We start from the raw sequence: 230,686 nt of genomic DNA on the forward strand, positions 1-230,686 counted from the left end.
GGCCAGAAGAACGGTGCGGAGTGTCCGGAGGGAGCAGGATCGGGCGTCAGCCCTTGACCGAGCCCGCCGTCAGGCCGCCCACGATGTAGCGCTGCAGCGCGAGGAAGAGCAGCAGCACCGGCGTCGCGGCGATGATGGTGCCCGCGGCGAAGATGCCCCAGCGGGCGGACAGCTGGTCCGAGACCCATTGGTACATGCCCACCGCGAGAGTCCAGTTGTCCTCGGACACCAGCACGATCCTCGCGAGGATGAAGTCGCCGAACGAGGCGATGAACGCGAGCAGGCCGACCACCGCGAGGATGGGCGTCACCAGCGGCATGATGAGCTTCCAGAAGATCTGGGCGTGGGTGGCGCCGTCGATCTTCGCGGCCTCGTCCATGTCCGCCGGGATCGAGTTGAAGAAGCCGTACATGAGGAAGGTGTTCGCGCCCAGCGCCGTGCCCAGGTACACGCAGATCAGCGCGATCTTCGAGTTGATGCCCAGCGCCGGGACCACGTTGCCCAGCGACAGCAGGAGCAGGAACACGGCGACGAACGCGATGGTCTGCGGGAACATCTGGATGATGAGCAGGCTCGTGAGCGAGAAGCGCCGGCCCTGGAAGCGGAAGCGCGAGAACGCGTAGGCCGCACAGGCGCCCATGAGGACCGCGCCGAAGGCGGACACGCCGCCGATGAACAGGGTGTTGCCCACCCAGGTCCAGAAGCTCGTGTTGTTGAGGTTGGCGAAGTTGTCGAAGCTGATCGTCGCGAACAGGCTCGAGGCGCTGGACAGGCTGCCGCGCTCGTCGAGCGCCGCGGACAGCACGAAGACGAGGGGGAAGGTCGCGTAGAAGATGATCAGCGCCGCGACGGGGTACTTCCACCCCACCTCGCCCCACCAGCGGCGGCGGCGCGACGGGCTGCGTCGGACGGGAGTCGTGGTGGTGGACATCACTGGATCTCCTCGAGCTTGCGGGTCTGCCGGAACGCGATCGCGGAGACGATTCCGACCACGACGAACACGACGATGGACAGCGCGGCCGCGAGGCCGTAGTCGGCACGACCGCCCGCCACGCCCGAGATCTGGTAGATCGCGGAGATGAGGATGTCGGTGGAGCCGATGGGCACGCTCGTGTCGGTGAACCGTGGCCCGCCGTTGGTGAGCATGTAGATGATGGTGAAGTTGTTGAAGTTGAAGGCGAACGATGCGATGGCCAGGGGCGCGGTCGACACCATCAGCAGGGGGAAGGTGATCGAGCGGAACTGCCGCCACTTGCTCGCGCCGTCGATCTGGGCCGCCTCCATGGTCTCGGACGGCAGCGCCTGGAGCGCGCCGGTGCAGACGAGGAACCAGTACGGATAGCTGAGCCACAGGTTCACCGCGAGGATCGACAGCTTCGCGAGCCACGGGTCGCCCAGCCAGTTGATGTTCTGGCCGAAGAAGAACCAGTCATTGATGACGCCGAACTCGGCGTTGAGCATGCCGCGCCACAGCAGCGCGGACAGGAACGCCGGGAACGCGTACGGGAGGATGAAGAGGGTGCGCAGGATCTTGCGCCCCTTGATGCGGTCGTCGTTGAAGACGAGCGCGAAGAACAGTCCCAGCAGGAAGCTCGTCGCCACGGTGAGGATCGCGAACGCGAAGGTCCACAGGGTCACCCGCAGCAGCGGCTGCTGGTACTCGGAGCTGGTGACGGCCTTGGTGAAGTTCTCGAAGCCCACGTTGACGTACCAGCCGGCGGGCAGGCTCGAGCCGTCGTCGCCCACGAAGGTGCCGTACTCGTTGCCGGTGTAGACCACGCCGGTGTCGACATTGGTGAGGGTCTCCGCCTCCTCGTCCCAGTGCAGGGAGGAGCGGTAGACGCGGGCCGTCGAGCCCTCGCGGGTGCGCAGCGAGCCCTCGTCGGCGTCGTCGGAGACGGGCACGCGCAGGTCGACGACCTCCTGCGCGAGCTCCTGGTCGGTGAGCAGGGTCGCGCGCGGGATGACCTCCCAGCCCGGCACCTCGGCGGGCCGGCCGTTGTCGTCGAGCACCGCATCGGCCACCTCGACGAGCGGCTCCTCCTCGGTGCCCACGAGGATCACGCCGTCCTCGTTGACCGCGAAGCCCAGCGTCTCGCCGTCGCGCACGACGGACAGCGGGTAGGTGGCGGAGCCCTCGACCTCGCGCTCGGCCTGGATGAGCGCGGCGTCGACGGCCTGCTGCTGCGACCCGTTGTGGCCGGAGCCGTAGTTGGTGGTCGCGATGTACGCGGTGTACCCCATGGTGAACACCTGGAACACCAGCAGGAACACCAGGCCGGGGTAGATGTACTTGAGCGGCAGCATCCGCTTGGAGAAGTACACCCAGTCGGCGACGAGGAGCAGGACCACCATCGCGCCGAGGATCACCCAGGCCTCGGCGGCGTACGCGGAGAGGATCGCCGACAGGCCGACCGCGTTGACCAGCATCATGAGCACGAGCTTCACGAGGAAGCCCGCCCCGAGCCCCCGGAACTGCCGGGCGTGGGACTCGCGCGGGGCCTTGGGAGGCGCGGCCTCCACCGTGCCGCCGGGACCTGTCGACATCATTTCTCCTTATTTACCAGCGCCGATGCGAGGGCTGCGTCGCGCTCGGCGTGGGCTCGACGCGTGCGTGGGGCGGGGCCTCACGGCCCCGCCCCACGGTGGGTTCAGCTGATCGCGGCGGTGAGGTCCTCGATCATCTTGGTCCAGGTCGCCTCGGGGTCGGCGCCCTTGATGATGGCGGACTCAGCAGCGTTCCAGAAGTCCCAGACCGAGCCCATCTCGGGGATGCTCGGCATCGGGACGCCGTCCTCGGCCGAGGCCTGGAAGCCCGCGACGTACTCGCCGCCGGCCGCGGTGTCGACGCCGTCGAACGCGGGCAGGCGCGGGTCGGCGTCGAAGAGCGCCTGCATGGCGTCCGGGGTCGCGATGTAGTTGGTGAGGAACTCGTTCGCGAGCAGCGTGTTGGCGGACTGCGACGAGACGTAGAAGCCCTGGACACCCACGAACGGGGCGGCGGTCTCGCCACCGGCCGACGGCACGGGGTTGACCGTGAAGTTCACGTCGCCGAACTCGCCCAGCGCCCAGGGGCCCTGGATGGTGAAGGCGCACTCGCCCGAGTTGAAGAGCTCGTTGTTGATCGCGTAGTCGACGGTGGTCGAGATGTAGCCGTTGCCGGCCTCGCCGTTCTCCGCGAGGAAGTTGGCGAATGCCAGGCCGGCCTCGCCGCCCATGCCCACCTCGGAGGTGTAGGAGCCGTCCTCCTGGACGAACACGGGGGCGCCGAACGAGGTCTGCAGCGGGTACATGGTGTAGCCGTCGCCGGTCTCGCCCGCGGTGTTGATGCAGAACGGGCGCTCCGCGCCGGCGTCGATGCCCGCCTGGATCATGTCGTCCCACGTCGCGGGGGCCTCGGCGCCCACGAGGTCGACGTTCTGGACGAGCGCGATGGCCTCGAGCGCGTACGGCATGCCGTACTGCTGGCCGTCGTAGCTCATGGCGTCCAGACCCACCTGCGCGAACGAGTCCGCGTTGGCACCCAGGTCGACGGTGTTGACCACGCCGGCCTCGACGAGCGCGCCCAGCCAGTCGTGCGCACCCACGGTGATGTCGGGGCCCTCGCCCGTCGGCACCTGCGAGATGAAGTCCGCGCGGATGTCCTCGAAGTTCTTCTGGACGAGCGTCACGGTCGCGCCGGTCTCGGCCTCGAACGTCGCGGCGGCGGCCTCGACGGCGCCCTCGCGGTTCTCGTCGACCCACACGACCAGCTCGGCGGTGCTCTCGGGCGCCGTGGTCTCCTCGGCGGCGGTGGTCTCCTCCGCGGTGGGCTCGGCGGCGACGTCGGCGGCGGTGTCCTCGGCGGACCCGCCGCAGGCGGCGAGCAGCGCGACGGAGGTGAGCAGCGCTGCTCCCATCCCGATCTTCTTGTGCATGGTTTTCCTTCCAGAGTTGTGTCGCGGGGAGCGCCTCTGGCGAGTTCGCTCCATCGCGACGTTTGGGGTTTCGCATCCCCCGGAGGGGATCGACGAAGTCAAGTGTAAGCGCTTGCACTGGGTGGTCATGACCACGGTGCGCGGCGCCCGCACGCGGATTCAGGCGATGGCGCCTCCGGGCCGACGCACCACGGCCACGCCGCCCGCGGGGATCTCCAGGTCGCCGTCGGCGACCGCGCCCGTCAGCAGGTCCGTGCCAGCGAGCGGGAGCCGGGCCGGGGCGTCGGCGTGGTTGACCGCGACCACGAAGTCCTCGCCGTCGCCGTGCCGGGTGACCACCTCGAGGTCCTCGGGCAGCCGGTCCGGGACGATGCCCGCGTCCGCGTAGGCGGCCTCGAACACGGGCGCGAGCGAGCGCACGTCCAGGCGCGTGCCCACATACCAGCCCACACCCGCGCCGCGCTCGTGGCGCGTGACGGCGGGCTTGCCGGCGCCCGGCCCGGAGATGTGCTCCGCGACCACCTCGGCACCGTGCAGCTGGATGTCCTCCTGCCACACGTCGGCGGGCAGCAGCGTCTCCTCGCCGCGCGCCCACCGGACCGAGGCCCCCTCGCCCTCGCGCAGCGGCAGGAACTCCTCGACCGTGACGCCCAGCGCGTCCTTGAGCGGCGCGAGGAAGCCGCCCGCGTGCACCGCCTCGTTCTCATCGACGATGCCGGAGAAGAAGTTCACCAGCAGCGTGCCGCCGCCCTCGACGTAGCGCGTGAGGTTCTCCGCGCCGTCCTTGGTGAGCAGGTACGACGCGGGGGCCACCACCAGCTTGTACGCGGACAGGTCGTGGGTCGGGAGGGCGAAGTCGACGGTGACGTTGTCGCGCCACAGCCGCTCGTAGAAGGCGCGCATGCGCTCGCGGAACTGGACGTCGTCCGAGGGGCGCCACTCGAGGTCCTGCGCCCAGAGCGACTCCCAGTCGTACAGGACCGCGGCCTCGGCCCGGACCTCCGAGCCCTTCACGGGCGCGAGGTCCGCGAGGTGCCCGCCCAGCTCGACGACCTCGCGGAAGACGCGGGACCGCGGGCCGGCGTGCGGCACCATCGCGGAGTGGAACTTCTCCGCGCCGGAGCGCGAGGCGCGCCACTGGAAGAACATGATCGCGTCGGCGCCGCGGCCCAGGTGGGTGAGCGCGTTGCGACGCATCTCCCCCGGACGCTTGGCCACGTTGCGGCCCTGCCAGTTGACCGCGGAGGTCGAGTGCTCCATGAGGATCCACGGGCGGCCGCGGGCGACGGACCGGGTCAGGTCCGCGGACAGCGCCAGCGCCACGTGCGCCTCGGGGTCCGGCGCCCACAGGTAGTGGTCGTCGGCGACCACGTCGACGAGCTCCGCCCACTTCCACAGGTCGCAGTTCCACGACTGGTGCGCCATGAAGTTGGTGGTGACGGGCTGGGTCGCGAACTCGCGGATCGCGGCCTTCTCGCGCGAGAAGCAGGCCCGCAGCTGGTCGTCGGTGAAGCGCATGAAGTCGAGCTGCTGCGCGGGGTTGCCGGTGGTGGCGGTCTTGGCGGGGGCGCCCACGTGCTCCCACTCGCCGTAGACCTGGCCCCAGAACATGGTGCCCCAGGCCTGGTTGAGTCCGTCGAGCGAGCCGTAGCGGGCCTTGAGCCATTCCCGCCATGCGGCGACCGCGGCCGGCGAGTAGTCCTCGCCCACCGGCACGCCGTACTCGTTGTGGACGTGCCACATCACCACGGCCGGGTGGTCGGCGTAGCGCTCGGCCAGCCTGCGCGAGATGCGGACGCACGCCTCCTGGTAGGCGGGGTGGCTGTGCGAGGCCATGCCGCGCGAGCCGGGACCCACCACGAGGCCGTCCTTGTCGATGACGCGCGCGTCGGGGTGGTTGGCGTAGAACCACGCGGGCGGGGCGACCGTGGGCGTGGCGAGGTCCGCCGCGATGCCGTGCTCGTGGAGCAGGTCGAGCAGCTCGTCCATCCAGGAGAAGTCGTACTCGCCCTCGCGCGGCTCGAGCATGGCCCACGAGAAGATGCCGACGGAGACCAGGTTGACGCCGGCCTCGCGCATGAGCGCCACGTCCTCGCGCCACGTCTCGCGCGGCCACTGCTCCGGGTTGTAGTCGCCTCCGTAGGCGAGCCCGTCGACCTGCGGCCAGCTGAAGTTCGTCACGTCGCTCCTCGCGTGCGGGTCGAGGCCGCGCGGCGGCGCCCTCGTTGGCGGTCTCTCCTCACCGGACCCGAGGTCCGGCCGGCGGCCCCGGCTGGGACCGTGCACAGTTGTACCCCGGGATCCCGGCCGGATGCAAACCGGCCGCCCCCGCGCATCGTCCCCCGCCTGGGCTACCCTCGGGCGCATGCCCACCCCCGCCGACGCCCGCCGCAAGCCGACCATCCGCGACGTCGCGGCGGTCGCGGGAGTCTCCCGCGGCACCGTCTCGCGCGTGCTCAACGGCGGCCGGTGGGTGTCCCCCGAGGCGCAGGCGGCCGTCGAGAAGGCGATCGAGACCACCGGATACCAGGCCAACCACCACGCCCGCTCGCTGGCGACCGGGCGCGCGAACTCCGTGGCCTTCCTGCTCACCGAGCCGCACCACCTGCTGTTCGAGGACCCGACCTTCTCGCGCCTGCTGCGCGGCGCCCTCGACGAGCTCGCGCGGCGGTCGATGACCCTGGTCCTGCTCGTCGCGGGCACCGCGGACGAGCGCGCCCGGATCGCCACCTACGTGACCGGCGGGCACGTCGACGGCGTCATGCTCATCTCCGCGCACGAGTCCGACCCGCTGCTCGACGGCCTCATCGCGGCGGGCGTCCCCACCGTCACCTGCGGCGCTCCCCTGGGTCACCTCGCGGACGTCGCGAGCGTCGCGATCGACGAGGTCGAGGCGGCCCGCACCCTCACCCGCCACCTGATCTCCCAGGGGCATCGCCGCATCGGCATGATCACCGGCCCGCCGGACACGCCGGGCGGCCGCTACCGCCTGGCCGGCTTCCGCGAGGAGCTGGGCGAGCGGTTCACCCCCGCGCTCGTCGCGCCCGGCGACTACTCGCGGGAGTCGGGCCGCGCCGCGATGCGGGCGCTGCTCGCCGCCCCCGAGCGCCCGGACGCCGTCTTCGCCGCATCGGACCTCATGGCCCTGGGCGCGCTCGAGACGCTGCGCGAGGCGGGACTGCGGACGCCCGAGGACGTCGCCGTCGCGGGGTTCGACGATGCGCGCGAGGCCGCCACCGCGAACCCGCCCCTCACCACCGTCCACCAGCCGTTCGAGGACATCGCGGCGCAGATGGTCGACCTGCTCGTGGGCATCATCGACGGCGGCGAGGTCGCCGCGCGCACCCTGCCCGGGTCGCTCGTGGTGCGCGACTCCGCCTGACCCGCCGCCCTCCCCGCACCGTCGCCCGACCCTCGCCGCGACCCCTCGCCCGCCCCCGCCCCGGGGCTCACACATGACAACGGTATGCAGGTAGGTTCGACCCATGGCACCGTCGCGTGAAGACCTGTCCGTCGGCCGTATCCCCATCGTCGCAGTCAGCCCCTCCTTGGAGGAGGGACGCTGGCCCGCGCGGGCTGTGGTGGGAGAGGCGGTCCCCATCACCGCCACGATCTTCCGCGAGGGGCACGATCGCGAGGGCGCGAACGTGGTGATCACCCGTGCGCGCGGCAAGAGCGAGGTCATCCCCATGCCGCTCGACGACTTCGGCACCAGCCGCTACCGGGCCGTGTGGATCCCCACGAAGCCGGGCCGGTACTCCTTCCGCGTCGAGGCGTGGTCGGACCCCGTCGCCACCTGGGCGCACGCCGCCGAGGTGAAGATCCACGCCGGCGTCGACGTGCAGCTCATGCTCGACGAGGGCGTCGAGGTCCTCACCCGCGCCCGCACCGAGGTCAAGCGCCCGGCCGCGAAGCAGGCGCTGATCGCCGACGCGATCGCCGCGCTGCAGGACGAGTCGCTCGAGCCCGCGCAGCGCCTCACGGTCGCCCTCGCGCCCGCCGTGCGCGAGGTGCTCCGCACGATGCCGCTGCGCGACTGGGTGACCAGGTCCCGCAGGTACCCCCTCGAGATCCAGCGCGAGCGCGCGCTGGTGTCCTCCTGGTACGAGATCTTCCCGCGCTCGGAGGGCGCCGTGCAGGACCCCGAGACCGGCGAGTGGACGTCCGGCACGTTCGAGACGGCCGCCAAGCGCCTGCCCGCCATCAAGGAGATGGGCTTCGACGTCGTCTACCTCACGCCCATCCACCCGATCGGGACCACGCACCGCAAGGGCAGGAACAACACGCTGACCACGGAGCCCGGCGACCCGGGCAGCCCGTACGCGATCGGCGCGGCCGAGGGCGGCCACGACGCGATCCACCCCGAGCTCGGGACCATGAAGTCGTTCAAGTCGTTCGTGCGCTCCGCCCACAAGCAGGGCCTCGAGGTCGCGCTCGACATCGCGCTGCAGTGCTCGCCCGACCACCCGTGGGTCAAGAAGCACCCGGAGTGGTTCACCACGCGTCTCGACGGCACGATCGCCTACGCGGAGAACCCGCCCAAGAAGTACCAGGACATCTACCCCCTGAACTTCGACAACGACCCCCAGGGCATCTACACCGCGATCCGCGACATGTTGCTCGTGTGGATCGACGCGGGCGTCACGCTGTTCCGCGTCGACAACCCGCACACCAAGCCGCTGAGCTTCTGGGAGCGCCTGCTGGGCGAGATCGCGGCGGACCACCCCGAGGTGATCTTCCTGTCCGAGGCGTTCACGCGCCCCGCGATGATGCACACGCTCGCGAAGATCGGCTTCCACCAGAGCTACACCTACTTCACGTGGCGCCAGAACGCCGAGGAGATGGCCGAGTACCTCGAGGAGATCTCCGGCGACGCGTCCTTCTACATGCGGCCCAACTTCTGGCCCACGACGCACGACATCCTCACGCCCGACATGCAGGACGGCGGCGCGCCGCTGTACCGGATGCGCGCGGTGCTCGCCGCGACGGGCGCGCCCTCCTACGGGATCTACACCGGCTACGAGTTCGTCGAAAACGTGCCGCGCCCCGGGGTCGAAGAGCAGATCGACAACGAGAAGTACGAGTTCAAGGCCCGCGACTGGGACGACGCGGACCGCTACGGCATCCGCTCCCTGCTCACCCGGCTGAACGAGACGCGCGCGCGCCACGTCGCGCTGCGCCGCCTGCGCGGGCTCCAGGTCCACCCGACCACCAACCCCCAGCTGCTGTGCTTCAGCCGCCATGTCCCCGCCGACGAGTCCCCCACCGGCGAGGCGGACACGGTGATCGTCGTCGTCAGCTTCGACCCGCACCACGCCCAGGCGGGCACCGTCACGCTCGACCTGGCGTCGCTGGGCCTGCGGGACGATGCACGGGTCACCGTGGACGACGAGCTCACTGGTGCGGTGTATACCTGGGGCAAGGAGTTCTACGTCAGGCTCGACCCCGCAGGCGCGATGGCGCACGTGGCGGCCGTCCGGCCCGAATGACGCATCCACACGAAACCAAGGCGGTTATCCATGGCTAAGCAGGTCGACACGGCGGTTCTGGCGGACATCGCGGGGGGCGTGCACCACGATCCCCACGCTGTCCTGGGACCCCACCAGGGCCCGTCGGGCTTCACGGTGCGGGTCTACCGCCCCATGGCGGACTCCGTCGAGATCGAGACGATCGACGGCCGGTACGCGGCCGAGCACGAGCAGGACGGCCTGTGGCGCGCCGTGGTCCCCACCGCGGAGGTCCCCGACTACCGCATCCGCGCCGTGTACGGCACCGACGAGTGGGTCGCGGACGACCCGTACCGCTTCCTGCCGCTGCTGGGCGAGCTCGACCTCCACCTCATCCGTGAGGGTCGCCACGAGCGCCTGTGGGACGTCCTCGGCGCGCACGTGCGCCGGTTCGACTCCGTGCTGGGCCAGGTCGAGGGCACCGGCTTCGCGGTGTGGGCCCCCAACGCCCGCGCCGTCCGCGTCGTGGGCGACTTCAACCACTGGCAGGGCGCCGGTCACGCGATGCGCTCGCTGGGCTCGTCGGGCGTGTGGGAGCTGTTCATCCCGGGCATCGGCGCCGGCACCGCCTACAAGTTCGAGATCCTCGACCGCAACGGCAACTGGCTGCAGAAGGCCGACCCGCTCGCGCGTCGCGCCGAGCACCCGCCGCGCACCGCATCGGTCGTCGAGGAGAGCCACTACACGTGGGGCGACTCCGCCTGGCTGGGCGAGCGCGCGGACGCGCAGGCGCACCGCAGCCCAATGAGCGTCTACGAGGTCCACCTGGGCTCGTGGCGCATGGGCCTGGGCTACCGCCAGCTCGCCGACGAGCTCGTCGAGTACGTCCAGCGGCTGGGCTTCACCCACGTCGAGTTCCTGCCCGTCATGGAGCACCCGTTCGGCGGCTCGTGGGGCTACCAGGTGTCGGGCTACTACGCCCCCACCTCCCGATTCGGCAGCCCGGATGAGCTGCGCCACCTCATCGACCGCCTGCACCAGGCCGGGATCGGCGTCATCCTCGACTGGGTCCCCGGCCACTTCCCCAAGGACGAGTGGGCGCTGGGCCGCTTCGACGGCACGCCGCTGTACGAGCACGCCGACCCGATGCGCGGCGAGCAGCCCGACTGGGGCACGTTCATCTTCGACTTCGGCCGCACCGAGGTGCGCAACTTCCTCGTCGCGAACGCGCTGTACTGGCTGCAGGAGTTCCACGTGGACGGCCTGCGCGTCGACGCCGTGGCCTCGATGCTCTACCTCGACTATTCGCGCGAGGAGGGCCAGTGGCGGCCCAACGAGCACGGCGGGCGCGAGAACCTCGACGCCATCGCCTTCCTCCAGGAGGTCACCGCGACGGCGTACCGCACCTCCCCCGGCGTGACCATGATCGCCGAGGAGTCCACCGCGTGGCCGGGCGTCACCCAGCCCACCAACCACGGCGGCCTGGGCTTCGGCCTCAAGTGGAACATGGGGTGGATGAACGACACCCTGCGGTTCATGGGCGAGGAGCCCATCCACCGCTCCTACCACCACCACTCGGTCACGTTCTCGCTGATGTACGCCTTCTCCGAGCAGTTCATGCTGCCGCTGTCGCACGACGAGGTGGTCCACGGCAAGGGCTCGCTGGTGGACCGGCTGCCCGGCGACCACTGGCAGAAGATGGCGGGCCTGCGCTCGCTGCTCGCCTACCAGTGGACCCACCCCGGCAAGCAGCTGCTGTTCATGGGCTGCGAGTTCGGCCAGTACGGGGAGTGGAGCGAGAGCCGCTCGCTCGACTGGTGGCACCTGGACGATGCGCTGCACTCGGGCGTCCAGCGCATGGTGGGCGACCTCAACCGCCTCTACCGTGAGACGCCCGCGCTGTACGAGCGCGACTCGGAGCCGGGCGGCTTCCAGTGGATCGACGCCGACGACTCGGACCACAACGTGCTGTCCTACCTGCGCTTCGACTCGCAGGGCGGCATGGTCGCGGTGGTCGTGAACTTCGCCGGCATCCCGCACGAGGACTACGAGCTCGCGCTGCCCCAGGCGGGCGGCTGGAGCGAGGTCTTCAACTCGGACTCCGACCTGTACGGCGGGTCCGGCGTGGGCAACGGCGGCTACGTGCACGCGACGGACACGCCGCGCCACGGCTTCCCGGCCTCGGCGAAGCTCCGCGTGCCTCCGTTCGGCGCGCTGGTGCTGCGCCCGGCTCAGGGCTGACGCCGGCCGCCTCACCCACCCGCGTCACTGCTCCACACACGCGCGTCACTGCTCCACACACGGGAATCACTGCTCCACACACGCGCGTCACTGCTCCACACAGCGAGTCGCCTGGCTCGCCGTGTGGAGCAGTGACATGCCTGCTAGATCAACGGAAGCGCCCCTTGGCCGGACCATGAGGTCCGGCCAAGGGGCGCTTCTGTGTGGAGAGGTGACCTGCCTGTGTGGAGAGGTGACCTGCCTGTGTGGAGGGGGGACGCCCCGCTCAGTACAGCGCGGACGCGAGCTTCTGGCGCGCCTGGAGCACCCGCGGGTCCGCGGGGTCGGAGACGTCGAAGAGTTCGATGAGGCGGGCGCGCACGCGCTCGCGCTCGTCGCCCGCGGTCACGCGCACCACGTCGATCAGGCGGCCGAACGCGTCCTCGACCTGACCGCCCAGGACGTCGAGGTCCGCGACCGCCAGCTGGGCGTCCACGTCCGCGGGGTCGGCGGCCGCGGCCGCGCGCACCGCATTGAGGTCCGCCATCCGCGAGCGCGCCATGAGGCGCACCTGCGCCCGGCCGCCCCGCGCATCGGCGTCCTTGGGGTTCTCCTTGAGCGCCTGGTCGTAGGACGCCTCCGCGGCGTCGAGGTCGCCGCGCTCGATCGCGTCGTAGGCCGCCTGGTGGAGCGGGGGCAGCGGCTCGGGTGCCGGCTCGGCGGGCGCGCCGGCGCCCGCTCCCCCGCCGGGCGCGCCCTGCGCGCCGGCGGCACCGGGCAGCCCCGCCTGCTGAGCGAGCTGCAGCAGCTGGCCCAGCACATCCCGGAGCTGCTCGGGCGAGGCGGAGCCCTGGAACAGCGGCACGGGCCGCGCCCCGACGAGCGCCACCGCGGCCGGCACCGCGTTGACCTGGAACGCCTGCGCGATCGCGGGCTGAGCGTCGACGTCGCACACTGCGGAGATCAGCGCGCCCTGGCTCTGGGCCACCGCGGTCTCGAGGTCGCGCGCCAGCTGGTCGCTCGCGCTCGACACGGAGGACACGAACGCGATCACCACGGGCGTGGTCATCGAGGTCTGGGCGAGCTCCTGGAGCTGCGCCTCGTCGATCGTCTCGAGGCCGGACTCGGCCCGCTTGTTCTGCGCCGCGAGCGCGGCGAGGTCGACGGCTCCGCGCAGCTGGCCGTTGATGTCGGTCATGACGCTCCTAGTCGGCCGAGGTGGCCCTCGTGAGGTTATGGTCCGCTGCGACGAGCGCAGGCTTGCCGTCGGCGCCCTCTGCGGGAATGTGGATGACGAGCAGATCGTAGTACTCGTAGGTGATCTTGCTCTTGTTGTCGCTCCCGCCCGCGAGGACCGGCACCTGGCTCTCGGGGATCGTGATACTTGCGCCGTCGGTCACCGAAAGAACGGACCTCACGTAGACAGGGGCGAACAGGAGCGCCGAACCGTCTGCCGCCTGGAGCGCGAACGTGCTTTGCAGATTCCCCTGGAAGGTCTCGACGAACTCGCCGCTGCCCTCCTCGGCCGTGGCCGAGTACTCCGACCGCTGCGACCAGATCTGCGAGCGATACGAGTCCTCCGCGAAGTCGTCGTTGAGATCGGAGTCTTCGCCCTGGCGGACCAGTTCAAGGTAGTCGGCGATCGCGGCCTCGGGGGTCTTCTGCAGGCCGCCCGCGTCAAGCTCGAGTTCGACCGCGCCGGCCGCCACGCCCGGCATGGCCGGCAGGGTCGCCCCCGGGATCATGTGCGCATATCGGATGAGGTGGTAATCGGAGTCCACGTCCTCCTGGAGCCACATCATCACGACGGGGGTCTGGTCGTCGTCCGGCTGCGCGGTGACGGCCGCCATGAGGCGCGGCCAGTCCTCGGACCGGGACACGTACACGGCCTGCATCTCGGAAGGGATGTCGTCGACGTCCGCGACCTCGGCTGCCGCCTTGGAGTACTCGGCGGAGCGCACCAGCTTCGCATCGGAAGCGATGCGGACTCCCAACAGCGATGCATCACGCGCCTCGTCGGCGGCGTCGAGCTCCACGAAGGTCGACTCGAGGATCCGGTCCACCTGCGGCTGCAGGAGCGCGGAGGTCTGCGGGTCCTCGGGCGCGGTCACCGGCTGCGGCACGGAGGGCGTGCAGGCGGCCAGCAGGCCGAGCGTGAGGGCGGCGGCAGCCGCCTGGGCGGTCCTTCTCATGCGCGCTCCTCCTTGTCGTCGTCGGCGTCGAGGTCGTCCGCGACGCCCTCCGGCGCATCGTCGGCCTCCGGCGCATCGTCGGTATCAGGCGCATCGTCGGCCTCCGGCGCATCGTCGGCCTCGGCCACTGGCGCCTCTTCCTTGTCCTCGGCGTCCGAAGCATCGATGAGCGATCGCCGCTCGGGCGCATCGGTCTCGGGAGCTTCGGCCTCAGTCGCGACCCCGTCAGCCGCGCCCTCACCCTCGGCGACCGGTGCATCGTCTCCGATCACCATCGGGATGCCACCGGTGACGGTGCCCAGTCCCGCCTCGCGGGCCGCGCGGCGTCCACCCGGGTTCGCCTGCTCCTTGGGACGACGCTCTGCGACCGCCTCCTCACGACGTGCGCGTGCGGAGCGCAGATCGACCAGCAGGAAGATCAGCGCGATGAGGCCGGCCGCGGCCAGCGCGGCGCCCCACCACTTGAGCGGCGTGATCCACGCGTCGTCGATCACGCGGTCGATGCGCATCTGCACCGCGGTCAGCGGCTCGCCGTCGACGGACTCGGCCACGAAGGTCACGCCCACCGGGATCTGGTCGACGGACAGTTCGAGCGTGCCGTCGGACTCCCAGGACTCGCGCCAGATGTCGTCGATCGCGGCCTCGGGCTCCGGCTCGGCGGAGGCGGACGGGGACGCGCTGGGCGACGCCTCCGGAGACGCCTCCGGAGACGCCTCCGGAGACGCCTCGGGCGAGGCGGACGGCGAGGCCGACGGGGATGCGGAGGCCGATGCGCTGGGCGAGGGCGACGGCGAGGCCGCCTGCGCCTCGTAGGACTCGGTCGAGAGCTCCTCCCACAGCGGCACGCCGGTGACCTCGGTGGCCTCGCGCGTGGCGAGCCATGCATCGGCGTCGACGGCGCGACCCACGTACGCGACGATCGGGCCGTCGCCCTCGATGGTCAGGGTGCCGCCCGGGGCGATCGCGAGCATGTCCGCGCCGAGCACCACGACGGGGGTGTCCAGGTCCGCGCGGGGCGTGCCGTACTCGTCGGGACGCATCGCGTCGGCGATGAGCCCGCCGATGAGCAGCAGCAGCCCGAGGGCGCCGGCGATGAGCGCCGTTGTGCGCAAAGTCACAGGTGTTCTCCGTTCGTTCGCCTCTCACTCTACGAGACAGGCAACGAACGATGCTCGCCGCGGCTTTGTTCCGGCAGCCGCGGGCACATTACCCTGGGTGGCGGATTCCGCGACCGGCGACACCGCCGGCGCGAACAAGGAGTGTCATGGCAGACGAAAACCTTCCGTTCCCGGTGGCGATGCGCGGCTACGACCGCGAGGCCGTCGCGGCGCACATCGCGCGGCTCGAGGACCGGATCAAGGACAGCGTGGACGCGGCCGAGGCGGCCCGACGCGAGGCGCAGCAGACGCGCTCCTCCCTCGAGGAGGCGCAGAAGTCGCTGCGCGAGGCCGAGGCACCCACCTACAAGGGGCTGGGCGCCCGCGTCGAGCAGCTGCTGCGCTCGGCCGAGGAGCAGTCCTCCGACGTGGTGGCGCGCGCGAACACGCACGCCCAGGACACGGTGGCCCGTGCCACGGTCTCGGCCCAGCAGCTCCGCGCGCGTGCGGACAACGAGGTCGCCGAGATCCTCGCGCAGAGCCGCCGCGAGGCCGACGAGATCAAGACCCAGGCCGAGCAGGCCGCCGCGTCCGTGCGCGAGTCCGCCGACCGTCAGGCCGGCGAGGTGGTCGAGCGCGCCCGTCGTGACGCCGAGCGCGTGAAGTCCGCCGCCGAGGCCGAGGCCGCCGAGGCCCGCGCCAAGGGCGAGCGCGACGCGCACGGGCTCAAGGCCGCCGCCGAGCGCGAGGCCGCCGAGCTGCGGGTGAGCAGCCAGCGCGAGGCCTCCGACGTGCTCGACGCCGCGCGCGCCGACTCCGAGACCAAGCTCGCGCACGCGCACCAGGAGTCCGCGCGTCTGCGCGACGAGGCCGCGACGTTCCTGGCCACGACCCAGGCGGAGGCCGACGAGCTCGCCGAGACCACCCGCATCGAGACCGAGCGCCTCACCGCCGAGGCGGCCCAGAAGGCCGCCGACGCCCGCGACGAGGCGGCGGCGCTGCGCTCGGCCGCCGCCGCCGAGGCCGAGCAGCTCCGCGGCGACGCCGAGCGCGAGGCCGCCAGCGTGCGCGCCGTCGCGGAGGCCGAGGCCTCCGACATGCGCATCAGCGCCGAGTCCGACGCGGCCTCGCTCCGCACCGAGGCCGAGGCCGCGCGCGCCGCGGCCCAGGAAAAGGCGGCCGAGCTGGTCGCCGCCGCCGAGGCCGAGGTGGCCGACCTGCGCAAGCGTGCCGACGAGGAGACCGCCGCCCTGCGCTCCCTCGCGGAGCGCGAGACCGGCCAGCAGCGCCGCGACGTGGATGCGTACGCCGCCGACCTCCGCCACACGGTCGGCGAGGAGGTGGCCGCCCTGCGCCACACCGCGGGCCAGGAGGCAGCCGACCTGCGCGCCGCCGCCGAGCGCGAGGCCACCGAGCTGCGCGGCCGCGTCAACGCCGAGGCCGCCGAGCTGCGCGAGTCCGCCGAGGCCTACGCCGCCGGGCTGCGCCAGGAGACCGAGACCTGGGCCGCCGCCACCCGTCAGGAGGCGGACGCCTACGCGACCGCCGAGCGCGGCGAGGCCGACGCGTACGCGACCCAGATCCGCCGCGATGCCGACGCGGACGTCGCGCGACTCACCAAGGAGACCGAGGCCTGGGTGGGCGAGGAGCGCCGGGCCGCCGAGTCCTACGCGACCGAGACCCGTCGCGAGGCCGACGCCTACGCCGTGCAGACCAAGGACGAGGCGAACGCGCAGGCCGACGAGGCCCGCCGCGAGGCCGACGCGTACGCCTCCGAGACCCGTCGCGAGGCGGACGTCTACGCGGAGCAGACCAAGGACGAGGCCAACGCCCACGCCGGCGAGGTGCGCCGCGAGGTCGACTCGTACGCGGCCCAGACCCGCCGCACGGCCGACGCCTACGCCGTGCAGACCAAGGACGAGGCGACCGCCCGCGCCGACGAGGCCCGCCGCGAGGCCGACGCCTACGCCTCCGAGACCCGCCGGGCGGCCGACGCGTACGCCGAGCAGCAGCGCCGCGACGCCGACGCCTACGCGGAGCAGGTGCGCGAGGAGGCGAACGCCTACGCGGCCGACACCCACCGCGAGGCAGACGCCTACGCCTCCGAGATCCACCGCGACGCCGACACCTACGCGGGCCAGACCAAGGACGAGGCGAACGCCTACGCGTCCGCGGCCCGCCGAGAGGTGGACGCGTTCGCCGGCGAGACCCGCCGCGAGGCCGACGCCTACGCCGAGCAGGTGCGCGAGGACGCGAACCAGCGCGCCGCGGACACGCACCGCGAGGCCGACGCGTACGCCTCGGAGACCCGCCGCCAGGCCGAGGACGAGTCCGTGGCGAAGATCGCCGAGACCGAGGCCTGGATCGCCGGGCAGCGCCACGAGACCGAGGACTGGGCCCAGGGCCTGCGCGACGCCACCGAGGCGTGGGTCGCGCAGCAGCGCCAGGAGGGCGAGAACTACGCCGGCCAGCAGCGTCGCGAGGCCGACGGCTACGCGGCCGAGCAGCGCCGCGAGGCCGACGCCTACGTCGCGGAGCAGCACCGCCAGGCCGATGCGTTCGTCGCCAAGGAGCGCAACGAGGCCGAGGAGTACGCGGCCGAGCAGCACCGCTCAGCCGACGCCTACGCGGCCCAGCAGCGCCGCGACGCGGACGCGTACGCCGCCCAGCAGCGCCGCGAGGCCGAGACCTTCGCGACCGCCACGCGCGAGGCCGCCGAGGCGGAGGCCGCGCAGCTGCGCGACGCCGTCGACGCCGAGCTGACCGAGCTGAGGGCGGCCGCCGAGGACGAGGCCGCCACGCTGCGCGCCGAGGCCGAGGCCCACCACAAGGACGTGCGCCGCCAGGCCGCCGAGGCCCGCCGCGTCGCCGATGAGGAGGTCGCGGGCCTGCGCGCGGCGGCCACCACCGAGACGCTCCAGCTGCGCCAGGGCGCCGAGGCCGAGGCCGCGGACCTGCGCTCGACGGTCCGCGCCGAGATCGCCGAGCTGCGCTCCGCGGCGGAGGCCGAGACCACGCGCATGAACCGTGAGGCCGAGTCCGCGCTGGCCCGCGCCCGCCAGGAGGCCTCGGACCTCCAGGCCGCCTCGCAGCGCGACGCCAAGGACACGATCGCCAACGCCACGGCGGAGGCCGAGCGCCTGCGCACCACGGCCGAGACGGACACGTCCCGCCTGCGCGAGGAGGCCCAGCAGGAGGCGGAGGCCGCCCGCGAGGAGGCCCGCCGCACCCGCGAGGACCTCGAGCTCGAGGTCGCGACCAGCCGCGACCAGGCCGAGCAGGAGCTCTCGCGCCGCCACGACGAGGCGACCGCGGAGACGACCGCGATGGTCGACGACGCGCGACGCCGCGTCGAGGAGGCCGAGGACAAGCTCAGCCAGACCCTCGAGCGCGCCGAGTCGGTGCGCCGCGAGTCCGAGTCCCACGCGCAGACCCTGCTGTCGAACGCGCGCCACAACGCGGACGAGATCGTCTCCGAGGCGCGCGAGCACGCCGAGTCGATCATCTCCGAGGCCGTGGCGGACGCCGAGCGCGAGCGCACCAGCGCGCAGCGCGAGGTGGACGAGCTCAACCGCCAGCGCGAGTCGATCACCACGTACCTCGACGACCTGCGCGGGCTGCTCTCCGCGGACCCGGTGGGCAACCTCGCGAAGGCGAGCCGCCTGCAGGCCGCGCACGACGCGGACGAGGTCGGCGTGGACGCCGGCGACCGCTGACGGGCACGCGATGACCGAGGACCGCCGCCGGGCCGACGACGACCGCCACGACGCCCTGCGCATGGCGGACGCGCTCGACCGGCGGCGGGCGCTCGAGGCGCGGCAGGCGGGCGAGTTGTGCGCCCGCTTCGCCCAGGACGCCGTCGCGGCCGGCATCGCGCCGGAGCCGCTCACGGCGCGCGCGTACTCGGGCCGGGGCCGCTACCGCACCCCGCTGCACGGGTGGTACCTCAAGCGCGACCGGTCCGTCGCCGTCGGCACGGACGGGATGTTCTACGTGATGCAGTGCGCCGGCGGCCTCGCGGAGCGTCTGAGGGGCGCGACCGTGCCGCCCGCCGATGCGCCGCTCGAGCTGGGCCGCGGCGCCCGCGACGGCGAATCGCTCCCGCTCACCGAGGCGCTCGCCAACCGCCTCGCGGCCGGCAACTCCTGGGGCTGAGCGGCCCTACACCCGCGCCCTACACCCGAGCGCCCTACACCCGCGCAAGCAGGTCGGCGACCAGCGGCGCCACGGCCTCCGGCGCCTCGAACGCGGCCAGGTGTCCCGCCCCCGGGATCACCGTGGGCGTGACGCCGAGCGCCCGGGCCATCACCGCGGCGGCATCGGGCCCCGTGAAGCCGTCGTGCTCCCCCACCGCGACGAACGCCGGCACATCGAGCCCGGCGAGCACCGCGGTGCGGTCGGGCCGCGCGGCCATCGCGCGCTGCCCCCAGGCGATCCCGTCGCCACGGTGACGGCCGATGTTCGCGGCGACCGCCTCCACGAGCGCCTCGCGGCCCTCGCCGACCGTCCCGAGCAGGGGCTCCGCGGCCGCCCGCGGGTCCGGGTGCCCGGGCGCGTCCTCGAGCGACTCGGCCAGCGCCAGCCGCCCCTCCCGCGCCTCGTCGGTGTCCGCGGTGGACTTGGTGCCGATCAGCCCCAGGCCCGCGACGGCCTCCGGGTGGCGCTCGGCCACCGCCATCGCGACGTAGCCGCCCATCGAGCAGCCCACCCACGCGGCGCGCTCCTTGCCGGTGACCTCGCGCATCGCGAGCACCGCGGCGTCCGCGATGAGCTCGAGCGAGGGCTCGTCGTCGGGCAGCGGCATGTCGCCGATCCCGGGCACGTCGAACGTGATGATGTCGCCCGGTACCGCGTCGAGCGCCGCGAGCAGCGGCTCCCACTGCGCGCGGTCGACGGGGAAGGCGTTGAGGAGGACGAGGGGCGTGCCGTCTGGGACGAGGCTCACGGGTTTCTCCTAAGGTCGCGTCGCCCTCATTCCACCATGGACGCGGGGACCTCGGTGGGAAGCGGCGCACGCTCGGGGACCACGCGCGCCACGATCGCGTCGTGGACGATGCGCACGAATCTCTCCCCCACCCACAGGTGCTTCGCCTCGGGCACGTCGACGAGCTCGAGCTGGGTGAGCGGCGCGAAGCGCTCGCGCGCCTCGGCGGGCTGGAGGAAGTCGTCGTGCTCCGGCACCAGCGCGGTGACGGGCCTGCCCGTCGCGGCCCAGGCCTCGAGGTCCCGTTCCCCGGCACGATGCAGCGGCGGGGAGAGCAAGATCGCCCCCTCCACGTCGAGTCCCGAGCCGTGCTTGAGCGCCAGCTCGGTGCCGAAGCTCCAGCCCACGAGCCACCGATTCGGCAGGTCGTGGGCGATCGCGTAGTCGACCGCGGCGCGCACGTCCGCGCCCTCGGCCTCTCCCCCGTCGAAGGCGCCCTCGGAGGTGCCGCGCGGCGACGACGTGCCGCGGGTGTTGAAGCGCAGCACCGCGAGCCCCGCGAGCGCCGGCAGCCGCCACGCCGCCTTGCGGTACACGTGGGAGTCCATGAACCCGCCGTGCGTGGGCAGCGGGTGCAGCGTGATGAGCGTGCCCAGCACCGGCCCCTCCGCGGGCAGCGCGAGCTCGCCCACGAGCGTGAGCCCGTCCTCGGTGCGCAGCTCGATGTCCTGCCGGTCCGCCGGCAGCACGGTCATCGACCGCAGCTCGACCCGCTCCGCCGTGCCCGGCTCTGCCATACCGGCAGCGATTCCCTCGGCCATCTCTCTCCTTCGCGACCTGCTCGGCGTCGACGCCCGGGGCAACTCACCGGCGCCCGAAACTGTTCCAGCACCCCGTGTGCCAGTGCCGGCGGTCCCCAGCCGCGGCATCGGCCCCGAAGAGGCCGTCCGCGGGCCAGGCGACGATGTGCTGGACCTCCCCGCTGATCTCTCCCTGGCACGCGGGGCACACGTAGGTGCGGTCCGTGGGGCGCGGGATGGCGACGTAGTAGTCCTCGCCGCGTGGGCCGGGCTGGAGGCGGGCGCGGTTGCCCCACACGCGGTCGACGTCGAGCTCCTCGTGGGGCCGCCCGTAGGGGCGCTTGGAGGAGCGACGACCGGACGGCATGCGCCCCAGTCTAAGGAATCCGCGCCCCCGCCGATCCGCCCGGGCCGCGCTCAGTACGAGCGCGGCGGCGTCTCGACGCACGCCTCCAGCTCCCCCAGCGGCACGACCGCGCGACGGGCGACGCACTCCCGGTAGAAGTACGCCGAGTCCTTCCAGGTCCGCACCAGGGTGTCGTAGTCCACCCGGACGATCCCGAACCGCTTCGCATATCCCTGCGCCCACTCGAAGTTGTCCATGAGGCTCCAGGCCATGTACCCGCGCACGTCCGCGCCCTGGGCCACCGCGTCGAGCACGGCGAGCAGGTGGTCGTGCGCGTACCTCACCCGGTCGAGGTCGCGGATGCGGCCGTCGGGGTCCACCGCATCGTCCCAGGCCGAGCCGTTCTCCGTGACGTACAGCGGCAGCCCGTAGTCGCGCTGGAGGCGCAGCAGGTGCGCGGTGAACGCACCCGGGTCCACGTTCCACCCCATGGCGGTGTGCGGCCCGGGCAGCGGCATGAACTCGATCTCCTGGTCGGCGGGCCAGCACGTGCCCTCGGCCACCGGATGGCCGTCGGCCAGGGTGGCCACGGACGATGCATGGGCCGGCTTGGCCGCGTTGTGCCGCACCAGGTGGGAGGCGTAGTAGTTCACGCCGAACCAGTCGACCGTCCCCCGCATCTGCTCGAGGTCGCCGGGGTGCACGAACGACCAATCGGTGACGTGCGCGGTGTTGTCGAGCAGGACCTGGGGGTAGGCGCCGCGGGTGAAGGGCTCGTGGAACATGCGGTTGCCCAGCGCGTCGATGTGCGCGGAGGCCGCGAGGTCCCGGTCGTGCGACGGGTCCCACGGGCGCGGGGTGTGGGCGTTGTTGACGATGCCCACCCGGAGGTCGGGGCGGACCGCCTTGATCGCGCGGGCGGCCCGGCCGTGGGCGAGCAGCAGGTGATGCGCGGCGGTGAGCGACTCGGCCTCGTCGGCCGTGCCCGGGGCGTGCGCGCCCGAGCCGTAGCCCACGAACGCGCTCACCCACGGCTCGTTGAAGGTGGCCCAGATGCCGATGCGGTCGCCCAGCTCCTCGACCATCCGGACCGCGTAGGTGACGAACGCGTCGGCGGTGTCGCGGCTGAGCCAGCCGCCCGCGTCCTGGAGCTCCTGCGGCAGGTCCCAGTGGTACAGCGTCGCCATGGGCCGGATGCCCTTGGCGACGAGCCGGTCGACCAGGCGAGAGTAGAAGGCGATGCCCTCCCCGTTGAAGGCGCCGGCGCCGCCGGGCTGGACCCGGGGCCAGGCGATCGAGAACCGGTACGCCTCCAGTCCCAGGTCCGCCATCATGTCGACGTCGCGCTCCCACCGATGGAAGTGGTCGCACGCCACGTCGCCCGTGTCCCCGCCCACGATGGCGCCCGGGGTGTGGGAGAAGGTGTCCCAGATGGATGGACCGCGGCCGCCCTCGGCGACGCCCCCCTCGATCTGGTAGGACGCCGTCGCGGCGCCGAGCAGGAATCCAGGAGGGAACGTCGTCGTCATGCGGCCAGCGTATCCACGGGCACCGACACGCGCGCGGGGTCGGTCAGAACAGCCGGTCGGACAGGTCCTCGGCCCCGCGCATCGCCTCGTAGTCGAGGAGCACGCAGCGGATGCCGCGATCCTCGGCGAGCACGCGCGCCTGCGGCTTGATCTCCTGCGCCGCGAAGACGCCGGACACGGGAGCCAGCAGCGGGTCGCGGTTCATGAGCTCGAGGTAGCGGGTGAGCTGCTCGACGCCGTCGATCTCGCCCCGGCGCTTGATCTCCACGGCCACGGAGGCGCCGGCCGCGTCGCGCGCGAGGATGTCGACCGGGCCGATGGCCGTCATGTACTCCCGGCGCACCAGCGTGTGGCCGTCGCCCAGCAGCGCGATCTGCGCGGCCAGCAGCTCCTGCAGGTGCGCCTCGACGCCGTCCTTGATGAGCCCGGGGTCCACCCCGAGCTCGTGCGACGTGTCGGACAGCACCTCGTGCAGTTCGATCTCGAGGCGGTCGTCCGCCTTCTCGTGCTGGACCACCCAGAGCTCGACCACGCCGCGCTCGGCGGCCTCGTCGGGCACGTCCACCGAGCGGGTGGTGCACGGCGGGCTCATCCAGTTGAGCGGCTTGTACGAGCCGCCGTCGGAGTGCAGCAGCACCGACCCGTCGGCCTTGACCATGATGGCCCGGGTGGCCAGGGGAAGATGGGCGCTGAGCCGCCCGGAGTACCGGGCGGCGCAGCGCGCGATCACCACGCGCATGTCACTCCGCCGAAGCGGGCTCCTCGGCGTCGGCGGTCGGGGCGGGCTCCTCGACCGGCTCGGGCCGGGGCTCGACCACGATCGTGATCACGTCGTGGTCGAACGACACGAAGCCGCCGGAGATCTCGAACTCCGCGTCGCCGTCGGAGCCGCCGCGCACGCGCACGACGCCCTCCTTGAGGACGGACAGGATCGGCTCGTGCCCCGTGAGCAGGCCGATCTCGCCCTCGACCGTGGGCGCGATGACGCGTTCCGCCGACCCCGACCAGAGGACCTGGTCGGGGGCGACGACGTCGATGGTGAGAGGACCGGCCATGGTCAGCCGATCTCCTTCTGGATGCGGGCCCAGTTGCGCTCGAGGTCCTCGAGGCCACCGATGTTGAAGAACGCCTGCTCGGCGATGTGGTCGAACTTGCCGTTGACCAGGCCGTTGAAGGCCTCGACGGTCTCGCTGAGCGCCACGGTCGAGCCCTCGACGCCGGTGAACTGCGTCGCCATGTAGGTGTTCTGCGACAGGAACTGCTGGATCTTGCGCGCGCGGGCGACGATGATCTTGTCCTCCTCGGACAGCTCGTCGACACCCAGGATCGCGATGATGTCCTGCAGCTCCTTGTTGCGCTGGAGGATCGACTTCACGGCGTTCGCGGTCTCGTAGTGGTCGCGGCCCACGTAGCGCGGGTCCAGGATGCGCGACGTCGAGGCGAGCGGGTCCACCGCGGGGTACAGGCCGCGCGAGGCGATCTCGCGCGACAGCTCCGTGGTCGCGTCGAGGTGCGCGAACGTGGTGGCCGGCGCCGGGTCGGTGTAGTCGTCCGCCGGCACGTAGATCGCCTGCAGCGAGGTGATCGAGTGGCCACGGGTCGAGGTGATGCGCTCCTGGAGCTGACCCATCTCGTCCGCCAGGTTGGGCTGGTAGCCCACCGCGGAGGGCATGCGGCCCAGCAGCGTCGACACCTCGGAGCCCGCCTGCGTGAAGCGGAAGATGTTGTCGATGAACAGGAGCACGTCCTGCTTCTGCACGTCGCGGAAGTACTCCGCCATCGTCAGCGCGGACAGGGCGACGCGCAGGCGGGTGCCCGGCGGCTCGTCCATCTGGCCGAACACCAGGGCCGTCTGCTTGATGACGCCCGACTCGGTCATCTCCTCGATGAGGTCGTTGCCCTCGCGGGTGCGCTCGCCCACGCCGGCGAACACGGAGACGCCGTTGTGGTTGTTGGCGACGCGGTAGATCATCTCCTGGATGAGGACGGTCTTGCCGACGCCCGCACCGCCGAAGAGGCCGATCTTTCCACCCTGCACGTACGGGGTGAGGAGGTCGATGACCTTGATGCCCGTCTCGAACATCTGGGTCTTGGACTCGAGCTGGTCGAAGGCCGGGGGCTTGCGGTGGATGGGCCAGCGCTCGTTGATCTCGATCTGCTCGCCCTCCTGGGCGTTGAGCACGTCGCCGATGACGTTGAAGACGTGGCCCTTGGTCACGTCGCCCACGGGCACCGAGATGGGTGCGCCGGTGTCCACCACCTGGGCGCCGCGCACCAGGCCGTCGGTGGGCTTGAGCGCGACCGCGCGCACCATGTTGTCGCCCAGGTGCTGCGCGACCTCGAGGGTCATGTGGAGGATGCCCTCGTCCTCGCCCTGCGCCGTGAGGTCGATGTCGACCTTGAGCGCGTGGTAGATGTCCGGGATCGCGTCGGCCGGGAATTCGATGTCGACGACCGGGCCGATCACGCGGGCGACGCGGCCGATGGCGGGCTCGTCGGCCGCGGGGGCCGAGGCGTTCTCTGCGGTGATGGTCATGGATCTCTCGCTTCCGGTCACGAGGCCGCGAGCGCATCGGCGCCCGAGACGATCTCGCTGATTTCCTGGGTGATCTCGGACTGACGCGCCTGGTTGGCCAGCCGGGTGTAGTTGCGGATGATGTCCTCGGCGTTGGACGTCGCGGTGTTCATGGCGCGCTGGCGGTTGGCGAGCTCGGAGGCCGCCGAGTGCAGCAGCGCCGCGTAGATGCGGGACTCGATGTACCGCGGCAGGAGCGCGTCGAGCACCTCGTCGGGCGACGGCTCGAACTCGTACAGGGGCGGGACCTCGCCCTCCTCCACCTCGGTCACGCCCTCGACGATCTCGAGGGGCAGCAGGCGGATGACGCGCGGCTCCTGCGTGACCATCGACTTGAAGCGCGTGTAGACCAGGTGGATCTCCGACACGCCGCCCTCGTCGGCCTCCGCGGCGAACCGCGCGAACAGCGCGTTCGCGATCTCCGTCGCGGTCTCCCGCGCCGGCGAGTCGGACTCGCCGGTCCACTGCCCCGCGAGCTCACGGCGGCGGAAGGTGAAGTAGGAGACGGCGCGGCGGCCTGCGGCGAACTGCACCACCTCCTTGCCCTCCCCCTCGAGACGGCCGCGCAGACGCTCGGACTCACGGATGACGTTCGCCGAGTAGGCGCCCGCCATGCCGCGGTCCGCGCTGATGACCAGCAGCGCGACCTTGTTGGTGTCGTCGCGCTCGCTCGTGAGCGGGTGCTCGACGTCCGAGTGCAGAGCCGCCGCGGAGATGGCGCGGGTGATCGCCTGCGCGTACGGGGTCGCCGAGGCGACGCGGGCCCGGGCCTTCCCGATGCGCGAGGCAGCGATGAGCTCCATCGCGCGGAAGATCTTCTTCAGCGACTGTGTCGCCCGGATCCGCTGCCGGTAGACGCGCTGCTGTCCAGCCATCGCCCTACTTCTTCTTCGCCGTGACGATCTTCTCCTGCTCGACCTCGACGGCCTCGCCGTCGTCGACCGTGGAGTCGGTGGTCAGGGTGGTGTCGGACTCGAGGAAGGTCGAGACGTAGTCGTCGACGTGCCTCTCGAGCTCCGCCGCGACCTCGTCGGACAGCTGGCCCGACTCGCCGATCGACTTCAGCACCGTGGTGTTCGCGCGCAGGTGGTCGAGCAGCTCGCGCTCGAAGCGCAGCACGTCGCCGAGGGCGATCTTGTCGAGCTTGCCCTTGGTGCCGGCCCAGATGGACACGACCTGCTCCTCGACCGGGTACGGCGAGTACTGGGGCTGCTTGAGCAGCTCCATCAGGCGCGAGCCGCGGGTGAGCTGCTGGCGCGACGCCGCGTCGAGGTCGGACGCGAACATCGCGAACGCCTCGAGCGAGCGGTACTGGGCGAGGTCGATCTTCAGGGTTCCGGAGACCTTCTTCATCGCCTTGACCTGCGCCGAGCCGCCGACGCGGGACACCGAGATGCCGACGTCGATCGCGGGACGCTGGTTCGCGTTGAACAGGTCGGACTGGAGGAAGATCTGCCCGTCCGTGATGGAGATGACGTTGGTGGGGATGTAGGCGGACACGTCGTTCGCCTTGGTCTCGATGACCGGAAGGCCCGTCATGGAGCCCGCGCCCATCTCGTCCGACAGCTTCGCGCAGCGCTCGAGCAGGCGGGAGTGCAGGTAGAACACGTCGCCGGGGTAGGCCTCGCGGCCCGGCGGGCGGCGCAGCAGGAGGGACACGGCGCGGTAGGCCTCGGCCTGCTTGGACAGGTCGTCGAAGATGATGAGGACGTGCTTGCCCTCGTACATCCAGTGCTGGCCGATCGCGGAGCCGGTGTACGGCGCGAGGTACTTGAAGCCCGCGGGGTCCGACGCGGGGGCGGCGACGATCGTCGTGTACTCGAGCGCGCCGGCGTCCTCGAGGGCGCCGCGGACCGACGCGATGGTCGAGCCCTTCTGGCCGATCGCGACGTAGATGCAGCGCACCTGCTTGGTCGGGTCGCCGGTCTCCCAGTTCGCCTTCTGGTTGATGATCGTGTCGATCGCGATGGCGGTCTTGCCGGTCTGGCGGTCGCCGATGATGAGCTGGCGCTGGCCGCGGCCGATCGGGATCATCGCGTCGATGGCCTTGAGTCCGGTCTGCAGCGGCTCGTGCACCGACTTGCGGACCATGACGCCCGGGGCCTGGAGCTCGAGGGCGCGACGGCCCACGGTGGCGACCTCGCCGAGGCCGTCGATGGGCTTGCCCAGCGGGTCGACCACGCGGCCCAGGTACCCGTCGCCCACCTCGACCGAGAGCACCTCGCCGGTGCGCTGGACCGTCTGGCCCTCCTCGATGCCGGTGAATTCGCCGAGCACCACGACGCCGATCTCGCGGACGTCGAGGTTGAGCGCGAGGCCGAGCGTGCCGTCCTCGAAGCGCAGCAGCTCGTTGGCCATGCACCCGGGCAGGCCTTCGACCTGCGCGATGCCGTCGCCCGCGAGCGTGACGCGACCGACCTCCTCGACTCCGGCGCCCTTGGGCTCGTACGACTTCACGTAGCTGTCGAGTGCAGCCCGGATCTCGTCGGGGCTGATCGTCAACTCTGCCATGCCATCTCTCCTGTCAGTGCCGCGGTGGGCGTGTGCGCCGGCGCCTAGCCGACGAGTCGTCGTCGTGCCTCATCGAGTCGGGACAGGACCGTGCCGTCCGCCACCTCCGACCCGACCTGGACTCGGATGCCGCCGATGACCTCGGGGTCCACGGCGACGTTGATCGTGATCTCTCGACCGTACGCCTCGGCCAGCATCGCGGCCAGGCGCGTGCGCTGCTCGGCGGACAGCTCGACCGCGGCCGTCACGTGCGCGATGACCTTGTCGCGGTGCTCCGCCGCGGCGTCGAGCATCGCGTCGATCGCCGGCAGCAGGCGGCGTCCGCGCGGCGTGCCCACGATGCGCTCGAGGAGCGCCTGGGTGGTGGGCAGCAGCTTGCCGCCCAGCACGTCGTTGAGGAGGCCGATGCGGTCCTGCTTGGTGCGCGACCGGTCGCCCAGGGCGGCGAGCAGCTCGCGGTTCGCGACCAGCTCGCGCTGGACGCGGAACAGCTGCTCCTCGACACGTCCCAGGGTGCCCACCGACGCCGAGTAGGCGAAGATCGCCCGCTCCCCCGCATCGTCGATGGCCTCGGCCATGTCGTCCTCCGCGGACCACCGCGACGTCACGAAGTTCGTGAGGACGTCGCGGACCCGCGGGTCGAAGGCGCCGAAGAGCGTCTGCACCAGCGCGGTCTTGTCGCCCGCCGGCCGGGCCGGGTCGGTCAGGGCACGGCGGAGCGAGCCCGACGCGTCGAGCGCGTCCACGGCGGCGAACAGCTGCTCGGACAGGCGGATGCCCTCCTCGCCGCTGGCGGTCACCACCGGTTCGAACTCGCGCAACACGTTGTCGCGCGAGACCTGGCTCGTTCCTCGCATGCCTAGCCCTCCGCCTTGACCGTCGCCTCGAGGTCGTCGAGGAAGGTGTTGATGACGCGCTGCTGGCGGGCGTCGTCGGCGAGCGACTCGCCCACGATCTTCTCCGCGAGCTCGGTCGCGAGCGAGCCGACCTCGCCGCGCAGCGACACGATCGCCTGCTTGCGCTCGGCGTCGATCTGGCGCTGCGCCGTGTCGACGATGCGGTCCGCATCCTTACCCGCACGCTTGCGCGCCTGCGACAGGATCGTGGCCGCCTCGACGCGCGCGTCCTCACGGATGCGCGCCGCCTCGGCACGGGCCGCGGTGAGCTGCGCCGTGTACTCCTCGAGCGCCTCGGCGGCCTCGGCCTGGGCCTTCTCCGCCTTCTCGATGCCGCCCTGGATCAGCTCGGCGCGCTCGTCGAGCACCGCCTGCAGCTTGGGCATGAGGAACTTCGTGAACACCACGATGATGATCGTGAAGATCACGAACGACCACAGCAGGTCGTACGGCGCGGGGAGGATCAGATCGGCTCCTGACACCTCTGACTCGCCGTGCTCCTCCGCCGCGGCGAGCAGCGTCTGGGCGATCATCACGTGAAGAGGAAGCCGGTGACCAGACCGAGGAGCGCGAGCACCTCGACGAACGCGACACCGATGAACATGGTCGCGCGGAGCTGGCCGGCGACCTCGGGCTGGCGGGCCATGCCCTCGACGGTCTTGCCGATGAGGATGCCGAGGCCGATGCCGGGGCCGAGCGTCGCGAGGCCGTAGCCGATGGTGGCGACGTTGCCCGAAAGCTCGGCAAGGGTGGTGGTGTCCACTGTGTTTCCTTCCGTTGCAGCGGGGCCGATGCCGCCCCGCACGTTGTGGGGGGTTTAGTGCTCTTCCTCGATCGCCATGTTGAGGTAGACGGTCGACAGCATGACGAAGACGTAGGCCTGCAGCAGCGCGACGAAGATCTCGAAGAGCATGAACGCGGCGCCGGCCGCGAAGGTCACGGCGCCCATGCCCTTGAGCGCGCCGGAGGCGGCGAAGAAGAAGTACTGGGTGGCGCCGAAGCACAGCACCAGCAGCAGGTGGCCCGAGATCATGTTGGCCGCGAGTCGCAGCGCCAGCGTGGCCGGGCGCAGGATGAACACCTGCAGGAACTCGATGGGCGTGAGCAGGATGTACACGAACTTGGGCACGCCCGGCGGGAACAGGTTGTTCTTGAGGTACCCGCCCAGGCCGAACTTCTTGATGCCCTGGCCCAGGTACAGCACGTACACCCACACCGCCATGAAGATCGGCAGGCCGATCAGCGAGGTGCTCGCGATGTTGAGGAAGGGGATCACGCCGGTGATGTTGAAGAACACGATCGCGAGGAACAGCGTCGTGAGGAACGGCAGGTACTTCTTGCCGTGGTCCCCCATGACGGGCTCGACGATCTGATCCTTGACGAAGTCGAGCATGAACTCGACCACCGACTGGAACCGGCCGGGCACCACCTTCGCGCGGGCCGCGACGAACCAGAAGACGCCGATGAGAGCCGCCGCCGCGATCACGCGGATGAGCATGATCCGGTTGAACTCGAAGATGGTCCCCTCCCACAGGAGGGCCGGCGGGAAGAACTCGTCGATCGACGGGGCGTGGAAGCCATCCGAGGAGAACAGCCGCTCGAGGTAGCTCTTGGTCTGCTCTCCGGCAGCCTCGGCCCGAACGGCCACAGCCAGTAGGTTCCCCACGAAATCTCCCGTGTTCTACGTGTCGCGGCCGTCTCCGGCCTCGTGACTTCCTGAAGAGTAACGCATCACACTCAGGACTTTGTACCCGGGTCGACGTAGGGGACGCGTGCCTTCCGGATCGACATTATGTCGAATACAAGTGAGAGCACTATTCCTACCATGACAACCGTCGCGAAAGCGACTTTGTGGAAGCCCTCGAGGTCGATCAGCACGATCATGGCGATGACGATCACGAACATCTTGGCCAGCCAGGCCCCCAGCACTATCGCTGCCAGCGAACTGGGGCTCCGGGTGTGTCCCACCAGCATCGCGCCCTGGGTGGGCAGGGCGGCGAGCGCCGCGACCAGCGCGCCCACGGCGGCCCCGACGGCCGCGCTCGGGCCGTCCCACCACCACGCCACGGCGGCGCCGACGACGCCGAGCGCCCCCAGCGCGATGGCGGTGCGCACCAGCGCGCCCCGGTAGGCCTGTGCCTCGGCACTCATGCATCCTCCTTGGATCGTCCCTCGCCGGGGGACGATGCGCCGCCCCCGGCCACCGCATCGTCCCCGGGCTCCTCCCCGGCGGCGGCGAGCGCCTGCGCCTCCCACCGCTCGCGCCGCCCCTCGGGCGTGGCGCGTTGGAAGGCGAACACCAGGTGTCCCAGGCGCCGCCACCAGCGGCTGATCGCGCGGCTGAAGGCCGGCGACGCCGTGATGATCGTGGCGATGGTGATCCCGATCGTGAGGATCACGGCCGCGCCGGGCACGCCGACGAACACGAGCGAGACGGTGCCGAAGCTCAGCACCGCGGTCCACATCCACAGCACCGAGACGGACCACCGGTGAGAGTGGCCGTGGCGCAGCAGCCGGTGGTGGAGATGGTGCTTGTCGGGCGCGAAGGGCGACTCCCCGCGCGCCGTGCGTCTGATGACCGCCAGCGCCATGTCCGCCAGCGGCACCGCGATCACCATGAGCGGCAGCACGATGGGGATGAAGGCGGGGATGCGGTCGCGCTCGGTGATGATCTGCGGGTCGATCTGCCCGGTGACGATGATCGCGGCGGCGGCGAGCACCAGCCCCAGCACCATCGAGCCCGAGTCGCCCATGAAGATGCGCGCCGGGTGCACGTTGTGCGGGAGGAAGCCCAGGCACGCGCCCACCAGCACCGCGACCACGATGGTCGCGAGCGACGAGTAGTCCCCCGGCGACGCCGACCGGGCCAGCATGTACGTGTACGCGAAGAACGCGAGGCCGCCGATCGCCACCGTGCCGGCGGCGAGCCCGTCGAGGCCGTCGACGAAGTTCACCGCGTTCATCGCGACCACCACCACGAGGACGGTCGCGATAAGAGAGGTGTAGGAGGAGCCGATGGTGACGCCGAAGATGGGCACCGTCACCAGCTGGACGCCGCCCCACGCGAGCGTGAGGCCGGCGAGCACCTGGCCCGCGAGCTTCGCCATCCAGTCGAGGTCCCAGATGTCGTCGGCCATGCCCAGCGCGCACACGATCGCGGCGGCGCCCAGCACGGCCCACGGTTGGCGCCCGCTCTCGTAGACGGGATGGAGGAACGGGATCGCGGAGGCGAGGACGCCCGCGACGGACAGCCCCAGGAAGATCGCGATGCCGCCCAGGCGCGGGATGGGCGTCGTATGGACGTCGCGCGCGCGGACGGCGGTGATGGCGCCCATCCGGAACGCGAGGCGCCGGATGCCGGGCGTCGTCACGTACGTGACGAGCGCCGCGATGGCCATGAGGGTGAGGTAGACCTTCACCCGTCGTCACCTGCGAGGGCGTCCTCCCCCACGATCACGGCCAGCTCCGCCCGGGCGATGCCGCCCTCGCGGACGATGCGCAGGCGCTCCCCCGTCGCATCGACGATGGTCGAGGCGACGCCCAGCGGGCTGTCGCCCGCGTCGAGGTAGACGGCGACCGCGTCGCCCAATTGACTCTGGGCGGCCGATGCGGTGGTGGCCGCCGGCTCGCCCGTCCGGTTCGCGCTGGTGACCGCGAGCGGTCCGGTGCGGCGCAGCAGGGCGAGCGCCGCATCGTGCGACGGGACCCTCAACGCGACGGTGCCGCCGGTTTCGCCCAGGTCCCAGGCGAGGGACGGCTGGGCGTTGACGATCACGGTGAGCGCGCCCGGCCAGCAGGCCTCCATGAGGGCGCGGGCAGGCGCGGGCACGTCGCGGGCGAGGCCGTCGACGGTGCGGACGTCCGGGATGAGCACGGGCGGGGGCATCTGCCGGCCGCGGCCCTTGGCCGCGAGCACCGCGGCCACCGCGGCGGGGTTGAACGCGTCCGCGCCCACGCCGTAGACGGTGTCCGTGGGCAGCACGACGACGGCGCCGCGGCTCACCGCGTCCACGGCGGCATCGATCGAGGGCCCCCACTGCTGGGGGTCCGTGCAGGGCAGAATCACGCCGCCCAGTCTCTCAGACGCCCGTGCGGGTGGCGACGAGCATGCGGTCGCGTCCCGTGAGGTCCGTGAGCGTGTGAACGTCGCCCCACCACTCCGAGGACTCGGCGTAGGCGCGCAGCGCGGGACCCTGCTCGTCGCCGTGCTCCATGACCAGGGTGCCGCCCACGCGCAGCAGGCGCTGGGCCTCGTCGATGATCGCGCGCGGCACCTCGAGGCCGTCGTCGCCCAGGCCGTAGAGCGCCTGCGGCGGGTCGTGCAGCGCCACCTCGGGGTCGCGCGGCACGGCGTCGAGCGGCACATACGGCGGGTTGCACACCACCACGTCCGCGCAGGCGTCGAACCGGCGCAGGCAGTTGCGCGCGTCGCCGTACACGGTGCGCAGGCGGGCGCGCACCTCCGCGGGCTGGGCGCGGGCGTTGAGCCGGAGGTAGACCAGGGCCTCCTCGGAGGCCTCGACGAGCGAGACCTGCGCGTCCGGCACCTCGGCCGCGACGGAGATGCCGATCGCGCCCGAGCCGGCGCACAGGTCCGTGACCCGGCCGGTGCCGCGGGTCGCGAGGGAGGCGCGGGCGGCGTCGATCGCGACGCCGGCCACCACCTCGGTCTCCGGGCGCGGCACGAACACGCCGGGGCCCACCTGCAGCTCGACCGAGCGGAAGTAGGCCGTGCCGGTGATGTGCTGGAGCGGCTCGCGGTCGATGCGCCGCGTGACGCGGGTCTCGAGGCGGTCGAGGTCCGCGCCGTCGGGCCACTCGTCGTCCCGGACGGCGGCGAGGCGCACGTGGCTGGGCTCGAGCCCCAGCGTGTGGGCGATGAGGACGATCGCGTCGTGCTCGGGCGAGGGCACGCCGGCCTCACGGAGGCGGGCGATGGTGGCGCGCAGGCGCGCTCCGACGGTGGGCACGTCGGGGAGTCTAGGGCTACTGATCGGCGGTCGCGAGGCGGGCCGCCTCGTCCGCGTCGATGGCCGACTGGATCACGGGCTGCAGGTCCCCGCCCAGCACGTGGTCGAGGTTGTAGGCCTTGTACCCCGTCCGGTGGTCCGCGATGCGGTTCTCCGGGAAGTTATAGGTGCGGATGCGCTCCGAGCGGTCGACCGTGCGGACCTGCGACTTGCGCATGTCCGAGGCCTCCGCCTCCGCGGCCTCCTTCTGCGCCGCGAGCAGGCGCGCGCGCAGGATGCGCATGGCCGACTCCTTGTTCTGGAGCTGGCTCTTCTCGTTCTGGCAGCTCACCACGATGCCCGTGGGCAGGTGGGTGATGCGCACCGCCGAGTCCGTGGTGTTGACGGACTGGCCGCCGGGCCCGGACGAGCGGTAGACGTCGATGCGGAGATCGTTGGCGTCGATCTCGACCTCCGTGACCGCCTCGGCCTCCGGGAAGACGAGCACGCCGGCCGCCGAGGTGTGGATGCGGCCCTGCGACTCGGTCGCGGGCACGCGCTGGACGCGGTGGACGCCGCCCTCGTACTTGAGGTGGGCCCACACGCCGTCCTCGGGCGCCACGTTGCCGGGCGCCTTGATGGCGACGGACACGTCCTTGTAGCCGCCCATGTCCGTCGCGGTGGCCTCGATGACCTCGGCCTTCCAGCCACGGGACTCGGCGTACTTGACGTACATCTTGAGGAGGTCGCCGGCGAACAGCGCGGACTCCTCGCCGCCCTCGCCGGACTTGATCTCCATGATCACGTCGCGGGCGTCGTCGGGGTCGCGCGGGATGAGGATCCGGCGCAGGTGCTCGGTCGCCTCCTCGGCGGCCTGCTCGAGTCCGGGGACCTCCTCGGCGAGCTCGGGGTCGAGCTCCGCCATCTCGCGGGCCGCCTCGAGGTCGTCGTGCGCGGTCTGCCACGCACGATGCGCCGCGACGACGCGGCCGAGCTCCGCATACCGCCGCCCGAGCGTGCGCGCGCGACCGCCGTCCGCATGAACGGAGGGGTCGGCGAGCTGACGCTCGATGTCGGCGTGCTCGTCCAGCATGGGCTGGACGGCGGCGAAGGCCTCGGCCACGTCGTCGGCGGGCTTGGTCTGGTTACTTCTTGGTGCCGTAGCGCTTCTGGAAGCGCGCGACGCGGCCACCGGTGTCCATGATCTTCTGCTTGCCCGTGTAGAACGGGTGGCAGGCCGAGCAGACCTCGACGCTGATCTCGCCGGCCTTCACGGTCGACTTGGTCTCGAACACGGAGCCGCAGGTGCACGTGACAGTGGTGGCCACGTACTCGGGGTGGATGTCCTTCTTCATGATCTCCCTTTAAGTTGCCGCCGGGTCCTTGCGCGTCTCTCGCGGTCGGTGAACCGGCTGGCCAGCGGTCTATTCTGCCACGCCTGTCAAGGGCCCGCGACCCGGGCGCTTCCCTGGCACGCGCATCGGCCCGCGCCCTGCCCGGCCGCCCCGCGCATCGGCCGCCGTCCCGCCCGGCCGACCCGCGCATCGGCCGCCGTCCCGCCCGGCCGACCCGCGCATCGTCCGCCGTCCCGCCGCTCCGGCCCACTCCAGCGCGCCAGGAGGTGCTCATTGCCCAAAATGCCTGCTTTTGGGCACTGAGCACCTCGGGGGGCGCAGATGCGGCGCGCACTCGCAGCGCGCAGATGCGGCGCGGGCGACGGCGCAGGCGACCTCGCGGCGCACGACTGCAGCGCGCGACACGCACGGCCACACGCCAAGGGCCGGGCCCGCCGTGCGGCGGACCCGGCCCCGGGACCGGTCGAGCGGCGGACCGCTACTTGGCCTCGTCTCCCGGCGTGGTCTTCGCGACCTGCATGAGGAACTCGGCGTTGGTCTTGTTCTCCTTGAGCTTCTGCATCAGCAGCTCGATGGCCTGCTGCTGCTCGAGCGCGGTGAGCACGCGGCGCAGCTTCCACATCACCTTGAGCTCCTCGGGGCTCATGAGGATCTCCTCGCGGCGCGTGCCCGACGCGTTGACGTCGACGGCCGGGAAGATGCGGCGGTCCGCGAGCTGGCGCGAGAGCTTGAGCTCCATGTTGCCGGTGCCCTTGAACTCCTCGAAGATGACCTCGTCCGCCTTCGAGCCGGTCTCCACCAGCGCGGTGGCGAGGATGGTCAGCGAGCCGCCGTTCTCGATGTTGCGCGCGGCGCCGAAGAAGCGCTTGGGCGGGTAGAGCGCCGACGAGTCGACGCCGCCGGACAGGATGCGGCCCGAGGCCGGCGCGGAGATGTTGTACGCGCGGCCCAGGCGGGTGATCGAGTCGAGCAGCACGACCACGTCGTGGCCCATCTCGACCAGGCGCTTGGCGCGCTCGATCGCGAGCTCGGCGACCGTGGTGTGGTCGTCGGCCGGGCGGTCGAAGGTCGAGGCGATGACCTCGCCCTTGACCGTGCGCTGCATGTCCGTGACCTCCTCGGGGCGCTCGTCGACGAGCACGACCATGAGGTGGACCTCGGGGTTGTTCGTGGTGATCGCATTCGCGAGCGACTGCAGCACCAGCGTCTTGCCGGCCTTGGGCGGCGACACGATGAGGCCGCGCTGACCCTTGCCGATCGGGGCGACCAGGTCGATCACACGGTTGGTGAAGTTGCGCGGCTCGGTCTCGAGGTGCAGGCGCTGCTGCGGGTACAGCGGCGTGAGGTCGCCGAACACCGCGCGGCCGCGGGCCTCCTCCGGCGTCTGGCCGTTGATCCGGTCGACGGCGGCGAGCGCGTTGAACTTCTGACGCTGGCCGCGCTCGCCCGGGCGGGGCGGACGGACGGTGCCGGTGATGGCGTCGCCCTTGCGCAGGCCGTACTTCTTGATCTGGTTCATCGACACGTACACGTCCGACTTGCCGGGCAGGTAGCCCGTGGTGCGGATGAACGCGTAGTTGTCGAGGATGTCGACGATGCCGCCCACCGGGGTGAGCTCCTCGTCGTCGCGGACGTCGTCCTCATCGGTCAGCGAGACCTGGCTGGGCTGCGCGGCCTGACCCGGCTGCACATCGTCGCGCTCGCGTCCGCGGTTGCGGCCGCGACCACGGCCACGACGGCGGCGGCCGCCGCGCTCGTCGTCGTCCTGGCGCTGCTGCTGACCCTGGCGGCGGTCGCCGTCGCGACCGTCGTCGTCCGAGTCCTCGGAGTCCTGCTGCGTCCCGCCCTGCGGCAGGGACAGCGCGACGGCCTCCTTGGCGCGGCGGGCGCGCTCGTCCGGCGTCTCCTCGGCGCGGGCCTCCGCGCCGGCCTCGGTCCCGGCGGCCGGGACCTCGACGGGCAGTGCGAGCGCCTCGCGGGCGGCGGCCTTGGCCTCCGCGGCGCGCTCGGCGGCGTTGCGGGTGTCGGGACGCTCCGCGGCGCGGGCCTCGCCGCGCGAGTCGGCCGGGGCGGACTGGCGCACGGAAGCACGCTCGGCCGAGCGCTCGGCCGGAGCCTGCTGCGGCGACTGCGCGCGGCCACGCGAGCGGGTGGTCTTCCGAGCGGGGGCGGCCGGGGCGTCGGCGGACGCGGCCGGGGCCTGCGAGGCCTCGGCGGCCGGCGCATCGGCCGGAGTGTCCTTCTTCTTGGGCGCGGCCTTCTTCTGGACCACGCCGCCGTTCTTGATGGCCTCGATCAGATCGGCCTTGCGCATGCGCGCGGTGCCCGAGACGCCCAGCTCGGCGGCGAGCGCCTGCAGCTGCGGCAGCTTCATGGCGGTGAGAGTGGCGGTCTGATCGGGTGCCACGGTCGTGTCGGTCACGTAGATTCCTTCCCTCGCACGAGCCCCTGTGGCTCCAGAAGTGCGAGATGTGCCCACGCAGGTACGCCTGGCCGGACATCATCATTCGGCAGAATCAGCGGCAAGCGCCTTGAACGTGGATTGCTGTGGTCCGGGGCGATGGATGCCGTCCGGAGGAAGCGGAGCCAGGCTATCACCGCAGGCTCACGCGGCACAATCGCCCCTGGCAGGGCGTGTCGAGGGCCGATGCACGGGTCGCCTCCACAACGACGTCCTCCCACCTGTTGCCCCGGGTGGGGAGCGGTTCTAGCCTTCGAGGAGAGGGCGCCGACGACGGCGCCCGGGGCCCGCGGCGCCGCGCCGCGGGGCCGCGCACCGACGAGGGGGCGACGATGCTGGGACGGGTCCGCTGATGTCCGCGACTGCGGAGCCGCGCGAGAGCCGCTGGGGCGCGAGGCTCAACTCGGTCGACTACATGCGCACGGCCGTCTTCTTCGACGGCGATCGGGTGCGCGCGCAGCACACGCGCTTCTGGCTGCTGCTCGTCCTCGCCTCCGTCATCGCGAGCGCGGGCGTGGTCGCGAACTCGACCGCGACGGTGATCGGCGCGATGATCGTCGCCCCGCTCATGCGCCCCATTCAGGGCACCATGCTCGCGACCGTCCTAGGCGACCACCGCAACCTCACCCGCTCGATCACCCTCATGGTCGGGGGCGCGGCCGCGTCGATCGGCGTCGGGTTCGTCGTCGGCCTCCTCATCGTCCAGCCGGTCGTGGCCGAGACCAGCGACCAGGTCGCGGGCCGCGTCTCCCCCGGACTGATCGATCTGCTCGCCGCCCTCGCCACGGGGCTCGTCGGCTCGATCGCACTGCTACGCTCCGACATCTCGGACACGCTGCCGGGCGTCGCCATCGCGATCTCGCTGGTGCCGCCGCTGTGCGTCGTGGGCCTCACGCTCGAGGCGGGCGCATACGCGCAGGCCCTCGGGGCGCTGCTGCTGTTCGTCACGAACGTCGCGGCGATCCTCGCGACCGGGTCCATCACGATGGCGGTCTACGGATTCGCCCGCGTGCGGATCGAGATGGCCCAGGACAAGGAGGCCGAGCGCCGTCGCCGCGCCCGCGCCTATCTCACCACCAGCGTGATGCTGCTGCTGGTCGCCGTGCCGCTGACGTACTCGTCGATGAAGACGCTCGAGGACTCGTCGCGGATCGGGCGGATCACCTCCTACATCGAGGACATCACCGAGGGCACGCGCTGGGAGATGGTCTCCATCACCCTGCGCGAGTCCGACCGCCTCCACGTGCTGGTCAAGGGTCGGCCCCCGCTGCCCGACATGGCCGCGCTCTACGCGGACATGGAGGCGAACGGCCTCGACACGTCGCTCATCACCGTCGAGCTGGTCCCGGTGTACGCCTTCGACGCGGACCACCTGGAGGTGCCGGAGGGCTGAGCCGCGGCGCCTCCCGGCGGACACTCCGCACTCCACTCCGGACACTCCGCACGGATTCGGTCGCGACACGCGGATCGCGAGGGCCGATGCGGTGGCCGGCCACGGCGTGTCGCCCGCCGGTCCGTGCGGAGTGTCCGGGAGGAGGGGTCAGGAGCGCTCGACGTCCGGGTCGTCCAGCTCCTCGCCGCGGTGCGGCGGCGCCGCGGGCTCGGGGACGATGCCGGGGGCGTCGAACGTGGTGGGTGCCTCCCCCGCGCTCGGGTCGACCGGGTCGATGGGCGGCTCGACCTCGTCGATGGGTGCCGCGAACTGCGCCTCGTAGAGGCGGGCGTACGCGCCCTTGGCCTCGAGGAGCTGGGCATGGTTGCCCTGCTCGACGATGCTGCCGTGCTCCATCACCAGGATGAGGTCCGCGTCGCGGATGGTGGACAGCCGGTGCGCGATGACGAACGCGGTGCGGTCCCGTCGGAGCTTCGCCATGGCCCGCTGGACCAGCAGCTCGGTGCGGGTGTCCACCGAGGAGGTCGCCTCGTCGAGGATGAGCACCTGCGGCTGGGCCACGAACGCGCGGGCGATGGTGATGAGCTGGCGCTCGCCGGCGGAGATGTTGGTCGCGTCGTCGTCCAGCACCGTGTCGTAGCCGTCGGGCAGCGAGTGGACGAAGCGGTCGACGTACGCGGCCTTCGCCGCGGCGAGGATCTCCTCCTCCGTCGCGTCCGTGCGCCCGTACGCGATGTTGTCGCGGATGGTGCCGCCGAACAGCCACGTGTCCTGGAGCACCATGCCGGTGCGCGAGCGCAGGTCCCGGCGGGTCATCGAGGCGATGTCCGTGCCGTCGAGGGTAATGCGGCCGGAGTTGAGCTCGTAGAACCGCATGATGAGGTTGACCAGCGTGGTCTTGCCCGCGCCCGTGGGGCCGACGATCGCGACCGTGCGGCCGGGCTCGACGGTGAGGTCGAGGTGGTCGATGAGCGGCTTGTCCTCGACGTAGCGGAAGGACACGTCCTCGAACACCAGGCGCCCGTGGTCGTCGTCCGGGGTGGCGGCCGGCTCGGGGTCGGCGCCCTGCTCGTCCGCGTCGAGCAGCTCGAACACGCGCTCCGCGGAGGCGACGCCCGACTGCAGCAGGTTGGCCATCGAGCCCAGCTGGCTGATGGGCTGCTGGAACTGGCGCGAGTACTGGATGAACGCCTGCACGTCGCCCAGGGTCATGGTGCCGGAGGCCACCTTGAGCCCGCCGACCACCGCGATGGCGACGTAGACCAGGTTCCCGATGAACATGGCCGACGGCATGATGATGCCGGAGATGAACTGGGCGCGGAAGCTGGCCTCGAAGAGCTCCTCGTTCTTGCGCGCGAAGACGGCCTTGGACTCCTGCTGGCGTCCGAACACCTTGACCAGCGCGTGGCCGGTGTAGCCCTCCTCGATCTGCGAGTTGAGGTCGCCGGTGTGCTTCCACTGCTTGACGAACTCGGGCTGCGAGCGCTTCGCGATCTGCGCGACGATCACCGCGGTGAGCGGAATGGACACGAGCGCGATGAGCGCGAGCTGCCACGAGATCGAGAACATCATGCCCAGGATGCCCAGCACGGTGAGGATCGAGATGAACAGCTGGCTCAGCGTCTGCTGGAGCGTCTGCGAGATGTTGTCGATGTCGTTGGTGACGCGGCTGAGCAGGTCGCCGCGCTGGTGCGTGTCGAAGTAGGACAGCGGCAGGCGGTGGATCTTGTCCTCGACGCTCTGGCGCAGCCGGTACACGGTGCGCTGCGTGACCTCGTTGAGGATGTAGCCCTGCGCGAGGCCCAGGAGCGCCGAGCCGATGTAGATGAGGATCACCCAGAACAGGATCCGGTGGAGCCGCTCGAAGTCGACGCCGCCGGCGAGGAAGCCCTCGAAGATGACGGTGGTCGCGTTGCCCAGGATCTTGGGGCCGGCGACGGACAGCGCCACGGAGCCGGCGCCCAGGACGATGACCACCCACACGAGCACGATCTCGGGGCTGAGCAGCTTCGCGAGGCGGAGGCCGGAGGCCTTGAAGTTCATGGCCTTCTCGGTCGGGGCGCCCATGCCGGGGCCGCCGGGGCCGGGCCCGTGCTGACGCTGGGGCGGACGGGGCGTGGCCTGCTTGGTCTCGCTCATGCGGACGCCTCCTCGGCTCGGAGCTGGGTACTGACGATCTCCTGGTAGGTCGGCGAGGTCTCGAGGAGCTGGGCGTGGGTGCCGCGGTCGACGATGCGGCCGTCCTCCATGACGAGGATCTGGTCGGCGTCGACGATGCTGGAGACGCGCTGGGCGACCACGATCACCGTCGCGTCGTGCACCTCGCGGGCGAGCGCGGCGCGCAGGCGCGCGTCGGTCGCGGTGTCGAGGGCGCTGAACGAGTCGTCGAACACGAGCACGTCGGGGCGGCGCACCAGGGCGCGCGCGATGGACAGGCGCTGGCGCTGGCCGCCCGAGACGGTGGTGCCGCCCTGGGCGATGGGCGCCTCGAGCTGCTCCGGCATGGCGCGGACGAAGTCCTCGCCCTGCGCGATCGCGAGCGCGTCCCACAGGTCCTGCTCCGTGGCGTCCTCGCGGCCGTAGCGCAGGTTGGACGCGACGGTCCCGGCGAACAGGTACGGGCGCTGCGGCACCACGCCGATGCGGGTCCACAGCGACTCCTGACCCGCGTCGCGCACGTCGACGCCGCCCACGCGGACGGTGCCGCTCGTGATGTCGTAGAGGCGCGGGATGAGGTTGACCAGGGTGGTCTTGCCGGCTCCGGTCGAGCCGATGATCGCGGTCGTCGTGCCGCGGCGCGCCGTGAAGGAGATGTCCGCGAGGACCGGCTGCTCGGCGCCGGGGTACGTGAACGTCACGTTGTCGAAGACCACCTCGCCGGTCGAGGGGACCTCGACCGGCGCATCGGCCTCCTTGACGGTGGAGCGGGTGGCGAGCACCTCGCCGATGCGGTCCGCCGACACTGCGGCGCGCGGCACCAGGACGAAGAGGAACGTCGCCATCAGCACCGAGAAGAGAATCTGGATGAGGTAGCTGAGGAACGCGGTGAGCGCGCCCACCTGCATCTGGCCGGCGTCGATGCGGTTGCCGCCGAGCCAGATGACCGCGGCGGAGCCGAGGTTCACGACGAGCAGGACCAGCGGGAACATCGCGGCCATGAGGCGGCCGGCCTTGACCGCGGACTCGGTGACCAGGGCGTTCGCCTCGCCGAAGCGGGCGTGCTCGACGTCCTCGCGGACGAACGCCCGCACGACGCGGATGCCGGTGAGCTGCTCGCGCAGCACGCGGTTGATGCCGTCGATGCGCACCTGCATGCGGCGGAAGTGCGGGACCATGCGCCACACGATGAGCGACACGATGACCAGCAGCACCGGGATCGCGACGGCCATGATCCACGACATCTCGAGGTCCTGCTCGAGCGCGAGGATGACGCCGCCGATGATGGTGAACGGCGTCACCATGAGCATCGTGCAGGTCATGAGGACCAGCATCTGGACCTGCTGGACGTCGTTGGTGGTGCGGGTGATGAGCGACGGGGCGCCGAAGCGCTGCACCTCCGCCTCGGAGAACGTCGCGACGCGGCCGAAGATGTCCGCGCGCAGGTCGCGGCCCACGCGCATCGCGATCTTGGCGCCGAAGTAGACGGCGGTGATGGTGCACGCGATGCCGACGAACGACAGGCCGAGCATCCAGCCGCCGAGGCGCCAGATCTCGCCGGTGTCGCCGGTGGCGACGCCCTTGTCGATGATGTCCGCGTTGAGCGTGGGCAGGTACAGGTTGACCATGGCCTGCGCGAACTGGAACACGACCACTCCGAGGAGCAGCCTCCAGTACGGCTTGACCGAGCTGACGAGCAGCTTCCACAGCATGGGTCAGTCCCCTTCCTTGGCGATGCCGTTGAGGATGAAGTCGGCGAGCTGGGCGGGGTCGGAGGCCTCGCCGCTCGAGATGAAGGGCATCGCGGTGCCGAACACCAGGATGCGCAGATAGTCGACCGCCGTGCCGACGGGGACGCGGAGGCGGTGGGCGTCGGGCGCGAGGAGCTCCTCGACCACCCCGGAGACCTCCCCGAGCGGCGGCCTGCGGTGATCGTGCCCCTTGCGGCGGCGCTCGTGGTCGCGCGGTCCCAGGGCGGTCATGAAGCGGACCACCTCGCCCACGCGGCCGTGGAGGCGGGTCACCACCTGCTGGACCTTGGCCTCGAGGGGCTGGGCGGGGTCGATGCCCGCGACGACCGCGAGCGTGTCCTCGGGGTCCATGACGCGCTCGATGCAGGCGTCGATGAGCTCGCCCTTGTCCGCGAAGGCGCGGAAGACGGTGCCCTCGGCGATGCCGGCGGCATCCGCGATCTGGCGCGTGGTGACCTCGGCACCGTGCTCGAGGATGAGCGGGACCGTGGCCTCGACGATATGGGCGCGGCGGTCCTCGGGGGACATGCGCGGCGCGCGGGTGGGTGAAGTCACCCGGCCCACTTTAATGAGTGAGCACTCACTCCGCTAGGCGGAAGGTCCCGATGACCCCGATGCCAGGGCGGATTCCGGGCCGGCATCCAGGTCGTACGCGACCAGCGCGCCCGCCTTCACCACCACCCCGATCCGCCGCCCGTCGGCGGTGACGCCCTCGACCGCGGCCGCGTCGACCGCGGCCCGCGACCAGGGGCCGGCGACGTCCGCGCCGGCCGCGTCGCACAGCCGGAACACGTGCCCGGAGAGGATCGGGTCGTCGGCGCCGTAGATCTCCGCGAAGGCGGCGTCCTGGGTGAACAGCGGCTCGCGGCAGGCGAGCGAGCCGCCCTGGAACGCCGTGAAGACTCCGGTGGCCGGGTCGATCACTCCCGCGGTCCCCTGCTCCGCGACCAGCCAGGCGTCGCCGGCGCCGCCGAACCCCGTGGCCGATGCGCTGGTCGGGGCGAGCGCCAGGCCCGCCGCGGTGCGCCGCCACCGGGTGGCGCCGGTGCGCGCGTCGACGCCCTCGAGCGCCACGTCCGCCACCTCGTACTCCCAGTCCCCCGGCCCCGTCTCGACGAGCGCGAGCCCCTCCGCGCACAGGACCTCGAACCGGCACCACGCGGCCCCGTCCCGTCGTACCAGCACCTCGCCCGTGGACAGGTCGAGCGACGCCGCGGCCAGATCCTTCGCGGCGACGCGGTCGACGCCGCCGGAGACGAGCCCCGGGGTGGCCGTGAGCCACAGCACGTCGCCGTCCGGGTGCTCGCGCACGCTCGCGGCGATCAGCCCATCGAAGACCGCTCCGCCGAAGACGTGGTCGACGTCCACGCGCCAGGCGACCTCCCCGTCCTCGCGGCGCACCAGCTGCTCGACCCCGTCCGGGCCCACCTCGACGCGGACGCCGCCGGCCAGCGCCCGGGCGTCGTCCACGCCGGGCTCGATCGCCTCGGGCTCGTAGTCCGACCACTCGAGCGTCGCGGGGTCGACGCGGCGGGTCTCCCAGTCGTCGGCCCCGTCCGCGGACCCGCTCAGGCACAGCCCGCCGCCCACCGCGCACTCCCACGAGCTCGCCGTCCACCGCTCCTCGGGCTCGGCCAGCAGCTCGCCGGTCTCCGGATCCACCAGCTCGACCTCGTGATGCGCGCGATCCCCGACCCAGGTCACCGGGGAGAGGTTGAGCAGCACCGGCTCCCCGGCCGTGGTCTCGAAGCTCCACGCGTCCCGGAAGCCCTCGGGGACGATGCCCCCGCGACTCGACTCACGGGACCACAGCACCGCGCCCGTGGCCAGGTCGAGGCCGCGCAGCACGTCGGGGCTGGGGCCGTAGTCGCGGGCGACGACCACGTCGCCGTGGATCTCGATGGGCCCGCCGTAGTCCCCGAACGCCGACCACAGCCGCGCCGCCTCGTCGACTGCCGCGGCCGCGAGCGCCGCGCCGGGATCCACGGGCGACCCTGTCTCCTCGGTCGAGTCGGCGCCCTCGGGTCTCACCCCGGCGTCGCCGCCCCCGCCGTCCTCGGCGACGGCGGCGGCCACCGCCCCACCCTCACCGCCCGCGTCGGACGGCGACCCGGCCGTCGAGCATCCCGCCACCACCAGCACCGCCGCCATCACCGCGATCGCCCTCATCGAGCCCCCCTCGTCCCTGCTTCAGGACGGTACGGAGGAGGCGCGCGCCCGCGAAAGGCGGAGCCCGAATCTGTGGAGAACGATCTGTAGAGAACTCAGGCCAGCCGGCGCGCGAAGGTCACCGTCGCATCGTCCCATCCCACGGCCCGGAAGCCCACGCGCGGGTAGAAGGCCTGGGCGCCGGCGTTGGCGCGCTCGGCGACCAGGTGGACGCCCGGCACCCCGCGCTCGCCGAGCAGCGCGCACGCGGCCTCGATGAGCGCGCGGCCCGCGCCGCGGCCCTGCGCCTCGGGGAGCAGGTCGATGTGCAGGTGCGCGGGATAGTCGGCGAGCTGCGGGATCAGGGTGCGGCCCGGATCCGCGGCCTGCGCGATCAGCTCCCGTCCCGCCGTGTTGCGAGCCACGTGACCGGGGCCGATGCGCGGCCACCAGTCCGCGACGAACCAGCCTTGGAAGGCGGCCGTGTCGGACGTGCCGAGGACGTACCCGAGCGCCTCGCCGCCCCGCTCCCAGACCAGGGCGAACCCGCCGGGACCGGCGAGGTAGGGAAGCGCGTAGACGTCCGCGAGCAGGGCATCGTCCCCGTGGACGCCGGTCGCGTCCGCTCCCCGGTCGCCCGTGAGCAGGCAGATGCGGGCGATCGCGGCGTGGTCGGCGGGCGCGGCCGGGCGGATCACGCGCGCTCCTCGATCCGCTCGAGGCGCGCCAGCCCCAGGGCGAGCAGGACTGCCAGCGCGACGCCGGCGAGGGTGAGGCCGATGCGCTGGGCGGCCGCCTCCCACGCCCCCGCCGTCGACGTCACTCCCGCGAGCAGGACCAGGGTGGCGGCGGTGAAGGCGGCGCCCCGGATCTGGTCGCGCGCGACGGACCACGCCACGCCGCCGACCGCGGCGGCGACGGCGAGTGCCGCGGCGGCCCATCCGGGAATGAGCGAGGCGACCACCGCGCCGACGAGCGTGCCGGCGACGGTGCCGAGGACGCGGCGGCGGGCGCGCGCCGAGGTCTCGCCCCGCACCGGGAGCAGCACGGCGCTGAGGGCGACCACGGCCCAGAGCGCGTGTGCCAGGTCGAGCGCGCGTGCGACGGTGATCGCGACACCGGTGCCGGCCGCGAGCGCGGCGAGGTAGGCCCACGTGGTGCGGGGCGGCAGCGGCGACGGGTCGGCGCGCGCGAGGCCCAGCGCCGCCAGGGCCGCCGGCACCGCGACGGCGCCGAGCACCACCCCCGCGAGCGCCCCGCCCGGGCCGATGCTCGCGGCATCCGTGCCCGCCGCCGCGACCACGACCGGCGCGATCCCGGCGACCGGCCCGTAGCGCAGCACGACCGGCGCGCTCGCCCCGACCGAGGCGGCCGTCAACGCACCCAGGGCGAGCGGCGCATCGGCCAGCGTGGTCGCGAGCGCCGCCAGGACGCCCACGGCGACGCCGAGCGCGAGCGGATGCCACAGCGGGCCGCGCTGCAGCGCGAGCACCGTGACCATGAGGCCGCCGAGCGCGGCGCCGACGCCCGCGCCGAGTCCCAGCGTGATTCCCACGGTGGCGGCCACGGCGAGCAGCACCCCGACGACCACCGCGGCCACACGAACGGCCGGGCCGGAAGGCAGCAACGCCGCCGGGGCGAGGGGCATGCCCCGAGGGTAGCCGCCCGCCGTACCCTCGGGGAGTGACCATCACGCCGGACCTGCTCGAGCTCCCCATCTACGTCAACCTCATCGCGGTATTCGTGGGCGCGCTGGGCGGCGCCATCCGCGCGGGAGAGGACGAGCACACCGACCTCGTGGGCGTGCTGACGCTGTCCGCGGCGATGGGATTCGGCGGCGGAATCATCCGCGACGTGCTGCTGGGCAACCTCCCGCCGGCGGCGATCCGCACGCCCGAGTACCTGCTCACGGCGGCGGTCGCGGCTGCGATCGGCATGGGATTCGTCTACTACCTGCGCAAGCTGGGCAGGTTCCTGTGGTGGCTGGACTCGATGATCGTCGGCCTGTTCGCGTGCGTGGGCGTCAACACGGCGCTGCTCAAGGAGGTGAACGTGCTGCCCGCGGTGATCATCGGCACGATCGCCTCCGTGGGCGGGCTGATGCTGTGCGACATGCTCCAGGGGCGGGCGTCCTCGATCATGTACGTGGGGCCGCCCAACGCGATCGCCGGGCTCGCGGGCGCCGCGACATACGCGATCCTCGCCTCCTTCACGGATCCGGTGGTGACCACCGCGATCGCGACCGCGGTGACCGTGCTGGTGCGGCTCAGCGGGCCGCTGTTGCACGTCACCGTGCCGCAGCCGCGCAAGCATGCGTACGAGCTGCGGCTGAGGAAGGCCTTCTCGCGCGCCCGCGAGGAGGGCACGCTGCCCGAGGGCGTCGCGGATCTCGCGCCGGGCACCGGCTCGCTCGCGGCCGTCACGGTCGCGACGTCGCCCGACCCGGAGCCGCTCGACGACGAGGACGACGCCCCCACCGAGGTGCTCATCCTCGACGAGTACTCCCCCGGCCTGGGCCACGCCTCGCCCTCCGAGGAGTGGATCGCGAGCGTCGAGGAGGACGGGACCGAGCGGGAGTAGGCCTGCCGCATCCGCCGACCGGCCAGTCCGGCTCGGCCTCGAGCGAATCGTGTCGCTCGGAGCGCCTTCTCGCGTCCTGCAGAGCGAATGGTGTCGCTTCCCTTCTGAGCCCGCCCATGTCCACACGTCACGAATCGCTCCCTGAGACGCATCGGCCTGCCGAGAACGACACGATCCTCTCGAGCGGGCGCCGGCCGGGCGATCAGGCGAGCAGGCGCGCAACCAGGCGCGCCGGCGTGACTACAGCCGCGTGGCGGTCGCTCCCACGACCCGGCCCACGGTGTGGATGCAGTGCCACGCCTCGCCGCCGATGCCCTGCGCCCAGTCCGGCTTGCCGGTCTCGAGCCCGGCGGCCGCGAGCCCCGCGCCCAGCACGAGCACGGAGGGACCGGCGCCGGACACGACCGCGGCCAGGCCCCGCTCGCGCAGCGCGCGCACCATGGGCGTCGCCGGGCCGAGCACGTCCGCCCGGTAGGTCTGGTGCAGCTTGTCCTGCGTCGCGTCGAAGAGGTCCTCGGGGCGGCCGGCGAGCGCATTCACCAGCAGCGCCGCGCGACCCACGTTGAAGGCCGCGTCCACGTGGGGCACGGCCGCGGGCAGCACCGCGCGCGCCTCCTTGGTGGGCAGCGTCGAGCCGGGCACCAGCACGGCGGTCTCGATCTCGTCGGCCACCAGGAGCGGCCGCGCGTGGGCGCCGTCGGCGTCCTTCCACGCGACGGTCGCGCCGCCGTAGATGGCGGGCGCCGCGTTGTCGGGGTGGCCCTCGAAGGCGTTGGCGAGGCGGAGCACCTCGGACGCGGGCAGCGCGTCGGCGTCGGCCAGCAGCGCGCGGGCGGCCACGATGCCCGCCACCACGGCCGCGGCGGACGATCCCAGCCCACGGCCGTGCGGGATGCGGTTGGTCGCGCGGATCTCGAGCCCGGTCTGGGACGCGCCCACGTGGTCGAGGGCCGCGCGCAGCGCCTGCACCACCAGGTGGGACTCGTCGCGGGCGAGCGTGGCGGCCCCCTCGCCCTCGATCTCGATCGACACGGAGGACGAGGCGACGGCGCGCACCTCCACGTCGTCGACCAGGCCCAGGGCCATGCCGAGCGCGTCGAAGCCGGGGCCCAGGTTGCCCGCGGTCGCGGGCACGGAGACGCGGACGTGGTCCGCGGCGAGCCGCATCGCCATTACAGCCCCAGGACCTGCGCGGCGGCCTCGACGTCCACCGGGATGACGGTCGGGTCGAGCTCGCGCCCGCCCAGCGCGGTCGCGGTGTCCTTGAGCCCGTTGCCGGTGACGGTGCATGTGATGGTCGCGCCCTGGGGCACCTCGCCCAGCGCCGCCGCGGCCAGGAGGCCGGCGATCGGCGCCGCGGAGGCGGGCTCGACGAAGACGCCCACGTCGGCCGCGAGGCGCGCCTGGGCGTTGAGGATCTGCTGGTCGGAGACGGCGCGGATCCAGCCGCCGGACTCGTCGCGCGCGGCGACGGCGAGGTCCCACGAGGCGGGCTTGCCGATGCGGATCGCGGTCGCGATGGTCTCCGGGTCCTTGATGGGGTGGCCGGCGACGAACGGCGCGGCGCCCGCGGCCTGCACGCCCCAGATCTTGGGACGGCGCGTGGCGTCTCCGGCCTCGAGCGCCTCCTTGAAGCCCATCCAGTAGGCGGAGATGTTGCCGGCGTTGCCCACGGGCAGCATGTGGATGTCCGGGGCGTCGCCCAGCTGGTCGACGATCTCGAAGGCCGCGGTCTTCTGGCCCTGGAGGCGGTACGGGTTGACCGAGTTCACCAGGGCGATGGGGTACTCCTCCGACAGCGTGCGCACGATGTCGAGGCACTCGTCGAAGTTGCCGTCCACCTGGACCAGGTCCGCGCCGTGGACGATCGCCTGAGCCATCTTGCCCGCGGCGATCTTGCCCTGCGGGATCATGACGACGCAGCGCAGGCCCGCGTGGGCCGCGTACGCTGCGGCGGAGGCGGACGTGTTGCCGGTCGACGCGCACACCACGGTGTGGTCGCCGTCCTTGACCACCTGGGTCACGGCGGACGTCATGCCGCGGTCCTTGAAGGACCCGGTGGGGTTCATGCCCTCGACCTTGACGAACACGTCCGCGCCCACCTCGGCGGAGATGGACGGCGCGGGCACCAGCGGCGTGCCGCCCTCGCCCAGCGTGATGATCCGGTCCGACTCCTCGAACGGCAGGCGGTCCAGGTACTCCCGGACGATGCCCCTCCACACGTGCGCCATTACTCTCCCTCGATCCTCAGCACGGACTTGATCTCCGCGACCGCGGCGGAGGCGCGCAGGTCCTCGACCGTCGCACGCAGGTCGCCCTCGGGCGCGCGGTACGTCGACAGGATCAGGCCGGCGTGGCTCTGGCCCGGCACCTGGCGGACCAGCTCGATGCCCACGCGGTGGCGGGCGAACACCTCGGCGACGGAGGACAGCACGCCCGGGCGGTCCTCGACGGCCATCCGCACGCAGTAGCGCGTGTCCGCCTTGTCCATGGGCAGCACCTCGTGCTCGGCGTAGTTCGACTCGAGCGGGCCCTTGCTGCCGAGCGCCTTGTGACGCGCCACCGAGACCAGGTCGCCCAGGACGGCCGATGCGGTGGGCGTCCCGCCCGCGCCCTGACCGTAGAACATGAGGCCGCCGGCGGCCTCCGCCTCGATGAAGACCGCGTTGAACGCGCCGTGGACGCCGGCGAGCGGGTGCGTGCCGGGCACGAGCGCCGGGTGGACGCGGACGGCCACGCCCTCGGGCGTGCGCTCGGCGATCGCGAGCAGCTTGACCACCTGGCCGGTCTCGCGCGCGGCGATCACGTCGTCCGCGGTGATCGCGGAGATGCCCTCGCAGAACACGTCCTCGAGCGCCACCCGCTGGTGGAACGCGAGGGAGGCCAGGATCGCGGCCTTGGCCGCCGCATCGTGCCCCTCGACGTCCGCCGTGGGGTCGGCCTCGGCGTAGCCGAGCTCCTGCGCCTGCTTGAGCGCGACCTCGTAGTCGAGGCCGTTGGTGGTCATCTCGTCGAGGATGTAGTTGGTGGTGCCGTTGACGATGCCCAGGATGCGGGTGATGTGGTCGCCCGCGAGCGACTCGCGCACCGGGCGCACCAGAGGGATCGCGCCGGCGACGGCGGCCTCGAAGTAGAGGTCCACGTTGGCGGCGTCCGCCGCCTCGTAGAGCTCCGGGCCGTGCGCGGCGAGCAGCGCCTTGTTCGCGGTCACCACGGAGGCGCCCGAGGCGATCGCCTCGAGGATCAGGGTGCGCGCCGGCTCGATCCCGCCCATGAGCTCGACCACGACGTCGGAGCGGGCGATGAGGCCCGAGGCGTCGTCGGTGAGCAGCTCACGCGGGATGTGGGGGCCGCGGTCCTTCGAGGTGTCGCGGACGTAGATGCCGCTGATCTCGAGGGGCGCGCCCACGCGCGCGGCAAGGTCCTCGCCCGGCCGGGTGAGGAGGCGCACCACCTCCGCTCCCACGGTTCCGGGGCCGAGCACGGCGATCTTCACGGGCTTCACGGCGTCAGACACGCCGCCCAGCCTATCCGTTCGGGGTCCCGCCTCCGCGTCCGGGCGGCGCCCGGGGACGATGCGGGTCGCGGCTACTCGGCCTTGCGCGGGATGACGACCTCGGCCGGGATGTCGACCGGCGAGCCGGCCTCGCCCGGGTCGTCGTCGACCTCGTCCTCGTAGCCCTCGCCGGGGTCGGGGGTGTGATTCCAGATGCTGGGCTTGTCCTGCGGCTGCTCGGGCATGGGGTCTCCGTCCGGTGCGTGGGCCGGCGACCATGCCGCCCGGGATCCAGTCAACCCCCGGATCGGGCACCTTGCCACCGGAACGGCCCGGCAGGACGATGCGCGGTGCCGGTCAGCGCGCGAGCTCCGAGAAGAGCCCCGGGCTCCCCGTCCACTCGGCCGAGCCGCCTCGCCGGGCCAGGACATCCCAGCCTCCAGAGACCTCGCCCACGACGTCCCAGGCCTGGCCGTCGGGGGAGTGCAGCACCTTGAGCGGGTCGCTCGGACCGCGGGTCGGATCGATCAGGTAGAAGCCGTCGCCCGCACCGATAGCCTGCAGAATCGTCCCGTGGTCACCGGTCATCGGACTCCAATCCACGCCGTCGTCGGAGAACCACGTGCCGCCATCGGTGTACGCGACCACACCGGGCGCTCCGACGAGCACGATCCAGACCTGGGAATCGAAGTCCGTCGAAACAGCCTCGCCCTCCCTGAGCACGGTCACCGCGTGCTCGCCCTCGGCCCACGCAGCCGTGTCGCCCCACACGCCCGCGCAGCCCGTCCGATCCCACCCGAGCCCGTTGACCACGGTGCCGCCCACGTCGGTCACCTGCCACGCGGCCCCGTCCGCCGACCAGGCGTACCAGTAGCCGCGCGGGCCGCCCTCTCCGCACGCGAGGTATTTTCGGCCCTGCACCTCGAGACCTTGCACCACTCCACCGGCGGCCCGCTGCATCGCCTGGATGTCGAGTCCGCCTCGTGACGTCAGCACGCCTTCCTCACGCGTCGCTGGATCGACGGTCCCGCCGGATGGCTCGCTCACCGGAGGGGGCGTCGATACCGCACCGCCCGGCGCGGATTCGATCCGCCAGAGCGCCAGCCGGCCTGGCTGAGGGGCCTCGTCCGCCCCTGTCAGGACCAGGTACGTGCCATCGTGGGCGGCGCCACTCACCGCGACGGTGGCGCCGCCCAGCTGCACCGCCCGTCCGGGCTCGCCGTAGCGCGCCAGGCCGACCTGGATGGCGCGGCCGGCGGCAGGGTCCGCGACCAACGCTCCCGCGCTTCCGATCGCGACCCTGTGCGGGGCGTCCGGCGCCTCGTCTCGGTCGACCCTCGATCCGGGCAGAGGCGCCGACGCGAGGACGCCGTCCGGCGTGAGCAGGGAGTACGACGGCGATCCCGAGTCCCCGGTCCACACCGCACGCCCGTCGCGTCGCACGAGCGTTCCGCCGTGCCCCTCCACCGAGCCGAGGACGGTCCATCCCGCACCGTCGCCGCTGAACCTCACCATGAAGGGATCGTCGGAACCGCCCGTCGGCTCAACGGTGTAGTAGCCGTCCTCCGTGCCGATCACGTCGACGATGGATCGGTGGTCCGCATCGCCAAGGCGCAACCAGTGGAGGCCGCTGCCGCCTTCGCTCACGAGCCAATGTGCATCACCCGCGAGGACCAGCGCCCCCGGCCCGCCGACCGCTACGGCGCCGACGCCGTCCGCGAACTCACGGGTCGAGGTCTCGCTCCCGTGCCGCACGGTCAATACGTGGGTCTCGCTCCTCGGATCGAGAGACACTGCCGTGTCGCCCCAGACTCCAGGACAGCCGAACCCCGCGGGACTCTGCACCGTCCAGGGAACGTCCACGCGTTCCCAGCTCGCTGCGTCCTCCGAGGTTGCGTACCAGAAACCGTCGATGTCACCTCCGCACATCACGTATTGGCCGGCCGCGTGCTCGAGACCGACGAGGTTCTCGCGGATGCGACCTTCCTCATCCTCCTCGACGACGATCCAGTCGGGCACCGCGAGCTCCGCCGTCGACTCGATGACGCCGTCGTGCTGCGGCCAGTACTCCTCGGCTCCGACGTCCCCGACGGGGTCCGGCACGAGGTCGTCCACAGCGGGCTCGGGCGGCGCTTGCGAGACGCGCAGCAGCACGAGCGCGGCCACCGCTACGAGCACCGCGCTCACCGCTGCGACCAGCGCGGGCATCAGTCGCCCGCGCCGAGCCCGCGGCGTCTCGACCGTCGCCTCCGCCCGAGCGGCGCGCGCGACCGCCTCGTCGACCGACACGGGCGCCACGGCCGCTTCGGCGTGCCGTGCGTAGGCCCGAACCTGCTCCTCGAGCGACATCATGACTCCACCCCCAGCCTCCGACGCAGCGCCTCGAGCCCACGTCTCACATGCGTCTCGACCGTCGAGGGCGATACGTCGAGCAGCTCCCCCACCTCGCGGTACGTCCATCCGAGCCCTGTCGCGAGCACCACGCACATCCGCTGCCGTTCGGGCAGGCGCGACAGGGCGGCAGGCAGCCCCGGCTCTACCTCAGGCAGCCCCTCGGGCGGCAACGCGGCCATCACCGGCGTCCGCCGGCGGATCCGTCGGGTCTTCGACTCCCCGACCCGGAACAGGTACCCGACAGGGTTGTCCATGGCGCGCACGCGGTCCCAGTGCTCCCACGCATATGCGAGCGCCTCGGCCGTCGCGTCGCGGCCGTCGACATCGCCGTACCGCGCCCCGAAGGCGACGCGAAGCCGGGGTTCCGCGACGGCGTGGAAGTCCCCGAACGTCAGCCTCTCGACCTCGAGCATCTCGCCACCCCCTCACCCCCTAGACCCGCGGGCGACCCGGATCACCCACAGGAGACCGGTCAGGAACGGTGCGCGACGACGGCTACGGCGCGACGTCCCAGGAGAGCAGGTCCTCGAGGGTGTCGCGGCGGATGTGGACGTCCGCCTCGCCGTCGCGCACCGACACGACCGCGGGCCGCAGCAGCGCGTTGTAGTTGTTGGACATGGTCCGCCCGTAGGCGCCCGTCGCGGGCACCGCGAGCAGGTCGCCGCGCGAGGTGTCGCTCGGGAGCTCCACGTCCTTGACGACGATGTCCCCGCTCTCGCAGTGCTTGCCCACCACGCGCGAGCGCGCCGGCTCTGCCTCGGAGACCCGCGACGCCACGGTCGCCGTGTAGGAGGCGCCGTAGGTGATGGTCCGCATGTGGTCGCTCATGCCGCCGTCGACGGCCACGTACTGGCGCGCGCCGCCGTCCTCGAGCGCGACGTGCTTGACCACGCCCACCCGGTACAGGGTCATCCCGGCGGGGCCGGCGATCGCGCGGCCGGGCTCGATCGAGAACCGGGGCCACGGGCCCCCGACCTTGTCGACCGCGGCGGCCACCGCATCGGCCACCCCGGCGGCGGCCCGGTGCGGGGCGAGCTCCTCGTCGTCCGGCGTGTACCGGATCGCGAAGCCGCCGCCCAGGTCCACCTCGTCGAGCCAGATGCCCGTGTCCGCGGCGAAGGCGGCGCGCAGGCCCAGCATGCGCTCGGCGCTCTCCTGGAACGCGTCGAGCGAGAGGATCTGCGACCCGATGTGAGTGTGGATGCCGTTGAGGCGCAGGCCCGCGGCGTCGTGGCACTCGAGCAGCGCCTCGAACGCGGCGCCGGAGGCGAGCGAGAGGCCGAACTTCTGGTCCTCGTGCGCCGTGGCGATGTACTCGTGGCCGCCCGCGTGGACGCCCGTGGTGATGCGCACCATGACCGGCGCGACCAGGTCCAGCTCGAGCGCGATCGCGTTGAGGGTCTCGATCTCCGTCATGGAGTCGACGATGATCCGGCCCACGCCCGCCTCGAGCGCGCGGCGCAGCTCCGCATCGGACTTGTTGTTGCCGTGCAGGCCGATCCGCTCGGGCGGCATCCCGCCGCGCAGCGCGATCTCGAGCTCGCCGCCGGAGGCGACGTCCATGCACATGTCGTCCTCGAACATCCACCGGGCGATCTTGGAACTCAGCAGCGCCTTGGACGCGTAGTAGACGTCGACCTCCGCGCCGTACCGCCCGAAGGCGGCGCCGAAGCCCTCGCGGAAGGCCCGCGCGCGGCCGCGCAGGTCCTCCTCGTCGACGATGTAGAGCGGCGTTCCGTACGCGCCGGCCAGGTCGCGCACGTCGCAGCCGCCCACGGAGAGCGCGCCGTCGGCCACGCGACGGACGGTCGTCGAGAACACCTCGCCCATGGTCACATCCTCTCGGGAGCGGAGACCCCCAGCAGGTGGAGGCCGTTGCGCAGCACCTGGCCCGCGGCGTCGTTGAGCCACAGGCGGGTGCGGTGCAGGTCCGTGATCTCCTCGTCGCCCTGCGGGGTGACGCGGGTGCGGTCGTACCACTGGTTGAACGCCGCGGCCACGTCCTCGAGGTAGCGGGCGACGCGGTGCTGCTCGCGGAACTCGACGGCCTGGGTGACGATGCGCGGGAACTCGCCCAGGATGCCCAGCAGGGCCGCCTCGGTGTCGTGCTCGAGCTGCGCGGGATCGAAGCCGTCCTCGCGGCGGATGCCGTACTCGGCCGCGTTGCGGGCGACGCCGGCGGAGCGGGCGTGCGCGTACTGGACGTAGAAGACGGGGTTCGCGTTGGTCGCGGAGGCGAGCAGGTCGAGGTCGATGTCGATGGTCGAGTCCGCCGACGAGCGCGCCAGCGCGTAGCGGGCGGCGTCGACGCCCACCGCGTCCACCAGGTCCTCCATGGTCACCACGGTGCCCGCGCGCTTCGACATCCGGACGGGCTGGCCGTCCTTCACCAGGCTCACCAGCTGCCCGATGATCACCTCGACCGAGTCGGGGTCGTAGCCCAGCGCCGCCGCGGCGGCCTTGAGGCGCGCGATGTAGCCGTGGTGGTCCGCGCCCAGCAGGTAGATGCACAGGTCCGCGCCGCGCTCGTGCTTGTCGCGGATGTACGCGATGTCGCCCGCGATGTACGCGGCGTTGCCGTCCGACTTCACCACGACGCGGTCCTTCTCGTCGCCCTGGTCGGTCGAGCGCAGCCACCAGGCGCCCTCGGACTCGTACAGCGCGCCGGAGGCCTTGAGCTCCTCGAGCGCCTTCTCGACCTTGCCCGACCGGTGCAGCGACTCCTCGTGGAAGTACACGTCGAAGTCGACGCCGAACTGGTGCAGCGACTCCTTCACCTGGTCGAACATGAGGTGGACGCCGCGCTTGCGGAAGAACTCCTGGGCCTCCTCCTCGGGCAGCTCGAGCGGGTCCTTCTCCCCCGCCTCCATCGCCTGGATGAGCACCTGGTTGGCGATCTCCTGGATGTAGTCGCCGCCGTAGCCGTTCTCCGGGGTGTCCTCGCCGCGGATGGCCGCGAGCAGCGAGCGCGCGAAGTTGTCGATCTGCGAGCCGTGGTCGTTGAAGTAGTACTCGCGGATCACGGTGGCGCCGTGGAACTCGAGCAGCCGCGCGAGCGAGTCGCCCACGGCCGCCCAGCGCGCGCCGCCCAGGTGGACCGGGCCGGTGGGGTTCGCGGACACGAACTCGAGGTTCACGGTGGTGCCGGTCAGCGACTCGCCGCGGCCGTAGTCCTTGCCGTAGTCGACGATGCCGCGCGCGAGCTCGCCCGCCACGCCCTTGGCCAGGCGGATGTTGATGAAGCCGGGCCCGGCGACCTCGGCCGCCTCGATGCCCGGGTCCTCGAGCAGGCGCTCGACCAGCGTCGTGGCGAACTCGCGCGGGTTGGAGCCGGCCTTCTTGGCCAGCTGCATCGCGACGTTGGTCGCCCAGTCGCCGTGGTCCTTCTGCCTGGGGCGCTCGACGCGCACCTCCGGGACGTCGAACGGGGACAGCTGGAAGTCGCTGTCGTCGATTCCCGCCAGCAGGGCCGAGCGGATGGTCGCGGAGAGTTCTTCAGGTGTCACCCCGACAGTGTATGCGGGCGGTCGAGGGACGATGCGGCGGTCGCCCGGGAGCGGCTACTCCCCGTCGACCACCAGGCGTGCGAGCACGCCGCCGCACTGGACGGGGAAGGACTCGGCGCACTCCTCGGTCCAGATCTCGATGCGGTCGCCCACCGCGAGGTCCGCGCCCGTGAGCGCCTCCCCCTCGGAGTCGACCAGCCCGCCGGCCGTGGCCAGCGTGAGCCGCGCGCCGTCGTAGTACTCGCCGCCGGCGTCGGGCGCGAAGGTGATCACCACCGGGTCCGCCCGGTCCACCACCTCCACCACCGTGCCGGTGGCGTCGGCCGCCCGGGCCTCGCGCGCATCGTCCCCTCCCCCGCCGCACGCGGCGAGAAGGACGGCGATGGCGACGGAAAGGACCAGGGTCCGGGGCCTCATGCGCCCAGCATGCCACCGCACGGGTCAGTCCCGGTGCGGGCTGTCGTGGCGGGTCGCGCCGTCGAGCGGGACGCCGTCGCCGCGGTAGTCGGGCTCGCCGACGTACTCGTAGTGCCACGGCTCGGCCATGTCCGTGCCCCACTCCGCCCACGCGGGACGCTCCCAGTCGAACTCGGCCCAGTGGTTCATGAGCCACACGAACTGGTCGCCGTCGTAGCCGCCGGGCATCCGGGAGCCGGGGACGTCGATCGCGAGGCCGAAGCCATGATTCGACAGGCCCGGGGTCGCGGCCGTGGGGCCCAGCTCGAGGGCGAGCTCCTCCTGGAACTCGAACGTCCGGTAGGTCTCGCCGACGAGGATGTCCGTGCCGAACTCGGCGCGGAACGCCTCGTTCATGCGCTCGAGCGACTCGGCGGCGGCGCAGTCGAGCAGCTCCTCCGCGTCCCACGACAGCGGGCACAGCTTGTCGACGTCCAGGTGACCGGACTCCACGGTGCCGTCGTCCATCGTGTAGAACACCGGCGGCGGCGACGCCGAGGCCGTGACCTGGGGCGTGGCGGGCTCCTCCTCCGCGGGGCCGCCGGCGAGGCCGGTGACGCCGGCCGCGGGGCTGCCGCCGCTCAGCAGGGTCGCCGCGGCGACCACCGTTCCGCCCACCACGAACGCCGCGCCCAGCAGGGTCGCGCCCAGGACGGCGTGCCGGAGCCACGAGGCGCGCCGCGGGCGGGCGGCGCGGGGCTGGACGCGGGCGTCGGCGCGGACGGGACGGGAAGGGGTCACGAGGCTCTCCTGGCGGGTCGAGGGACGCCCTGAGGGCGCCCCTCCAGGCTAGGAATCAGCCCGCCGGGTGGGCGTCCCGCCAGGGTCGTGACCTGGGACGATGCGCATCATCCCCCGGTCTGACGGACCTAGGTCCCGGTGGGGTCGACGAGCCCGCCGCGGTACGCGGCGACGACCGCCTGGACGCGGTCGCGGGAGCCGGTCTTGGCGAGCACGCGGCCCACGTGCGTCTTCACCGTGGCCTCCGCGACCACGAGCGCGTCCGCGATCTCCGTGTTGGACAGCCCTCGCGCCATGAGCACGAGCACCTCCCGCTCGCGGTCGGTGAGGCCCTCGATCAGCCGGGCCGTGAGGTCGTCCTCGGGGCGCTGCGCGGGCTCGCTCGTCACGAGCTTCTCGAGCAGGCGGCGCGTCGCGGACGGCGCGATGACGGCGTCGCCGGCGTGGACGGTGCGGATCGCGGCGAGCAGCGCCTCGGGGTCCGCGTCCTTGAGGAGGAACCCGCTCGCTCCGGCGCGCACCGCGGCCATGACGTACTCGTCGAGGTCGAAGGTGGTGAGCACGATCACCCGCGGCGGCCGGGTGGACCCGGGCGCGAGGCGCGCGTCGGGGGCGGTGAGCGCCTCCGTCGCGGCGATGCCGTCCAGGCGCGGCATGCGCACGTCCATGAGCACCACGTCGACCGCGTAGGAGCCGAGCAGGCGCAGGGCCTGCTCGCCGTCCCCGGCCTCGACCACCACCTCGAGGTCCTCCTGCGAGTCGATCACCATGCGGAAGCCGGCGCGCACCAGCTGCTGGTCGTCGACGAGCGCGACGCGGATGGTCATGCCGGGGTCCCTCCCAGGGGAAGTGTCAGGAGCACGCGGAAGCCGCCGTCGGGCGTGGGGCCGTGCTCGAGCGTCCCGCCCAGCGAGGCCGCCCGCTCGGCCATGCCGGCGAGGCCCAGGCCGGAGCCCGCGGTGGCGAGGGTCCGCGAGGGGCCGGTGCCGGCGGAGATGCCGGCGTTCGCGCGACTGGCGGGGCCGTTGACCGCCTCGAGGGTCACCCGGTCGGGCTCCCACACGAGCGCCAGCCGGGCCGGGGCGTGGACGCCCGCGTGCCGGAGGACGTTGGTGATGCACTCCTGCGCGGCCCGGTAGAGCGCGAGCGAGACGGGGCCGGGGACGTCCGCCGCGTCGCCGCGCTCCTCGAACACGATGTCGAGCCCGCTCGACCGGGCCTGCGTCAGCAGGTCCGCGAGCCCGTCGACGCCCGCCTGCGGCGCGAGCGGGGCCTCCCCGCCCTGCGGATCGCGCAGCACGCCCAGCATGGACCGCGTGTCCGCGAGCGCGCGGCGGGCCGCGTCGCCGATCGCGGCGAGCGCGCCGCGGGCGGCGGCGGGGTCGCGCTCGGCCACGTAGCGGCCGCCGTCGGCCTGCGCGACGATCACGGTGAGCGAGTGCGCGATGACGTCGTGCATCTCGCGGGCGATGCGCTCGCGCTCGGCGGCGGCGCCCAGCGCGGCCTGCTGTGCGGCCTCGATCTCGAGCCGGCGCGTGCGGTCCTCGAGCGCGGCGACGGCGGCCTGGCGCTGCCGGGCCGCGAGCCCGAACGCCCAGCCGGCCGCCACGAGCAGCATCGAGTACCACCCCAGACCCACCGCGAGCACCGAGAAGCCCTGCTGGCCGAGCCCGTTGGTGGCCCCCAGGGCCATCGCGACGACCGCGGCCCCCGCGTGCCACCAGCCGCGCCGGTAGGCGGTGATCGAGAACACCCCCACCGCGACCGGCACGTACGCGTCGAGGGCGACGGTGCCCACGCCGGTGAGGGCGGCCAACAGCGCGAGCTGCGCGGCCATGCACACGAGCGGCGCGACGCGCCGGACCGCGAGCGCCGCGTACAGCCCGGCGACCAGCGCGAGCACGTAGCGGTACTCGTGCGCGTCGACGAACTGCGCCTGGAGCCCGTCCGAGACCATGAGCGCGCCGAGCGCGGCCGCGAGCAGCGCATCGGCCACCCACGGGAGGCGACGATCGAACGCGCGCCACCTCTCGAACCGCCTCATGGCCCCGAGGCTACGCGGTGGGGCCGCGCGGGCACGCACCCTGGTACCCTGGTGCGTCGCGGGCCGGTCCCGCGAGGCCCCCGTAGCTCAGCGGATAGAGCGCCGGTTTCCGGTACCGTAGGTCGCAGGTTCGACTCCTGTCGGGGGCACGCAGCCACGCAGGGCCCCTCCTCGGAGGGGCCTTCGTCGCGTCAGTCGGCCGCCTCGCCCGCCGGCACGAGCCGCGCGAGGGTGACCGTCGCATCGTCCGCCGCATCGGCCTCCACCTCGACCGCGCACGTCCAGTGCTCGCCGTTCTCGAGCAGCCACACGACCTCGATGGTGTCGCGACCCGCCGCGGCGAGGCCCTCGGCGCGCGCCTCGGCGGCCGCCGCCTCCTCGTCCGTGGGCGCCTCGGCCAGGTACCCGTGGCCCTGCAGCAGCGCCCACCGGTCGCGCCACTCGCCCGCCGCGAACACGTCGCCGCCCACGATCGCGGCGAGCGGCGTGCCGGACTCCGCCTGGGAGGCGTAGGCGGCCTCGCAGGCGCGCACCGCATCGGCCTTCGCGGCGGGAAGCCCCGAGCGCAGCGCGTTCGCGACGAACGCGCCGACGACCACCAGCGCGGCGATGCCGAGCGCGAGCGCGAGCGGCATCCACGTGCGGCGCGGCGTCGCGCCGTCGTCGGGTGGGGTCACGGGGCCAGCCTACGAGGGGCGTCAGTCGATGACCTGGCCCCAGTACTCCTGGTAGTAGTCGCCCGTGCCGGACTTGAACTCCCAGTGCCAGGGCTCGTACTTGGAGCCCTTGGCCCAGTCGGGGTTCCAGTAGCCGTAGAGGCCGGCGTTGTCGCTCAGCCACGAGTAGTAGACGCCGCGGGCGTGCGCGCCGCACAGGTCGATCGCGAGCCCCATGCCGTGCATCGAGGTGCCGGGGGTGGCCGCGAGGTATCCGCGCAGCGCCTTGATCCGGTACTGCTCGGACAGCGAGCGGTAGGTGTCCGCGATGCAGATGTCGACGCCGAAGTGCGCGCGGAAGCGCTCGTTGAGCTCGGCGAGGGCGATGGCGGCGTCGTTGCGCAGCATCTCCCCCTCCTGCCACAGGTCGCACAGCTGGTCCTCGGTGAGCCGGCCGTTCGAGGTGGCGGGCTCGAACTCCGGGTCGCAGTCGGGAAGCGCGGCGGACACGATGGGCAGCTCGTTCGAGGTCAGGACGGTGCCGGCGCGCTCGTCGACCGTGGGCAGGGGCAGGTCCGAGCTCTCGAACTCGGGTGCGGCTCCCAGGATCGCGGTCGCGGTGGACGCGGCGGCGGAGATCACGGGGGCCTGCGCGGCCTCGACCTGCTCCGCGGCGTTCGCGTAGGGGCTGACCGTGCCCATCACCGGGTAGACGACCATCGCGGCGACGAAGCCGAGCATCACGCCCAGCCGGGTGAGGGCCGCACGGCGCCGATGCGACACGCGCGCCTGGACCTGCTGCGTGTGGTGCTGGCGGCGGGAGCGGCGGGAACGGCCGGGGCGTGCGGGGTGCGGCGTCGCACTCGTGGTCACCCTGGCCTCCTCGCTCGCGGTTCAGTTCCGACATGCCGAACCGCGGCGACTCGAGGGACGCGCGCGGTCAAGAAAAGATTACTGATTGGTAACGGTGAAGGGAAATCCTGTGGATGTCTCGTTGCTCACACCGGACGAACCGGACCTTCGCCCTCCTCGAGGGCCTCGCGCCGCGCGAGCGAGTCGCGCACCTCGCCCACGAGCTCCTCGAGGATGTCCTCGAGGAACACGATCCCGACGGTCGTGCCGCCGTCCCGGACGGCCGCGACGTGCGCACCCGAGCGGCGCATCCGGGCGAGCGCCTCCTCCACCTGCATCCCCGGGGCCACGACGGGGAGGTCGCGGATGCGCCACGCCTGGATGGGTTCCTCGCGCTCCACGGGACGCGCATAGAGGGCGTCCTTGACGTGGAGGTAGCCGATGCACTCCTCACCGTCGGCGACCAGGAACCGGGAGTAGCCGGTCTCGGTGGCGACGTGTTCGAGCTCCTCGACGGTGACGGTGCCGGGCACGGTGCGCACGTGCTCGCGCGGCACCATCACCTCCTCGACGGAGCGCTCGGAGAACTCGATCGCGCCGGTGAGCAGCCCGGTGGGGTCGGAGATGGTGCCCTCCGCGCTCGAGCGCTCGACGATGCTGTGGACCTCGTCCGCCGTGAAGGCGCTCGTGACCTCGTCCTTGGGCTCGAAGCCCAGCGCGCGGACCACCCCGTTGGCCACCCAGTTCAGCGCGACGATGATGGGGTTGACGGCGCGCGCGATGAACACGAGCGGCGGGCCGAACACCATGGCCGCACGGTCGGGGCTGGAGACGGCGGCGTTCTTGGGGACCATCTCCCCCACCACCACGTGCAGTCCCACGATGACGGTGAGCGCGATCGCGACCGCGACCGCGTGCGCGGCGCCGGCGGGGAGCCCCAGTGCCTCGAGGCCCGGCTCGAGCGCGTGCGCGAGCGCGGGCTCCGCCACTACGCCGAGCGCGACCGAGCACACCGTGATGCCCAGCTGCGCCGTCGCGAGCATGAGGGACACGTGCTCCATCGCCCACAGCACCGTGCCCGCGGCGCGCGACCCCGCGGCGGCGCGCGGCTCGATCGAGCTGCGGCGCGCGGAGATGATCGCGAACTCCGCGCCCACGAAGAAGGCGTTGGCGAGCAGCAGGCCCACGACGGCGAGGATCATCGAGCCGCTCATGACGGCTCCTCGCCCACGGGGGTGAGGCGGACCCGGTCGATCCGCCGGCCGTCCATGCGCTCGACGCGCAGCAGCAGCCCGTCGGACTCGACCTCGTCGCCCACGGCGCCCACGCGGCCGAGCACCGCCATGACGTAGCCGCCCACGGTCTCGTACGCGGGCGATTCGGGCACGACGAGCCGGGTGCGCTCGTGGACCTCGTCCGGGCGCAGCTCGCCGGGCACGATCCAGGCGCCTCCGGGCGCGCGGTGCACGGGCGCGCGGCGCCGGTCGTGCTCGTCCGCGACCTCTCCCACGAGCTCCTCGACCACGTCCTCGAGGGTGACGATGCCCGCGGTGCCGCCGTACTCGTCGACCACGATCGCGCACTGGTAGCCCAGACCCCGCAGCTCGACCAGCAGCGGCCCCATCTGCATGGTCTCGGGGATGCGCGGCGCGTCCGCCATGAGCTCGCGCACCGTCCGGGCCTCCCGGTCGGCGGCGGGCACCGCGATGGCGGCGCGCAGGTGCACCAGGCCCAGCACATCGTCGGGCCCCTCGCCCAGCACGGGGAAGCGGCTGTGGCCCGTCGCGCGCGAGGCGCGCAGGACGTCCGCGGCGGTCGCGTCCGCGGACAGCGTGCGCATCCGCGTGCGGTCCGTCATGACGTCGATGGCCGCGAGGTCGTCGAGCTCGATCGAGTTCTTGAGCAGCAGCGCGGTCGAGGGTGCGAGGGTGCCCGCCTCGGCCGAGCGCCGCACGAGCGCCGCGAGCTCCTGCCGGGAGCGGCCGCCGGAGAGCTCCTCCTTGGGCTCGATGCCCAGCGCCCGGAGGATCCCGTTCGCGGCGCCGTTGAGGGTCGCGATGACGGGCCGCAGCGCGGCCGTGAACGCCATGTTGAGCGGCGCGGCCACCGAGGCGGCGCGCATCGGGTCCGCGAGCGCCATGTTCTTGGGGACCAGCTCGCCCACGATCATCGAGAAGGCGTTCACCACGATGAGCGACAGCGCACCCGCGATGCCCGCGACGGCCGTGCGCGACAGAGGCTGGGTCGACAGCGGCACCTCGAACAGCTCGACGAGCGCGGGCTGCGCCGTGTAGCCGAGCAGGATGGTGGTGAGCGTGATGCCCACCTGGGCGCCGGACAGCTGGGTGGACAGGCGCTTGAGCGCGCGGCGCACGCGGCCGGCCCGACGCCCCTCGACGTGGGCGGGGTCGAGCGCAACCAGGGAGAACTCTGCGGCCACGAACACCGCGGTGCCCAGCGTGAGAAGCACGCCGACGCCGACGAGGATCCACGCGCTCACGGGCGGCAACTGTCAGGGTCCATGGTGCGAACAGGATATCCCGGGCGGCAGAAGCCCCTGGGATAACGATTGTCCCAAAACCGGGATGAGTGCTGTGCACCTGTACGTTGAGGCACGATGATAGGCACCACCGAACCTCCATCGACGCTGATGCGCCAAGAAAGCGAGCGGCCAGAACGTGTCCTCTGACACCACCGCGACCGACACCCGGATGTCCATCGCGCGCCCCGCCGACGCACGTTCCGTCGCCTCCCTCGTTCTCGGGGGCGGACGGACCGAGCCCGAGGCCGAGTCCCCCACGCCCCCTCGCCCCTCCGCGCCGAGTGAGGCGCCTGACTCGGCCGCGTCGTCGGCGCCTGCGCCGGTGATGCCTGCCGCGACCCCGGCCGTGACGGCGCCCCCGCCGCCGCCGGGCGCCGCCGTGCCGCCGCCTCCCCCGCCGCCGCGCCGCGAGACCCCGGCGCGTGCATCGTCCCCGGCCGCTCCTGCGGCGCCTGCGCCTGCGCCGACCCCGGCCCCAGCCCCGGCGCCCACGACCAGGGACGATGCCGCGGCAGCCCCCGCCGCCTCGTCACCCACGCCCGCCGCCGCCTCGCCCGCGGCCGCCGAGGAGGTCGAGGACGCGGCGCCGATCGCGACCGCCCAGGCGCCCACCGCGTCCTATCTCCAGCGCCCCGAGCACGAGCCGCTGTCCGCCAAGGACGTCCAGCAGGGCGTGTCCCGCCTGCGCGGGCCCGCGGCGCGCGTGGTCGAGAACATGGAGGCCAGCCTCGAGGTCCCGACCGCGACGTCGGTGCGGACCATCCCGGCGAAGCTGCTCATGGACAACCGCGTGGTGATCAACAACCACCTCGCGCGCACGCGCGGCGGCAAGGTGAGCTTCACCCACCTCATCGGCTTCGCGATCGTCGAGTCGCTCGCCGAGTTCCCGTCGATGAACGTGGCCTACACGGAGGACGGCGGCAAGCCGGCGCTGCGCACGCCCGCGGAGGTCAACCTGGGCCTCGCGATCGACCTCGCCCGTCCCGATGGCAGCCGCCAGCTGCTCGTGCCCTCGATCAAGGGCGCGGACCACATGGACTTCGCCGCGTTCTGGGGCGCCTACGAGGACATGGTGCGCCGCGCCCGCGCGGGCACGCTCCAGGCCGCGGACTTCCAGGGGACGACGATCACGCTCACCAATCCCGGCACGCTCGGCACCGTCCACTCGGTGCCGCGGCTGATGTCCGGCCAGGGCGCGATCATCGGCGCCGGCGCGATGGACTACCCGGCCGAGTACCAGGGCACCTCCGAGGAGACCGTCGCGCAGATGGGCGTGTCGAAGGTCCTCACGCTCACCTCGACGTACGACCACCGCGTGATCCAGGGCGCCCAGTCGGGCGAGTTCCTGGGCATCGTGCACCGCAAGCTGCTGGGCCTCGACGGGTTCTACGACCGGGTGTTCGCGTCCGTGCGCGTGCCGTACGAGCCCGTGCGCTGGGTGCAGGACGCCACCACCGACGGGGACACGGAGGCCGCCAAGCCCGCGCGCATCGCCGAGCTCATCCACGCCTACCGCTCGCGCGGCCACCTCATGGCCGACGTCAACCCGCTCAGCCACCGCCCGCGCAAGCACCCCGACCTCGACGTGCAGACCCACGGCCTCACCCTGTGGGATCTGGACCGCACGTACCAGACGGGCGGCTTCGCCGGGCAGCAGAAGTGGAAGATGCGCACGGTGCTCAGCCGCCTGCGCGACGCCTACTGCCGCACCATCGGGCTCGAGTACATGCACATCGCGGACCGCGAGCAGCGCTCGTGGTTCCAGGACCGCCTCGAGCACGGCTACACCAAGCCCACGCGCGAGGAGCACCTGCGGATCCTGCACCGGCTCAACGCCGCGGAGGCGTTCGAGGCATTCCTGCAGACCAAGTACGTGGGCCAGAAGCGGTTCTCGCTCGAGGGCGGCGAGTCGCTCATCCCGCTGCTCGACGAGGTGATGAGCGCCGCGGCCGAGTCGGGCGTGGACGAGGTGTGCATCGGCATGGCCCACCGCGGCCGCCTCAACGTGCTCGCGAACCTCGCGGGCAAGCGCTACAGCCAGATCTTCTCCGAGTTCGAGGGCACCGCCGTGCCCGGCTCCGTCCAGGGCTCCGGCGACGTCAAGTACCACCTGGGCACGGAGGGCACGTTCACCGCCGAGTCCGGCGCGACCACGCGCGTGTACCTGGCCGCGAACCCGTCCCACCTCGAGGCGGTGGACTCGGTGCTCGAGGGCATCGTCCGCGCCAAGCTCGACGCGATGGGCGCGGACCCCGAGTCCGACGGCTACCCCGTGCTGCCCATCCTGGTCCACGGCGACGCGGCGTTCTCGGGCCAGGGCGTGGTCCAGGAGACGCTCAACATGGCGCGCCTCAAGGGCTACGCGACCGGCGGCACCGTCCACGTCATCATCAACAACCAGGTGGGCTTCACCACCGGACCCGAGAACTCGCGGTCGACGCGCTACTGCACGGACATCGCCAAGGGCTTCCAGGTGCCCATCTTCCACGTCAACGGCGACGACCCCGAGGCGTGCGTGCGCGCGGCCCGGCTCGCGTTCGAGTACCGCGAGCGGTTCGGGCGCGACGTCATCATCGACATGGTCTGCTACCGCCGCCGCGGCCACAACGAGGGCGACGACCCGTCGATGACGCAGCCGCGCATGTACGACCTCATCGAGGCCAAGCGCTCGGTGCGCCACCTCTACACGGAGTCGCTCATCCGGCGCGGGGACATCACGACCGAGGAGGCGGAGTCGGTCTCGAAGGACTACCTCGCGCAGCTCGAGCGGGTGTTCGTCGAGACGCGCGAGGGCTTCAAGCCCGGCTCCGACAAGGATTCGTTCTCCGGGCTCGAACTGCCGGCGTCGCAGTCGCCCGACGCGGGTGTCATGGTGGGTTGGCGGACCTCCGTCGCGCCCAGCCAGGTCGAGCGCATCGGCCACGCCCACGTCCGCCCGCCCGAGGGCTTCACCGTCCACCCCAAGCTCGCCAAGCTCCTCGAGCGCCGCGAGCAGATGACCCGCGAGGGCGGCATCGACTGGGGCTTCGGCGAGGTGCTCGCGTTCGGCACCCTGCTCCAGGAGGGCGTGCCCGTCCGCCTCGCGGGTCAGGACAGCCGCCGCGGCACGTTCGTCCAGCGCCACGCGGTCTACCACGACCGCTCCACCGGCGCCGAGTGGACGCCGCTGCTGTACCTGGCCTCCGACCAGGCGCGACTGCACATCTTCGACTCCCCGCTGTCCGAGTACGCGGCGCTGGGCTTCGAGTACGGCTACTCCGTCGAGCGGCCCGATGCGCTGGTGCTGTGGGAAGCGCAGTTCGGCGACTTCGTCAACGGCGCGCAGACCATCATCGACGAGTTCATCTCCTCGGCCGAGCAGAAGTGGGGCCAGTCGTCCTCCGTCACGCTGCTGCTCCCCCACGGCTACGAGGGCCAGGGGCCGGACCACTCGTCCGCGCGTGTCGAGCGCTTCCTGCAGCTGTGCGCGGAGAACAACATGATCGCGGCGATGCCGTCCACGCCGGCCAGCCACTTCCACTTGCTGCGCCGCCAGGCCTACGACCGCCCGCGCCGGCCGCTCATCGTCTTCACGCCGAAGTCGATGCTGCGCCTGCGGGCCGCCCAGTCCGCGGTGGAGGACTTCACCACGGGCTCGTTCCAGGAGGTCATCCCGGACACCACGGTCGACCCGGCCGGCGTCGACCGCGTGCTCATCTGCGCGGGGAAGGTCTACTACGACCTGGTCGCCCAGCGGGACAAGACCGAGGACACGGCGACCGCGATCGTCCGCCTCGAGCAGCTCTACCCGCTGAACCGGGAGTCGCTGCACGCGGCGCTCGCGCCGTTCGACGGCGCCGAGGTGCTGTGGGTCCAAGAGGAGCCCCTCAACCAGGGCGCCTGGTCCAAGATCTCGCTCAGCCTGCCGCAGCTCATCGGGCAGACTGTGTCCGTGATCTCCCGACCCGCCTCCGCCTCGCCCGCCTCCGGACTCGCCTCGCGCCACGCGCGCGAGCAGGCCGACCTCGTGGAGCGGGCCTTCGCCCGATGAGGAACGTCTTCCTGGTCGGCGACGAGCTGGTCGCCGGCCACGGCGACCCGAAGGCGCTCGGATGGTCGGGCCGCGTCGCCGCGCGCACGCTGCCGGTCGCGCCCGATCTCGCGTTCCACACGCTCGCGGTGCCCCACGAGACCACCGGTGAGCTGTCGGCCCGGTGGGACGACGAGGCGATGCGCCGCGTCGCCCGCACCGAGCCGGAGGCGAACTTCGCGCTCTTCGCGATCGGTCGCCACGATGTCTACCGCGGCGTGAGCTCCACCATGACGCGGCTCAACCTGGCGAACACGCTGGACCGCGCGCACGCGCTGGGCTTCCAGACCATGCTCGCCGGCCCCCCGCCGGGCCAGGACGAGGACAACCGTCGCATCGCCGAGTTCGCCGCCGTGTGCGAGGACGCCGCCTCCCGCCGCGGCGTCGCGTACATCGACATGTTCGGCCCGCTGGTCCGGCACGAGCAGTGGACCGCGGACATGGCCACCGGCCACGACTCGCTCCCGTTGCAGGCGGGCTACGGGCTCATGGCGTGGCTGGTGCTCCACTCCCGCTGGCACTCCTGGCTGGGCATCGAGCCGCCCGCGGCCTGAGGCCCGGCGCGGGGTGCCCGGGGCTCGGTGCTCGGCGTGCGGCGCCAATCGCGCGGCGTGCAACTTGCAGCGCCACGCACCCGCCCGATGCGCCGCGCGACCCGGGGCGCGCCGGGCACCCGCCCGATGTGCCGCGCACCCGCCCGATGTGCCGCGCGACCGGCCCGGTGCGCCCCGCGAGGTGCTCAGTGACCAGAATCAGTCATTTTGGGCAGTGAGCCCCTCCCAGCGCGCGTTGCTGCCGCGGCGGGCACTCAGCACCTCACGGGGCGCCTGCGGCGGGCACGGGCGGCGGGCGCAGGCGCCTGCGGCGGGCGCGGGGGGCGACCCAGCGCGCGCTGCCTCCGCGTTGCCGCCGCAGCGGGCACTCAGCACCTGACACGGCGCCGCGTGCCCGCCGGCGAGGGGCGCCTACTCGATGACGCCGGCCCCGCGCAGCTCCACGGACAGGTCGTGCGGCTTCGACGCGATCGCGAGCGCGTCGTCGAGCGCCACCACGCCGTCGCGCACCAGCTGGAACAGGTGCTGGTCGAACGTCTGCATCTTGTAGTACTCGCCCTCGGCGATGAGGTCGAGGATGGGCGGCTGGCTCGACGGGTCCACGATCGCCTCCGCGGTGCGGCCGGTGTTGACCATCACCTCCGCGACCAGGGTGCGGCCGGTGCCGTCGCCGCGGCGCACCAGGCGCTGGGAGACGATGCCGCGCAGCGTCTGCGACAGGGTCGCGCGGATCTGGGTCTGCTCGTGCGGCGTGAAGAAGTCGATGATGCGGTTGATGGTGTCCTGCGCGTCCACCGTGTGGAGCGTCGCGAGCACCAGGTGACCCGTCTCGGCCGCGGACAGCGCCGCGCGGACGGTCTCGATGTCGCGCATCTCGCCGACCATGATGACGTCGGGATCCTGACGCATCGCGGCGCGCAGCGCGGCCGTGAAGTCCAGCGTGTCCGAGCGCACCTCGCGCTGCGAGATGATCGCCTTCTTGTCCGAGTGCAGCACCTCGATCGGGTCCTCGATCGTGATGATGTTGACCTCGCGGTAGGTGTTGACCAGGTCGACCATCGAGGCGAGCGTGGTGGTCTTTCCGGAGCCGGTGGGGCCCGTGACCAGCACGAGGCCGCGGGGCTCGAGAGCCAGGTCCGCGACCACGGAGGGCACGCCCAGGTCCTCGAAGGACTGCGCCCCCACCGCGACGCGGCGGAACACCAGCGACTCCGTCCCGCGGGACACGTAGGCGTTCACACGGAAGCGCCCCACGCCGGACAGCGAGAACGCGAAGTCCGCCTCGTGCGTGTCGCGGAACGTCGCCACCAGGTCCTCCGGGAGCACCTGCGACACCATGTGGCGCGTGTCCTCGGAGGTCAGCGGCGGCACCTGCAGCTTGCGCAGACGCCCATCGACGCGCACGCGCGGGCTGGAGCCCACCTTGATGTGGAGGTCGGACCCCCCGGTCGAGGCCAGGGCGTGCAGGAACGGGATGACGGAGACAGGCTGATCGCTCACGTGCCCATCATCGGCACGCTCCCCCACCTACTTGAGCCCAAAGTCCTACGGCTGTCACCGCGCACCGCGTACGTGTGGGAAGATGGATGGTCGATCCGGCTGTCCAGAAAGGGGGACGCGATGAGCAAGCGAGGCCGCAAGCGCAAGACCCGCGCGAAGTCGGGCGCCAACCACGGCAAGCGCCCCAACGCCTGAGCGCGTACACGTACGACTGAAGCCGCACTGGTCATGGACCGGTGCGGCTTCCGTCTTTCCCGGGGACGATGCGCCGGCCGGGAGGGACGATGCGCCGGCCGGGAGGGACGATGCGCCGGCCGGGGGCGATGCCCGGGCCCGGGGGCGCGCCGCCCCACCGGGGGGCGGGCCCGGTGGCCGTCAGTGGTCCGCGTGGGATGCGCGGATGGTGGCGAGCACGCGCTCGCGCAGGTCGTCCGGCGCGACCTCGGACCCCGCGGCGTTGACCAGCCGCTTGATCTTCTCGTTGATCTTGTGCTCCGTCTCGCACGGCGGGCACGACTTGAGGTGCTGCCCGATCCGCTGCACCTCGTCCTCGGGCAGCTCGTGATCGATGTACTCGAAGAGCCGGTCCAGCGCCTCCTCGCAATCAGCCTTGCCCATGGCGCCCACCTCCGTCCTGCTGTTCCTTCTTCTTCACCCGCGGCTTCTCCTCGATGCCGCGCTCGGCGGCGTAGTCGCGCAGCTTCTCCCGCAGCAGCTTGCGCCCGCGGTGCAGGCGCGACATCACCGTGCCCACGGGGGTGTCCATGATCGAGGCGATCTCCTTGTAGGCGAAGCCCTCGACGTCGGACAGGTAGACCGCCATGCGGAAGTCGTCGGAGAGCTCCGCGAGCGCACGGCGCACCTCGTCGTCGCCGATCGAGTCGAGCGCCTGCTCCTCCGCCGAGGCGAGCCCCGACGACGTGTGCTCGGCCGCCGCCGCGAGCTGCCAGTCCTCGACCGTCTCCGCGTCGGACCGCTTGGGCTCGCGCTGCTTCTTGCGATACGTGTTGATGAACGCGTTGGTCTGGATCCGGTACAGCCACGCCTTGAGGTTGGTGCCCGGGGTGAACTTGTCCTGTGCCGCGAAGGCCTTGGCGTACGTCTCCTGGACCAGGTCCTCGGCGTCGGCGCCGTGGCGGGTCATCCGCAACGCCGCGGCGTAGAGCTGGTCCATGTACGAGAGCGCCTCGGCCTCGAAGTCGAAATCGTCGGTAGTCATCGCCTGCGAGCCTAGTGGGCCGCCACCGGGGGACGACGGACGCATCGCTGCGCGGGGTCCGGCCACGGTGGTCATGACCCGGGCAACGCCCGAGGCGACCGGGTGCATTCCCGCAACCGCCGCATCGTCCCCGGAAAAGGGGCCGCAAGAGGCCCCCGCCCCGCTGACGCGCGGGCCGTCAATTGGTAGCGTAGGTGGCATGTTGCGCGCACTCGCCCGGCCCCTGCTCGCGTCGTGGTTCGTCTACGGGGGTGTCCAGACCGCCCTCGAACCCGAGAGGCAGGTGGACCGCGCCGCCCCATACGTGGACCCCGTCCTCAAGGAGGCCGGCCTCGACTCGGTCACCACCGCGGACGTGGTGAAGGCGCACGGCATCGCGTCCGTCGCGCTCGCCTCGATGCTCGCGCTGTCGCGCAGCCCGCGCGCCGCCGCGCTGGGCCTCGCGGGTCTCGCGACCGCCACCGCGGTCGTGGCCCACCCCTTCTGGAAGGAGGAGGACGAGGCCAAGCGCGAGGCGGAGCTCGACCTGTTCCTCAAGAACGTCTCGCTCGTGGGCGGCGTGCTCGTCGCCGCCACGGCCGGCCACTCCGAGCGTCACAAGGCGCGCAAGGCCAAGCACAAGGAGAAGGCCAAGGCCCGCGCCCTCGCGGAGAAGGAGAAGGCCCTCGAGGCCAAGGCCGCCAAGGCGAAGGCCAAGAAGCGCACGTGACCGCCACGCCTGAACCGGGCACCGGCCCCGGCCAGGTGTGGGACGCCCCGCTCGCGCACGGCCCGCTCGACGCCACCGTCGACGTGCCCGGCTCGAAGTCGCTCACCAACCGCTTCCTGGTGCTCGCCGCGCTCGCGGACGCCCCCGTCGCCGTGCGCGGCGGCCTGCGCTCGCGCGATTCCGCGCTCATGATCGACGCCCTGCGCGCCCTGGGCGTCGCGGTGGACGATGCGGGCCCCGAGTGGCGCGTCACGCCCGCCCCGCTGCGGGGCGGGGTTCACCTCGACTGCGGTCTTGCCGGCACGGTGATGCGCTTCGTGCCGCCGATGGTGCTCCTGGCCGACGGCCCCGTGTCCTTCGACGGCGACGAGGGCGCGCGCGTGCGCCCCATGGGCCCGCTGCTCGACGCGCTGCGCCGCCTGGGCGCGATCGTCGAGGACGACGGCCGCGGCACGCTCCCGTTCACCGTCACCCCGCCCGCGGAGATCCCCGCGGAGGTCGAGGTGGACGCGTCGTCGTCCTCCCAGTTCGTCACCGGGCTGCTGCTGACCGCGCCGCGCCTGCCCCACGGGCTGACCGTGCGGCACACCGGCGAGCGGCTGCCGTCGCTGCCGCACATCGACATGACGTGCGAGACGCTGCGCGACGCCGGCATCCGTGTGGACCAGCCCGACGAGCGCACCTGGGTGGTCCACCCCGGACCCATCGCCCTGGGCGACGTGCGCGTGGAGCCCGACCTGTCCAACGCGGGCCCCTTCATGGCCGCCGCGCTGGTCGCCGGCGGCACCGTCCGCATCCCGGGCTGGCCCGCGACCACCACGCAGCCCGGCGCCTACTACCCCGAGCTGCTCACCCGCATGGGTGCGACGTGCACCCTCGACGGCGACGTCATGACGGTCGCCTCGGACGGCACCATCCGCGGCATCGACGCGGACCTCTCCCCCGCCGGAGAGATCACCCCCACGATCGCGGCGCTGTGCGCGCTGGCGGACGGGCCGTCGCGGCTCACGGGCATCGGCCACCTGCGCGGGCACGAGACCGACCGGCTCGCGGCGCTGGCCGCGGAGGTCGCGCGCCTGGGCGGGGCGTGCACGGCCACCGAGGATGCGCTCGAGTTCGGCGGCCGCACCCCGGGCCTCGCGGGCGCCGACATGGAGACCTATCACGACCACCGGATGGCCACCTTCGCCGCCATCGTCGGGCTCGCCGTGCCCGGCACGCGCGTGGTCAACGTGGGCACCACGTCCAAGACGATGCCCGACTTCCCGCAGATGTGGACCGGCATGCTGGGCCGGGACGGCTGAATGCCGGCTCGCGAATACGACGAGTCCGACGCCCGGGTCCGCCCCAGTCGCCGCGGCTCGCGCCCGCGCACCAAGATCCGCCCCGCCCACGACCAGGCGCTCCCCGGCACCGTGGTCGCGGTGGACCGCGGCCGCTACACGGTTGAGATGGACGATGCGACGGTCACCGCGGTGAAGGCCCGCGAGCTGGGCCGGCGCGGGCTGGTGATCGGCGACGCCGTGGGCGTCGTGGGCGACACGTCCGGCCGCCCGGACACGCTCGCGCGCATCGTCCGCCGCGAGGAGCGGCGCACGGCACTGCGCCGCACCGCCGACGACACCGACGCCACCGAGCGGGTGGTGGTCGCCAACGCGGACCAGCTCGCGATCGTCACGGCCCTCGCCGACCCCGAGCCCAACCCCCGCATGATCGACCGGTGCCTGGTCGCGGCGTTCGACGCGGGCATGACCGCGCTCCTGGTCCTCACCAAGGCGGACCTCGCGAGCGCCGATGCGCTGCGCGCCGCGTACGAACCCCTGGGCGTCGCGGTGATCGAGACGTCCGTGAAGCGCGAGGGCGGGCCGGAGGCGGACCCGGGGTTCGCGCGCTTCCGCGGCGCGCTCGACGGTCTCACCACGGTGCTGGTGGGCTACTCGGGCGTGGGCAAGTCGACGCTGGTGAACGCCCTGGTCCCCGACGCGGACCGCGCCGTGGGCGGGGTCAACGACGTGACCGGGCGCGGGCGGCACACGTCCACGTCTGCCATCCGGTACGCGGTGCCGGACGGCGGGTGGATCGTCGACACTCCGGGCGTGCGCTCGTTCGGGCTCGCGCACGTTGACCTCGAGCACTTCATCCTGGCCTTCCCCGACGTCGCCGAGGCGGCGCTCGAGCGGTGCCCGCGCGGGTGCCTGCACGAGTCCGCCGCGGCCGGCTGCGAGCTCGATGCGTGGGCCGGCGAGGACGCCGCCCGGCACGCCCGGGTCGACTCGATCCGGAGGCTGCTCGCGTCGCGCGCCGCGGGCGAGACGTATTGAGCTTCCGCTCCCGCCCCACCCGACCCCGCCCCCATGTGGAATGGGTAGACCATGGTCGCAATCCGGCGATATCTGCGCGCCAGGGGTAGACCTTTGTCGCGCGGCCCCCGCGACACGCGCCGGTAGCCTAACGCCATGACCGCGCCCTACGCCGACGACCTGCTGCTCGCCCTCGCCATCGCGGACGAGGTCGACGCGCTCACGCTCGCGAACTTCGCCACCGGGGACCTCACGGTCGAGCTCAAGCCCGACGACACGCCCGTGACGGCGGTCGACCGCGCGGCCGAGCAGACCATCCGCCGGCTCATCGCCCAGCACCGCCCCGACGACGCGTTCGAGGGCGAGGAGTTCGGCACCACGGGCGAATCCGCGCGCCGCTGGGTGGTCGACCCCATCGACGGCACCAAGAACTTCATCCGCGACGTGCCCGTGTGGGCCACGCTCATCGCGCTGCTCGACGGCGACGACGTGGTCGTGGGCGTGGTGAGCGCCCCCGCGCTCGGGCGCCGCTGGTTCGCCGCGCGCGGCCAGGGCGCCTGGGCCGGGGCCTCCGAGGCGACCGCGCGGCGGCTCTCGGTCTCGAACGTCGCGACGCTCGCCGAGGCGTCGATCTCCTACGCCTCCCCCTTCGGCTGGGAGGCGCTGGGCCGCCTCGACGCGTTCATGGGAGTGCTGCGCGACGCCTGGCGCACGCGCGCCTACGGCGACTTCTGGAGCTACATGCTCGTCGCGGAGGGCGCGGTGGACGCCGCCGCCGAGCCCGAGCTCGCGCTCTACGACATGGCCGCGCTCGTGCCCATCGTCGAGGAGGCCGGCGGCCGCTTCACCGGGCTCGACGGGACGCCCGGGCCCCACGGTGGCAACGCGCTCGCCACGAACGGCCTGCTGCACGACGAGCTGCGCGCGCGGCTGGGCTGAACGGGAACGGGCTGAACGCAGCCCGGAACGGGGACGTCTCCGGACCTCACACGTCGAGGTGGGCGAGCTCCGAGGCGTCGAACCACAGCAGGTCGCGCTCCTCGAGCCGGTCGAGCGCCTCGGCGTCGCCGGCCACCGCGGCCGTCACGTCGTCCGTGGCCTCCGGCTCGTCCAGGAACGCGCACGCGACGGCGTCGGGCATGACCGCCTCCGTGAGCCGCACGGCGGCGGGATGGAGATCCGGAGCCTCCTCGGCCTCGGCGCGGGCGAGATCCGCGACGATCACCACGCGCCGGGGCGATCCCCCGTCGATGACCGAGGCCGTCGCGGCGACGTCGCGGGCCATCTCCGCCACCTCGTCCGGGTCCTCGCTCGCCGCGATCTCGAGCAGCAGCTCCGTGACGGCGTAGCCCAGCTGGGGCCGCCACGCACCCGCGGTGCAGGCGGCGAGGTCCTCGAGCGTGGCCGGAATGTAGACGCGCATGGGCTCAGTCTGTCACCGCGGGGACCGGGACGCGGCCCTCACGCGCCGCACCGTCCGCCCGACCCCGCGCCGCCTGCGCCACCGCCGGCGCGAGGCTCTGGAGCGCGCGCCGCAGGGGCGAGCGCGGCGCCGCCTCCACGAGGGTGCGCCCGTCGCGCAGGGCCGCGTCGGTGGCGCGCGGGTCCCACGGCAGCGGCCACACCTCGGCGACGTCGGCATGGCGGCCCAGCACGTCCGCAATCGCGTCCTCGGGCCGCGCGCCGGCGATCGAGGCGCGCACCCTGTTGACCACCACCGTGGGCTCGCGGAGTCCGGCCTCCAGCAACGCCTCGACCAGCCGCACCAGCAGGTGGGGCTCGGCCCCGCCCACGACGACCACCGCATCGGCCTCCTCGAGCGCCGCGATCGTGGCGGCGTTGCGGGGAGTGTCGGCCGCGTGCGCGCCAGCGTGCTGCTCGAGGGGCGCCGCGAGGTCGACGACCGTGACCTCCGCGCTCGCGCGCAAGGCCGGCCACAGCTCCGCGAGCGCGGTCGCGGACAGCTCCGGCCAGCGCGACGCGCGCGCGAGCCCGGTGAGCACGCTGAGGTGCGGGGCGAGGCGGACCGCGTGCCGGCTCACCAGTGCGGGCACGTCCTCCCCGCGCACGGCGCCGCGGGCCACCGCGGCGACGCCGGGGGACTCGTCCGTGAGCCCCAGCGCGAGGCTCACCGACGCCGCGTGGGTATCGAGGTCGACCAGCAGCGCGGGGGTGCCTGCTGCCGCGAGTTCCGCGGCGAGCCCGATCGCCACGGTGGTCCGTCCCGGCGCGCCGGGACAGCCCCAGACGGCGACGATGCGTCCGTCCCGGCTCGGCTCGCTCGTCGCGGCGGGCCCGACGCCGTCGTCCCCGGACGCGACCGCGCCGGGTCCTGCCGAACCCGGCCCCGCGGCGCCGGGAGGGGAGGCGCTCGCCCGCACCACCGCATCGGCCACCCGGGCCAGGTCCTCGACGACGGCGACCCCGGCCGCGACCAGGACGGACTCTCCCCCGGCCGCCGAGGCGACCCCGACCGGCGCGACCCCGGCGGCGACGATGTCGCGCACCACCTCGCGGTCCAGGCGGGGATGCTCCGAGAGGACCAGCACGGAGCCGAGGCCCGCGCGGGCGACCGCCACCGCCTCCGCCAGGTCGGCGCACCGTCGCACCACCGTGAGGTCGCGGTGCGCCTCGACCTGCGCGACCACCTGCGTCTCGTGCTCGCCGCGCACCGCGACGATCACCCCGACGCGAGGCATCAGGCGCCGCCCACCACGGTGACCTGGGCGCCGGCGACCGCGTCGAGGAAGGCCCCCACCTCGTCCGCGTCGATCACCACCCAGACCGTGTCGCCGCCCGCCCCGAAGGCTCCGTCGGCGGTGTCGATCGCCGAGACGACCACGTTCCGGGCGACGCGCCGCGTCGTGGGCGCGTCCGCATCGTCCCGCGTGGCCCACACGTCCACCACGCTGCCGGGGCGCACGTCCTCCGCGAGCGGCAGCTCCGCCGTCACGGGCACGGGACGCCCGTCGAAGTCCTGCGCGTCGACGAGCGCGGCGGCGGGCAGCAGCTCCCCCGCCTCGACCGTGCGGGCGACGACGCCCTCCACCGCCGCCCCGGCCCTCACATACGCGTCGCCCACGCGGACGTGCGCGATCGCGAGCATGCCCTCGTCGACCGCCATGCCCGGCACGAGCGTCACGCGCGCGGCGTAGACGGGCTCGGTGCGGTCCGCGTCGCGCAGCATGACCACCACGCCCGCGACCGCGATCGCCACGAGCAGCGCGCCCACGATGAGCCGCGGATCCCGCCACGACGGCCGCCTCAGCCTCGCCGCCGTCGGTCGCACCTGAGTCACCGGCCCTCACCCCCTGTCAGCCGATGCGCCCATCATGCCTGGTCAGCGCCGCGCGGGGAAGGCCTGGGGAGAAGCCCGGGAGCGGGGCCCGCGCGTGGCACACTGGCGCCATGGCCCCGCGCTTCCTCAAGCTCAGCGACGTGCAGGAGATCCTCAACATCTCCTCCCCGCAGGCCTATGCGCTGGTGCGCTCGGGCGACCTGCCCGCCATCCAGGTGGGCGGGCGCGGCCAGTGGCGCGTCGAGGAGGCCGAGCTCGAGGCGTACATCCAGCGCCAGTACGCGGCCACGCGCGAGCAGGTGCGGGCCCGGGACGACGCGCTGTAGCGGGCCCGCGGAGGGGCGGCGGCTCAGCGGTCGGCGACCACCGCGACGATCGAGCCGATCGTCAGGGTCACGCGGCCGCCGACGGTGTCGAGGTCGAGGTGGTCCGCGCCGACGGCCTCGATGACCCCGTCCCAGCGGCCGCCGTCGGTCTCGACGCGGGCGTGCGCGCCCGCATCGGCCAGGGCCCGGAGCGCGGTGCCGATCCTCATCCGCCTCTCCACCGCCGTGAGGGCCGCGGCCCGCTGCTCGAGCCCGTGCACCGCGGCGATCGCGGCGATGGGCACCAGCGTCTCGTTGCGGTGAGACGCGAGCAGGACCCAGTCCTGCGCCACCTCGGTCAGGGTGCCCGACACGAGCCGGCCGGCGCGCGTGGTGAACGTGGTCTGCTGGCCCACCATGGCGGCGAGCCGCGATGCCAGCTCGAGGCTCGCGCGTTCGGCCTGGGCGCGCTCGGCGACCTCCGCGGCGAAGTCGCGCCGCTCCTCCGCCTCGAGGGAGCCCTCGAGGTCCGCGAACAGCCTCTCCCAGCGCATACCGCCACGCTACCGCCGTCCACAGGGCCGAGCCAGGGGGTAGACGAGCGCACATCGCCGATGTACACCTAGAGATATCAAAGTGCATCAAACAGCATCAAAGGGGGCGGCGATGAGGGATCCGAGATCCGAGGTCTCGGCCGTGGGAGCGGCGGCTCGCGCGCAGGCGCGCGGACGGGCGTTCGGGTGGGCGACGGCCGCGGCCGTGCCGCTGCTGGGCGTGGGTGCCGGGTGGCTGGCGTGGCGGGCCTCGCTCGGGTTCGACGCGCACGCCTGGGAGCCGGCGGACGCGCTGGCCGTCGCGGCCCCGGCGCTCGCGGCCGCGTGGGCCGCGCGGTTCTGCCTCGGGGTGGCGGCGGCGGTCGCGGCGGCGCGCCGCGGGCGTCCGGCGCCCCGGTGGGCCGGCGCGGCGGCGAGGGCGGTCGCCGCCTCGATCGCGGCCGCGGCGCTCGGCACCGGCGCCCAAGCGTCGGAGGCCCCGCCCTCGGCCGGATGGCTGGAGACCGAGCCGGCCGTCGCATCGTCCCCCGTGGAAACGGACACCACCGACGGGAACCCCGCGGACCCCACGACCGCCACCTCCACGGCGGGCGGCTCGTACGTGGTCGCGCCGGGAGACTCGCTCTGGCGCATTACGGAGGAGCTCCTGGGCACGTCCGCGACGGACGCGCGCGTCGCCGCGGCGTGGCCCGCGCTCTACGAGGCCAATCGGGAGGCCGTGGGCGAGGATCCCCACCTCATCCATCCGGGCGACGTGCTGTCGCTTCCGGGCCACCTGGCCGGAGCCACGGCGGACGCCACGGACCCGGACGAGGCCGGACGATGAGCGCCGAGCCGCTGGGCGCGCCCGGACCCGAGGCCCCCGTCGCGGTGCCGCGCAGCGGCGCCCACCCGGACGTCTACGGCCGGTCCCGCGGCGCGCTCGGCGACCCCTCGCCCCTCGCGTGCACCGTCGCGATGGCGGCCATGACGATCGTGGACGGCGGGGCCGGGCTCGACGGCATCCAGCGGTGGCTCACTCCCGATGTTCGAGAGCTCCTCGCGCGCCAGCACTCGCTCGCGCGAAGGGCCGGGCGGGCCGGCTCGGCGCCCCGGGTGCTGCGGGCCCGGACGTGCCGGGTCTCGCGCGACGCGGCCGAGGTGAGCGTGGTGGCGCAGGTGGGCGGTCACGCCCACGCGATCGCGATGCGCCTCGAGGACTGGTCGGGCCGGTGGATCGTGACGGTGCTCGAGATCGGCTGAACGGCGGGCCCGGGTGGTCCCCCACCCTGGCCCGCCGCGTCGCCGGTCAGCGCAGGGTGCCGCGGAACGCGGTCCACGACTCCGGGGCCAGGCGCAGCGTGACCGCGCCGTCGGCGTGCTCGACGGGGAGGGCGTCGACCATGCCGTAGGCCTCGGCGGCCTGCTTGCCCTCGCGGGGGCCGATGGTGTCCGCGAGGACCGCGGCGCCGCCCGCGATGGTCGCGGCGGCGCCCGGGGTGCGGAGCGTGACGGTCTGCTCCTCGCCCGTGCGGTTGGTGACGAACAGCGCGAGCGCGCCGGTCTCCGGGTCCACCGTCGCGGCCGCCGTGACCGCGGGCACGTCGCCGTGCGCGGCGGTCGCGATCGCGTCCGTGGCGACCTTCACCTGGAGCGACTCGCCCCGGGCCAGGCGCGCCGCGGTGGCGAAGGGGTGGAAGGTGGTCTGCTTCCAGGACTCGCCGCCCGGCTCGGTCATGATCGGGGCGATGACGTTGACCAGCTGCGCGAGGCAGCCGATCGCGACGCGGTCCGCGTGGGAGAGCAGCGTGTTGATGAGGTCGCCCACCACCACGGCGTCGAGCGCCGAGTAGACGTCCTCGATGATGCGCGGCGCGTCCCGCTGGATCGGCAGGTTCTTCTCCCCCACGAAGCGGGACTTGAGGTACCAGACGTTCCACTCGTCGAAGCTGATGGTGATGCGCTTGTCGGAGCGGCGCTCGGCCCCGATCGCATCGGCGGACGCGGCCACCCGCTCGATGAAGCGCGACATGGCCGTACCGGAGCCCAGGAACGAGGCGCGGTCGCCGTCCAGCTCCTCGTAGTACGCGTGCATCGAGATGTGATCGACGATGTCGTACGTGTACGAGAGCACGGTGCGCTCCCACTCGCCGAAGGTGTCCATCGTCATCGAGCTCGACCCGCAGGCCACCAGCTCGATGCTCGGGTCGGTCAGGCGCATGGCCTTGCCCGCCTCGGCGGCGAGCTTGCCGTACTCGTGCGCGTCCTTGTGGCCGATCTGCCACGGGCCGTCCATCTCGTTGCCCAGGCACCACAGCTTCACGCCGTAGGGCTTCTCGCGGCCGTTGGCGATGCGCATGTCCGCCCACTTGGTGCCGGCCTCGCCGTTGCAGTACTCGAGCAGCGCGACCGCCTCGGCCACGCCCCGGGTGCCCAGGTTCACGGCCATCATCGGCTCGATCCCCTCCCGCTCGCAGTACTGCAGGAACTCGTCGGTGCCCACCAGGTTGGGCTCCACGGTGCGCCACGCGAGGTCGAGGAACGGCTTGCGGTCCTCGACGGGGCCCACTCCGTCCTCCCACACGTAGTTGGAGACGAAGTTGCCGCCCGGGTAGCGCAGCACCGTCGCGCCGAGCTCCTTGGTGAGGTCCGCGACGTCGCGGCGGAAGCCGTGCTCATCCGCGGTGGGGTGCCCGGGCTCGTAGATGCCCGTGTAGACGCAGCGGCCCAGGTGCTCGACGAACGAGCCGAACACGCGGCGGTCGACGGGACCCACCCGGAAGTCAGGGTGCAGGGTGATGGTGGTCATGTCTCCTCCTCGGTTACTTGCCGAGCCTGATGACGTTCCAGGACACGGGGGGAAGCTCCGCGGCGAACCTGCCGGCGTCGACGGTGGCCGTGGTGTTCGGCACGGGAGTGACGGTGCTGTCGTCGTCGGCGGTGGCGGTCCAGGTGTGGTCGGGGTTGGACAGGGTGGTGGCGTCGAGGAGGCGCAGGCCGGGGAAGGCGGCGAGGTTGACGTCGAGGGTGAGCTGCTCGGTGGTGGAGCGGTTGACGGCGAAGATGACGACCTCGCCGGTGTCGGGGTCGTGGGTGGCGACGGCGTCGAGGACGGGGACGTTGCCGAACTTCTTGGTCTCGTAGTCCGGGCCGTCGATCGCAACGTTGAGGACGTCGCCCTTGGCGAGGGTGGAGGCCTGGGCGAAGGGGTGGAAGGTGGTCTGGCGCCAGGAGCGGCCGCCAGGCTCGGTCATGATCGGCGCGATGACGTTGACCAGCTGGGCGAGGGAGGCGGCGTGGACGCGGTCGGTGTGGCGCAGCAGGGAGATGAGGAGGTTGCCCACGACGACCGCGTCGGCGACGTTGTAGTGGTCCTCGAGCAGGACGGGGGCGACGGGCCAGTCGTCGCCGCTCGGGGGGCGGGATTCGGCGCGGCGCTGGTACCAGACGTTCCATTCGTCGAAGCTGATGTGGATGCGCTTGTCGGTCTTCTTGGCGGCGCGGACCTGGTCCGCGGCTGCGGCGACGGAGTCGATGAAGTGGTCCATGTCGACCGCGGAGGCCAGGAACGAGTCGAGGTCGCCGTCGGTCTCGTAGTAGTAGGCGTGGGCGGAGATGTAGTCCACGTGCTCGTAGGTGTGGGTCAGGACGGTGCGCTCCCACTCGCCGAACGTGGGCATGTGCGACGCGGACGACCCGCACGCCACCAGCTCGATCTCCGGATCCAGGCGACGCATCGCCGCCGCCGTCCTCGCCGCCAGCCGGCCGTATTCCTCGGCGGTGGAGGCGCCGACCTGCCAGGGGCCGTCCATCTCGTTGCCCAGGCACCACATCTTGATCCGGTACGGGTCTTCGGCGCCGTTGGCGCGGCGCAGGTCGGACCAGTAGGTGCCGCCGGGCACGTTGCAGTACTCGAGGAGGTCGAGGGCGGACTCGATGCCGCGGGTGCCCAGGTTGATGGCCATCATGGCCTCGGTGCCGGACTTCACGGTCCACTTCATGAACTCGTCGACGCCGATGGTGTTGGGCTCGGTGGAGTGCCAGGCCAGGTCCAGGCGGCGGGGACGGTCGTCGACGGGGCCGATGCCGTCCTCCCACCGGTAGCCGGAGACGAAGTTGCCGCCCGGGTAGCGGACCGTGGAGATGCCCAGGGCGCGGGTGTGGTCGATGACGTCGGTGCGGAAGCCGTCCTCGTCCGCGCAGTCGGCGGCGGGGTCGTGGATACCGGTGTAGACGCACCGGCCCAGGTGCTCGACGAACGAGCCGAACGTACGGCGGCGGACGGGGCCGACCACGAATGCCGGGTCGACGGTGACAGAGGCGTGAAGCATGAGATTCCTTGCGAAGACGGCCGGATCAGGCCTGGTCGAGGGCGACCCAGGCGACGCCGTGGGCGGGGATGGTGGCGGTGAGGACCTGGTCGCCGGTGATGGCGGGGGCCTGGGTGGGCCACAGGTCGGTGACGGTGGCGGTGTCGTGGCCAGTTCCCAGGATGGATGCCAGGCGCACGCTGGCCTCGTGTGCTTCCTCGCCGGTCCAGAAGATCGCGGCGTAGGTGCGGCCGGGCGCGCGGGTCGAGCGGGCCGACCACACGATGAGCTCGCCGCCGGCCATGGGCTCACGCAGCAGTTCCCGGTTGGCCTCGGTGTGGCCCAGGACCTCCGCCAGGTGGGGGTTGGACAGGCGGGTCATGGTGTCCTCGTTGGTGGTGGGCAGGTCGCCACCGAGCATGAACGGGGACCGGCCCATGGCCCACAGGGTCAGCAGCGTGCACTGCTCGTCCGCGCTCAGGCGCGAGTCGCGCGGCTCGCCGCGCTCGGCACGGATGCCGATGCGGCCCAGGGGCAGCATGTCCGCATCGGCCCACCCGCCGGGCTGCTGGAACGGCGCCCACCGGGCCAGGCGCGCGAACTGCGCGTGGACGTCCTCCCACCGGTCCCACAGGTCATCGCTGATGCGCCACATCTGCGCGTTGGCGCGCAGGTGGTCGAGGTGCGCGGTCGACAGCAGCGTGCCCGGCGACAGCGACAGCACCATCTCCCGGCCCGTCTTCGCGATCGCGTCGGCGTAGGCGGAGATTTCCCGCTCGTAGTACGGGGCCTGCATGTCGTCGACCTTGAGGAAGTCCACCCCCCACGCGGCGAACTGCGCCACCTGCGCGTCGTACCAGGCCTGCGCGCCCGGGTGGTCGTGGTTGAGGCCGTAGTTGTCCGGGTTCCACTCGCACACGTGGTCCAGGTCCGCGACGTCCTTCGCCGTGTACTCCGTGCCGAACACGGGAAGGTCCTGCTCCACCGCGAGCTTGGGGATGCCCCGCATCACGTGGATGCCGAACTTCAACCCCAGCGCGTGGACCGCATCGGCCAACGGCGCGAAGCCCGCACCCTCGACCGCGGAGGGGAAGCGGTTGACCGCCGGCAGCTGGCGGCCGTACGCGTCGAGCACGAGCGGCGCACCCTCGTTGTAGCCATGCGAACGGGCCGTCGGGTCGTACCAGGCGATGTCGACCACCACCGTGTCCCACCCCGCCGGCAGCAGACGCTCCGCCATCACCCGAGCATTGGCCAGCACCTCCTCCTCCGTCACGGTGGTGCCAAAGCAATCCCAGCTGTTCCAGCCCATCGGGGGGGTCAGGGCCAGGGTGGGCTGCGCGTTCTGAGTCATGGTGATGGTGTCCTCTCCTGGGGTGATGCGGGTGGCTGCGCGGGACGGGGCGGGGGCGCGCTCGGCGCCCCCGCCCCTACCGGGTCAGTCGAACAGGGCGTTGATCTTGTCGTTGACCGCGGTCAGCGACGAGGCGTCGGCCTGTCGGTTGTAGATGGCCTCCATCGCCATCTCGAGCTGGTCGCCGATCGCGGCGGAGTTCTCGGAGATGGGCGGCAGGAAGGTGATGCCGTCGGTCAGGTAGTGCATGTAGCCGGACACGTCGCGGCCGGACTCCTGCATGAGCTCGAGCTTCAGGTCCATCGAGGTCTCGATGGCCGGGAACGCGGTGCCCTTCTCGGCGAAGATGTCCTGGCACTCGGCGGTGCCCATGAAGGAGATCCACGCCCAGGCGCCCTCGGGGTTCGAGGCGCCCGCGGGGATCGAGTCCGCGACGCCGTTGAACATCGAGGCGGCCTGGCCCGACGGGCCCACCGGCGAGTGGGTCAGGCCGATGTTGACGCCCTCGTCACGCAGCGAGAACATGCCGTTGGCCGACCACGAGCCCACGAGGCCCGCCGTCGAGATGCCGGCGCCGATCTGGTTGGTGCCGGACGCGACCACTCCGTACGCGGGCATGTAGCCCTTGTCGACCAGGCCGAAGTACCAGTCGATGGTCTCCTGGAACGTCGGGTCGTCGTAGTTGTACTCGGTGCCCCACGGGTTCTCGTCCATGTGGGTCCAGCCGGTGGAACCGGCGAAGTTCGCCCAGGTCGACTGGCCGGCGTCGCGACCGCCGCCGCCGCCGCGGCTGAGGCCGTAGACCTCGACGTTCGAGGCGTCGAAGCCCTCCTCGTCGCCGCGGACGCCGTTCTTGTCGATGGTCATGCGGGCGAGGAACGTCTCGAAGCTGCCGCCGTCCTGCGGGTTCCAGTCGAGGTTCTCGAGGTCCTCGGCCGTGTAGCCGCCGGCCTCGACCTTGTCGAGGTCGTAGAACAGGCCGATGGTGTCCCAGTCCTTCGGGATGCCGTACTGGAGGCCGTCCTGCGCGACCCACGGGTCGGCCAGGCCGTCGATGAAGACCGACATGTCGAACGAGTCCGCCGCGATGTACTCGTCGAGGGGCGCGATCTGGCCGCCCTCGAGGAACTGGCCGTACTTGTTGAGGTGGTCGATGAAGGCGTCCGGCGGGTTGCCCGCGACCAGCGAGGCCGTGAGCTTGGTCCAGTAGTCGTCCCAGTTGTACTGCTCGATCTTGACGGTGGTGCCGGGGTTCTGCTCCTCGAACACGTCGGCGCAGGCCTGGTAGCCGGGGACCTGCTCGGCGACCCACATCCAGTAGTTGATGTCGCCGTAACCCGCGGTGCCCGCCTCGGAGGTGCTGCCGGCCGCGCCGGCGGCGCTTCCGCCGTCGTCCGCGCTGCCGCCGGCGCAGGCCGCGACGAGCGTGAGGCCGACGACGGCCGAGGCCGCGCCGATGATCCGCTTGATCTTCATGGGGGTGTTTCCTTTCGGTTCGGCCCTGTCAGCGTCGACAGGGCCTGGTGGGGGGATGGCCGGCGTCCTCAGCGAGGCCGGCCGGGAGAATCGGGCGCCGCGGCGCCGCATCACTTGATGCCGTTGAACCCGATGTTGTTGACGATGCGCTTGGCGAAGACCAGGAACAGCAGCAGCATGGGCAGCGCCGCGATGAGGGTCGCGGCCATGAGGCCCGCCCAGTCCATCGTTCCGTCGGTGGCCTGCGACCGGAACACTCCAAGCGCCACGGTGAGCACGCGGGAGCTCTCCGAGTTGCTCACCATGAGCGGCCACAGGTAGTCGTTCCACGCGGCGATGTAGGTGATGATCGCCAGCGTGATGAGGGCCGGCGCGGCCTGAGGCAGGATCACCTGGAACATGCGCCGCAGGCGGCCCGCGCCGTCGATCTGCGCGGCCTCCTCGATCTCCACGGAGATGCCCATGAAGAACTGGCGGAGGAAGAACACCGCGAACGGCGAGATGAACAGGGTGGGCAGCGCGATGCCCGCGAGGGTGTCGATCAGGCCCAGCTCGCGCATCAGCACGAAGTTGGGGATCAGCGTGAAGATCAGCGGGACCATGAGGCCCACGATGAAGATCTTGAACAGCGTGTCCCGGCCGCGCCACTGGAGCCGGGTGAAGGCGTAGGCCGCCATCGCCGAGGCCAGGGTCTGGACCACGGTGACCGTCGTGGCGACGATCACGGAGTTGATCAGGTTCTGCACCAGGTTGAGGGAGGCTCCCGAGCCGCCATCCGCGAGGGACTCCTCGACGGTGGCGAGGCCGAGCGCGCGCCGGAAGCCCTCCCAGCTGAAGCCCACGGGCCCCAGCGAGCTGGTGTCGGTGAACAGCGCCGCATTGGTCGACAGCGCGGTGCGCAGCATCCAGTAGAACGGGAAGATCGTGACCACGATGAGGGAGATCAGGACCGCCCAGCCGGCGATCTTGCCCAGGGACGGCCGGCGACGGCGACGCACGTCCTTGACCTGCGCCTCGGGCGCGGGGGTGGTGAGGGTTGCCATGTCGATGCTCCTAGGCGAGGTCGCTCGAGCCTGCACGGCTCAGTCGGTACTGGAGGAAGGTGATGACGAGCAGCACGAGCATGAGCGCCACCGACATCGCGGACGCGTAGCCGAACTCGAAGCGCCCGAACGCCGCCTTGTAGATCTCCATCTGGATCACCTGAGAGGCGTTGACGGGGCCTCCGCCCGTGGTGACGGACACGAGGTCGAACACCTGGAAGGACCCGATGATCGACAGGATCACCACCATCGCGAGGTACGGCCGCAGCAGCGGCAGGGTGATCGAGCGGAACATGCGCCCCTCGCTCGCGCCGTCGAGGCGGCCGGCCTCGTACAGCTGCTCCGGGATGGTCTGGAGACCCGCGAAGATGAGCAGCGCGGTGTAGCCCAGGAACTTCCAGACCGTGATGAGGGCCAGGGTCGGGATGACCAGCTTGTCGTCGCCCCAGAAGAACACGCGGCCGATGCCGATCCACTCGAGGAACTTGTTGCCGATGCCCAGCTGGTAGTCGAGGATCCACAGCCACACGAGGCCGACGACCACGTTCGACACCAGGAAGGGCGTCAGCATGACCGAGCGGACGAACACCGAGCGGGTGAGGCGGTGCATGAGGACCGCGAGCAGCACCGCGAGCACCGTCTGGACGCCGATGTTCACCAGCACGTACTGCACGGTGACCCACATGGAGTGCCAGAACTCCGGGTCCTGGACCATGCGGACGTAGTTGTCCAGGCCCACCCACTGCGCCGGCGTGAAGACGTTGTAGTCGGTGAAGCTGAAGTAGATGCCGCGCAGCGTGGGCCACACCAGGAACACCGCGAGTCCCAGCGTGGCGGGGGCCACGAAGAACAGCGCCGCGATCAGGTCGCCGCGCCGGTGGGACAGGTGCGGGAGCCGGAATCGGCGGGGCGACGCCCCCTCGTCCTCGACTGCGGCACGCCGCGCCGGCGCCTCCATGGTGTCAGTCATCGCGTCCCCCAGCAGGGGTCATCGTGCGAGTCATCCTCACGACCTCCTTGTCGCGTATTTCATTTAGCGGCAATTACTGCCAACTATTGGTATCTATTCTCCGCAGACGGTCCGGCCGAGTCAAACTCGAAAGGCCCCAGAACGGTCATTTGGGCGTAGAACGCCCCGCCTGCTGTACATATGGCACGCAGTCCCGGGACTTCGGTCCCCTGCGTTGAACCACCTATTCCACTAGGTGGAATCTAGTGAGAGTCGCGCCCGACGCCGTCGCCGCTCGAGCCCACCAGGAAGTCCATGTCGACGCCCTGATCCGCCTGCTGGACGTGGTCGACGTAGAGCTTCTCCCAGCCGCGGCTCGGGTCCGCGTACGCCGCCGCTGCGGCCTCGCTGGGCGCGCGCGCGGCGAGCTCCTCCGCCGGGACGTCGAGCGTGACGCTGCGGCCCGGGACGTCGAGCTCGATCCAGTCGCCGTCGCGCACGAGCGACAGGGGTCCGTCCGCGGCCGCCTCGGGCGCCACGTGGAGGACCACCGTGCCGAACGCGGTGCCGCTCATGCGCCCGTCGCACACGCGCACCACGTCGCGCACGCCGGCGGCCAGGAGCTTCTTGGGCAGCGGCATGTTCGCCACCTCCGGCATGCCCGGGTACCCCTTGGGGCCGCACCCGCGCAGCACCATGACGGAGTCCGCGTCGACGTCGAGGTCCGGATCGTCGACGCGCGCGTGGAAGTCCTCGATGCTGTCGAAGACGACCGCGCGTCCGCGGTGCTGCAGCAGGTGGGGCGACGCGGCCGCGGGCTTGATCACCGCGCCCTGGGGGGCGAGGTTGCCCGAGAGGACCGCGATGCCGGCCTCGGCGATCAGCGGCTCCTCGCGGGCGCGGATGACCTCCCGGTCCCAGGTGTCCGCGTCGTCGAGGTAGGAGACGAGCGTGCGACCGGTGACCGTGATCGCGGTCGGGTCGAGCAGGTCCCGGACCTCCTTGAGCACCGCGAGCAGCCCGCCCGCGCGGAACAGGTCGTCCATGAGGAACCGGCCCGCCGGCTGCAGGTCCACCAGAAGGGGGACGCTGGAGCCGATGCGGTCGAAGTCGTCGAGAGTGAGCTCGACGCCCACGCGGCCTGCGAGTGCCAGGAGGTGGACCACGGCGTTGGTGGACCCGCCGATGGCCGCGAGCGCGACGATCGCGTTGTGGAACGCGGCGGGCGTGAGCACCTCGCTGGGACGGCGCGCGGCCGCCACCATCGTGACCGCGAGCGCGCCGGCGTGGTGGGACTCCTCGAGCAGGCGGGAGTCCGGCGCGGGGGTGCCCGCGGTGCCCGGCACGGTCATGCCGAGCGCCTCGGCGACCAGCGCCATGGTCGACGCGGTGCCCATCGTGTTGCAGTGGCCCGCGCTGCGGATCATGGAGCTCTCCGACTTCCGGAACTCCTCCTGCGTCAGGGTGCCGGCGCGCACGTCCTCCGACAGCTTCCACACATCCGTGCCGCACCCGAGCGCCTTGCCGCGGAACGTTCCCGTGAGCATCGGCCCGCCGGGGATCACCAGCGCGGGCATGTCGACGCTCGCGGCGGCCATGAGCAGCGCGGGGATGGTCTTGTCGCACCCGCCCAGCAGCACCGCCCCGTCGATGGGGTTGGCGCGGAACATCTCCTCCGCCGCCATCGCGGCCATGTTGCGCCACAGCATCGCGGTGGGGCGCACCTGGGTCTCGCCCAGGGACACGACCGGCAGGTCGAGCGGGATCCCGCCGGCCTCGTAGACGCCGTTCTTCACGGACTGGGAGACCGTGTTGAGGTGGGCGTTGCACGGGGTGAGGTCCGATGCGGTGTTGGCGATCGCGATCTGCGGGCGGCCCTCGAAGGCGGAGCCAGGGACGCCGCGGCGCATCCACGCACGGTGGAGGTAGGAGCCGCGGTCGTCGCCCGCGTACCAGGCGGAGGAGCGGAGAGTGGTCATGGGTCGGTCCTGTTCTGCTCGGCGTCGCGGACGGCGGTGGCTCGCGGCGGTGACTGATGGGGAGGTGCGGCGCTAGCGCCGGACCTCGTCGGCGAGGATGGTCCGGATGCGGTCCACCTCACGCTCGAGGATGGAGACGGGGGTGCGGTACTTGAGTGCCGCGATGGAGACGGCGCCCTCGACGCCCAGCTCCGGGGGCAGCGGCGCGGGCACCGCGATGCAGTTGATCCCGATCTCGCTCTCCTCCTCCTCGAGCGCGTAGCCGCGCTCGCGGGTGAGGGAGAGCTCGTCGGCGAAGGCGTAGGGGTCGACGATCGAATGGGGCGTGCGCGCCGCGAGCTGGTGCTCGCGGGCGAAGCGCTGCGCGGCCGCATCGTCCTCCAGCCGCTGCGACAGCAGCAGCTTGCCGATCGCGGTGCAATGCGCCGGGTTGCGCCCGCCGATGGTGGAGGTGAGCCGCACGGCGCCGGCGGAGGGCTCGACCTTGGCGCGGTAGACCACCTCGACGCCGTCGAGCACGCCGTAATGCGCGGTCTCGCCGAACGTGTCGGCGAGGGCGCGTAGCGCGGGCTGCACGCGGGCCTGCTCGGGCCGCGCGTCGTGATTCGCGAACGCGAGACGCAGGAACTCGTCGCCCAGGATGTAGTGGCCGGCGGACTCCTTGGCGGCGAGTCGGGCCCGCACCAGTGAGGCCAGCGCCCGATGCACCGTGGACTTGGGGCTCGCCACGGCGGCCGAGAGCTCGTCGAGCGTGGCGCCCTCGGGCCGCCCCGCGAGCGCGATCAGCACCGCAAGCACCCGGTCGGAGCCGACGAGCCTCTTCTCGCCCGCGTCCGCCTCGCCCGTCGTCACGTCAATCGTGTCCGTCATGTCAGTCCCCTTGCGTGGTGTTGGGTCAGTACGCGCGCACCGGCGCGCTCACGCCTCGCGGCGTGTCGCTCAGCTCCGCGGCTACGGCGTCGAGCGCGCCGCGCAGCACGGCCGCATCGTGGCACGCGCTGAGCATGGTCGCGCCGCGGCCCGCCCAGTCGCGGGCCATCTCGACGTCGGAGCAGTAGAGGCCGGCCACCTTGCCGCGGGCGGTGGCGAGGTCCACGAGCCCCTGGATGAGCTCGGCCACCTCGTCGGAGTCGCGGTAGGTGGCGCGGCCGTAGCCGCAGTCGAGCGCCAGGTCGTTCGGGCCGATGAACACGCCGTCGACGCCGTCCAGGTCGAGGATCTCCTGGGCGTTCGCCACGCCGTCCGCGGTCTCGATCATGACCAGGCAGAGCGCCTCACGGTTCTGCTGCTCGACGGGCGGCACCGGCTCGTTGCGAATGGGCCCCCACATGGGCCCCCAGCTCCGGCCGCCCTCGGGCGGGAAGCGGAAGGCCGCGGCCGCGGCCTCGGCCTCGGCGACTGCGTTGACCATCGGGACGATCACGGCGGCGGCGCCGGTGTCCAGCGCACGCATGATCGACACCGCGTCGTTCCACGGGACCCGCACCACCGGCGCCCGGCCCGCCGCGCGCATCGCCTGCACGATCGCGGGCAGCTCCGAGAAGGTCGCGAGTCCGTGCTGCAGGTCCACGCACACGAAGCCCAGCGCGCTCGACGCGAGCAGCTCCGCCACCGCGGGATCGGCCAGCCCGCTCCACACTCCGAAGGTGGGCGCGGCGGTCACGCCCCCGGCGCGGAGGGCCTCCGCGTGGGCGCCCGCCACTGTCATCGAGGCTTCCATCAGCTCTCCTGTTCCCCAGGATGCGTCCTCGTCGACGCATCGGCTACTGAGAACAGGCTACAACAGAAATGGAAAGGCATTCCGCGAAATGGCAGTGTTTTGGGCGTGAGGTGGCTCACAACCACCCAAACCGCCCACAAACGGCCGAGCGCTTCCGGAAATCCTCCCACACGAGCGGAACGGGCCCGGCTCCCCTGGTGGGGAGCCGGGCCCGTCGGGACGCCCGAGGCTAGAGCTCGGCGCCCTCCTCGTTCTTGCCGTGGCACATCTTGTACTTGCGGCCGGATCCGCACGGGCACGGCGAGTTCTTGCCCGACCCGGGGAAGGTGCGGCCGTCGTCCCAGGGCTTGGGCGCGTCGTCCTGCTTGCTCACCTGTGCGGTGCCGGAACCGTCCTGCGACGGGCCCGAGTAGGTCAGCGCGCCCATCGCCGCACGGACGGGGCCGCCGGCGGTGCCGGTGCCGCGGCCCACGGGGATGCGCTGCGCGCCGCCCGCGCCCTGCGCCGCGGGAGCGGCCGGGGCGCCCGGCTGGCCGGCGGGTGCGCCCGCCTGTGCCGCGCCCGCGGGCTGCTGCTCGCGCTTCTCCACCCGGAACAGGATGGAGACCGACTGCTCCTTGATCGCATCGGTCATCGCGGCGAAGAGCTGGTGACCCTCGCGCTGGTACTCGATGAGCGGGTCGCGCTGACCCATCGCGCGCAGGCCGATGCCCTCCTTGAGATAGTCCATCTCGTAGAGGTGCTCGCGCCACTTGAAGTCGAGCACCTGGAGCAGCACCTGGCGCTCGACCTGGCGCATGACGTCCGCGCCCAGGCGCTCCTCGACGGCCTCGTACTGCACCTTCGCGTCGGCGACCAGCTCGCGCTCGAGGAACGCGGTCGACAGGCCCGACAGGTCGCCGGCCTCCTCGATGAGCTCCTCGCGGGTGAGGCTCACGGGGTAGACGGTGTGGAGGTCCTTCCACAGGGCCTCGAGGTCCCAGTCGTCGGGCGAGCCGACGAGGGTGGAGGACTTCACGTAGCCGCTCACCACGTCCTCGACGAAGCCGACCATCTGCTCGCGCATGTCCTCCCCGTCGAGCACGCGCCGGCGCTCGCCGAAGATGATGTGACGCTGCGAGTTGAGCACGTCGTCGTACTTGAGGATGTTCTTGCGGATCTCGTGGTTGCGGCCCTCGATCTGCGCCTGGGCGCTGCGCACGCCGCGCGTGAGCACCTTCGACTCGATGGGCATGTCGTCGGGCAGCGCCGCCGAGTTCATGACGGACGAGGCGAGGCCCTGCTGGAACATCCGCATCAGGTCGTCCTCGAGCGAGAGGTAGAAGCGGCTCTCGCCCACGTCGCCCTGACGGCCGGAACGGCCGCGCAGCTGGTTGTCGATGCGGCGCGACTCGTGGCGCTCGGTGCCCAGCACGTAGAGGCCGCCGGCCTCGAGCACCTCCTCGCGCTCGGCCGCGGTCGCCTCCTGCTCCGTGGCGAAGACGTCCTTCCAGGCCGCCTCGTACTCCTCCGGCTGCTCGTTGGGGTCCAGGCCCCGCTCGTGCATCTTCGCGACGGCGCGCACCTCGGGGTTGCCGCCCAGCATGATGTCCGTACCGCGGCCGGCCATGTTGGTCGCGACGGTGACGGCGCCCTTGCGGCCCGCCTCGGCGACCACGGCGGCCTCGCGCTCGTGCTGCTTGGCGTTGAGCACCTCGTGGCGGATGCCGCGCTTGCGCAGTTCCTTGGACAGGCGCTCCGACTTCTCGACGGAGACCGTGCCCACGAGCACCGGCTGGCCCTTGGCGTTGCGCTCGAGGATGTCGTCGATGACGGCGTTGAACTTGGCCTGCTCGGACTTGTACAGCAGGTCCTGCTTGTCCTGGCGGATCATCGGCTTGTTGGTCGGGATGGGGATGACGCCCATGCCGTACGTCGAGTGGAGCTCCGCGGCCTCGGTCTGGGCCGTGCCGGTCATGCCGGCGAGCTTGCCGTAGAGGCGGAAGTAGTTCTGCAGGGTGATCGAGGCGTAGGTCTGGTTCTCCGCCTTGATCGCCACCCCCTCCTTGGCCTCGATCGCCTGGTGCAGGCCCTCGGAGTAGCGCCGGCCCTTGAGCAGGCGGCCGGTGTGCTCGTCGACGATGTCGACCTCGCCGCCCTGGACCACGTACTCGCGGTCGCGGTGGAACAACTCCTTGGCCTTGATCGCGTTGTTGAGGAAGCCGATCAGCGGGGTGTTCGCGGGGTCGTACAGGTTCGTGATGCCCAGCGCCTGCTCGACCTTGTCGATGCCGGGCTCGAGCACGCCCACGGCGCGCTTCTTCTCCTCGACCTCGTAGTCGACGTCCTTCTCCATGGTTCCGACCAGGCGCGCGAACTCGGCGTACCAGCGGTTGTTGTCGCCGGAGGCGGGCCCGGAGATGATGAGCGGCGTGCGCGCCTCGTCGATGAGGATCGAGTCGACCTCGTCGACGATCGCGAAGTGGTAGCCGCGGTGGACGAGCTGCGCGGGCTGGAGCGCCATGTTGTCGCGCAGGTGGTCGAACCCGAACTCGTTGTTGGTGCCGTACGTGACGTCCGCGGCGTACATCTGGCGGCGGATCTCGGGCGACTGGCCGGAGAGGATGCAGCCGGTGGTCATGCCCAGGAAGCGGAACACGCGGCCCATGAGGTCGGACTGGTAGCTCGCGAGGTAGTCGTTGACGGTGACGACGTGCACGCCCTTGCCGTCGAGGGCGTTGAGGTACGCGGGCAGGGTCGCGACGAGGGTCTTGCCCTCACCGGTCTTCATCTCCGCGATGTTGCCGTGGTGGAGGGCGCCGCCACCCATGATCTGCACGTCGAAGTGGCGCATGCCCAGCGTGCGGCGGGACGCCTCGCGCACCGCGGCGAACGCCTCCGGCATGAGCGACTCGAGGCTCTCGCCGTTGGCGCGGCGCTCCTTGAACTCGGTGGTGAGCTCGCGGATCTCCTCGTCGGTGAACTCCTGGTAGGACTCCTCGAGGGCATTGGTGAGCGTCACCACCTTCTGGAGCCGGCGGAGTTCGCGCCCCTCGCCCATTCGGATGATGCGATCGATCAATGCCACAGCGTGCTCCTCGAGTGCCTGGAATACCCCGACCATCGTAGGCGCTCACACACGGGACACCGACTCGTCTCGCTGTGGGCGCAACAGCACCACGGCGGCGGCCAGCGCGGCGGCTCCGGCGAGCGCCCACCGTCCGAGGCTCTCCCCCAGGAGCGCGACGCCGAGCACCGCCGCGACGAGCGGCTCGAGCAGCGACACCACGGTGGCCACGAACGGCGGCACGGTGGCGAGCCCGTCGAGGTAGGCGACGTACGCGAGCGCGGTCGCGCCCACGCCGAGCCCGAGCGCCGCGGCCCACCCGTCGACCCCGGCCGGCATGCCCCACCCGCCCACGAGCGCGACCGGCGCCAGCATCACGCCGCCCGCGGCGAAGGCCAGGGCGGTGAGGCGGGTGGATCCCAGCCCCGCGACGGGCGCGCGGTTGACCACCGTCACCCCCGCGAACACCGCTCCCGTGGCGAGGGCGACGGCCACCCCGGCCGGAGCATCGTCCCCCGTCCCGAGCGACGTGCCCAGGAGCACCGCGAGCCCGCCCAGGGCGAGCGCCAGGGCGACGAGGGCCCGCCGCGCGGGCCGCACCCGGAGCCGGGCCCCGTCCCACAGCGCCACCCACACCGGCGCGGAGCCGATGGTGACGAGCGTCGCGAGCCCGACGCCCGCGAGCGCGATGCCGGAGAAGTAGCCCACCTCGAAGATCCCGACGAGGGCGCCCGTGGCGACGATGCGCCGGGCCTGGGGCGCGGTCAGCGCGCCCAGGCGCAGGTCGCCGCGCGCGGCCAGGTAGGCGACGAGCGCGACGCCGGCGATGAGCATGCGCCACATCGCGACCGAGGCGGGCGGGACGTCGCTCGTGCGGGCGAGCACGGCGCCGAGGACGCCCCCGGTCCCCCACAGCACGGCGGCGAGGACGACGGAGACGAAGTGGCGGGGCCGCACCCCGGCACTGTAGCCAGGGCGGGCCCCGCCGCGACAGGGGTCAGGCGCGCTGGAGCGCGGCCTCCTCGGCGGACGCGGCGTCCGCGCCCGGCTCCGCGTGGTCGAGGTGGATCACGCCGTACGTCCACCCGCGGCGCCGGTACACTGCGGACGCGAGACCGGACTCGGCGTCGTGGAACAGGAAGAAGTCGTGGCCCACGAGCTCCATCTGGTCGATCGCCTCGCCGACGGTCATGGGCGCGGCGGCGTGGGTCTTGGAGCGGATGACGATGGGCGTGCCGTCCACGGGGATCTCGCGGTGCGCGTCGTCGGGCGCTCCCTCCCAGGCCTCGACGCTGCCGGGGCCGTCGGCGGGCTCCTTGGCGGGCTCGGGCAGCACGGGCTCGGGCGCGATCGCGGCGAGCGACGGCTTGTTCTGGTGGCGGTGCGCCTTGCGCTCGTGGAGCTTGCGCAGCTGCTCGATCAGCTTGTTCATCGCGCCCTCGAGGGCGACGTGGCGGTCCTCGGCGGAGGCCTCGGCGCGGACGACGCGGCGGCCGCGGATGGTGATCTCGACCCGCTCCCGGTCCCCCGCCTGCCTGGGGTTGCGCTCATGGACCACGTGGACGTCGGCGCGCGTCGCGCGCGGGGCGAGCGCCTCGACCTTCTCCATCTTCTCGAAGATCTTCTGACGGGTCTCCTCGGAGACCTTGGTGTGGCGTCCCACGATGGCGATGTCCATGACGAATGCTCCTTCACTTTCGCGGTGGCCCGACGCGGGCCAGGGCAAGGGGGATACGGGCGCCTTTCGCGCCTCGGGCATCACCTCCTGTACCGGGAAGGTGTCCGACGATCGTCGTCCTGAATAACTCACCTTAGCGCGGCGCAGACCCCTCCGTGTACCCGGGCGCGGAGGCGAGGACGAGGGCCGCGACGGGGGTCAGCCCGACCCCCGTCAGGGCGCGCGCGGAGCGCGCCAGGGTGGCCCCCGTGGTGATCACATCGTCGACCAGGAGCGCCGGCCGCGGGGCCGCGAGCGGGAGTCGCGCGGGCCGCGCGCGCGGCGTCCCGGACCTCCACCGGGCGCGGTCCCCCGCACCCCGTGACCCGTGGCCGCCCGCCGCCGCGATGAGCGCCCGCTCCGGGTCCGCCGCCACCCCCGCCTCCCGCAGCCCGGCGGCCGCGGCCCGCGCCAGCATGCCGGGCAGGTCCGCGCCGCGGCGCCGGGTGTGGGCCGCGCGGGCGGGGCACGGCACGACCGCGATCGACGCCGCGGGCCCGTCCCTCGCGCACGCCGCGAGCACCGGGGCGAGCGTCCCGCACGCGCGCGCCACCGCGGCGCACATCCCCGCGTCCAGGTCGCGCCGGTCCCGGTCCTTCCATGCCGCGACCGTGCCGTGGACGCGGCCGTCGAGCTCCGCGCAGGACCAGACGGGCAGCCACGCGTCCCCGTCGAGGCGCGGGGCGCCGGACTCGCACCGCAGCGGCTCCTCCCACCACGGCGCCCTGCACTCCTCGCACCACGGCTCGTCCGGGCGCCCGCAGCCCGCGCACTCGACGGGGACGAGGACGCGGGCCAGGTCGCGGAGCATGGGTCCAGCATGGCGACGGAACGGGACCGGGGACGATGCGCGGGCCGGGTTCCCTGGACCGCGCCCCGGGCGCGGGGCCTGGGGACATCGGCCGGGTGGAGGCGCCGGGCCGGCGCGCGGGCCGGCGGGCGTGCCGGCGGGCGGGCCGGCGGGCGTGCCGGGTGGCGAGGCCGACCCGGGCGAGCGCGTCAGCCCGCGTAGGCGAGGTCGTCGATGCCGGACGCGATGCCGGACCAGCCGGTGCCCGCCCGCTCGCGCACCGAGCCGTCCGCGGAGACCAGGGTGATCGACCGGTCGCCGTGACGGGCGGCGAGGCTCACCGCGTCCGGAACCGCGGCATCGTCGATGGTGCGGCCGCCCACGGTCACGAGCCACAGCGGGGTGGCATCCTCGCCGTTGGCGACGCCCAGCAGCGCGACCGTGGAGTCGTCGACCCAGCTCGCGTCGACCACCGCGCCCAGGTTCGCGCCGATCACCAGCGGCTCCCCGACGCTCACCGGAGTGCCGTCCGCGGTGCGCACGATCTCCGCGACCTCGACCACGGTCTGCGCGCCGGACTGCGACACCACCAGCAGCCGTGCCGCGTCGCGCGACGGCACGAGCGCGGGCCGAGTGCGGCCCGCGAGCCAGCGGGCGTCGAGCACCACGCTCTCGCCGTCGGGGTCGATCGCGAGCACCTCGGACGGGCCGTCGCTCTCCGCGGTCCACAGCCAGCCCTCGCGGTCGAAGCTGGGCGGGGTCAGCGACTCGCCCTGGGCCAGCACCCGGGTCTCGAGCACGCCCTCGGGCGCGGGCGCGGTGGGGTCGTGCGCGACCAGCGAGTCCACCCCGCCCGCGAGCGCGTCGGACTCGACGATGGTCCGCCCGTCGACGCGGAACGCCACCCGGTTGGCGTCGTACGAGACGGCCAGCGCATCGGCCCCGTCCGGCAGGCCGCCCGCATCGTCCGGCGTCACCCACAGGTCCGCGCCGTCCCACAGGCCCAGCCGGCCGCCCGCGAACGCGGCGGCGATCGACTCTGGCACCGGCTGGCGCGCGAGCGTGAGGTCGCCGGCGTCGACGGGCAGGCCGCCCGAGGTCACGTCGACCTCGCGGATGCCCGCGAGCGCCGTGAGGGTGAGGGTGAGCTGCTCGGCCGCGAGCGCGCGGTCCTCCGGGGTGGCGATGGCCTGCGACGCGAGGACCACGCGCGCCACGCCGTCGGTGACCACCACCGAATCGAGCGCGAGCGTCGCGCCGGGGGCGAATCCCGTGGCGACCGCGTTGGCCAGCCACGGCGAGGGGCCCGCGATGAGTTCCTGGGTCGCGTACGTCGCGACGTTGCTCGAGGGCAGCCAGCGCAGCTCCGGGACGGCGGTGGCGCGGTCGACGGTCGCGAAGACGAGCGAGACGGGCACGAAGACCCGGTTGAAGGTCGCCTCCGCGAGCAGCGTGCCGTCCGCGAGGCCGTCGATGCGCCACTGGCCGGCCTCGTTCTGGACCACGTCGAAGCGCAGCTGGGTCTGCGACCCGGAGTCGGCCTCGGTCAGGCGTCCCGCGCCATCGACGGTGGCCGCGACGGGCACCGTGTAGGTGACGGTGCCGGCGGACTCGTCGACGTCCGGGGTGAGGGCGCCGGAGTCGAAGACCGTCACCTGGCCGGTGGGATCCCACTCCGCGCTGGCCTCCTCGGTGAGGTACTGGCGCGCGACCGTGAAGTCGGAGGCGAAGCCCGCGGCGACGGCCCGGATGAAGCCGTCAACGATGCCCGTGATCGTGTCGCCCTTGCGCGGGCCCTCCGCGAAGGGCACGAACGGCTCGGCACCCTCGATCTCGACGCCGCCCTCCGTCACGGGGCCCTCGGTGGGGATGGCGGCGCACGCGCCGAGCGCGAGCGCCACGAGCGCGGCCAGGGCCGCCAGTCGCGTCCTCATACCGTCTCCCTGTCGTCGCCGAGCGCCACCCGCGTCGCCATCGTCTCGAGGTCCGCCGCGGGGATGACGAGCGGCAGCGGCGGGTGCTGACCCAGCCCCTGCGAGGTGCGCGGCAGCAGCAGCCTGAAGCTCGCGCCCTTGCCCGGAAGACCCCACGCCTCGAGCCGGCCGCCATGCAGCTGCGCGTCCTCGCGCGCGATCGACAGGCCCAGCCCGGTGCCGCCCATCGTGCGGGCGCGCGCCGCGTCGGCGCGCCAGAAGCGGTCGAACACGCGCTCCGCCTGCTGCGGCGAGAAGCCGATCCCGTAGTCGCGGACCACCACGGCCACGGCACGCGCGTTCGAGGCCACCACCACGTCGACGGGGCCGCCCTGCGCGTGCTCGATCGCGTTGGACAGGAGGTTGCGGACGATGCGCGCCACACGCGGGCGGTCGATCGACGCGACGTGGTCGCCCTCGCCGACCCACAGCCGCAGGGGCACGCCCGCGCCGCGCGCCGGCTCCGCCATGGCCTCGAGCTGGTCGCGCGCGACCTCCTGGAGCGACATGTCCTCGAACTCGAGCTGCGCGGCCCCGGCGTCGATGCGGGAGATCTCGAGCAGGTCCGCGAGCAGCGACTCGAAGCGGTCGATCTGCGTGTTGAGCAGCTCCGCCGACCGCGAGACGGCGGGCGGGAAGTCGCCGCGCGCGTCGTGCAGCACGTCGGAGGCCATGCGGATGGTGGTGAGCGGGGTGCGCAGCTCGTGGGAGACGTCGGAGACGAAGCGGCGCTGCAGGCGCGACAGGTCCTCCATGCGGGTGATCTGGCGCTGCAGCGACTCCGCCATCTCGTTGAACGTGCGGGCCAGGGTGGCCATCTCGTCCTGCCCGCGCACCGTCATGCGCTCGGACAGGATGCCCTCCGCCAGGCGCGAGGCGACGCGCGCGGCCTGGCGCACCGGCCGCACGGTCTGGCGCGTCACCTGCAGAGTGAGCAGCACGATGAGCACCATGAGCGCCACCGCGCCCAGGGCCAGCACGCGCTGGATGAGGCTGAGGGTCTCCTGCTCGTCCGCCAGGGAGTACACGAAGTACAGCTCGTACTCCCCCGCCACGCGGATGGTGAAGCTCGAGCCGACCACCACGCCCGGCTCGCCGGCCTCCGGCATCTCCACGAACTGCCACGGCTGCTGGACGCCCGACCGCACGGCCTCGCGCATGTCGGACGTGATGACGGTGACGAGCTCGGCCGACGTCACGGGCGTCGACAGCAGCACCCCGGAGGTGTTCGACGGGTCGCGCAGCAGCACCAGGCCGCGGGTGTTCCCGCCGAGCGTGCCCAGCCCGTCGAGCAGGTCGTACACGAGCTGCTGGAGGTCGCCGGGGGTCTCCGCGGTGGAGGCGTCGATGTTCTGCTGCGCGGTGGCCGCGTCACGCGCGGTCTCGCTCAGGATGCGATCGACGCGCGTCTGGACCAGGCCGTCACGGATGCCGTTGGTCACCACGGCGCCCAGCAGCGCGATGGCGACCACGCCCATGGTGAGCGTGGTGACCGACACCCGCAGGAGGATGGACCCGCGGAAGCCGCGCCACAGGCGCCGGGGCCGCGTCGCGACGTACCGCCAGACGGAGCGGGCGGAGGCCGTCACGACCCGGCGCCACCCGCCTTGTACCCCACGCCGCGGACGGTGACGATGATCTCCGGGTTCTCCGGGTCCTTCTCGACCTTCGCGCGCAGGCGCTGGATGTGCACGTTGACCAGCCGCGTGTCCGCGGCGTGGCGGTAGCCCCACACGTCCTCGAGCAGCACCTCGCGGCTGAACACCTGGCCCGGCGCGCGGGCGAGGGTGACGAGCACGTCGAACTCGAGCGGGGTGAGCGGGATGACCTCGCCGTTGCGCGTGACGCGGTGGCCGGTGACGTCGATCTCGATGTCCGCGACCCGCACCACCGCGGGCGTCGCGTTGTCGTTGCGGCGCAGGCGGGCCCGCACGCGCGCGATGAGCTCGCGCGGCTTGAACGGCTTGGGGATGTAGTCGTCGGCACCGGACTCGAGTCCCAGCACCACGTCGACCGTGTCCGACTTCGCGGTGAGCATGATGATGGGCACGCCCGACTCCGCGCGGATCTCCCGGCAGATGTCGATCCCGGAACGCCCGGGCAGCATGAGGTCGAGCAGGATCACGTCCGGCTGGGAGGAGCGGAACGCCGCCGCCGCCTCGTCGCCGTGATCGCAGAACACCGTCTCGAATCCGTCCCCGCGCAGCACGATGCCGAGCATCTCCGCCACCGCCGGGTCATCGTCGACCACCAGGATCTTCGCTGTCATGCCCCCAATTTACTTGTCTCGCCCGCTCACCCCGGACAGGCTCTCTGGCAGGATGGGGCGCGTCTGAGGGGAGGGCTTCGATGACGGAGCGCGACGACACCGCATGGGCGGCGCCAGGCGGCGCCCCGACACCCCCGTCCGGGGCCGTGTGGGGCCCCGTGCCAGGGACGTCATGGAGCCCCGCACCCGGCCCCGAGGCCCCGGGTCCCTCTCCCGCGGGCCCGGCCCCCGCATCGTCCCCCGGGCCGATGCACGGCGCGCCCCCGCCCGCCCCCTCCTTCGCGTCGTGGCAGCCGGGCATCCTGCCGTTGCGGCCGCTCACGTTCGGCGACTACCTCGCCGCGCCGTTCAAGGCGATGCGCGCGAACCGGTCGGTGGTGCTCGGCGGGCCGCTGCTGCTCACGCTCGTGTCCGTCATCGCGACGACCGGCGCGATGTGGCTGCTGTTCACCGAGCCGTCGCTCGGGCTCGTCGATCCGGCCTCGCAGGCCACCTCGATCCGCGCGGAGACGGTCCTCGTCGCGATCGTCGCCGTCGTGTCGTGGCTGCTCGCGGACGTGTTCTCCTCCGCGATCGTCGCCCCCGGGGTGGGGCGTGCGGTGCTGGGCGAGCGCATCACGCTCGGCGACGCGTGGCGCGCGGTGCGCCCGCGCATCGGCGCCCTGCTGCTGCTCTACGTGCTGGTCGCGCTGGCCGCGGCGGCGCTCGTCGCGGTGGTCCTGGCCCCCCTGCTGCTGGCCTTCGCGGGAGACGATGCGGCGGCCGGCCTGGGCCTGAGCCTCACCGTCGTGCTCGCGATCGGCTCCGTGATCCCCGCGCTGGCCGTGAGCGTGGTCGCGGGACTCGCGCGGCCGGTGATCGTGCTCGAGCGGCGCGGCGCGGTCGCGGCGCTGCGGCGCGCGACCTCGCTCATCCGCGGCCGCTTCTGGTTCTCCGTGCTGGTGCTGGTCGTGGCGGGCCTCATCATCGGGCTCGTGTCCGGCGTGCTCCAGCAGGTGGGCTCGCTGGTCGCCTTCGCCGCGATGTTCGCCCTGCCCGAGGCGGTGTGGCTGCAGGGGATCCTGTTCGCGCTCGGCATCGGGCTCAGCCTGGTGATCTCCTACGTGCTCACGTACTCCTACATGGGCGGCATCTTCGCGCTCATGATGATCGACATGCGCATCCGGCATGAGGGCTTCGACCTCGAGCTGGCGCGCACGGCCGAGGCGCGGCGCGCGCGGTGATCGCGTCCGTCCCGGTGACTCCCGACGCGGACACCGCGCGCGAGTGGGCCGAGCGCGAGCTGAGCGACTCCGCGTACACCGAGGCCGGGCGGTCGTGGCTGCTGCAGATCCTCGACTGGGTGGGGCGGCTGTTCGACTCGCTCGCGGGCGGGGTGCGCGACGCGACCGGGACCGCGGGTGCCCTCGTGGTGGCGCTCGTCGTGGCGGGGGCCGTGATCGTGATCGTCGTGCTGACGCTGCGGACCGTGCGCCGGTCTCGGCGGGCGGCGGGTGCGGGCGCGGTGCTCGACGACGTGCGCTCCGTGCGCGACCTCGAGGCCGCGGCGGACGCGGCGGCGGCGCGCGGCGACTGGCGCGCCGCCACCTTGGATCGCTTCCGCGCGCTGGTGCGCCGCCTGGCCGAGGCGGGCGCGCTGGACCTCACGCCCGGCATGACCGCGCACGAGGCGGCCGCGCGGGCGGGGGCCGCCCGGCCCGGGCTCGCCGCGCGGCTGGCGACCGACGCGGACGCGTTCGACGGGCTGCGCTACGGCCACCGCGAGGCGCGCGAGGCCGACCACGCGCATGTGGCGCGGACGCTCGCCGAGGCGTTCGGGGTGCGGGTGCGATGACGGCCGTCACGGAGGGCTTCACGACCGCGCCCCGCGCGGCGTCCGCGCGTGCGGCCGCGCGCCGGGGGCGCTGGGGCATCGTGGTCATCGTGCTGATCGCGGTGCTCGTCGCCGTGGTCGTCGCGACCACCCGGGCACCGGACTCCACCCCCATGTCCACCACGGGCACCACGCCCGCGGGCGCGCGCGCCGTCGCCCAGGTCCTGCGCGACCAGGGCGTGGACGTGCGCCAGGTCGCGTGGCTCGCGGACGCACGCATCGCGTCGCCGGAGACCACCACGCTCGTGCTCGTCGACCCGTCGACGCTGGGCCCGGCACAGGTCGCCTCGATCGCGCGCTACCCGGGCGACGTGGTGCTGCTGGGGTCCGTCGGCTCCGTGGCCCCGGCCCTGGGCCTCGCGGTCGAGGACGTGCCCGTGCCGGTGGCCGGGCTCGCGCGCCCGGCCTGCGCGGACCCCGACGCCCAGGCCGCCGGGCAGGTGAGGGTCCAGGGCTGGGGCCTGCGCGCGGTGGACGATGCGGCGGTGGACGATGCGCCGCTCACCTGCTTCGCGCTCGCCGACGGGGCGGCGGCGTTCGCCCGTGCCGAGGCCGACGGCCGCACCGTCACCGCGATCGCGTCCGCGGACCTGGTCACCAACGGCGAGCTCGACCAGCTGGGCCACGCCGCGCTCGCGCTCAGGACCCTGGGCCGGCACCCGCAGGTGGTCTGGTACCTGGGCGACATCTTCGACGACACGACGCTCACCACCGGCGACTCCGGCGCGGCGGCCATCGAGGCCCGGCCCGACTTCCTGCCGCCCGGCACCGGCTCCGCGCTCTACGCGCTCGCCCTCGCCGTGGGCGTGGTCGCGCTGTGGCGCGGGCGCCGCTTCGGCGCCCTCGTGCGCGAGCCGCTGCCGGTCGTGGTGCGCGCGTCCGAGGCGACGCGCGGCCGCGCCCGCCTGTACCGGAGCATCGGCGCCCGCGGCCGCGCCACCGCGGCCCTGCGCGGGACCGCCGCCCTGCGGATGGGACGCCGCCTGGGCGTCGCCCGCGGCTCCGGTCGGGACGCGCTCGTCGCCGCCATCCACCGCGCGACCGGCCGGCCCGCCGGCGAGGTCGCGGCCCTGCTGTACGGTCCCGTCCCGCCGACGGATGCCCAGATGATGACGCTCGTCGCCCAGATCGACGCGCTGGAGAAGGAGGTCCACCGACCGTGACCGAGCACGACGCCGCCACCGAGGCCACCCCCACGCCCGCTCCCCTGCCCGACGACCCCGCCCCCCGCGACGACGAGGCCGCCGCGCCCGAAGGCGGGGCCGTCACGCCCGAAGGCGGGGCCGTCGCGCCCGACCCGGCCGGCGCATCGTCCCCCGAGGCCGGGTCCGACGCGCCTGAGGCCCCGCCCTCCTCCCCCGGCGCCGACGCGCGCGCCGCGCTGGGCCGGCTGCGTACCGAGGTGGGCAAGGCCGTCGTGGGCCAGGATCAGATCGTCACCGGACTGGTGATCGCGCTCGTGTGCCGCGGGCACGTGCTGCTCGAGGGCGTGCCCGGCGTCGCCAAGACGCTCCTGGTGCGCGCGCTCGCCCAGAGCCTCGCGCTCGACACCAAGCGCGTGCAGTTCACGCCCGACCTCATGCCCGGCGACGTCACCGGCTCGCTCGTGTACGACGCGGGCGCGGGCCGCTTCGAGTTCCGCGAGGGACCCGCGTTCACCAACCTGCTGCTCGCCGACGAGATCAACCGCACGCCGCCCAAGACCCAGTCGGCGCTGCTCGAGGCGATGGAGGAGCGGCAGGTGACCGTGGACGGCACCGCGCGCGCCCTGCCGGACCCGTTCCTGGTGGTCGCGACCCAGAACCCGGTCGAGTACGAGGGCACGTATCCCCTGCCGGAGGCGCAGCTCGACCGCTTCATGCTCAAGCTGCCGGTCGCGCTGCCGGACCGGGCCGCGGAGGCGCGGGTGCTGCGCCTGCACGCGAGCGGCTTCGACCCGCGCGACCTGACCGCGGCCGGCGTGGGCCCGGTGGCGACCGTCGAGGACCTCGAGCGGGCGCGTGAGGCGGCCGCCGCCGTGGAGATCTCCGACGACGTGGTGGGCTACATCGTGGACCTGTGCCGCGCCACGCGGGAGGCGCCGTCGGTGTCCCTGGGGGTGTCGCCGCGTGGCGCCACCGCGCTGATGGCGACCGCACGGGCGTGGGCGTGGATGCGCGGGCGGACGTTCGTGTCCCCCGACGACGTCAAGGCGCTCGCCGCGTGGACGCTGGGCCACCGCATCCGCGTCCGGGCCGAGGCGGAGCTCGAGGGCGTCACCGCCGAGTCCGTGCTCGCCTCCGTGCTGGCCACCGTGCCCGTGCCGCGCTGACATGTACCTCACCGGCTGGACCGCGCTGCTCGCCGCTCTCGGGGCCGTCCCCGCGGCGGCGCTCGAGTCGCGCGCGGCCGCGTGGCTGTGGGTGCTCGGGACGCTCGCGCTGGCCGGGCTGGACGCGTGGATGGCGCCGTCCGTGCGGTCGCTCGGGGTGCGGCGCGAGCCGCCGGAGTCGGTGCGGCTGGGCGAGTCCGCCGCGAGCACGCTCGTGGCCGCCAATCTGGGACGCCGGACGCTGCGCGGGGCGGTGCGGGACGCGTGGCCGCCGTCCGTGGGCGCGACCCAGGCGCGGCACCCCGTGGCGCTCGGGCCGGGCGAGTCCGTGCGACTGCGGACCGCGCTGCGCCCCACCCGTCGCGGCGACCTGACGGCCGGGGCCGTGACCGTGCGGCTGGCCGGTCCGTTGCGGCTCGCGGGGCGCCAGCGCTCCTTCGCGGTGCCGGCGCGCGTGCGGGTGCTGCCGGAGTTCGCGTCGCGTCGCCACCTGCCGGCGCGGCTCGCGCGGTTGCGGGAGCTCGATGGGCGGTCCTCGGTGCTGCTCAAGGGCGCCGGGTCCGAGTTCGACTCGATGCGCGAGTACGTGCCCGGCGACGACGTGCGGACCATCGACTGGCGCTCGACCGCGCGCCGGGGCGACGTGATCGTGCGCACCTATCGGCCCGAGCGGGACCGGCGGATCGTCGTGGTGGTCGACACCTCGCGGCTGTCGGCGACGCGCGTGGCGGACGCCCCGCGGCTCGACGCGTCGATCGAGGCGGCGCTGCTGCTGTCGGCACTGGCCGCGCATGCCGGCGACCGGGTGCAGGCGACCGCGTGGGACCGGGTGGAGCGCGCGCGGGCGGCCGCGCCCGGCACCCGGATCGTCCACCAGCTGGCCGATGCGGTGGCCGCCGTCGAGCCGTCGCTGCTGGAGCCGGACTGGCCGGGGCTGGTCCGACTGCTGCAGGGCCGGGTGTCCCAGCGGTCGCTGGTGGTGCTGCTCACCACGGTGGACACGGGCGCGGCGGACTCCGGGCTCATCGACGCGGTGGGCGCGCTCGCGGCCCGGCACCTCGTGCTGGTCGCGTCCGTGGAGGATCCGGAGCTCGCCTCGCTCGAGCGCGGCCGGGCGGACGCGGACGCGCACTACGAGGCCGGCGCCGCCGCCCGCGCGTCGCTCGAGCGCGAGGCGGTCGCCGGGATGCTGCGGAGGCTGGGCGCGGAGGTGGTGCTCGCGGGCCCCGACGAGCTCGCGCCCGCCGTCGCCGACCGGTACCTGGCGCTCAAGACGGCCGGGCGGCTGTAGCGCGGCCGAGGCGCAGCGCGGGCGCACCTCACCCCCGGCCAAAGTGCATGAATTCGGCTAGCGCGCCGCCACCACACCCGGTGCCCGGCGGGCCGAAGCGACAAAGGTCTACCCCTCACGCGCAGCCACCTCGAGAAAGCGACCACGATCTACCCATTCCGTGAGTGGCGGCGGGGCGCGGGGCCGGGCGGGGCCGGACAGTGCGGGGGCTACGCCGCGACGGCCTCCACGTCCGTGGCGAAGTCCTCGACATCGCCCGCCGTCGAGCCGCGCCCCAGCCCGAACAGCGCGATCCAGAACGCGGCGCACGCGAGCGCGCCGATGACGATCTTGAGCCACCACCACATGGACGAGCCGGTGATGTAGCCCTCGATGAGGCCGGAGGCGAACAGCACGCCCGCGAGGCCCAGGGCGACGCCGATCGCGGCCCGCGCCTCCTCGGCGAGCGCGCGGCCTCGCGGCCGCGGTCCCGGCACCAGCAGCGTCCAGCACAGCCGCAGGCCGGTGCCGGCGGCCACGAACACCGCCGACAGCTCGAGCAGCCCGTGCGGGGTGATGAGCTGGAAGAAGACGTCGAGCGCGTCGTGCTCGGCCATCACCGCGCCCGCCACGCCCAGCTGCAGCACGGTGTTGTACATGAGGAACAGCGGATACAGCCCGGTGATCCCGAACACGATGCATTGCGCCGCGATCCACGCGTTGTTGGTCCACACCAGCGCCGCGAAGGAGGTCGACTCGTACTCGGTGTAGTAGCGCGCGAACTCCTCGTCCGCGAGCGCCTGACGCTCCTCGGGGGTGCCGATCAGCGCGAGCGCCTCGGGGTGCGTCGCGGTCCACCAGCCGGAGATCGCGGCGAGCACCAGCACCGCGATCGTCACGCCGAGTCCCCACCACCGCACGCGGTGCAGCGCCGCGGGCAGCCCGACGCGCAGGTAGCGCCCGAACGACCGAGTCGACGACACGCGGGCGCCGGTGAGCCACACCCTCCCGTCCGCGAGCAGCACCGACAGCCGCGACACCAGCGTGGGCTCGGGGGCCGCGGAGCGGACGGCCGCCAGGTCCGCGGCGGTGGCCTGGTAGAGCCGGGCGAGCTCGTCGGCCTCCGCCCCGGTGAGGCGGCGCGACCGCGTCAACTGCCGCAGGCGCTCCCATCGGCCCTGCCGTGCGGCACTGAAGGCGTCGATGTCCACGCCGCTACGATGCCACAGACGGGGTCGTACGAGGGAGGTGGCCATGACCGACGAGGACGACATCCTCATCGGCGAGGGCGTGGTGCTCGACTCCTCCGCCGCGCCGGTGACCCTCCGGGTGCTCTCCGGCGCCATCGACATGCTCGCGCTGCTGGCCGTCTTCGTCGTCGGGGTGTGGGCCTTCGGCGACCTGGCCAATGCGCTCACCGACGCGTGGGCGCGCGCCATCGGCACCGCCTGGCTGGTGCTCGCGCTCGTGGTCGCGCCCGCCACCCTCGAGACCTTCACCCGCGGCCGCTCGCTGGGCCGGCTGGCCGTGGGGCTGCGCATCGTCCGCGACGACGGCGGCCCGGTGGGCGCCCGGCACGCGTTCCTGCGCGCGATGGCGGGAGTGCTCGAGATCTTCGCGACGTTCGGCATGCTCGCGGCGACCGTGTCGACGCTGGGCGCCCGCGGCAAGCGCATCGGCGATCACCTGGCCGGCACCTACGCGATGCGCGTGCGCGGCGCGCGCCGCACCCTGCCGCCGGTGGCGATGCCGCCCGAACTCGCGTCCTGGGCGCGCACGGTGGACGTCACCCGCCTGCCGGACGGGCTCGCGCTCACGGCCCGCATGTTCCTCGCGCGGGCCCCGCACATGCACGCGCCGTCGCGCGCGCGGGTGGGCACGAGCCTCGACGCGCGGCTGCGCACGCACGTCTCGCCCGCGCCGCCCGAGGGGACGCACCCGGAGGCCTTCATCGCCGCGGTGCTCGCCGAGCGAGGCTCCCGCGAGACGCGCCTCGAGACCGCGCGGGTCGAGCGCGCCTATCGCGAGTCGGCGCGCCTGCGGGCGCTCCCCTACGGCGTCCCGGACGCCGAGAACTGACGGCGCCCGCGCCGGCCGCCACGGGCCGGTGCCCGCGGCGCCACCCCGCCCGGCGCATCGTCCCCGGTCAGTACCGGTAGTGCTCCGGCTTGTAGGGGCCGGCGACGTCCACGCCGATGTAGTCGGCCTGGGCCGGCGACATCTCCGTGAGCCGCACGCCCAGGGCGTCGAGGTGGAGGCGCGCGACCTTCTCGTCGAGCACCTTGGGCAGGCGGTGCACGCCCAGCGGGTAGGCGTCGCGGTTGATCCACAGCTCGATCTGCGCGATGACCTGGTTGGTGAAGGACGCGCTCATGACGAACGACGGGTGGCCGGTCGCGTTGCCCAGGTTCATGAGGCGGCCCTCGGACAGCACGATGATGCTGTGCCCGTCGGGGAACACCCACTCGTCGACCTGCGGCTTGATGGGCGTGAGCTTCGCGCCCGAGCGGGCCAGGCCCGCCATGTCGATCTCGTTGTCGAAGTGGCCCACGTTCGCGACGATCGCCTTGTCCTTCATCGCGGCCATGTGCTCGACGCGGACGATGTCCTTGTTGCCCGTGGTGGTGATGAAGAAGTCGGCGCGGTCCACGTAGTCCTCGACCCGCGCGACCTCGTAGCCGTCCATCGCGGCCTGGAGCGCGCAGATGGGGTCCACCTCGGACACGACCACGCGCGCGCCCTGCCCGCGCAGCGCCTCGGCCGCCCCCTTGCCCACGTCGCCGTAGCCGCACACGAACGCGACCTTGCCGCCCATGAGCACGTCGGTCGCGCGGTTGATGCCGTCCGGCAGCGAGTGGCGGATGCCGTACTTGTTGTCGAACTTGGACTTGGTCACCGAGTCGTTGACGTTGATGGCCGGGAAGAGCAGCTCGCCGCGCTTGAACATCGCCTCGAGACGATGCACGCCGGTGGTGGTCTCCTCGCTCACGCCGACGATGCCGGCGGCCATGCGCGTGAAGCGGGTGGGGTCCGCGGCGAGGGAGCGGCGCAGCACGGCGCGCATCGCCTCGACCTCGACGTTGTACTCGGGGTCCTCCTCCTCGAGCGGCGCGGGCACCTCGCCGGCGGCCTCGCAGCGCACGCCCTCGTGGACCAGCAGGGTGGCGTCGCCGCCGTCGTCGAGGATGATCGTGGGGCCGTCGTGGCCGTCCCAAGTGAGGATGCGGTCCGTGTACTCCCAGTACTCGCGGATGGTCTCGCCCTTGACCGCGAAGACCGGCACGCCGTCCGGCGACGAGTAGGTGCCGCGGCCCACGGCGATGGCCGCGGCCGCCTCGTCCTGCGTGGAGAAGATGTTGCACGACGCCCAGCGCACGTCCGCGCCCAGCGCGGTGAGGGTCTCGATGAGCACCGCCGTCTGCACGGTCATGTGCAGCGAGCCGGCGATGCGGGCGCCCGCGAGCGGCTGCGCCTCGCCGTACTCCGCGCGCAGCGACATGAGGCCGGGCATCTCCTGCTCGGCGAGCCGGATCTGGTGGCGGCCGGCCTCGGCCAGCGACAGGTCGGCGACGATGTGGTCCGTCATGGGTTCCTCCGATGCTCCGCCCGGGCCCCGGGCACGGTCGATCATTGTGTCACCGTCGAGGGCGTCGCGCCCCGGACCCCGCCCCGAGTGCCTGGACACTCCGCACGGATTCCCGGGCGACGCGCCGACGGTTCAGGCCGATGCGGTGCTCCCGCCCGGCGTGTCGGGCCCCGTTCCGTGCGGAGTGTCCGCGGGGAGGGGGCCGGTGCGGCGCACGTCCGGCTCGATGAAGATGAGCCGGACGGCGGGAACGGCGGCGCGGATGCGCGCCTCCGCGTCATTGGTGCGCGCGGAGACGGCGGCGAGGGTCTCGTGGGCGCCGGCGCCGACCTTGGCCGTCACGAGGATGTCCTCGGGGCCCAGGTGGACGGTGCGCAGGTGGATGACGTCGGGGTAGCCGGCCTCCGCGAGCGCGCCGCGGATCGCGGCCACGTCCTCCTCGGTGGCGGACTCGCCCAGCAGCATCTCGCGGGTCTCGCGGGCGAGCACGAGCGCGATGCACACGAGCAGGACGCCGATCATCGCGGTGCCGGCCGCGTCCCAGCGGCCGTCGCCGGTCGCGAGCGTCATCGAGACGCCGAACAGCGCGAACGTGAGGCCGATCAGCGCGCCGAAGTCCTCGAGCAGCACGACCGGCAGCTCGGGCGAGCGCGACCGCCGGATGAACGTGGGCCACGACTGGGTGCCGCGGATCTTGTTCGACTCGCGCACCGCGGTGCGGAACGACGCGCCCTCGAGGCCCATCGCGATGAGCAGCACCACGACGGGGACCCAGTGCCACGACTCGATGGGCTCGGGGTGCATGAACTTGTGCCACGCCTCGTACAGCGCGAACAGGCCGCCGAGGGTGAAGAGGATGACCGCGACGAGGAACGCGAAGTAGTACCGGTACCGCGAGTACCCGAACGGGTGGTCCGGGGTGGCCTCCTTGCGCGCCTTGCGGGCGCCCACGAGCAGCAGGATCTGATTGCCCGAGTCCGCGACGGAGTGGATGGCCTCCGCGAGCATCGACGAGGCGCCGGTGAGCGCCCACGCGCCGAACTTCGTGACGCCGATGCCCAGGTTGGCCGCGAGCGCCGCGACGACGGCCTTGGTCGAGCCCTCGGTCGACACGTCAGCCCTCGCGGATGACCGCGAGGACCCGGTCCCGCACGCGCTCCATCAGCTCGACGCCGTCCGCCTCCGCGTTGAGACGCAGCAGCGGCTCGGTGTTGGAGGGGCGGACGTTGAACCACCAGCGCTCGCCCTCGCCGGGCGCGGGCCAGTGCTCGACGGTGAGGCCGTCGAACTCGTCGGCCTCGACCTCGGCGGTCACGAACGCGGCGCGCACGCGGGCGAGCGCGTCGGGCACCGAGTCGACCTTGGAGTTGATCTCGCCGGACGCCGTGTAGGGGTGGTAGCTCTCGAGCATCTCCGACAGCGCGCGGTCCTGCGTGCCCAGCGCCGCGAGCACGTGCATCGCGGCGAGCATGCCCGAGTCCGCGTAGAAGAAGTCGCGGAAGTAGAAGTGCGCCGAGTGCTCGCCACCGAACACGGCGTTGAGGCGCGCCATCTCCGCCTTGATGAACGAGTGGCCCACGCGCGCACGGACGGGCGTCGCCCCGGCCTCCGCGAGCTGCTCGCGCACCGCGCGGGAGGAGATGAGGTTGTGGATCACGGTGGGCTGGTTGCCCTCGGCGAGCTCGCGCACGGTCTCGCGCAGGCCCACGAGGCACGTGATGGTCGAGGGGGTGACCACCTCGCCGCGCTCGTCGACCACGAAGCAGCGGTCGGCGTCCCCGTCGAAGGCGAGGCCGATGTCCGCGCCGTTCTCCTTGACCGCGGCCTGCAGGTCGCGCAGGTTCTCGGTCTCGAGCGGGTTGGCCTCGTGGTTGGGGAAGGTGCCGTCGAGCTCGAAGTACAGCGGGATGATCTCGAGGGGCAGGGCCGGCAGGCCCGCCTCCGTGCCGAGGACGGCGGGGACCGTGTAGCCGGCCATCGCGTTCGCGGCGTCGACCACGACCTTGAGCGGGCGGATGCCCTCGAGCGGCACGAGCGAGCGCAGGAAGGCGCCGTACTCGCCCACCATGTCGCGCTCGGTGACCTCGCCGGCGCGCTCGGCGGCGGCGGGCTCCTCGACCAGGTAGTCGGCGGCGCGCTCGCGCACGTCCGCGAGGCCCGAGTTCTCGCCCACGGCGCGGGCGCGCGAGCGGCACAGCTTCATGCCGTTGTAGGCGGCCGGGTTGTGGCTGGCGGTGATCATCACGCCGGGCACGTCGAGCTCGCCCGACGCGTGGTAGAGCCCGTCGGTCGAGCACAGGCCGATGCGCACGACGTCGACGCCGCGGCGGGTCAGGCCCTCCGTGACGGCGTCCGCGAGGCCGGGGCCCGAGTCGCGCATGTCGTGGCCGATCGCGACCGTGCTCTCCCCCTCGGGAAGGACGATGGTGTCCGCGAACGCGCCGCCGATGGCGCGCGCCACGTCGAGGGTGAGGTCCTCGCCCACGATGCCGCGGACGTCGTAGGACTTGATGAGGCTGCTGAGATCCGGTCGCGTAGTCACGTGCGCCAGACTAGCCGCGCACCCCTGGGCGGGCCAGGACCTTTTCGGACGTCAGCCCTGGTCGGCGATGACGCGCAGGTGGCCGCGGCGCGGCTCGGACGCGACGGGGGCCGGCGGCGTGAAGGCGGGGGCGGGCTCGGGGCGCGGGCGGCCGGCCTCGCGCACCGCGCGGGCGAGCGCCTCGAGGTCGTCGGTCGACGGCTCGGGCTCGACGTACTCCGTCTGGATGTGCACCACGTCCCAGCCGCGCGGCGCCGTGAAGCGGTCGGCGTGGTGCGCGCACAGGTCGTAGCTGTGCGGCTCGGCGGCGGCGGACAGCTGTCCCACCACCACGGTCGAGTCGGTGTACACGTACGTCAGCGTCGCCGCGGCCGCTCGGGCACACGACGTCCGCGAGCATTGCCGGGTCGCCATCACGAGAACCGACGGTACCCGCGGGCGGCGCTCCCGGGCCCGAGCCACGCCGGGGGTAGCCTCGCACCATGTCCCGCCGCGATCGCCATGGCCACGGCCTGCGTCGGCCGCTGCTGCCCTTCGGCGCTCCCGCCTACCGCACCCGCGCCGAGCGTTTCGACGATGCGGTCGCGGACGCGGTGCACCGCCTCGAGCCCCGCTGGGGGAGCGTCTGGGGACGCATCGAGTTCGGCACCGAGGACGTGCCGCCCTCGGACCCGGCGCCGTGGGAGGAGGGCGTGCCGCTCGGGCGCCTGTTCCCCGCGGACCTGGGGCAGCCGGCGCGCGTGGTGCTCTACCGCCGGCCGCTCGAGCAGCGCGCCGAGTGGCCGCATCTGCATGCCCTCGTGCGCGACGTGGTCGCGGAGAACGTCGCCCACCTGCTGGGCCGCGCGCCCGACGAGGTCGACCCGGACTACGGCACGTAGGAGCCCTCCGGGCTACGGCACGTAGGGGCCCTCGAGCGCGGTGACGTCCCGGGGCTCGACGACCGTCACGCGCGGCGCCAGGATCGTCAGATAGCCGGGCGAGGTCTGCACCCGCAGGCCCCACACGAACGGGCCCTCCGCGGCGACGACCGTCCCGCGGTCCAGGTCGAGCGGCTCGACCACGGTCTGTCCGGCCGCGAGCGCGATCACCCGCAGCTCCTCCCCGTCCTCGTCGACCAGGACGAAGTCGCCGGCCTCGACGGCATGCACCACCAGTTGTGCCCCCGGGTCCGGGACGACGGCGGCCCTCTCCCCGACGTCGTCGGCCGCCACCGCCGCGCTCCACGCGAGGTCGGCCGCGACCGCGTCGCGGGGGCCGTCCTCGACCTCGCGCTCGACGCGCGTCATCGCGCCCGCGACCACCGGCGCATCGGCCTCGATCGTGATCGCGCCGGCGGCGACCGCGGGCACCGCGACCTCGGTCACCACGCCCGGCTCGAGCGCGAGGGGGCTGACGCCTCCCCAGGCCACGGCGCCGTCGGGCGAATCGAGGGCGAGGTCCACGGACGCGCCCTCCGGCGCCAGGAGGCGCAGCGTGGTCGCGGCGGCGCCGCTCGCCCCGACGACCGGCACCAGCAGGCTCGTGGACGGGCCGGCGCCGGGCACCACCCAGTCCGTGCCCAGCGGCTGGAACCCGTCGAGGCGGGAGTCCTGCAGCGCGGCGGCCACCCCCGCGCCGGTGGCCGCGACGTGGACCACGAGGGCGGGCAGCTCCGGCGCGATGGCCTCCAGGAGGAGGTCCGCCTGGCCGCCGGGGCCCACCGAGACGACGGTGCGCTCCTCGATCGCGCCGAGCGCCCCGTACACCTCGACCGTGACCTCCGTCGAGGCGGCGGTCGGATTCGTGAGCACCAGGCGCGCGCTCGATCCCAGGCGGGTCGTGCCGCCCACCAGCCACTGGTCGGCCAACGCGTCGCCGCAGCTCGCGGTGGACAGCCCCTCGACATCGCCCGAGCCCACGCGCTCGATGGTGGCGCCGGCGAGGCCGGGGGTCGTGAAGCCCGCTCCCGCGCCGTCGATGTCGTCGGCGAAGACGATGTACGTGACGTCGTCGGAGCCGGGGTCGACGTCCTCGCCGCCGGCGTCGATGTCACCCACCGGCACCTCGACCCGGCCCGGGCAGGCGAGCGGCTGAGCCTCGGGCTCGACCGACACGTGGAGGGCCTCGACGGCGGGGGGCTCGGCGTGCGGAAGCTGTTCTGCGACGACCACGGCACCCACGAGCAGCAGGGCCGATGCGCCGGAGACGAGGCGGCCGATCATGCGCGCACCACCCGGTAGCGGCGGTCGTGGAGCGGGATCATGCCGACGATCGCCCATCCCATGACCGCGGCGCCGGCCCACCACCACCCGGCGTAGGTGTCGTCGCGGTACTCGTAGACGACCTCGCTCGCGCCGTCCGGCACCGCGAAGGCGGCCCGGCCCAGCGCATCGTCCACCGGCTCGAGCGCGACCCCGTCCGCCCAGGCCGACCACGCGGGGTCGGCAGGGACGGCGACGACGAGGGTGCCGGCGGGGAGCGCGCCCTCGGCGCGTCCCGAGCGGGAGTCGGAGTCGAGGGTCACGAGCCGTGACCCGGACTCGATCCAGGCGCGCGACACCGGCGTGGAGCCGTCCGCGCGCGTGACCCGGAAGGTGGTGCCCAGGTCCGAGGCGCCGATGAGCCGCAGCCCCGGAATCTGCCCCAGCGAGCCGGCGATGCGCGGCGAGTCGGGCGCGGCGACGATGACGCCGACGCCCCACGCGGCCAGGTCCTCCTGGGCGCCCGCGCCGGCGCCGGTGAGCTGTGCGACCGCGTCGGCGAGGGTGTCGACCGTCGCCGGCGTCGCGTCCGGGCGCGCGAACGGCGAGCCGTCCGCGTCGAGACCCGCGCGGCCGTGGAGCACCTGGGTGCCGTCCCACTCGAGGACGGAGTACGTCACGCCCTCGTCGGCCGCGTCCTCGAGCACGAGCACGCGCTGACGGGTGGCCACCTGCTGCTCGAGCGCGGCGACCAGGGGCAGCACCGTGGAGTCGGCCGGGTGCACGTCGCCACGCTCGGCGCGGCTCGGCCACGCCTCCAGCACGACCGTCGATGCCAGCACGCCGGCCGCCAGCGTGAGGGAGACCGCCGCGGTGAGGCGGACGGCGGAGCGGCGCCGCCCGTGCGACCACCACCAGCCTCCCGCCGAGGCGGCGGCCGCGGCGGTCAGCAGCCCGGCGAGCGCGAGCGAGGTGCCGGGGCCCGCGAAGCCGTTGGCGGCGGCGCCGGGCTCGTGCACGCCGACCACGACGGTCCGCTCGGCGGCGACCGCGACGGCCACGCCGAGGGCGGCGGTCGCGAGGCCCGCGGACACCGCGCGCGAGGCCCTGCCCGAGGCCACGGCGGCGAGCGCGGCCAGCACGGCGATCGCCCCGACGCCCGCCACCGTGACGGTCGCCGGCACGTCCAGTCCCGGGACGGGACGGGGCTCGGCGCCGACGCCCAGCAGCAGGCGCCAGGGCTCGGCGATCGCGGACGCCAGCGCGGGACCGTTCTCGCGCGCGAGGATCGCCCACGCGGACTCGACGGAGCCGGTGGTCCACGCGGCGACGAGCGCGGGGCCGGAGACCACGAGCCCGGGGACCGCGGCGGACCAGACGCGCCAGCGATGCCGGCCGGCGAAGACGCCGGCGATCAGGACGATGACGACGAGCGGCGCGAGCATGACCGGCGCCGCAACGGCGATCACGGCGAGGGAGAACGCCGCGCCCATCGCGGCGCTCGGCGACGCCTGCTGGCGGGCGGGGAAGGACTCGCCCTCGCCCACGGTCTCCCCACGGTGCCAGCCGGCGGCGCGGGCGAGCCCGAGCGCGAACCAGGGCAGCATCACATGCGCCAGCACCGCGCCCACCCGGCCGTCCGAGATCGCCTGCAGGTGCATCGGCCACAGCCCGTAGGCGAAGGCGACGCACGCGCGCACGGCGACCGAGCGCGTCGCCGCGCCGCTGGCGAACCATGCCGCCATGACGCCGAGCGCCACGCCCAGGGCGAGCAGCATCCCGATCCAGAAGCGCACCCCGCCCGGCAGCACGGCCACGGGCAGCAGCAGCGCCGCGAAGGCGCCGTCGAGCGCCGGGGCGCCGAGCCCCGCGGCCGCCCAGCCCGACCACGTGCGCTCCCACAGGGACGGCAGGTCGAGGTCCGTGGTGCCGAGCGCGTCGCCCACGAGCATCCGGCCGGACAGGAGCGCGGTGAGCCACGTGCCGTGGAGGACCACGGACGCGCCGAGCGCGCCGAGCGTCACCAGGCCGGCGCCCACCCGCCGCCGCGTCGCCGCCGCGTCGAGCTCCTCGCGCACCACGTCCGACGGCGCGTGCAGGGCGCGCCAGCGTTCGTGCGAGCGCATCTCGCGGGAGCGCACGAACGACGCGGCCGCGCGCGGGCCGACGAGCAGCGGGCGCACGATGGTGCGTCCGCGCCGCGACCCGTGCCGGATGCGCGCGCGCACGCCCGGCAGGAAGCGCAGCCGTGCGAGGACCCGCCAGGGCACCGCGAGATCCGCGAGCGCGGTGCGGGGCTCGTTCTGCGCGATCCGCAGGATCACGCGCCCCAGGGCCGAGGCCACGAGCCACACGAGCAGCAGCGGCGTCCAGCCGAGCGGGGACCAGGCCAGCGAGTGGAACCACTCCCCCGCGCGGCGGCTGCCGTAGGTCGCGCGCTCCCCGCGCGCGCTCCCGGCGCGCAGGCCGCGCAGTCCGTCCTGGGCGTGCCGGATCCGGGCGCGGGGCACCACGACCACGTCGTGGCCGGCCCGCCAGGCGCGCCGGCACAGGTGAAGGCTGTCGCCGAAGCCGCGGTAGGCCGGCTCGAGGCCGCCCAGCTCCTCCCACACGTCGCGGCGCACCAGGGCGCCGGCGAGCGACGCGCCCAGCACGTCGTCACGATCGTCGTACTGGCCCTGGTTGATGTCGTCCTGGTCCACCAGGTCGATGCGGCGGGCGCCCACGCGCGTCGTGGTGGTGCCGATGGACACCAGGCGCGACGGGTCGTCCCACTGGACCTGCGCCGCACCGATGACGCCGGCGGCCGTGCGCTTGCGGGCCGTGGCGACCAGCCGGGCGAGGGCGCCCTCAAGGGGCGCCGAGTCGTCATGGAGGAGCCACAGGTACTCCTGCGGCAGCGCGGGGTGCGCCGCGAGCACGGCGTCGATCGACGCGGAGAGGTCGCGGCCGAGCCCCTCGATCCAGTCGACCGGGAAGCCGTCGGGCACCACCGGACGGTCGACGCCATCCGCAAGCACCACGTGCACCACGTCGGGGCGCGGGTCCTGGGCCGCGACGGCGGCGAGGGTGGCGGGAAGGTGGGACGAGCGGCCGTCGGCGACCACGATCGCGCGCACCAGAAGGCGCGCCGCGCTCACCTCGGACCCACGCGGGCGCGCCTAGACGGCGCGACGCTTGAGCTTGCGCCGCTCGCGCTCCGAGAGTCCTCCCCAGATCCCGAACCGCTCGTCGTTCGCCAACGCATAGTCCAGGCACTCGGCGCGCACGTCGCAAGACGCACACACCTTCTTGGCCTCACGCGTCGATCCGCCCTTCTCAGGGAAGAACGCCTCGGGATCGGTCTGCGCGCACAGCGCACGGTCCTGCCACGCGAGCGGACCGTCGTCCTCGACTTCGGAGAAGATGTCGACCACGGACGCGAGCGTCGGGGTCGGCGTGCTTGCGTCGGAGTGCGCCGAGCCTTCGTAGATATTCCACATGGCCCCACCTCCGATCAGGACAGCGACAACCGCCGCCGCCTGCATGAATTACACCCGTGTCACTCGGCCCGCGTCAAGTCCGAGACAGTGCTATCCCAAGAACTTCCCGCATCACGCGCCCGGGCGTGTCGGATGTCATACGGCGGGTTCCGCGACCCGCGCGGGACCTCCCGCGGGCGGCCCGACGCGCGGGCGTGGAACCATAGGGGCCAATGGACCCCCTCGAACCTCACGACCGGGACGCGCCCGCCACCCCGGCGCGCCATGCCCGGCCGCGCCGGGCGGGGGTGGCCGCATGGGTGGTCGCGATGGTCGCGGTCGGCGCGCTCGCGTTCTCGGCCGCGTACGCGGGCACGGTGGTGGAGAGGCTCGACTCGACGCTGGGCGCCAACGCCCAGGACGTCACCGAGATCGTCGGCACCGCGCGCCCCGTCGTCTCGCACGACCCCGAGGACCCGGACGCGGGCAAGGCCCTGAACATCCTCCTGATGGGCTCGGACACGCGCGCCGGGGACGACAACCAGGCGCTCGGCGGCGGCGACGTGGCCGGCATGCGCAACGACACCACGATCCTGGTGCACATCGCGGGCGACCGCAGCCGCATCGACGCGGTGTCGATCCCCCGCGACGCCCAGGTCGAGATCCCCGAGTGCCGGCTCCTCGACGGGTCGACCGTCCCGGCGGCGTCGGGCGACTTCAACATCGCGTTCGCCAACGGCGGCCAGCGCGGCAACGCCGGCGAGGCCGCCGCGTGCACCATCCGCGCCGTCGAGGAGCTCACCGGCGTCTTCATCCACCACTGGATGGTGGTCGACTTCGCGGGATTCATCGGCATGGTCGACGCGCTCGGCGGCGTCCCCATGTGCATCCCCGAGCGGATCGTGTCCGAGAAGGCGCACCTCGACCTCGAGCCGGGGCCCCAGGTGCTCGACGGGGAGACCGCCCTGGGATTCGCGCGGCTGCGCACCGCGGAGGTGGGCGACGTGTCCGGCTCCGACCTCCAGCGCATCACCCGCCAGCAGCTGCTGCTGTCGCAGGTGGCCCGCACGGTCGTGTCGAAGAACCTCCTCACCGACACCGGAGAGCTCACGCGCTTCGTCCGCGCCGCCGCGGAGTCCGTCGCGATGGACACGGAGCTCGCGGACGTCCCCTTCCTCGTGGGCCTCGCCTTCGCGCTGCGCGGGATCGACCCCGACGCGATCGAGTTCACCACCGCGCCGTGGGCGTATACGGAGGACCGCCTCAACGTCGAGCTCACCGACGACGCCGCGCAGGTGTGGGACGATATGCGCAGCGACCGACCGCTGTCCGTGACCGCGGAGGGCGACGCGAGCTCGGAGTGGGACGACGGCCGGACGGCCTCGACCGCCACCGCGGATGCGGAGGATGCGGACGCCTCGACCGCCACCGAGGGCGCGCGTCCGTCCCCGTCGAGCCCGGCGTCGTCACCGACGCCGCACGTCACGTCCCCGGTCGAGGAGCTGCTCAACGAGTGCCGATAGGGTGCGCGTCGGAACGTGAGCCGACGCGCGCGCGTTAGGCCAGCACGCCCGCGCCTCGGCGCACCGACCTTGGAGACCATGTGACCGTCGAGGTGACCCCGACTTCTCGCCGCCTGCGCCACGCCACGCGCGTGCCGGCCCACCGGACGCTCGGCGCGATCCTCGCCGTGCTCGCCGCGGTGACGGGATTCGGGCTCGTGTTCGTCGAGACCAGCCTGGACCGCATCGACGACGGCTTCACCACGCACGACATCAGCGCGCTGCTGCCGGCCGTCACCGAGGACCCGGACGCGGAGCCCGTCGACCCGTCGAGCGGCGAGTCGATCGACATCCTCCTGCTCGGCTCCGACACCCGCATCGGCGACGACAACCAGGCCCTGGGCGGCGGCGACGTGGACGGCATGCGCAACGACACGACGATCATCGCCCACATCTCGGCCGACCGGCAGCGCATCGAGCTGGTCTCCATCCCGCGCGACTCGCGCGTCCGGATCTCCGAGTGCCGCATGCTCGACGGCTCGCTCACCTCCGCCACGACGGGCAAGTTCAACATCGCCTTCGCCAACGGCGGCCAGAACGGCAACGTGGGCGAGGCGGCCGCGTGCGTCGCGTCGACCATCTACGACCTCACGGGCATCCGCATCGACCACTACGCGGTGGTCGACTTCGCCGGCTTCATCGGCATGGTCGACGCGCTCGACGGCGTGCCCATGTGCATCCCCAACGACGTCTACTCCGTCAAGGCGAACCTGGACCTCAAGGCGGGCGCGCAGGTGCTCGACGGCGAGACCGCGCTGGCGTGGGCACGCGCCCGCACCGGCGAGGGCCTGGGCGACGGCACGGACCTCATGCGCATCGAGCGCCAGCAGGAGCTGCTGACCAACATGGCGCGCAAGGCGCTGGGCCTCAACATGCTCACGGACGCGACCAAGGGCACCGCCTTCGTCAACGCGCTCGCCCAGTCGCTGACCATGGACCCCGAGCTGGGCGACTCGCACTACCTGCTCGGGCTCGCCTGGAGCCTGCGCAACTTCGACACGAAGAACCTGTACATGACGACGACGCCGTGGCACTACCCCACGGACAACAACGGCGACGTCGTGTGGACCGAGCCCGACGCGACCGAGCTGTGGGCCCGGCTGCTCGCCGACGAGCCGATCGACCCCGACTACGACGACGGCTCGGCGCCCGAGCCCTCGGCCACGGAGGCCACCGGGTCCGCCGACGCGGACGGCGCCGCCACCCCGAGCGAGACGACCGACGCCACCGAGGACACCACCGAGGAGGCCACCGCGGAGGCGACGGACGAGCCCGCCGACGAGCCCTCGGAGACCGCCGACCCGGAGCCCTCCGCCACCGAGTCGACCTCCACGCCGACCGTGTCGAGCACGCCCGAGCGCGAGACCGAGCAGGACATCCTCAACAGCTGCGGCTGAGCCGTGCGCCGTCCCGCGAGGGACGATGCACGGGCCGGCTCACGCCTCGCGCAGCGCCGCCCCCTTGGCGTACGCGAGGTCGCGCAGGTCCTCCTGGAAGCGCGCCATGCGCGCGCGCAGGCGGTCCGCCTCGGCGCCCTCGCCCGCGCTCAGAATGCGAGCCGCCAGCAGCCCCGCGTTGCGGGCGCCGCCGATCGACACCGTGGCGACGGGGACGCCCGCGGGCATCTGCACGATCGACAGGAGCGAGTCCATGCCGTCGAGGTGCTTGAGGGGCACGGGGACCCCGATCACGGGCAGCGTGGTCACGGACGCCAGCATGCCCGGCAGGTGGGCGGCGCCGCCCGCGCCCGCGATGATGACGCGCAGCCCGCGCGCGGCCGCCTCGTGGCCGTACGCGATCATCTGCTCCGGCATGCGGTGCGCGGACACCACGTCCTTCTCGTAGGACACGCCGAACTCGTCGAGCGCCTCCCCCGCGGCCCGCATCACCGGCCAGTCCGAGTCGGACCCCATCACGATTCCCACGGTCACGCTCATGCCGCACCTCCGTCCCTCACGATAGCGGCGGCCGCGACGGCCCTCGCATAGGCCTCCTCGGCCGTCGCGGCGGACACGTTCACGTGGCCCACCTTGCGGCCGGGGCGCACCGTCTTGCCGTACAGTTGGACCCGGGCCGTCGCATCGTCCACCGCCGCGAGCGCGTCCGTGAGCGTCGCGCGGGACCCGCCCAGCACGTTCGCCATCACGGTCGCGGGCGCGAGCGGCGTGGCGGCGCCCAGCGGGAGGTCGAGGACCGCGCGCAGGTGCTGCTCGAACTGGCTGGTGACGGCGCCGTCGAGGGTCCAGTGGCCGGAGTTGTGCGGGCGCATCGCGAGCTCGTTGACCAGCACGCGGTCCCCCGCGAGGAACAGCTCCACGGCGAGCACGCCGGTGACGTCCAGCCCCTCCGCGACGGTGCGGCCGATCGCGGCGGCCTGCTCCGCGAGCGCCGGGTCGAGGTGCTGCGCGGGCGCGATCACCTCGGAACACACGCCGCGGCGCTGGATCGACTCGACCACGGGCCAGGCCTCGATCGCCCCGGAGGGCCGGCGCGCCACGAGCGCGGCCAGCTCCCGGTCGAAGGGCACCTTCTCCTCGACGAGCACCCGCGGCCCGCCCTGGGACGATGCGCGGAGCCAGTCAGTCGCCTCGCTTGCGTCCGAGATGACGCGCACGCCCTTCCCGTCGTAGCCGCCGCGGGCGGTCTTGAGCACCGCCTCGCCGCCGTGGGCCGCGAGGAAGGCCTCGACGTCCGCGAGGGACTCGACGTGCGCCCACGCGGGCCCGGGCAGGCCCAGCGCATCCATGCGGGTGCGCATCTCGATCTTGTCCTGGGCGAACAGGAGCGCGTGCGGGCCGGGCCTGGCGGGCACGCCCGCGTCGGCCGCCGCCTCGAACACCTCGGCGGGGATGTGCTCGTGCTCCCAGGTGAGCGCCGCGGGACGCGGGTGCGCGAGCAGCCGCGCGACGGCGTCGGGGTCCGTGGGCAGGCCCACGACGGTCTCGTGGGCGGGCAGGGCGGCGGCTGCCTCGCGCGACTCGACGAGCACGCGGAGGGTGATGCCCAGCGCCGTGGCGGGGGCCGCCATCATGCGCGCGAGCTGGCCGCCGCCGACGACGGCGACGATCGGATGCATGGGGACAACCTACCGGCGCTAGCCTTGATCCCCATGACACTCCTGACCTGGCTGCGCGGGAAGGCGGGCGAACTCGCCCGCTTCTCCGTGGTCGGCGTCGCCGGAATCTTCGTGAACCTGGGCACCTTCAACCTCCTGCGGCTGGGCCCGCTCCACCCGGACGTCTCGCTCGCCGGCAACGACGACCGGGTCGTCACCGCGAAGATCATCGCGACCCTCGTGTCGATCGTGTTCGCCTGGGCGGCCCACCGCCACTGGACGTTCCGCGGCGGCTCGCGTCACCATCCCGTGCGGGAGCTCGCGCTGTTCGGCCTGGTCAACGGCGCGGCCATCGCGGTCGAGGCGACGGCGGTCGCGATCAGCCACCACGGCCTGGGCTTCACGAGCCTGCTCGCGGACAACGTCGCCTCGCTCGTCGGCATCGGGATGGGCACCGTCACGCGGTACGCCGGCTACTCGAGGTTCGTCTTCGCCGCGGCGGGGGACGATGCGCGGGCAGGGGACGATGCCCAGGCCCAGGCCGGCGCGGGGTCCGGCGGCGACCGGGCCCAGGCGCCCTTCCGCTCCTAGCCTCGGCGGCGGGGCCGCACCCGGCGGCCGTGGGGCACGATCTCCTCGATCTCGACCATCGTGGGCACGCCCTGGAGGAAGACCGCGAAGGTGGCCGGCGCGCGCTGCGCGAGCTCGAGGCGGCCGCCGTCGGCGGTGACCAGGTCGCGGGCCAGGGCGAGGCCCAGGCCCGTGCCCTTGCCGCTGGTGACCTCGCGCTCGAAGATGCGCCCGGCGAGGTCCTCGGGCACACCCTCGCCCTCGTCGCGCACCTCGATGACCACGGCGTGGTTGGGGCCCGAGTCGCGGGCGGTCACGCGCGTGGTGCCGCCGCCGTGCTTGAGCGAGTTCTCGATGAGGGTCGCGAGCACCTGGGCGAGGCCGCCGGGGGTGGCGAACACGGTCGCGTCGGTGGACACGACCACGAGCCGCCGGCCCGCGTTGAGGAAGGCCGGCCCCCACTCGGCGCGCTGCTGCTCGAACACCTCGTCGAGCTGGACCAGTTCCGTGCCCGAGCCGAGCGCGCGGCGCGAGCGCCCCAGCAGCTCGTCGACCACGCCCACGAGGCGCTCGACCTGCTCGAGCGACTTCTCGGCCTCCTCGCGCACCTCCGGCTGGTCCGAGAGCACGGAGATCTCCTCGAGCCGCATCGACAGCGCGGTGAGGGGCGTGCGCAGCTGATGCGACGCATCGGCCGCGAACTGGCGCTCGGTCGCCAGGCGCGCCGCCATCCGGTCGGCCGAACGCGACAGCTCCTCCGCCACCAGGTCGATCTCCTCGATGCCCGTCTTCTCGAGGCGCGGGCGCACCTGTCCGGATCCCAGCTGCTCGGCGCTGGCCGCGAGGTACACGAGCGGCGCGGAGAGCCTGTTGGCCTGCCATGTGCCCATGGCGACGCCCGCCATGATCGCGACCACGCCGGACACCACGACGAGCGCGACCAGGCGCGCCGCCTCCCAGAACACGTCCCAGCGGGACATGTACGCGAGCACGACGATGCCGGACTCGGTCGACTCGCTCTGCGTGTAGCTGGGCGAGGGCCGCTCCCCCGCGGTGAGCTCGGTGCCGTCGGGCAGGCGCACGTAGATGTACGAGGGCGAACCCTGGCGGGTCGAGACGTAGGACGCGACGTTCGCCTCGGTGACCGTCTCCCCCGACTGGTACCGGGCGTCGAGGGCGCGCGCGGCGAGGCCCGCGCGCAGGTCGAGGTCGCGCAGCGCGTCCTCGCGGACGATCTGCATGGCGGCGATCGCGAGCGGGACGCCCAGCATGATGACCGCCACGGCGAGGGCCGAGACGGTCGCGACGAGGACGCGACGCCTCACGGGCCGTTACGCGCCGTTCTCGAAGCGGAAGCCCATCCCTCGCACCGTGGTGATGAACTGCGGACGGGTCGCGTCGTCGCCCAGCTTGCGCCGCAGCCACGACACGTGCATGTCGAGCGTCTTCGACGGGGCACCCGCCTCGGCGGCCCACACCTCGCGCATGAGGGTGTCGCGCGACACGACCGAGCCCGCGTTCTGGACCAGCACGTGCAGGAGGTCGAACTCCTTGCCGCTCAGCTGCAGCTCGTCGCCGTCCAGGTACGCGCGGTGGCCCGCGACGTCGACCCGCACGCCGCCCACCTCGATCTCCCCGGACGCCTCCGCACCGGTGCGTCGGCGCAGCAGGGCGCGGACGCGGGCGAGCAGCTCGGCGAGCCGGAACGGCTTGGTCACGTAGTCGTCGGCACCGGCGTCGAGGCCGACCACCAGGTCCACCTCGTCGGCGCGCGCGGTCAGCATGAGAATCGGGACCTGCAGGCCCTGGTCGCGGATGCGTCGCGCGACGTCGACGCCGTCGATGTCCGGCAGGCCGAGGTCGAGGATGACGAGGTCGGCCTCGCCGGCCCCCCCGACCCCGCCCACGCCCGTGCCGTGCCACTCGACGTCGTACCCCTCACGACCCAAAGCACGGGTCAAAGGTTCTGAAATGGTCGGGTCATCTTCGACCAAAACAATACGAGTCATGGAAGCACACTACCGGGCGCGCGGCACTTTGCAATGACGCGCCCCCGCGCGTTCCGCGGGCGGAGCCCTCACACTACGCTGGGGCCGCGTGACGGAAGCACCCCTGGCACCCGCGCCGCGTCGCGCCCGGCTCGTGGCGCTGCCCGAGCGCCTCGTGCACCTGCTGGTCTGCCTCGCGCTGGCTGCGGGCGCGTGGGTGAGCGTCGGCCTCCATCTCCCCTGGACCGTGCTGCCCACCGCCGGCCTGCTCGCCGCGGCGACCTGGCGCATCGTCCCCCGCCCCGTCCGGGCGACCGCCGCCCAGGCGCGGGGAGCGCTGGTCGCGACCGCGGGCGCCGCGCTGTGGGCCGTCGCCAACGGCATCATGTCCGCGGAGTACCTCATCGTGGTCCGCGATCCCGGCTTCCTCACCCTGTCGGGCATGTGGCTCGTGGACCACCCGCACACCGACATCCCCGCGCTGGGCGCGCCCGAGGCCGCGGCCGTGTCCGGCACCGTGCTCCCCGACGCGTCGCAGGCATGGAACCTGCTGGGCGACGCGGTGCAGCCGCAGGGCGCCAAGATGCTGCCCGCGCTCATCGCGGTGGGCGGCTGGGTGGGCGGCGACCGGGGCGTGCTCGTCGCGAACGCGGTGGTGGGCGCCGTGGGCGTGCTCGTGGTGTACGTGCTCGCCCGGCGCCTGCTGGGCCCCATGGCCGCGCTCGCACCCGCGGCCGCCGTGGCGCTGTCCGTGGGACACATCGGCCTGTCGCGTCCGGCCTACACCGAGCCGCTCACGCTCGTGCTCGCGCTCGCCTCCGTCGTGTGGCTGTGGCGCGGGGTCGCGGACCGGCGCCTGTCCCCCGTGCTGCTGGGCGCGGCGACCTCCGGCGCGATCGCGTTCATCCGGATCGACGGCGCGGCCCTCGCGGTCGGGATCCTCGCCGGCGCGGTCCTCGCGCTCGCGCTCGCCGACGGTCCCCGCACGCGCCGGGCCGGCCACGCGCTCGCGGTGACGGCGACCCAGGCGGCCGTCCTCGCGGCGGGCTACGCGTCCGCGTGGCGCTGGAGCGAGGCCTACGTCGAGCGGCTGGGCGACCAGACGCGGCTGCTCATGCTGGGCTACGGCGCCGTGACCGCGGCGATCGCGCTGTGGATCCTGCTGTGGCTCGCGGGCGCGGACCGGCTCGCGACCGGCGCGCGCCGCGTGCTGGGCCGGCGCGGCGCCATCGCGGTGGGCGGCACGCTCATCGCCGGGCTCGCCGTGCTCGCGTCGCGGCCGCTGTGGTGGGTGTCGCACCGCGGCACCGAGTCGAGCGTGGACCGCTTCACCAACACCGTGGTCGAGTCCTTCCAGCGCGCGCAGGGCCTCGAGGTGGACCCCACCCGCACCTATGCCGAGCACACGGTCGCATGGCTCAGCTACTACCTCACCTGGCCGCTCGTGATCCTGGGGATCCTGGGTCTGGGCCTGGGCGCGTACCGCGCCGTGCGGCGCGAGGGCGAGTGGGCGATCCTCCTCGGAGCCGTCCTGCCCACGTCGCTGCTGTACTTCTGGAATCCGGAGGTGGTGCCGGACCAGCTGTGGGCCTTCCGGCGCTTCGAGGCGGTGACCCTGCCCGGCCTCGCGATCGGCGCCGCGGTGGCGGCGTGGTGGATCGCGGCCCGCCTGGGCGATCGGCCGGGACCACGGCCGGGCGAGCGCGAGCGCACGGCCCGCCGCGTCGCCGCGGCCTCCTTCGTCGTGCTGCCGCTCAGCACCTGGGTGGCGGTCAACCCGGGCGAGGCGCACCCGATCTCCGCGGCGACGCCCGTGTTCGTGCGGGAGATGGGCGGCGCGCGCGACCAGCTCGCCGACCTGTGCGCGGTCGCTCCCGACCGGCCCATCATCCTCGCGGGCACGTCGAGCCACTTCGGCTCGCTGCGCGTGATGTGCGACCAGCCCACCGTGCTCGCGCTCGCCTCGCTCTCCCCAGCCCAGGTCGCCCAGATCGCGTCCGCGTGGGACACCGCGCCGGTGCTGCTGACGCGCAACGCCGACTGGTTCGAGTGGACCGCGGAGCCCCCGGTGATCCAGCGCTCCACGGTGCGCCAGGCGAGCTACACGCTCCAGGCCATCCCCCACACGTACTTCGATCGCGACTACGCGTGGGTCGCGGGCATCGTGGGCGACGACGGACGGCTGGTCCCGGTCACGCCCGCGGCGCTCGGCGGCGCGGGCGACGCCGCAGGCGACGCGGCGGTCGATGTCCCCAACCCCTGACGGGGACCGCCCGTCCACAGGACGGGCCGGGCGCGCCACCCCACCCGGGGACGATGCGCTGGCATGGTCGTCGTGCGCGTCACCGTGGAGGGGGTCGGAGACCTCGAGGCCAGGCCGGGGGCGACGCTCGCGCGGATTCTCGCCGCCGCGGGCGCCCCGGCCGCGGTGTGGTGCGGCGCGCGCCGCCTCGACCCCGACCATCCGGCAGGCGTCCACCCGCTGCTCGAGGGCGCACTGCTCACCGCGGGCCCCGGCGGGGAGAGCGCACCACCGCCCGGTCCCGCGCTGACCTGCGTCGCCGGCCCCGACGCGGGAGGGCTCCTCGCGCTGCCGACCGCCACGACGACGCTCGGCCGGGCGGGCCCGCACGCGATCGCCGATCCGCTGCTCAGCCGCGCCCACCTGCGCCTCGACCCCCGCGGCCGGGTCCGCGACGCGGGCTCCCGCAATGGCACCCTGCTGGTGCGCGCGGGACGGGCGCGACGGCTCGGGAGGCGCTGGGTCGCACTGGAGCACGGCGACCGGCTGCACGCGGGAGGCTCCGTGCTGGCGTGGAGCACCGATGACCCGCACGACCACCCGGGATCCCGCCCCACGGACCTCGTCGCGGACCTCCCCGCGGTTCCCCGCACGGGTCAGCTGACGGGTCGCCTGCCGGCCCTTGCCGCGAGCCTGGGCGCGGGGGTGACGCTCGCGGTCGCGCTGGGGCGCTGGTGGCTCGCCCTGGTGGCCCTCGCCCCGCTACTCGCGACGGCCGCACTGCCGCGGGGACGGCGGCACCGCCCGGCACCGCCGCCCTCGGGCCTCGACGGGCTCGCAGGCCTGGAGCACCCGATCGCGATCGTCGGCCCCGGAGGCGCCGAGGTCGCCCGCGCGCTCGCGCTCGCGACCGGCCGCGCCTCCCACGCCTGCCCCGAGACCTGGACCCGGTGGCTCGACGAAAGCGACGACCGCGGCATTCCCGCCGTCACCGTGGTGCCGGTGGGCGGCGCGCCGCCCACCGGCGCGCGGACCGTCCTGCGCACCGACGATCGCACCGTCATCCGCGCGGGCCGGTCCGTCCCGTGGACGCCGGCGCTCGTCTCGCCCGGGCGCGCGGACCTGGCGGCGCGCAGGATCGCGGGAGCGCGCAGCCCGGGCCTGCCCCGGCAGATCGCCTGGGCGGACCTTCCTCACGGCGAGACCGCCGGGACCGGGCGCGGTGCCGCCCGCGCGATGACCGTGCCGCTGGGGTTCTCCGACCAGGGGCCGGTGACGCTCGACCTCGACCGCGACGGCCCCCACGTCCTGGTCGCCGGCACCACCGGGGCGGGGAAGTCGGCGCTGCTCGAGACCCTCGTCGGCGCGCTCGCCGCCGCCCACGGCCCCGCCGACGCGACGGTCGCGCTGCTCGACTTCAAGGGCGGGGCGGGCCTCGCGGCGTGCGCGCGGCTGCCCCACGTCGCCGGCCTGCTCACGGACCTCGACGGCGGGCAGTGGCGGCGGGCGCTGCTGGGCCTGCGGCACGAGCTCGAGGGGCGCAAACGCGCGCTCGCGGGCGCCGGTCACTCGGGCTGGCACGCCTGGGAGGCCGCGGGCGCGCCGCCGCGCCTCGTCGTGGTCGTCGACGAGTTCCAGGAGCTCGCCGCGCGCGAACCGGCCTTCCTCCCGGAGCTCACCCGCCTGGCCGCGCAGGGGCGCTCGCTCGGCATGCACCTGATCCTCGCGACGCAGCGTCCCGCCGGGGCCGTCACTCCCGCCATCCGGGCCAACGTCGCCACCGTCATCGCGCTGCGGTGCGCCTCGGACGCGGAGTCCCGCGACCTCGTCGGGGACGCGGCGGCCGCGGCGCTGCCCGCCGACTGCCCGGGGCGCGCGATCGCCGTCGCGCCGGGCTGGCGGCGCACCTTCCAGGCGGCGCTCCCCCTCGCGACGCCCACGCCGGCGGCGGTCCGACTCGACGGCGAGCCGCCGGCGGCAGCACCGCTCACCACGCTCGCGCGCGAGGACGGCACGCGCGCCACGCCCCTGTGGCTGCCGCCGCTGCCGAGCACCGTCGATCCCGGCCCGGGCGCGATCGGCCTCGCCGACCTCACGGCCAGCCGCGAGCGCCGTGCCGTGTCGTGGGACCGCGCCGCCGGGCCGTGCGTGGTGGTCGGTCCCCGCGGGCCGGAGCGCGCGCGGGCGCTGAGGGCGGTGCTCGCCGCGACCCCGGGCGCCTGGATGCTCCCCGAGGACCCCCGGGAGGCGGCGCGCACGGCGCACCTGGCGCTCGAGGCTCGCCCCCCGGCGCTCGTGGTGGACGACGCCGCGGTCGCCTGCGAGCGCCTCGACGCCGCGGGGTTGGGCCCAGGCGAGGCGACGCTCGAGGCCCTCTCCCGTACCGTGCCCGTGGCGCTCGTCGCGGGGCCCGGCTGGAGCCCCCGGTGGGCGGCGCGCGCGGGACTGGTGGTCCTGCTCGCCGGCCTCGATGCGACCGAGGCGATCCTGTGGGGCGCGCCACCGGAACTCGCCGCCACGCCGGCCGGCCCCGGCGCCGCCGTGGCCCGCCTGGAGACCGGGTGGGCGGAGCTGCGCCTCACGGATCCCGCACCGGTCGCGCCCCCGTCGCCGTGCCGCCCGCTCGTGGTGCACGGCCCCCTGGGACCCGAGGCGATCGGCGTCGCGGGCGACCGGGCACGGCCCGCGATCCTCGACGCGGACCGGGTCACGGTGGTCGGGGACCCCTCACCCGAGCGCGACCACGCGGCCGCGGTGTTGGGCGCGGCGGGGGCCCGGGTGGAGTGCGCCGTCAGCCCGCTCGGGCACGCGGGTCTGCTGGCGATCGTGGGACCCACGCCCCGCCGCCTGCGCGCCTGGGGGATCGACGTCGAGCCCGGGCTCGCGGACCCTCGGCCGGTCGCGGGACGGATCCTGCTCGCGCGCGACGGGCGCGCGAGCCTGGTTCAGCTGCGCCCGGACGTCTCCTCGCGGTCCCGGATCGCGCGGATCACGGGCACGCACGCCACCGCGCCCAGGACTCCCAGTCCCACCGCGGCCCACCCCAGCAGCGGCATGCCGTCGATCACCGAGGCCCCCACCGCGGCCTGAAGCGCCTGCCACGTCAGCAGCGCGGTCACGGCCCAGCCCGCGCCCCGCACCACCGCCCAGGCGAGGCCGCCCAGCGCCGCCGCGGTGAGCACCCCCGCGGCCGCCAGCCCCCAGGCGAGGTCGCCGCCACCGGCGACCGGTGCATCGTCCCCGGTCACGGCGGCGATCGCCGTGGCGACGGCCATCGCCGCCAGCCCCGCGCCCTCGACAGCCGCGACGGCCGCCGCACACGCGCGCCAGGCCCTTTCCCGGGACCTCGGTCCGTTGTGGAGACGGCTCGCGGCCGTTGATTCATCGCTTGTGAAATGTCGCACAGGAAACACCTCTTGAAACCTGTTCGTTACCTATGCGAGCCTGGATCCAGTTCAAGTGACACCGGCGCCTCGACCCCCATACCACCCCCGCGGGGTTCGACGCGCCATGCTACCCCTAGGAGAGCCCATGGATTGGCGCAACAACGCGGCCTGCCTCGAAGTCGACGACCCGGAGCTGTTCTTCCCGGTCGGCAACACGGGCCCCGCGCTCGTGCAGATCGAGAAGGCCAAGGCCGTCTGCGGCGGCTGCGACGTGCGCGACACCTGCCTCCAGTGGGCCATGGAGCACAACCAGGACTCCGGCGTCTGGGGCGGCCTGTCCGAGGACGAGCGCCGCTCGCTCAAGCGCCGGGCCGCGCGCGCCCGCCGCGCCGCCAAGTAGGCCAAGCAGACCAGGGCCCGGCCCGCGCTCACCGCGCGGGCCGGGCCCTGTCGTCTGTCCCGGGGGCCGCGCCGGTGCGCCCCCGACAGCGGCGCACCGCGCCGGCTGCCGTCACAGGCGCGGGTCGGACGCCCGCTCCTCGACGCGCGCCCGCACGTCGACCACCGAGCCGACCTCCGCGGCGCGCCACTCGATCGAGCCGGACAGCTCGTTCTGCACGAGCGTGCGGACGATCTGCGAGCCGAGCCCGGACGGATCCGTGCTGATGCCCACGCCGTCGTCGATGATCTCGACCGTGAGCGCGTCGCCGTCGCGCAGCGCGTTGACGGTGATGGTGCCGCGCTCGCGGCCCTCGAAGCCGTGCTCGACGGCGTTGGTCACCAGCTCGGTGATGACGAGCGCGAGCGAGGACGCGTACTGCGCGGGGATGAGCCCGAACTCGCCCTTGTTCAGGATGCGCACCTGCGTGTCCGGCGACGCGACCTCCGCCGCCATGCGGATCGAGCGCGACACGAGCTCGTCGAAGTTCACCAGCTCGTCGAGGGTGCCCGACAGCGTCTCGTGCACCAGCGCGATCGTGGACACGCGCCGCATCGCCTCCGCGAGGGCCTCCTTGGCCTCCTCGGCCTTGACCCGGCGCGACTGCAGCCGCAGCAGCGCCGCGACCGTCTGCAGGTTGTTCTTGACCCGGTGGTGGATCTCGCGGATGGTCGCGTCCTTGGTGATCAGCTCGCGCTCGCGGCGGCGCAGGTCCGACACGTCGCGGCACAGCAGCACCGCGCCCACCCGGTTGCCGTGGTCGGACACCGGGATCGCGCGCAGGGACAGGCAGGCGCCGTTCGCCTCGAGGTCGGTGCGCCAGGCCGCGCGACCGGCCACCACCAGTGCGAGGGTCTCGTCGACGAAGCCCACGTCCTCGAGCAGTTCGCTGGTCACGCGCGGCAGCGATTTGTTCATCAGCGAGCCGTGGACGCCCAGGCGGTGGAAGCACGACAGCGCGTTGGGACTCGCGTAGGTGACGTGACCCACCGCGTCGAGGCGCAGCACGCCGTCGCCCACGCGCGGCGCGCCGCGACGCGGGCCCGTGGTGGTCGTGTGGACCGGGAACTCGCCCCGCGTCACCATCCGCAGCAGGTCGTCGGCCGCGCCCTTGTAGTTGAGCTCGAGACGGCTGGACGAGCGCGACACCGCCTGCGACACCTCGCGGGTGATGAGCGCGACGGCGCGGCCGTCCATCATCACCGGCAGCGCATCCTCGCGGACCGCGTAGGTCTCGTCCCAGCGAGGCTCGCGCGAGGCGACGATCCCGCCCTCCTCGAGCGCCCGGCGCAGGTGCGCGACCCGGCCCGCGGAGGCGGGCTGGCCCACCACGTCGTCCAGGTGGACGGTGGGGCCCGTGGACGGACGGCACTGGGCGACGGCGACGAACGAGTCCCCGTGCTGGCGCCACAGCACCAGGTCCGCGAAGCTCAGGTCCGCGATGATCTGCCAGTCGGAGACCAGCAGCGCGAGCCAGTCGGCCTCCGCATCGGTCACGGGGGTGAAGGTCTCGATCGTCTCGCGCAGGGTGGCCACGGCAGTAGCCTAGGACGCCCACGCCGTCGCGATAGCCTGAGGGCCGGGGGTTCCACTCGTGAAGATCACACACCAGCATCGGTTCGCCGCGAGCATCGACCAGGTGGTCGCCATGCTCCAGGACCAGGATTTCCAGCGCGCCCGCGCCGAGTCGACCGGCGCGGTGTCCGTCGACGCCGACGTCGACGTGCGCTCGAACGGCGCCTTCACGGCCGTCGCCCGCCGCCTGGTGCCCACCGGCTCGATCCCCGCCGAGATGCGCTCGTTCCTGGGCAAGGAGCTCACGATCACCTACACGGAGGCCTGGGAGGCCCCGGACGGCGACGAGCGCGTGGGCACCTTCGCCGTCGACGTGGCAGGCGCGCCCGGGCACGTCGCGGGGGCCGTGAGCCTGCGTCCCGCCGGCGACGGCACCGAGTTCCTGGCCACGGGCGACGCGGTCGCCAACGTGCCCTTCGTCGGGGCGATGATCGAGCAGGCCGTCGCGCGCACGGTGGAGCGCGCCTTCGTGGCCGAGCTCGCGGCCGCGGACGCCTGGCTCGCTCGGTGAGTCGCGCGGGCGACCTCGCACTCGTCCTGATCGGCGGCGCCCTGGGCGGCGCCGCCCGCATCGGCCTCCAGGAGCTCCTCCCCGCCGACCCGTCCCCGTTCCCCTGGGACCTGCTCGCGATCAACGTGGTCGGCTCGACGCTGCTCGCGGCCGTGGTCGCGCGCACGCAGGCGCGCGGCCCGTGGGCCGGCTTCCCCGCGATCGGCCCCGGGTTCTTCGGCGGCTTCACCACGTTCTCCTCGCTCGCGGTGCTGCAGTGGTCGGCCGGGGTCCCCGGCTGGGCCGCCGCGGCCGCGCTCGCGGGCACCATCGCGGCGTGCGTGGGCGGCGCCCTGGTCGGCTGGGCCCTGGGCGACCGGCCGCGCACTCCCGTCGACGTGCGCGAGGTGCTCGAGGAGGAGAACGAGTGAGCGGCTGGGCCTACGTCGCCGCGATCCTGGGCTGCGGCCTGGGCGCGTGCGCGCGCTTCGCGCTCGGCTGGCTCGACGCGCGCCGCACCTTCCCGTGGCCTACCGTCGCGGCCAACGCGCTCGGCGCGGCGCTCCTGGGGGCCGTGGTCGCGGCGGGGGACGATGCGCTGCTCTCCCCCGCGTGGACGTTCGCCCTGGGCACGGGGGTCGCGGGCGGCCTGTCGACCTTCTCCTCGCTCGCGGTGGACGTGGTGGTGCTCGCCAAGGCGGGCCGCCGCGGCGCGGTCGCCGCGTACGTGGGCGCGACCCTCGCCGTGGGCCTCGCCGCGGCCTGGGCCGGCTACGCGCTGGTCCGCGCCCTCGCCTGAATCAGCGCGCGCACCGCGAGCCCCACGACGAGCACGCCCGCGGCCGCCGCGATCGCGACCGGGGGCAGCCACGCCATCAGCCCCACGCACAGCGCGAGTCCCAGCGCGCTGAGCGGCCGCGCCATCCGCCACCCGGCCACGTGCCCGGCGCCCGCCGCGCGGAACGCGGCCGCGTTCGCGACGGCGTAGTACAGCAGCACCGCGAACGAGGACATCGCGATCGCGAGGGTCAGATCGCCCCACCACGCGAGGCCCACCGCGGCGAGCGCGGAGGCGCCCTCGGCCAGCGCGGGCACGCCGCGCGAATTCTGCCGGGCGAGCCTGCGCGGCAGGTCGCCCGCGCGGGCCATCGCCATCGCGGTGCGGCCCACGCCCGCGGTGAGCGCCAGCAGGGATCCCGCGGCGGCGACCGCCGCGGCCGCCGTGATCAGGGGAACCGGCAGCCAGGACCCGGCCACCGCATCGGCCACCGGCGCCGTCGATCCGGCGAGGTCGTCTCCCAGGGCCCGCGGCAGCACGAGCGCGAGCATGAGGTACACCGTGAGGACCAGCGTGAGCGCGCCGCCGATCGCGCGGGGGATCACCCGCGCGGGGTCGCGGACCTCCTCCCCGAGCGTCGCGATGCGCGCGTAGCCGGCGAAGGCGAAGAACAGCAGCGGCGCGGCGGCGAGCACGCCGGTCCAGCCGGGGCCCGAGCCGACCGAGGCGCCCGGCGCCTGCTCCGCCGCGGCCGGCACCAGCAGCAGCACCGCGATGACGAAGCCGGCGATCGCGATGGACGCGCCCGCGGTGCGGGTGATGCCGCGCGAGTTGAGTGCCCACGAGGCGGCGATCGCGACGGTCGCGACGAGCGCGGGCCGCTCGGGCCACACGTACACCCCGATCGCGAGCCCGATCGCCGCGACGGACGCGGTCTTGCCGAGCACGAAGCCCAGGCCCGCGAGGAATCCGGGCCACTCCCCCAGTTCCGCGCGGCCGAACGCGTACGCCCCGCCGGCGACCGGGTGGACCGCGGCGAGCTGCGCGGTCGAGCCGGCGTTGAGAACCGCGACGAGGCCCGCAAGCGCGACCGCCCACGGGAGGAGGCCTCCGGCGGCGGCGGCCGCGGGACCCCAGACGACGAAGACTCCGGCGCCGAGCATGGAGCCCAGCCCGATGGCAGTGGCCCCGGCGAGGCCCACGCGGCGTGCGGTCACGCGCCCAGGCTAGCCACGGGCGCCGCCGCGGGGAATGGGCTACGGCGGGTGGAGCGGGGTCAGCCCTGGGGGTTGCCCTCGAGCTCGTCGTGGACCAGCTCGTCGACCTGGGTCTCGCCGGCCTCGGACTCGGCCACCGCGTTGGCGGCGCCGCGCGGGCGGCCCGCACGCACCCAGGCCCAGTACAGGCCGCCGGCGACGATGAAGGTCGCGGCGAGCGAGCCGAGCGCCGCGGGGCGCATGACGTTGGCGACCAGGGTGAAGCCCACCGCGAGCGCGGCGACGGCGTTGATGGTCACCCAGAACGGCCGGCGCTCGCGCCATGCGAAGGTCGCCATGGCGATGAGGCCCATGAGGAAGCTGACGAAGACCGCGACGGCGTAGAACAGGACCAGCTTCTGCTCCTCGGCGCCCGCGGCGGTCACCACGATGGCGGAGGTCACCAGAAACACGAGCACGCCCACGATGGGCACGTGGTGGGTGTTGGTGCGGCCCAGCACGGCGGGCAGCACGCCGTGGCGCGAGGCGCCGTGCTCGGAGCGGGCGAGGGCCTTGAGCAGGCCGGGTCCGGCCTGGAAGGAGGACGATGCGGCGGACAGCAGCAGCAGCGCCGTCGCCCCCTGGAAGGCGGCGAAGATCGCGGGGGACGATGCTGCGCGCGCCAGCTCCGCGACGAGCGTCGAGTCCTCGCCCGGGAGCTGGACGTTGAGCCACACGACGGCCGCGGTCATGGACAGGGTGAGCGTGCCGACGATGCCGAGCGTGAGCCACAGGGCCCAGCGGCCGAAGGACTTGCGGCCGTCGTCGTCGAGCTGGGCGAGCTGCGCGATCGCGGAGGACGGCGCCTCGATGCCGGTCGCGAGCGCCATGGCGACGGGGAACGCGAGCGCGACCGTGAGCGGCGCGCCGTGGAGCAGGCCGGTGTAGGGCTCCGCGGGCACCTGCGAGGTGCCCAGCACGGGGACCAGCACGGACACCGCGGCGGCGATGAAGAGCATGGTGAGCAGCGCGAAGACCGCGCGGCCCATGTGGCCGAACCACATGAGGCCGGCGACCACGACGAGCAGGCCCAGCGCGAGCGGCAGGCGCCACGGCGCGAGCGCGGGCAGGTAGGACACGATCGCGGCCGAGCCCGCCGCGACGGAGATCGCGATGGTGAGCACGAAGTCGACGACGAGCGCGCCCATGGGGATGAAGGAGAAGCCCTCGCCGAAGGCGCGGCCCGTCGCCGCGGCGGAGCCTCCGCCCTCCGGGAAGCGGGCGACCAGCTGGTGGTAGCTGGTGACCACCAGCGCGACCACGAAGACCACGGCGGACATCGCCGGCAGGAGGAGCCCGAGGTTGCCGTCGAGCGCGCGCAGCGCCGCCTCGATCGCGTAGGCGACGGAGGAGACGGGGTCCGCCATCACGGAGAAGGCGAAGGCGATCAGCAGCGCGGTGCGTCCGTGGAGCCAGCGGACGCCGGCTCGAGGTGCGGTGGTCGGGTGGCTCACAGGGGCCCCTTCATCGGTCGACGAGCGGGACCACGGGTGCGCGGTCCGACGAAGAGCGTAAGCACACCAATGTCCGAATCGCGAGACTTGTGTCCCGGGCGGGGCGTGGCGGACGCCGGCGCGAGGACCGGCTCCGTCCCTGGTGCGAGCGTCGCGAGCGCCTCGTCAGCGGCGGGGCGGGCCGCCCCAGGCGTCGAACGCGGCGCGCGCCTCCTCGCGCCCCACCCCGATCATCTCGGTGGCGCGGTGGAAGTCGAGCGTGCCGCACGAGTCGGACGGGATCTCGATCATGACGTCCGGCGGGTAGCCGGCGAGCCGGTAGCGCTGGAGCGAGTTCTGGATGGTCTGGAGCGCCCGGTCGAACACGTCGAGGGTGGTGACGTCGAAGGGCTGGGTCGCACCGTCTCCGGCCTCCGGGGACGATGCGCCGGGCGGCCCGGGCATGGAGGCGGGCTCGTCCGCGGGCGCCACCGCGCGCTCGGTGTCGTCCTGTGCCCCCTCGCCCTGACTCCCCCCACCCTGACCCCCGTCACCCCGTGGCCAGAAGCGGTCGCCGATCATCCCCAGCAGCCGCGGCTCCGCGATGTGGACGGTGGGCAGGCGCAGCCGGGGAAGCCTGGCGAGCGGCCCCGAGTCCGCGTTCACCGGCGGTTTGGCCGCGTTGCCCCCCACGAAGGTGCCGGCCAGGTTGACGCCCACCGTCGCATCGGCCCGTACCGAGGCGAGCGGGATCACCGGGACCGGGTTGAGGATGCCGCCGTCCGCGAGAAGCCGGCCGTCCCGCTGGACCGGCGTGATCACCGTGGGGATCGCGATCGACGCGCGGATCGCGTCGACCAGCGAGCCCGAGGTGAACCAGACCTCGGACTGCGACAGCAGGTCCGTCGCGACCGCGGTGTACGGGATCGGGAGGTCCTCGATGCGGGTGTCGCCCAGGATGTCGCTGATGCGGCGCATGATCTTGTCCGCCCGCATGGCTCCCGCGCCCTTGAAGGCGGGGTCCATCATCCACAGCACGTCGCGACGCGACATCGACTCGACCCACTCGCGGTAGGCGCCAAGGCCGCCGGCCGCCCACAGCCCGCCGACGAGCGCGCCCATGGAGGAGCCGGCGACGCCGACGACCTCCCAGCCGCGCGCCTCGATCTCCTCGAGGACGCCGATGTGCGCGTAGCCGCGCGCCCCGCCGCTGCCGAGCGAGAGGGCGATGGTCGGTCGGGAGTCGGTCACTGGCTCAGGCTAACCGCCGGGACCGACCCCCGGACCACGCCTAGTGGATGGCCTCCGTCGCGGCGCGCTCGATCGCGAGGCCCGCCTCGTACTGGGCGAGCCACGCGCGGTAGCCCTCCACGTCCGCCGCGACGGGCTCGGCGACGTCGAGCGCCGCGCCCGCGAACACCTGGTCGGACAGGTACGCGCTCAGGTCCGCGGTCGCGCCCGTGCGGACGAACTCCGCGAGCACCGCGATGCCCCACGCGCCGCCCTCGGAGGCGGTGTCGCCCACCGTGACGGGCGCCTCGATCGCGGCGGCGAGCAGCCGCTGCGCCACGCCCGCGGTGCGGAACATGCCGCCGTGCGCGAACATCGAGTCGAGCTTCACGCCCTCGCCGTGGAGGACGTTCATGCCCAGGCTGAGCGTGCCGAAGGCGCCGTAGAGCTGGGTGCGCATGAAGTTCGCGAGCGTGAGGCGGCTGCCGGGCGTGCGCACGAACAGCGGGCGGCCCTCCGCGAGGCCCGTGATGGGCTCGCCGGACAGGTAGTTGTAGGCGAGCAGGCCGCCACCGTCAGCCTCGCCCTCGAGCGCGGCGCCGAAGAGCGCGGCGAACACGGCGTCCGAGCCGCCCTCGACGCCCATCGCGGCCGCGAACTCCGTGAAGACGCCGGCCCAGGTGCCCAGCTCCGAGGCGCCGTTGTTGCAGTGCACCATCGCGACCAGGTCGCCGGCCGGGGTGGTGACGATGTCGAGCTCCTCGTGCACGCTCTCCAGCGGCTTCTCGAGCACGACCATGGCGAAGATCGAAGTGCCGGCGCTGATGTTGCCGGTGCGCGGCGCGACCGCGTTCGTCGCGATCATGCCGGTGCCGGCGTCGCCCTCGGGCGGGCACACGGCGGCGCCTGCCTGGAGGCCGCCGGTCGGGTCGAGCAGCTCCGCGCCCTCGAGCGTGAGCGCGCCGGCATCCTGCCCGGCCACGAGCACCTCGGGGAGGATCGCACGGACGTCGAGACCGGGCTGGCGGGCGTCGACCAGGCCCTGGAAGCGACCCAGCATGTCCGCGTCGTAGTCGCGCGTGGCCGGGTCGATGGGGAACATGCCCGAGGCGTCGCCGACGCCCAGCACCTTGCGGCCGGTGAGGCGCCAGTGCACGTAGCCCGCGAGCGTGGTGAAGAAGGCGACGTCCGGGACGTGCGCCTCCTGGTCCAGGATCGCCTGGTAGAGGTGCGACGCCGACCAGCGCAGTGGGAAGTTGAAGCCGAGCACCTCGGTGAGCTCCGACGCGGCGGCCTCCGTGGTGGTGTTGCGCCACGTGCGGAACGGGACCAGCAGCTCGTCCTGGGCGTCGAACGCGAGGTAGCCGTGCATCATCGCGGACACGCCGAGCGCGCCCACGGAGGTCAGGCGAACGCCGTGCTCGCGCTCCACGTTGGCCACGAGGTCCGCGAAGGCCGCCTGGAGGCCCTCCCACACGGACTCGAGCGGGTAGGTCCACACGCGGTCGACGAACTGGTTCTCCCACGCGTGGCTGCCGGTCGCGATCACCGCGTGGTCCGGACCGATCAGGCACGCCTTGATGCGGGTCGAGCCGAGCTCGATCCCCAGCGCCGTGCTTCCCTCGCGAATCGCCTCGACCACGTCGACCTGCTGCTGCGCCATCGCCGCCACCCCTCGATCTGTTGATGGGCGCCCCTCGCCGGGCGCCGATGTGAACGTTGTCCAAAAGGGTACGGCCCCGAGAGGGGCCGTTGAACCTCACGGTCCCGTGCATCGTCCCCTGAACCGGGCGATCCCGCCACCGTGCGGGCCGTTCCGGGGACGATGCGCCGGCCCGGAGAACGAGAAAGGCCCGGACCAGATGGTCCGGGCCTTTCTCGATTCGTAGCGGGGACAGGATTTGAACCTGCGACCTCCGGGTTATGAGCCCGGCGAGCTACCGAACTGCTCCACCCCGCGTCGGCGAGTTGCAACTGTACACCACCCGCGGGGCTGGGTCCAAATCGCGTCCGGCTCGCTAGGGTCGAGGCATGAGCGACAGCACTCCCGATCCCTCCGCCCCGCGCGATCCCTTCGAGCCGCCGACCACCCCGCCGGGCATGATTCCGGGGGCCTCGGCGCCCGGCATGATCCCCGGTGCCGCGGCCCCCGCCGGCTACGGCGCCTACCAGGCGGGCGCACCCCAGTCGGGCGCGCCCCAGGGCCCGCTGCTCGATCGCAACGGCCAGCTCGTCGAGCCGCCCGTCACCCTGGCCAAGGCGTTCTTGATCGTCACCGGCGCGGTCGCCGCGCTCACCGTGATCGGCGCGGTGCTTGTCCCGGGCGAGGTGGACGCGATTCGCGACACTCTCGAGACCGGCGAGCTCAACGTGACGGCCGGGGTGTTCCTCCAGACGCTCACCCCGCTGCTCATGGTCGCCTCCCTGGTGACCTACGGGCTCTGGGCGAGCCGCATCCGCCGCAACGTCGAGGCGGCCGGTCGCCCCGCCGGAGGGCCGCGATCGGTCGAGTGGTGGGGATGGTTCGTGCCTCTCGGCAACATGGTCCTGCCCGTGTGGGGCGCGCGGGCCATCTCCCGCGGCGCGGTCGGCTGGGGCGTCCTGCTCGGTTGGTGGCTGCCGTGGCTCGCCAGCCAGGGCGCTCAGGGTGCCGCGGGCGCCGCGCAGTTCATGGCGATCGACATCACGAGCGGGGAGCTCACGAACCCCGAGGCACTCGACCAGATCGTGCCCCTCACGTGGATCTCCGCGGTCGCGATCGTGATCTCGTGGGTGTTCCTCCGCGCCTACGTCGCAGGCACCACCGCGCGCCACCTCGAGGCAGCGCGCGCGCAGGCATAGGGCGGGGGCGCGGGTGCCTGCCCGCGGGTGCCTGCTCGCGGGTGCCTGTCCGCGGGTGCCTGCTCGCGCGGGTGCCGCTCCGCGGGTCCGGGACAGTGGGGACCGCTGCAACGGCGGTTCTGCATCCTGCGGGACAGCGAGGACCGGTGCGCTCCGAGGGCCGCGGTCCCCGCTGTCCCGCAGGACGCACGCGGACCGGATTGGCGGTCCTGAGTGTCCCGGACCGCAGGGGCGGCGCACAGGGCAAGGCGTAGGGAATGCCGCAGGGCAAGCCGCAGGGGGGGACCGCTGGGTGCTCCGCGGCTCGCACCAGCACCCGGCCGCGCCCGGTCCCACCCCACAACGACGGCGGCCCCTCACCCGATCGGGTGAGGGGCCGCCGTCGCGTTCAGTGCATCACGCGGAGGTGATGTCATCCTCCGGGGTCTGGGTGACCTCGGGGGCCGTCGTCTCGCCGGAGTCGGTCGAGCCGTCCGTCGAGCCGTCCGTCGAGCCATCGGTCGACCCATCCGAGTCGCCCGCGGTCGCGTCCTCCGACTCGCTGACAACCGGCTCCCCGCTGATCTCCGCCTCGGCGGCCAGCGCATCGGCGATCGCGGCCGCGAGGCGGTCCTGCGCCTCGCCGTACGCCGCGAAGTCGCCCTCCGCGAGCGCCGCCTCCCCGTCGAGGATCGCCTGGTTGGCGCGGTCGAGCGCGTCGCGGAGCGCCTCCTCGGCGGCCACGTCGCCGGAGCCGGAGCCGGTGCCGTCATCGGTCGAGCCCGACCCGGTGCCGTCGTCGGTGGCCCCGTCGTCGGCGCCCGCACCCGGGTCCTCCACGGGCTCTTCGGTGCCCTCGGACGCACCCTCGCCGAACACCTGGTCGAGCGCCTCGCCGAGCGTGTCGGCGAAGCCCACCTGCTCGCCGAAGGACACGAAGACCTTGCGCAGCAGCGGCACGCGCGTGCCCTGGCTGGCCTGAACGTACACGGGCTGGACGTACACCAGCCCGCCGCCCAGCGGCAGCGTGAGCAGGTTGCCGTTGATGACCGTGGTCTCGCCCTGACGCAGCAGGTTCAGCGTGGTCTGCGCCTCGGAGTCCGAGTTGAAGTTGTTCTGCACCTGGCCGGGGCCGGGGATGGTGGTGTCACGCGGGAGCTCGAGCAGCCGCAGCGTGCCGTAGTCCTCCGCGACCTCGCCGTCGGCGTTGCCGGTCTCCGAGTTCACCGCCAGGTATCCGGTGAGGATGTTGCGCGGGTTGTTGCCGCCCTGGATGAAGTTGGTGGTGAGGGAGAACGACGGCTCGTCCTGTTCCGGCATCTGCAGGGTCAGGTAGTACGACGGCTGACGCTGCGTCGAGTCGTTGGGGTCCGCCGGCACCTGCCAGAAGTCCTGACCGGAGTAGAACGACGCCGCGTCCTCCACGTGGTAGTTCTGCAGCTGGTAGCGCTGGATGGTGAAGAGCTCCTCCGGGTAGCGCAGGTGGCTCATGAGGTCGCCCGAGATCTCGGACATGGGCTTCATCGAGGCCGGGAAGATGCCCTGCCAGGTCTGCAGGAGCGGGTCCTCCTCGTCCCAGACGTAGAGGTTCACCGAGCCGTCGTACGCGTCCACGGTCGCCTTGACCGAGTTGCGCACGTAGTTGAGCGTGGTGCCCAGCGGCGAGGTCGACTCCGGCGCGAACAGCGAGGACGACTGGATGGGCGCCGAGTACGGGAACTGGTCGGTGGTCGTGTAGCCGTCGACCACCCACACCACGCGACCGTCGACCACCGCGGGGTACGTGGTGGAGTCGAGCTGGAGGTACGGGGCCACGCGCGCGACGCGCTCGAGCGGGTCGCGGTGGTACAGGATCTGCGACTCCGACGTGACGCGGTCGGAGAAGAGGATCTGCTCCTCGCCCAGGCGGATCGCGTACATCAGCTTCTCGAACAGGTTGCCGATCGACGGGCCACCGTCGCCGGCGTAGGTGGTGTTCACCTGACCGGTCGCGGAGTCGTCGTCCGGGTAGTCGAGCTCCCACGGCGTGGTGCCCTCGGGGGCGCCCACAATCGAGTAGTCCGGCAGGGTGCGGCCGAAGTAGATGCGCGGCTCGTACTCGCCCAGCAGCCCGGTCGAGGGGATGCCGCCCTCGTAGAAGCGCGGCTGACCGTCCACGGTGGTCTGGTTGCCGTACGCGGCGACCACGCCGAAGCCGTGGGTGAACACCGTGTGGTCGTTGACCCAGTTGCGGTTCTCGTCCGACAGGCCGTCAAGGTTGAGCTCGCGCACCGCGATGACGGTGTCCTGGTGTTCGCCGTCCAGCTCGTAGCGGTCGACGTTCAGGACGGAGTCGAAGTTGTAGTACTGCTTGTTCTGCTGCAGCTGCTGGAACGCCGGGGCGACGATGTTCGGGTCGAGCAGGCGGATCTGCGCGGTGGTCTCCGCGTCGCCGCGCAGCGCGTCCGCGTCGGCGTCCACGCTGGCCCGGTACGGCGTGACCTCGTAGTCGTCGAGGCCGTACGCGAACAGCGTCGAGTCGATGTTGCGCTGGATGAACGGCTCCTCGAACTCCTGCTCGTTGGGCGACACCTGGAAGCGCTGGACGATCGCGGGGTAGATCGAGCCGATCGCCACGGCGGACAGCACCATGAGGCCGATGCCCACGGCGGGGATCCGCCAGTCTCCGCGCCAGATGACCACGAGGAAGACGAGCGCGACGAGGATCGCGATGCCGGCCAGGATCGAGCGCGACGGCATGATCGCGTTGACGTCCGTGTAGGAGGCGCCGAAGAACTTCTCACCGCTCGACGTGAGCAGCCCGAAGCGGTCGAACCAGTAATTCGCGGCCACGGCGAGCATGACGATCGCGCCCAGGATCGCGAGCTGGATGCGCGCGCCCTTCGACGCGACGAAGGACCGGCCCGAGCCGGAGATGCCGCCGTACAGCAGGTGCACGAACGCCGCGATGACCGTGCACAGGATCGCGAGCGACATCACCAGCGTGATGAGCAGGTTGATGACGGGCAGGGTGAAGACGTAGAACGACGCATCGAGGTCGAACTGCGGGTCCGTGACGCCGAACGGCTGCTGGTTGAGCCAGGCGAGCACGGTCTCCCACTGTGCGGACAGCGCGAGGCCCACGATGATCGCGACGACCACCGGGAGCACCAGCATCGCGGCGCGCTCCAGTGGCGCGATCTGCTCGCGCAGCTGGTCGAGCTGGGTGCGTCCGCCCGTGCGCGCGGGGCGCACCCGCTTGGCGATCCACAGGTTGAGCCACACCGCGGCACCGGCGATGGCCGCGCCCGCGAGGAACAGCGCGATGCGCGCGATCCACTGCGTGCGCCACACCTCGGTGAAGCCCAGGTGGTCGTACCAGACGATCTCCGTCCAGAGGTTGGCGGTGGCGATGGCGGCGAGCACCAGCACACCGACCACCACGGCGGTGATCGCGAGCGGGGAGCGCCGCCTGGGCACCGGGGCCGGTCGCACCGGGCGGGCGAAACGGTCGTCGTCGAACGTCACAGAAGGTCCTTCTCTTGCGTCAAGGGAACTGGGTCAAGCCTGCCACAGTCAGCAGGACGGGAAGCCGGTGGTCTCGCCGACGCCGATGCGCGTGATGGCGTCGTACGCCTCGTCGAGCGTGTCGACGGCGACCACGGTGAGGCCGTCGGGCACGTTGCCCGTCACCTCGGAGCAGTTGGAGGCGGGCGCGAGGAACCATTCGGCCCCGGCGTCGACCGCCCCCCACAGCTTCATGCGGACGCCGCCGATGGCGCCCACGTCGCCGGCCTCGTTGATGGTGCCGGTGCCGGCGACCAGGGCGCCCGCGAGCTCGTCCTCGGGGGTGAGCCGGTCGATGATCCCGAGCGCGAACATGAGCCCGCCGCTGGGCCCGCTCACGTCGTCGATCGCGACCGTGAGGTCGATCGGGAGTTCGTAGTCGGGGGTGATGACGATGCCCATGAGGGGCACGCCGTTGCCGCCGTCGATCGTGGCGAACGTCTCGGTGACGCGCTCGCCGTCGCGGTCGACGGTCACCTCGATGTCGTCGCCCGGCGCGCGGTCGCGCACGGCCTCGGTGAGGCCGGGCAGGGTCGTGATGTCCACGCCGTCGATCGCGACCAGGACGTCGTCCTCCTCCAGCAGGCCCTCCGCGTTGGAGTCGGAGGAGACCTGCACCACCGTGATGGTGGCGGGCACGTCGATGCCGAGCGTGTCGAGCGCCGCCACGGTCGCCTGGTCCTGCGAGGAGATCCACGCCTGCGCGGCCTGCTCCTCGACCAGCGCCTCCTCCTCCGGGGTGCCGAAGACCTCCTCCTGCGGCACCACGTAGTTGCGCTCCGAGGCCCAGCCCACGAGCACGCGGCCGAGCGTGAACGGCTGGCGGCCCGCGGCGGACACCGAGACGGTGGTGAGGCGCAGCTCGCCGGACGCGTCGTACGTCGGGGCGCCCTCGATCGCGACGATCGGCTCCCCGTCGACCTCGCCGAGCGTGTCGAAGGTGGGGCCCGCGCCGCCGATCGCGTACGGGGCGGGCAGCACCGTGAGCCCGGCGATGAGCACGCTGGCACCCAGCCCGGTGAAGGACATCACGGCCGCGCGGCGGGACGATGCACCGCGCGTGTCGGGCGCGGTCGGCGAGGCATCGGTGGTGGTCACCGGGCCATTGTCCCGCACTCGCGGGCGGTCAAGGCGCGGCATTGCTGGTAGCGAAAGGGGGGATGCCCCGGCCGCGTCCTTCGTTACCGTGGTGGGGTGCACGCACTCCGCGTGCGTGCGTGCGAGGAGAGAACGTGACCGACGAGTCGACGCCCTGGATGAGGCTGCTGCGTGAGTTGTTCGGGGACGATGCGGAGGCCGCCCTCGAGGAGATGAAGCGGATGGGCGTGGATCCCGACCAGCTCGCCGCCACCTCGGGCCTCGCCGCCAACCCCGCGATGATGGACCACGTCCTGCGCCAGATGCGCGCGCTCGTCACGCAGTCCGACGGCGAGGACGTCAACTGGAAGCTGGCCCACGACGTGGCCCGCGGCGTGGCCGCGCAGGGTGGCGATCCGACCGTGACCGCCGCGCAGGCGAACGCCCACCGCGCCGCCGTGTCCCGCGCGGAGCTGTGGCTCGACGCGGTGACGTCGTTCGACCCCGCCCGCCTCCAGCCGCGCGTGTGGAGCCGTGCGGAGTGGGTCGAGGCGACGCTGCCCACGTGGAAGACGCTCGCCGGCCCGGTCGCCGTCTCGGTGTCGAAGGCCCTGAGCGGCATCCTGGGCGACGCTCCCCTGCCCGACGATCTTCCCGGCGATCTGCCGGGCGGCCTGCCCGAGGGCCTCGACGCCCCCGGCGGATTCGACCCCCGCGCCCTGCTGCGCACCGTCAGCCCCACCGTGTGCGGCATGCACATGGGCCAGGCGGCGGGCGAGATGGCGCGTCAGGCGTTCGGCGGCACGGATCTGGGCATCCCGCTGCTGTCGGAGCCGCGGGTCGCGCTGCTGCCGCGGGCGGTCGCCGAGTTCGCGGAGGGCCTCGAGATCGACGAGGACGACGTGCGCTCGTACCTCGCGCTGCGCGAGGCGGCCCACGTGCGCCTATTCGGCGCGGCACCCTGGCTGCCCGGGCAGCTGCACGCGCTCATCGGCCGCTACGCCTCGGGCATCACCATCGACCTCGAGGCGCTCGAGGAGGCCGTGCGCGACGCGGGCTTCGGCGACCCGGAGAAGCTCCAGCAGGCGCTCAACCGCGGCATCTTCGCCTCGCACCACACCGACGAGCAGAAGGAGACCCTCGAGCGCATCGAGACGCTGCTCGCCCTCATCGAGGGCTGGGTCGACGACGTCACGGTGCGCGCGGCCGCCCCCCACCTGCCGCAGATCGGCCCCATGCGGGAGATGATGCGGCGGCGCCGTGCGGCCGGCGGCCCCGCCGAGGACACGTTCGCCAACCTGCTCGACCTCGAGCTGCGGCCGCGCCGCATGCGCGACGCGAGCGCGCTGTGGGCCGCCCTCGCCGCCCAGGCCGGCCCCGAGGACCGCGACGCGGTGTGGTCGCACCCCGACCTGCTGCCCACGTCGCAGGACCTCGACGACTGGCGCGGCTGGGTCGACCGCCGGGTCGCGGGAGAGCCCGCGGACGACGTCGATCGGGAGCTCGAGCGGCTCCTGAGGGGCGACGCGCCCGACGAGTCCTGACACGCGGGGCGCCCGCGTGCGCACGAACGGCCCGGTTTTCCGCTTACGCTGAGTCACGACGGCCCCGCCGGGGCTCGAAGTACGTGCGGCGCGCCCCCTTGCGCGCCGATGAGCAAAGGAGAGCCGAATGGCCGACAAGTACCAGGGCGAGTTCTACTGCGTGAAGTGCAAGACCAAGCGTGAGGCCGAGGGCGACGTGGTCGTCTCGGAGAACGGCCGCCGCATGGCGAAGGCCACCTGCCCCGAGTGCGGCACCAAGCTGAACCGCATCCTCGGCAAGGCGTAACACCCCCCGACCTCCAAGGGCCGGCACCCGCACGGGTGCCGGCCCTTGTCGTACCTGGTGGTGCCCGGCACCGGCGCCGCCACCCGGCCACCCGGCCCGCAGGTGTCCCGCCCGCCTGTGGACAGCCGGGGCCGGGGCCGATGCCCGTGCCACCGTGGGTGGATGCGGCCACGCGCGGGTGTCCCCGTCCTGTGGCGCGGCGACGGGACCGCGCAGGTGGGGCTCGCGCGCCCGGTGACGGTCCCCCTCGCCGCGGCGGCGCGGCTCGCGGACCGCGGGGCCCCCGTGGATCGCGCCCTGGCCGCCCGGCTGCGACGCTCGGGCCTGGTCGAGACGGCAGGGGACGATGCGCGGGCCGGCCTGGCCGACGCCCGCGTGCGCGTGCGGGGCCTCACCGAGGCGGGGTCGCTGGCCGCGCTCGCCCTCGCCCGCGCCGGGGTGGGCACGCTGAGCCTCGTCGACACGCCGTGGCGCGTGGGCGGACCGACGGGCACGAACGGCGCGCCGCGCCCCACCGACCCGCCGTCGCCCTCCCCCGGCGCGCGCGTCGCCGAGGCCGCCCGGCTCCTCGCCGCCCTGGCGCCCGCGACCCACGTCGAGCTCGACGACTCCCGCGAGGTGGACGCCGAGCTCGTCGTCGCGATGGCCGCGGTCGCCCCGGAGCACGTGCATGCCCTCGACGTGACCCGCACGCCCCACGTCGCGCTCCTCACCGACGAGGCAGGCGCGCACGTGGTCCCCGTGCGGCCCGGCCGGGACCCGTGCCTGCACTGCCGGGACCTCGCGCTCACGGACGAGGACCCGGCGTGGCCCGTGCTGGCGCGCCAATGCCTGTTCCGCCGCCCCCGGGTGGACGCCGCGACGGCGGCCACCGCATCGTCCCTCGCCGCCGCGTCGCTCGTGGCGCTGCTCGCCGGCGGCCCGGCGCCGGCGTGGCGCGTCGAGCGCGGCCTTCCCGCGCCGCACGCGACGCGCCTGCATCCGCGGTGCCGGTGCACGGCGGGGTAGGCCCGCGCGCAGGGCCCGCTGCCCGACTCAGTGCGCGGCGACGATCTCCAGGATGTCGAGCCCGTACTTGTCGAGCTTCGAGGCGCCCACGCCGCCCACCTGGGCGAGGTCGCCCAGCGTGCCGGGCCGACGCTGCGCGATCTCGACGAGCGACGAGTCGACGAGGACGGTGAAGGCGGGCTTGGAGGTCTCCTGCGCGATCGCGAGGCGCCACTTCTTGAGCGACTCGAACAACCGCAGCTCCTCGGGCCCCAGGTCCGCGAGCTGCGAGGACGCGGACCGGCGCTGCTGGCGCGCGGGCCGCGCGTCGGGCCACTGGCGCTCGAGGAAGCGGGTGCGCTTGCGGGTGCCGCGGCCGCCGGCCTTGCGCGAGCGGGCGAAGCTGAGCGTGAGGTGCTCGCGGGCGCGCGTGATCGCCACGTAGAGCAGGCGCTTCTCCTCCTCGACGGCCTCGGGGGTCTCCGCGTGGGTGATGGGCAGCAGCCCCTCCGAGCAGCCGATGATGAACACCGCGTCCCACTCGAGGCCCTTCGCCGCGTGCATCGACGTGAGCGTGACGCCCTCGACGGCCGGGGCGTGCTGCGCCTGCGCGCGCTCGGCCAGGTGCTCGACGAACTCGCGCAGGGTCGCGCCCGCCCCGACGTCCGTGGCGAGGTCGTCGGCCAGGTTCACGAGCGCCTGGAGCGCGTCCCAGCGCTCGCGGACGGCGCCGCGCGCGGCGGGGGGCTCCTCGGACCAGCCCAGGTCCATGAGCGTCTCGCGCACCCGCTCGCCCAGCGGGCGGTCGTCGGCGGCGACGGCGGCGCCGCGCAGCAGCACCACCGCGCGCTTGACCTCGTCGCGGTCGAAGAACCGCTGCCCGCCGCGCACCAGGTAGCCGATGCCGTGCTCGGCCAGCGCCTCCTCGACCGCCTCGGACTGGCTGTTCATGCGGTACAGCACCGCGATCTCCGAGGCGGGCACGCCCGCCGCCATGAGCCGCGCGATGCCGGCGGCGACGCCCTGGGCCTCCGCCGCATCGTCCTCGAAGGCCTTGTAGTCGGGGGCTGGGCCCGACGGGCGCTGGGCTTGCAGCTCGACGCCCGTGGACGCCGCGCCGCGAACGTGCATGAGCTCGTTCGCGAGGCGCACCACCTGCGGGGTCGAGCGGTAGTCGCGCACCAGGCGGACCTGGGTCGCGTCCGGATAGGTGCGGCCGAAGCCCAGCAGGTGGCTGGGGGTCGCGCCGGCGAAGGAGTAGATGGTCTGCGCCGGGTCGCCCACCACGCAGAGCTCCCGCCGCCCGCCCAGCCAGCGGGTGAGCAGCTCCTGCTGCAGCGGCGAGACGTCCTGGTACTCGTCCACCACGAAGTGGCGGTACTGGCGGCGGATCTGGTCGCCCACCTCCGGGAAGCGGGTGAGGATGTCGACGAGCAGCAGCAGGATGTCCTCGAAGTCGAGCGCCACCGCGTCCGTCTTCGCGTCCTCGTACGCGCGCATGACATCGACGACCTGCGCCGGCGCGAGGCCGGCCGGGGCGGGCCGGCCCAGCCGGGCGATCTCCGCGGCGTAGTCGGACGGGCTCACCAGCGACACCTTCGACCACTCGATCTCGGAGGCGAGGTCGCGCACGGCCATGCGGTCGGGGTTGACGCCCACCGCGTGCGCCGCCCGGCCCACCAGCTGCGCCTTGTGCTCGAGCAGGCGCGGCATCTGGCCGCCCACGGCCTCGGGCCAGAAGTAGCTGAGCTGGCGCAGCGCGGCGGCGTGGAAGGTGCGCGCCTGCACGCCGGCGACGCCCAGGCCGCGCAGGCGCTGGCGCATCTCCCCCGCCGCGCGGGCGGTGAAGGTGACGGCGAGCACCGACTGCGGAGCGTAGGCGCTCACCCGCACGCCGTAGGCGATGCGGTGCGTGATCGCACGGGTCTTGCCCGTGCCCGCGCCGGCGAGCACGCACACGGGCCCGTGCAGGGCGGTGGCGACCTCCCGCTGTTCGGGGTCGAGGGCGTCGAGGATCTGGTCTGCGGACATCCCCGCCATTGTCTCAGGGGCCGCCGACACTCCCGCCGGTCATCCCCCGTCGCGCCCGTCGCATCTGGGCGCGGAGCGCCCGGGGACGATGCGCGGTCGGGTCAGACGTCGACCGGACCGTCCGCGCGGGGCTCGGGCAGCGGGCCGCCGTACCAGTCCTCGAGCATGCGCCGGGCGACCGAGCCCTTGGGCGCGAGCACGATCTGGCCGTCGCCCACGAGCCCGGGCACGTCCTCGCGCGCGACGAAGCGCGCCTCGGAGATCTCGATCCCGTCGACCGTGACGTCGGCGGAGGCGGCGCGCGCCCGGAACGCGACCATCACCGAGGCGGGGAATGGCCACGGCTGCGAGCCCAGGTACTCGAGGTCGGTGAGGTCCAGCGACGCCTCCTCGGAGACCTCGCGGTGGACGGCCTGCTCGAAGGTCTCCCCCGGCTCGACGTATCCGGCGAGGTGGGAGAAGCGCCGCGGCGACCAGTGCGAGGCGTGGGCCAGGAGCAGGCGGTCGTCGGGATCGGTGATCGCGACGATGATCGCGGGGTCCGTGCGCGGGTAGTGGTCGCGGCCGCACGGCTCGCAGCGGCGCACCCAGCCGCCCTGCGACGGCTCGGTGGGGACGCCGCACAGCGAGCAGCGCGGGTGGGTCGCGTGCCACGCGGCGATCGCGACGGCCGTGGTCGCGAGCTCGTGGTCCCGCGCGCCCTCCACGCCGCGGTCCCAGAAGCCGGCGAGCAGGTCGCGCAGGCCGCGCATGCGGTCCCCGCCGATGCCGTCGTAGTCGGAGCCGAACGAGGCGTCGACCGGCACGAGCCCGACGAGCGGACGGTCCCGCTCCCGCCCCAGGTAGATGCGCAGCGAGGCCTCGGGCTGGTCCGCCGGGGCCAGCTCGACGAGCCTTCCGTCGGCGGCGAGCACGCGACCGTCGCGGACGACGATCGCGTCGCAGGCGTCGAGGTCGACCGCCTCGCGGCCGGCCGCATCGCGGTCGATGATCATGGGGACGTCGAGCGGCCACGGATTCCTCACCCTTGCACCGTACCGCCGGGGGCGCGGGCGCGGCACGCAGGCCGTACGGCGTGGAGCGTGGCGTCCGGGACCATTGGGCTCTACGGTGAGCCTGTGCCACGTTCACCGCTCGCGCTCGCCGCTCTGGCGTCCGTCGCCGTGCCCGGGCTCGACGTCTACGACGTCCTGCGCAGCCCCCACGCGGACGCGGACTTCGACGTGGTGGTCGTCAAGGACGCCACCGGCACCCGGTGGATCGTGCGCGCCCCCAAGCGCGCCGCCGCGGGCGCCGCGCTCGAGGCGGAGAAGGGCCTGCTGTCCGCCCTGGGCCGCGCCAAGGAGGCGGGGCTGGTCACGTTCGACGTGCCGCATCCCGTGGGCGCCGCCGAGGTCTCGGGCGACGAGGGCCGCGCGATCGTCTACACCGAGGTGCGCGGCGCGCAGCTGATGCTGCCCGCGCTCGAGCCGGGCCCCGGCCTGGCCGCCGCGCTCGGACGCACGCTCGCGCAGATCCACGAGCTTCCCATCGCGCTGGTCGAGGACCAGGGACTGCCCTCGTACACGGCCGACGACTACCGTCAGCGCCGCCTCGCCGAGCTCGACGCCGGCATCCAGACCGGGAAGGTGCCGCCGCGACTCGCGGACCGCTGGGAGCACCAGCTGGAGAACGTCTCCTGGTGGCGCTTCGACCCGACCGTGGTCCACGGCGACATGGGCGAACACCAGATCTTCATCGCCGACGGCGACGTCGTGGGCATCGTCGACTGGATGGACGCGCGCGTCGCGGATCCCGCGGACGACCTCGCGTGGCTGGTCGCCGCCGCGCCCGAGGACGTGGTCGACTCCGTCCTCGAGGCGTACACCATGGCCCGACGCGAACTGCGCGACCCGCACCTGCTCGACCGCGCGCGCCTCGCGTCGGAGATGGCGCTCATGCGCTGGATGATGTTCGGCGTGCGCACGGACAACCCGGACGTGGTCGCCGACGGCGAGGGCATGCTCGCCGACCTCGAGGCGCTGCTCTTCGAGGACTGACCCCCAGGGCGAGGACTGACCTCCAGGGCGAGGACTGACCCCCGGGGCGGCTGCCCGCCGTCAGCCCGCCGCTCCTCCCCGCACGAGCTCCTCGATCTCCTCGCGCGTCGCCAGCCGCTCCGGGCTCGCGGTGACCCCCGCGCCCACGTAGTGGAAGGCGGCGTCCACCTCGTCGACGTCCACGCCGGTCCACTCCGCCCACGCGAGCCGGTAGACGGCCAGCTGCACCTCCCGCGCGGCCCGCTCCTCGGGGTCGCGCGGCGGCCGCCCGGACTTCCAGTCGACCACCGTCACGCGCTCGAGCCCGCCCCCCGGCGGGAACACCGCGTCGATGCGCGAGCGGACGGTGACGCCCGCGACGGGCACCTCGACGTCGACCTCCACGTGCGAGGGCGTGCGTCCCGCCCAGGGGCTCGCCTCGAACGCCTCCTTGAGCGCCTCGAGGTCGGCGTCGTCCTCGCCCGGGCCCAGGTCGTCGAGCTCGAGCAGCGGCACGTGGCCGTACCTCGACTCGATCCACGCGTGCAGGCGGCTGCCTCGCTGCGCCGCCGGGGTGGGCTCCGACGGCAGCGGCCGTCGCAGCTGCGCGATGAACGCGGCACGGTCGCGCCGGAGCGCGACCAGCGCGGAGGTGCTGAGGTGCGCGGGCGTGTCGACCTGGCCCACGGCGGCGGCGCGCTCCGCTCGCTCGGCGAGCATCGCCGCGATCCGCGGTCCGTGCGGCAGGGAGTCCCAGCCCTCCCCGTCCGCGGGGGACGCGGCGAGCTCGTCACGGACCTGTGCCGCGAGCTCCCGGCGCGCGAGCTGTGCGGGCGTGGGCGCCGCGGGCCAGTCCGCCTCCCGCACGTGCGCGTCGACCGTGGCGCCCTCCTCGGGACGCGGCGCCCAGTCCGCGTCCGACACGAGGCCCCGCTCGACCAGTTCGCGCAGGTAGATGGACGGCTCCCGGGCGGTCTTCCCGCCCGCGTACCAGGAGCCCGACAGCAGCACGTGGGAGCGGGCGCGGGTCACCGCGACGTAGAACAGCCGCCTCTCCTCGTCGACGCGGTGCTCGCCGCACTCGCGCTCGAAGTCCCCGATGGTGGCGCTCAGCCCGGCGTGATCCGCCGCCTCGCGCCAGCACCACTCGGGCAGGTCCGCGCGGTCGAGCCGCAGCTCGTACGGCAGCTCGATGCCGCCGCGCCAGCCGGGATCCGTGTAGTAGTCACGGTTCTTGGTGGGCGCGTTGACCTTGGGGAAGTGTCCGTCCACCAGGCCGGGCACGGCCACGACGTCCCATTCGAGGCCCTTCGCGGCGTGGACGGTGAGGATCTGCACCGCGCCGGGCTCGGGATCCTTGACGGGCATCTCGAGCCCGCCCTCCTCGTCGCGCGCGGCCTCGAGCCACGCGAGGAAGGCACCGAGGGTCGCCCGGTCCGCGCCGGCGGCGAACTGCCGGGCCGCGTCGACGAACGCGTCGACGTTGCGGGCCGCGCGTCCGTCGGGGCGGGCGACGGCGGCCTCGATGTCGAGGCCCCAGGCGCGCTCGGCCGCGAGTACCAGCTCGGGCAGGCTCAGATAGGTGCGCGTGCGGATCGCCTCGACCGCCGTCTGCAGCCGCGCGAGCCGCTCCCGGGCGGCCTGGGTGAGGGAGCGGCCGTCCCGCGAGCACCAGCCCGCCGGCGGCGGGGACGCGAGCGCGTCGACCAGGCTCGCGTCGTCCTCGCGCTGGTCGCGCGGGCCGGCGAGTTCGCGCGCCCAGTCGTACAGGGCGGCGAGGTCGCGGATGCCCAGCGCGAGCCGCTCGGAGGTGAGCAGCCGCATCGCGGCGTCGCCGCGCGACGGGTCGTGGGCGACCTCGAGGAGCGCGACCAGGTCCGACACCTCCGGGGTGTCCACGAGACCGCCGAGGCCGACCACCTCGTAGTCGATCCCGGCCTCCGCGAGCGCCTCCACGATGGGCCCGAACTGGACGCGTCGGCGGCACAGGACCGCGGCCTCGTACGGCTTCTCGCGTGCCGGAAGCTCGGCGAGGCGCGCGCGCAGGTAGGCGACCACCGCGTCGGCCTCCGCGACGTGATCCGCGGCCATGAGCGCCTCGACGCCCGGCGCGGCGCGGACCGGCTCCGGGGTCCCCAGGTACTCCGACCGGGACCGCAGCGGCAGCACCTCGACCCGGGAGCCCTCGCGCAGCGGCGCCGCCGCCGCGTTGGCGGCGGCCAGGACCGGGCCCTCGTTGCGCCACGACACGGACAGCGTGGCCTGCACGACGTCGCGGCCGTGCGCGAACTCGTCGACGAACATGGGCAGCGCCGACTCGGAGGCGCCGCGGAAGCCGTAGATCGCCTGGTTGGGGTCGCCGACGGCCATGACGTGGCGCTCCGCGCCGAACAGCTCCGCGAAGAGCCGCAACTGGCCGGGCGACGTGTCCTGGAACTCGTCGAGCAGGATGGCGCGGTAGCGGCCGCGCTCGGTGGCGCGGACCGCGTCGAGGCGCGCGAGCTCGGCGGCGTAGGCCACCTGGTCCGCGAAGTCGAGCTGCGACGCGTCGCGCTTGCGGCGCTGGAACTCCTCTGCCAGCTGGGACACGGCCGCCAGGGTGCGCAGCTTCGCGATGTTCTTGGCGTGCCCGTTGGGGGTGCCGTTGCGGGTCTCGAGCGGGCCGGGCCGGTCGTCGTCGGCCTTCTTGGGCAGCGCGGCGAGGGCCTGGTACGACTGCTCGGCCCAGCGCCGCAGCCGCGTCGGCGTGCACGCGTGGTCGCGCAGCTGTCCCGCGAGCTTCGTCACCGCCTTCGTCACGGTGCTGACGGCCGCGTCCGTGTCGAGCGGACCGCTCCACGTGCGCGCCACGTCGTCCGCGAGCTGCCACAGGGCGGCCGCGGTGAGCGTGGTCGCGTCGGGGTCGATGCCCAGGCGCAGCCCGTGCTCGGCGACCAGCTGGGCCGAGTAGCCGTTGTACGTGGACACGGACGCGGGCGGCCGCGCGGGGTCCTCGCCGAACACGGCGGCGATCCGCTCCTCCGCGCGCTCCGCGATCTCCGCCGCGGCCTTGCGGGTGAACGTGAGACACAGGATCTCGTCCGGCGTGATGGGCGTGCCGAAGACCTCCTCCGCGTGGTCGAGGAGGTACACGATCCGCATGGACAGGGTCTCGGTCTTTCCGGAGCCCGCGCCGGCCACCACGAGCATGGGGTCGAGCCCGGCACCGATGACCCGCGCCTGCTCCGGGGTGGGCGGCCGGCCGGGCGTGAGGATCTCCGCGAGTTCCTCGATCGGGCGTGCCCGGCCGGGCACCAGCCCGTCGTCGAGCGCCTGGGCGGTCATCCGTCCGTCACCTGCCTTCCGCTGGGCCACGCCGGGCACGATCGCCGCACCGGGCACGAGCCGCAGCGCTCGTTCGTCTGGGCGCGGAACGTGGCCCGCGCCATCTGGTCGACCGCGTCCGCGAGGCGCACGGTCTCCTTCTCCACGTCGATGGGGTCCTGGTCGCGCGGCGAGGCGCCCTGCGTCGCACCGCCCACGTACACGAGGGAGGCGCCCGACGCGCCGTCGACGCCGCGGAAGGCTCCGTGGGCGGCCGCCAGCTGGTACATCGCGAGCTGCGCGTGCTCCTGCGCGGCATCCTTGGACACCGCGGTACCGGTCTTGAGGTCGACGATGCGCGCCTCGCCGCCCGCGATCTCCACGCGGTCGGCGCTGCCGGAGATGTACGCGCGCCCCACCTCGACGCCGAACCCCTCCTCCACCCGCACCTCGTCGCAATGCACGGATGCGACATAGCCGGCGAGTCGGCGGATCATCCCGTCCGCGCGCTCGCGCAGCAGCAGGTCGGGCCAGGTGCCGCCGCCGCCCATCTCGGACCAGCGTGCGTCGAGCGCCGCCGCGAGCTGGTCGTGCGTACCGGCCGGGAGCTCCGCCGCGATCTCGTGGACGAGCGTGCCCAGGGACTGCTTCTCGCTGCTCGCGGCCTGTCCTCCGACGGACTCGAGGGCCCAGCGCAGCGGGCACGTCTCCAGCGACTCGAGCCGCGAGGGCGAGACCCGGATGCGCATGTCCTCGTCCCACATCCCCACCTCCGTGGAGGGTCCGGGGACGCCGTGCCAGTCGTCGGGGTCCGCGCCCGCGATCTCGAGCCGGGTGAGCCGCGCGAGCAGGCGCGCGTGTCCGTCGCGGTCCGCCGCCGGGAGCGCGGCCGCCTCGGCCCGCACCGCCGCGACCGCCGCGCGCAGGTCCGCCACCGGCGGGGCGGCGTCGGCCCGCTCGGCCGACACCTGGGCCGCCGCGCCGGCCCACGCGAGAAAGCGCGAGGGGCGCTCGTCGTCCCCGTCCACGCACGTGAGGATCAGGCGGCGCCGGGCGCGCGAGGCGGCCACCGCGAAGGCGCGGGTCTCGTCGTCCAGCACCGCGCGGCGCGCGGAACGCGCCGCCGCGGCGCGGCCCGCCTCCGGGATGGGCGCGCGCTCGGCGCGGCCGGCGAGCACGTCGGCCAGGTGCTGGGCCCCGAGGACGCTGTCGCGCAGGCGCAGGTCGGGCCACACGCCCTCCTCGAGGCCGGCGACCACGACGACGTCCCACTCCCGGCCCGCGGCGCCGGCGGGGGTCGCGAAGCTCACGGTGTCGAGGGCCCGGGCGCGCGCGCCGAGCGAGTCGACGGCGAACTCCTGACCCTCGAGGTGCTCGATGAAGGACGTCACCGAGGAGCCGGGCATGCGCTCGGCGTAGAACTGGGCGGCCTTGAGCAGCGCGATGACCGCGTCGAGGTCGGCGTCGTCCCGCGCGGAGCCCGCGAGCGCCGCCGCGCGCCAGGCCTCGGCGACCCCGAGCGCCTCCCACACCGCCCAGCCGATGGCGCCGGGGGTGGCGTCCGGGAGCGCCGCCGCGGCCGCGCCGGCCGCGATCGCCCGGGTGGCCCGGGCGGCGGCCCTGGCCTCGGGGGTGGCGAGCCCGGCCCACAGCGTCGCGTCGTCGAGGGCGGCGGTGAGCAGCTCTCCCGAGGAGCGGTGGCCCTCCTCGAGACGCTCCTGGCGCACGAGGGCCCGGCGCAGGCGCCGCAGCGCGACCGGGTCGAGCCCGATGAGCCGCGATCCCAGGAGTTCCGCCGCCGCGTCCTCCTCCCAGGGCTCGGCCTCGCCGCGGGCCACCGCCGCGGCTCGCCGCATCATGGTCAGCAGCGGCGCGATGGCGGGCTCGCGGTGCAGCGCGGTGCCCTCCCCGAGGGTCTCGCACGGGATGTCCATGGCCGCGAGGTCGGCGCGCAGCTCGCGCAGCCGTCCGGTCGAGCGGGCGATGACGGCCATGCTCCCCCACGGGGTCTGCGGCCCCGTCCCGTCGCCGTGCCGGGCCGCGCGCAGCTCCGCGGCGACCGCCCGCGAGTGGGCGTGGCGATGGGCGGCGGTGAGGATCCGCACCTCGCCCGCGGCGGGCACCGGTTCGACGGCCGTGCGCGCGGACCCCTCGCCCAGCACGCCGATCCGACCCACCGTGGCCGCGGTCACGGACGCGAGCGCGCCGGACTGACGGTGCCCCGGCCCGAGCCGGACCAGCGTCGCGCCGAGCCACCCGGGCCCCACCGCATCGGCCAGGATCGTGGGCATGGCGCCCCGGTATCCCTGCACCGACTGGTCGGCATTGCCCAGCAGCACCAGGCGCGCGCCACGCGCCGCGAGGGCCTCGAGCAGGCTCCTGCCCGCCGCGGTGAGGTCCTGCGCATCGTCCACGATCACCAGGTCCCACGGCGGCGCGGGCGCGTCGCCCGCCCGCAGCGCGGCGGCCGCCTGCGCCACCACCACCGCGGGGTCGTAGCGCGCACCCTGGTCGGGGGTGAGCGCGCGCCACAGCAGCTGCTCGTCGTACTCGGCCATGACGACCGCGGCGGCGGCCCACTCGGGCCGGCCCACGTCGCGCCCGAGCGCCGCGAGGTCGTCGGGCGCCAGCCCGGCCTCGCTGGCGCGCATGAGCAGGTCGCGCAGCTCCGCCCGGAAGCCGGGCAGCCGCGTCGCGTCCTCCGGGATCACGCCCGCCCAGTCCGGGCGCGCGCCGATCCCCCGGGCGTGACCCGCGAGCAGCTCGCGCAGGATCTGGTCCTGCTCCGCGCCCGTGACCAGCACCGGCGGCGGGTCGCCGGCGGCCGCGGCCCGCGCGGCGAGGACCGCGTGCGCCGCGGAGGCGGCCGTGCGCACCACGGGGGCGCCCACGGGGCGGTCGAGCAGGAGCGACACGCGGTCGCGCAGCCGCGCGGCCGCGTCGCGCGTGGCCGCGAGCACCAGGAGCCGCGACACGTCCGTGCCCCGCCGCGCCGCCTCGACCGCGACGGCGGCGGCCACCGTGGTGCGGCCGGAGCCGGCGGGACCCACGATCACGACGTGGCCCGCGTGGCCGGGCGAGCCGGGGCGCAGCGCGGCCTCGACGGCGGCGTGCTGGTGCGCGTCGAGGGTGGGGACGGCGTCGGCGCCGCGCGGCGGTCGCAGGGTGAGCCCGGTCATGGGTCCATCCCACCAGACCCCTCCGACATCGCGGCTCAGGCGGCGGGGGACGCCTCGGGCGAGGCGGAGTCCGCGTCGGCGGCCGGCGACGGCTCGGGCGACGCGCCCTCGACGGGCGCCGGCTCGGCCGCGTCGGGGAAGGGCCACGGGTTCGGCTCGCAGGCCTCCGGCAGCGCGCGCTGGTCCGCCATCACGTCCGCACGCCCGGACTCGCACGCCACCGCATCGTGCCCCAGCGTGAATCCCACGCCGTGCCCGAGCAGGTAGCGGCGCGCGCCGTCGCGGTCCTCGCCGTAGCCGTCGAGGCCGCGCGCCCAGTCCTCGACGCTCACGGGCACGACGCCGCGCTCGGCGCAGCCCAGGGTGGCGCTCGGGGAGGCGGCCGGCTCCGCCGACGGCGAGGCGGCCGGCGAGGGCTCCACATCCAGGGACGATGCGCCGATCGCGCCCTCGTCGGGGCACAGGATGGCCGCGGCGACGGGGCTCGCGAGGACGATGCGCACGTCCGGAACGCCGTCGGTCAGCACGAACTGCTGGCGCCCCTCTGCGCCCCAGCCGCGGTGGTCGTTGAGGGTGTCGAGCACGTACTGCGCGAGCACCTCGGGGTTGATCGCGAGCCCGTCCTCGACGTCGACGCGCACGAACTTCACCGGCCCGGCGCCCTCGCGCTCCTCGGAGTCGACCAGCGCCGCGGTGAACGTGCCCTCGCCCGCCTCGGGCACCGTGAGCGAGCGCAGGCCGGCGGCGCGGTCCGCATCGTCCAGCGTCCGCTCGATGGGCTCGATCGGGTCGATCGACACGTCCGGCGTGGGGCGCGGCTCGGGCGTCGGCGACGCGGACGCCTCCGGCTCGGCGGTCCACGCGTGATAGAGGTCGGGGACGAACCCGGTCGCCCAGCCCGCGCCGATCCCCGCGGCGAAGGCCGCGACGACCACGAGTGCGGAGATCCACAGCGGCGGCAGGGCGATTCCCCTGCCCGCGAACACACCGGTGGACCTCTGACGCACCGCCATAGGATAGTGCCGACGAACAGGCATCGAACGCCAGGGAGGCGACCATGGAAGTCCGGATCGGCGTGCAGCACGTGTCTCGGGAGATCTCGATCGACACGGACATGACCTCCGATGAGGTCGCCGCCGCGGTCGCCAAGGCCGCCGCCGACCAGGGCGGCACGCTCGAGCTCACCGACGCCAAGGGCCGCCGCGTCATCATCCCGGCGGCGTCGCTCGGCTACGTGGACATCGGCGAGGAGGCGCGTCACCGCGTCGGCTTCGGGGCCTGACCCCGGCCACCCCTCCCCCGGGACGATGCATCGGCCAGGGGCCCCTTTCGCGCGCCACCGTTGCGCCGGTACAATGGGCTCCGACCTGGGCTGACCGGTCGTCATGTGAGAGCCTCCGGCGGACGCCGCCGGGGACGCGGCCGGGGCCGCGCTACGGATGATTCGCGATCGGCTGCCCGCCGCATCGGCGCCGGACGCGCCCCCACAGCTCGGAGCACCATGACCGACACGCACGCCACTGTGCAGGCCCAAGACACCACCTTCGCGGACTACGACGTCGACCACCGCATCGTCGACGCCCTCGCCGAGAAGGGCATCGTCTCCCCCTTCCCCATCCAGGCCATGACCCTGCCGGTCGCCCTGTCCGGCCACGACATCATCGGCCAGGCCAAGACCGGCACCGGCAAGACGCTGGGCTTCGGCATCCCGGCGCTGCAGCGCACCGCCGCCCCCGGCGAGGACGCCTACGAGACGCTCGGCGACGCGAAGGGCAAGCCGCAGGCGCTCATCGTCGCGCCGACCCGCGAGCTCGCGGTCCAGGTGGCCGGCGACCTCGAGACCGCGTCGCGCAAGCGCTCCGTGCGCATCGTCCAGATCTACGGCGGCCGCGCGTACGAGCCCCAGATCGAGGCCCTGCAGAAGGGCGTCGACGTGGTCGTGGGCACCCCCGGCCGCATGATCGACCTGCTCAACCAGGGCCACCTGGACCTGCGCTTCATCAAGACCGTGGTGCTCGACGAGGCCGACGAGATGCTCGACCTGGGCTTCCTCCCCGACGTCGAGAAGCTGCTCGCCGCGACCCCCGCGTCGCGCCACACCATGCTGTTCTCCGCGACCATGCCGGGCGCCGTCGTGGCGCTCGCGCGTCGCTACATGACGCAGCCCACCCACATCCGCGCCGCGGACCCGGACGACGACGGCGCCACCGTCAAGGCCATCAAGCAGGTGGTCTACCGGGCGCACGCGCTCGACAAGGTCGAGGTCCTCGCCCGCATGATGCAGGCCAACGGCCGCGGCCTCACCGTGGTGTTCGCGCGCACCAAGCGCACGGCCGCCAAGGTGTCGGACGAGCTGCGCGAGCGCGGCTTCGCCGCCGGCGCGATCCACGGCGACCTGGGCCAGGGCGCGCGCGAGCAGGCGCTGCGCGCGTTCCGCTCGGGCAAGATCGACATCCTGGTGGCGACCGACGTCGCGGCCCGCGGCATCGACGTCGACGACGTCACCCACGTGGTCAACTACCAGTGCCCCGAGGACGAGAAGACGTACCTCCACCGCATCGGCCGCACGGGCCGCGCGGGCAAGACCGGCACCGCCGTGACGTTCGTCGACTGGGACGACATTCCGCGCTGGTCGCTCATCGACAAGGCGCTGGACCTGGGCTACCCCGAGCCGCAGGAGACCTACTCGACGTCGCCGCACCTGTACGACGACCTCGACATCCCCGAGGGCACCAAGGGCCGCCTGCCCCGGGACAAGCGCACCCGCGCGGGCCTCGAGGCGGAGACCGTCGAGGACCTGGGCGAGACCGGCAAGCGCGCCGGCGGCGCGGGCGGCTCGCGTGACGGCGGCCGCGGCGAGGGCCGCGGCGGTCGTGGCGGCCGTTCGGGCGGCCGGGGCGGTCGCTCCGGTGGTCGCGACGGTGGCCGGGATGGTGGGCGTGAGGGTGGCCGTGACGGCCGTCCCGAGGGCGAGCGCCGCTCGGACGCCGGGTCCGGCGAGGGCTCGGGCTCGGGCGAGGGCCGGTCCGGCCGGTCGCGCAACCGCCGCCGTCGCGGCGGTGCGGGCTCCGGCGAGGGTGCGGGCGAAACGCGCACCGAGAGCGCGCGCGCCGCGGTGACCGATGCGCTGGCCGGCGAGGGCTCCGGCCCCGCCGACGCGGGCGCTCCCCGCGCCGAGGGCGAGTCCAAGCCGCGCCGCAACCGCAGCCGTCGCCGCCGTCGTGGCGGGTCCGGCCAGGGCGAGGGTGCCGGCTCCACCGAGGCCGCGGCTCCGCAGGCGGCTCCCGCGGCCGAGTAGCCGCAACCGCATCAGCAGTCGCCAAGGGGCGGCGAGGGAGACCTCGCCGCCCCTTGGCATGTGTGCAGAGCCTCTCCACGCGTGCCGGCCCCGCTCTCGCCTCCCCACGCGTGCCGGACCCGTTTCACGTCCCCACGCCTGTCCGGGACACTGAGGACCGCTCATTGGGCGCCGCTGCTCGCTGCGGGACACTCAGGACCGGTGGCGCGGCGACGCGGCGGTCCTCACGGTCCCGCAGCAACCACACAGCCCGATTCAGCGGTCCCTACTGTCCCGGACCGCAGGGGCGGGGCGGCCGAGCAGGTGCGCCCGCCCAGACGCGCAACCCAGCGCGGCTACCCCCGCTGGCGCTCGAGCTCCTCGAAGGCCTCCGTCGTCGTGAGGTTCTCCCCCAGCCGGTTCGGCTTGCCCGTGCCGTGGTAGTCCGAGGAGCCGGTCGCCACCATCCCGTGCCTCTCCACCAGCGCCCGCAGCCGCGCGCGAGTGGCCTCGTCGTGGTCGCGGTGGTCCACCTCGAGCCCGGCGAGCCCGACCTCGGCGAGCGCGTCGATCACCGAGTCGGGCACCACGCGCCCGCGCCCCTCCGCGCCCGGATGCGCGAACACGGGCACGCCCCCGGCGGCGCGGATCGCCCGCACCGCCTCGCGGACGTCGGGCGCGTAGTGATGGACAAAGTAGGGCGAGCGCGAGTGGAGCACGTCGTCGAATGCCGCCGATCGGTGAGGGAAGTGCCCCCGGGCGACCAGCGCATCGGCAATGTGCGGGCGCCCCACCGTCGACGCCGACCCTGCATGCTCGAGCACGTCCTCCCACTCCACGGGGAAGTCGGCGGCGATGCGCTCGACCATCGCGCGCGCCCGCTCCACGCGGTCGCGGCGGGTGCGCTCCATGATCGCGGCGAGCTCCGGCGCGTCCATGCGCGGCCAGTACGCGAGCATGTGCAGCGACACCCAGCGGTCCTTGGCGGAGACCTCGATGCCCGGCACGAACCGCAGTCCCAGGCGCGCGGCCTCCGCGGCGGCCTCGTCCCAGCCGTCGACCGAGTCGTGGTCGGTCAGCGCGACCACGTCCAGGCCCGCCTCCGCGGCCTCCCTCATCACCTGGGCGGGCGCGCCGTGGCCGTCCGAGACCGTCGAGTGGGTGTGCAGGTCGATGCGCATCGCCCCAGTATCGCGCGCGGATCCCGCCCGGGGCACGGGCCGGGTGCGCGCGACACCGTGCAGGTGCGCCGCGGCACCGTCCGTGAGAGCCTGCCATCCGGGGGAGGTGGCGCGATGGACGCGATCGAGGTGGTGGCCTGGGCGACGGCGGCGGGGCTCGCGGTGGTGGCTCTGTTCCAGGTGGCGCTCGCCGCCGGCGCCCCCTGGGGCGACTTCGCGTGGTCGGGGCGCCAGCCCGGCCGGCTGCCCGCCACGCTGCGCGTCGCGAGCGCCGTCTCCGCGCCGGTGCTGCTGGGCATGGCGGCGGTGGTGCTCCTGCGCGCCGGGGTCTGGGGCGAGGGGGACTCGACCTGGGTGACGGTCGTGGCCTGGGTGGTCGCCGCGATGCTGACCCTGTCCGCGCTCGGCAACCTCGCGAGCCGCAGCCCGCGGGAGCGCGCCGTCTTCGGCCCGCTGTCGCTCCTCATCGCGATCGGCGCGATCGTCGTCGCGATCGCCGGCCCCGCCTGAGCCTCGTCCGAGCCCCGCCTGAGCCCCGCCTGCGCCTCGTCCGAGCCGCACCGCACCGCTCACGCACCGCGGTCCGCTCGCCCGTCGCACCCCGTGGGAGAATTCAGCGCGTGAACGACAAGGACGACACCAACAAGGCACGCACCACCCGACCGGGCTCGCAGGAGTTCAAGGACTTCATCGCCGGGCACTGGGCCGAGCGCGAGGACCTCCACACCACCCGCATCGCCGCGGCTCCCTACGCCGCCGACCGCCGCGCCCGCCTCAGCGCGCGCTTCCCGGGCGAGCGCATCGTCGTCCCGGCCGGCGACCTCAAGGTCCGCTCGAACGACACGGACTACCGCTTCCGTCCGTCGACGGACTTCACCTACCTCACCGGCCTGGGCATCGACCACGAGCCCGGCGCGATCCTCGTCATGGAGCCGCGCGAGGGCGAGGGCCACGACGCGACGCTCTACCTGGTCCCCCCGGCCACCGCGGGCGACGAGGGCTTCTACGCCGATGCGCGGTCCGGCGAGTTCTGGATCGGTCGCCGTCCCGGCCTGGCCGACTTCGAGGCCATGACCGGCATCGCGACCCGGCCCCTGGCCGAGCTGCCCGAGATCCGCCTCGCGGCGCACCCCCGCAAGAAGGTGCGCGTCGCGCTGGCGGAGATGCGCTTCGTCAAGGACGAGTACGAGATCCAGCAGCTGCGCGACGCGGTCGACGCCACCATCGACGGGTTCGAGCGCGTCATCGGCGAGCTGCCCCGCGCCGTCGCCCACAAGCGCGGCGAGCGAGTCGTCGAGGCCACCTTCGACGGCCACGCCCGCGAGGAGGGCAACGCGGTGGGCTACGAGACCATCGCCGCCTCGGGCGCCCACGCCACCACGCTGCACTGGATCCGCAACACCGGCCAGGTCCGCGAGGGCGACCTCATGCTGCTCGACGCGGGCGTCGAGGTGGAGAGCCTCTACACCGCGGACATCACCCGCACCTTCCCCATCAACGGCGAGTACTCCCCCGTCCAGCGCAAGGTCTACGACGTGGTGCTCGAGGCCGCCGACGCCGCGTTCGCCGTCGCGAAGCCCGGCGTGCGCTTCATCGACATCCACCTCGCCGCCATGGAGGTCATCGAGAAGCGCCTCACCGAGTGGGGCATCGTCCCCGAGGCCCAGGACCCCGAGTCGAAGCTCTACCGGCGCTGGATGGTCCACTCGACCTCGCACCACCTGGGCCTCGACGTCCACGACTGCGCCGAGGCCAAGCGCGAGCTCTACCTCGAGGGCGAGCTCAAGCCGGGCATGGTCTTCACCATCGAGCCGGGCCTGTACTTCCAGGAGGGCGACCTGGCCGCCCCGGAGGAGCTGCGGGGCATCGGCATCCGCATCGAGGACGATGTGCTGGTCACCGAGGACGGCGTCGAGAACCTCTCCGCGCGCCTGCCGCGGGAGGCCGACGCGATCGAGGAGTGGATGGCGCGCCTGCGCGGCTGACCCCGCTCCCCGCTGCGGACACTCCGCACGGATTCGAGGTCGACGCGCCGGGCACGGACCCGGTTTCGCGCCGGATCTCCGGCGTGTCTCATGCCATTCCGTGCGGAGTGTCCGGAATCCGAGGGTGGTGCATCCCACACCCCCCTCGGGACCTTCGGCCCCCCTGCCTTGAACGGGGCGAACCCTACGGTGAGGCGGGCCACTGCCGACCTGGAGGCCCCCGAAGCCGAGGAGCCCCCATGTCCCCCGTCGCGCACCTGCGCCGCCTGCTCGCGGTCCTCTGCGCGGCGGCCGCCGCGCTGCTCCTCGCGGGCGCTCCCGTCGCCGCCGCGGCCGGCCCCGTGGCCACCGCCGCCACCGCCGTCGCCACGACCGGGCTGGAGGACGGCGCGGTCCCGGCCGGCCCCGTGGCCACCGCCACGTCGGCCACCGACCTCCCCGCCGACCAGCTCGTCATCTTCTGGGGCGACGGCTGCCCCAACTGCGCCGCGCAGAACGTGTGGCTGGGCGACTACGCGACCGACCACCCCGACCTCGACGTCGCCAAGTACGAGGTGTGGAACGACGCCGCGAACCGCGACCTGTTCGCCGCGACCGGCGAGGAGCTGGGCTTCCAGGCCAGCGCCGTGCCCACCACGGTGCTGGGCGAGCGCGTGTGGATCGGCTGGAACGCCGCGGTCCAGGCGGACATGGAGGGCGCCCTCGCGACCGTCATGGCGGGCGGCACGGCCCACCCGGGCGTGTTCGGCACGGAGGGCGCCGGCACGTGCACCGGCGAGGACGGCATGTGCTCCGGCGAGGGCGGCGGCAGCACCATCTCCCTCCCGTGGATCGGCGAGGTCGCGCTCGCGGAGCAGTCGCTGCTGGTCTCCACGGTCATCATCGGCTTCGTCGACGGCGTCAACCCCTGCTCGCTGTGGGTCATCTCCGTGCTGCTCACCATCGTGCTGCGCACCAAGGACCGCCGCCGCGTCATCGCGATCGGCTCGACGTTCCTGCTGGTCACGGCCGCGATGTACGCGCTGTACATGGCGGCGTTCTACTCGGCGCTCACGCTCATCGGCGCGATCGGCTGGATCCAGGCGGGCATCGCGGTGGCCGCCGCCGTCGTGGGCGCGGTGAGCGTCAAGGACTACTTCGCGTTCAAGAAGGGCCTGTCGTTCACCATCGCGGACTCGTCCAAGCCCGGCATCTACAAGCGCGTCCGCGAGGCCGCGGCGCAGAAGTCGATCGTCGCCGCCATCGGCGCGACCATCATCCTCGCGGTCGCCGTGTCGCTGCTCGAGGCGCCCTGCACCGCGGGCTTCCCCATGATGTGGACCGGCCTGCTGCACGCCAACGGCGTGGGCCCCGCGGAGACCGCCGGCCTGTTCGTGGCGTACATGGTGCCGTACCTCATCGACGAGTTCGTGGTCTTCGGCATCGCGCTGGTGACCATGCGTGCGACCAAGCTCCAGGACCGTCACGGCGAGCTGCTCAAGCTGTTCGCGGGCGTGACCATGCTCGCGCTCGCGGGCGTCATGGTGATCGACCCCACGGTCATGGAGCAGCCGCTGCTCGCGCTCGCCCTGTTCATGGCGGCGTTCGGGCTCGCGTTCCTCATCCACGTGGTCACCACGCAGGTGCGCCGCCTGCGTGCGGCGCGCGCGGAGCTCGAGGAGCTCGCCGCGCAGGACCTGCCCGAGGACGATGCGGTGGGCACCGGCCGGTAGCCCCCCGGTCCGGGGTCGGGCCCGTCAGGCCGGGTCGGGCCCGTCAGGCCGGGTCGGGCCCGTCAGGCCGGGTCGGGGCCGTCAGGCGACGACGCCCGGTCCGGCGCGTCAGCCGACGGGCGCGGGCTCCCCCGCGTGCAGGCGCCGCGCCAGCTCCAGGAGCGTGTCCGCGGAGGCGTCCCACGAGTAGCGGCCGGCGACCGCGCGTCCGGCCGCCGAGCGCGCGCGGCAGTTCTCCGGGTCCGCCAGCTCGCGGACGCGCGAGGCGAGGCCCTGCGCATCGTTCACCGGGAAGAAGCCCACCGCGTCGCCGCCGATCTCCCGGAAGATCGGGATGTCCGACGCGACCACGGGCACGCCGCGCCCCATCGCCTCGACCACCGGGATGCCGAAGCCCTCGTCGCGCGAGGCGGTGACCAGCGCGGTGCAGCGGTCGAGCAGCCGGTGGTATTCCGCGTCGCTCACGCCGTCGTGGAAGATCAGGCGCGCGCCGGCGGGGGCCTCGCGCTCGAGCGCCGCACGCCGCTCGGGCGTGATCCGCGACAGCAGGTGGAGCTCGTGGTCGGGCAGCAGGCCCGCGGCCCGCACGAGCGTCTCGACGTTCTTGTAGGGCATGAACGAGCCCATGTAGAGCAGGGTCCGGTCGCGCTCGCCGGGGCCGGTGTAGGTCGCGGCCGCGGGGTACGACGAGGGCGCGTTGGGCAGGACCGCGACCGGTCGCCGCGTGAGGCGGTGCTCCTCCATGAGGGCGCGCGTGGTCGCGGAGATGGTGGCGACGGCGTCGGCGCGGTCGAGCATGAGCCGCTGCGGCCAGTACGCGGAGTGGTACGCCCGCCACGCGGCGCGCACCACCGCGGGCTGGTCGCGCGGCGGCAGCGGGTGGCGGTAGTAGATCAGGTCGTGCAGCGTGAGGATCAGCCGGTAGCGCCGCCCCCAGGAGCCCATCACCTGCATGGGCGAGAACACCACGTCCGCGCCGAGCGCGTTGAGGCGGCGTGCGATGAACGGCTCCGCCGGGTGCGTGGGCGCGGTGACGCGGACGTAGTCCGCGTCGGGCGTGAGCATCTCGCGCTGGCGGTCGTCGTGGATGAGCGCGGTCACCTCGGTGCGCGCGGCGAGCGCCTCGAGCAGGGAGGCGCCGAAGCGGGAGATGCCGTCGTGGTAGCCGATGCGCGTGAACCGGGCGTCGATGACCAGCCTCATGCGGGGGTCCCCTCGCGGTCGGTCGCGCCACTCTCGTGCGCCGCGAGCAGTCCGCGCTCGGCCAGGAAGTCGCGGGCGTGCTCGGCGACGGCGGCCGGCTCCTCGTAGTGCAGCAGGTGGCCGCTGCCGGCGATGACGACCAGGCGGGCGTCCGGCGCGGCGGCGGCGAGAGCCTCCTGCGCCGCGACGGGCGAGACGTCGTCGCGGGCCCCCGCGATCAGGAGCGTGGGCACCGCGAGCGCGTGCGCGTCCTCGGCGGCGTGGTGACGGGTGGCGGCGCGGTAGCTGTCGAGCAGGCTGCGGCGATCGGCGAAGCCCGCGAAGCGCGCGCGGTGCTCCGCCCGGATGAAGTCGCGCACCTGCGCGGACCGGGTGCAGGTCATGGCGCTCGAGACCAGGTCGACCACGGCACGGGAGCGCAGCAGCGGCTCGCCCACGGCCCGCGGCAGCGCCGCTCCGGCGACGTAGTACGCCTCGGTCGCCCACGACAGGGCGGCGCGCGGGCCGCGCAGCGCCGGAGAGGAGACGGGGTTCACCAGGACCAGGGCGCGCAGCCGCTCCGGATGGCGCCGCGCGAACGCCGCGGCGACGATCGACCCGAACGAGTGGCCCAGCATCGCGAGGCCGCCGGATGCCTCAGGACCGCTCCCGCCGTCGAGCCCCAGCGCGGTGACGAGCCGGTCGAGGAAGGACACGTACGCGTCGAGGTCGTGGGCTCCGGGGAGCACCTCGCTGACGCCGTGACCGGGCAGGTCCGGGACCACGATGCGCGCGCCGGGCAGGCACCGCGCGATGAGGTCGAGACCGTGCCGGTCGCCCCGAAGTCCGTGGACGGCGAGCACGGTGGGCGCATCCGCGAGCGGCGCACCGGAGGCGTCGAGCGGCTCGACGAGGCGGTAGCCGGCCACACGATCCCGGCCGCCGGGGGTCGCCAGCCGGACGGTGCGCTCCGACCACCGCTGGGGCGCCTCGGGCAGCGCCAGCGGGTAGCGCGGCTCGCGCGCGGTCATCGTCCGGCCTCGCCGGCGGGGCCCCCCTCGCCCGGGCGGGCCGGGGCGCCGGGCCCGGCCACCGCATCGGCGCCGGTCCCGGCGAGCGCCTGGGCCTCGCCCCGGGCCTCGGCCTCGTGGACCAGCGACTCCGCCTCGTCGACCACGGCCGCGGCCTGCGACGCGAGCGCGTCGCCCACGACCTGGTCGGACAGGGTCCGGTAGATGTCCTCGAACTCGTCGAGCGTGCCGCCCAGGTCGTGGCGCGCGACGATGCGCCGGGACGCCTCGCCCATCCGGGCGCGGGCGCCCGGGTCGCCGGCCAGGCGGCCCAGGGCGGCGGCCAGCGCGTCGACGTCACGGGGCTCGAACAGCTCGCCGTTGGTGCCGTGGTGGACCAGGTGCGGCAGGGCCACGGCGTCCGCCGCGATGACGGGCAGGCCCGCGGCCATGGCCTCCATGGTGGCGATCGACTGGAGCTCCGCGGTGGAGGGCATGACGAAGATGTCCGCACGGCGGTAGGCGTCGATCAGCTCCTCCTCGGTGACGAAGCCGGGCAGGTCGACGCGGTCGGCGATGCCCAGCTGCTGGGCGAGGGCCGTGAGCTCGGCGTCGCAGGCGCCGGTGCCGACGATCCGCAGCCGCACGCCGTTGAGGCGCGCGACGGCCTGGACCACGTCCTCGATGTGCTTCTCCTTGTCGAGGCGGCCCACGAAGAGCGCCTCGACGCCGTCGCCGGCGCGCGCCCGGCGGCGCTCGGCGTCGGTGCCGAACTTGGTGAGGTCGATGCCGCACGAGACGGGGTGGGTGGGACGGTCGAAGCCCGCGTCGGTGAGGAACTGGACGGCACGCGGAGTGGGCGCGGTGACCAGGTGGGCCTCGGAGTAGACCGCGAGCAGGTCCGCCCAGATGCGGTTCGCGGACCAGGCGCGCGCGAAGGCGGGCATGCCGTGCTGGGCGACCAGGTTCTGCGGCATGGTGTGGTTCGTCGCGACCACGGGCAGCCCCCGGCGGCGGCCGTGGCGGATCGCGAAGCGTCCGATGACGAAGTGCGACTGGACGTGGATGACGTCGGGGCGCACGGCGTCGATGACGTCGCGGACGGTGGAGTCGGTGCCCCACGGCCAGCAGTAGCGGAAGTCCCGGCGGACCCCGGCGGGCACGGAGGCGACGCGGTGGACGGTGAGCGCGCCCATGGTCTCGACGGAGGTGTGCGTGGTCTCCGCGGGGCACACGACGTGGACGTCGTGGCCGCGGGCGGCGAAGCCGTCGGCCAGCCGGCGCGCGAAGTAGGCGGCGCCGTTGACGTGCGGGGGGAAGGTGTCCGCGGCGATGAGGATGCGCAGGCGCTCGCCCGGGGCGGAGGGCTCCCACGCGTGGGCCGCGGTGCGCTCGGCGATCTCGCCGCGCCGGACGATGCGCGCGAGCGACGCGGTGCCGATCATCGCGATGATCGCGCCCACCGCGGCGAGCGGGATGGACCACGCGCCGGTGATGCGGGCCTCGCCGAAGAGCAGGGTGCCGGCGACGACGGCGACCACGGGGTCCACCACCGTCGTGGTGCCGAGCACCACCGAGGCGGGCCCGGAGGCGAAGGCCTGCTGGACGATCCACCCGGCCAGGGCGGTCGCCGCGAGCACGACCACCGCGAGCACCACGATGTCGAGGTCGATGCCGCCCAGGTGGTGGATGCGCTGCTCGACGGCGCGCACGAAGGCGGACACGAGCCCGGCGAGCGCGGCGGCCGTGAAGGTCAGGATGGAGAAACGGGGGCGGCCCTCGAGCCGCATCGCCGCGACGGCCGCGGCCAGCACCACCGCGGTGAGCGCAATCGCGGGCCAGATCGACGTCGCCTGCATGGGCACGTGCGGCTGACGGGCGACGACCGTGACGAACAGGCCGATGCCCACGCACGTGGTCGCCACCGCGCTCCACAGGCGCACGCGGCCGGCGAAGTGACGGTGATCCCACAGCACGATGGTGACGAGCGCGAGCGCGCCCAGCGGCTGCACCACGGTCAGCGGCGCCATCGCGAGCGCGGCGACGTGCAGGGCGGTGGCGCCGGCCTGCAGCAGCACGCCGCCCGTCCAGCGCGGGGAGCGCAGCAGGGTGGGCAGGGTGCTGAGGGCGACGCGGCGGTCGGTGGCCACGTCGCGCACCGCGCTCTGCTCGAGATGGGCGGCGGCTCCGAACGCGACGGCGGCTGCCACCGCGCACGCAACGGCGAGGAAGAGCATCGAGTGAACCTCGGGATCGGGGGCGATGGTCGGTGCGCACAAACACTTCGCGCAGGCCAATTGTCCCCGATGCAGGTCCCATACACCGTTACCGCGCGCCGCGCCGGGTCGCGGCCGCGCTCTCACCCCAGCGATGCCAGGCTGCGGATGGCGCCCCTCAGCCGCTCCGGCGCGTCCTGGCAGGAGATCCGCACGTGGCCCGCGCCCGCGCCCTCGCGCGCCTCGAACAGCTCCCCCGCCGCGAGCGGCAGGCCCGCGGCCTCGGCCCGCGCGGCGAACCGCGTGGCGTCGAGCCCGCCCAGGTCGACCCAGACGCCGGGCCCGCCCGCGGGCCGTTCCGCCGCCCACCGCGGCGCCGCGCGGGCCAGCTCGTCCAGCACGGCGTCGACGGACGCCCGCAGCGTCTCGCGGCGCCACCGCACCGTCGCGTCGAAGTGCTCCGCGAGCAGCGCGGCCGCGAGCCGCTGCTGCAGCGGCGAGGAGCCGAAGTCGAGCGCCACCCGGCGCCGCCGCAGGTGCGCCGCGAGCGTCAGATTGGTGTGGATCCACCCGATTCGCAGCCCGCCCCAGAACACCTTGGTCATCGACCCGATGGTCGCCACCGGACCCGCCTCCGACAGCGAGGCGAGCGGCGCCGGCGGGTCGCCGTCGAGCGCGAGGTCGGCCGCGCAGCGGTTCTCGACGAGCACCGTGCCCGCGTCGTGCGCCGCGGCGACGAGCGGCGCCGCCTCGTCCGGCTCGAGCCGCGCGCCCGTGGGGTGCTGGAAGGTGGTGACGATCGCGAGCGCGGGCCGCGCGGCGCGGATCACCAGGGCCGCGGCGGCGGCGTCGAGCCTCCCGTCGCGCATCGGCAGCGCGATCACCGGGGCGTGCACGCGGCTCACCGCGTCGAAGATGCCCGGGAACGTGAGCTCCTCCACCGCGATGGGGCGCGATCGGGACACGAGCGCGCCCACGAGCAGCGCGTGCGCGTGCTGACCGCCGCTCGTCACGACCACGCGCTCGGGGCTCGCGGCCGCGTGGCCGTCCGCGCGCAGGCGCACCGCGACGGCGTCGAGCAGCGCGGGATGCCCCTCGGGCGAGTAGCCCGTGCCGTGCAGCCGGATGGGCCCCACCATGGCCTCCGGGTCGCGCAGCGCCCGCTCGACCACCGGCGCCGGCGCGGGCGCCGTGCACAGCAGGTCCGTGCCGTGGTCCTCCTCGCGGTAGTACTCGGCGAGCCACAGCGCCGAGTGCGCGTTCGCGTGCTGGCGCCCGCGGCTCGGATGGTGCAGGCGCGGCGCCGCCCCGGGCCGGACCTCGAGCCAGCCCTTCTCCCGCAGCAGCCGGTAGGCGGCCTTCACCGTGTTGCGGGAGACGTGCAGCCGCTCGGCGAGGTCTCGCTCGGACGGCAGCTGCACGCCGTACTCGAGCGCGCCCACCCGGGCGAGCGACTCCACCCCGGCCGCCACCTGGCGATAGAGCGGCCCCGCGCTCGCCGGCTGCTCGGCGAGCGCATCGGCGAGCTGGTCGGCGATGGACCGCATGGGCCCAGTCTGCGCCCGGCTGGACCCCCGAAACAAGGCCCAGTGGGCCGGCAGGTGGTACTTGTCGGGGGACGATGCGCGGGCCCACCCTGGTGTGACAGGCAGGTCGGGAGGGGGACCGCGCGCGCCCTGCGGGCGCACCGAAGGAAGGAAACCCCATGCTGATGAACGATCCCGAGGGGATGCTGCGTCATCATCACGTCGAGCACGAGCAGCACATGGACGTCGCTCACGCCCGGCGCTCGCACCACCCGATGCACCGCTTCTCCGGCACGCACGAGAGCCGGATGCACCATGTGGCGCGGTGGTGGTCCGTGGTGACCTACCACTACGCGAGCCACATGCGCCGCGCCCTGCGGCATGCGGGGGCGGTCGTCATGCACCCGGCGGCGGCGCGGGTCGGGGCCCACTGACGCCACCGGCCCGCCGGGCAAGGGACCCCCTGCTACGAGCCCCGACGGAGGGTCCGGCTACGCTGACCCCATGAGCACCGGAGTCGAGCGGGTCTACGTCGCACGCCTCGCGGGCACCACCGTCTTCGACCCCATCGGCGACGCGGTGGGCCGCGTCCGCGATGTGGTCGTGGTCGTGCGCAGCACGGGCATGTCCGCGCCCACCGCCGTCGGCCTCGTGGTCGAGGTGCCCGGACGGCGGCGCGTGTTCATGCCGCTCACGCGCGTCACGGCGATCAACCCGGGACAGGTCATCTGCACCGGCGTGGTGAACCTGCGCCGCTTCAAGGCGCGCTCCGGCGAGTCGCTATGCGTCGCCGAGCTGTTCGAGCGCCAGGTGCGCCTCAAGGAGGACCGCTCCGCCGCGTACATCGAGGACATGGCGATCGAGCAGGACAAGCTCAAGACGTGGCACGTGTCCAAGCTGGCGGTGCGCCGCGCCGACCGCCGCCGCGGCATGCTCGGGTTCTCGCGCCGCGGCGAGTCGCTCGTCGTGGACGTCGACCAGGTGCTGGGCCTGTCCCCCCGCGAGAGGGACCAGGGCGCGTCGCTGGTCATCGAGGCGTTCGAGAACCACCGCCCCGCGGACCTCGCGGCGGCGCTCATGGAGATGACCCCGTCGCGCTCCGCGGAGATCGCGGCCGCGCTCGACGACGAGCGGCTGGCCGACGTGCTCGAGGAGCTGCCCGAGGAGGACCAGATCAAGCTCCTGTCGACGCTGCAGTCCGAGCGTGCGGCGGACGTCCTCGAGGCGATGGACCCGGACGACGCGGCCGACCTGCTGGGAGACCTGCCCGACGCCCAGGCGGCGGCGCTGCTGCAGCTCATGGAGCCCGAGGACGCCCGCAACGTGGGCCAGCTGCTGGGCTACGAGGACGACTCGGCCGGCGGCCTGATGACCACCGAGCCGGTCATCGTCGGCCCCGAGACCTCCGTGGCCACCTGCCTCGCCCTGGTGCGCAAGCAGGAGCTCGCCCCCGCGCTGGCCTCGTCCGTGTTCGTCGTGCGCCCGCCGCTCGAGACGCCCACCGGCCGGTACGTGGGGATGGTGCACATCCAGCGCCTGCTGCGCGAGCCCCCGCACGACGCGATCGGCAACTTCGTCGACCCCGCGCTCGCACCGCTGCACCCCGACGAGCACCTGTCCGTGGTCGCACGCCGCATGGCCGCGTACGACATCCTCGCGCTGCCGGTGGTGAACGACGAGCACCGGCTCGTCGGGGCGATCTCGATCGACGACGTGCTCGACCACCTGCTGCCGCCCGACTGGCGCGAGCACATGGACGAGGACGAGACCACGACGACGGCGGGAGAGGTCAGTGCCTGAGCGTCTCGACCGTCCCAAGGGTCAGGAGCGTTCGTTCCTGCCGCGCCGACGCAACCCCAACTCCGACCGCGTGGGCATCGTGTCCGAGGCGATCGCGCGCTACCTGGGCACGCCCGTCTTCCTCGTCTGGCTCACGATCTTCTGCGTCGTGTGGCTCGCGTGGAACACCTACGCGCCCGAGTCGCTGCGCTTCGACTCCGCCGAGTTCGGGTACACGCTGCTCACGCTCATGCTCTCGCTGCAGGCGTCCTATGCCGCGCCGCTGATCCTGCTCGCACAGAACCGCCAGGACGACCGCGACCGCGTGGCCGCCGAGCAGGATCGCCAGCGCGCCGAGCGGGCCCTCGCGGACACGGAGTACCTCGCACGCGAGGTGGCGGCCCTGCGCCACGCCGTCAACGAGACCGCGACCCGGGACTTCGTCCGCTCCGAGCTGCGCGCGCTGCTCGAGGAGCTCCGCGAGGACGAGGAGAACGCCGCGGCGGAGGCCCGCCGGCGCGCCAAGAAGGCCGCCAAGCGCGCCCGGCAGTCGAACGCCTTCCCGGACTGACGCGCCGCCCGGGCGCGCCCTCCGCGGCCGCCCGGCCCTCGCATCGTCCCCTTCCCCGCACGTCCTACGATGGTCCCCATGCCTACCGCCGATCTGATCCGCGACGCCCTGGCCACGGTCATCGACCCGGAGATCCGCCGCCCCATCACGGAGATCGGGATGGTGCGCTCCGTGGACCTCGACGGCGCCGTCGCCGTCATCGGGATCGACCTCACCACCCAGGGCTGCCCCATGCGGGACCGCATCACGGGCGACGTCGAGGCCGCCGCGCGCCGCGTCGAGGGCGTGGCCGAGGTGCGCATCGAGCTGGGCGTCATGAGCGACGAGCAGCGCCAGGGCCTGCGCGCGCAGCTGCGCGGCGGCAAGCCCGAGCCCGTCATCCAGTTCACCCAGCCCGGCAGCATGACGCGCGTGTACGCGATCGCGTCCGGCAAGGGCGGCGTGGGCAAGTCCACGGTGACCGCCAACCTGGCGGCGGCGATGGCCGCGGACGGCCTCAAGGTGGGCGTGCTCGACGCGGACATCTTCGGGTTCTCGATCCCCGGCATGCTCGGGGTGACCGGCCAGCCCACGCGCATCGACGACATGCTGCTGCCGCCCCTCGCGCACGACGTGAAGGCCGTGTCGATCGGCATGTTCGTCCCCGAGGGCCAGCCGGTCGTGTGGCGCGGGCCCATGCTCCACCGCGCGATCGAGCAGTTCCTCGCGGACGTCTTCTGGGGCGACCTCGACGTGCTGCTCCTGGACCTGCCCCCCGGCACGGGCGACATCGCGATCTCGACGGCTCAGCTGCTGCCGCACGCGGAGATCGTCGTGGTCACGACGCCGCAGTCGGCCGCCGCGGGGGTCGCGGAGCGCGCCGGCGCGATCGCCACGCAGACGTCCCAGAACGTCGTGGGCGTCGTCGAGAACATGGCCTGGCTCGAGCAGCCGGACGGCTCGCGCCTGCCCCTGTTCGGCGAGGGCGGCGGCGCGACCGTGGCGTCGCGGCTGTCCTCGGTGCTGGGCACCGACGTCCCGCTCCTGGGCCAGATCCCCCTCGACATCCGCGCGCGCGAGGCGGGCGACGCCGGCACCCCCGTGGTGCTCGCGGAGCCCGGCTCCCCCGCCGCGGAGGCGATGCGCGAGATCGCGCGGGCGCTGGGCGCCCGCCGCCGCGGCCTCGCAGGCCGCTCGCTCGGGGTGACGCCCGTGCGGCGCTGAGCGCTCCGCTCGCTACGCCCGCGGCGTCCCCGACCCCGGTCGCCACCAGGGCATGGGCGCGTCGTGGACGGGGTGCGCGTCGTCCGGCGCGCGGGGCAGCGCGTCGCCGTCGCCGCGGATGCAGAACCATGTGAGCGGCCCGGGGCTGTCCGGGACGCAGCGCCACGTGCGCATCACGCCCTGACCCACGCGGATCGCGGTGCCCGGGCCCACGTCGACCACGTCGTCGTCGAGGCCCATCTGGCCGCGGCCCGTGAGGAAGACGTAGAGCTCCTCGTCGGAGCTGTGCGCGTGCCAGTAGCCCGCCTCCTCGCCCGGCAGCATCGAGTTGGCGGTGATGCCGATGAACTGCATGGGCAGCTCGTGGTCGATCACGCGCCGGCCGTCGCGCGAGCGGTCGGGCGCGAAGCCGCCGTACACGGCGCGCCAGTCCTCGGTGGGCCCGATCTCAATGCGCTGGTAATCGCTCATGCCGCCCAGTGTGGCAGAGGGTCCGGCGCCGGCACAGTGCCCCTAGAGGAGCGGCTCTCCCGGGTCCCGGCGGCCCCAGCCGGCGACGATCGCGGCCACCAGTCCCGCGAGCACTCCGCCGGCGGACACCGCGGGCGTCGCGAGCGCCGCGAGCAGGGCGTCGTCGTAGCCCGGCCCGCTCAGCCCGACCCGCTCGAGCAGCCCCGCCGGGCCGAGCCCGTCGATCGCTCCCGTGACGGCCAGGACGTGGACGCCCACCACGGTCGCGACGAAGGCGGTCGCCTGCGCGAGGAGTCCCCGCGAGCGGGAGGTCACCCTCACCGTGAAGCCGACCGCCGCCGTCAGCAGCAGCCCGAGCAGCACCGAGGCGAACAGATTCGGCTCGTCCGGCACCAGCACCGCGAGCAGCAGGGCCACCGCGAGCGCGACGAACAGCGCGGCCGCGAGCGCCCCCATGCGGTTCTCACGGACGCGCTCGAGGACCGACGGCGAGGGCGCCACGTGCGTGGCGACGGGGGACGATGCGGGGGCCGGGGAATGCTCGATCGGCGCCATCTCCTCGGTCGGCTGGGCCGTGGGCGCGGCGCCGGGCTCCGCGCCGGGCTCCGGGCTCGGCTCGCGGCCGGGCCCGGCGGGCCGGCCGTCCGGCTCGGGCGTGCTCGTCGACATGGCGACCTCCTCGGCTCGTGTGCGCCCATCTCGTCTGCGCCTCTGTGGTCAGCGCTGATCTCGGCTGTGCCCATCCTCCCACCTCTGGCAGGCGCCGCGCCCCCGCGTGGTACACAATGGCGGTGTGACGGACCTCGGCGTCTTGGCTCCCTCCTGGGTCGAGCCCTGCAGCCCGGACGAGGGCGCGGCGCGCGCCACCGCCCTGTTCGAGCGGTCCTTCGGCGGACCGCCCGCGTGCGTCGCGTCCGCACCCGGCCGGGTGACCCTGATCGGCGAGCACACCGACTACGCCGCCGGGTTATCGGTCGCGACGGTCACCACCCACGGCACGTTCGTCGCGGCGCGCGTGCGAGACGACGACGCCGTGCGCATCGTCTCCGGCGAGGGCGACGACGTTCCGGGCCCCGGGCCTCGCTGGGAGGGATCGCTGCCCGCACTCGAGCCGGGCTCGGTGACGGGATGGCCCGCGTACGCGGCCGGCGTCCTGTGGGCCTTCGAGGAGCGCGGCTATCCGGTGCGGGGCGTGGACCTCGCGGTGGAGACCACCCTGCCGCCGGGCGCGGGGCTCGCGGCGAGCGCCTCGTTCACCATCGCGGTCGCCCGCGCGGTGGCCGAGGCCTGCGGGATCGCGCTGGCCGGGCCCCGCGGGGAGCGCGAACTCGCGGAGGCGTGCTGGGAGGCGGAGCGCCGCTTCGTCGGCCGACCGGTGGGCCGTCTGGACCCGTACGCGATCGTCCAGTGCCGGGAGGACGAGTCGGTGCTGCTGGACTTCGCCCAGCGCCCGCCCGTCGTGCAGGCCGGCCCTCTCTACCTCCACGACTACGGGCTGCGGCTGCTCGTCATCGACACCCGCCACCGGACGCCGGACTGGGCCGACTCGTACGCGAACCGGCGGAAGGACGCCGAGCGGGCCGCGGCCGCGCTGGGCGTGCCCAACCTCCGCGCGATCGCGGACATGCACCATCCCGAGCGCAAGATCACCCGGCTCGAGGACGAGCGTCTCGCCCGCCACGCGCTGCACGTGGTCACGGAGATCGGCCGCGTGCGCGCGGTCGCCGCGCTGCTCAACGGGCTCGCGCCCGCGGAGGACCGCTTCACGGAGATCGGCGACCTCCTGCTCGCCACGCACGCCTCGCTGCGCGACGACTACCACGTGTCGACGGACGCCCTGGATCTCGCGGTGCGGGTCGCGGTGCGCGAGGGCGCCCTGGGAGGGCGCCTCATCGGCGCGGGCTGGGGCGGTGCCGCGATGGCGCTGGTGCGCGCGGTCGACGCCCGGCGCATCGGCGAGGCCGTCGACCGCGAGTTCGCCGAGGTGGGCAAGGACCGCCCCCGGCTCCTGCTCGCGTAGCCCCCGGAGGACTACCGGAGGCCCGCCCCGGCGGCCGACCCGTGCACTCGGTCCGTGCGCTCGGCCGCTACAGCGCGTAGTCGACCACGAGCGGCGCGTGGTCGGTCCAGCGCGTGTCCCACGACGCCTGGCGCGCCACGCTCGCGGCCGTCGCCGCGCCCGCGAGCGCGGGAGAGGCGAAGTGGTAGTCGATCCGCCAGCCGGCGTCGTTGTCGAACGCCTGGCCGCGCATCGACCACCACGTGTACGGCCCGGCCACGTCGCCCGCGAGCTCGCGCGCCACGTCGACCCAGCCGGCCTCGATCCACCGCGACAGGTAGGCGCGCTCCTCCGGCAGGAAGCCCGCGGACTTGAGGTTGCCCTTCCAGTTCTTGATGTCGCGCTCGTCGCGGGCGATGTTGATGTCTCCCATGAGCACCACCCGCTCGTACTGCTCCCGCAGGACCGCCAGACGCGCGGTGACGGCGTCGAGCATCGCGTACTTGTCGTCCATCGACGGCGTGCCCGCGGTGCCGGAGTGCATGTAGTTGCTGATCAGGCGCACGGGCCCCGCCGGGCTGTCCACGGTGCCCTCGATCCACCGGCCCGTGTGCACCGGCTCGTCCATGGCCCCGCCGAGCGCGTCGACCCCGGCGATCACGTCCGTGATCTCCGTGCGCGCCGCGAGCGCGACGCCCGCGCGGCCCTTGATCTCGCACGCCTGCTCGACCACGTGCCAGCCCTCGCCCAGCAGCGGCGCGGTGATCTCCAGGGGGGCGCGGACCTCCTGGAGGGCCACCGCATCGGCCCCTGCCGTGGCGAGCCACTCGCCCATCCCCTTGCGCGCGGCGGCGCGGACGCCGTTGACGTTGACGGTCGCGATCCTCATGGCCAGGGACCCTATCGGCTCAGGCGAGGCCCGCGTGACGCTCGGCGGACTCGACCACGTTGGCCAGCAGCATGGCCCGCGTCATCGGCCCCACGCCGCCCGGATTGGGCGAGTACCAGGAGGCCTTGTCCCGTGCATCGGCCGCGATGTCGCCGGCCACGCGCGACCGGCCGGTCTCCGGGTCCGTCACCCGTGAGACGCCCACGTCGATGAGCACCGCGCCGTCCTTGACCATGTCCGCCGTGACGATGCCGGGGACTCCCGCGGCGGCGACCACCACATCGGCCTGCCTGGTGTGCGAGGCGAGGTCCGCCGTGCCGGTGTGGCACAGCGTCACCGTGGCGTTGACGGCCTTGCGGGTGAGCAGGAGGCCGATGCTCCGGCCCACCGTGGTCCCCCGGCCCACCACCACGACCTCCTTGCCGCGCAGGTCGATGCCGTGGCGCGTCATGAGCTCGATGATGCCCTTGGGGGTGCACGGCAGGCTCGAGGTGACGTCCTCGGCCACGCGCAGCACCAGGCGGCCCAGGTTCGTGGGGTGGAGCCCATCGGCGTCCTTGTCCGGGTCGATGAGCTCGAGCACACGGTTGGTGTCGGTGCCCGCCGGCAGCGGCAGCTGCACGATGAAGCCCGTGCAGTCGGGGTTGGCGTTGAGGCGCGCGACGGCCTCCTCGATCTGCTCCTGCGTCGCGGTCGCGGGCAGGTCCTCGCGGATCGAGGCGATGCCCACCTCGGCGCAGTCGGCGTGCTTGCCGTTGACGTACCAGGTGGAGCCCGGGTCCTCGCCCACCAGGAGCGTGCCCAGGCCGGGGACCGCGCCGCGCTCGCGCAGCGCGGCCACCCGGTCCGCGAGCTCCGCCTTGATGGCGGCCGCGGTGGCCTTGCCGTCGAGGCGGCGGGCGACGCGGGCGTCCGAGCCGGCCGGGGCGCCCGTCGCGGGAACCTCCCCCATTACTGCTGGAGGCCCTCGTAGAGCGGGAAGTCGTCCGCGAGGCGCGTGACGCGGGCGCGCAGCGCCTCGACGTCGGCGCCGCCCTTGAGCGCGGTGGCGATCACGTCGGCGACCTCGGTGAACTCCTCGGCGCCGAAGCCGCGGGACGCGAGCGCCGCGGTGCCGATGCGCACGCCGGAGGTGACCATCGGCGGGCGCGGGTCGAACGGGACGGCGTTGCGGTTGACGGTGATGCCCACCTCGTGGAGGAGGTCCTCGGCCTGCTGGCCGTCGAGCGGCGAGTTGCGCAGGTCCGCGAGGACCAGGTGCACGTCGGTGCCGCCGGTGACCACGTTGACGCCGGCCTCGATCGCGTCGGGGGCGACCAGGCGGTCCGCGATGATGCGGGCGCCCTCGAGGACGCGGGCCTGGCGCTCCTTGAACTCCTCGCCCGCGGCGGCCTTGAGCGCGACCGCCTTGGCGGCGATGACGTGCATGAGCGGGCCGCCCTGCTGGCCGGGGAACACGGCCGAGTTGAGCTTCTTCGCGAGCACGGTGTCGCGCGCGACGATCATGCCCGAGCGGGGGCCGCCGATGGTCTTGTGGATCGTGGTCGACACGACGTCCGAGTGCGGCACGGGGCTGGGGTGCAGGCCCGCGGCGACGAGGCCGGCGAAGTGGGCCATGTCCGTCCACAGCTTGGCGCCCACCTCGTCCGCGATCGCGCGGAACGCGGCGAAGTCGAGGTGGCGGGGGTAGGCCGACCAGCCCGCGATGATGACGTCGGGGCGCTCGGCGAGCGCCTGCTCGCGGACGCGCTCCATCTCGATGCGGTGGGTGGTCTCGTCGAGGCCGTACGCGGCGACGTTGTAGAGCTTGCCCGAGAAGTTGAGCTTCATGCCGTGCGTGAGGTGGCCGCCGTGCGCGAGCGAGAGGCCCATGATCGTGTCGCCCGGGTTGATGAGGGCGTGCAGCACGGCCGCGTTGGCGGTGGCGCCGGAGTGGGGCTGGACGTTCGCGTACTCGGCGCCGAACAGCGCCTTGGCGCGCTCGATCGCGATGTTCTCCGCGACGTCGACCTCCTCGCAGCCGCCGTAGTAGCGGCGGCCGGGGTAGCCCTCGGCGTACTTGTTGGTGAGGACGGAGCCCTGCGCCTGCAGCACGGAGCGCGGCACGAAGTTCTCGGACGCGATCATCTCGAGGTAGTCGCGCTGGCGGTCGAGCTCGCGGTCGAGGACCTGGGCGATCTCGGGGTCGAAGTCCTGCAGCGTCGCGTTCATCACGGCTGCGGTGGCGCTGGAGTCGGTGCTCATGGCCTGCCTTTCCGTCGGGCCGGCGGTCGCCGGCGCTCAGATTCCGGTGACCTTGGCCCAGGCGGACGACCAAGCAGTCTTCGTGTGATGCCGCTCCCTGTGGGTTGACCCCACCGCGCCAGTTGCGACGTCACGAGCATAGCCGCTCGCGTGCCCGGTTCCCATGCGCCCGGCTCCCGGCTCGCGCGCCCGACGCCCGAGCGCTCCCGGCTCCCCTGCGCCCCCGGAGGTGCTCAGTGCCCAAAAACAGCCGAAACGGTCACTGAGCACCTCCCAGCGCACATCCGGCGCGGCCGGGCGCGGCGCACGGGGCGCGGCGGGGCCGGGCGCACGGAGCGCGGAGCGTCAGCGCGCGGCATCCGGGCCCCGGTCGGGCCGCGCCGGCGGCTCGTCGACGGTCGCGTGGACGATCTCCTCGTGCACCATCCGGTCCCCTGCCGCGAGCAGGCGCTTGCCGTGGTCGCCGCCGATCCGATCGCGCAGCCGGTCCCATCGCGCCTGGTAGACCTCCGAGAACCGGCGCCGGGCCCGCTCGCGGCGCGCGTCCGAGTAGAACCGGTGCGCCCAGAACGACGTGGGCTTGGCGAGCCGCAGCGCGCACACCATCGCGACGGCAGGCACGACGATGCCCACGAGCCCCAGGTGCCGCTTGCCCTTGAGGAACGCGATCACCACCCAGGCGAAGTGCGCGACCACCGCGAGCACGAAGACCCAGCGGGAGCCGGCGGTGTCGGGGCTGATCCCGATCGGGTTGACCTGCACGAGCAGCGCGGCCGCGATGACCACCGCCACCAGGATCGCGTCGATCGACTTGCGCCCCTCCTCGGACCAGTAGACGTCCTCGAGGTGGAGCCACAGCGCGAACTCGTCGAGCGCGAGCGCCGCGCCCGCGCCGAACAGCAGGCCCAGCACCTCCGCCCACGGGCTCCCGGGCGCGTAGCGCAGGTGGAGAGCCCCGGTGACGAGCACGAGCAGGATGCCCCACACCTGGTGATGGACGTGCACGCCGCCGATGTGGATGTTGGACAGCACCCCGCCCTCGGGCGCGGGCTCACCCGTGCGCGCCCGGGCCGCCTCCCCCGCCCGGATGCGGCGCGTCACCCAGCGCGTGGCGGCGAAGGTGAGCACGAAGCCGACGAGCATCCACAGGGCGGCCGCGCGGCCGCTCTCCACGAACGTCGCCTCGTACCAGGCCATGCGCACCCCCTCGTCCCATGGTGGACGATGCGGTGGCGGCGCGCGCGGTCAGGCGCGCCCCGGTCTCGCGGTCAGTCGCGCGGGGCGTCGTCCACGATCGCGCCCGACTCGAGCACCTTGCGCAGGTAGGCGTACGTGAGGTCGCCGGCCACCTGGTCGAACTGGTGCTCGTAGCCCGCGTCGTTGTACAGCGAGATGTTGTGCTTGGAGTTCTGGCCGGTGAACGCCCAGACCTCCTTGACCCCCTCGGGCAGGTAGCCCAGGACGGCGAACAGCAGCTGCGTGCCGATCCCCTGGCCCTGCAGGTCCGGGACCACGGCGAGGCGGCCGATGCGCGCCTTGTCCCCGTCCTCGACCTCCACCCGGATGGAGCCCACCAGGCGGTGGCCGGCCCAGGCGCCGAGCGTCACCACGGTGTCGCGGCCCAGGTCCTCGACCAGCTCGTCGAGGGTCTGGGTGAGCGCGGGGATGTTGGGATCGTTGAAGATCTGCGCCTCGGACACGAACGCCGCGCGGCGCAGCGTCAGCAGCTCGCCCGCCTGCTCGACGGGCACGGTGTCGATCCGGATGTCTCCCTCGCTCATACCCCCTATCGTGTCACGACCGCGGCCCTGGGGTGACCCCCGCATCGTCCCCGGAGCGCGAAGGTACCCTTGCCCGCATGACCGCTTCGTGGGTGCTCAGCCTGTCCTGCCCGGACCGTCCCGGGATCGTGCATGCCGTGTCCGGCGTCCTCGCCGACCACGACGGCAACATCACGGAGTCGCAGCAGTTCGGCGACGCGGACACGGGCCTGTTCTTCATGCGCGTCGAGTTCGCGTCCGCCGCGGACCGCGCGGAGCTGGAGACCGCGCTGGGCGTGGTGGCCGCGCGCTTCGAGATGACGTGGAAGCTCGACGTGGCGGGCCGGCGCATGCGCACCCTCGTGCTCGTCTCCAAGGCCGAGCACTGCATCAACGACCTGCTGTTCCGCGAGCGCGCGGGCACGCTGCCGGTGGACATCGTGGGCGTCGCCGGCAACCACACGACGCTGGAAGACCTGGCCGCGTTCTACGGCAAGCCGTTCCACCACATCCCGGTCACCCGCGAGACCAAGCCGGCGGCGGAGGCGGAGCTGCTCGCGCTGGTCGAGCGGCTCGACGTCGAGCTCGTGGTGCTCGCCCGCTACATGCAGATCCTGTCCCCCGCGCTGTCCGAGGCGCTGCGCGGGCGCGCGATCAACATCCATCACTCGTTCCTGCCCAGCTTCAAGGGCGCGCGCCCCTACTTCCAGGCGCACGACCGCGGGGTGAAGCTCATCGGCGCGACCGCGCACTACGTGACGAGCGACCTGGACGAGGGCCCGATCATCGAGCAGGACGTCGAGCGCGTGGACCACACGTTCACGCCCGAGTCGCTCACCGCGATCGGCGCGGACGTCGAGCGCCGCGCCCTGGCCCGCGCGGTCCGCTGGCACGCGGAGCACCGCATCCTGCTCGACGGGCACCGGACCATCGTCTTCCGGTAGGCGCGGCGGCGGGGTGGGCCCCGCACCTCGATAGCAGCCTCGCTGAGCCCGCGGCCGGACCGCCGAGCCCTTCGCGCAGCACAACATTTGCCAGGTCGGGGGTTTTCCCCCGCCCTCCTCGGGGGCGGCCCACGGCGGCACGGGCGCCCTTCGCCGGTGGAATGGAAGCACACCCACCGGATGCCGAGGAGGCGCCATGATCCAGGCCACCGACCTGACCAAGCAGTACGGAACCACGACCGCCGTCGACCGCGTCAGCTTCACGCTGACGCCCGGCAAGGTCACCGGCTTCCTGGGCCCCAACGGGGCCGGCAAGTCCACCACGATGCGCATGATCCTGGGGCTGGACCGCCCCACGTCCGGCACCGTCACGGTCGCCGGCCGGCACTACCGGGAGCACGCCCGCCCGCTCGCCGTGCTCGGCGCGCTCATCGACGCCAAGGGCGTCCACCCCAAGCTCTCGGCTCGCCGCCACCTGTCCGCCGTCGCCGCCACGCACGGGATCTCCCGCCGCCGCGTCGACGAGGTGCTCGAGCTCACCGGCCTCACCCCCGTGGCGAACAAGGCCGCCGGCACGTTCTCGCTGGGCATGGGCCAGCGCCTGGGCATCGCCACGGCGCTGCTGGGCGACCCGGACTGCGTCATGCTCGACGAGCCGGTCAACGGCCTCGATCCCGACGGCGTCCTGTGGGTGCGCCGCCTGGCCCGCCAGCTCGCCGACGAGGGTCGCACCGTCTTCCTCTCCTCGCACCTCATGTCCGAGGTCCAGCAGACCGCCGACCAGATCCTGGTGATCGGCCGCGGCCGGATCCTGGCCGATGCGCCGCTCGCCGAGTTCATGCTCGCCAACTCCACGCGGGCCGTCCGCGTGACCAGCCCCGATGCCGCGGCGCTGGCCCAGGCGCTGCGCGGCCGCGGCGCGACCATCGCGGCGCACGACGGCGACACCCTCACCGTCACCGGCATCGACACCACCGGCGTCGCCGTCGCCGCCCGCGACCACGGCCTGCTGCTCACCAACGTGCACGACCAGTCCTCGACCCTCGAGGACGCCTACATGCGGCTCACCGCCCGCGAGGTGGAGTACGCCTCCGCGGGGACGCCCGCCACGTCGGCCGCCTGACGCACGGGCGTCACCCGACGCGCCCGCACCCCATCCCCACCCCAGACTTCCCAGGAGACCCTTCATGTCCACGCTCGCCACCGCATCGTCCACCACCGCATCGTCCACTGCCGCATCGTCCACCCGCACCACCGTCAAGAATGCGTCGCTCGCCGGCGCGATCCGCGCCGAATGGATCAAGTCCAGCGCCCTCAAGGGCACGTGGATCCGCCTCGCCATCGCGGCCGCGCTCTCGGGGCTGGTCGCCATGCTCGCCTCGAACACCATCGTCGCCAACCCGGAGGCCGCGGTGCTCGCGGTGAGCGAGTCCGGCTCGGCCGCTGGCTTCACCATCGCGATGGCCGCGACCTGGATGGGCCTCATCGTCATCTCGATGCTTGCCGGCTCGATCGCGACGCACGAGTACGCGCACGGCTCCATCCGCACCACGCTGATCGCCCAGCCGCGCCGCGGCATCGTCCTCGCCGCCAAGATGGCCGTCACCGCGGCCTATGCGCTCCTCGGGGGCGTGCTGTGCCTCGCCACCGCCTACGGTGCGGCCTGGGCCAACCTCTCCCAGGTGGGGGCCCTGCCCGACCTCGCGGACGGCCAGACGCTCCGCCTCGCCGGCGGCCTCCTGCTCGCGCTGGTGTCGCTGTGCTGGCTCGCGCTGGCGCTGGGCCACCTGGTGCGTTCGACCGTGGTGTCCAACATCGTGATCGTCGCGGTGCTGTTCGTGATCCCCTCGACCACCGGCATGGTCCAGAGCGACATCGTCGAGGTGATCAACAAGGTCCTGCCGCAGGGCGCGACCGCCGCGATCGGTCAGGCCCTCCCGGCCGCGGACCCGACGCTGCTGAGCCCCTGGCTGGGCCTGGTCGCGGTCCTCGCGTGGGGCATCCTCCCCTCGATCGCCGCGCACGCCCGGATGCGCACGGCGGATCTGTAGGACCAGCCCCAGCACCGCGCCCCAGCACTGCGCCCCGGGAGGTGCTCAGTGCCCATTTCGAGCCAGAATGGGCACTCAGCACCTCCTGGGGCGCTGCGTGCCAATATCGCAAGACGAACGGAGCCAGCATGAGCACGCCTCACCACGACGCCACCCTGCACCAGGCCGACCACGGCCTCACCCTGCCGCAGCAGCTGATCCTGGTCGCCTACGACCCGGAGGCGGGCAAGCCGCGCCACGTGGGCATGCTGGACCAGCGCGTCGCGGGCGCCGCGATCGTCGAGCTCGCCCTGCGCGAGGCGGTCACACTCGAGGGCACCTCGCGCCGGCCCGAGCGTCGGCGCATCGTCGCGGTGCCCGGGGCGCGCACGGGCGACGCCCGCCTGGACGACGTGCTCGGCGGCATCGAGGCCAAGCCGCGCGACGCCCACCGCACCATCGGGGGACTCGCGCGCCGGGCGCGTCGCGACACCCTCGAGGACCTGGCCGCGGCGGGCGTGATGAGGCGCGAGCCCCACCGGGTGCTCGGCATCTTCCCGAGCGACCGCTGGATCGCGACCGACGCCGGCCGGGGCGCCGCGCTGCGCGCCCGCCTCGCGGCCGTCCTGCTCGAGCAGACGGCGCCGACCGAACGTGAGGCCGCGCTCATCGCGCTCACGGCGGACACGCCGCTGCCCAGGGCCCTGGTCGCCAAGGAGGACCGCCGCCGCGCCGCCGCCCGCGCGAAGGCCATCACCGCCGAGCAGAAGGACGCGGCCCAGGCGGATCACGCCGCCCAGGCCGCGGTCGACGCCACGGTCGAGTCCGTCAAGGCGGCGGTCATGGCAGCCGTCATCGGCGGCGTCGTGGCGTCCACCGCCGCGACGTCCTCCGGCTGAGCCGGGCGCGGCCGGCAGTCCGGGCTGGCAGTCCCGGCTGGCAGTCCGGGCTGGCAGTCCCTGCCGCGGTCCCGGCGGAGGCGCCTCCCTCAACGGGGCGCCTCCGCGACTCGCGACTCGCCACACGGGCCGCGAGCGGGCAGCACCGGGCGCGGCTCCCCGCGCCCGACCTGCCTCAGACCCGACCTGCCTCAGAGTCCCAGCACGCGCTCCGGAGTGGTCGTGGCCGCGGCCACGGCGTCAGCCTCCGGCACGCCGGCCGCGACGCACACCTCGACCGCGCGGTCCATGGTGAGCGTCGAGCCGGCAAGGGTCGAGGTACCCGCCAGCACGGCCCGGCCGTCCTCGGTCACGTCGACGTCGAGCCCGCCCAGCAGGTAGCGGCCGGGGGACGATGCGGCGGCGGACATCGCGTCCGTCACCAGCACGGTGCGGCCCGGGGCCGCGCGGAACAGCCCCGCGACCAGGCCGGGGTCGACGTGGATGCCGTCGGCGATGAGCTCGATGGAGACTCGCTCGTCCGCGAGCGCCGCGCCCACCGGTCCGGGCTCGCGCGCCGCGATGCCGCGCATCGCGTTGAGCCCGTGGGTGAGCAGCGTGGCGCCGCGGTCGAAGGCCTCGCGGGCCTCCTGCGCGGTGCACTCGGTGTGGCCCACGGCGACCACGACGCCGGCCTCGACCAGCGTCTCGATCGCGTCGAGCGCGTGGGGCAGCTCCGGCGCCATGGTGATCTGGCGCAGGGTCCCGTCGCAGGCGTCGAGCAGGGCGGCCACGGTGTCCGGGGTGGGCAGCGCGAGCGCCGCCGGGTCGTGGGCGCCCTTGCGCAGCGGCTGGAGGAACGGGCCCTCGAGGTGGATGCCCAGGAGCCCGGCGTCCTCGGCCATGACGGTGCGGATCACACCCGCGGCGCGGGCGATCTCGGACGCCGGCGCCGAGACGAGCGAGGCGACTACCTTGCTCGTGCCGTGGGCGCGATGCGCCGCGAGCGCGGCGCGCGTGCCCTCGACGGTGCCGCCGAAGTCGTGTCCGCCGCCCCCGTGGCAATGGATGTCGGTGTACATCAGATGCCCTGCCAGTCGGGCTTGTGGTCCTGCGCCCACTGGTAGTAGTCGCGGAACTTGAGTTCCGACGCGGCGGCCCGGTCGACCACGACGGTCACGCGGGCGTGCAGCTGGATCGCCGAGCCCGGCATCGAGGCCGACACGGGGCCCTCGACGGCGGCGGCCAGCGCCTCCGCCTTGCCCTCGCCGAACGCGAGCAGCACCAGGTGACGGGCGCGCAGGATGGTGCCCAGGCCCTGGGTCACGCAGTGGATGGGGACCTGGTCGAGCGAGTCGAAGAAGCGCGCGTTGTCGATCCGGGTGCGCTCGGTGAGGGTCTTGACGCGGGTCAGCGACCCGAACGAGGAGCCGGGCTCGTTGAAGCCCAGGTGGCCCGTGCGGCCGATGCCCAGCAGCTGGAGGTCCACTCCCCCGTTCGCCTCGAGCGCCGCCTCGTAGCGGGCGCCGGCGGTCTGGATGCCCTCGACCGAGCCGTCCGGCACGTGGACGCGCGCGGGGTCCAGGCCCAGCGGCACGGTCACCTCGCGGTCGACCACCGAGCGGTAGCTCTCGGGGTGCTCGACCGGCAGGCCCACGTACTCGTCGAGCGCGAAGGCGGTGAGGCGGGTGAAGTCGGTGCCGGCCTCGGACTCGGCGTGCAGCGCCTGGTAGACGGGCAGCGGGGTGGAGCCGGTCGCCACGCCGAGCGTGAACTCCGGGTTCGCGCGCACCTCGCGCGCGATGTGCGCGGCGACGAATCGCCCCGCGTCGTCGGGGGTGTCGAGAACGATGACCTCAGCCACGTCCGCCTCCTAGCATCGCGGCGCCGATCGCGGCGACCGGCACCTCCAGATTCAGTGGTCTCATGCGCGACGACAGATTCAGGGACCGGAGGAAGGGGCTCGTCGCCGCCCAGCCCTCGAGGATGCGGGACGCGCCGTCGAACAGCTCGTCGCCCCACTTGGTCATGCCGCCAGCGACGACGACCTCGTCGACGTCGAGGGTGACCACGAGGATGCGCACCGCGGTCGCGAGGCCGTAGAACGCGCGGTCGCGGATCTCGACGGCGCGCGGGTCTCCTGCGGCGGCCGCCGCGACCACGTCCGCGCCGGTCGAGCCCTCGACGCCCCACTGGAGCATCAGGCCCGAACCGGACGCGTAGGTCTCGAGCCCGCCGGGAAGCCCGTCAGTGCCCACCGGGCCGTTCGGATCGATGCAGATCTGTCCGATCTCCCCCGCCGCCCCGCGCGCGCCGCGCCACAGGCGGCCGTCGAGGACGAGCCCGGCCGCGAGGCCGGTGCCCAGGTTGAGGTAACCCATCGAGCCGGTGCCGCCCAGCAGCGTGTACGCGCCGAGCGCGGCGACGTTCACGTCGTTGTCCACGGCGGGCCGCACCCCGAAGGCCGCGGCGAAGCCGCCCGCGAGGTCGAGGCGCTCGACGTCCAGGTTGAGGGCGTGCGACACGACGCCGTCGCAGATGGCGCCCGGCGTGCCGATCCCGACGGTCAGGTCGCTCGGCGCGGCGCCGGCCGCGGCGCTCGCTCCCCAGGCGGCGTCGAGCGCGGCGGCGACCACCGCATCGGCCCCCCTGCCCGAGGGCAGGGTCCTGCGACCGCGCAGCGTGCCGTCGGCGTCCACCACGACGGCGTCCGTCTTGGTGCCGCCGATGTCGATTCCCAGGTGCATGTCAGCGTCCGATCAGGGTTGCGAGGGCGTCGCCCACGAGCCGCGACGCGCCGTACGTGCGCACGTCCGCGCCCTCGGGACCGGGCCAGCCCATGTCCACGACGACGGCGTCCGCCTGCGCGCGCACCGCCGCGATCGCGGCCAGCGCCCAGGGGTGACGGTGGTTGTCCTTGCCCACCACGACGGCGAGCGCGCCGGCGGGGACCGATGCGGCGAAGGCCTCGGGATCGTCGTCCGGCCCGCACGTGGCGGCCGGGGCGACGCCGCCGGCGAACGGCCCCCACGGGGAGGCGCCGACGGCGATGTTCGCGGTCGGCTCGAGCCGCAGCCACACGCGCGGCCGGTCCTCGGCGAGCAGGGTGCGCGCCGCATCGTCCACCGCGAAGGTGGCCGCCACCGCGGCGGCGTCGACGATCTCCGGGCCCTCGGGGCCGGGGCTGCGGCGCCGCATCCGGTGGTGCGTGCCCAACGCGGCGCACCGCTGCGCGGCGTTGGCGAGGCGGGCGGGCAGGAGCTCGCCGGCCTCGACGGCCGCGGAGATGGCCGCGGCGATCTCCCCGATCTCCTCGTCGGTGTTGCCGGTGCCCAGGCACAGCAGGTCCGAGCCGCCGGCGAGCGCGGCGACGGCGGCGGCCGGGACGCCCCGGTCGGCCGAGGCGCCGGCCATGTCGAGGGCGTCGGTGACGATGACGCCGCGGAAGCCCAGTCCCTCGCGCAGCAGCCCCTGGAGGATGGTGGGCGAGAAGGTGGACGGGAGGTCGGGGTCGACCGACGGCACCATGATGTGCGACGTCATGACCGTCGCCGTGCCGGCGGCGATGGCCGCGACGAAGGGCGGGAGCTCGCGCACGGCGAGCGTGTCCTGGTCGGCGTCGACCTGCGGCAGGGCCAGGTGGGAGTCCTGCGCCGTGTCGCCGTGACCCGGGAAGTGCTTGGCGCACGCGGAGACGCCCATGGACTGGACGCCCCGCACCCAGGCCGCGGCGTGGCGCGAGACCAGGCCGGGCTCGGCGCCGAAGCTGCGCACCCCGATGACGGGGTTGAGCGGGTTCGAGTTGACGTCGACGTCCGGGGCGAGCGTGAGGTCCACGCCGGCGGCGCGGAGCTCCGCGCCCACCCGGGCCGCGACCGCCTCGGTGGCCGCCGCATCGTCCATTCTGCCCAGCACGGCGTTGCCCGGGAAGGGCGAGCCGTCGCGCTGGTAGAGGCGGGAGACGTCGCCGCCCTCCTCGTCGATCGCGATGATCGCGCGGGGGTTGGCCGCGTGGATCGCGTCGGTGAGGGCGCGCAGCTGCTCGGGGGTCTCGACGTTCGTGCCGAACAGGCACACGCCGGCGAGTCCGTCGCGCAGCCGGGCCTCGAGCCACGCGGGCAGGGTGGGTCCCTCGAAGCCCGGCAGGAGGATGCCGAGGGGGTTCGCGGTGCTCATCCCTTGACCGCTCCGCCCACCATGCCCTTGGTCATGCGGCCCTGGACGATGAGGAAGAAGATGATGACCGGCACCGCGACCAGGGTCGAGGCGGCCATGACCTGGCCCCACTCGATCTGGCCGAACGCGGACGACTGCGAGAAGTTGCGCAGCCACAGCGGCAGCGTCTGCGAGTCGGAGGAGGTCAGCATGATCGAGGCGAGCGCGAACTCGTTCCACACCTGGAGGAAGGCGAACACGCCGGAGGCGACCAGGCCAGGGGCGAGCAGCGGGAACGTGACGCGCATGAAGGCGCCGAACCGGCTGCAGCCGTCGATCTGCGCGGCCTCCTCGAGGTCCGCGGGGATGCCGGCGACGAACCCGCGGAGCATCCACATGGTGAAGGGCACGACGGCAGCGACGTAGATGATGCTGATGCCGCCCACCGTGTTGAGCAGGCCCAGGCCGGCGATCATCTTGTACTGCGCGATGAACATCGCCTCGGCGGGGAGCATCTGCACGAGGATGATCGCGAGCACGAGGCCCTTGCGGCCGCGGAAGCGGAAGCGGGAGATCGCGAGCGCGCCCAGGAAGGCGACGATGATGCAGACCACCAGGGCGATGCCGGTGACCACGAGCGACATCCGCAGCGCGCCACCGAAGCCCGAGCTCGAGACGACGGCCTCGTAGTTCGCGGTGGTGCCGCCGAACGGGCTGAACGTCGGGGTGAGGTTCGCGATGGTGCGCGGCGACTGGAACGAGCTGTTGATCATCCAGTAGACGGGGAACGCCCAGGCGACGGCGAGGACGACGGCGACGATCGCGCCGAGGGTGCGGAGGGCGGGGTTCTTGGAGATCACGACTTGTCCTCCTTGAGGAGCTCGCGCACGTAGAACCACGACAGCGCGATGGTGAAGAGCATGACGATCATGGCCGCGGCGGCCGCGAGGCCGAACTTCCCCTGGCCGACGCCGAGGCTGTAGATGTACGTGCCCAGCAGGTCGTACTTCGAGCCGCGGGCGCCGAAGCCCTGGAGGAGTTCGATCTGGGCGTAGACGCGCAGGTCCCAGATCATCTGCAGGAGCAGCAGGATGACGAGCACGGGGCGCAGGATCGGGAGGATGATCTGGCGCAGCTGCTGCCAGCGGTTGGCGCCGTCGAGGCCGGCGGCCTCGAGGACCTCCTCGGAGACCTGGGTGAGGCCGGCGTACACGGACAGGGTGACGAACGGCACCGAGGCCCACGTGATGATGATCGAGGCGACGGCGAAGAAGCTCAGCGGGTTGACCAGCCAGTTGTGGCCGATCATGTCCACGCCCGGGATCATCGACAGGACGTGGTTGATGACGCCGTTGCGGGCGTTGATGAGCCAGTTCCAGACCGTCAGCTGCGCGACGATGGGCATCGCCCAGGCGAGCAGGAGCGCGACCTGGAGGATGATGCGCGACCAGTCCGGGATCATCTTCATGAAGATGGCGAGGCCGATGCCGATCGCCATGGTCGCGACGGCCGTGACGGCCATGAACGCCACCGACTTGCCCAGCACCAGCCAGAAGCCGGAGTCGCTGAGCAGCTGGATGTAGTTGTCGAGCCCGATGAACTCGGGGTCCTGGCCGAACTGCTGGGCCAGGCCGTACTCGCGGAACGAGTTCCAGATCTGCCACACGAGCGGGTAGCCCATGCCGACCAGGAGCACGATGACGGCGGGGATGGAGAGCCAGTACGGCAGCGTGGGGCGCCGCCGGCGACGCGCGGGGGCGTCGGGCACTCGCGCGGCGTCGGCCGGCGCGGGCACGGTGGTGTTCATGCGAAATGCCTTTGCGTGGTGCGGAAGAGGGGTGGGTGCGGCCCGACTGCGGGCGCATCCGGGTGGGGGGACGGCCCGGGCTCGGACGGCCCGGGCCGTCCCCCACGGCCCGCCGAGGCGGGCCGTGGGAGGTGTCGGCCTGAGTGGATCAGCCGTTGATCAGGGCGTTGATCTTCTCGTCGTACTCGGCGGCGAGGGTCTCCACGTCGCCGCCCTCGGCGACGGCCTGGAAGTACTGCTCCATGAGCGTGGCGTTCTCGACGGCGGCCCAGCCCGGCGCGGCCGGGGTGAGCTTGGAGCTCTCGGCGGCCTCGAGGGCGAGGGCGTTGATCGGGCCCTGGTCGGCGTACGCGTCGGCGTAGTCGAGGTTGGCCGGGCCCATGCCCGCCTCGGCGAGCATGCTCTGGTAGTCGGCCGAGAAGATGATGCGCATGAGGGTCTTGGCGCCCTCCTCGTGCTGGGTCGCGGCGGAGACGGCGATGTTCGAGCCACCGGCGAAGACGGGGGCGGCGCCGCCGTCCACGCCCGGGAGCACGTAGGCGCCGAACTTGTCGTCGTTCCAGGTGACGGTGTCGTCGTCGTTCACGTCGCCCAGGCAGCAGGCCGCCCAGTTGGGGGCGAGCGTGGTGGCGGCGGGGGTGCCGGCGAGGAACTCGTCGTTGATCGCGAGGTAGGAGTTCGAGTCGTTGTCGGTGGCGGTGGCGACCGAGCTCGTGGTGAAGAGCTCCTGCCACTGCTTCATGCCCTCGACGGACTCGGGCGAGGACAGGGTCGCGGTCCACTCGGAGCCGTCGAACGTGGCGATGTCGCCGCCGTTCGCGAAGATCCAGGAGATGCCCGTGCGCCAGTCCTGACCCGGGATGTACGAGCCGGCAACGTCCGCGTCGTACATGGTCGCGTGGATGTCGGTGAACTCGGCGAGGGTGGTGGGCACCTCGACGCCGCCCTGCTCGTAGAGGTCCTTGCGGTAGAACGCCATGCGCGAGCCGAAGTAGTACGGGAGCGCGAACTTGGCGTCGCCCACCGCGCCGGCCTCAACGAAGCCCTGGAGCAGCGAGTCGCCGCCCAGCTCCTCGTACATGTCGGAGATGTCCATGAACGCGCCGACCGTGGTGAAGGTCGCGGCCTGGGTGTTGCCCACCTCGGTGACGTCGGGGGTGTTGGCCGAGTCCGGCAGCGCCGTGGTGAGCGAGGCGATCGCGTCGCCCCAGCCGATCTGCTCGACGGTGAGGTCGCCGCCGTTCTCCTCGGTGTAGGTGGTCTTGAGGTAGTCGATGAGGTCGTCGGGCGTGTCGGTGCCCATGAGCCACAGGGTGATGTCCTCGGCGCCGGCCGCGGTGTCCGTGGTGGCGTCGGTGGTGGCGTCGGTGCCACCAGCGGTCTCGTCGGTGGCGGTGTCGGCGGAGCCGCCGCAACCCGTCAGGGCGATGGCACCGGCCGCGGCGAAGGCCGCGGCGCCGATCAGCGTCTTCTTCATTGGTGTTCCTTCTTCTTTGATGGAGATGCTCGCTCGAGGGCGCGCATCGGGGGACGGGCGGGTCAGGAGACCCCTAGCTGGCCGCTGAGGACCATGACCACCGCGCCGAGCACGACGATGTCGCGCCCCAGGGTGGTCATCCGGACCGCCGGGACCGCATCGGACGCGGCCATGGTGCGGTCTCGGATGGTCTCGGCGGCCGTCTCGATGAGAGGACCGTCGAGAGTGTCGAAGGGGCCGGACAGGACGACCTCCTCGAGGTTCAGGGCGCCGACGACGGGGGCGAGGGCGATGCCCAGCCGCTCCCCCGCCTCGGCGAGGATCTGCGCGCGCGACTCGGGGTGCGCGGCGAGGCGCGCGGTGAGGCGCGGGGTGGCGAGCCAGGTCTCGAGGCAGCCGCGGCGGCCGCACACGCAGGCGTCGCCGCCGTCGGTGCCCACGACCACGTGGCCGATCTCGCCCGCGGCGTAGCGCGCGCCGGAGACCAGCGTGCCGCCCACCACGAGGCCGGCGCCGACGCCGAGCCCGACGCGGATGAGGATGAGGTCGTCGGCGCCGCCGTAGCTGCGCTCGCCCAGCGCCGCGGCGTTGGCGTCGTTCGCGACGACGACGGGGAGGCGGAGGCGCTCGGCCAGGATCTGCTGGAGCGCGACCTCGTGCCATCCGAGGTTGGGGGCGGTGACGATGCGGCCGTGCTCGTCGACGATGCCAGGGCTGCCGACGCCGACGCCCAGGACCGGGGCCTGGGTGGCGGCGAGCAGTCGCTCGATAAGTGCGGCGACAGCCTCGACCGCGTCACCGCCCGTGAGCCCCTCGACCGCGACCTCCTCGCGGTGAGAGATCACGCCGTCGAGGTCGGTGACGACGCCGAGGAACACGCCCGCCTTGGACAGGTCGAGCGCGAGGATCGCGAAGCCGGTCCGGTTGATGTCGAGCATGATCGCGGGCTTGCCGGGCCGGCTCTCGGCACGCTGGCCGGTCTCGACGACCAGGCGCTCGTCGATGAGGTCGGTGATCAGGTCGGAGATGGTGACGCGGGTGAGGCCGGTCGCGCGGGCCAGGTCCGCCCGGCTGAGTCCCTCGCCGCGGAAGAGCTCCTGCAGGACGAGGGCGCGGTTGTGGCTGCGGGCGTGCTCGGGGGTGACCCGGGCGCCGGGACGCACCATGGACGCGAAGCGGCGCCGGGGGGCGGCGAGCGCGGTGGCGGCGTCGATGCGATCCATGTTTGTTAGTAAAGATTACTAACAACCAAAACGCAAGCCCGAGGTCCCGATCCGCGGGCGGCTTTACCGATTTGTGATGTGGCGTCCGGCACACGACACCGGGTGCGATTTGCGCCCCGGACCAAGACGGCACTCAGTGCCGCCTTGCTTGGCTCCGGCCAAGAGCAGGGAGGACGCCTCCGAGGTCGCGCGCCGAACGCCGGCCGGACGCGACGGGGCCCCGACGAGCGCGCGGCTCGCCGGGGCCCCGGTCGTCGTTGGAGGTCTACAGCAGCGCGAGCCCCGAGACCGCGTCGCGCTCCTCGAGCAGCTCGGCCACGGACAGGTCGATGCGCTCGCGGGCGTACTCCCCGACGGACAGCCCCTGGACGATCTCCCAGCGGCCGCCGCGCGACACGCACGGGAACGAGGAGATGACGCCCTCGGCCACGCCGTAGGACCCGTCCGACGGCAGCGCCACGGAGGTCCAGTCGCCCTCGGGCGTGCCGTGCACCCAGTCGCGCACGTGCTCGATGGCCGCGTTCGCCGCCGAGGCCGCCGAGGACGCGCCGCGCGCATCGATGATCGCCGCCCCGCGCTTCGCGACGGTGGGAACGAACGTGTCCCGGACCCACGCATCGTCCCCGATCACGTCGGGAGCGGGACGCCCACCGATCGTCGCGTGGGCGAGGTCCGGGTACTGCTTCGCGGAGTGGTTGCCCCAGATGGACACGCGCTTCACCTCGGAGACGGGCACGCCGGCCTTCTGCGCGACCTGCGCGAGCGCGCGGTTGTGGTCCAGGCGCATCATCGCGTTGAAGCGATCGGCCGGCACGTCCGGGGCGTGCGCGGACGCGATGAGCGCGTTGGTGTTGGCGGGGTTGCCCACGACGAGCACGCGCACGTCGTCCGCCGCGCCGGCGTTGATCGCCGCGCCCTGCGGCCCGAAGATGCCGCCGTTGGCGGCCAGCAGGTCGCCGCGCTCCATGCCCGGGCCGCGGGGACGCGCGCCCACGAGCAGGGCGACGTTGACGCCGTCGAAGGCGGCCGTCGCATCGTCCGTGATGTCGATCGAGTCGAGCAGGGGGAACGCGCAGTCGTCGAGCTCCATCGCGGTGCCCTCGGCGGCCTTGACCGCCGGCGGGATCTCGAGCAGGCGCAGGCGGACAGGCGTGTCCGGGCCCAGCATGGCGCCCGACGCGATGCGGAACAGGAGGGCGTAGCCGATCTGGCCGGCGGCGCCCGTGACGGTGACGGTGACGGGTGTGGTGCTCACGACGGTGTGACTCCTGATCTCTTGGTGGACGATGCGAGGGCTGGGGGCCGCGGCCGGGCTAGGCCAGGCGCGCGGACAGGTTGGCGTCGAGGGTCGCGAGGAACTCCTCGGTGGTCTGCCACTCCTGGTCGGGGCCGACCAGCAGCGCGAGGTCCTTGGTCATGGCGCCCGACTCGACGGACGTGATCACGACGTCCTCGAGCGTCTCCGCGAAGCCGGTGACCTCGGGGGTGCCGTCCAGCTTGCCGCGGTGCTTGAGGCCGCCGGTCCACGCGAAGATCGACGCGATGGGGTTGGTCGACGTGGGCTTGCCCGCCTGGTGCTGGCGGTAGTGACGGGTGACGGTGCCGTGCGCGGCCTCCGCCTCGACGGTCTTGCCGTCCGGGGTCATGAGCACCGACTTCATGAGCCCCAGCGACCCGAAGCCCTGCGCCACGGTGTCCGACTGGACGTCGCCGTCGTAGTTCTTGCAGGCCCAGACGTAGCCGCCCTCCCACTTGAGCGCGGCCGCGACCATGTCGTCGATGAGGCGGTGCTCGTAGGTGAGGCCCGCGGCGTCGTACTGCGCCTTGAACTCGGTCGCGAAGACGTCCGCGAAGATGTCCTTGAAGGCGCCGTCGTACTGCTTCATGATCGTGTTCTTGGTGGACAGGTACACCGGGTAGCCGCGCTGCAGGCCGTAGTTGAGCGAGGCGCGCGCGAAGTCGCGGATGGACTCGTTGAAGTTGTACATGCCCATGACGACGCCGCCCTCCTCCGGCATCTTCACGATCTCCATCTCGACCGGCTCGGAGCCGTCCTCGGGCGTGTACGTGAGGGTCACCGTGCCGGCGCCGGGGACCTTGTAGTCGGTCGCGCGGTACTGGTCGCCGTGCGCGTGGCGACCGATGACGATGGGCTGGGTCCAACCCGGCACCAGGCGCGGCACGTTGGAGATAATGATGGGCTCGCGGAACACCACGCCGCCCAGGATGTTGCGGATGGTGCCGTTGGGCGAGCGCCACATCTTCTTGAGGCCGAACTCCTCCACGCGGGCCTCGTCCGGCGTGATGGTCGCGCACTTCACGCCCACGCCGTGGCGCTGGATGGCGTGCGCGGCGTCGATGGTGATCTGGTCGTCGGTGGCGTCGCGCTGCTGGATCGAGAGGTCGTAGTACTCCAGGTCCACGTCGAGATACGGGTGGATCAGGCGGTCCTTGATGAACTGCCAGATGATCCGCGTCATCTCGTCGCCATCGATCTCGACGACCTTGCCTTCGACCTTGATCTTCGCCATGCGTAGTCCTCACACCGTCGGGGCTGATTCCGCTCCGAGCCTAGTGCAAGAAACCGGGACCACAGTCCCGCCCCGCGCCGCCTGAAAACGCCGCCGCCTCCCTCGCACCAGGGCATATCCGTGCCACCATGCAACCGTGGAGCGCCCGCCGGGCGCCGGAAGGAGAATCATGACCGAGCCCCGTCCCGAGGACGATGCACGACAGACCCCCGAGGAGGCCTCGCCCGGGGCCCCGTTCGCGGCCGACGCCGCCTCCGCGCCCCCGACCCAGGAGCGCGAGGTGACCGCGGCCGACTTCGACGACGACGTGTGGGTCGACGAGCCCGCCGGCCCGTCGCTCATCACGCGGATGATCGCGGAGGCGGGCGGCAGCTTCGTCTTCATCCTCATCGCGCTGGGCGCGGCGATCTTCGCCGACGGGCGCATCGTCGTCGCGTTCGGCTTCGCGCTCGCCCTGTGGGGCGTCATCGTCGCGATCGGCGGCGTGTCCGGCGCCCACGTCAACCCCGCCGTCACGGTGGGCGCGTGGATCGCGGGCCGCTTCCCCGGCCGCGACGTCGCCCCCTACGTCCTCGCGCAGACCCTGGGCGCGACCGGCGCCGGCGCCACCCTGTGGGCGCTCATCGGCTCCAACCCGCAGGTCCAGGACGCCAAGACCATCATGAGCGCGGTCGCGATCGGCGTGGGCGAGAACTCCCCCACGCAGTTCCCGCTCGCCGCGGGCGCCGTGGTCGAGGTGCTCGCGACCGGCATGTTCGTCGCCGTGGTGCTGGCCGCCACCTCGATCCGCGCGATCCCGGCGCTCGCCGCCCCCACGATCGGCCTCGCGCTCGGCGTCCTGCACCTGTTCGCCATCCCGTTCACCAACGCCGCCCTCAACCCGGCGCGCGCGACCGGCGCCGCGCTGTTCGCGGAGACCTGGGCGCTCGAGCAGCTGTGGCTGTTCTGGCTCGCGCCCATCATCGGCGGCGCGATCGTCGGCCTCCTGTTCCGCGCCTTCGGCCCGGAGGAGGACATCGAGCGCGTCGAGGTGATCGAGGTCATCGACGAGATCGAGGCCTGACCTCCCACCTGGACACTCCGCACGGATTCACGCGCGACACGCCGCGCGACGGGGGCCGATGCGCCGGTTGAGCCGGCGTGTCGGCCCCCGTTCCGTGCGGAGTGTCCGGGGAAGGGGCGTCAGTCGAGCGGCGTCGTGAGCCCCAGGAACAGCAGGATCGCCGCGAGCACGGTCAGCACCGCCACGTCGATCGCGCGGCGGCGGATGGTGAAGGCGCGCTCCATCGGCAGCACCACCCGCGCGACCGCACCGGCCCCGGCGAACACCCCCAGCGCGATCGCCGCGACGTCGACGCCCACGACGAGCCCCGACAGCGCGATCGCCACCACGGCGATGCCCGCCCCGAGGGCGACCCGCCGCGGCATCGCCTGATCGTCGACCATCGGCGACGCCTCAGTGGAAGAAGTGCCGGGTGCCGGTGTGCACCAGGGTCACGCCCGCGGACGAGGCGGCCGCGATGACCTCGGCGTCGCGCACGGACCCGCCGGGCGAGACCACGGCGCGCACGCCGGCCTCGGCCAGCACCATCAGCCCGTCCGCGAAGGGGAAGAACGCGTCCGACGCGGCGACGGACCCCGCGGCCCGCTCCCCCGCGCGCTGCACCGCGAGGCGGCACGAGTCGACGCGGTTGACCTGGCCCATGCCGATGCCCACGGCCGCGCCGTCGGCGGCCAGCAGGATCGCGTTGGACTTCACCGCGCGGCACGCGCGCCACGCGAACTCGAGGTCGGCGAGCACCTCGGGCGTCGGCACCGGCCCCGCGACGTGCTCCCACGCGCTCGTGGCGTCGCCCGGCGCGTCGATGACGTCCGTCTCCTGGACCAGCAGCCCGCCGGACACGCGCCGCCACTCGGTCTCGAGCGGCGCGGGGTCGATCTCGAGCAGGCGCAGGTTCTTCTTGGCCGTGAGGATCTCCACGGCCTCGTCCTCGAACGCCGGCGCCACGACCACCTCGGTGAAGATGGGTGCGATCTGCGCGGCGGCCGCCGCGGTCACCACGCCGTTGGCCGCGATGACGCCGCCGAACGCGCTCACCGGGTCCGTCGCGTGGGCCTTCGCGTGCGCCTCGGCGATGGTGGCGCCCACCGCGATGCCGCACGGGTTCGCGTGCTTGATGACCGCCACCGCGGGGCCCGCGTGGTCGTAGGCCGCCCGGACCGCCGCATCGGCGTCCACGTAGTTGTTGAAGGACATCTCCTTGCCGTGCAGCTGACGCGCGCCGGCGATCCCGCGGCCCGAGCCGTCCGCGTACAGCGCGGCGGCCTGGTGCGGGTTCTCGCCGTAGCGCAGCTCGGCCTGGCGGGTGAACGATGCGCCGAGCCAGCCGGCCAGGCCCGTCCCGTCGTCGTCGGGGGCCTGGGTCTCGCCCATCCAGGTCGCGACCTGCACGTCGTAGTCGGCGGTGTGGCGGAAGGCCTTCGCGGCGAGCGCGGTGCGCTCGGCGAGGGTGAAGCCGCCGTGGCCCACCGCGCTGGCGACGGCCTCGTACTCGGACGGGTCGACCACCACGGCGACCGAGGCGTGGTTCTTCGCCGCGGCGCGCACCATCGAGGGGCCGCCGATGTCGATCTGCTCGATCACCGCATCGTCCCCCGCCCCGGAGGCGACCGTGGCCGCGAACGGGTACAGGTTGACCACCACGAGGTCGAACGCCTCGATGCCCAGCTCCTCGAGCTGACGCACGTGGTCGGGCAGGCGACGGTCCGCGAGGATGCCGGCGTGCACGCGCGGGTGCAGCGTCTTGACGCGGCCGTCGAGGCACTCCGGGAAGCCGGTCACCTCCTCGACCGCGACCACGGGCACGCCGGCGGAGGCGATGCGCTGGGCGGTCGAGCCCGTCGAGACGATCTGCACGCCCTCGTGGGTCAGCGCGGTCGCGAGCTCCTCGATGCCCGTCTTGTCGTACACGGAGATGAGGGCGCGGCGCACTCGCTGGCGCTCGGTCATGGTGCCTCCTCGGCGGGATCTGTTGCTGCGGATTCTGGTGCGGCGGGAACGGGCGGGGCGCCCCCGATGCGGACCACACGCCCGCTCACCGTCCACCCCTCGCGCGCGAGGCGGCCCAGGGTGTCGACGACGAGCGCGCGCTCGACCGCCTTGATGCGCGCGTGCAGGCCCGCCTCGTCGTCATTCTGGCGCACCTCGACGGCCGCCTGCGCCACGATGGGCCCGGTGTCCACCCCGGCGTCGACCAGGATGAGGGTGCAGCCCGTCACCTTCGCGCCGCCGGCGAGCGCGTCGCGCACCGCGTGCGCGCCCGGGTACGCGGGCAGCAGCGACGGGTGGGTGTTGAGCATCCGGCCGCCCCAGGCGGCCAGCATGGCGTCGCCCACGAGCCGCATGAAGCCGGCGAGCATCACCAGATCGGGGGTGAACGATGCGACGGCCCGGGCGAGCGCGGCGTCCCACGTGGCGCGGTCGGGGAAGTCGGCGAGGCGGACCACGGCGGTCGGCACCCCGGCGGCGCGCGCGTGCGCGAGCGCCCCCGCATCGTCCCGGTCCGAGACGACGGCGGCGACCCGGTAGCCCGCCGCGTCCCCGGCCCCGGCGAGCAGCGCGGCGAGCGTCGACCCGGCCCCGGAGGCGAGCACGACGACGCGCCGGGCGGCGGGGCGGTTTGTCACGCGCCGAGCCTATCGGCATGCTTGGTGCCTCACGACGTGAGAGGAAACGATGCCCGAGACGACGACGCCGGCCCGCCCCGAGATCGGCGTGCGGCCGCGGCGCGCGGTGATGTGGACGCTGCTGCTCACCGGCGCGACCGTGATGCTGCTCGCGATCGCGCCGACGTTCGGGCTGTGGACCCTCCTGCTCGGCCCGGCCGCCGCCGCCGCGGCGATCACGTCGCTGGTGCTGCTGCGCGGCACCCGCGGCATCGCGGGACTGCGCGTGATGCTCGTGTTCGCGATCGCGATCGGCCTGTTCGGCCTGCTCTACGGCGGCGGGGTCGCGCTGCTGCGCGAGCCGCTCGCCGACTTCGCGGCGTGCCAGTCGCGCGCCCTCACCTCCACCGCCGAGCGCGCGTGCCTCGACCAGTTCGAGGAGGACTACCTCGAGGTGCTCGAGCGCTACGGCGTGGTGCTGCCGGCGACGGAGACCACCGCGCCGTAGCGCGTCCTGCGGCGGCGGCCCTTCAGGAGGGCGTGGCGGTGGACGATGCGCCGGCGGGCTCCCGTGCGGCGGTCGCGTCGCCCTGCGCACCCGTCACCCCGTCCCGGGCGGCCGCGCCTGCCGGGGCGTCCCGCGCCTCGGCGCGCGCGTCGTCCCGAGCGTCGTCGGCGGCTCCCGCCGCCCGGCCGCGCAGGCCGCGCCACGCGGCCACCGTGAGCCACACGATGGCCCATCCGGCCGCGGCCAGCCCGACGCCGGCCGCGGTGACCAGGAGCGCGTCGCCGCCCACGGTCGCGAGCCGGCCCGGCCCCATCGCGCCGCTCGAGGCGACCGTCACGCCGGCGAGGGCGAGCGCGACGACGCCCAGCCCGGTGCCGGCGACGCGCGCGGCGGACAGGTCGAGCCCGTGGCCCTGGAGAGGGACGATGCGCCGGTGCAGCAGGACCCGCACCACCAGGGCAGCGACGGCGGCCACGGCGGGGACCCAGACGAGCCAGCCGCCGCCCGCGGACGGCAGCGCGCCCAGCAGGGGCACGTGCGGCAGGTCCCCGATCTCCACGACGGCGGGCGAGACGAGCGTCCCCTCCCCCACGGCGAAGCCGGGACCGACCACCCATGCGGCCATCCACGCGACCAGGGTGGGGACGTAGAGCAGCTCGGCGAGCGCGAGCGCGCCGGCGCCCAGCGGGTCCATGCCCAGCCCGGACGCGAGCGACGCGACGTCCTCGCGCCCCAGGTAGGCCCACGCGGCGCCCGCGAGGGCGGCGAGGCCCAGGATCGCGCCGGCGGTGGCGCCGCCCAGGCGCAGGCCGGTGCGGACGTCGAGGGGCAGCCGGTCCAGGAGCCGCAGCCGCGCGCCGTGCGTGCGCCAGATGCCGAGCGCGACGCTCGGCGCGGCGATGAGCGCGCCGGCGAGGCCCGCGCGGAGGGCGAGGAGGGCATCGGCGTCCGCGCCGGCCGCGATCGCGGCGGCGCCCACCGCGTAGGCGCCGCACGCGAAGGCCCAGCTGGCCCACGTCTTGGCGGCGAAGCGGCGCGCGACCGCGAGGAGGATCGCCGCGGAGACCAGCGGCAGGCCCAGCGGGACGAGCGCGATGGAGCCGCCGGCGACGGCCACGGGCACGCCGTGGCCCAGCAGCCACACCTGGGTCGCGACGTCGGCCGCGCCGCCCCAGTCGACCGTGGCGGAGCCGTCGAGGTTGGGTGCGCCGGCGACGCCGGCGAGCGCCGGGACCAGCACCACGAGGTAGGACAGCACCACGCCCTGCAGTCCGGTGAGCGCGCCGCCGAGGGCGCGGGGCGCGGCCTCGCGCGCGCGGGCGAGGAGGGTGGCGGGGGCGTCGTCTGGCACCCGCCCATGGTCGCGCGAGCCGGTCCCGCTCGGCGGGACCGGCTCGCGGCGGAGGGTCAGGCGGCTACGCGCCGGTGAGGATCTCCCGCATGAGGCGGGCCGTCTCGGAGGGCGTGGTGCCCACCTTGACGCCGGCGGCCTCGAGGGCCTCCTTCTTCGCCTGGGCGGTGCCCACGGAGCCGGACACGATCGCGCCCGCGTGGCCCATGGTCTTGCCCTCGGGCGCCTCGAAGCCCGCGACGTAGCCCACGACGGGCTTGGTCACGTTGGCCTTGATGTACGCCGCGGCGCGCTCCTCGGCGTCGCCGCCGATCTCCCCGATCATCACGATCGCGGCCGTCTCGGGGTCGTTCTGGAACGCCTCGAGGCAGTCGATGTGGGTGGTGCCCACGATCGGGTCGCCGCCGATGCCCACGGCGGTGGTGAAGCCGATGTCGCGCAGCTCGAACAGCATCTGGTAGGTCAGCGTGCCGGACTTGGACACCAGGCCGATCCGTCCGGGGCCCGTGATGCTCGCGGGCGTGATGCCCACGTTGGACTGGCCGGGGGTGATGAGGCCGGGGCAGTTCGGGCCGATGAGCCGCGTGCCCTTGGACTGCGCGTAGGCGAAGAACTCGGCGGTGTCCGCGACGGGCACGCCCTCCGTGATGATGACCACGAGCGGCATGCCGGCGTCGACGGCCTCCATGACGGCGGCCTTGGTGAAGGCCGGCGGCACGAAGACGACGGAGACGTCCGCGCCGGTGGCCTCCATGGCCTCCGCGACGGTGCCGAAGACCGGGACGGTCACGTCGGCCGGGAACTCGACCTCGGTGCCCGCCTTGCGCGGGTTGACGCCGCCCACGATGGTCGTGCCGGAGGCGAGCATGCGCTGGGTGTGCTTCATGCCCTCGGAGCCGGTCATGCCCTGGACGATGACCTTCGAGTCCTGCGTGAGGAAGATTGCCATGTCGAGTCTCCTTACTGCGCCGCGGCGGCGAGCTCGGCGGCCTTGGCCGCGGCGCCGTCCATGGTCTCTTCGATGGTCACGAGCGGGTGGTTGGCGGCCGCGAGGATCGCGCGGCCCTCCTCGACCGCGTTGCCGTCGAGGCGGACCACGAGCGGCTTGGAGGCCTCGTCGCCCAGCGCCTTCAGCGCGCCGACGATGCCGTCCGCGACCGCGATGCAGGAGGTGATGCCGCCGAACACGTTGACGAACACGGACTTGACCTGCGGGTCGTGGAGGATGACGTCGAGGCCGTTGGCCATCACCTCGGCCGAGGCGCCGCCGCCGATGTCGAGGAAGTTCGCCGGCTTCTGGCCGCCGAAGCGCTCGCCCGCGTACGCGACCACGTCGAGCGTCGACATGACGAGGCCCGCGCCGTTGCCGATGATCCCCACGGAGCCGTCGAGCTTCACGTAGTTGAGGTTCATGTGCTTGGCCTTGGCCTCGAGGGGGTCCGCGGCGGACTTGTCCTCGAGCGCCGCGTGGTCCTCGTGACGGAACGCCGCGTTCTCGTCGAGCGTGACCTTGCCGTCGAGCGCGACGATCGCGCCGTCCTCGGTGCGGACCAGCGGGTTGACCTCGACGAGGGTGGCGTCCTCGTTCTTGTACACGCCCCACAGCTTCTGGATGACGTCCGCGACCTGCTCGCGCAGCTCCTCGGGGAAGTTCGCGGCCGCGACGATCTCCTGGGCCTTGGCGGCGTCGATGCCCACGAGCGGGTCCACCGCGACGCGTGCGAGCGCGTCGGGGCGCTCGACCGCGAGCTGCTCGATCTCCATGCCGCCCTCGACCGAGCACATGGCCAGGTAGCGGCGCTCGGCGCGGTCGAGCAGGACGGAGAAGTAGAACTCCTCCGCGATCGCGGCGCCCGCCGCGATCATCACGCGGTGCACCGTGTGACCCTTGATGTCCATGCCCAGGATCGCCTCGGCATGACGCTCGGCCTCCTCGGGGGACTTCGCGAGCTTGACGCCGCCGGCCTTGCCGCGGCCTCCGGTCTTCACCTGGGCCTTGACGACGACCACGCCGCCGCCCAGCTTCTCGGCCGCGGCTCGCGCCTCGGCGGGGGTGGTGGCGACGATGCCGGGCAGCACGGGCACGCCGTGCTTCTCGAACATGTCGCGCGCCTGGTACTCGTACAGATCCATGCACAGTCCTCACGCGTCGCGCGCGCCGGCTCTGGCACGCGATGTCCATTGGTGCAGGGCCAGCCTACAGACGCGGAGCACCCTCCGGGACCATGGTCCCGCTAAATGTCGCCAAAATTGTCGCCAAAAACGCCGCGGCGCCCCGGGAATCCCCGGGGCGCCGCCGCACGTGCTCGCGGGAGCGTCAGCCGACGCCGAACCGCTCCGCGGTGGCGCGGATGGCGCGCGCGGAGGCCTCGAGCGCGGCGCTCTCCTCGTCGGTCATGTTGACCATGGCGTGGTTCTCGACGCCGTTGCGGCCGATCACGGCGGGCAGCGACATGCACACCTCGCCCACGCCGGGGTAGTCGATCAGGGTCGACACGGGCAGGATGTGGCGCTGGTCGTTGAGGACCGCCTCCACGATGCGCGCGCCGGCCGCGCCCACCGCGTAGTTGGTGGCGCCCTTGCCCTCGATGATCGTGTACGCGGACCGCATGACGTCGTGGTGGATGCGCTCGCGCACCTCCTCGGTCATGACGACGTTGCCGTCGCGGCCCGTCCACTGGGTCAGCGGCAGCCCGCCGATGGTCGCGGAGGACCACAGCGCCACCTCGGAGTCGCCGTGCTCGCCGGCAATGTACGCGTGCACGTTGCGCACGGCCACGTCGCACTCCGCGGCGACCTGGTGGCGCAGTCGCGAGGTGTCGAGCACCGTGCCCGAACCGAACATGCGATCGGGAGCCATGCCCGACTTCTTGATCGCGGCGAGCGTCACCACGTCGACCGGGTTGGTGACGAGGATGTAGATCGCATTCGGCGCCACGTCGATGAGCGGAGGCATCACCTTGTCCATCAGCGAGATGGTCGCCTCGGCGAGGTCCATGCGCGTCTGGCCGGGCTGCTGCTTGGCGCCCGCGGTGACGACCACCACGTCCGAGCCCTCGACCACGCCCACGTCGTTCGAGCCGAGGACGGTGGCCTCCTTCATGAACTGGATGCCCTGGGCGAGGTCGAGCGCCTCGGCCTCGACCTTCGCCTTGTTGATGTCGTACAGCGCGACCGTGCGGGCGAAGCCGCGCATGAGGCCCGCGTACGCGAGCGTCGAGCCCACGGCTCCCGCTCCGACGATCGACACCTTCGAGGTCCTGGTCTCCACGGCTGCTCTCCTCTCGCGGCCGGCGCGTGCGCGCCGGAAGTCTGTGACCACCAGGGCCGAGCCTATCCGCGCACGTCAGCCCTGCGCGAGGCCAGGCAGCGTCACGAACCCGGCGATCGCGAGGGCGACCAGGGCCCCGGCCAGCAGCGCGAGCGGGAGCCCGTCGTGGGCGAGGACGCCGCGGTCGACCAGGTGGCGGTGCGCGCGCCGGTAGCGGCGCGCGGCGAACAGGTACGCGGCGCCCGCGAGCGCGAGGCCCAGCAGCCCCGCCACGACCGCGGGCACGCCCACGACCGTGCCGCCGTAGCGGGCTGCCGCGGCCCCGCCCACCCCGATCGCGAGGCACGTCCGGCGCCACGCGAGCAGCGTGCGCTCGGGCTGCATCCCCGCGTCGAACAGCTCGCTCATCGCGTCGCGAGGCCCACCGCGAGCGCGATCATCACGGCGATGAGTCCCACCACGAGGACGGGCCCGATCGCCGGCGGCGCCAGGGGGCGCTCCTCGCGCATGGCGCGCTCGCTGCGCATCCATCCGAGCCAGGCCTGGACGGCCGCCGCGAGCCCGAGCGCGAGCAGGGCGCCCGCCGCGACGATGCGCAGCGTCTCGTCGATGGGCACGGAGAACGCCTCGAGCGCGAGCCCGCCCGCCATCAGCGCGAGCGAGGTGCGGATCCACGCGAGGAACGTGCGCTCGTTCGCGAGCGAGAAGCGCGCGTCCGGCTCCGTGCCGTGCGCGTACACCCCGCGCGGGAAGCGTCGGTCCGGGGACGATGCGGGGGCCGGCTTCTCAGCAGGGGTCATGCCTCCAGCCTAGGCGGGGCCCGACGGGACCCCGCCGCGCGCTACAGCTTGTCGAGGGAGTTGAAGCGCAGCACCAGCCGCTTGACGTCGCCGCCGAAGTCGACCTTGACGACCGCGTTGCGGCCCGCACCCTCCGTGCCCACGACCTTGCCCATGCCGAACTTCTCGCTGAGCACCCGCTCGCCCACCGAGAAACCGATGTCGCCGCCCCCGCCGCCGGGCGGGCTCGGCGGGACGCGCCGGGTCTTGACAGCCCCGGCCCGCGCGTACGTGTTGCCGTCCTCGCGGTCCTGGCTGCCGCCGTAGCCGCCGCCCGAGCCGAATCCGCCACCGGACCCGTAGCCCTGGCCCGACCAGGCGCCCGAGCGGCCCGTGCCCCGGTCCGACCTCGCCCGCAGCGAGGACATCGACGTGGCCGCCCGCGTCCACTCCATGAGCTCCGCGGGGATCTCCTCGACGAAGCGGCTGGCCCCGAAGTACTGCGGGGCGCCCCAGCTCGACCGCGCCTCCGCGCGCGTGAGGTAGAGCCGCTCGCGCGCGCGGGTGAGACCCACGTAGGCGAGGCGGCGCTCCTCCTCCATGTCCTTGAGGTCGCCCGACTCGATCGACCGCATGTGCGGGAACGTGCCGTCCTCCATGCCGGTCAGGAACACCACCGGGAACTCCAGGCCCTTCGCGGTGTGGAGCGTCATCATGGTGACCACGCCGCCGGTGCCGTCGGCGTCCGGGACCTGGTCCGCATCGGCCACCAGGGCCACCTTCTCGAGGAAGTCGGCGAGCGAGCCCTCGGGGTTCTCCTCCGAGAACTCACGGCCCACGGCCACGAGCTCCATGATGTTCTCGATGCGGCTCGCGTCCTGCGGGTCCTCGCTCGAGCGCAGGCTCGCGAGCAGGCCGGAGCGGTCCGCGATCGCGTCGAGCACGCCGGCGGGGCCGTTGTCGGCCGCGAGCGCGCGCAGGTCGTCCATGAGCCGCACGAAGTCCTCGATGGCGCGGCGCGAGCGGGCGGCGAGGCCCGCATCGTCCAGGCTCCGCAGCGCCGTGCCGAAGCTCGCCTCCGTGCCGGCGGCCACGAGCTCGCGGCGGACGGCCTCGATCGAGTCGACCGCCGTGTCGCCGATGCCGCGCTTGGGCACGTTGATGATGCGGCGGGTGGCCACGTCATCGTCCTCGTTCACCACGGCGGCGAGGTACGCGAGCATGTCCTTGATCTCCTTGCGCTCGTAGAAGCGCGTGCCGCCCACCACCTTGTAGGGGATCTCGGCCCGGATGAAGCGCTCCTCGATCGCGCGGGACTGGGCGTTCGCGCGGTACATGATCGCGACGTCCGCGGGGCTCACGCCGTCCTCGTCGATGAGCCGGCGGATCTCCTTGGCGATGTACTGGGCCTCGTCCTGCTCGGTGTCCGCGGCGTGGCCCAGAATCTTGGCGCCCGCGCCGGAGTCGGTCCAGAGGTTCTTGGGGCGGCGGTCGGAGTTGTTCTTGATGACCGCGTTCGCGGCGGAGAGGATGTTCTGGGTCGAGCGGTAGTTCTGCTCGAGGCGCACCAGGTGGGCGTCCGGGTAGTCCTTCTCGAACTCCATGATGTTGCGGATGGTTGCGCCGCGGAAGGCATAGATCGACTGGTCGGCGTCGCCCACCACGGTGAGCTCGCTGGCGGGCAGGCTCGCGTCGCCCTCCTCGCCCACGAGCTCGCGCACCAGCACGTACTGCGCGTGGTTGGTGTCCTGGTACTCGTCGACCAGCACGTGGCGGAAGCGCGCCCGGTAGTCGCGCGCCACCTCGGGGTGGCCCTGCATGAGCTTCACCGTCTTGACGATGATGTCGTCGAAGTCGACCGCGTTGGCCGCCTCGAGGCGCCGCTGGTAGAGCGGGTAGGCGGTCGCGGCGGCGTGCTCGATCGAGAACTTGGACGCCATCTGCGCGCCCGCGAGCGCGACCTCGGGGTCGATCAGCTCGTCCTTGAACTTGCCGATGCGTCCCAGGATCGCCTTGGGCGTGAACTTCTTGGGGTCGAGGTTCAGCTCCTTCATGACCAGCTTCATGAGGTTGACCGAGTCCGACGTGTCGTAGATCGAGAAGCTGGAGCTCAGGCCCGCGCGCTCGTGGTCGCGGCGCAGGATGCGCACGCACGCGCTGTGGAAGGTCGCGACCCACATGCCACGCGCCTCGGGACCCACGAGCGCCTCGACGCGCTCACGCATCTCCGCCGCGGCCTTGTTGGTGAAGGTGATCGCCAGGATCTGGTGGGGGCGCGCGCGGCCCGACTCGAGCAGGTGCGCGATGCGGTGCGTGAGGACGCGGGTCTTGCCCGATCCGGCGCCCGCCATGATGAGCAGCGCCTGACCCTGGTGGAGGACGGCCTCGGCCTGGGGCGGGTTGAGGCCCTCGACCAGCGAGGACGCGCCGCGGCCGGGGCGGTTCGCGGCGGGTGCGGTCGCGCGCGGCGCGACGGGCGTCGCCGCGCCGAACCAGGCCTCGTCGGAGGCGCCGCCGTGCGCGATGGCCGCACCGTCGGCCGGGGGCGTCCATGCGCCCTCGGGCTCGGACTCCTCCTCGGGCCAGGGCTCCGGGTCCGGCTCGGGCCAGGGCTCGGGCTCCGTCGGCGCGGGCTCGGCCTGCTCGGGTTCCGTGGGCGCCGACCCCGCGGGCTTGGAATCTGCGGCTTCCGACCCCGCGGGCGCGACCCCGTCCGCGAACCACGGGTCCGGCTCGGGCGCCCCCGGTTCCGGGGCGGCAGGCTTGGCGGGCTTGGGCTCGCTGGGGACCGAGCCGTCGAGATCGAAGAGCGCATCCATGACCGGACGATTCTAGGCGCTGCGGCCGACGCCCGCCCGGGCCCTCCACCGCGCCGCCTCACCTGTCCACACGGATTCTTCGCTGCTCCACACACGGCCCGGCGTGTCGGCGGCGTGTCGCACGGATATCAGCGTTTTCGCGCCGGATTCCGCCGGTCCTGTGTGGAGGGGTGACGCGCGGGCGAGGTCAGGACGCGCGGGCGAGGTCAGGACACGGCGGGCGGGGTCAGACCGTGACCGGAAGCGTGCCGTGGTGCTCGAGTGCCGTGAGCGCCTCGTCGGCGGCCCGGCGCACGCCCGCGTCGAGGTCCGCGTCCGCCATGGTCAGCAGGGCGCGCCACACGCGCCGGTCGGAGCGAGCCTTCCCGGCCCGTGCGAGCAGCCCGTGGCAGCGCGCGAAGGTGGCCCGCACCTCCGCCGCGGGGTCGGCGGCAAAGCCGTCGAGGTGCGGCGCGAGCACCGCGAGCATCGCGAGCGCGGCCTCGCCCAGGTCGGCCTGGGAGTCGGCCTCCGAACCGGCACCGCGAACGGGCGCGGCAGGACGCGAAGCCGCCGTCGCATCGTCCCTGGTCGCGGGGCCGGATTCCGGCGCGGGCTCGGAAACCGGCGGAGGCGTCGCATCGGCGCGGCCATCCGGAAGGACGGCGACGCTCGGCACCTCGTCGGTCACTGCCTCCTGGGGCTCCGAGGCGTCCTCCGCCGCGAGCACGCCGTCACGCGGCAGCTCGAGCGGTGCGAGCACAGGCTCCCATGCATGCCCGGTGACGGACTCCCGAGGCGTGGGCGAGGTGTCGGTCTCGGCCTCGCGCACCGCGCGCATCGCGGCGCGGCCGGGCCGCTTGGGAAGGCCCGCGCCCGTGCGCTGGAGCGAGTCGACGTCGTAGGCCTCGGGGACGGGCATGGGCGGCCGCGTCTCGCGCAGCGGCGCCGCCGCTCGCTCCTCACGCCGGACGGCCCATGGCCGCTCGTTCCAGAACTCGTGCCCGCGCACCGCGGATCGCCCGTCGGCCGCGCCGACGGGCGGCATCGCCCCACCCTCGTCCGGGAGGTAGTGCTCCTCGTATGCCCCCATAAGCGCACACTACGACCGCCGCCCACCCCGCACAACCGTCAGTTCGCCAATCTATCAGGCACTTCGCTCGAATCGGCCAACAATTCGGGGCAAATCACCCCACCGCGGCGACCCCGTGTCGCGCAGGTCACACGATCCGTCGCTGCGCCGCCCAGTGCGCGAGCTCATGACGGTTCGACAGCTGCAGCTTGTGGAGCACCTTGCCCACGTGGGTCTCGACGGTCTTGATCGAGATGAAGAGCTTCTCGCCCACCTCGCGATAGGTGTAGCCGCGGGCGATCAGGCGCATCACCTCCTGCTCGCGTTCGGTGAGCTTGTCGAGGTCCTCGTCCGCCGCGGCGACCTCGCCGCCGGCCGCGCCGAACGCGTCGAGCACGAAGCCCGCGAGCCGCGGCGAGAACACCGCGTCACCGGTCGCGACGCGGCGCACGGCGTCGGACAGGTCGGGCCCGGAGATCGACTTGGTCACGTAGCCGCGCGCGCCGGCCCGGACGGTCGCGACCACGTCCTCCGCCGCATCGGACACGGACAGGGCGAGCACGCGGGGCGCCCCGGGACGATGCAGCACCTCCGCCAGCACGTCGAGCGCGCCTCCCCCGGTGCCTCCCGGGAGATGGACGTCGAGGATCACCACCTGGGGCGCCTTCGCGCGGACCTCCGCGATCGCCGACTCGACGTCGCGCGCCTCGCCGATCACCTCGATGTCGTCGTCGAGGCTCTCGCGCACCCCCACCCGGATCACGTCGTGGTCGTCCACGATCACCACGGTCACGCTCATCGTCCACCCTCCCTGGGCATCGTCACGGTCACCTCGGTGCGGCCACCCGGCCGCGAGCTCACGGTCGCCTCGCCGCCGTGGCGCGCGACGCGCCCCCGGATCGACTCGCGTATCCCCATCCGCTCGGCCGGCACGGCCGCGGGGTCGAACCCCGGCCCGCCGTCGCGCACGAACGCCTCGAAGACGCCCGGCGTCACCTCCGCGTAGACGGAGTAGGGACCGCGCGCGTGCCGGGCCGCGTTCGTCGTGGCCTCACGGACGGCCTGCACCGCCGCGGCGAGCTCGGGACTCGTGGGCGCGTCGCCCACGGTCACGACGTCGACCTCGACGGCGTACGCGTCCTCGACCTCCGCGACGGCGGCGGCCACCGCGGTCGAGACGGACTCGGTCGCCGTGCGACGGTCCTGGTAGAGGTAGGCGCGCAGGTCGCGCTCCTGCGCGCGGGCCAGCCGCGCGACCGCCTCCGGGTCGTGCGCGCGGGCGCGGATGAGCGTGAGCGTCTGCAGCACCGAGTCGTGCAGATGGGCCGCGATCTCGGCGCGCTCGAACTCGCGCACGCGCCGCTCGCGCTCCACCCGCACCTGGCGGATGAGCCGCAGCCACCACGGCGCGAGGAGCAGCGCGAAGCCCGCGACCACCACGAGCGGCACGAGCAGGAGGCGCGCGACGGGGTCGAGCCCCGCATCGGCGGCCGCGAACGCCCACATCGCGACCACCGCGAGGGCGAGACCCGCGATGACCCTGAGCCACACGTCGCGCCCGAACAGGCCGCCCACGTCGGGGCGGCGCGCATCGAGCTGGACCGCGTGCTCGAGCGGGCTCCAGACCAGCACCACGCCCATGACGAAGACCAGCAGCGGCAGCAGCCACCACGACAGGTGCGCCCAGTCGAGCCGTCGCATCAGCAGCGCGAACGCGGCCGCGAGCATCACCGCGCCGACGAGCGCGCGCCACCACTGCGACGCGGCGGGGCGCCGCTCGAGCGGGGCGGCCACACGGCCGGGCGAGGGGGTCACGGTGACATCGTCACACAGGGGACGGACGCGGGGCCTCGGCCCCGGGGACGATGCGAGGGTCGCCCGGATTTCAGGGTGCGGATCAGGGTCCTCCCTCATAGCCGGGCGGACGCGGCCGGACCAGACTCGAAGGTGAGAGCAGAGGAGGACGCCATGACCGACCAGGCGCCCCCGCCCACCGAGGCGGGATTCTTCACCACGATCCGCGGCTGGGGATTCACCCGCGGCGACCGCGGGGTCGCGGGCGGCGTGGCCGCCGGCGTCGCCGATCGGCTGGGCTGGCCGCTGGGCTGGACCCGCGTCGCCTTCGTCGCCGCCGGCGCGATGCTGACCGGGATGGCCCTGCTGGCCTATGCCGCCGCCTGGGCGCTGCTGCCGGACCGGCGCGGCCGCATCGTCGCCCAGGACCTGGGCCGCGGCGAGCCGAACGTGGGCGCGATCATCGTGATCGCGATCGTCGCCGTCCTCGGGCTGGCGAACCTCAACCAGGCGCCGTGGATGTTCGGCGCGTGGGGCTGGGGCGACGCGTGGCCGTGGGACCAGGGCCCGTTCACCTCCTCGCTCAGCGCGCTGGGCACCGTCCTCGGTGTGCTGTTCTCGCTCGCGGTGCTCGCCGGCGTCGCGGTGCTGGTCGTCCTCCTGGTGCGCCAGGGTCGCGACCGCTCCGGGGGCACGCCCGGCGCGCCCGGTGCTCCGCGGCCCGACCCGGGGCCGGTCCCCGGCACCGCCCCCGGTTCGCCGTCCACGCCGGACGGAGGATCCGCCGCGCCCGGCGACCCCGGAACGGAGCCCGGCCCCACCCCCATCTACGCCGTCCCGCCCGCGTGGGCCGCCGACCGCGCCCGCCAGCGGGCGGACAACGTGGCCGCCGCGCACCGCGCCGCGGACGATGCGGTGGTCGCCGGGCAGGCCGCGGCGGACGCGGCGACGGAGGCCGCGCATCGTGCCGCGTCCGATGCCGACCTCGCCGCGAGCGCGACCACTGCGGCCACGGCCGGCGCCTGGGCGCCGGAGCAGGCCCGGGCGTACGGCGCGTCCCCGGCCGCGCCGGGCGCGGGGCAGCCTCCGTACGGCGGCGCCTCCTACCCCGCGGCCCCCTACGCCGGCGCGCCGTACCCCGCGGGCACCCACCCCGCCGCGCCGTCGACGCCTCCGCGCCCCCCGCGCGTGCCGGGCCCGGGCGCAGCCTTCTACCTGCTCACGCTGGCCTGGTTCGTGCTGTCGATCGTCGGCGTGGCGCTCGCCGCCTGGCAGGACCGCCTCGCGGTGCCGGCCGTGCCCGCGTGGATCGCGGTGTTCGTCACCGGACTCGGCGTGCTGCTCGCGATCGTCGCGCTCGTGGGGCGCAAGCTCGGGTTCCTGGGCTTCCTGGGCGGCCTGCTGCTGCTGCCGCTGGGTGCGGTGATCGTGCAGGCCGACGAGATCCGGGACGGCTCCTTCGGCCGCGAGTGGATCCCCGAGATCAACTTCGTGCGCGACGGCGACGACGTAGTGCATGTGCGCATCGGTGACCTCGACATCTACCGGTCCGACCCGGAGTCGACCGCAGGCGCGGACCCGCTCGCCGTGTTCGAGGACGAGTTCTCCGTGCTGATCTTCCCCGGCTCGTGCGAGGAGATCGGCTCCCACTCCGTGACCGGAAACACCATCGTCGCCCAGGATCTGACCGGCGAGCGACGCCTCTCCATCGAGGACGCGGAGACCGTCGTCCGGATCGATGCAGGCGCGGGCGTCGCGGTCGATGCGCCCGGCGGCGCGACCGTCGTGTGGCCGGGCCGCGGGCTGTCCTGCGAGGTGCCCGCCGGCGACGCACTCGCGGCGATGACCCCCACCCAGCCGTTCGTCACCCTCGACGTCGCCGCGGAGGGCGCCGTCGTCACCATCGAGGAGGTCTCGCGATGAGCACCGTCATCCGTCCCCGCAAGAGCCCAAGCGAGCGCGTCACCGGCGCTGTCTGGGGAGTCATCGTCGCCGCGCTCGGCGGCCTCGGGATCGCCGCACTGTCGGGATGGTCGGTCGACGCCGAGCTCGCGCTGATCATCGCCCTCGCGGCGATGGGCGGGTGGCTGCTCGCCTCTGCCCTGGCCGTCGGGGTCCGCCAGCGTCGCCGCGAGCGCGAGGCCCTGGCCGCGCTCGAGCCGACGGTGGAGGAGCCTCCAGTCGGAGAGCCGCTGGTCGACGAGCCCACCACGGACTCCGACCCCGCCCCCACCACCGTCCGGGACACTGAGGACCGCTGATCCGCCCCCCTCGCGTCCTGCGGGACGGTGAGGACCGCCAGTCACCTGACACGCCGGTCCCCACTGTCCCGCAGGACGCATTGACGCAACGATGGCGGTCCTCACTGTCCCGGACCGCGAGCAGGGGCGAGACCCGCAGTCACCACCGTGCGCCTCCCGGTGTACGCGATCGCGAGCCTGAACAGCGCCCATGCCACCCCACCGACGGCGGTGGCGGTCATCGCGAGCGCGAGGTCGGGCTGGAAGACGCGCACCGTCGCGAGGGGCGCGCCCATGAGGCTCGGCACGAGGGACATCAGCACCCACGCCGCCAGCGTGGTCGTGAGGAGCGGGAACCACAGGCTGAACAGGCCCGCCGCGCCGGACTTTGCGCGGATCGCCGCTCGCTTGCGCCACGCCCACGCCATGGACATCAGGTAGAGGAGCGGCGCGAGCGCGAGGCCCACGAACAGCGCCTTCTGAGACCAGCGCGACCCCTCGCCGTCGTAGTCGAGGCCCAGCGCGATGGCGGTGACCCCGAAGCGCAACTGCGTGGTCTCGCCGAACCCGACGCCGCTGCCGCCGTTGACCAGGACCACCACCGCATCGTCCCCCGCCGGAATCATCGTGGCCTGAGTCTCGATGCCCGGCGTCGACCCCGTGTGTCCGACCGTCCCTTCGGCCGTGTCGACGTACCAGCCCAGGCCGTAGAAGGGGGAGACGGCGCCGGCGGGGCTCATCATCCGGGCCTTGCCCTCGGCGCTGAGCACGTCGTCCTCGCCGTTCATCATCATGGCGAGGTAGGCGGCCAGGTCGTTGGCGCTGGCGACGATGCCGCCCTGGGGCGCGGTCACCACGTCGGTGCGGTTCTCCGCCACCGGCCGCTTGGTCCAGAACCACGGGGTGTGTCCGCTCGCCATCTCGTCGTGGATCTGGCCGTCGGCGACGAAGCTGGCGTGCATCCCGACGGGCTCGAGGATCCGTTCGGCCACGTACGACTGGTAGTCGACGGCCGCGACCTCCTCGATCAGCCTCCCAAGCACCTGGTAGTTGGCGTTGGAGTACTCCCACCGGGTTCCCGGGGCGTGGGCAGGATCCACGTCCGCGAGGGCGGCGACGGCCGCCTCGAGTGGGGCGGCGCCGTCCGACGTACCGCGGGAGCTGTTGCCCTGCAGCGTCGAGAAGCCACTGGTGTGACTGAGCAGCTCGAGCACGGAGGGCGCGCCGGCGGGGGCTCCGGCGAGGGAGGACACGTGGTCGCCGGCGGAGTCGTCGAGGTCGACCCGCCCGGCCTCGACCAGCTGCATGACCGCGAGTGCGGTGAAGCTCTTCGAGATCGAGCCGATCACGAACGGGGTGTCCGCCGTGACAGGCTCGTCGGACCCGACCCGCATCACGCCGCGCGCCCCGGATTCCGACACCTCGCCGTCCGTGACCACCGCATACGCCACTCCGGGCGCTCCCGAGGCCGGCATCTCCGCGGCGATGTAGTCCTCGATCGTGCCGCTCGGCACGACGGCGCCGACGACCGCGCCGAGGCCGAGCGCCGCGAGGGCCAGCAGCTGCCGCATCAGGTCCCTCCCGAGCGGGGTGCACGTGCGAGGACGTTCCGACCCTAGCGGCGGCGGGCTGGCCCGGCAACGGCATCATCCCTCGCAGAGCCCAGGGCCGGCGACAGCCGCGAAGACCCGTCAGCAGACGCGAACGGGGCGCCGAGCGATCCGCTCGGCGCCCCGTTCCGCGCCTACTCCCACTCGATGGTGCCCGGCGGCTTGCTCGTCACGTCGAGCACCACGCGGTTGACCTCGCTCACCTCGTTGGTGATGCGGTTGGAGACGTGCGCGAGCACCTCGTAGGGCACGCGCGACCAGTCGGCGGTCATGGCGTCCTCGGAGGACACGGGGCGCAGCACGATGGGGTGGCCGTAGGTGCGGCCGTCGCCCTGGACGCCCACGGAGCGCACGTCGGCGAGCAGCACCACGGGGCACTGCCAGATCGAGTCGTCCAGCCCGGCCGCGGTGAGCTCCTCGCGGGCGATCGCGTCGGCCCGGCGCAGGATCTCCAGGCGCTCCCAGGTCACCTCGCCGATGATGCGGATGCCCAGGCCCGGGCCGGGGAACGGCTGGCGGCCCACGATGTCCTCGGGGATGCCCAGCTCGCGGCCCACGGCGCGGACCTCGTCCTTGAACAGCGCGCGCAGCGGCTCCACCAAGGAGAACTGCAGGTCGTCGGGGAGACCGCCCACGTTGTGGTGGCTCTTGATGTTGGCCGCGCCCTCGCCGCCGCCGGACTCGACGACGTCGGGGTACAGCGTGCCCTGGACTAGGAAGTCGACGGACTCGCCGTGCGCGTCCGCGTCCTCGACGATCTGCCGGGCCGCGTCCTCGAACACGCGGATGAACTCGCGGCCGATGATCTTGCGCTTGGTCTCGGGGTCGGACACCCCGGCGAGCGCCTCGAGGAACCGCTCCTTCTCGTCGCGCACGATGAGGTTGACGCCGGTCGAGGCGACGAAGTCCTGCTCGATCTGCTCGACCTCGCCCGCGCGCATGAGCCCGTGGTCCACGTGCACGCACACCAGCTGGTCGCCCACGGCCTTCTGCACGATCGCCGCGGCCACGGCGGAGTCCACGCCGCCGGACAGCGCGCAGATCACCCGCTTGGAGCCCACCTGCTCGCGGATCAGGGCGACCTGCTCGTCGATGACGTTGGCGGAGGTCCAGTCGGGCTGGAGGCCGGCGACGTTGTAGAGGAAGTTCTCGATCGCGTGCTGGCCCAGCGGCGAGTGCTTGACCTCGGGGTGCCACTGCACGCCGCACATGCGCCGCTCGAGGTCCTCGAACGCGGCGACGGGCGCGCCCTCGGTGGTCGCGAGCACGGAGAAGCCGGGCGGCGCGGACTGGACCGAGTCCCCGTGGCTCATCCACACCTCCTGCACCGCGGGGCTGCCCGCGAGCGCGGTGCCGGGCGCGGCCACGGAGGCCTGGGTGCGGCCGTACTCGCGCAGGCCGGTCTTGGCGACGGTGCCGCCCAGGGCCTGCGCCATGGCCTGGAAGCCGTAGCAGATGCCCATGACGGGCACGCCGGCCTCGAACAGGGCGGGGTCGATCTGGGGGGCGCCGTCCTCGTACACGGAGGACGGGCCGCCGGACAGGATGACGGCGGCGGGGTCCTTGGCGAGCATGTCGGCCGCGCTCATCGAGTGGGGCACGATCTCGGAGTAGACGCTCGCCTCGCGGACCCGGCGGGCGATCAGCTGCGCGTACTGCGCGCCGCAGTCGACCACCAGGACCGGGCGGTGCTGGGTCTGATTCATCACGCCCCCACGGTAGTCGCGACCTCGCGGGTCACGCGCCGCTCCGCCACGAAGGACAGCACCGGCACCACGCCGCCGGCCGCCATGAACACCAGTCGCACGATCCCCCACCGCATGAGCATCCACAGGTGCGCGACCGCGGCGAGGTACACGATGAACACCCAGCCGTGCACGATCGCGACGGGCAGCAGGATGGGATCGAGCGCCTCCTTCACGCCGTCCAGGCCCGGCAGGTAGCGCAGCATCCCCACCGTCACGATGAGCAGCAGCGTGCCCGTGATGATCGCCATGACGCGGTAGCGCAGCAGCGCCCCGCGGATCGGTCCCGCATCGCTCACTCGTCGTCTCCCAAGGACTCGCGCGCGCCCGGCGCCTCCGGGAGCGCGCGACCATTGTCCCGCACCCAGCGCACCGCGATGAACAGGAAGAACGCGCCGAACAGCCACCACTCCAGCGCGTACGCCACGGACCGGAAGTTCAGCTCGGTGGTGGGCTCGAGCGGCTCGAGCGCCGTCCACGTCTGCGTGCCCTCGTACGCCACCAGCACCGGCCCGTACAGCGGCGCGGGCCACGCCTGGGCGAGTTCCGCGGTGGAGATCGCGCTCGCCCAGAACGTCCCGGGCGCCGGTTCCTCCGTGGGAAGGGACGATGCGCCGGCCGCCTCGGACGCGCGCAGGTAGCCGGTGAGGGTCGCCGCGCCCGGGCCCGGATCGGGCCCGGCGGCCTCCCCGTCGGGGCGCCAGCCCACGACGACGGCGAGCGTCGCCGGCTCGCCGGTGCCCGTCGCATCGGCCGGGACCGTGAGCGCCCGGACGAGCATCCGGGCCGCCACCCCGTCCACCTCGCGGCCGGAGACCACGGCGGCCGGCGCATCGGCCCAGGTCCCGGACACCGTCACCTGCCGGCCGATCGCGCCCGTGGGCGCGGCGCCCGGCGCGGCGACGTCCGCGAGCGGGACGGGCGGGTCGGGCTGGACGGTCACGCCGGTGGACGAGGCCCGGGTCCACTGCCACCAGCCGAGCGCGCCGCACACCACGACCACCACGGTCGCGAGGGCCGTCGCGACGGCGACGGCGCCCCATCTCACCCGCGTCACCCGCACCTCGCCTTCACGGCCGCCGGAGCGCGGCCTCCTCTGGGTGGCGCCAGTCTAGGGCCGCGGCCCGGGCCCATGGTCCCGGGCGGCGGCGGGACCTTCGGGCGGGCCGCCGCCCCTCTTCCGTGACACGATGGGCCAGTGACTCGCAGCATCTATATCGCATCCGCGGAAGGCGACACCGGCAAGTCGACCATCGCGCTCGGCATCACCAATCTGCTCGCCAAGCAGGTCGGGCGGGTCGGAATCTTCCGCCCCGTCTCCCGGGTCAAGGAGGGTCGCGACTACGTCCTCGACCTGCTCCTGGGCCACGAGAGCATCGACCTCACCTACGAGGAGGCCGTGGGCGTCACGTACGCGGACGTGCACGCGGACCCGGACAAGGCCCTCGCGACCATCCTCCAGCGCTATCACGCGCTCGAGCGCAAGTGCGACGCGGTCGTCGTGGTCGGCACCGACTACACCGACGTGTCCGCCGCCGCGGAGCTGGAGTTCAACGGCCGCGTGGCCGCGAACATCGGCGTGCCCGTCGTGCTCGTGGTGCACGGCCACGAGCGCACGCCGCAGGACGTCAAGCAGGTGGTGACCGCCGCCCGCGCGGAGCTGCAGAACTCGCACGCCCACGTCGCCGGCCACTTCGTCAACCGCTGCAACCCGGCGGACCTCGACACGATCCGCGCCCTGTTCCCCGCGGACCAGGTGCTGGGCATCCTGCCGGAGAACGAGCTCATCCTCGCGCCGTCCATGTCGCAGCTGCTCAAGGCCGTCGACGGCACGCTCGTCACCGGCGACCCGGCGCTGCTGTCGCGCGAGAGCCGCGGCATCATCGTGGGCGCGATGACCACCGCGAACCTGCTGTCGCGCATCGAGGACGGCGAGGTCATCATCACCCCCGGCGACCGCGCCGACACGCTCCTCGCCCTGCTCGCCGCGCACGGCGCCGAGGGCTTCCCCTCGCTGACCGGCGTGATCCTGTCCGGCGGCTTCGAGCCCCGCTCCGCGGTGCGCCGCCTGGTCGAGGGCCTGGGCTCCTCGCTGCCGGTGGTCCGCACGGAGATGGACACCTTCGAGACCGCGCACCGCTGCTCCGTCACCCGCGGCCGCCTGTCGCGCGAGAGCCAGCTCAAGGTGGACCTCGCCCTCGCGATGTTCGAGGAGTACGTCGACACCGACGCGCTGCGCGCCATGCTCGACGTCGCCCGCACGGACGTGGTCACGCCGCTCATGTTCGAGTACGGCCTGCTGGACCGCGCCCGCTCGGACAAGAAGCACATCGTCCTGCCCGAGGGCGGCGACGACCGCATCCTGCGCGCCGCATCGTCCCTGCTCACCCGCGACGTGGTGGACCTCACCATCCTGGGCTCCGAGACCACGATCCGCGCCCGCGCGGCCGAGCTGGGCCTCGAGCTCGACGCCGCCCGCATCGTCGACCCGACCGACCCCGAGTACGTCGAGGCGTTCGCGCAGAAGTACTACGAGCTGCGCAAGCACAAGGGCGCGACCATCGACGCCGCGCGCGACCGCGTCCAGGACGTCAGCTACTTCGGCACGATGATGGTCCAGGAGGGCCTCGCGGACGGCATGGTGTCCGGCGCCGCGCACACGACGGCGCACACGATCATGCCGTCGTTCCAGATCATCAAGACCGTGCCGGGCGTCTCGGTCGTGTCGTCCGTGTTCTTCATGTGCCTCGCGGACCGCGTGCTGGTCTACGGCGACTGCGCCGTCAACCCGGACCCGACCGCGGAGCAGCTCGCGGACATCGCGATCTCCTCCGCGGAGACCGCCCAGCAGTTCGACGTCGAGCCCCGCGTGGCCATGCTCTCCTACTCGACCGGCGAGTCCGGCTCGGGCTCGGACGTGGACAAGGTGCGCGAGGCGACCCGCCTGGTGCGCGAGCGCCGCCCCGACCTGCTGGTCGACGGCCCGATCCAGTACGACGCCGCCGTCGAGCCGTCCGTGGCCCGCTCGAAGGCCCCCGACTCCCCCGTGGCCGGTCGTGCGACCGTGCTGGTCTTCCCCGACCTCAACACGGGCAACAACACCTACAAGGCGGTGCAGCGCTCCGCCGGGGCGGTCGCCGTCGGCCCCGTGCTCCAGGGTCTGCGCAAGCCGGTCAACGACCTCTCGCGCGGCGCGCTGGTGCAGGACATCGTCAACACTGTCGCCATCACGGCGATCCAGGCACAGAACCTCGTCAACTCGGAAGGCAACGCGTGAGCACCATGACCAACGGAATCGCACTCGTCCTCAACTGCGGCTCCAGCTCTGTCAAGTACCAGGTCGTCGACACGGCGCAGGAGGCCCCGCTGGCCTCCGGCATCGTCGAGCGCGTCCAGGACCACACGGAGGCCATCCGCGAGGTCATGACCACGCTCGAGGCCGACGAGAACGTGGACCTCGCCGCGATCACCGTCGTGGGCCACCGCGTGGTCCAGGGCGGCGACATCTTCACCGAGGCGACCGTGGTGACCGAGGACGTCGAGGCCAAGATCGACGAGTTGGGCACCCTCGCCCCGCTGCACAACCCCGCGAACCTCAAGGGCATCCGCGCGGCCAAGGAGGCCTTCCCGGGCCTCGCGCACGTGGCAGTCTTCGACACCGCGTTCCACACCACCATGCCCGCGCCGGCGTACACCTACGCCATCGACAAGGACGTGGCCGCGCAGTACAAGATCCGCCGCTACGGCGCCCACGGCACCTCGCACGCATTCGTGTCGCAGGCCGTCGCGGAGCTCGTCGGCCGCCCGGTCGAGGAGCTCAAGACCGTGGTCCTGCACCTGGGCAACGGCGCGTCGGCCACCGCGGTCGACGGCGGCAAGTCCGTCGACACCTCGATGGGCCTCACCCCGCTCGAGGGCCTCATGATGGGCACCCGCTCGGGCGACATCGACCCGGCCGCGCTCATCCACCTGGGCCGCCAGGGCTGGACCTTCGACCAGCTGGACGACCTGCTCAACCGCAAGTCCGGCTTCATCGGCCTCACCGGCATGTCCGACATGCGCGACATCGAGACGGCGTTCGACGCCGGCAACGCCGACGCGCAGCTCGCCCGTCACGTCTACGCCCACCGCATCAAGGGCTACGTGGGCAAGTACATGGCCGTCATGGGCGGCCTGGACACCATCGTGTTCACCGCGGGCATCGGCGAGAACGACTCGGCCGTGCGCCTCGAGTGCATGCAGGGCCTCGAGGGCCTGGGCATCGTCATCGACCCCGAGCGCAACGCGGGCCGCAAGAAGGTCGCCACGCTGATCTCCACCGACGACTCGCCGGTCCAGATCTGGGTGGTCCCCACCAACGAGGAGCGCGCCATCGCGCTGCAGTCGATCGCGGCGGCCGCGTAGGCGCCACGCAGCCCCACCGCTTCCGGAGGCCCCGCACCGCACGGTGCGGGGCCTCCGTGCGTCTCCACCGCATCGTCCCGTGGGGACCCTCGAGCAGGGCCCTTGGTCCCGCGGCCGCCCCGCGCCCGCGCAAACCCGCGCCGCGCGCACACCCGGGGGACCTTCGCCAAGCCATGTGAACGTTCAATATGTGATGCTGGTCACATCCCGAAATGGAGGTCAGCATGACGCCTAACCCCTGGTCCACCCGCACTGCGGAGACCGTCACCGATGCCGAGGTCGACGCCATCGATCTGTGGTTCCGCGCCGCGAACTACATGTCGGTCGGACAGATCTACCTGCTCGACAACCCGCTGCTACGCGAGCCGCTGGACCGCGACCACGTGAAGAAGCGCCTCGTGGGCCACTGGGGCACGACGCCGGGCCTGAACTTCATCTACACGCACCTCAACCGCATGATCACGTCGCGCCAGCAGCCGACGATGTACATCATCGGCCCCGGCCACGGCGGTCCGGGCCTGGTCGCCGCGAGCTTCCTCGAGGGCACCTACACCGAGACCTACCCGGAGATCGCCCCGGACGCGCGCGGCATGGGCCGCCTGTTCAAGCAGTTCTCCTTCCCCGGCGGCATCCCGTCGCACGTGGCGCCGGAGACCCCGGGCTCGATCCACGAGGGCGGCGAGCTGGGCTACGCCCTGAGCCACGCGTACGGCGCGGCCTTCGACAACCCGGACCTGCTGGTCGCGGCGGTCGTGGGCGACGGCGAGGCCGAGACCGGCCCGCTCGCGACCTCGTGGCACTCGAACAAGTTCATCAACCCCGCCACCGACGGCGTGGTCCTCCCGATCCTGCACCTCAACGGCTACAAGATCGCCAACCCGACCGTCCTCGCCCGCATCGGCGACGACGAGCTCGAGGCGCTCATGGTGGGCTACGGCCACAAGCCGCACTTCTTCACCGCCGGCTTCGACGACGAGTCGTTCGCCTCGATCCACCGCCGCTACGCGGAGCTCATGGACGAGGTCATGGACGAGATCGCCGCGATCAAGGCCGAGGCCAAGGTCAACCCGAACATGGAGCGCCCCAAGTGGCCCATGATCGTGCTGCGCACCCCCAAGGGCTGGACCTGCCCCAAGGAGATCGACGGCAAGCGCACCGAGGGCTCGTGGCGCTCGCACCAGGTGCCGCTGTCGAACGCGCGCGACACCGACGCGCACCTCAAGACCCTCGAGGACTGGCTGAAGTCCTACGGCCCGGAGGACCTGTTCGACGAGAACGGCGCCCCCAAGTCCGAGGTCCTCGGCGTGGTCCCCCAGGGCGAGCTGCGCATGTCGGCCCGCCCCGAGGCCAACGGCGGCCTGCTCATGAAGGACCTGGTCATGCCCGACTACCGCGACTTCGCGGTGGACGTGCCCGCGCCGGGCGCGCAGATCGGCGAGGCCACCCGCACCCTGGGCGGCTTCCTGCGCGAGGTCATGCGCAACAACCCGGACAACTTCCGCGTCTTCGCGCCGGACGAGCTCGCCTCGAACCGCATCGCGGCCGTGCTCGAGGTGACGGACAAGGTCTGGAACGCGGAGATCGACCCCGACGACGGCGTGATGGGCCCCGAGGGCCGCGTCGTCGAGATGCTGTCGGAGCACCAGTGCCAGGGATGGCTCGAGGCGTACAACCTCACCGGCCGCCACGGCCTGTTCACCTCGTACGAGGCGTTCATCCACATCGTCGACTCGATGTTCAACCAGCACGCCAAGTGGCTCAAGGTCGCGCACGAGCTGCCGTGGCGCCGCCCGATCCCGTCGTTCAACTACCTGCTCTCGTCGCACGTGTGGCGCCAGGACCACAACGGCTTCTCGCACCAGGACCCGGGCTTCATCGACCACGTGGTGAACAAGAAGGCGGAGGTGGTGCGCGTGTACCTCCCCGCCGACGCGAACACCCTGCTCGCGACCTACGACCAGTGCCTGCGCTCGCGCGACAAGGTCAACGTGGTCGTGGCCGGCAAGCAGCCCCAGCCGCAGTGGCTCACCATCGAGCAGGCGGAGAACCACTTCGCCCGCGGCGCCGGCATCTGGGAGTTCGCCTCCAACGTGCCGGTGGGCGAGGAGCCCGACGTGGTCATGGCCTCGGCCGGCGACGTGCCCACCATCGAGGTGCTGGCCGCGATCGACATCATCCGTCGCGAGCTGCCCGACCTCAAGGTCCGCATGGTCAACATCGTCGACCTCATGAAGCTGCAGCCCGAGTCGGAGCACCCGCACGGCATGTCGGACCGCGAGTTCGACCAGCTGTTCACCACCGACAAGCCGATCATCATGAACTACCACGGCTACCCCTGGCTGATCCACCGCCTCGCCTACCGCCGCAACGGCCACGCGAACCTGCACGTCCGCGGGTTCAAGGAGGAGGGCACCACCACCTCCCCGTTCGACATGGCGATGGTCAACCAGATCGACCGCTACTCGCTGGTCATGGACGTCATCGACCGCGTCCCGTCGCTCGGCACCCGCGCCGCGGCCCTGCGCCAGTCGCTGCAGGACAAGCGCATGGAGGCCCAGCGCTTCGCCTACGAGACCGGTGCGGACCTCCCCGAGGTCGCGCAGTGGACCTGGGGCGGCGGCAAGGCCGCGAAGCTCGAGGGCGCGCTCATCACGGGTGGTGACAACGAGGAGATCTGAGCCTCCTTCTTCCGGACACTCCGCACGGAGTGAGCGGCGACACGCCGCGTGAGAGGGGCCGATGCGCCGGGTGATCCGGCGTGTCGGCCCCCTTTCCGTGCGGAGTGTCCGCGTCCGGGGACGATGCATGGGTCCGGCGGCCTCGCACCCCGCCCCACGGTGCCCGTAGGTTGAGACCATGCTTGCCGCCTACGCCGCCCGCTTCTCCCCCGACTCCCCTGCCGACGCCCTCGACGTCGGCGACCGCCCCGAGCCCGAGGCCCGGGAGCACTGGACCACGGTCGATGTGCGCGCGGCCTCCATCAACCACCACGACGTGTGGTCGCTGCGCGGCGTCGGGCTCGCGGAGTCGCAGCTGCCCATGATCCTGGGCTGCGACGCCGCCGGCGTGACTCCCGACGGCACCGAGGTGGTGGTGCATGGCGTGATCGGTGCCGACGGCCACGGCGTGGGCCCCCGCGAGCCGCGGTCCATCCTGTCCGAGCGGTATTCCGGCACCCTCGCCGAGCGGGTCGCGGTGCCCACCGCGAACCTCATCCCCAAGCCCGCGGAGCTCAGCTTCGAGGAGGCCGCGTGCCTCCCCACCGCATGGCTGACCGCGTACCGCATGCTCTTCCACGGCGCGGACCTCAGGCCCGGACAGTCGGTCCTGGTGCAGGGCGCCGGCGGCGGGGTCGCGAGCGCGGCGATCGCGCTGGGCGCCGCGGCGGGGCTCGAGGTGTTCGCCACCTCGCGCTCGGAGGCCAAGCGGGAGGCGGCCCTGGAGCTGGGTGCGGTCGGCGCGGTCGAGCCCGGGGCGCGGCTGCCCAAGCGCGTCGACGCGGTGCTCGAGACCGTGGGCAAGGCCACCTGGAAGCACTCCATCGCATCCGTGAAGAACGGCGGCACCATCGCGATCGCCGGCCACACCACGGGCGACCCGGACCCCGCGCTGCTCACCCGCGTGTTCTTCCACGAGCTGCGCATCCAGGGCGTCACCATGGGCACACGCGAGGACCTCGCGGCACTGCTCGCGTTCCTGGCCCGCACCGGGCTGCGCCCCACGATCGACTCGACCTTCTCGCTGGCGGAGGCGCGCGCCGCGGTGGCGCGAGTGGCGTCGGGCCAGCACTTTGGCAAGGTCGTCGTCACCACCTGATATTTGTCGACGCGCAAGGGACCTTTGCGGTCGCGGGGCACAAGGATCGGACGTAGCGTTCCCGTGGGCGGGGCCTCCGCCCGCATCACGTCACCGAACTCAGGGAGCCTCCCATGACCGTCGAGCACGTCACCCACGCCGAGCACGCCCACAGCCACGGCGCCGACTGCGGCCACGCCACCGTCGAGCACGAGGGCCACACCGACTACGTCCACGACGGTCACGTCCACCACGTGCACGAGGACCACGTCGACGAGCACGACGGCGTCCACGCCGTCGCCGAGGAGCACGCCCACCGCCACGAGGCCGAGTGCGGCCACGAGGCGGTCCAGCACGGCGACCACACCGACTACGTGCACGACGGCCACCACCACGCCGAGCACGAGGGCCACTACGACGAGCACTGACTCGTCGGGCTCCCCTGAGCCGTGCACCCTGCCGCGCGCGGGACGCCACGTGGGAATCCACGACCGGCGTCCCGCGCGCAGTCTTTTGCGAGCCAGTTCAGCGCCGGCGCCCAGGCCGGGCCGCCTCGCGGTCAGGGGCCGCCAGGCCCGCCGCCCACGTTCTCTCGCACCCACCGCCGGATGAGCAGCACCCCGGCGACCGCCGCATCGTCCCCCGCCTCGCGGGCCGTGCGACGCAGGCTCGGCACGTCGACGCCCCAGCGGCGCAGGTCGCCCGCGTGCCCGATGAGCCACCGCTCGATCGCCTCCGGGTCCGCCTCGGGGTGGAACTGCAGTGCGAGCCACGGGCCCAGCGCGAAGGCCTGGTGCGCGGTGGCGTCGGTCGAGGCGAGCGGCACCGCGCCGTCGGGCAACGTGAAGGTGTCGGCGTGCCAGTGGAGCACGGGCGCGCCATCGAGCGCGGCGAGCGGGCCCTCGTGGCCGGCGTCCGTGAGCGTCACCGGCGCGTAGCCCACCTCACGCGTGCCGGACCCCACCTCCCCTCCCGCGACCAGCGCCATGAGCTGCGCGCCCAGGCACACGCCGATGGTCGGCCGGTCGCGCCGCGCCTCGAGCACCGCGCGCACCTCGTCGAGCACGGGGTAGGTGGCCGAGTCCGGCGCGTCGATGGGTGCGCCCAGGACCACGGCGAGGTCGGCGTCGGCGGCCTCCCGCGCATCGTCCACCCCCACGTCGAGGTACCGGACCTCGAAGCCGTGCGCGCGCAGCTCCGGCTCCCAGACCCCCAGGTCCTCGAAGGCGACGAAGCGGAGGACGTCGCAGCGCATCGTCAGGCCTTGAGCCCACGGCGCTTCGCGACGGCGCCGGACACCGCGCGCCAGCCCAGCAGCCCCGCGGCCAGGAAGGTGCCCGCGACCACGACGAACGAGACCTGCACGCCCTGGCCCGTGGCCGCGCGCAGCGCCATGCCGCCGGCGAGGGTCGCGGTCCAGACGATGGCGCCGGCGCGCCGCCAGTCGCACGGCGCGTTCCAGGCCCGAGCGACCAGCCAGCCGGCCGCGCCGCCCGCGAGGAACGGCCACGCCGTGGTCGCGAGGCCGAGCCCGTGCTCGCCCAGGACCCCCTCGTCGTGACTCGCGCGGCCGATCGCGGAGAAGAGCACGATGACGCCGGCGTCGAGGGCCGCGGCGCCGGCTGCCGCCTGGCGGACGTTCATGGGCCGAGCCTAGCCGCGCCCACCCCTGGACACTGCGCACGGATGCGGATCCGACACGCCGGTCGCGAGGGCCGATGCGCGGGTTGCGGCCGGGGTGTCGCCCGCCAGTCCGTGCGGAGTGTCCGCGGGAGCCGGGCGCACTCGGGCGCACAACCCTGACAGAAGGGAGCAACCAGGCCATATACCGGTCGAATCGCGCGCACAAGGGGGTACCTCAGGAGCCGCTCCCAGGAGTAGCGTGAGGCCCGTCAACGATGACAACTACACCCGGAGTGTTCATGAATTCCTTGTTCCTCGCGGTGATCGGCCTGGCGATGATGGCAGGCGGTTACTTCCTGTACTCCAAGTTCCTGGGCAAGAAGGTCTACGCCCTCGACGACCGGCACACCACCCCCGCGCACGAGCTCGAGGACGGCGTCGACTACGTCCCCACCAACAAGCTGGTGCTGTGGGGCCACCACTTCACCTCCGTCGCGGGCGCGGCGCCCATCGTCGGACCCGCCGTCGCGGTGATCTGGGGCTGGGTGCCCGCCTTCCTGTGGGTGACGCTCGGCACCGTCTTCTTCGCCGGCATGCACGACCTGGGCGCGCTGTGGGCCTCGACGCGCAACAAGGGCAAGTCGATCGGCATGCTGTCGGGCCGGTACATCGGCAGCCGCGGCCGGGCGCTGTTCCTCGTGGTGATCTTCCTGCTGCTGCTCATGGTCAACTCGGCCTTCGCGGTGGTCATCTCCAAGCTGCTCATCTCCACGCCCACCGCGGTGATCCCCACGTGGGGCGCGCTGGTCGTGGCGCTGATCGTGGGCCAGATGATCTACCGCTGGCGCATCAACCTGGTGGTCACCACGGTCATCGGCGTCACCGCGCTGTACAGCCTCATCCTCGTGGGC

At 73.4% G+C, this 230,686-nt stretch carries 199 protein-coding genes, 2 tRNA genes and 1 riboswitch (1 of these 202 cut by a window edge); of the genes, 63 read left to right on the forward strand and 138 right to left on the reverse strand.

What is annotated here, in order from left to right:
* Positions 1–46: 46 nt before the first annotated feature.
* The 4 genes from AOM03_RS08065 to AOM03_RS08080 all read right to left on the reverse strand — a co-directional run bounded on the left by AOM03_RS08065 (position 47) and on the right by AOM03_RS08080 (position 6,098).
* Positions 47–931: a sugar ABC transporter permease gene (locus AOM03_RS08065; protein WP_062380187.1), complete on the reverse strand. Its 885-nt coding sequence runs from the start codon at positions 929–931 to the stop codon at positions 47–49.
* A complete protein-coding gene (locus AOM03_RS08070) occupies positions 931–2,547 on the reverse strand; it encodes an ABC transporter permease subunit (protein ID WP_082092263.1) in 1,617 nt (538 codons plus the stop codon). Before AOM03_RS08070 ends, AOM03_RS08065 begins: the two co-directional genes overlap by 1 nt.
* Positions 2,548–2,651: 104 nt before the next feature.
* The gene (locus tag AOM03_RS08075; RefSeq protein ID WP_062380190.1) at positions 2,652–3,917 is read right to left on the reverse strand and encodes a sugar ABC transporter substrate-binding protein; all 1,266 of its coding nucleotides are present in this window, start codon (positions 3,915–3,917) and stop codon (positions 2,652–2,654) included.
* Between the two features lie 159 nt (positions 3,918–4,076).
* Positions 4,077–6,098, reverse strand: coding sequence for a beta-galactosidase (locus AOM03_RS08080; RefSeq protein WP_062380192.1), 2,022 nt, complete (start codon positions 6,096–6,098; stop codon positions 4,077–4,079).
* A 184-nt stretch (positions 6,099–6,282) separates the two neighbouring features.
* Between AOM03_RS08080 and AOM03_RS08085 the strand changes: the two genes are divergently transcribed.
* The 3 genes from AOM03_RS08085 to glgB all read left to right on the forward strand — a co-directional run bounded on the left by AOM03_RS08085 (position 6,283) and on the right by glgB (position 11,605).
* On the forward strand, positions 6,283–7,299 hold the full coding sequence (locus AOM03_RS08085; protein WP_062380194.1) for a LacI family DNA-binding transcriptional regulator: 1,017 nt from the start codon (positions 6,283–6,285) through the stop codon (positions 7,297–7,299).
* Between the two features lie 103 nt (positions 7,300–7,402).
* Positions 7,403–9,406: an alpha-1,4-glucan--maltose-1-phosphate maltosyltransferase gene (locus AOM03_RS08090; protein ID WP_062380196.1), complete on the forward strand. Its 2,004-nt coding sequence runs from the start codon at positions 7,403–7,405 to the stop codon at positions 9,404–9,406.
* Positions 9,407–9,436: 30 nt separating this feature from the next.
* Complete coding sequence (glgB, locus tag AOM03_RS08095; RefSeq protein WP_062380197.1) at positions 9,437–11,605, forward strand: 1,4-alpha-glucan branching protein GlgB; 2,169 nt, start codon at positions 9,437–9,439, stop codon at positions 11,603–11,605.
* 265 nt (positions 11,606–11,870) lie between these two features.
* Here glgB and AOM03_RS08100 read toward each other — a convergent pair whose 3' ends face one another.
* The 3 genes from AOM03_RS08100 to AOM03_RS12905 are packed head-to-tail and all read right to left on the reverse strand — an operon-like array spanning position 11,871 to position 14,894.
* Positions 11,871–12,782, reverse strand: a complete 912-nt coding sequence (locus AOM03_RS08100) for a co-chaperone YbbN (protein ID WP_062380199.1) — start codon at positions 12,780–12,782, stop codon at positions 11,871–11,873.
* A 7-nt stretch (positions 12,783–12,789) separates the two neighbouring features.
* Complete coding sequence (locus tag AOM03_RS08105; protein WP_062380201.1) at positions 12,790–13,776, reverse strand: DUF8094 domain-containing protein; 987 nt, start codon at positions 13,774–13,776, stop codon at positions 12,790–12,792.
* Positions 13,773–14,894, reverse strand: a complete 1,122-nt coding sequence (locus AOM03_RS12905; RefSeq protein WP_174441937.1) for a hypothetical protein — start codon at positions 14,892–14,894, stop codon at positions 13,773–13,775. The genes AOM03_RS08105 and AOM03_RS12905 overlap by 4 nt, the downstream gene beginning before the upstream one ends.
* Positions 14,895–15,040: 146 nt before the next feature.
* Here AOM03_RS12905 and AOM03_RS08115 point away from each other — a divergent pair, with 146 nt between their 5' ends.
* Positions 15,041–18,589, forward strand: coding sequence for a hypothetical protein (locus AOM03_RS08115; protein ID WP_156157681.1), 3,549 nt, complete (start codon positions 15,041–15,043; stop codon positions 18,587–18,589).
* Between the two features lie 10 nt (positions 18,590–18,599).
* On the forward strand, positions 18,600–19,028 hold the full coding sequence (locus AOM03_RS08120; RefSeq protein ID WP_062380207.1) for a hypothetical protein: 429 nt from the start codon (positions 18,600–18,602) through the stop codon (positions 19,026–19,028).
* A 34-nt stretch (positions 19,029–19,062) separates the two neighbouring features.
* Here the strand turns inward: AOM03_RS08120 and AOM03_RS08125 are convergent, their stop codons facing one another.
* From AOM03_RS08125 to rho, 20 genes are all read right to left on the reverse strand, one after another.
* On the reverse strand, positions 19,063–19,818 hold the full coding sequence (locus AOM03_RS08125; protein ID WP_062380208.1) for an alpha/beta fold hydrolase: 756 nt from the start codon (positions 19,816–19,818) through the stop codon (positions 19,063–19,065).
* A gap of 26 nt (positions 19,819–19,844) precedes the next feature.
* Positions 19,845–20,618 (reverse strand): alpha/beta hydrolase, encoded by a 774-nt coding sequence (locus AOM03_RS08130; RefSeq protein ID WP_169746422.1) that lies wholly within the window; start codon positions 20,616–20,618, stop codon positions 19,845–19,847.
* Between the two features lie 43 nt (positions 20,619–20,661).
* Positions 20,662–20,964 (reverse strand): Rv1322 family protein, encoded by a 303-nt coding sequence (locus AOM03_RS08135; RefSeq protein WP_062380212.1) that lies wholly within the window; start codon positions 20,962–20,964, stop codon positions 20,662–20,664.
* A 50-nt stretch (positions 20,965–21,014) separates the two neighbouring features.
* Positions 21,015–22,472 (reverse strand): glycoside hydrolase family 1 protein, encoded by a 1,458-nt coding sequence (locus tag AOM03_RS08140; RefSeq protein ID WP_082092265.1) that lies wholly within the window; start codon positions 22,470–22,472, stop codon positions 21,015–21,017.
* Positions 22,473–22,515: 43 nt separating this feature from the next.
* Positions 22,516–23,211: an endonuclease NucS gene (nucS, locus tag AOM03_RS08145; RefSeq protein WP_062380214.1), complete on the reverse strand. Its 696-nt coding sequence runs from the start codon at positions 23,209–23,211 to the stop codon at positions 22,516–22,518.
* A 1-nt stretch (position 23,212) separates the two neighbouring features.
* The gene (locus AOM03_RS08150; RefSeq protein WP_082092266.1) at positions 23,213–23,527 is read right to left on the reverse strand and encodes a F0F1 ATP synthase subunit epsilon; all 315 of its coding nucleotides are present in this window, start codon (positions 23,525–23,527) and stop codon (positions 23,213–23,215) included.
* A 2-nt stretch (positions 23,528–23,529) separates the two neighbouring features.
* Positions 23,530–25,008 (reverse strand): F0F1 ATP synthase subunit beta, encoded by a 1,479-nt coding sequence (gene atpD, locus AOM03_RS08155; RefSeq protein WP_062380216.1) that lies wholly within the window; start codon positions 25,006–25,008, stop codon positions 23,530–23,532.
* Positions 25,009–25,025: 17 nt separating this feature from the next.
* Positions 25,026–25,922, reverse strand: coding sequence for a F0F1 ATP synthase subunit gamma (locus AOM03_RS08160; RefSeq protein ID WP_062380217.1), 897 nt, complete (start codon positions 25,920–25,922; stop codon positions 25,026–25,028).
* A gap of 4 nt (positions 25,923–25,926) precedes the next feature.
* Positions 25,927–27,558, reverse strand: a complete 1,632-nt coding sequence (atpA, locus tag AOM03_RS08165) for a F0F1 ATP synthase subunit alpha (RefSeq protein ID WP_062380219.1) — start codon at positions 27,556–27,558, stop codon at positions 25,927–25,929.
* 44 nt (positions 27,559–27,602) lie between these two features.
* Entirely contained in the window at positions 27,603–28,415 is an 813-nt protein-coding gene (locus AOM03_RS08170) for a F0F1 ATP synthase subunit delta (RefSeq protein WP_062380221.1), read from the reverse strand.
* 2 nt (positions 28,416–28,417) lie between these two features.
* Positions 28,418–28,987, reverse strand: coding sequence for a F0F1 ATP synthase subunit B (locus tag AOM03_RS08175; protein ID WP_062380223.1), 570 nt, complete (start codon positions 28,985–28,987; stop codon positions 28,418–28,420).
* Entirely contained in the window at positions 28,987–29,217 is a 231-nt protein-coding gene (atpE, locus tag AOM03_RS08180) for an ATP synthase F0 subunit C (RefSeq protein WP_062380225.1), read from the reverse strand. The genes AOM03_RS08175 and atpE overlap by 1 nt, the downstream gene beginning before the upstream one ends.
* Before the next feature lie 54 nt (positions 29,218–29,271).
* The gene (atpB, locus tag AOM03_RS08185; RefSeq protein WP_369345449.1) at positions 29,272–30,102 is read right to left on the reverse strand and encodes a F0F1 ATP synthase subunit A; all 831 of its coding nucleotides are present in this window, start codon (positions 30,100–30,102) and stop codon (positions 29,272–29,274) included.
* An 89-nt stretch (positions 30,103–30,191) separates the two neighbouring features.
* Complete coding sequence (locus tag AOM03_RS08190) at positions 30,192–30,605, reverse strand: Cg1360 family ATP-synthase-associated protein (protein ID WP_062380227.1); 414 nt, start codon at positions 30,603–30,605, stop codon at positions 30,192–30,194.
* Positions 30,602–31,873, reverse strand: a complete 1,272-nt coding sequence (locus AOM03_RS08195) for an MraY family glycosyltransferase (RefSeq protein WP_082092267.1) — start codon at positions 31,871–31,873, stop codon at positions 30,602–30,604. The genes AOM03_RS08190 and AOM03_RS08195 overlap by 4 nt, the downstream gene beginning before the upstream one ends.
* On the reverse strand, positions 31,870–32,529 hold the full coding sequence (locus AOM03_RS08200; protein WP_062380770.1) for an L-threonylcarbamoyladenylate synthase: 660 nt from the start codon (positions 32,527–32,529) through the stop codon (positions 31,870–31,872). Before AOM03_RS08200 ends, AOM03_RS08195 begins: the two co-directional genes overlap by 4 nt.
* Positions 32,530–32,533: 4 nt before the next feature.
* On the reverse strand, positions 32,534–33,424 hold the full coding sequence (prmC, locus tag AOM03_RS08205) for a peptide chain release factor N(5)-glutamine methyltransferase (RefSeq protein ID WP_062380230.1): 891 nt from the start codon (positions 33,422–33,424) through the stop codon (positions 32,534–32,536).
* Between the two features lie 16 nt (positions 33,425–33,440).
* A complete protein-coding gene (gene prfA, locus AOM03_RS08210; protein ID WP_062380232.1) occupies positions 33,441–34,526 on the reverse strand; it encodes a peptide chain release factor 1 in 1,086 nt (361 codons plus the stop codon).
* 22 nt (positions 34,527–34,548) lie between these two features.
* On the reverse strand, positions 34,549–34,758 hold the full coding sequence (gene rpmE, locus AOM03_RS08215; protein ID WP_062380234.1) for a 50S ribosomal protein L31: 210 nt from the start codon (positions 34,756–34,758) through the stop codon (positions 34,549–34,551).
* 478 nt (positions 34,759–35,236) lie between these two features.
* Positions 35,237–37,180 (reverse strand): transcription termination factor Rho, encoded by a 1,944-nt coding sequence (gene rho / locus AOM03_RS08220; protein ID WP_062380236.1) that lies wholly within the window; start codon positions 37,178–37,180, stop codon positions 35,237–35,239.
* A 391-nt stretch (positions 37,181–37,571) separates the two neighbouring features.
* On the opposite strand from rho, the gene AOM03_RS08225 reads away from it, so the two are divergent.
* Entirely contained in the window at positions 37,572–38,612 is a 1,041-nt protein-coding gene (locus AOM03_RS08225; protein WP_082092268.1) for a TIGR00341 family protein, read from the forward strand.
* A 147-nt stretch (positions 38,613–38,759) separates the two neighbouring features.
* Here the strand turns inward: AOM03_RS08225 and AOM03_RS08230 are convergent, their stop codons facing one another.
* From AOM03_RS08230 to AOM03_RS08255, 6 genes are all read right to left on the reverse strand, one after another.
* Positions 38,760–40,751, reverse strand: coding sequence for an ABC transporter ATP-binding protein (locus AOM03_RS08230; protein WP_082092269.1), 1,992 nt, complete (start codon positions 40,749–40,751; stop codon positions 38,760–38,762).
* Positions 40,748–42,481 (reverse strand): ABC transporter ATP-binding protein, encoded by a 1,734-nt coding sequence (locus AOM03_RS08235; protein ID WP_062380238.1) that lies wholly within the window; start codon positions 42,479–42,481, stop codon positions 40,748–40,750. Before AOM03_RS08235 ends, AOM03_RS08230 begins: the two co-directional genes overlap by 4 nt.
* A 3-nt stretch (positions 42,482–42,484) precedes the next feature.
* The gene (locus AOM03_RS13005; protein WP_227589936.1) at positions 42,485–43,075 is read right to left on the reverse strand and encodes a TetR/AcrR family transcriptional regulator; all 591 of its coding nucleotides are present in this window, start codon (positions 43,073–43,075) and stop codon (positions 42,485–42,487) included.
* A gap of 33 nt (positions 43,076–43,108) precedes the next feature.
* A complete protein-coding gene (locus tag AOM03_RS08245) occupies positions 43,109–44,689 on the reverse strand; it encodes a PQQ-binding-like beta-propeller repeat protein (RefSeq protein ID WP_062380242.1) in 1,581 nt (526 codons plus the stop codon).
* 95 nt (positions 44,690–44,784) lie between these two features.
* Positions 44,785–45,366, reverse strand: a complete 582-nt coding sequence (locus AOM03_RS08250) for a GNAT family N-acetyltransferase (protein WP_062380244.1) — start codon at positions 45,364–45,366, stop codon at positions 44,785–44,787.
* Complete coding sequence (locus AOM03_RS08255; protein WP_062380246.1) at positions 45,363–46,316, reverse strand: FUSC family protein; 954 nt, start codon at positions 46,314–46,316, stop codon at positions 45,363–45,365. The genes AOM03_RS08250 and AOM03_RS08255 overlap by 4 nt, the downstream gene beginning before the upstream one ends.
* 35 nt (positions 46,317–46,351) lie before the next feature.
* Between AOM03_RS08255 and AOM03_RS08260 the strand changes: the two genes are divergently transcribed.
* Positions 46,352–47,248: a trimeric intracellular cation channel family protein gene (locus AOM03_RS08260; protein ID WP_062380248.1), complete on the forward strand. Its 897-nt coding sequence runs from the start codon at positions 46,352–46,354 to the stop codon at positions 47,246–47,248.
* Positions 47,249–47,488: 240 nt separating this feature from the next.
* Here AOM03_RS08260 and thrB read toward each other — a convergent pair whose 3' ends face one another.
* The 12 genes from thrB to AOM03_RS08315 form a co-directional block, all read right to left on the reverse strand.
* A complete protein-coding gene (thrB, locus tag AOM03_RS08265; RefSeq protein ID WP_082092307.1) occupies positions 47,489–48,415 on the reverse strand; it encodes a homoserine kinase in 927 nt (308 codons plus the stop codon).
* Between the two features lie 5 nt (positions 48,416–48,420).
* Positions 48,421–49,479 (reverse strand): threonine synthase, encoded by a 1,059-nt coding sequence (gene thrC / locus AOM03_RS08270; protein ID WP_062380252.1) that lies wholly within the window; start codon positions 49,477–49,479, stop codon positions 48,421–48,423.
* Positions 49,479–50,765, reverse strand: coding sequence for a homoserine dehydrogenase (locus AOM03_RS08275; RefSeq protein ID WP_062380254.1), 1,287 nt, complete (start codon positions 50,763–50,765; stop codon positions 49,479–49,481). Before AOM03_RS08275 ends, thrC begins: the two co-directional genes overlap by 1 nt.
* Before the next feature lie 71 nt (positions 50,766–50,836).
* A complete protein-coding gene (locus AOM03_RS13010; protein ID WP_227589960.1) occupies positions 50,837–50,989 on the reverse strand; it encodes a hypothetical protein in 153 nt (50 codons plus the stop codon).
* A gap of 112 nt (positions 50,990–51,101) precedes the next feature.
* Positions 51,102–53,096, reverse strand: coding sequence for a hypothetical protein (locus AOM03_RS08280; RefSeq protein WP_062380256.1), 1,995 nt, complete (start codon positions 53,094–53,096; stop codon positions 51,102–51,104).
* On the reverse strand, positions 53,093–53,551 hold the full coding sequence (locus AOM03_RS08285; RefSeq protein ID WP_062380259.1) for a sigma-70 family RNA polymerase sigma factor: 459 nt from the start codon (positions 53,549–53,551) through the stop codon (positions 53,093–53,095). Before AOM03_RS08285 ends, AOM03_RS08280 begins: the two co-directional genes overlap by 4 nt.
* Positions 53,552–53,633: 82 nt before the next feature.
* Complete coding sequence (gene lysA, locus AOM03_RS08290) at positions 53,634–54,968, reverse strand: diaminopimelate decarboxylase (protein ID WP_062380260.1); 1,335 nt, start codon at positions 54,966–54,968, stop codon at positions 53,634–53,636.
* Positions 54,969–54,970: 2 nt separating this feature from the next.
* On the reverse strand, positions 54,971–56,644 hold the full coding sequence (argS, locus tag AOM03_RS08295) for an arginine--tRNA ligase (protein ID WP_062380262.1): 1,674 nt from the start codon (positions 56,642–56,644) through the stop codon (positions 54,971–54,973).
* A 54-nt stretch (positions 56,645–56,698) separates the two neighbouring features.
* Positions 56,699–57,061, reverse strand: coding sequence for a hypothetical protein (locus tag AOM03_RS12715; RefSeq protein WP_062380264.1), 363 nt, complete (start codon positions 57,059–57,061; stop codon positions 56,699–56,701).
* Positions 57,062–57,085: 24 nt separating this feature from the next.
* Positions 57,086–57,841, reverse strand: a complete 756-nt coding sequence (locus AOM03_RS08305; RefSeq protein ID WP_062380266.1) for a M15 family metallopeptidase — start codon at positions 57,839–57,841, stop codon at positions 57,086–57,088.
* A 128-nt stretch (positions 57,842–57,969) separates the two neighbouring features.
* Positions 57,970–58,668 (reverse strand): response regulator, encoded by a 699-nt coding sequence (locus AOM03_RS08310; RefSeq protein ID WP_062380269.1) that lies wholly within the window; start codon positions 58,666–58,668, stop codon positions 57,970–57,972.
* Positions 58,665–59,885 (reverse strand): sensor histidine kinase, encoded by a 1,221-nt coding sequence (locus AOM03_RS08315; protein WP_062380271.1) that lies wholly within the window; start codon positions 59,883–59,885, stop codon positions 58,665–58,667. The genes AOM03_RS08310 and AOM03_RS08315 overlap by 4 nt, the downstream gene beginning before the upstream one ends.
* Before the next feature lie 76 nt (positions 59,886–59,961).
* On the opposite strand from AOM03_RS08315, the gene AOM03_RS08320 reads away from it, so the two are divergent.
* Positions 59,962–60,034: transfer RNA gene (locus AOM03_RS08320), tRNA-Arg, on the forward strand.
* A gap of 42 nt (positions 60,035–60,076) precedes the next feature.
* On the opposite strand, the gene AOM03_RS08325 is transcribed toward AOM03_RS08320, so the two are convergent.
* From AOM03_RS08325 to AOM03_RS08340, 4 genes are all read right to left on the reverse strand, one after another.
* Positions 60,077–60,562 carry a hypothetical protein gene (locus tag AOM03_RS08325; RefSeq protein WP_062380273.1) on the reverse strand — a complete coding sequence of 162 codons (486 nt, stop codon included), beginning with the start codon at positions 60,560–60,562 and terminating at the stop codon, positions 60,077–60,079.
* Between the two features lie 21 nt (positions 60,563–60,583).
* Entirely contained in the window at positions 60,584–61,414 is an 831-nt protein-coding gene (locus AOM03_RS08330; protein ID WP_062380275.1) for a M15 family metallopeptidase, read from the reverse strand.
* Between the two features lie 125 nt (positions 61,415–61,539).
* The gene (locus AOM03_RS08335) at positions 61,540–62,607 is read right to left on the reverse strand and encodes a hemolysin family protein (protein WP_062380277.1); all 1,068 of its coding nucleotides are present in this window, start codon (positions 62,605–62,607) and stop codon (positions 61,540–61,542) included.
* The gene (locus AOM03_RS08340) at positions 62,604–63,893 is read right to left on the reverse strand and encodes a hemolysin family protein (protein WP_062380279.1); all 1,290 of its coding nucleotides are present in this window, start codon (positions 63,891–63,893) and stop codon (positions 62,604–62,606) included. Before AOM03_RS08340 ends, AOM03_RS08335 begins: the two co-directional genes overlap by 4 nt.
* Before the next feature lie 367 nt (positions 63,894–64,260).
* On the opposite strand from AOM03_RS08340, the gene AOM03_RS08345 reads away from it, so the two are divergent.
* Together AOM03_RS08345 and AOM03_RS08350 are read left to right on the forward strand one after the other, a co-directional pair.
* Positions 64,261–67,965: a multifunctional oxoglutarate decarboxylase/oxoglutarate dehydrogenase thiamine pyrophosphate-binding subunit/dihydrolipoyllysine-residue succinyltransferase subunit gene (locus AOM03_RS08345; protein WP_227589937.1), complete on the forward strand. Its 3,705-nt coding sequence runs from the start codon at positions 64,261–64,263 to the stop codon at positions 67,963–67,965.
* On the forward strand, positions 67,962–68,558 hold the full coding sequence (locus tag AOM03_RS08350; protein WP_062380281.1) for a GDSL-type esterase/lipase family protein: 597 nt from the start codon (positions 67,962–67,964) through the stop codon (positions 68,556–68,558). The genes AOM03_RS08345 and AOM03_RS08350 overlap by 4 nt, the downstream gene beginning before the upstream one ends.
* A gap of 411 nt (positions 68,559–68,969) precedes the next feature.
* Here the strand turns inward: AOM03_RS08350 and AOM03_RS08355 are convergent, their stop codons facing one another.
* The gene (locus AOM03_RS08355) at positions 68,970–70,058 is read right to left on the reverse strand and encodes a type IV pilus twitching motility protein PilT (RefSeq protein ID WP_062380283.1); all 1,089 of its coding nucleotides are present in this window, start codon (positions 70,056–70,058) and stop codon (positions 68,970–68,972) included.
* 120 nt (positions 70,059–70,178) lie between these two features.
* Here AOM03_RS08355 and AOM03_RS13150 point away from each other — a divergent pair, with 120 nt between their 5' ends.
* Positions 70,179–70,253: a 50S ribosomal protein bL37 gene (locus AOM03_RS13150; RefSeq protein WP_370634278.1), complete on the forward strand. Its 75-nt coding sequence runs from the start codon at positions 70,179–70,181 to the stop codon at positions 70,251–70,253.
* Between the two features lie 180 nt (positions 70,254–70,433).
* Here AOM03_RS13150 and rsrA read toward each other — a convergent pair whose 3' ends face one another.
* Together rsrA and AOM03_RS08365 are read right to left on the reverse strand one after the other, a co-directional pair.
* The gene (rsrA, locus tag AOM03_RS08360) at positions 70,434–70,676 is read right to left on the reverse strand and encodes a mycothiol system anti-sigma-R factor (RefSeq protein ID WP_156157683.1); all 243 of its coding nucleotides are present in this window, start codon (positions 70,674–70,676) and stop codon (positions 70,434–70,436) included.
* Positions 70,663–71,277: a sigma-70 family RNA polymerase sigma factor gene (locus tag AOM03_RS08365; protein WP_062380287.1), complete on the reverse strand. Its 615-nt coding sequence runs from the start codon at positions 71,275–71,277 to the stop codon at positions 70,663–70,665. Before AOM03_RS08365 ends, rsrA begins: the two co-directional genes overlap by 14 nt.
* 199 nt (positions 71,278–71,476) lie before the next feature.
* On the opposite strand from AOM03_RS08365, the gene AOM03_RS08370 reads away from it, so the two are divergent.
* The 4 genes from AOM03_RS08370 to AOM03_RS08385 all read left to right on the forward strand — a co-directional run bounded on the left by AOM03_RS08370 (position 71,477) and on the right by AOM03_RS08385 (position 75,225).
* The gene (locus AOM03_RS08370; RefSeq protein ID WP_062380289.1) at positions 71,477–71,986 is read left to right on the forward strand and encodes a hypothetical protein; all 510 of its coding nucleotides are present in this window, start codon (positions 71,477–71,479) and stop codon (positions 71,984–71,986) included.
* Positions 71,983–73,290: a 3-phosphoshikimate 1-carboxyvinyltransferase gene (aroA, locus tag AOM03_RS08375; protein ID WP_062380291.1), complete on the forward strand. Its 1,308-nt coding sequence runs from the start codon at positions 71,983–71,985 to the stop codon at positions 73,288–73,290. Before AOM03_RS08370 ends, aroA begins: the two co-directional genes overlap by 4 nt.
* A complete protein-coding gene (gene rsgA, locus AOM03_RS08380; RefSeq protein ID WP_062380293.1) occupies positions 73,291–74,307 on the forward strand; it encodes a ribosome small subunit-dependent GTPase A in 1,017 nt (338 codons plus the stop codon).
* A 135-nt stretch (positions 74,308–74,442) separates the two neighbouring features.
* A complete protein-coding gene (locus AOM03_RS08385; RefSeq protein ID WP_062380295.1) occupies positions 74,443–75,225 on the forward strand; it encodes an inositol monophosphatase family protein in 783 nt (260 codons plus the stop codon).
* 46 nt (positions 75,226–75,271) lie between these two features.
* Here AOM03_RS08385 and AOM03_RS08390 read toward each other — a convergent pair whose 3' ends face one another.
* From AOM03_RS08390 to AOM03_RS08400, 3 genes are read right to left on the reverse strand one after another with little or no spacing between them, the layout of a single operon-like run.
* On the reverse strand, positions 75,272–75,709 hold the full coding sequence (locus AOM03_RS08390) for a DUF6912 family protein (protein ID WP_062380297.1): 438 nt from the start codon (positions 75,707–75,709) through the stop codon (positions 75,272–75,274).
* Between the two features lie 4 nt (positions 75,710–75,713).
* The gene (locus AOM03_RS08395) at positions 75,714–76,985 is read right to left on the reverse strand and encodes a CpaE/TadZ family protein (RefSeq protein WP_062380300.1); all 1,272 of its coding nucleotides are present in this window, start codon (positions 76,983–76,985) and stop codon (positions 75,714–75,716) included.
* Positions 76,985–77,584 (reverse strand): CpaB family protein, encoded by a 600-nt coding sequence (locus AOM03_RS08400; protein ID WP_156157684.1) that lies wholly within the window; start codon positions 77,582–77,584, stop codon positions 76,985–76,987. Before AOM03_RS08400 ends, AOM03_RS08395 begins: the two co-directional genes overlap by 1 nt.
* Before the next feature lie 110 nt (positions 77,585–77,694).
* Here AOM03_RS08400 and AOM03_RS08405 point away from each other — a divergent pair, with 110 nt between their 5' ends.
* A complete protein-coding gene (locus AOM03_RS08405) occupies positions 77,695–77,910 on the forward strand; it encodes a helix-turn-helix domain-containing protein (RefSeq protein WP_062380304.1) in 216 nt (71 codons plus the stop codon).
* A 23-nt stretch (positions 77,911–77,933) separates the two neighbouring features.
* Here AOM03_RS08405 and AOM03_RS08410 read toward each other — a convergent pair whose 3' ends face one another.
* The gene (locus AOM03_RS08410) at positions 77,934–78,443 is read right to left on the reverse strand and encodes a hypothetical protein (RefSeq protein WP_062380306.1); all 510 of its coding nucleotides are present in this window, start codon (positions 78,441–78,443) and stop codon (positions 77,934–77,936) included.
* A 112-nt stretch (positions 78,444–78,555) separates the two neighbouring features.
* Between AOM03_RS08410 and AOM03_RS08415 the strand changes: the two genes are divergently transcribed.
* Together AOM03_RS08415 and AOM03_RS08420 are read left to right on the forward strand one after the other, a co-directional pair.
* On the forward strand, positions 78,556–79,269 hold the full coding sequence (locus AOM03_RS08415) for a LysM peptidoglycan-binding domain-containing protein (RefSeq protein WP_062380308.1): 714 nt from the start codon (positions 78,556–78,558) through the stop codon (positions 79,267–79,269).
* A complete protein-coding gene (locus tag AOM03_RS08420; RefSeq protein WP_062380310.1) occupies positions 79,266–79,685 on the forward strand; it encodes an Rv3235 family protein in 420 nt (139 codons plus the stop codon). The genes AOM03_RS08415 and AOM03_RS08420 overlap by 4 nt, the downstream gene beginning before the upstream one ends.
* A gap of 46 nt (positions 79,686–79,731) precedes the next feature.
* On the opposite strand, the gene arfA (AOM03_RS08425) is transcribed toward AOM03_RS08420, so the two are convergent.
* The 16 genes from arfA (AOM03_RS08425) to mtrA all read right to left on the reverse strand — a co-directional run bounded on the left by arfA (AOM03_RS08425) (position 79,732) and on the right by mtrA (position 101,048).
* Positions 79,732–81,231, reverse strand: a complete 1,500-nt coding sequence (gene arfA, locus AOM03_RS08425) for an arabinosylfuranosidase ArfA (protein WP_062380312.1) — start codon at positions 81,229–81,231, stop codon at positions 79,732–79,734.
* Between the two features lie 13 nt (positions 81,232–81,244).
* Positions 81,245–82,753 carry an arabinosylfuranosidase ArfA gene (arfA, locus tag AOM03_RS08430; protein WP_062380314.1) on the reverse strand — a complete coding sequence of 503 codons (1,509 nt, stop codon included), beginning with the start codon at positions 82,751–82,753 and terminating at the stop codon, positions 81,245–81,247.
* A gap of 25 nt (positions 82,754–82,778) precedes the next feature.
* Positions 82,779–84,086, reverse strand: a complete 1,308-nt coding sequence (locus tag AOM03_RS08435; protein ID WP_227589938.1) for a glycoside hydrolase family 27 protein — start codon at positions 84,084–84,086, stop codon at positions 82,779–82,781.
* An 84-nt stretch (positions 84,087–84,170) separates the two neighbouring features.
* Positions 84,171–85,562 carry an ABC transporter substrate-binding protein gene (locus AOM03_RS08440; RefSeq protein WP_062380317.1) on the reverse strand — a complete coding sequence of 464 codons (1,392 nt, stop codon included), beginning with the start codon at positions 85,560–85,562 and terminating at the stop codon, positions 84,171–84,173.
* Between the two features lie 110 nt (positions 85,563–85,672).
* Positions 85,673–86,605 (reverse strand): carbohydrate ABC transporter permease, encoded by a 933-nt coding sequence (locus AOM03_RS08445; protein WP_062380319.1) that lies wholly within the window; start codon positions 86,603–86,605, stop codon positions 85,673–85,675.
* A 10-nt stretch (positions 86,606–86,615) separates the two neighbouring features.
* Positions 86,616–87,575 carry a carbohydrate ABC transporter permease gene (locus AOM03_RS08450; RefSeq protein WP_082092272.1) on the reverse strand — a complete coding sequence of 320 codons (960 nt, stop codon included), beginning with the start codon at positions 87,573–87,575 and terminating at the stop codon, positions 86,616–86,618.
* A gap of 242 nt (positions 87,576–87,817) precedes the next feature.
* Positions 87,818–89,533, reverse strand: a complete 1,716-nt coding sequence (locus AOM03_RS08455; RefSeq protein ID WP_062380321.1) for a dihydroxy-acid dehydratase — start codon at positions 89,531–89,533, stop codon at positions 87,818–87,820.
* Between the two features lie 72 nt (positions 89,534–89,605).
* Entirely contained in the window at positions 89,606–90,403 is a 798-nt protein-coding gene (locus AOM03_RS08460; protein WP_062380323.1) for an IclR family transcriptional regulator, read from the reverse strand.
* Between the two features lie 25 nt (positions 90,404–90,428).
* Complete coding sequence (locus AOM03_RS08465; RefSeq protein ID WP_082092273.1) at positions 90,429–91,253, reverse strand: HpcH/HpaI aldolase family protein; 825 nt, start codon at positions 91,251–91,253, stop codon at positions 90,429–90,431.
* A gap of 229 nt (positions 91,254–91,482) precedes the next feature.
* On the reverse strand, positions 91,483–94,356 hold the full coding sequence (secA, locus tag AOM03_RS08470; RefSeq protein WP_062380327.1) for a preprotein translocase subunit SecA: 2,874 nt from the start codon (positions 94,354–94,356) through the stop codon (positions 91,483–91,485).
* 9 nt (positions 94,357–94,365) lie between these two features.
* A complete protein-coding gene (locus AOM03_RS08475) occupies positions 94,366–95,256 on the reverse strand; it encodes a DMT family transporter (RefSeq protein WP_062380329.1) in 891 nt (296 codons plus the stop codon).
* A gap of 40 nt (positions 95,257–95,296) precedes the next feature.
* Positions 95,297–95,977: a ribosome hibernation-promoting factor, HPF/YfiA family gene (hpf, locus tag AOM03_RS08480; RefSeq protein WP_062380331.1), complete on the reverse strand. Its 681-nt coding sequence runs from the start codon at positions 95,975–95,977 to the stop codon at positions 95,297–95,299.
* Positions 95,978–96,110: 133 nt separating this feature from the next.
* Positions 96,111–96,827: a ComF family protein gene (locus AOM03_RS08485; protein ID WP_062380333.1), complete on the reverse strand. Its 717-nt coding sequence runs from the start codon at positions 96,825–96,827 to the stop codon at positions 96,111–96,113.
* Between the two features lie 188 nt (positions 96,828–97,015).
* Positions 97,016–98,740, reverse strand: a complete 1,725-nt coding sequence (locus AOM03_RS08490; RefSeq protein WP_062380335.1) for an LpqB family beta-propeller domain-containing protein — start codon at positions 98,738–98,740, stop codon at positions 97,016–97,018.
* Positions 98,737–100,368 carry an MtrAB system histidine kinase MtrB gene (mtrB, locus tag AOM03_RS08495; protein WP_062380337.1) on the reverse strand — a complete coding sequence of 544 codons (1,632 nt, stop codon included), beginning with the start codon at positions 100,366–100,368 and terminating at the stop codon, positions 98,737–98,739. Before mtrB ends, AOM03_RS08490 begins: the two co-directional genes overlap by 4 nt.
* The gene (gene mtrA, locus AOM03_RS08500) at positions 100,365–101,048 is read right to left on the reverse strand and encodes an MtrAB system response regulator MtrA (RefSeq protein ID WP_062380339.1); all 684 of its coding nucleotides are present in this window, start codon (positions 101,046–101,048) and stop codon (positions 100,365–100,367) included. Before mtrA ends, mtrB begins: the two co-directional genes overlap by 4 nt.
* Positions 101,049–101,296: 248 nt before the next feature.
* On the opposite strand from mtrA, the gene AOM03_RS13095 reads away from it, so the two are divergent.
* Genes AOM03_RS13095 through AOM03_RS08525 form a run of 5 tightly spaced genes read left to right on the forward strand, consistent with a single transcriptional unit; the run spans position 101,297 to position 106,523 of the window.
* Positions 101,297–102,271, forward strand: a complete 975-nt coding sequence (locus tag AOM03_RS13095) for a DUF8558 domain-containing protein (RefSeq protein WP_062380340.1) — start codon at positions 101,297–101,299, stop codon at positions 102,269–102,271.
* A complete protein-coding gene (locus tag AOM03_RS08510; protein ID WP_062380342.1) occupies positions 102,268–102,882 on the forward strand; it encodes a DUF4129 domain-containing protein in 615 nt (204 codons plus the stop codon). The genes AOM03_RS13095 and AOM03_RS08510 overlap by 4 nt, the downstream gene beginning before the upstream one ends.
* A complete protein-coding gene (locus AOM03_RS08515) occupies positions 102,879–104,084 on the forward strand; it encodes a DUF4350 domain-containing protein (protein ID WP_062380344.1) in 1,206 nt (401 codons plus the stop codon). Before AOM03_RS08510 ends, AOM03_RS08515 begins: the two co-directional genes overlap by 4 nt.
* A complete protein-coding gene (locus tag AOM03_RS08520) occupies positions 104,081–105,232 on the forward strand; it encodes an AAA family ATPase (protein ID WP_227589940.1) in 1,152 nt (383 codons plus the stop codon). The genes AOM03_RS08515 and AOM03_RS08520 overlap by 4 nt, the downstream gene beginning before the upstream one ends.
* 1 nt (position 105,233) lies before the next feature.
* Positions 105,234–106,523, forward strand: a complete 1,290-nt coding sequence (locus AOM03_RS08525; RefSeq protein ID WP_062380346.1) for a DUF58 domain-containing protein — start codon at positions 105,234–105,236, stop codon at positions 106,521–106,523.
* A gap of 209 nt (positions 106,524–106,732) precedes the next feature.
* Here AOM03_RS08525 and AOM03_RS08530 read toward each other — a convergent pair whose 3' ends face one another.
* Entirely contained in the window at positions 106,733–107,713 is a 981-nt protein-coding gene (locus AOM03_RS08530; RefSeq protein ID WP_062380348.1) for a stage II sporulation protein M, read from the reverse strand.
* Positions 107,714–107,756: 43 nt separating this feature from the next.
* Between AOM03_RS08530 and AOM03_RS08535 the strand changes: the two genes are divergently transcribed.
* Positions 107,757–108,581: an RDD family protein gene (locus AOM03_RS08535; protein WP_062380350.1), complete on the forward strand. Its 825-nt coding sequence runs from the start codon at positions 107,757–107,759 to the stop codon at positions 108,579–108,581.
* 67 nt (positions 108,582–108,648) lie between these two features.
* On the opposite strand, the gene ahcY is transcribed toward AOM03_RS08535, so the two are convergent.
* The 4 genes from ahcY to AOM03_RS08555 all read right to left on the reverse strand — a co-directional run bounded on the left by ahcY (position 108,649) and on the right by AOM03_RS08555 (position 113,044).
* Positions 108,649–110,088, reverse strand: coding sequence for an adenosylhomocysteinase (gene ahcY / locus AOM03_RS08540; RefSeq protein WP_062380352.1), 1,440 nt, complete (start codon positions 110,086–110,088; stop codon positions 108,649–108,651).
* Between the two features lie 132 nt (positions 110,089–110,220).
* Positions 110,221–111,201, reverse strand: a complete 981-nt coding sequence (locus tag AOM03_RS08545; RefSeq protein WP_062380354.1) for a cation diffusion facilitator family transporter — start codon at positions 111,199–111,201, stop codon at positions 110,221–110,223.
* A gap of 1 nt (position 111,202) precedes the next feature.
* The gene (locus AOM03_RS08550; protein WP_062380357.1) at positions 111,203–112,630 is read right to left on the reverse strand and encodes a phosphomannomutase/phosphoglucomutase; all 1,428 of its coding nucleotides are present in this window, start codon (positions 112,628–112,630) and stop codon (positions 111,203–111,205) included.
* 51 nt (positions 112,631–112,681) lie between these two features.
* Entirely contained in the window at positions 112,682–113,044 is a 363-nt protein-coding gene (locus AOM03_RS08555; RefSeq protein WP_227589941.1) for a DUF3499 domain-containing protein, read from the reverse strand.
* 68 nt (positions 113,045–113,112) lie between these two features.
* Between AOM03_RS08555 and AOM03_RS08560 the strand changes: the two genes are divergently transcribed.
* Positions 113,113–113,511, forward strand: coding sequence for a metallopeptidase family protein (locus AOM03_RS08560; RefSeq protein ID WP_082092275.1), 399 nt, complete (start codon positions 113,113–113,115; stop codon positions 113,509–113,511).
* 12 nt (positions 113,512–113,523) lie between these two features.
* Here AOM03_RS08560 and AOM03_RS08565 read toward each other — a convergent pair whose 3' ends face one another.
* The 3 genes from AOM03_RS08565 to AOM03_RS08575 are packed head-to-tail and all read right to left on the reverse strand — an operon-like array spanning position 113,524 to position 118,295.
* On the reverse strand, positions 113,524–114,834 hold the full coding sequence (locus AOM03_RS08565) for a DUF5719 family protein (RefSeq protein WP_062380359.1): 1,311 nt from the start codon (positions 114,832–114,834) through the stop codon (positions 113,524–113,526).
* Complete coding sequence (locus AOM03_RS08570; protein ID WP_062380361.1) at positions 114,831–117,953, reverse strand: glycosyltransferase; 3,123 nt, start codon at positions 117,951–117,953, stop codon at positions 114,831–114,833. Before AOM03_RS08570 ends, AOM03_RS08565 begins: the two co-directional genes overlap by 4 nt.
* A gap of 21 nt (positions 117,954–117,974) precedes the next feature.
* Positions 117,975–118,295: a WhiB family transcriptional regulator gene (locus AOM03_RS08575; RefSeq protein WP_062380363.1), complete on the reverse strand. Its 321-nt coding sequence runs from the start codon at positions 118,293–118,295 to the stop codon at positions 117,975–117,977.
* Between the two features lie 212 nt (positions 118,296–118,507).
* On the opposite strand from AOM03_RS08575, the gene AOM03_RS08580 reads away from it, so the two are divergent.
* Positions 118,508–119,797, forward strand: a complete 1,290-nt coding sequence (locus tag AOM03_RS08580) for an LCP family protein (protein WP_062380365.1) — start codon at positions 118,508–118,510, stop codon at positions 119,795–119,797.
* Positions 119,798–119,877: 80 nt separating this feature from the next.
* Positions 119,878–121,233, forward strand: coding sequence for an LCP family protein (locus AOM03_RS08585; protein ID WP_062380367.1), 1,356 nt, complete (start codon positions 119,878–119,880; stop codon positions 121,231–121,233).
* Between the two features lie 39 nt (positions 121,234–121,272).
* Here the strand turns inward: AOM03_RS08585 and purE are convergent, their stop codons facing one another.
* Positions 121,273–121,773, reverse strand: coding sequence for a 5-(carboxyamino)imidazole ribonucleotide mutase (purE, locus tag AOM03_RS08590; protein WP_062380369.1), 501 nt, complete (start codon positions 121,771–121,773; stop codon positions 121,273–121,275).
* On the reverse strand, positions 121,770–122,912 hold the full coding sequence (locus AOM03_RS08595; RefSeq protein ID WP_062380370.1) for a 5-(carboxyamino)imidazole ribonucleotide synthase: 1,143 nt from the start codon (positions 122,910–122,912) through the stop codon (positions 121,770–121,772). Before AOM03_RS08595 ends, purE begins: the two co-directional genes overlap by 4 nt.
* A gap of 33 nt (positions 122,913–122,945) precedes the next feature.
* Here AOM03_RS08595 and AOM03_RS08600 point away from each other — a divergent pair, with 33 nt between their 5' ends.
* Complete coding sequence (locus tag AOM03_RS08600; RefSeq protein WP_062380372.1) at positions 122,946–123,482, forward strand: GtrA family protein; 537 nt, start codon at positions 122,946–122,948, stop codon at positions 123,480–123,482.
* Here AOM03_RS08600 and AOM03_RS08605 read toward each other — a convergent pair.
* Together AOM03_RS08605 and AOM03_RS08610 are read right to left on the reverse strand one after the other, a co-directional pair.
* Positions 123,479–124,786, reverse strand: a complete 1,308-nt coding sequence (locus AOM03_RS08605) for a sensor histidine kinase (RefSeq protein WP_062380375.1) — start codon at positions 124,784–124,786, stop codon at positions 123,479–123,481. The genes AOM03_RS08600 and AOM03_RS08605 overlap by 4 nt on opposite strands.
* Positions 124,787–124,792: 6 nt before the next feature.
* Positions 124,793–125,470, reverse strand: coding sequence for a response regulator transcription factor (locus tag AOM03_RS08610; RefSeq protein WP_062380377.1), 678 nt, complete (start codon positions 125,468–125,470; stop codon positions 124,793–124,795).
* Between the two features lie 88 nt (positions 125,471–125,558).
* Between AOM03_RS08610 and AOM03_RS08615 the strand changes: the two genes are divergently transcribed.
* The 3 genes from AOM03_RS08615 to AOM03_RS08625 all read left to right on the forward strand — a co-directional run bounded on the left by AOM03_RS08615 (position 125,559) and on the right by AOM03_RS08625 (position 131,477).
* On the forward strand, positions 125,559–127,712 hold the full coding sequence (locus AOM03_RS08615) for a glycosyltransferase family 39 protein (RefSeq protein ID WP_156157685.1): 2,154 nt from the start codon (positions 125,559–125,561) through the stop codon (positions 127,710–127,712).
* A gap of 63 nt (positions 127,713–127,775) precedes the next feature.
* Complete coding sequence (locus tag AOM03_RS08620) at positions 127,776–130,781, forward strand: FtsK/SpoIIIE domain-containing protein (RefSeq protein ID WP_062380381.1); 3,006 nt, start codon at positions 127,776–127,778, stop codon at positions 130,779–130,781.
* A 441-nt stretch (positions 130,782–131,222) separates the two neighbouring features.
* Positions 131,223–131,477: a WhiB family transcriptional regulator gene (locus AOM03_RS08625; RefSeq protein WP_062380383.1), complete on the forward strand. Its 255-nt coding sequence runs from the start codon at positions 131,223–131,225 to the stop codon at positions 131,475–131,477.
* A 111-nt stretch (positions 131,478–131,588) separates the two neighbouring features.
* Here AOM03_RS08625 and AOM03_RS08630 read toward each other — a convergent pair whose 3' ends face one another.
* Complete coding sequence (locus AOM03_RS08630; protein WP_062380386.1) at positions 131,589–133,052, reverse strand: sensor histidine kinase; 1,464 nt, start codon at positions 133,050–133,052, stop codon at positions 131,589–131,591.
* A 58-nt stretch (positions 133,053–133,110) separates the two neighbouring features.
* Here AOM03_RS08630 and AOM03_RS08635 point away from each other — a divergent pair, with 58 nt between their 5' ends.
* From AOM03_RS08635 to AOM03_RS08645, 3 genes are read left to right on the forward strand one after another with little or no spacing between them, the layout of a single operon-like run.
* Positions 133,111–133,602: a DUF2505 domain-containing protein gene (locus AOM03_RS08635; protein ID WP_062380388.1), complete on the forward strand. Its 492-nt coding sequence runs from the start codon at positions 133,111–133,113 to the stop codon at positions 133,600–133,602.
* Positions 133,599–134,012, forward strand: coding sequence for a CrcB family protein (locus AOM03_RS08640; RefSeq protein WP_062380390.1), 414 nt, complete (start codon positions 133,599–133,601; stop codon positions 134,010–134,012). The genes AOM03_RS08635 and AOM03_RS08640 overlap by 4 nt, the downstream gene beginning before the upstream one ends.
* A complete protein-coding gene (locus AOM03_RS08645) occupies positions 134,009–134,380 on the forward strand; it encodes a fluoride efflux transporter FluC (protein ID WP_062380392.1) in 372 nt (123 codons plus the stop codon). Before AOM03_RS08640 ends, AOM03_RS08645 begins: the two co-directional genes overlap by 4 nt.
* Here AOM03_RS08645 and AOM03_RS08650 read toward each other — a convergent pair.
* The 5 genes from AOM03_RS08650 to AOM03_RS08670 form a co-directional block, all read right to left on the reverse strand.
* Entirely contained in the window at positions 134,353–135,576 is a 1,224-nt protein-coding gene (locus tag AOM03_RS08650; RefSeq protein WP_227589942.1) for an APC family permease, read from the reverse strand. The two genes, AOM03_RS08645 and AOM03_RS08650, sit on opposite strands and share 28 nt — an antisense overlap.
* A 59-nt stretch (positions 135,577–135,635) precedes the next feature.
* Positions 135,636–137,069 (reverse strand): APC family permease, encoded by a 1,434-nt coding sequence (locus AOM03_RS08655; RefSeq protein ID WP_082092278.1) that lies wholly within the window; start codon positions 137,067–137,069, stop codon positions 135,636–135,638.
* A 165-nt stretch (positions 137,070–137,234) separates the two neighbouring features.
* Complete coding sequence (locus AOM03_RS08660) at positions 137,235–138,299, reverse strand: patatin-like phospholipase family protein (RefSeq protein ID WP_062380394.1); 1,065 nt, start codon at positions 138,297–138,299, stop codon at positions 137,235–137,237.
* A 40-nt stretch (positions 138,300–138,339) separates the two neighbouring features.
* Positions 138,340–139,941 carry a xylulokinase gene (locus tag AOM03_RS08665; protein ID WP_062380396.1) on the reverse strand — a complete coding sequence of 534 codons (1,602 nt, stop codon included), beginning with the start codon at positions 139,939–139,941 and terminating at the stop codon, positions 138,340–138,342.
* Positions 139,942–140,164: 223 nt separating this feature from the next.
* Positions 140,165–140,238 (reverse strand) — tRNA-Met (locus tag AOM03_RS08670).
* Between the two features lie 71 nt (positions 140,239–140,309).
* Here AOM03_RS08670 and AOM03_RS08675 point away from each other — a divergent pair.
* Positions 140,310–141,119, forward strand: coding sequence for a DUF4328 domain-containing protein (locus AOM03_RS08675; protein WP_062380398.1), 810 nt, complete (start codon positions 140,310–140,312; stop codon positions 141,117–141,119).
* 396 nt (positions 141,120–141,515) lie between these two features.
* Here the strand turns inward: AOM03_RS08675 and AOM03_RS08680 are convergent, their stop codons facing one another.
* Entirely contained in the window at positions 141,516–144,605 is a 3,090-nt protein-coding gene (locus AOM03_RS08680) for a UPF0182 family membrane protein (protein ID WP_082092279.1), read from the reverse strand.
* Between the two features lie 48 nt (positions 144,606–144,653).
* Positions 144,654–145,742, reverse strand: a complete 1,089-nt coding sequence (locus AOM03_RS08685; RefSeq protein ID WP_062380400.1) for a YlbL family protein — start codon at positions 145,740–145,742, stop codon at positions 144,654–144,656.
* Positions 145,743–145,876: 134 nt separating this feature from the next.
* Between AOM03_RS08685 and AOM03_RS08690 the strand changes: the two genes are divergently transcribed.
* From AOM03_RS08690 to AOM03_RS08695, 3 genes are all read left to right on the forward strand, one after another.
* Positions 145,877–147,265, forward strand: a complete 1,389-nt coding sequence (locus AOM03_RS08690; RefSeq protein ID WP_227589943.1) for a zinc-dependent metalloprotease — start codon at positions 145,877–145,879, stop codon at positions 147,263–147,265.
* A gap of 127 nt (positions 147,266–147,392) precedes the next feature.
* Entirely contained in the window at positions 147,393–147,551 is a 159-nt protein-coding gene (locus tag AOM03_RS12875) for a DUF5679 domain-containing protein (protein WP_169746423.1), read from the forward strand.
* A 162-nt stretch (positions 147,552–147,713) separates the two neighbouring features.
* On the forward strand, positions 147,714–148,559 hold the full coding sequence (locus AOM03_RS08695; RefSeq protein ID WP_062380402.1) for a hypothetical protein: 846 nt from the start codon (positions 147,714–147,716) through the stop codon (positions 148,557–148,559).
* Positions 148,560–148,586: 27 nt separating this feature from the next.
* Here the strand turns inward: AOM03_RS08695 and AOM03_RS08700 are convergent, their stop codons facing one another.
* Both AOM03_RS08700 and nudC read right to left on the reverse strand, forming a co-directional pair.
* Positions 148,587–150,569, reverse strand: coding sequence for an ATP-dependent helicase (locus AOM03_RS08700; protein ID WP_062380404.1), 1,983 nt, complete (start codon positions 150,567–150,569; stop codon positions 148,587–148,589).
* 101 nt (positions 150,570–150,670) lie between these two features.
* The gene (gene nudC, locus AOM03_RS08705) at positions 150,671–151,594 is read right to left on the reverse strand and encodes an NAD(+) diphosphatase (RefSeq protein WP_227589944.1); all 924 of its coding nucleotides are present in this window, start codon (positions 151,592–151,594) and stop codon (positions 150,671–150,673) included.
* 93 nt (positions 151,595–151,687) lie between these two features.
* Here nudC and AOM03_RS08710 point away from each other — a divergent pair, with 93 nt between their 5' ends.
* Positions 151,688–152,608, forward strand: coding sequence for a phosphotransferase (locus AOM03_RS08710; RefSeq protein WP_062380408.1), 921 nt, complete (start codon positions 151,688–151,690; stop codon positions 152,606–152,608).
* Positions 152,609–152,668: 60 nt separating this feature from the next.
* On the opposite strand, the gene AOM03_RS08715 is transcribed toward AOM03_RS08710, so the two are convergent.
* From AOM03_RS08715 to AOM03_RS08725, 3 genes are read right to left on the reverse strand one after another with little or no spacing between them, the layout of a single operon-like run.
* Positions 152,669–155,941, reverse strand: coding sequence for an ATP-dependent helicase (locus AOM03_RS08715; RefSeq protein ID WP_227589945.1), 3,273 nt, complete (start codon positions 155,939–155,941; stop codon positions 152,669–152,671).
* Positions 155,908–159,069, reverse strand: a complete 3,162-nt coding sequence (locus tag AOM03_RS08720) for a UrvD/REP family ATP-dependent DNA helicase (RefSeq protein ID WP_062380412.1) — start codon at positions 159,067–159,069, stop codon at positions 155,908–155,910. The genes AOM03_RS08715 and AOM03_RS08720 overlap by 34 nt, the downstream gene beginning before the upstream one ends.
* Before the next feature lie 35 nt (positions 159,070–159,104).
* Positions 159,105–160,076, reverse strand: coding sequence for a DUF3152 domain-containing protein (locus tag AOM03_RS08725; protein ID WP_162197276.1), 972 nt, complete (start codon positions 160,074–160,076; stop codon positions 159,105–159,107).
* 50 nt (positions 160,077–160,126) lie between these two features.
* On the opposite strand from AOM03_RS08725, the gene AOM03_RS08730 reads away from it, so the two are divergent.
* Both AOM03_RS08730 and AOM03_RS08735 read left to right on the forward strand, forming a co-directional pair.
* Positions 160,127–160,351 (forward strand): DUF3107 domain-containing protein, encoded by a 225-nt coding sequence (locus tag AOM03_RS08730; protein WP_062380415.1) that lies wholly within the window; start codon positions 160,127–160,129, stop codon positions 160,349–160,351.
* Between the two features lie 219 nt (positions 160,352–160,570).
* Positions 160,571–162,367 carry a DEAD/DEAH box helicase gene (locus tag AOM03_RS08735; RefSeq protein WP_082092282.1) on the forward strand — a complete coding sequence of 599 codons (1,797 nt, stop codon included), beginning with the start codon at positions 160,571–160,573 and terminating at the stop codon, positions 162,365–162,367.
* A gap of 335 nt (positions 162,368–162,702) precedes the next feature.
* Here the strand turns inward: AOM03_RS08735 and AOM03_RS08740 are convergent, their stop codons facing one another.
* Entirely contained in the window at positions 162,703–163,527 is an 825-nt protein-coding gene (locus AOM03_RS08740; protein ID WP_062380417.1) for a PHP domain-containing protein, read from the reverse strand.
* A gap of 114 nt (positions 163,528–163,641) precedes the next feature.
* On the opposite strand from AOM03_RS08740, the gene AOM03_RS12725 reads away from it, so the two are divergent.
* From AOM03_RS12725 to AOM03_RS08750, 3 genes are all read left to right on the forward strand, one after another.
* Positions 163,642–164,037 (forward strand): hypothetical protein, encoded by a 396-nt coding sequence (locus AOM03_RS12725; RefSeq protein WP_156157688.1) that lies wholly within the window; start codon positions 163,642–163,644, stop codon positions 164,035–164,037.
* Positions 164,038–164,147: 110 nt separating this feature from the next.
* Positions 164,148–165,512, forward strand: a complete 1,365-nt coding sequence (locus AOM03_RS08745; RefSeq protein WP_227589946.1) for an aminopeptidase P family protein — start codon at positions 164,148–164,150, stop codon at positions 165,510–165,512.
* 239 nt (positions 165,513–165,751) lie between these two features.
* On the forward strand, positions 165,752–167,224 hold the full coding sequence (locus AOM03_RS08750) for a thioredoxin domain-containing protein (RefSeq protein ID WP_062380419.1): 1,473 nt from the start codon (positions 165,752–165,754) through the stop codon (positions 167,222–167,224).
* A gap of 108 nt (positions 167,225–167,332) precedes the next feature.
* Here AOM03_RS08750 and AOM03_RS08755 read toward each other — a convergent pair whose 3' ends face one another.
* The 4 genes from AOM03_RS08755 to AOM03_RS08770 all read right to left on the reverse strand — a co-directional run bounded on the left by AOM03_RS08755 (position 167,333) and on the right by AOM03_RS08770 (position 173,179).
* Positions 167,333–168,427, reverse strand: coding sequence for a glycosyltransferase family 4 protein (locus AOM03_RS08755; RefSeq protein ID WP_062380421.1), 1,095 nt, complete (start codon positions 168,425–168,427; stop codon positions 167,333–167,335).
* Positions 168,424–169,437 (reverse strand): alpha/beta fold hydrolase, encoded by a 1,014-nt coding sequence (locus AOM03_RS08760; protein WP_082092283.1) that lies wholly within the window; start codon positions 169,435–169,437, stop codon positions 168,424–168,426. The genes AOM03_RS08755 and AOM03_RS08760 overlap by 4 nt, the downstream gene beginning before the upstream one ends.
* Positions 169,434–171,653 carry a glycosyltransferase gene (locus AOM03_RS13020; protein ID WP_227589947.1) on the reverse strand — a complete coding sequence of 740 codons (2,220 nt, stop codon included), beginning with the start codon at positions 171,651–171,653 and terminating at the stop codon, positions 169,434–169,436. The genes AOM03_RS08760 and AOM03_RS13020 overlap by 4 nt, the downstream gene beginning before the upstream one ends.
* 122 nt (positions 171,654–171,775) lie before the next feature.
* Complete coding sequence (locus AOM03_RS08770) at positions 171,776–173,179, reverse strand: aminotransferase-like domain-containing protein (RefSeq protein WP_062380423.1); 1,404 nt, start codon at positions 173,177–173,179, stop codon at positions 171,776–171,778.
* 158 nt (positions 173,180–173,337) lie between these two features.
* Between AOM03_RS08770 and AOM03_RS08775 the strand changes: the two genes are divergently transcribed.
* The 4 genes from AOM03_RS08775 to AOM03_RS08790 all read left to right on the forward strand — a co-directional run bounded on the left by AOM03_RS08775 (position 173,338) and on the right by AOM03_RS08790 (position 176,711).
* The gene (locus tag AOM03_RS08775; RefSeq protein WP_062380425.1) at positions 173,338–173,592 is read left to right on the forward strand and encodes a hypothetical protein; all 255 of its coding nucleotides are present in this window, start codon (positions 173,338–173,340) and stop codon (positions 173,590–173,592) included.
* A gap of 70 nt (positions 173,593–173,662) precedes the next feature.
* A complete protein-coding gene (locus tag AOM03_RS08780; protein ID WP_062380427.1) occupies positions 173,663–174,958 on the forward strand; it encodes a magnesium transporter MgtE N-terminal domain-containing protein in 1,296 nt (431 codons plus the stop codon).
* Positions 174,951–175,508: a DUF1003 domain-containing protein gene (locus tag AOM03_RS08785; RefSeq protein WP_062380429.1), complete on the forward strand. Its 558-nt coding sequence runs from the start codon at positions 174,951–174,953 to the stop codon at positions 175,506–175,508. Before AOM03_RS08780 ends, AOM03_RS08785 begins: the two co-directional genes overlap by 8 nt.
* A gap of 69 nt (positions 175,509–175,577) precedes the next feature.
* Positions 175,578–176,711, forward strand: a complete 1,134-nt coding sequence (locus AOM03_RS08790; RefSeq protein ID WP_062380431.1) for an Mrp/NBP35 family ATP-binding protein — start codon at positions 175,578–175,580, stop codon at positions 176,709–176,711.
* 12 nt (positions 176,712–176,723) lie between these two features.
* Here the strand turns inward: AOM03_RS08790 and AOM03_RS08795 are convergent, their stop codons facing one another.
* Both AOM03_RS08795 and AOM03_RS08800 read right to left on the reverse strand, forming a co-directional pair.
* A complete protein-coding gene (locus AOM03_RS08795; RefSeq protein WP_062380433.1) occupies positions 176,724–177,182 on the reverse strand; it encodes a cupin domain-containing protein in 459 nt (152 codons plus the stop codon).
* Between the two features lie 42 nt (positions 177,183–177,224).
* Positions 177,225–177,851 (reverse strand): hypothetical protein, encoded by a 627-nt coding sequence (locus AOM03_RS08800; protein ID WP_062380434.1) that lies wholly within the window; start codon positions 177,849–177,851, stop codon positions 177,225–177,227.
* Positions 177,852–177,975: 124 nt separating this feature from the next.
* Between AOM03_RS08800 and AOM03_RS08805 the strand changes: the two genes are divergently transcribed.
* On the forward strand, positions 177,976–179,202 hold the full coding sequence (locus tag AOM03_RS08805) for a galactokinase (protein ID WP_062380437.1): 1,227 nt from the start codon (positions 177,976–177,978) through the stop codon (positions 179,200–179,202).
* A 67-nt stretch (positions 179,203–179,269) separates the two neighbouring features.
* On the opposite strand, the gene AOM03_RS08810 is transcribed toward AOM03_RS08805, so the two are convergent.
* The 5 genes from AOM03_RS08810 to AOM03_RS08830 form a co-directional block, all read right to left on the reverse strand.
* Positions 179,270–180,070, reverse strand: a complete 801-nt coding sequence (locus AOM03_RS08810) for an exodeoxyribonuclease III (protein WP_062380439.1) — start codon at positions 180,068–180,070, stop codon at positions 179,270–179,272.
* A 19-nt stretch (positions 180,071–180,089) separates the two neighbouring features.
* Positions 180,090–181,022, reverse strand: coding sequence for a bifunctional methylenetetrahydrofolate dehydrogenase/methenyltetrahydrofolate cyclohydrolase (locus AOM03_RS08815; protein WP_062380441.1), 933 nt, complete (start codon positions 181,020–181,022; stop codon positions 180,090–180,092).
* The gene (glyA, locus tag AOM03_RS08820) at positions 181,022–182,314 is read right to left on the reverse strand and encodes a serine hydroxymethyltransferase (RefSeq protein WP_062380443.1); all 1,293 of its coding nucleotides are present in this window, start codon (positions 182,312–182,314) and stop codon (positions 181,022–181,024) included. The genes AOM03_RS08815 and glyA overlap by 1 nt, the downstream gene beginning before the upstream one ends.
* Before the next feature lie 48 nt (positions 182,315–182,362).
* A riboswitch (ZMP/ZTP riboswitch) is annotated at positions 182,363–182,450 on the reverse strand.
* Positions 182,451–182,659: 209 nt separating this feature from the next.
* Positions 182,660–183,511: a hypothetical protein gene (locus AOM03_RS08825; RefSeq protein WP_156157690.1), complete on the reverse strand. Its 852-nt coding sequence runs from the start codon at positions 183,509–183,511 to the stop codon at positions 182,660–182,662.
* Between the two features lie 71 nt (positions 183,512–183,582).
* A complete protein-coding gene (locus AOM03_RS08830; protein WP_062380445.1) occupies positions 183,583–184,095 on the reverse strand; it encodes a GNAT family N-acetyltransferase in 513 nt (170 codons plus the stop codon).
* A gap of 77 nt (positions 184,096–184,172) precedes the next feature.
* On the opposite strand from AOM03_RS08830, the gene purU reads away from it, so the two are divergent.
* The 4 genes from purU to AOM03_RS12815 all read left to right on the forward strand — a co-directional run bounded on the left by purU (position 184,173) and on the right by AOM03_RS12815 (position 187,947).
* Complete coding sequence (gene purU, locus AOM03_RS08835) at positions 184,173–185,018, forward strand: formyltetrahydrofolate deformylase (protein WP_062380446.1); 846 nt, start codon at positions 184,173–184,175, stop codon at positions 185,016–185,018.
* A gap of 196 nt (positions 185,019–185,214) precedes the next feature.
* Complete coding sequence (locus tag AOM03_RS08840; RefSeq protein WP_062380448.1) at positions 185,215–186,141, forward strand: ABC transporter ATP-binding protein; 927 nt, start codon at positions 185,215–185,217, stop codon at positions 186,139–186,141.
* A gap of 64 nt (positions 186,142–186,205) precedes the next feature.
* Positions 186,206–187,069: an ABC transporter permease gene (locus AOM03_RS12810; RefSeq protein ID WP_062380450.1), complete on the forward strand. Its 864-nt coding sequence runs from the start codon at positions 186,206–186,208 to the stop codon at positions 187,067–187,069.
* A gap of 128 nt (positions 187,070–187,197) precedes the next feature.
* Positions 187,198–187,947 carry a GOLPH3/VPS74 family protein gene (locus tag AOM03_RS12815; RefSeq protein WP_062380452.1) on the forward strand — a complete coding sequence of 250 codons (750 nt, stop codon included), beginning with the start codon at positions 187,198–187,200 and terminating at the stop codon, positions 187,945–187,947.
* 191 nt (positions 187,948–188,138) lie between these two features.
* Here AOM03_RS12815 and AOM03_RS08855 read toward each other — a convergent pair whose 3' ends face one another.
* The 10 genes from AOM03_RS08855 to AOM03_RS08900 form a co-directional block, all read right to left on the reverse strand.
* Positions 188,139–189,008 (reverse strand): N-acetylglucosamine-6-phosphate deacetylase, encoded by an 870-nt coding sequence (locus tag AOM03_RS08855; protein ID WP_156157691.1) that lies wholly within the window; start codon positions 189,006–189,008, stop codon positions 188,139–188,141.
* Positions 189,008–189,790 (reverse strand): glucosamine-6-phosphate deaminase, encoded by a 783-nt coding sequence (locus tag AOM03_RS08860; protein ID WP_062380456.1) that lies wholly within the window; start codon positions 189,788–189,790, stop codon positions 189,008–189,010. The genes AOM03_RS08855 and AOM03_RS08860 overlap by 1 nt, the downstream gene beginning before the upstream one ends.
* Positions 189,783–190,673 (reverse strand): ROK family protein, encoded by an 891-nt coding sequence (locus tag AOM03_RS08865; protein ID WP_062380458.1) that lies wholly within the window; start codon positions 190,671–190,673, stop codon positions 189,783–189,785. The genes AOM03_RS08860 and AOM03_RS08865 overlap by 8 nt, the downstream gene beginning before the upstream one ends.
* Before the next feature lies 1 nt (position 190,674).
* Positions 190,675–192,102 (reverse strand): glycoside hydrolase family 3 N-terminal domain-containing protein, encoded by a 1,428-nt coding sequence (locus tag AOM03_RS08870; RefSeq protein ID WP_062380460.1) that lies wholly within the window; start codon positions 192,100–192,102, stop codon positions 190,675–190,677.
* A complete protein-coding gene (locus AOM03_RS08875) occupies positions 192,099–192,941 on the reverse strand; it encodes a carbohydrate ABC transporter permease (RefSeq protein WP_062380462.1) in 843 nt (280 codons plus the stop codon). Before AOM03_RS08875 ends, AOM03_RS08870 begins: the two co-directional genes overlap by 4 nt.
* Entirely contained in the window at positions 192,938–193,888 is a 951-nt protein-coding gene (locus AOM03_RS08880) for a carbohydrate ABC transporter permease (RefSeq protein WP_062380464.1), read from the reverse strand. The genes AOM03_RS08875 and AOM03_RS08880 overlap by 4 nt, the downstream gene beginning before the upstream one ends.
* A 148-nt stretch (positions 193,889–194,036) precedes the next feature.
* Positions 194,037–195,365, reverse strand: a complete 1,329-nt coding sequence (locus AOM03_RS08885) for an extracellular solute-binding protein (RefSeq protein WP_062380466.1) — start codon at positions 195,363–195,365, stop codon at positions 194,037–194,039.
* A 62-nt stretch (positions 195,366–195,427) separates the two neighbouring features.
* The gene (locus tag AOM03_RS08890) at positions 195,428–196,588 is read right to left on the reverse strand and encodes an ROK family transcriptional regulator (protein ID WP_227589948.1); all 1,161 of its coding nucleotides are present in this window, start codon (positions 196,586–196,588) and stop codon (positions 195,428–195,430) included.
* Positions 196,589–196,853: 265 nt separating this feature from the next.
* Complete coding sequence (locus AOM03_RS08895; RefSeq protein WP_062380468.1) at positions 196,854–197,843, reverse strand: malate dehydrogenase; 990 nt, start codon at positions 197,841–197,843, stop codon at positions 196,854–196,856.
* Between the two features lie 58 nt (positions 197,844–197,901).
* Positions 197,902–199,119 (reverse strand): NADP-dependent isocitrate dehydrogenase, encoded by a 1,218-nt coding sequence (locus AOM03_RS08900; RefSeq protein WP_062380471.1) that lies wholly within the window; start codon positions 199,117–199,119, stop codon positions 197,902–197,904.
* 169 nt (positions 199,120–199,288) lie between these two features.
* Between AOM03_RS08900 and AOM03_RS08905 the strand changes: the two genes are divergently transcribed.
* Complete coding sequence (locus tag AOM03_RS08905) at positions 199,289–200,182, forward strand: aquaporin (protein WP_062380473.1); 894 nt, start codon at positions 199,289–199,291, stop codon at positions 200,180–200,182.
* A 119-nt stretch (positions 200,183–200,301) separates the two neighbouring features.
* Here the strand turns inward: AOM03_RS08905 and AOM03_RS08910 are convergent, their stop codons facing one another.
* Genes AOM03_RS08910 through purN form a run of 3 tightly spaced genes read right to left on the reverse strand, consistent with a single transcriptional unit; the run spans position 200,302 to position 202,806 of the window.
* Positions 200,302–200,565 carry a hypothetical protein gene (locus tag AOM03_RS08910; protein WP_062380475.1) on the reverse strand — a complete coding sequence of 88 codons (264 nt, stop codon included), beginning with the start codon at positions 200,563–200,565 and terminating at the stop codon, positions 200,302–200,304.
* Between the two features lie 10 nt (positions 200,566–200,575).
* A complete protein-coding gene (gene purH, locus AOM03_RS08915; RefSeq protein ID WP_062380478.1) occupies positions 200,576–202,129 on the reverse strand; it encodes a bifunctional phosphoribosylaminoimidazolecarboxamide formyltransferase/IMP cyclohydrolase in 1,554 nt (517 codons plus the stop codon).
* A complete protein-coding gene (gene purN, locus AOM03_RS08920) occupies positions 202,126–202,806 on the reverse strand; it encodes a phosphoribosylglycinamide formyltransferase (RefSeq protein WP_062380480.1) in 681 nt (226 codons plus the stop codon). The genes purH and purN overlap by 4 nt, the downstream gene beginning before the upstream one ends.
* A 49-nt stretch (positions 202,807–202,855) precedes the next feature.
* On the opposite strand from purN, the gene AOM03_RS08925 reads away from it, so the two are divergent.
* Entirely contained in the window at positions 202,856–203,293 is a 438-nt protein-coding gene (locus AOM03_RS08925; RefSeq protein WP_062380481.1) for a hypothetical protein, read from the forward strand.
* A gap of 22 nt (positions 203,294–203,315) precedes the next feature.
* Here AOM03_RS08925 and AOM03_RS08930 read toward each other — a convergent pair whose 3' ends face one another.
* The 10 genes from AOM03_RS08930 to AOM03_RS12730 all read right to left on the reverse strand — a co-directional run bounded on the left by AOM03_RS08930 (position 203,316) and on the right by AOM03_RS12730 (position 214,379).
* The gene (locus tag AOM03_RS08930; RefSeq protein ID WP_062380483.1) at positions 203,316–204,644 is read right to left on the reverse strand and encodes a cell division protein PerM; all 1,329 of its coding nucleotides are present in this window, start codon (positions 204,642–204,644) and stop codon (positions 203,316–203,318) included.
* 64 nt (positions 204,645–204,708) lie between these two features.
* A complete protein-coding gene (sucD, locus tag AOM03_RS08935) occupies positions 204,709–205,593 on the reverse strand; it encodes a succinate--CoA ligase subunit alpha (RefSeq protein ID WP_062380485.1) in 885 nt (294 codons plus the stop codon).
* Positions 205,594–205,604: 11 nt separating this feature from the next.
* Positions 205,605–206,777 (reverse strand): ADP-forming succinate--CoA ligase subunit beta, encoded by a 1,173-nt coding sequence (sucC, locus tag AOM03_RS08940; protein ID WP_062380487.1) that lies wholly within the window; start codon positions 206,775–206,777, stop codon positions 205,605–205,607.
* Positions 206,778–206,961: 184 nt separating this feature from the next.
* A complete protein-coding gene (locus AOM03_RS08945; protein WP_062380489.1) occupies positions 206,962–207,915 on the reverse strand; it encodes an L-lactate dehydrogenase in 954 nt (317 codons plus the stop codon).
* A gap of 75 nt (positions 207,916–207,990) precedes the next feature.
* Positions 207,991–208,323: a DUF202 domain-containing protein gene (locus AOM03_RS08950; RefSeq protein WP_062380491.1), complete on the reverse strand. Its 333-nt coding sequence runs from the start codon at positions 208,321–208,323 to the stop codon at positions 207,991–207,993.
* Positions 208,320–208,715 carry a YidH family protein gene (locus tag AOM03_RS08955; RefSeq protein WP_062380493.1) on the reverse strand — a complete coding sequence of 132 codons (396 nt, stop codon included), beginning with the start codon at positions 208,713–208,715 and terminating at the stop codon, positions 208,320–208,322. Before AOM03_RS08955 ends, AOM03_RS08950 begins: the two co-directional genes overlap by 4 nt.
* A 41-nt stretch (positions 208,716–208,756) precedes the next feature.
* The gene (gene pcrA / locus AOM03_RS08960) at positions 208,757–211,513 is read right to left on the reverse strand and encodes a DNA helicase PcrA (protein ID WP_082092286.1); all 2,757 of its coding nucleotides are present in this window, start codon (positions 211,511–211,513) and stop codon (positions 208,757–208,759) included.
* A gap of 226 nt (positions 211,514–211,739) precedes the next feature.
* A complete protein-coding gene (locus AOM03_RS08965) occupies positions 211,740–212,585 on the reverse strand; it encodes a hypothetical protein (RefSeq protein WP_062380495.1) in 846 nt (281 codons plus the stop codon).
* Positions 212,586–212,712: 127 nt separating this feature from the next.
* Positions 212,713–213,363 (reverse strand): response regulator, encoded by a 651-nt coding sequence (locus AOM03_RS08970; protein WP_062380497.1) that lies wholly within the window; start codon positions 213,361–213,363, stop codon positions 212,713–212,715.
* Positions 213,360–214,379 (reverse strand): sensor histidine kinase, encoded by a 1,020-nt coding sequence (locus tag AOM03_RS12730; RefSeq protein ID WP_062380499.1) that lies wholly within the window; start codon positions 214,377–214,379, stop codon positions 213,360–213,362. Before AOM03_RS12730 ends, AOM03_RS08970 begins: the two co-directional genes overlap by 4 nt.
* Before the next feature lie 153 nt (positions 214,380–214,532).
* Here AOM03_RS12730 and AOM03_RS08980 point away from each other — a divergent pair, with 153 nt between their 5' ends.
* Together AOM03_RS08980 and AOM03_RS08985 are read left to right on the forward strand one after the other, a co-directional pair.
* Complete coding sequence (locus AOM03_RS08980) at positions 214,533–216,281, forward strand: PspC domain-containing protein (protein WP_062380501.1); 1,749 nt, start codon at positions 214,533–214,535, stop codon at positions 216,279–216,281.
* Positions 216,278–216,619, forward strand: a complete 342-nt coding sequence (locus tag AOM03_RS08985) for a hypothetical protein (RefSeq protein WP_062380503.1) — start codon at positions 216,278–216,280, stop codon at positions 216,617–216,619. The genes AOM03_RS08980 and AOM03_RS08985 overlap by 4 nt, the downstream gene beginning before the upstream one ends.
* A 101-nt stretch (positions 216,620–216,720) precedes the next feature.
* Here the strand turns inward: AOM03_RS08985 and AOM03_RS08990 are convergent, their stop codons facing one another.
* From AOM03_RS08990 to AOM03_RS09005, 4 genes are all read right to left on the reverse strand, one after another.
* Entirely contained in the window at positions 216,721–218,169 is a 1,449-nt protein-coding gene (locus tag AOM03_RS08990; RefSeq protein ID WP_062380505.1) for a serine hydrolase domain-containing protein, read from the reverse strand.
* Positions 218,170–218,342: 173 nt separating this feature from the next.
* A complete protein-coding gene (gene guaA, locus AOM03_RS08995) occupies positions 218,343–219,914 on the reverse strand; it encodes a glutamine-hydrolyzing GMP synthase (protein WP_062380796.1) in 1,572 nt (523 codons plus the stop codon).
* A complete protein-coding gene (locus AOM03_RS09000) occupies positions 219,914–220,252 on the reverse strand; it encodes a DUF3817 domain-containing protein (RefSeq protein ID WP_062380507.1) in 339 nt (112 codons plus the stop codon). Before AOM03_RS09000 ends, guaA begins: the two co-directional genes overlap by 1 nt.
* Positions 220,249–221,010, reverse strand: coding sequence for an SURF1 family cytochrome oxidase biogenesis protein (locus tag AOM03_RS09005; protein ID WP_062380509.1), 762 nt, complete (start codon positions 221,008–221,010; stop codon positions 220,249–220,251). Before AOM03_RS09005 ends, AOM03_RS09000 begins: the two co-directional genes overlap by 4 nt.
* 141 nt (positions 221,011–221,151) lie before the next feature.
* Here AOM03_RS09005 and pta point away from each other — a divergent pair, with 141 nt between their 5' ends.
* The 5 genes from pta to AOM03_RS09030 all read left to right on the forward strand — a co-directional run bounded on the left by pta (position 221,152) and on the right by AOM03_RS09030 (position 228,580).
* Positions 221,152–223,230: a phosphate acetyltransferase gene (gene pta, locus AOM03_RS09010; protein WP_062380511.1), complete on the forward strand. Its 2,079-nt coding sequence runs from the start codon at positions 221,152–221,154 to the stop codon at positions 223,228–223,230.
* 5 nt (positions 223,231–223,235) lie between these two features.
* On the forward strand, positions 223,236–224,357 hold the full coding sequence (locus AOM03_RS09015; protein WP_062380798.1) for an acetate/propionate family kinase: 1,122 nt from the start codon (positions 223,236–223,238) through the stop codon (positions 224,355–224,357).
* A gap of 224 nt (positions 224,358–224,581) precedes the next feature.
* Positions 224,582–227,035: a phosphoketolase family protein gene (locus AOM03_RS09020; protein WP_227589949.1), complete on the forward strand. Its 2,454-nt coding sequence runs from the start codon at positions 224,582–224,584 to the stop codon at positions 227,033–227,035.
* Positions 227,036–227,213: 178 nt separating this feature from the next.
* Positions 227,214–228,173 carry a zinc-binding dehydrogenase gene (locus tag AOM03_RS09025; RefSeq protein ID WP_062380514.1) on the forward strand — a complete coding sequence of 320 codons (960 nt, stop codon included), beginning with the start codon at positions 227,214–227,216 and terminating at the stop codon, positions 228,171–228,173.
* Between the two features lie 113 nt (positions 228,174–228,286).
* The gene (locus AOM03_RS09030; protein WP_062380516.1) at positions 228,287–228,580 is read left to right on the forward strand and encodes a hypothetical protein; all 294 of its coding nucleotides are present in this window, start codon (positions 228,287–228,289) and stop codon (positions 228,578–228,580) included.
* A gap of 131 nt (positions 228,581–228,711) precedes the next feature.
* Here AOM03_RS09030 and AOM03_RS09035 read toward each other — a convergent pair whose 3' ends face one another.
* Entirely contained in the window at positions 228,712–229,407 is a 696-nt protein-coding gene (locus AOM03_RS09035; RefSeq protein ID WP_062380518.1) for a glutamine amidotransferase-related protein, read from the reverse strand.
* A 2-nt stretch (positions 229,408–229,409) separates the two neighbouring features.
* A complete protein-coding gene (locus tag AOM03_RS09040; RefSeq protein WP_062380520.1) occupies positions 229,410–229,796 on the reverse strand; it encodes a DUF3054 domain-containing protein in 387 nt (128 codons plus the stop codon).
* Positions 229,797–230,074: 278 nt separating this feature from the next.
* Between AOM03_RS09040 and AOM03_RS09045 the strand changes: the two genes are divergently transcribed.
* On the forward strand, positions 230,075–230,686 hold the beginning of the coding sequence (locus AOM03_RS09045) for a carbon starvation CstA family protein (protein ID WP_062380801.1). The gene runs 1,098 nt beyond the window's last position; only the first 612 of its 1,710 coding nucleotides appear in the window; it begins with the start codon at positions 230,075–230,077; the stop codon falls past the right edge of the window.

Source organism: Demequina pelophila, from assembly GCF_000971175.1.
GTDB lineage: Bacteria > Actinomycetota > Actinomycetes > Actinomycetales > Demequinaceae > Demequina > Demequina pelophila.

Bases quoted from the DNA above. Each gene is read 5' to 3' on its own strand.
- AOM03_RS08230 (WP_082092269.1), bottom strand. From the start codon at position 40,751: ATGAGCGAGACCAAGCAGGCCACGCCCCGTCCGCCCCAGCGTCAGCAC.
- AOM03_RS08900 (WP_062380471.1), bottom strand. From the start codon at position 199,119: ATGGCGAAGATCAAGGTCGAAGGCAAGGTCGTCGAGATCGATGGCGAC.
- AOM03_RS08560 (WP_082092275.1), top strand. From the start codon at position 113,113: ATGTCCCGCCGCGATCGCCATGGCCACGGCCTGCGTCGGCCGCTGCTG.
- AOM03_RS09030 (WP_062380516.1), top strand. From the start codon at position 228,287: ATGACCGTCGAGCACGTCACCCACGCCGAGCACGCCCACAGCCACGGC.
- thrB (WP_082092307.1), bottom strand. From the start codon at position 48,415: ATGCGGCTCGCCGCGGACCACGTCCGCGTCTCCGTGCCCGCGACCGCG.
- AOM03_RS08625 (WP_062380383.1), top strand. From the start codon at position 131,223: ATGGATTGGCGCAACAACGCGGCCTGCCTCGAAGTCGACGACCCGGAG.
- AOM03_RS08700 (WP_062380404.1), bottom strand. From the start codon at position 150,569: ATGTCCGCAGACCAGATCCTCGACGCCCTCGACCCCGAACAGCGGGAG.
- AOM03_RS08315 (WP_062380271.1), bottom strand. From the start codon at position 59,885: ATGAGGCGGTTCGAGAGGTGGCGCGCGTTCGATCGTCGCCTCCCGTGG.
- AOM03_RS08370 (WP_062380289.1), top strand. From the start codon at position 71,477: ATGTTGCGCGCACTCGCCCGGCCCCTGCTCGCGTCGTGGTTCGTCTAC.
- AOM03_RS08555 (WP_227589941.1), bottom strand. From the start codon at position 113,044: ATGGCGACCCGGCAATGCTCGCGGACGTCGTGTGCCCGAGCGGCCGCG.
- AOM03_RS13020 (WP_227589947.1), bottom strand. From the start codon at position 171,653: ATGCTCTTCCTCGCCGTTGCGTGCGCGGTGGCAGCCGCCGTCGCGTTC.
- AOM03_RS08830 (WP_062380445.1), bottom strand. From the start codon at position 184,095: ATGAGCGAGGGAGACATCCGGATCGACACCGTGCCCGTCGAGCAGGCG.
- AOM03_RS08065 (WP_062380187.1), bottom strand. From the start codon at position 931: ATGTCCACCACCACGACTCCCGTCCGACGCAGCCCGTCGCGCCGCCGC.
- AOM03_RS08105 (WP_062380201.1), bottom strand. From the start codon at position 13,776: ATGAGAAGGACCGCCCAGGCGGCTGCCGCCGCCCTCACGCTCGGCCTG.
- AOM03_RS08840 (WP_062380448.1), top strand. From the start codon at position 185,215: ATGATCCAGGCCACCGACCTGACCAAGCAGTACGGAACCACGACCGCC.
- AOM03_RS08135 (WP_062380212.1), bottom strand. From the start codon at position 20,964: ATGCCGTCCGGTCGTCGCTCCTCCAAGCGCCCCTACGGGCGGCCCCAC.
- AOM03_RS08965 (WP_062380495.1), bottom strand. From the start codon at position 212,585: ATGGGGGCATACGAGGAGCACTACCTCCCGGACGAGGGTGGGGCGATG.
- AOM03_RS08285 (WP_062380259.1), bottom strand. From the start codon at position 53,551: ATGCTCGAGGTCGAGAGGCTGACGTTCGGGGACTTCCACGCCGTCGCG.
- AOM03_RS08150 (WP_082092266.1), bottom strand. From the start codon at position 23,527: ATGGCCGGTCCTCTCACCATCGACGTCGTCGCCCCCGACCAGGTCCTC.
- AOM03_RS12810 (WP_062380450.1), top strand. From the start codon at position 186,206: ATGTCCACGCTCGCCACCGCATCGTCCACCACCGCATCGTCCACTGCC.
- AOM03_RS08890 (WP_227589948.1), bottom strand. From the start codon at position 196,588: ATGGATCGCATCGACGCCGCCACCGCGCTCGCCGCCCCCCGGCGCCGC.
- AOM03_RS08175 (WP_062380223.1), bottom strand. From the start codon at position 28,987: ATGATCGCCCAGACGCTGCTCGCCGCGGCGGAGGAGCACGGCGAGTCA.
- AOM03_RS13095 (WP_062380340.1), top strand. From the start codon at position 101,297: ATGCACGGCGCGCCCCCGCCCGCCCCCTCCTTCGCGTCGTGGCAGCCG.
- AOM03_RS08580 (WP_062380365.1), top strand. From the start codon at position 118,508: ATGGACCCCCTCGAACCTCACGACCGGGACGCGCCCGCCACCCCGGCG.
- AOM03_RS08825 (WP_156157690.1), bottom strand. From the start codon at position 183,511: ATGGCCTGGTACGAGGCGACGTTCGTGGAGAGCGGCCGCGCGGCCGCC.
- AOM03_RS08450 (WP_082092272.1), bottom strand. From the start codon at position 87,575: ATGACTGACACCATGGAGGCGCCGGCGCGGCGTGCCGCAGTCGAGGAC.
- rpmE (WP_062380234.1), bottom strand. From the start codon at position 34,758: ATGAAGAAGGACATCCACCCCGAGTACGTGGCCACCACTGTCACGTGC.
- AOM03_RS08855 (WP_156157691.1), bottom strand. From the start codon at position 189,008: ATGTACACCGACATCCATTGCCACGGGGGCGGCGGACACGACTTCGGC.
- AOM03_RS08865 (WP_062380458.1), bottom strand. From the start codon at position 190,673: ATGCACCTGGGAATCGACATCGGCGGCACCAAGACGGACGCCGTCGTG.
- purE (WP_062380369.1), bottom strand. From the start codon at position 121,773: ATGAGCGTGACCGTGGGAATCGTGATGGGGTCCGACTCGGACTGGCCG.
- AOM03_RS08440 (WP_062380317.1), bottom strand. From the start codon at position 85,562: ATGAAGATCAAGCGGATCATCGGCGCGGCCTCGGCCGTCGTCGGCCTC.
- mtrA (WP_062380339.1), bottom strand. From the start codon at position 101,048: ATGACAGCGAAGATCCTGGTGGTCGACGATGACCCGGCGGTGGCGGAG.
- AOM03_RS08770 (WP_062380423.1), bottom strand. From the start codon at position 173,179: ATGCGGTCCATCGCCGACCAGCTCGCCGATGCGCTCGCCGAGCAGCCG.
- AOM03_RS08620 (WP_062380381.1), top strand. From the start codon at position 127,776: ATGGTCGTCGTGCGCGTCACCGTGGAGGGGGTCGGAGACCTCGAGGCC.
- AOM03_RS08730 (WP_062380415.1), top strand. From the start codon at position 160,127: ATGGAAGTCCGGATCGGCGTGCAGCACGTGTCTCGGGAGATCTCGATC.
- purH (WP_062380478.1), bottom strand. From the start codon at position 202,129: ATGACCGAGCGCCAGCGAGTGCGCCGCGCCCTCATCTCCGTGTACGAC.
- AOM03_RS08070 (WP_082092263.1), bottom strand. From the start codon at position 2,547: ATGTCGACAGGTCCCGGCGGCACGGTGGAGGCCGCGCCTCCCAAGGCC.
- AOM03_RS08345 (WP_227589937.1), top strand. From the start codon at position 64,261: ATGCCTGCCGCGACCCCGGCCGTGACGGCGCCCCCGCCGCCGCCGGGC.
- arfA (WP_062380312.1), bottom strand. From the start codon at position 81,231: ATGACCACCATCACCCTGCACCCTGACTTCCGGGTGGGTCCCGTCGAC.
- AOM03_RS08665 (WP_062380396.1), bottom strand. From the start codon at position 139,941: ATGGCGCAGCAGCAGGTCGACGTGGTCGAGGCGATTCGCGAGGGAAGC.
- purU (WP_062380446.1), top strand. From the start codon at position 184,173: ATGACCGCTTCGTGGGTGCTCAGCCTGTCCTGCCCGGACCGTCCCGGG.
- AOM03_RS08385 (WP_062380295.1), top strand. From the start codon at position 74,443: ATGACCGCGCCCTACGCCGACGACCTGCTGCTCGCCCTCGCCATCGCG.
- AOM03_RS08750 (WP_062380419.1), top strand. From the start codon at position 165,752: ATGTCCCCCGTCGCGCACCTGCGCCGCCTGCTCGCGGTCCTCTGCGCG.
- AOM03_RS08610 (WP_062380377.1), bottom strand. From the start codon at position 125,470: ATGACTCGTATTGTTTTGGTCGAAGATGACCCGACCATTTCAGAACCT.
- nucS (WP_062380214.1), bottom strand. From the start codon at position 23,211: ATGCGCGTGGTGATCGCGCGCTGCGCCGCCCGGTACTCCGGGCGGCTC.
- AOM03_RS13010 (WP_227589960.1), bottom strand. From the start codon at position 50,989: ATGCCCGAGCAGCCGCAGGACAAGCCCAGCATCTGGAATCACACCCCC.
- AOM03_RS08880 (WP_062380464.1), bottom strand. From the start codon at position 193,888: ATGAACACCACCGTGCCCGCGCCGGCCGACGCCGCGCGAGTGCCCGAC.
- AOM03_RS09025 (WP_062380514.1), top strand. From the start codon at position 227,214: ATGCTTGCCGCCTACGCCGCCCGCTTCTCCCCCGACTCCCCTGCCGAC.
- atpA (WP_062380219.1), bottom strand. From the start codon at position 27,558: ATGGCAGAGTTGACGATCAGCCCCGACGAGATCCGGGCTGCACTCGAC.
- AOM03_RS08485 (WP_062380333.1), bottom strand. From the start codon at position 96,827: ATGCTCCGCGACCTGGCCCGCGTCCTCGTCCCCGTCGAGTGCGCGGGC.
- AOM03_RS08985 (WP_062380503.1), top strand. From the start codon at position 216,278: ATGAGCACCGTCATCCGTCCCCGCAAGAGCCCAAGCGAGCGCGTCACC.
- AOM03_RS12715 (WP_062380264.1), bottom strand. From the start codon at position 57,061: ATGAGGCCCCGGACCCTGGTCCTTTCCGTCGCCATCGCCGTCCTTCTC.
- AOM03_RS08980 (WP_062380501.1), top strand. From the start codon at position 214,533: ATGACCGACCAGGCGCCCCCGCCCACCGAGGCGGGATTCTTCACCACG.
- atpD (WP_062380216.1), bottom strand. From the start codon at position 25,008: ATGACCATCACCGCAGAGAACGCCTCGGCCCCCGCGGCCGACGAGCCC.
- AOM03_RS08695 (WP_062380402.1), top strand. From the start codon at position 147,714: ATGCGGCCACGCGCGGGTGTCCCCGTCCTGTGGCGCGGCGACGGGACC.
- AOM03_RS08760 (WP_082092283.1), bottom strand. From the start codon at position 169,437: ATGACCGCGCGCGAGCCGCGCTACCCGCTGGCGCTGCCCGAGGCGCCC.
- AOM03_RS08720 (WP_062380412.1), bottom strand. From the start codon at position 159,069: ATGACCGGGCTCACCCTGCGACCGCCGCGCGGCGCCGACGCCGTCCCC.
- AOM03_RS08190 (WP_062380227.1), bottom strand. From the start codon at position 30,605: ATGAGTGCCGAGGCACAGGCCTACCGGGGCGCGCTGGTGCGCACCGCC.
- AOM03_RS08885 (WP_062380466.1), bottom strand. From the start codon at position 195,365: ATGAAGAAGACGCTGATCGGCGCCGCGGCCTTCGCCGCGGCCGGTGCC.
- AOM03_RS08435 (WP_227589938.1), bottom strand. From the start codon at position 84,086: ATGACTCAGAACGCGCAGCCCACCCTGGCCCTGACCCCCCCGATGGGC.
- AOM03_RS08415 (WP_062380308.1), top strand. From the start codon at position 78,556: ATGAGGGATCCGAGATCCGAGGTCTCGGCCGTGGGAGCGGCGGCTCGC.
- secA (WP_062380327.1), bottom strand. From the start codon at position 94,356: ATGGTCGGGGTATTCCAGGCACTCGAGGAGCACGCTGTGGCATTGATC.
- AOM03_RS08350 (WP_062380281.1), top strand. From the start codon at position 67,962: ATGAGGAACGTCTTCCTGGTCGGCGACGAGCTGGTCGCCGGCCACGGC.
- AOM03_RS08950 (WP_062380491.1), bottom strand. From the start codon at position 208,323: ATGAGCGAGCTGTTCGACGCGGGGATGCAGCCCGAGCGCACGCTGCTC.
- AOM03_RS08575 (WP_062380363.1), bottom strand. From the start codon at position 118,295: ATGTGGAATATCTACGAAGGCTCGGCGCACTCCGACGCAAGCACGCCG.
- sucD (WP_062380485.1), bottom strand. From the start codon at position 205,593: ATGGCAATCTTCCTCACGCAGGACTCGAAGGTCATCGTCCAGGGCATG.
- AOM03_RS12725 (WP_156157688.1), top strand. From the start codon at position 163,642: ATGGACGCGATCGAGGTGGTGGCCTGGGCGACGGCGGCGGGGCTCGCG.
- glyA (WP_062380443.1), bottom strand. From the start codon at position 182,314: ATGAGCACCGACTCCAGCGCCACCGCAGCCGTGATGAACGCGACGCTG.
- AOM03_RS08515 (WP_062380344.1), top strand. From the start codon at position 102,879: ATGACGGCCGTCACGGAGGGCTTCACGACCGCGCCCCGCGCGGCGTCC.
- AOM03_RS08870 (WP_062380460.1), bottom strand. From the start codon at position 192,102: ATGAGCACCGCGAACCCCCTCGGCATCCTCCTGCCGGGCTTCGAGGGA.
- arfA (WP_062380314.1), bottom strand. From the start codon at position 82,753: ATGCTTCACGCCTCTGTCACCGTCGACCCGGCATTCGTGGTCGGCCCC.
- AOM03_RS08925 (WP_062380481.1), top strand. From the start codon at position 202,856: ATGCCCGAGACGACGACGCCGGCCCGCCCCGAGATCGGCGTGCGGCCG.
- AOM03_RS08225 (WP_082092268.1), top strand. From the start codon at position 37,572: ATGTCCGCGACTGCGGAGCCGCGCGAGAGCCGCTGGGGCGCGAGGCTC.
- AOM03_RS08465 (WP_082092273.1), bottom strand. From the start codon at position 91,253: ATGGAAGCCTCGATGACAGTGGCGGGCGCCCACGCGGAGGCCCTCCGC.
- AOM03_RS08410 (WP_062380306.1), bottom strand. From the start codon at position 78,443: ATGCGCTGGGAGAGGCTGTTCGCGGACCTCGAGGGCTCCCTCGAGGCG.
- glgB (WP_062380197.1), top strand. From the start codon at position 9,437: ATGGCTAAGCAGGTCGACACGGCGGTTCTGGCGGACATCGCGGGGGGC.
- AOM03_RS08310 (WP_062380269.1), bottom strand. From the start codon at position 58,668: ATGACCATCCGCGTCGCGCTCGTCGACGACCAGCAGCTGGTGCGCGCC.
- AOM03_RS08405 (WP_062380304.1), top strand. From the start codon at position 77,695: ATGGCCCCGCGCTTCCTCAAGCTCAGCGACGTGCAGGAGATCCTCAAC.
- AOM03_RS08075 (WP_062380190.1), bottom strand. From the start codon at position 3,917: ATGCACAAGAAGATCGGGATGGGAGCAGCGCTGCTCACCTCCGTCGCG.
- AOM03_RS09020 (WP_227589949.1), top strand. From the start codon at position 224,582: ATGACGCCTAACCCCTGGTCCACCCGCACTGCGGAGACCGTCACCGAT.
- AOM03_RS09040 (WP_062380520.1), bottom strand. From the start codon at position 229,796: ATGAACGTCCGCCAGGCGGCAGCCGGCGCCGCGGCCCTCGACGCCGGC.
- AOM03_RS08420 (WP_062380310.1), top strand. From the start codon at position 79,266: ATGAGCGCCGAGCCGCTGGGCGCGCCCGGACCCGAGGCCCCCGTCGCG.
- AOM03_RS08490 (WP_062380335.1), bottom strand. From the start codon at position 98,740: ATGAGGACGCGACTGGCGGCCCTGGCCGCGCTCGTGGCGCTCGCGCTC.
- pcrA (WP_082092286.1), bottom strand. From the start codon at position 211,513: ATGGATGCGCTCTTCGATCTCGACGGCTCGGTCCCCAGCGAGCCCAAG.
- AOM03_RS08120 (WP_062380207.1), top strand. From the start codon at position 18,600: ATGACCGAGGACCGCCGCCGGGCCGACGACGACCGCCACGACGCCCTG.
- AOM03_RS08085 (WP_062380194.1), top strand. From the start codon at position 6,283: ATGCCCACCCCCGCCGACGCCCGCCGCAAGCCGACCATCCGCGACGTC.
- AOM03_RS08365 (WP_062380287.1), bottom strand. From the start codon at position 71,277: ATGACTACCGACGATTTCGACTTCGAGGCCGAGGCGCTCTCGTACATG.
- AOM03_RS08990 (WP_062380505.1), bottom strand. From the start codon at position 218,169: ATGCGGCAGCTGCTGGCCCTCGCGGCGCTCGGCCTCGGCGCGGTCGTC.
- AOM03_RS08810 (WP_062380439.1), bottom strand. From the start codon at position 180,070: ATGAGGATCGCGACCGTCAACGTCAACGGCGTCCGCGCCGCCGCGCGC.
- AOM03_RS08255 (WP_062380246.1), bottom strand. From the start codon at position 46,316: ATGCCCCTCGCCCCGGCGGCGTTGCTGCCTTCCGGCCCGGCCGTTCGT.
- AOM03_RS08090 (WP_062380196.1), top strand. From the start codon at position 7,403: ATGGCACCGTCGCGTGAAGACCTGTCCGTCGGCCGTATCCCCATCGTC.
- AOM03_RS08675 (WP_062380398.1), top strand. From the start codon at position 140,310: ATGAGCGACAGCACTCCCGATCCCTCCGCCCCGCGCGATCCCTTCGAG.
- AOM03_RS08140 (WP_082092265.1), bottom strand. From the start codon at position 22,472: ATGACGACGACGTTCCCTCCTGGATTCCTGCTCGGCGCCGCGACGGCG.
- AOM03_RS08755 (WP_062380421.1), bottom strand. From the start codon at position 168,427: ATGAGGCTGGTCATCGACGCCCGGTTCACGCGCATCGGCTACCACGAC.
- AOM03_RS09015 (WP_062380798.1), top strand. From the start codon at position 223,236: ATGACCAACGGAATCGCACTCGTCCTCAACTGCGGCTCCAGCTCTGTC.
- rsgA (WP_062380293.1), top strand. From the start codon at position 73,291: ATGCCGGCTCGCGAATACGACGAGTCCGACGCCCGGGTCCGCCCCAGT.
- AOM03_RS08800 (WP_062380434.1), bottom strand. From the start codon at position 177,851: ATGTCGACGAGCACGCCCGAGCCGGACGGCCGGCCCGCCGGGCCCGGC.
- AOM03_RS08815 (WP_062380441.1), bottom strand. From the start codon at position 181,022: ATGGGGGAGGTTCCCGCGACGGGCGCCCCGGCCGGCTCGGACGCCCGC.
- AOM03_RS08735 (WP_082092282.1), top strand. From the start codon at position 160,571: ATGACCGACACGCACGCCACTGTGCAGGCCCAAGACACCACCTTCGCG.
- lysA (WP_062380260.1), bottom strand. From the start codon at position 54,968: ATGGGCGAGGTGTTCTCGACGACCGTCCGTCGCGTGGCCGACGGCGCG.
- AOM03_RS08795 (WP_062380433.1), bottom strand. From the start codon at position 177,182: ATGAGCGATTACCAGCGCATTGAGATCGGGCCCACCGAGGACTGGCGC.
- AOM03_RS09035 (WP_062380518.1), bottom strand. From the start codon at position 229,407: ATGCGCTGCGACGTCCTCCGCTTCGTCGCCTTCGAGGACCTGGGGGTC.
- AOM03_RS08910 (WP_062380475.1), bottom strand. From the start codon at position 200,565: ATGGTCGACGATCAGGCGATGCCGCGGCGGGTCGCCCTCGGGGCGGGC.
- AOM03_RS08100 (WP_062380199.1), bottom strand. From the start codon at position 12,782: ATGACCGACATCAACGGCCAGCTGCGCGGAGCCGTCGACCTCGCCGCG.
- sucC (WP_062380487.1), bottom strand. From the start codon at position 206,777: ATGGATCTGTACGAGTACCAGGCGCGCGACATGTTCGAGAAGCACGGC.
- AOM03_RS08390 (WP_062380297.1), bottom strand. From the start codon at position 75,709: ATGCGCGTCTACATTCCGGCCACGCTCGAGGACCTCGCCGCCTGCACC.
- AOM03_RS08905 (WP_062380473.1), top strand. From the start codon at position 199,289: ATGACCGAGCCCCGTCCCGAGGACGATGCACGACAGACCCCCGAGGAG.
- AOM03_RS08460 (WP_062380323.1), bottom strand. From the start codon at position 90,403: ATGACGGACACGATTGACGTGACGACGGGCGAGGCGGACGCGGGCGAG.
- AOM03_RS08445 (WP_062380319.1), bottom strand. From the start codon at position 86,605: ATGGCAACCCTCACCACCCCCGCGCCCGAGGCGCAGGTCAAGGACGTG.
- ahcY (WP_062380352.1), bottom strand. From the start codon at position 110,088: ATGACGGACCACATCGTCGCCGACCTGTCGCTGGCCGAGGCCGGCCGC.
- AOM03_RS08955 (WP_062380493.1), bottom strand. From the start codon at position 208,715: ATGACCCCTGCTGAGAAGCCGGCCCCCGCATCGTCCCCGGACCGACGC.
- AOM03_RS08790 (WP_062380431.1), top strand. From the start codon at position 175,578: ATGGTCCCCATGCCTACCGCCGATCTGATCCGCGACGCCCTGGCCACG.
- thrC (WP_062380252.1), bottom strand. From the start codon at position 49,479: ATGGCGCACGTGTGGAGGGGCATCGTCCGGGAGTACCTGGACCGCCTG.
- guaA (WP_062380796.1), bottom strand. From the start codon at position 219,914: ATGAATCAGACCCAGCACCGCCCGGTCCTGGTGGTCGACTGCGGCGCG.
- AOM03_RS08775 (WP_062380425.1), top strand. From the start codon at position 173,338: ATGCTGATGAACGATCCCGAGGGGATGCTGCGTCATCATCACGTCGAG.
- AOM03_RS08525 (WP_062380346.1), top strand. From the start codon at position 105,234: ATGTACCTCACCGGCTGGACCGCGCTGCTCGCCGCTCTCGGGGCCGTC.
- AOM03_RS12815 (WP_062380452.1), top strand. From the start codon at position 187,198: ATGAGCACGCCTCACCACGACGCCACCCTGCACCAGGCCGACCACGGC.
- AOM03_RS08600 (WP_062380372.1), top strand. From the start codon at position 122,946: ATGACACTCCTGACCTGGCTGCGCGGGAAGGCGGGCGAACTCGCCCGC.
- AOM03_RS08740 (WP_062380417.1), bottom strand. From the start codon at position 163,527: ATGCGCATCGACCTGCACACCCACTCGACGGTCTCGGACGGCCACGGC.
- AOM03_RS08115 (WP_156157681.1), top strand. From the start codon at position 15,041: ATGGCAGACGAAAACCTTCCGTTCCCGGTGGCGATGCGCGGCTACGAC.
- AOM03_RS08160 (WP_062380217.1), bottom strand. From the start codon at position 25,922: ATGGCTGGACAGCAGCGCGTCTACCGGCAGCGGATCCGGGCGACACAG.
- AOM03_RS08970 (WP_062380497.1), bottom strand. From the start codon at position 213,363: ATGAGCGTGACCGTGGTGATCGTGGACGACCACGACGTGATCCGGGTG.
- AOM03_RS08335 (WP_062380277.1), bottom strand. From the start codon at position 62,607: ATGAGCGGCTCGATGATCCTCGCCGTCGTGGGCCTGCTGCTCGCCAAC.
- AOM03_RS08245 (WP_062380242.1), bottom strand. From the start codon at position 44,689: ATGAGGGCGATCGCGGTGATGGCGGCGGTGCTGGTGGTGGCGGGATGC.
- AOM03_RS08395 (WP_062380300.1), bottom strand. From the start codon at position 76,985: ATGCCTCGCGTCGGGGTGATCGTCGCGGTGCGCGGCGAGCACGAGACG.
- AOM03_RS08130 (WP_169746422.1), bottom strand. From the start codon at position 20,618: ATGGCCGAGGGAATCGCTGCCGGTATGGCAGAGCCGGGCACGGCGGAG.
- AOM03_RS08595 (WP_062380370.1), bottom strand. From the start codon at position 122,912: ATGCATCCGATCGTCGCCGTCGTCGGCGGCGGCCAGCTCGCGCGCATG.
- AOM03_RS12875 (WP_169746423.1), top strand. From the start codon at position 147,393: ATGGCCGACAAGTACCAGGGCGAGTTCTACTGCGTGAAGTGCAAGACC.
- AOM03_RS08535 (WP_062380350.1), top strand. From the start codon at position 107,757: ATGACCGACGAGGACGACATCCTCATCGGCGAGGGCGTGGTGCTCGAC.
- AOM03_RS08170 (WP_062380221.1), bottom strand. From the start codon at position 28,415: ATGCGAGGAACGAGCCAGGTCTCGCGCGACAACGTGTTGCGCGAGTTC.
- AOM03_RS08565 (WP_062380359.1), bottom strand. From the start codon at position 114,834: ATGATCGGCCGCCTCGTCTCCGGCGCATCGGCCCTGCTGCTCGTGGGT.
- AOM03_RS08280 (WP_062380256.1), bottom strand. From the start codon at position 53,096: ATGATGTCGCTCGAGGAGCAGGTTCGGGCCTACGCACGGCACGCCGAA.
- AOM03_RS08780 (WP_062380427.1), top strand. From the start codon at position 173,663: ATGAGCACCGGAGTCGAGCGGGTCTACGTCGCACGCCTCGCGGGCACC.
- AOM03_RS08235 (WP_062380238.1), bottom strand. From the start codon at position 42,481: ATGCTGTGGAAGCTGCTCGTCAGCTCGGTCAAGCCGTACTGGAGGCTG.
- hpf (WP_062380331.1), bottom strand. From the start codon at position 95,977: ATGGACATCGCCATCGTGGGACGCCACACCAAGGTCTCCGAGGAGACC.
- rsrA (WP_156157683.1), bottom strand. From the start codon at position 70,676: ATGGGCAAGGCTGATTGCGAGGAGGCGCTGGACCGGCTCTTCGAGTAC.
- AOM03_RS08455 (WP_062380321.1), bottom strand. From the start codon at position 89,533: ATGACCACTCTCCGCTCCTCCGCCTGGTACGCGGGCGACGACCGCGGC.